General features: G+C 68.9%; 201 protein-coding genes and 1 tRNA gene (1 of these 202 only partly in view). 103 read left to right on the top strand and 99 right to left on the bottom strand.

Annotation, left to right across the window (positions count from 1 at the left end; genetic code table 11):
• The first annotated feature begins 138 nt into the window (after positions 1-138).
• The 6 genes from hpaH to QTH87_RS20310 all read left to right on the top strand — a co-directional run bounded on the left by hpaH (position 139) and on the right by QTH87_RS20310 (position 6,391).
• A complete protein-coding gene (gene hpaH, locus QTH87_RS20335; RefSeq protein WP_286611827.1) occupies positions 139-942 on the top strand; it encodes a 2-oxo-hept-4-ene-1,7-dioate hydratase in 804 nt (267 codons plus the stop codon).
• Between the two features lie 12 nt (positions 943-954).
• Positions 955-2,418, top strand: coding sequence for an NAD-dependent succinate-semialdehyde dehydrogenase (locus QTH87_RS20330; protein WP_286611826.1), 1,464 nt, complete (start codon positions 955-957; stop codon positions 2,416-2,418).
• 12 nt (positions 2,419-2,430) lie between these two features.
• Entirely contained in the window at positions 2,431-3,150 is a 720-nt protein-coding gene (locus QTH87_RS20325) for a class II aldolase/adducin family protein (protein ID WP_286611825.1), read from the top strand.
• Between the two features lie 45 nt (positions 3,151-3,195).
• Complete coding sequence (locus QTH87_RS20320) at positions 3,196-4,164, top strand: Bug family tripartite tricarboxylate transporter substrate binding protein (RefSeq protein WP_286611824.1); 969 nt, start codon at positions 3,196-3,198, stop codon at positions 4,162-4,164.
• A gap of 6 nt (positions 4,165-4,170) precedes the next feature.
• Positions 4,171-5,334, top strand: coding sequence for an alpha-hydroxy acid oxidase (locus tag QTH87_RS20315; RefSeq protein ID WP_286611823.1), 1,164 nt, complete (start codon positions 4,171-4,173; stop codon positions 5,332-5,334).
• A gap of 133 nt (positions 5,335-5,467) precedes the next feature.
• Positions 5,468-6,391 (top strand): LysR family transcriptional regulator, encoded by a 924-nt coding sequence (locus QTH87_RS20310; RefSeq protein WP_286611821.1) that lies wholly within the window; start codon positions 5,468-5,470, stop codon positions 6,389-6,391.
• Positions 6,392-6,427: 36 nt separating this feature from the next.
• On the opposite strand, the gene QTH87_RS20305 is transcribed toward QTH87_RS20310, so the two are convergent.
• The 3 genes from QTH87_RS20305 to QTH87_RS20295 are packed head-to-tail and all read right to left on the bottom strand — an operon-like array spanning position 6,428 to position 9,105.
• On the bottom strand, positions 6,428-7,315 hold the full coding sequence (locus QTH87_RS20305; RefSeq protein WP_286611820.1) for a LysR family transcriptional regulator: 888 nt from the start codon (positions 7,313-7,315) through the stop codon (positions 6,428-6,430).
• 57 nt (positions 7,316-7,372) lie between these two features.
• Entirely contained in the window at positions 7,373-8,152 is a 780-nt protein-coding gene (locus tag QTH87_RS20300; protein ID WP_286611819.1) for an SDR family NAD(P)-dependent oxidoreductase, read from the bottom strand.
• A gap of 8 nt (positions 8,153-8,160) precedes the next feature.
• The gene (locus tag QTH87_RS20295; protein WP_444812823.1) at positions 8,161-9,105 is read right to left on the bottom strand and encodes a Bug family tripartite tricarboxylate transporter substrate binding protein; all 945 of its coding nucleotides are present in this window, start codon (positions 9,103-9,105) and stop codon (positions 8,161-8,163) included.
• A gap of 168 nt (positions 9,106-9,273) precedes the next feature.
• Between QTH87_RS20295 and QTH87_RS20290 the strand changes: the two genes are divergently transcribed.
• Together QTH87_RS20290 and QTH87_RS20285 are read left to right on the top strand one after the other, a co-directional pair.
• Positions 9,274-9,645, top strand: a complete 372-nt coding sequence (locus QTH87_RS20290) for a hypothetical protein (RefSeq protein WP_286611817.1) — start codon at positions 9,274-9,276, stop codon at positions 9,643-9,645.
• Positions 9,635-10,078, top strand: a complete 444-nt coding sequence (locus QTH87_RS20285) for a DUF5990 family protein (protein ID WP_286611816.1) — start codon at positions 9,635-9,637, stop codon at positions 10,076-10,078. The genes QTH87_RS20290 and QTH87_RS20285 overlap by 11 nt, the downstream gene beginning before the upstream one ends.
• 42 nt (positions 10,079-10,120) lie before the next feature.
• On the opposite strand, the gene cls is transcribed toward QTH87_RS20285, so the two are convergent.
• The 3 genes from cls to QTH87_RS20270 form a co-directional block, all read right to left on the bottom strand.
• Positions 10,121-11,587 (bottom strand): cardiolipin synthase, encoded by a 1,467-nt coding sequence (gene cls / locus QTH87_RS20280; protein ID WP_286611815.1) that lies wholly within the window; start codon positions 11,585-11,587, stop codon positions 10,121-10,123.
• A 289-nt stretch (positions 11,588-11,876) separates the two neighbouring features.
• Positions 11,877-13,604: a cation acetate symporter gene (locus tag QTH87_RS20275; RefSeq protein WP_286611813.1), complete on the bottom strand. Its 1,728-nt coding sequence runs from the start codon at positions 13,602-13,604 to the stop codon at positions 11,877-11,879.
• The gene (locus tag QTH87_RS20270) at positions 13,601-13,909 is read right to left on the bottom strand and encodes a DUF485 domain-containing protein (protein ID WP_286611812.1); all 309 of its coding nucleotides are present in this window, start codon (positions 13,907-13,909) and stop codon (positions 13,601-13,603) included. Before QTH87_RS20270 ends, QTH87_RS20275 begins: the two co-directional genes overlap by 4 nt.
• A 300-nt stretch (positions 13,910-14,209) precedes the next feature.
• Here QTH87_RS20270 and QTH87_RS20265 point away from each other — a divergent pair, with 300 nt between their 5' ends.
• From QTH87_RS20265 to QTH87_RS20255, 3 genes are all read left to right on the top strand, one after another.
• Complete coding sequence (locus QTH87_RS20265) at positions 14,210-15,511, top strand: porin (RefSeq protein WP_286611810.1); 1,302 nt, start codon at positions 14,210-14,212, stop codon at positions 15,509-15,511.
• 77 nt (positions 15,512-15,588) lie between these two features.
• Entirely contained in the window at positions 15,589-15,801 is a 213-nt protein-coding gene (locus QTH87_RS20260; RefSeq protein ID WP_286611808.1) for a helix-turn-helix domain-containing protein, read from the top strand.
• Between the two features lie 38 nt (positions 15,802-15,839).
• Complete coding sequence (locus QTH87_RS20255) at positions 15,840-16,022, top strand: hypothetical protein (RefSeq protein ID WP_286611806.1); 183 nt, start codon at positions 15,840-15,842, stop codon at positions 16,020-16,022.
• Here QTH87_RS20255 and QTH87_RS20250 read toward each other — a convergent pair.
• The 3 genes from QTH87_RS20250 to QTH87_RS20240 form a co-directional block, all read right to left on the bottom strand.
• Positions 16,009-17,034 carry an AraC family transcriptional regulator gene (locus QTH87_RS20250; RefSeq protein ID WP_286611804.1) on the bottom strand — a complete coding sequence of 342 codons (1,026 nt, stop codon included), beginning with the start codon at positions 17,032-17,034 and terminating at the stop codon, positions 16,009-16,011. The two genes, QTH87_RS20255 and QTH87_RS20250, sit on opposite strands and share 14 nt — an antisense overlap.
• A gap of 80 nt (positions 17,035-17,114) precedes the next feature.
• A complete protein-coding gene (locus QTH87_RS20245; RefSeq protein ID WP_286611803.1) occupies positions 17,115-18,134 on the bottom strand; it encodes an ABC transporter substrate-binding protein in 1,020 nt (339 codons plus the stop codon).
• Positions 18,135-18,351: 217 nt separating this feature from the next.
• Positions 18,352-18,843, bottom strand: coding sequence for an arsenate reductase/protein-tyrosine-phosphatase family protein (locus QTH87_RS20240; protein ID WP_286611802.1), 492 nt, complete (start codon positions 18,841-18,843; stop codon positions 18,352-18,354).
• A 121-nt stretch (positions 18,844-18,964) separates the two neighbouring features.
• On the opposite strand from QTH87_RS20240, the gene QTH87_RS20235 reads away from it, so the two are divergent.
• Together QTH87_RS20235 and QTH87_RS20230 are read left to right on the top strand one after the other, a co-directional pair.
• Positions 18,965-20,209 carry a glycerophosphodiester phosphodiesterase gene (locus tag QTH87_RS20235; RefSeq protein WP_286611801.1) on the top strand — a complete coding sequence of 415 codons (1,245 nt, stop codon included), beginning with the start codon at positions 18,965-18,967 and terminating at the stop codon, positions 20,207-20,209.
• Complete coding sequence (locus tag QTH87_RS20230) at positions 20,209-20,577, top strand: hypothetical protein (RefSeq protein WP_286611799.1); 369 nt, start codon at positions 20,209-20,211, stop codon at positions 20,575-20,577. The genes QTH87_RS20235 and QTH87_RS20230 overlap by 1 nt, the downstream gene beginning before the upstream one ends.
• Positions 20,578-20,621: 44 nt before the next feature.
• Here the strand turns inward: QTH87_RS20230 and QTH87_RS20225 are convergent, their stop codons facing one another.
• From QTH87_RS20225 to fliF, 17 genes are all read right to left on the bottom strand, one after another.
• Entirely contained in the window at positions 20,622-21,239 is a 618-nt protein-coding gene (locus QTH87_RS20225) for a hypothetical protein (RefSeq protein ID WP_286611797.1), read from the bottom strand.
• Positions 21,239-22,411: a T6SS phospholipase effector Tle1-like catalytic domain-containing protein gene (locus QTH87_RS20220; protein WP_286611795.1), complete on the bottom strand. Its 1,173-nt coding sequence runs from the start codon at positions 22,409-22,411 to the stop codon at positions 21,239-21,241. Before QTH87_RS20220 ends, QTH87_RS20225 begins: the two co-directional genes overlap by 1 nt.
• A 136-nt stretch (positions 22,412-22,547) precedes the next feature.
• The gene (locus QTH87_RS20215; RefSeq protein ID WP_286611794.1) at positions 22,548-23,075 is read right to left on the bottom strand and encodes a hypothetical protein; all 528 of its coding nucleotides are present in this window, start codon (positions 23,073-23,075) and stop codon (positions 22,548-22,550) included.
• Between the two features lie 82 nt (positions 23,076-23,157).
• Entirely contained in the window at positions 23,158-24,411 is a 1,254-nt protein-coding gene (locus tag QTH87_RS20210; protein ID WP_286611792.1) for an EAL and HDOD domain-containing protein, read from the bottom strand.
• Between the two features lie 130 nt (positions 24,412-24,541).
• Positions 24,542-25,312 carry a flagellar biosynthetic protein FliR gene (fliR, locus tag QTH87_RS20205; protein ID WP_286611791.1) on the bottom strand — a complete coding sequence of 257 codons (771 nt, stop codon included), beginning with the start codon at positions 25,310-25,312 and terminating at the stop codon, positions 24,542-24,544.
• Between the two features lies 1 nt (position 25,313).
• Entirely contained in the window at positions 25,314-25,583 is a 270-nt protein-coding gene (fliQ, locus tag QTH87_RS20200) for a flagellar biosynthesis protein FliQ (protein WP_286611790.1), read from the bottom strand.
• Positions 25,580-26,344, bottom strand: coding sequence for a flagellar type III secretion system pore protein FliP (gene fliP / locus QTH87_RS20195; RefSeq protein WP_286611789.1), 765 nt, complete (start codon positions 26,342-26,344; stop codon positions 25,580-25,582). The genes fliQ and fliP overlap by 4 nt, the downstream gene beginning before the upstream one ends.
• A complete protein-coding gene (locus QTH87_RS20190; RefSeq protein WP_286611788.1) occupies positions 26,337-26,624 on the bottom strand; it encodes a FliO/MopB family protein in 288 nt (95 codons plus the stop codon). The genes fliP and QTH87_RS20190 overlap by 8 nt, the downstream gene beginning before the upstream one ends.
• 7 nt (positions 26,625-26,631) lie before the next feature.
• Positions 26,632-27,003 (bottom strand): flagellar motor switch protein FliN, encoded by a 372-nt coding sequence (gene fliN, locus QTH87_RS20185; protein WP_286611787.1) that lies wholly within the window; start codon positions 27,001-27,003, stop codon positions 26,632-26,634.
• Positions 26,993-27,970: a flagellar motor switch protein FliM gene (fliM, locus tag QTH87_RS20180; protein ID WP_286611786.1), complete on the bottom strand. Its 978-nt coding sequence runs from the start codon at positions 27,968-27,970 to the stop codon at positions 26,993-26,995. The genes fliN and fliM overlap by 11 nt, the downstream gene beginning before the upstream one ends.
• Positions 27,971-27,991: 21 nt before the next feature.
• Positions 27,992-28,579: a flagellar basal body-associated FliL family protein gene (locus QTH87_RS20175; protein ID WP_286611784.1), complete on the bottom strand. Its 588-nt coding sequence runs from the start codon at positions 28,577-28,579 to the stop codon at positions 27,992-27,994.
• Positions 28,580-28,727: 148 nt separating this feature from the next.
• Positions 28,728-30,074, bottom strand: a complete 1,347-nt coding sequence (locus tag QTH87_RS20170; RefSeq protein ID WP_286611783.1) for a flagellar hook-length control protein FliK — start codon at positions 30,072-30,074, stop codon at positions 28,728-28,730.
• Positions 30,074-30,532: a flagellar export protein FliJ gene (locus QTH87_RS20165; RefSeq protein WP_286611782.1), complete on the bottom strand. Its 459-nt coding sequence runs from the start codon at positions 30,530-30,532 to the stop codon at positions 30,074-30,076. The genes QTH87_RS20170 and QTH87_RS20165 overlap by 1 nt, the downstream gene beginning before the upstream one ends.
• Positions 30,533-30,596: 64 nt before the next feature.
• On the bottom strand, positions 30,597-32,000 hold the full coding sequence (gene fliI / locus QTH87_RS20160) for a flagellar protein export ATPase FliI (RefSeq protein WP_286611781.1): 1,404 nt from the start codon (positions 31,998-32,000) through the stop codon (positions 30,597-30,599).
• Positions 31,990-32,682: a FliH/SctL family protein gene (locus tag QTH87_RS20155; RefSeq protein WP_286611780.1), complete on the bottom strand. Its 693-nt coding sequence runs from the start codon at positions 32,680-32,682 to the stop codon at positions 31,990-31,992. The genes fliI and QTH87_RS20155 overlap by 11 nt, the downstream gene beginning before the upstream one ends.
• Positions 32,683-32,686: 4 nt before the next feature.
• Positions 32,687-33,682 (bottom strand): flagellar motor switch protein FliG, encoded by a 996-nt coding sequence (gene fliG / locus QTH87_RS20150; protein WP_286611779.1) that lies wholly within the window; start codon positions 33,680-33,682, stop codon positions 32,687-32,689.
• Positions 33,683-33,693: 11 nt separating this feature from the next.
• On the bottom strand, positions 33,694-35,421 hold the full coding sequence (gene fliF, locus QTH87_RS20145; protein WP_286611778.1) for a flagellar basal-body MS-ring/collar protein FliF: 1,728 nt from the start codon (positions 35,419-35,421) through the stop codon (positions 33,694-33,696).
• A 151-nt stretch (positions 35,422-35,572) separates the two neighbouring features.
• Here fliF and fliE point away from each other — a divergent pair, with 151 nt between their 5' ends.
• On the top strand, positions 35,573-35,887 hold the full coding sequence (gene fliE / locus QTH87_RS20140; protein ID WP_286611777.1) for a flagellar hook-basal body complex protein FliE: 315 nt from the start codon (positions 35,573-35,575) through the stop codon (positions 35,885-35,887).
• 33 nt (positions 35,888-35,920) lie between these two features.
• Here fliE and QTH87_RS20135 read toward each other — a convergent pair whose 3' ends face one another.
• From QTH87_RS20135 to QTH87_RS20120, 4 genes are all read right to left on the bottom strand, one after another.
• Positions 35,921-36,220: a flagellar protein FliT gene (locus QTH87_RS20135; protein ID WP_286611776.1), complete on the bottom strand. Its 300-nt coding sequence runs from the start codon at positions 36,218-36,220 to the stop codon at positions 35,921-35,923.
• A gap of 19 nt (positions 36,221-36,239) precedes the next feature.
• Positions 36,240-36,653 carry a flagellar export chaperone FliS gene (fliS, locus tag QTH87_RS20130; protein WP_286611775.1) on the bottom strand — a complete coding sequence of 138 codons (414 nt, stop codon included), beginning with the start codon at positions 36,651-36,653 and terminating at the stop codon, positions 36,240-36,242.
• An 82-nt stretch (positions 36,654-36,735) separates the two neighbouring features.
• On the bottom strand, positions 36,736-38,181 hold the full coding sequence (gene fliD, locus QTH87_RS20125) for a flagellar filament capping protein FliD (RefSeq protein WP_286611774.1): 1,446 nt from the start codon (positions 38,179-38,181) through the stop codon (positions 36,736-36,738).
• Between the two features lie 112 nt (positions 38,182-38,293).
• The gene (locus tag QTH87_RS20120) at positions 38,294-39,445 is read right to left on the bottom strand and encodes a flagellin (RefSeq protein ID WP_286611773.1); all 1,152 of its coding nucleotides are present in this window, start codon (positions 39,443-39,445) and stop codon (positions 38,294-38,296) included.
• Between the two features lie 517 nt (positions 39,446-39,962).
• Between QTH87_RS20120 and flhD the strand changes: the two genes are divergently transcribed.
• From flhD to QTH87_RS20070, 10 genes are all read left to right on the top strand, one after another.
• Positions 39,963-40,301: a flagellar transcriptional regulator FlhD gene (gene flhD / locus QTH87_RS20115; RefSeq protein WP_286611772.1), complete on the top strand. Its 339-nt coding sequence runs from the start codon at positions 39,963-39,965 to the stop codon at positions 40,299-40,301.
• Between the two features lie 18 nt (positions 40,302-40,319).
• On the top strand, positions 40,320-40,859 hold the full coding sequence (gene flhC / locus QTH87_RS20110) for a flagellar transcriptional regulator FlhC (RefSeq protein WP_286611770.1): 540 nt from the start codon (positions 40,320-40,322) through the stop codon (positions 40,857-40,859).
• A 223-nt stretch (positions 40,860-41,082) separates the two neighbouring features.
• Positions 41,083-41,940: a flagellar motor stator protein MotA gene (motA, locus tag QTH87_RS20105; protein WP_286611769.1), complete on the top strand. Its 858-nt coding sequence runs from the start codon at positions 41,083-41,085 to the stop codon at positions 41,938-41,940.
• A 27-nt stretch (positions 41,941-41,967) separates the two neighbouring features.
• Positions 41,968-42,951, top strand: coding sequence for a flagellar motor protein MotB (motB, locus tag QTH87_RS20100; RefSeq protein WP_286611767.1), 984 nt, complete (start codon positions 41,968-41,970; stop codon positions 42,949-42,951).
• Between the two features lie 77 nt (positions 42,952-43,028).
• Positions 43,029-44,186 (top strand): EscU/YscU/HrcU family type III secretion system export apparatus switch protein, encoded by a 1,158-nt coding sequence (locus QTH87_RS20095; protein ID WP_286611766.1) that lies wholly within the window; start codon positions 43,029-43,031, stop codon positions 44,184-44,186.
• A complete protein-coding gene (gene flhA / locus QTH87_RS20090; protein WP_444812817.1) occupies positions 44,183-46,255 on the top strand; it encodes a flagellar biosynthesis protein FlhA in 2,073 nt (690 codons plus the stop codon). Before QTH87_RS20095 ends, flhA begins: the two co-directional genes overlap by 4 nt.
• Complete coding sequence (gene flhF / locus QTH87_RS20085; protein ID WP_286611765.1) at positions 46,252-47,745, top strand: flagellar biosynthesis GTPase FlhF; 1,494 nt, start codon at positions 46,252-46,254, stop codon at positions 47,743-47,745. Before flhA ends, flhF begins: the two co-directional genes overlap by 4 nt.
• Positions 47,746-47,783: 38 nt before the next feature.
• Positions 47,784-48,500 carry an RNA polymerase sigma factor FliA gene (locus tag QTH87_RS20080; protein ID WP_286611763.1) on the top strand — a complete coding sequence of 239 codons (717 nt, stop codon included), beginning with the start codon at positions 47,784-47,786 and terminating at the stop codon, positions 48,498-48,500.
• A 244-nt stretch (positions 48,501-48,744) separates the two neighbouring features.
• Entirely contained in the window at positions 48,745-50,241 is a 1,497-nt protein-coding gene (locus QTH87_RS20075; RefSeq protein ID WP_286611847.1) for an ATPase domain-containing protein, read from the top strand.
• Between the two features lie 22 nt (positions 50,242-50,263).
• Entirely contained in the window at positions 50,264-51,970 is a 1,707-nt protein-coding gene (locus tag QTH87_RS20070; protein WP_286611762.1) for a response regulator, read from the top strand.
• Here the strand turns inward: QTH87_RS20070 and QTH87_RS20065 are convergent.
• Positions 51,948-54,137, bottom strand: coding sequence for an ATP-binding protein (locus QTH87_RS20065; protein WP_286611761.1), 2,190 nt, complete (start codon positions 54,135-54,137; stop codon positions 51,948-51,950). The two genes, QTH87_RS20070 and QTH87_RS20065, sit on opposite strands and share 23 nt — an antisense overlap.
• A gap of 173 nt (positions 54,138-54,310) precedes the next feature.
• Here QTH87_RS20065 and QTH87_RS20060 point away from each other — a divergent pair, with 173 nt between their 5' ends.
• Positions 54,311-55,432: a sensor histidine kinase gene (locus tag QTH87_RS20060; protein ID WP_286611760.1), complete on the top strand. Its 1,122-nt coding sequence runs from the start codon at positions 54,311-54,313 to the stop codon at positions 55,430-55,432.
• Positions 55,433-55,486: 54 nt separating this feature from the next.
• On the opposite strand, the gene QTH87_RS20055 is transcribed toward QTH87_RS20060, so the two are convergent.
• The 3 genes from QTH87_RS20055 to flgA form a co-directional block, all read right to left on the bottom strand.
• The gene (locus QTH87_RS20055; RefSeq protein WP_286611759.1) at positions 55,487-55,819 is read right to left on the bottom strand and encodes a hypothetical protein; all 333 of its coding nucleotides are present in this window, start codon (positions 55,817-55,819) and stop codon (positions 55,487-55,489) included.
• A gap of 4 nt (positions 55,820-55,823) precedes the next feature.
• Positions 55,824-56,129, bottom strand: coding sequence for a flagellar biosynthesis anti-sigma factor FlgM (gene flgM / locus QTH87_RS20050; RefSeq protein ID WP_286611758.1), 306 nt, complete (start codon positions 56,127-56,129; stop codon positions 55,824-55,826).
• A gap of 88 nt (positions 56,130-56,217) precedes the next feature.
• Positions 56,218-56,967, bottom strand: coding sequence for a flagellar basal body P-ring formation chaperone FlgA (gene flgA / locus QTH87_RS20045; protein WP_286611755.1), 750 nt, complete (start codon positions 56,965-56,967; stop codon positions 56,218-56,220).
• A gap of 175 nt (positions 56,968-57,142) precedes the next feature.
• Here flgA and flgB point away from each other — a divergent pair, with 175 nt between their 5' ends.
• From flgB to QTH87_RS19915, 26 genes are all read left to right on the top strand, one after another.
• On the top strand, positions 57,143-57,574 hold the full coding sequence (flgB, locus tag QTH87_RS20040; protein WP_286611754.1) for a flagellar basal body rod protein FlgB: 432 nt from the start codon (positions 57,143-57,145) through the stop codon (positions 57,572-57,574).
• A gap of 2 nt (positions 57,575-57,576) precedes the next feature.
• Positions 57,577-57,981 carry a flagellar basal body rod protein FlgC gene (gene flgC, locus QTH87_RS20035; protein WP_286611846.1) on the top strand — a complete coding sequence of 135 codons (405 nt, stop codon included), beginning with the start codon at positions 57,577-57,579 and terminating at the stop codon, positions 57,979-57,981.
• A gap of 14 nt (positions 57,982-57,995) precedes the next feature.
• A complete protein-coding gene (locus QTH87_RS20030) occupies positions 57,996-58,673 on the top strand; it encodes a flagellar hook assembly protein FlgD (protein WP_286611752.1) in 678 nt (225 codons plus the stop codon).
• Between the two features lie 36 nt (positions 58,674-58,709).
• Positions 58,710-59,924: a flagellar hook protein FlgE gene (gene flgE / locus QTH87_RS20025; RefSeq protein WP_286611750.1), complete on the top strand. Its 1,215-nt coding sequence runs from the start codon at positions 58,710-58,712 to the stop codon at positions 59,922-59,924.
• 22 nt (positions 59,925-59,946) lie between these two features.
• A complete protein-coding gene (gene flgF, locus QTH87_RS20020; RefSeq protein ID WP_286611748.1) occupies positions 59,947-60,684 on the top strand; it encodes a flagellar basal-body rod protein FlgF in 738 nt (245 codons plus the stop codon).
• Between the two features lie 35 nt (positions 60,685-60,719).
• Positions 60,720-61,502, top strand: a complete 783-nt coding sequence (flgG, locus tag QTH87_RS20015) for a flagellar basal-body rod protein FlgG (protein WP_286611747.1) — start codon at positions 60,720-60,722, stop codon at positions 61,500-61,502.
• Positions 61,499-62,278, top strand: coding sequence for a flagellar basal body L-ring protein FlgH (locus QTH87_RS20010; protein ID WP_444812816.1), 780 nt, complete (start codon positions 61,499-61,501; stop codon positions 62,276-62,278). The genes flgG and QTH87_RS20010 overlap by 4 nt, the downstream gene beginning before the upstream one ends.
• A 17-nt stretch (positions 62,279-62,295) precedes the next feature.
• The gene (locus tag QTH87_RS20005; RefSeq protein WP_286611746.1) at positions 62,296-63,402 is read left to right on the top strand and encodes a flagellar basal body P-ring protein FlgI; all 1,107 of its coding nucleotides are present in this window, start codon (positions 62,296-62,298) and stop codon (positions 63,400-63,402) included.
• Entirely contained in the window at positions 63,402-64,256 is an 855-nt protein-coding gene (gene flgJ / locus QTH87_RS20000) for a flagellar assembly peptidoglycan hydrolase FlgJ (RefSeq protein WP_286611745.1), read from the top strand. The genes QTH87_RS20005 and flgJ overlap by 1 nt, the downstream gene beginning before the upstream one ends.
• Entirely contained in the window at positions 64,253-66,139 is a 1,887-nt protein-coding gene (gene flgK, locus QTH87_RS19995; protein ID WP_286611744.1) for a flagellar hook-associated protein FlgK, read from the top strand. The genes flgJ and flgK overlap by 4 nt, the downstream gene beginning before the upstream one ends.
• Positions 66,140-66,155: 16 nt before the next feature.
• A complete protein-coding gene (gene flgL / locus QTH87_RS19990) occupies positions 66,156-67,358 on the top strand; it encodes a flagellar hook-associated protein FlgL (protein WP_286611743.1) in 1,203 nt (400 codons plus the stop codon).
• A gap of 13 nt (positions 67,359-67,371) precedes the next feature.
• The gene (locus tag QTH87_RS19985) at positions 67,372-68,592 is read left to right on the top strand and encodes an HDOD domain-containing protein (protein WP_286611742.1); all 1,221 of its coding nucleotides are present in this window, start codon (positions 67,372-67,374) and stop codon (positions 68,590-68,592) included.
• A 38-nt stretch (positions 68,593-68,630) separates the two neighbouring features.
• Complete coding sequence (locus tag QTH87_RS19980; protein ID WP_286611741.1) at positions 68,631-69,881, top strand: EAL and HDOD domain-containing protein; 1,251 nt, start codon at positions 68,631-68,633, stop codon at positions 69,879-69,881.
• 31 nt (positions 69,882-69,912) lie between these two features.
• Positions 69,913-70,530 (top strand): DNA-3-methyladenine glycosylase, encoded by a 618-nt coding sequence (locus tag QTH87_RS19975; RefSeq protein WP_286611740.1) that lies wholly within the window; start codon positions 69,913-69,915, stop codon positions 70,528-70,530.
• A 74-nt stretch (positions 70,531-70,604) separates the two neighbouring features.
• Complete coding sequence (locus QTH87_RS19970) at positions 70,605-71,138, top strand: sigma-70 family RNA polymerase sigma factor (protein ID WP_286611739.1); 534 nt, start codon at positions 70,605-70,607, stop codon at positions 71,136-71,138.
• On the top strand, positions 71,135-72,124 hold the full coding sequence (locus QTH87_RS19965) for a FecR family protein (protein ID WP_286611738.1): 990 nt from the start codon (positions 71,135-71,137) through the stop codon (positions 72,122-72,124). The genes QTH87_RS19970 and QTH87_RS19965 overlap by 4 nt, the downstream gene beginning before the upstream one ends.
• Positions 72,125-72,196: 72 nt before the next feature.
• Positions 72,197-74,683 (top strand): TonB-dependent siderophore receptor, encoded by a 2,487-nt coding sequence (locus QTH87_RS19960; protein ID WP_286611737.1) that lies wholly within the window; start codon positions 72,197-72,199, stop codon positions 74,681-74,683.
• Between the two features lie 9 nt (positions 74,684-74,692).
• On the top strand, positions 74,693-74,959 hold the full coding sequence (locus QTH87_RS19955) for a DUF3649 domain-containing protein (RefSeq protein ID WP_444812815.1): 267 nt from the start codon (positions 74,693-74,695) through the stop codon (positions 74,957-74,959).
• A 4-nt stretch (positions 74,960-74,963) separates the two neighbouring features.
• Entirely contained in the window at positions 74,964-76,610 is a 1,647-nt protein-coding gene (locus tag QTH87_RS19950; RefSeq protein WP_286611735.1) for a PepSY-associated TM helix domain-containing protein, read from the top strand.
• Entirely contained in the window at positions 76,607-76,957 is a 351-nt protein-coding gene (locus QTH87_RS19945) for a DUF3325 family protein (RefSeq protein WP_286611734.1), read from the top strand. The genes QTH87_RS19950 and QTH87_RS19945 overlap by 4 nt, the downstream gene beginning before the upstream one ends.
• 64 nt (positions 76,958-77,021) lie before the next feature.
• On the top strand, positions 77,022-77,669 hold the full coding sequence (locus QTH87_RS19940) for a hypothetical protein (protein WP_286611733.1): 648 nt from the start codon (positions 77,022-77,024) through the stop codon (positions 77,667-77,669).
• A complete protein-coding gene (locus QTH87_RS19935) occupies positions 77,666-78,871 on the top strand; it encodes an efflux RND transporter periplasmic adaptor subunit (RefSeq protein ID WP_286611732.1) in 1,206 nt (401 codons plus the stop codon). Before QTH87_RS19940 ends, QTH87_RS19935 begins: the two co-directional genes overlap by 4 nt.
• The gene (locus tag QTH87_RS19930) at positions 78,868-80,856 is read left to right on the top strand and encodes an ABC transporter permease (RefSeq protein ID WP_286611843.1); all 1,989 of its coding nucleotides are present in this window, start codon (positions 78,868-78,870) and stop codon (positions 80,854-80,856) included. Before QTH87_RS19935 ends, QTH87_RS19930 begins: the two co-directional genes overlap by 4 nt.
• A 19-nt stretch (positions 80,857-80,875) precedes the next feature.
• Entirely contained in the window at positions 80,876-81,322 is a 447-nt protein-coding gene (locus QTH87_RS19925) for a Fur family transcriptional regulator (RefSeq protein WP_286611730.1), read from the top strand.
• A gap of 68 nt (positions 81,323-81,390) precedes the next feature.
• Positions 81,391-83,070: a SulP family inorganic anion transporter gene (locus QTH87_RS19920; RefSeq protein ID WP_286611728.1), complete on the top strand. Its 1,680-nt coding sequence runs from the start codon at positions 81,391-81,393 to the stop codon at positions 83,068-83,070.
• Positions 83,071-83,154: 84 nt separating this feature from the next.
• Positions 83,155-83,400: a hypothetical protein gene (locus tag QTH87_RS19915; RefSeq protein ID WP_286611727.1), complete on the top strand. Its 246-nt coding sequence runs from the start codon at positions 83,155-83,157 to the stop codon at positions 83,398-83,400.
• Positions 83,401-83,454: 54 nt separating this feature from the next.
• Here the strand turns inward: QTH87_RS19915 and QTH87_RS19910 are convergent, their stop codons facing one another.
• Positions 83,455-83,712: a hypothetical protein gene (locus QTH87_RS19910; protein WP_286611725.1), complete on the bottom strand. Its 258-nt coding sequence runs from the start codon at positions 83,710-83,712 to the stop codon at positions 83,455-83,457.
• A 114-nt stretch (positions 83,713-83,826) separates the two neighbouring features.
• On the opposite strand from QTH87_RS19910, the gene QTH87_RS19905 reads away from it, so the two are divergent.
• The 3 genes from QTH87_RS19905 to QTH87_RS19895 all read left to right on the top strand — a co-directional run bounded on the left by QTH87_RS19905 (position 83,827) and on the right by QTH87_RS19895 (position 86,244).
• Positions 83,827-84,219 (top strand): DUF1488 family protein, encoded by a 393-nt coding sequence (locus tag QTH87_RS19905; RefSeq protein ID WP_286611723.1) that lies wholly within the window; start codon positions 83,827-83,829, stop codon positions 84,217-84,219.
• Between the two features lie 258 nt (positions 84,220-84,477).
• Positions 84,478-85,254: a DeoR/GlpR family DNA-binding transcription regulator gene (locus tag QTH87_RS19900; protein WP_286611722.1), complete on the top strand. Its 777-nt coding sequence runs from the start codon at positions 84,478-84,480 to the stop codon at positions 85,252-85,254.
• A 117-nt stretch (positions 85,255-85,371) separates the two neighbouring features.
• Positions 85,372-86,244, top strand: coding sequence for a hypothetical protein (locus QTH87_RS19895; protein ID WP_286611721.1), 873 nt, complete (start codon positions 85,372-85,374; stop codon positions 86,242-86,244).
• A 16-nt stretch (positions 86,245-86,260) separates the two neighbouring features.
• On the opposite strand, the gene QTH87_RS19890 is transcribed toward QTH87_RS19895, so the two are convergent.
• The 5 genes from QTH87_RS19890 to QTH87_RS19870 form a co-directional block, all read right to left on the bottom strand.
• Positions 86,261-87,844: an MFS transporter gene (locus tag QTH87_RS19890; protein ID WP_286611720.1), complete on the bottom strand. Its 1,584-nt coding sequence runs from the start codon at positions 87,842-87,844 to the stop codon at positions 86,261-86,263.
• 102 nt (positions 87,845-87,946) lie between these two features.
• Entirely contained in the window at positions 87,947-89,773 is a 1,827-nt protein-coding gene (locus tag QTH87_RS19885; protein ID WP_286611718.1) for a sensor histidine kinase, read from the bottom strand.
• Positions 89,773-90,447 (bottom strand): response regulator transcription factor, encoded by a 675-nt coding sequence (locus QTH87_RS19880; RefSeq protein ID WP_286611717.1) that lies wholly within the window; start codon positions 90,445-90,447, stop codon positions 89,773-89,775. The genes QTH87_RS19885 and QTH87_RS19880 overlap by 1 nt, the downstream gene beginning before the upstream one ends.
• A gap of 45 nt (positions 90,448-90,492) precedes the next feature.
• Positions 90,493-99,081: a hemagglutinin repeat-containing protein gene (locus tag QTH87_RS19875; RefSeq protein WP_286611715.1), complete on the bottom strand. Its 8,589-nt coding sequence runs from the start codon at positions 99,079-99,081 to the stop codon at positions 90,493-90,495.
• Between the two features lie 19 nt (positions 99,082-99,100).
• Entirely contained in the window at positions 99,101-100,792 is a 1,692-nt protein-coding gene (locus tag QTH87_RS19870; RefSeq protein ID WP_286611713.1) for a ShlB/FhaC/HecB family hemolysin secretion/activation protein, read from the bottom strand.
• Positions 100,793-101,093: 301 nt separating this feature from the next.
• Between QTH87_RS19870 and QTH87_RS19865 the strand changes: the two genes are divergently transcribed.
• The 8 genes from QTH87_RS19865 to QTH87_RS19830 all read left to right on the top strand — a co-directional run bounded on the left by QTH87_RS19865 (position 101,094) and on the right by QTH87_RS19830 (position 106,188).
• On the top strand, positions 101,094-102,377 hold the full coding sequence (locus QTH87_RS19865; protein ID WP_286611711.1) for an alpha/beta fold hydrolase: 1,284 nt from the start codon (positions 101,094-101,096) through the stop codon (positions 102,375-102,377).
• A gap of 31 nt (positions 102,378-102,408) precedes the next feature.
• Positions 102,409-102,714 carry a DUF1330 domain-containing protein gene (locus tag QTH87_RS19860; protein WP_286611710.1) on the top strand — a complete coding sequence of 102 codons (306 nt, stop codon included), beginning with the start codon at positions 102,409-102,411 and terminating at the stop codon, positions 102,712-102,714.
• Between the two features lie 119 nt (positions 102,715-102,833).
• Entirely contained in the window at positions 102,834-103,805 is a 972-nt protein-coding gene (locus tag QTH87_RS19855; RefSeq protein WP_286611709.1) for a YihY/virulence factor BrkB family protein, read from the top strand.
• Between the two features lie 13 nt (positions 103,806-103,818).
• Positions 103,819-104,010 (top strand): hypothetical protein, encoded by a 192-nt coding sequence (locus QTH87_RS19850; protein WP_286611708.1) that lies wholly within the window; start codon positions 103,819-103,821, stop codon positions 104,008-104,010.
• A gap of 73 nt (positions 104,011-104,083) precedes the next feature.
• Positions 104,084-104,548, top strand: coding sequence for a GAF domain-containing protein (locus QTH87_RS19845; RefSeq protein WP_286611707.1), 465 nt, complete (start codon positions 104,084-104,086; stop codon positions 104,546-104,548).
• A 61-nt stretch (positions 104,549-104,609) separates the two neighbouring features.
• The gene (locus QTH87_RS19840; RefSeq protein ID WP_286611706.1) at positions 104,610-104,900 is read left to right on the top strand and encodes a DUF1330 domain-containing protein; all 291 of its coding nucleotides are present in this window, start codon (positions 104,610-104,612) and stop codon (positions 104,898-104,900) included.
• A gap of 385 nt (positions 104,901-105,285) precedes the next feature.
• Entirely contained in the window at positions 105,286-105,525 is a 240-nt protein-coding gene (locus QTH87_RS19835; protein WP_286611705.1) for a DUF3606 domain-containing protein, read from the top strand.
• A gap of 162 nt (positions 105,526-105,687) precedes the next feature.
• On the top strand, positions 105,688-106,188 hold the full coding sequence (locus QTH87_RS19830) for a ferritin-like domain-containing protein (protein WP_286611703.1): 501 nt from the start codon (positions 105,688-105,690) through the stop codon (positions 106,186-106,188).
• Positions 106,189-106,195: 7 nt separating this feature from the next.
• Here QTH87_RS19830 and QTH87_RS19825 read toward each other — a convergent pair whose 3' ends face one another.
• The 3 genes from QTH87_RS19825 to QTH87_RS19815 all read right to left on the bottom strand — a co-directional run bounded on the left by QTH87_RS19825 (position 106,196) and on the right by QTH87_RS19815 (position 109,931).
• Positions 106,196-107,233, bottom strand: coding sequence for a CaiB/BaiF CoA transferase family protein (locus tag QTH87_RS19825; RefSeq protein WP_286611702.1), 1,038 nt, complete (start codon positions 107,231-107,233; stop codon positions 106,196-106,198).
• Between the two features lie 193 nt (positions 107,234-107,426).
• Complete coding sequence (locus QTH87_RS19820) at positions 107,427-108,983, bottom strand: long-chain-fatty-acid--CoA ligase (protein ID WP_286611701.1); 1,557 nt, start codon at positions 108,981-108,983, stop codon at positions 107,427-107,429.
• Between the two features lie 123 nt (positions 108,984-109,106).
• Positions 109,107-109,931 carry an NAD(P)H-binding protein gene (locus tag QTH87_RS19815; RefSeq protein ID WP_286611700.1) on the bottom strand — a complete coding sequence of 275 codons (825 nt, stop codon included), beginning with the start codon at positions 109,929-109,931 and terminating at the stop codon, positions 109,107-109,109.
• 140 nt (positions 109,932-110,071) lie between these two features.
• Between QTH87_RS19815 and QTH87_RS19810 the strand changes: the two genes are divergently transcribed.
• On the top strand, positions 110,072-111,019 hold the full coding sequence (locus QTH87_RS19810; RefSeq protein ID WP_286611699.1) for an AraC family transcriptional regulator: 948 nt from the start codon (positions 110,072-110,074) through the stop codon (positions 111,017-111,019).
• Positions 111,020-111,032: 13 nt separating this feature from the next.
• On the opposite strand, the gene QTH87_RS19805 is transcribed toward QTH87_RS19810, so the two are convergent.
• The 7 genes from QTH87_RS19805 to QTH87_RS19775 all read right to left on the bottom strand — a co-directional run bounded on the left by QTH87_RS19805 (position 111,033) and on the right by QTH87_RS19775 (position 119,868).
• Positions 111,033-111,791, bottom strand: coding sequence for a hypothetical protein (locus QTH87_RS19805; protein WP_286611698.1), 759 nt, complete (start codon positions 111,789-111,791; stop codon positions 111,033-111,035).
• A gap of 42 nt (positions 111,792-111,833) precedes the next feature.
• Entirely contained in the window at positions 111,834-114,056 is a 2,223-nt protein-coding gene (locus tag QTH87_RS19800; protein ID WP_286611697.1) for a sulfatase-like hydrolase/transferase, read from the bottom strand.
• A gap of 153 nt (positions 114,057-114,209) precedes the next feature.
• Positions 114,210-114,866 (bottom strand): methionine ABC transporter permease, encoded by a 657-nt coding sequence (locus QTH87_RS19795; RefSeq protein WP_286611696.1) that lies wholly within the window; start codon positions 114,864-114,866, stop codon positions 114,210-114,212.
• Positions 114,847-115,809 (bottom strand): methionine ABC transporter ATP-binding protein, encoded by a 963-nt coding sequence (locus QTH87_RS19790; protein ID WP_286611695.1) that lies wholly within the window; start codon positions 115,807-115,809, stop codon positions 114,847-114,849. The genes QTH87_RS19795 and QTH87_RS19790 overlap by 20 nt, the downstream gene beginning before the upstream one ends.
• Position 115,810: 1 nt before the next feature.
• The gene (locus QTH87_RS19785) at positions 115,811-116,632 is read right to left on the bottom strand and encodes a MetQ/NlpA family ABC transporter substrate-binding protein (RefSeq protein ID WP_286611694.1); all 822 of its coding nucleotides are present in this window, start codon (positions 116,630-116,632) and stop codon (positions 115,811-115,813) included.
• Between the two features lie 23 nt (positions 116,633-116,655).
• Positions 116,656-119,205 carry an FAD/NAD(P)-binding protein gene (locus tag QTH87_RS19780; RefSeq protein ID WP_286611693.1) on the bottom strand — a complete coding sequence of 850 codons (2,550 nt, stop codon included), beginning with the start codon at positions 119,203-119,205 and terminating at the stop codon, positions 116,656-116,658.
• A 90-nt stretch (positions 119,206-119,295) separates the two neighbouring features.
• Complete coding sequence (locus tag QTH87_RS19775) at positions 119,296-119,868, bottom strand: TetR/AcrR family transcriptional regulator (RefSeq protein WP_286611692.1); 573 nt, start codon at positions 119,866-119,868, stop codon at positions 119,296-119,298.
• A gap of 174 nt (positions 119,869-120,042) precedes the next feature.
• Between QTH87_RS19775 and QTH87_RS19770 the strand changes: the two genes are divergently transcribed.
• Positions 120,043-121,206: an MFS transporter gene (locus tag QTH87_RS19770; RefSeq protein WP_286611691.1), complete on the top strand. Its 1,164-nt coding sequence runs from the start codon at positions 120,043-120,045 to the stop codon at positions 121,204-121,206.
• A gap of 12 nt (positions 121,207-121,218) precedes the next feature.
• On the opposite strand, the gene QTH87_RS19765 is transcribed toward QTH87_RS19770, so the two are convergent.
• Together QTH87_RS19765 and QTH87_RS19760 are read right to left on the bottom strand one after the other, a co-directional pair.
• Positions 121,219-122,208 carry a sulfonate ABC transporter substrate-binding protein gene (locus QTH87_RS19765; protein ID WP_286611690.1) on the bottom strand — a complete coding sequence of 330 codons (990 nt, stop codon included), beginning with the start codon at positions 122,206-122,208 and terminating at the stop codon, positions 121,219-121,221.
• Between the two features lie 125 nt (positions 122,209-122,333).
• The gene (locus QTH87_RS19760) at positions 122,334-123,272 is read right to left on the bottom strand and encodes a fatty acid desaturase (RefSeq protein WP_286611689.1); all 939 of its coding nucleotides are present in this window, start codon (positions 123,270-123,272) and stop codon (positions 122,334-122,336) included.
• A 156-nt stretch (positions 123,273-123,428) separates the two neighbouring features.
• On the opposite strand from QTH87_RS19760, the gene QTH87_RS19755 reads away from it, so the two are divergent.
• Positions 123,429-125,024 carry a rhodanese-like domain-containing protein gene (locus QTH87_RS19755; RefSeq protein ID WP_286611687.1) on the top strand — a complete coding sequence of 532 codons (1,596 nt, stop codon included), beginning with the start codon at positions 123,429-123,431 and terminating at the stop codon, positions 125,022-125,024.
• Positions 125,025-125,049: 25 nt separating this feature from the next.
• Here the strand turns inward: QTH87_RS19755 and QTH87_RS19750 are convergent, their stop codons facing one another.
• The gene (locus QTH87_RS19750; protein WP_286611686.1) at positions 125,050-125,661 is read right to left on the bottom strand and encodes a CMD domain protein; all 612 of its coding nucleotides are present in this window, start codon (positions 125,659-125,661) and stop codon (positions 125,050-125,052) included.
• 191 nt (positions 125,662-125,852) lie between these two features.
• Here QTH87_RS19750 and QTH87_RS19745 point away from each other — a divergent pair, with 191 nt between their 5' ends.
• Entirely contained in the window at positions 125,853-126,674 is an 822-nt protein-coding gene (locus QTH87_RS19745) for a MetQ/NlpA family ABC transporter substrate-binding protein (protein ID WP_286611685.1), read from the top strand.
• A 21-nt stretch (positions 126,675-126,695) separates the two neighbouring features.
• Positions 126,696-127,652 carry a ketopantoate reductase family protein gene (locus QTH87_RS19740; RefSeq protein ID WP_286611684.1) on the top strand — a complete coding sequence of 319 codons (957 nt, stop codon included), beginning with the start codon at positions 126,696-126,698 and terminating at the stop codon, positions 127,650-127,652.
• A gap of 8 nt (positions 127,653-127,660) precedes the next feature.
• Here the strand turns inward: QTH87_RS19740 and QTH87_RS19735 are convergent, their stop codons facing one another.
• The 8 genes from QTH87_RS19735 to QTH87_RS19700 form a co-directional block, all read right to left on the bottom strand.
• Positions 127,661-128,533 carry an ABC transporter permease gene (locus QTH87_RS19735; RefSeq protein ID WP_286611683.1) on the bottom strand — a complete coding sequence of 291 codons (873 nt, stop codon included), beginning with the start codon at positions 128,531-128,533 and terminating at the stop codon, positions 127,661-127,663.
• Positions 128,530-129,450: an ABC transporter ATP-binding protein gene (locus QTH87_RS19730; protein ID WP_444812822.1), complete on the bottom strand. Its 921-nt coding sequence runs from the start codon at positions 129,448-129,450 to the stop codon at positions 128,530-128,532. Before QTH87_RS19730 ends, QTH87_RS19735 begins: the two co-directional genes overlap by 4 nt.
• Positions 129,451-129,452: 2 nt before the next feature.
• Positions 129,453-130,466 carry an ABC transporter substrate-binding protein gene (locus tag QTH87_RS19725; RefSeq protein ID WP_286611681.1) on the bottom strand — a complete coding sequence of 338 codons (1,014 nt, stop codon included), beginning with the start codon at positions 130,464-130,466 and terminating at the stop codon, positions 129,453-129,455.
• A complete protein-coding gene (locus tag QTH87_RS19720) occupies positions 130,466-131,476 on the bottom strand; it encodes an ABC transporter substrate-binding protein (protein WP_286611680.1) in 1,011 nt (336 codons plus the stop codon). The genes QTH87_RS19725 and QTH87_RS19720 overlap by 1 nt, the downstream gene beginning before the upstream one ends.
• A gap of 20 nt (positions 131,477-131,496) precedes the next feature.
• Entirely contained in the window at positions 131,497-132,381 is an 885-nt protein-coding gene (locus QTH87_RS19715; protein ID WP_286611677.1) for a TauD/TfdA dioxygenase family protein, read from the bottom strand.
• 262 nt (positions 132,382-132,643) lie between these two features.
• Positions 132,644-134,293, bottom strand: a complete 1,650-nt coding sequence (locus QTH87_RS19710) for a rhodanese homology domain-containing protein (protein ID WP_286611676.1) — start codon at positions 134,291-134,293, stop codon at positions 132,644-132,646.
• The gene (locus QTH87_RS19705) at positions 134,290-134,919 is read right to left on the bottom strand and encodes a cysteine dioxygenase family protein (RefSeq protein WP_286611674.1); all 630 of its coding nucleotides are present in this window, start codon (positions 134,917-134,919) and stop codon (positions 134,290-134,292) included. Before QTH87_RS19705 ends, QTH87_RS19710 begins: the two co-directional genes overlap by 4 nt.
• Positions 134,916-136,127, bottom strand: coding sequence for an acyl-CoA dehydrogenase family protein (locus QTH87_RS19700; protein WP_286611672.1), 1,212 nt, complete (start codon positions 136,125-136,127; stop codon positions 134,916-134,918). Before QTH87_RS19700 ends, QTH87_RS19705 begins: the two co-directional genes overlap by 4 nt.
• Positions 136,128-136,258: 131 nt before the next feature.
• On the opposite strand from QTH87_RS19700, the gene QTH87_RS19695 reads away from it, so the two are divergent.
• The 6 genes from QTH87_RS19695 to QTH87_RS19670 are packed head-to-tail and all read left to right on the top strand — an operon-like array spanning position 136,259 to position 142,479.
• Positions 136,259-137,362 (top strand): LLM class flavin-dependent oxidoreductase, encoded by a 1,104-nt coding sequence (locus QTH87_RS19695; RefSeq protein ID WP_286611671.1) that lies wholly within the window; start codon positions 136,259-136,261, stop codon positions 137,360-137,362.
• A 35-nt stretch (positions 137,363-137,397) separates the two neighbouring features.
• On the top strand, positions 137,398-138,399 hold the full coding sequence (locus QTH87_RS19690) for an ABC transporter substrate-binding protein (protein ID WP_286611669.1): 1,002 nt from the start codon (positions 137,398-137,400) through the stop codon (positions 138,397-138,399).
• Entirely contained in the window at positions 138,396-139,484 is a 1,089-nt protein-coding gene (locus QTH87_RS19685; RefSeq protein WP_286611668.1) for an ABC transporter permease, read from the top strand. Before QTH87_RS19690 ends, QTH87_RS19685 begins: the two co-directional genes overlap by 4 nt.
• Positions 139,478-140,284, top strand: coding sequence for an ABC transporter ATP-binding protein (locus tag QTH87_RS19680; protein ID WP_286611667.1), 807 nt, complete (start codon positions 139,478-139,480; stop codon positions 140,282-140,284). Before QTH87_RS19685 ends, QTH87_RS19680 begins: the two co-directional genes overlap by 7 nt.
• A 41-nt stretch (positions 140,285-140,325) precedes the next feature.
• Complete coding sequence (locus QTH87_RS19675) at positions 140,326-141,486, top strand: c-type cytochrome (protein ID WP_286611666.1); 1,161 nt, start codon at positions 140,326-140,328, stop codon at positions 141,484-141,486.
• Between the two features lie 36 nt (positions 141,487-141,522).
• Complete coding sequence (locus QTH87_RS19670; RefSeq protein WP_286611665.1) at positions 141,523-142,479, top strand: ABC transporter substrate-binding protein; 957 nt, start codon at positions 141,523-141,525, stop codon at positions 142,477-142,479.
• A 55-nt stretch (positions 142,480-142,534) separates the two neighbouring features.
• Here the strand turns inward: QTH87_RS19670 and QTH87_RS19665 are convergent, their stop codons facing one another.
• Positions 142,535-142,909 carry a YbaN family protein gene (locus QTH87_RS19665; protein WP_286611664.1) on the bottom strand — a complete coding sequence of 125 codons (375 nt, stop codon included), beginning with the start codon at positions 142,907-142,909 and terminating at the stop codon, positions 142,535-142,537.
• Positions 142,910-143,231: 322 nt separating this feature from the next.
• On the opposite strand from QTH87_RS19665, the gene QTH87_RS19660 reads away from it, so the two are divergent.
• Positions 143,232-144,722 (top strand): DUF1254 domain-containing protein, encoded by a 1,491-nt coding sequence (locus QTH87_RS19660; protein WP_286611663.1) that lies wholly within the window; start codon positions 143,232-143,234, stop codon positions 144,720-144,722.
• A 66-nt stretch (positions 144,723-144,788) separates the two neighbouring features.
• Here the strand turns inward: QTH87_RS19660 and QTH87_RS19655 are convergent, their stop codons facing one another.
• The 14 genes from QTH87_RS19655 to QTH87_RS19590 all read right to left on the bottom strand — a co-directional run bounded on the left by QTH87_RS19655 (position 144,789) and on the right by QTH87_RS19590 (position 157,086).
• Entirely contained in the window at positions 144,789-146,663 is a 1,875-nt protein-coding gene (locus tag QTH87_RS19655) for a family 2A encapsulin nanocompartment cargo protein cysteine desulfurase (RefSeq protein WP_444812821.1), read from the bottom strand.
• Positions 146,664-146,755: 92 nt separating this feature from the next.
• The gene (locus QTH87_RS19650) at positions 146,756-147,688 is read right to left on the bottom strand and encodes a family 2A encapsulin nanocompartment shell protein (protein ID WP_286611662.1); all 933 of its coding nucleotides are present in this window, start codon (positions 147,686-147,688) and stop codon (positions 146,756-146,758) included.
• 65 nt (positions 147,689-147,753) lie between these two features.
• A complete protein-coding gene (locus tag QTH87_RS19645; protein WP_286611661.1) occupies positions 147,754-148,023 on the bottom strand; it encodes a helix-turn-helix domain-containing protein in 270 nt (89 codons plus the stop codon).
• Complete coding sequence (epsC, locus tag QTH87_RS19640; RefSeq protein WP_286611660.1) at positions 148,020-148,952, bottom strand: serine O-acetyltransferase EpsC; 933 nt, start codon at positions 148,950-148,952, stop codon at positions 148,020-148,022. Before epsC ends, QTH87_RS19645 begins: the two co-directional genes overlap by 4 nt.
• Positions 148,953-149,016: 64 nt before the next feature.
• On the bottom strand, positions 149,017-149,496 hold the full coding sequence (locus QTH87_RS19635) for a rhodanese-like domain-containing protein (RefSeq protein WP_286611659.1): 480 nt from the start codon (positions 149,494-149,496) through the stop codon (positions 149,017-149,019).
• Between the two features lie 128 nt (positions 149,497-149,624).
• On the bottom strand, positions 149,625-150,509 hold the full coding sequence (locus QTH87_RS19630) for a CmcJ/NvfI family oxidoreductase (protein WP_286611658.1): 885 nt from the start codon (positions 150,507-150,509) through the stop codon (positions 149,625-149,627).
• Between the two features lie 38 nt (positions 150,510-150,547).
• Entirely contained in the window at positions 150,548-150,781 is a 234-nt protein-coding gene (locus tag QTH87_RS19625; RefSeq protein WP_286611657.1) for a TOBE domain-containing protein, read from the bottom strand.
• A complete protein-coding gene (locus QTH87_RS19620) occupies positions 150,778-151,149 on the bottom strand; it encodes a hypothetical protein (RefSeq protein ID WP_286611656.1) in 372 nt (123 codons plus the stop codon). The genes QTH87_RS19625 and QTH87_RS19620 overlap by 4 nt, the downstream gene beginning before the upstream one ends.
• Positions 151,150-151,183: 34 nt before the next feature.
• Positions 151,184-151,957 (bottom strand): ferredoxin--NADP reductase, encoded by a 774-nt coding sequence (locus QTH87_RS19615; protein ID WP_286611655.1) that lies wholly within the window; start codon positions 151,955-151,957, stop codon positions 151,184-151,186.
• Between the two features lie 13 nt (positions 151,958-151,970).
• The gene (locus QTH87_RS19610) at positions 151,971-153,386 is read right to left on the bottom strand and encodes an LLM class flavin-dependent oxidoreductase (protein WP_286611654.1); all 1,416 of its coding nucleotides are present in this window, start codon (positions 153,384-153,386) and stop codon (positions 151,971-151,973) included.
• Between the two features lie 16 nt (positions 153,387-153,402).
• Complete coding sequence (locus QTH87_RS19605) at positions 153,403-154,695, bottom strand: SfnB family sulfur acquisition oxidoreductase (RefSeq protein WP_286611653.1); 1,293 nt, start codon at positions 154,693-154,695, stop codon at positions 153,403-153,405.
• Position 154,696: 1 nt separating this feature from the next.
• Entirely contained in the window at positions 154,697-155,947 is a 1,251-nt protein-coding gene (locus tag QTH87_RS19600; RefSeq protein ID WP_286611652.1) for an SfnB family sulfur acquisition oxidoreductase, read from the bottom strand.
• Between the two features lie 85 nt (positions 155,948-156,032).
• Positions 156,033-156,611 (bottom strand): FMN reductase, encoded by a 579-nt coding sequence (msuE, locus tag QTH87_RS19595; protein ID WP_286611651.1) that lies wholly within the window; start codon positions 156,609-156,611, stop codon positions 156,033-156,035.
• Between the two features lie 127 nt (positions 156,612-156,738).
• The gene (locus QTH87_RS19590; protein ID WP_286611650.1) at positions 156,739-157,086 is read right to left on the bottom strand and encodes a hypothetical protein; all 348 of its coding nucleotides are present in this window, start codon (positions 157,084-157,086) and stop codon (positions 156,739-156,741) included.
• A gap of 289 nt (positions 157,087-157,375) precedes the next feature.
• Here QTH87_RS19590 and QTH87_RS19585 point away from each other — a divergent pair, with 289 nt between their 5' ends.
• Positions 157,376-158,491 (top strand): aryl-sulfate sulfotransferase, encoded by a 1,116-nt coding sequence (locus QTH87_RS19585; RefSeq protein ID WP_286611649.1) that lies wholly within the window; start codon positions 157,376-157,378, stop codon positions 158,489-158,491.
• A 72-nt stretch (positions 158,492-158,563) separates the two neighbouring features.
• Here the strand turns inward: QTH87_RS19585 and QTH87_RS19580 are convergent, their stop codons facing one another.
• From QTH87_RS19580 to QTH87_RS19550, 7 genes are all read right to left on the bottom strand, one after another.
• Positions 158,564-159,706 carry a YeeE/YedE family protein gene (locus QTH87_RS19580; RefSeq protein ID WP_286611648.1) on the bottom strand — a complete coding sequence of 381 codons (1,143 nt, stop codon included), beginning with the start codon at positions 159,704-159,706 and terminating at the stop codon, positions 158,564-158,566.
• A gap of 62 nt (positions 159,707-159,768) precedes the next feature.
• The gene (locus tag QTH87_RS19575) at positions 159,769-160,713 is read right to left on the bottom strand and encodes a sulfurtransferase (RefSeq protein ID WP_286611647.1); all 945 of its coding nucleotides are present in this window, start codon (positions 160,711-160,713) and stop codon (positions 159,769-159,771) included.
• A 115-nt stretch (positions 160,714-160,828) separates the two neighbouring features.
• On the bottom strand, positions 160,829-162,172 hold the full coding sequence (locus QTH87_RS19570) for an LLM class flavin-dependent oxidoreductase (RefSeq protein WP_286611646.1): 1,344 nt from the start codon (positions 162,170-162,172) through the stop codon (positions 160,829-160,831).
• 64 nt (positions 162,173-162,236) lie between these two features.
• Positions 162,237-163,529, bottom strand: coding sequence for an O-acetylhomoserine aminocarboxypropyltransferase/cysteine synthase family protein (locus QTH87_RS19565; RefSeq protein ID WP_286611645.1), 1,293 nt, complete (start codon positions 163,527-163,529; stop codon positions 162,237-162,239).
• Positions 163,530-163,550: 21 nt separating this feature from the next.
• Positions 163,551-164,519: an aliphatic sulfonate ABC transporter substrate-binding protein gene (locus QTH87_RS19560; RefSeq protein WP_286611643.1), complete on the bottom strand. Its 969-nt coding sequence runs from the start codon at positions 164,517-164,519 to the stop codon at positions 163,551-163,553.
• A gap of 8 nt (positions 164,520-164,527) precedes the next feature.
• Entirely contained in the window at positions 164,528-164,731 is a 204-nt protein-coding gene (locus tag QTH87_RS19555) for a hypothetical protein (protein ID WP_286611642.1), read from the bottom strand.
• Positions 164,732-164,753: 22 nt separating this feature from the next.
• On the bottom strand, positions 164,754-165,782 hold the full coding sequence (locus QTH87_RS19550) for a sulfonate ABC transporter substrate-binding protein (protein ID WP_286611641.1): 1,029 nt from the start codon (positions 165,780-165,782) through the stop codon (positions 164,754-164,756).
• A 195-nt stretch (positions 165,783-165,977) separates the two neighbouring features.
• Between QTH87_RS19550 and QTH87_RS19545 the strand changes: the two genes are divergently transcribed.
• On the top strand, positions 165,978-167,303 hold the full coding sequence (locus QTH87_RS19545; RefSeq protein ID WP_286611640.1) for an LLM class flavin-dependent oxidoreductase: 1,326 nt from the start codon (positions 165,978-165,980) through the stop codon (positions 167,301-167,303).
• A gap of 98 nt (positions 167,304-167,401) precedes the next feature.
• Here QTH87_RS19545 and QTH87_RS19540 read toward each other — a convergent pair whose 3' ends face one another.
• A complete protein-coding gene (locus QTH87_RS19540; protein WP_286611639.1) occupies positions 167,402-168,043 on the bottom strand; it encodes a peroxiredoxin in 642 nt (213 codons plus the stop codon).
• Between the two features lie 279 nt (positions 168,044-168,322).
• On the opposite strand from QTH87_RS19540, the gene QTH87_RS19535 reads away from it, so the two are divergent.
• From QTH87_RS19535 to QTH87_RS19505, 7 genes are all read left to right on the top strand, one after another.
• Positions 168,323-169,339, top strand: a complete 1,017-nt coding sequence (locus QTH87_RS19535) for a CysB family HTH-type transcriptional regulator (protein WP_286611638.1) — start codon at positions 168,323-168,325, stop codon at positions 169,337-169,339.
• Positions 169,340-169,380: 41 nt separating this feature from the next.
• On the top strand, positions 169,381-170,337 hold the full coding sequence (locus QTH87_RS19530) for a TauD/TfdA dioxygenase family protein (protein ID WP_286611637.1): 957 nt from the start codon (positions 169,381-169,383) through the stop codon (positions 170,335-170,337).
• A 39-nt stretch (positions 170,338-170,376) separates the two neighbouring features.
• A complete protein-coding gene (locus QTH87_RS19525; RefSeq protein WP_286611636.1) occupies positions 170,377-171,729 on the top strand; it encodes an ABC transporter substrate-binding protein in 1,353 nt (450 codons plus the stop codon).
• 10 nt (positions 171,730-171,739) lie between these two features.
• Complete coding sequence (locus QTH87_RS19520; protein ID WP_286611635.1) at positions 171,740-172,681, top strand: carbohydrate ABC transporter permease; 942 nt, start codon at positions 171,740-171,742, stop codon at positions 172,679-172,681.
• A complete protein-coding gene (locus tag QTH87_RS19515) occupies positions 172,668-173,612 on the top strand; it encodes a carbohydrate ABC transporter permease (protein WP_286611634.1) in 945 nt (314 codons plus the stop codon). The genes QTH87_RS19520 and QTH87_RS19515 overlap by 14 nt, the downstream gene beginning before the upstream one ends.
• 32 nt (positions 173,613-173,644) lie before the next feature.
• Complete coding sequence (locus tag QTH87_RS19510) at positions 173,645-174,712, top strand: ABC transporter ATP-binding protein (RefSeq protein WP_286611633.1); 1,068 nt, start codon at positions 173,645-173,647, stop codon at positions 174,710-174,712.
• A gap of 131 nt (positions 174,713-174,843) precedes the next feature.
• Positions 174,844-175,272 (top strand): VOC family protein, encoded by a 429-nt coding sequence (locus tag QTH87_RS19505; RefSeq protein WP_286611632.1) that lies wholly within the window; start codon positions 174,844-174,846, stop codon positions 175,270-175,272.
• A gap of 40 nt (positions 175,273-175,312) precedes the next feature.
• Here QTH87_RS19505 and QTH87_RS19500 read toward each other — a convergent pair whose 3' ends face one another.
• Positions 175,313-175,720: a DoxX family protein gene (locus tag QTH87_RS19500; RefSeq protein WP_286611631.1), complete on the bottom strand. Its 408-nt coding sequence runs from the start codon at positions 175,718-175,720 to the stop codon at positions 175,313-175,315.
• A 274-nt stretch (positions 175,721-175,994) separates the two neighbouring features.
• Here QTH87_RS19500 and QTH87_RS19495 point away from each other — a divergent pair, with 274 nt between their 5' ends.
• From QTH87_RS19495 to QTH87_RS19485, 3 genes are read left to right on the top strand one after another with little or no spacing between them, the layout of a single operon-like run.
• Positions 175,995-178,862, top strand: a complete 2,868-nt coding sequence (locus tag QTH87_RS19495; protein ID WP_444812814.1) for a xanthine dehydrogenase family protein molybdopterin-binding subunit — start codon at positions 175,995-175,997, stop codon at positions 178,860-178,862.
• On the top strand, positions 178,859-179,404 hold the full coding sequence (locus QTH87_RS19490; RefSeq protein WP_286611629.1) for a (2Fe-2S)-binding protein: 546 nt from the start codon (positions 178,859-178,861) through the stop codon (positions 179,402-179,404). The genes QTH87_RS19495 and QTH87_RS19490 overlap by 4 nt, the downstream gene beginning before the upstream one ends.
• 10 nt (positions 179,405-179,414) lie before the next feature.
• Positions 179,415-180,722, top strand: a complete 1,308-nt coding sequence (locus QTH87_RS19485) for a cytochrome c (protein WP_286611628.1) — start codon at positions 179,415-179,417, stop codon at positions 180,720-180,722.
• Positions 180,723-180,840: 118 nt separating this feature from the next.
• On the opposite strand, the gene QTH87_RS19480 is transcribed toward QTH87_RS19485, so the two are convergent.
• The 5 genes from QTH87_RS19480 to cydD form a co-directional block, all read right to left on the bottom strand.
• Complete coding sequence (locus tag QTH87_RS19480; protein ID WP_286611627.1) at positions 180,841-181,095, bottom strand: hypothetical protein; 255 nt, start codon at positions 181,093-181,095, stop codon at positions 180,841-180,843.
• A complete protein-coding gene (gene cydB / locus QTH87_RS19475; protein ID WP_286611626.1) occupies positions 181,092-182,225 on the bottom strand; it encodes a cytochrome d ubiquinol oxidase subunit II in 1,134 nt (377 codons plus the stop codon). Before cydB ends, QTH87_RS19480 begins: the two co-directional genes overlap by 4 nt.
• Positions 182,226-182,243: 18 nt before the next feature.
• A complete protein-coding gene (locus tag QTH87_RS19470) occupies positions 182,244-183,812 on the bottom strand; it encodes a cytochrome ubiquinol oxidase subunit I (RefSeq protein ID WP_286611625.1) in 1,569 nt (522 codons plus the stop codon).
• 138 nt (positions 183,813-183,950) lie between these two features.
• A complete protein-coding gene (gene cydC / locus QTH87_RS19465) occupies positions 183,951-185,576 on the bottom strand; it encodes a thiol reductant ABC exporter subunit CydC (RefSeq protein ID WP_444812820.1) in 1,626 nt (541 codons plus the stop codon).
• A 47-nt stretch (positions 185,577-185,623) separates the two neighbouring features.
• Positions 185,624-187,402 carry a thiol reductant ABC exporter subunit CydD gene (cydD, locus tag QTH87_RS19460; protein ID WP_286611623.1) on the bottom strand — a complete coding sequence of 593 codons (1,779 nt, stop codon included), beginning with the start codon at positions 187,400-187,402 and terminating at the stop codon, positions 185,624-185,626.
• A 267-nt stretch (positions 187,403-187,669) separates the two neighbouring features.
• On the opposite strand from cydD, the gene pobA reads away from it, so the two are divergent.
• On the top strand, positions 187,670-188,872 hold the full coding sequence (gene pobA, locus QTH87_RS19455) for a 4-hydroxybenzoate 3-monooxygenase (RefSeq protein ID WP_286611622.1): 1,203 nt from the start codon (positions 187,670-187,672) through the stop codon (positions 188,870-188,872).
• A gap of 27 nt (positions 188,873-188,899) precedes the next feature.
• Here pobA and QTH87_RS19450 read toward each other — a convergent pair whose 3' ends face one another.
• From QTH87_RS19450 to QTH87_RS19435, 4 genes are all read right to left on the bottom strand, one after another.
• A complete protein-coding gene (locus QTH87_RS19450; RefSeq protein WP_286611621.1) occupies positions 188,900-189,259 on the bottom strand; it encodes a hypothetical protein in 360 nt (119 codons plus the stop codon).
• Positions 189,260-189,339: 80 nt separating this feature from the next.
• Entirely contained in the window at positions 189,340-189,723 is a 384-nt protein-coding gene (locus QTH87_RS19445; protein WP_286611620.1) for a roadblock/LC7 domain-containing protein, read from the bottom strand.
• Between the two features lie 5 nt (positions 189,724-189,728).
• Complete coding sequence (locus QTH87_RS19440) at positions 189,729-190,265, bottom strand: GTP-binding protein (RefSeq protein ID WP_286611619.1); 537 nt, start codon at positions 190,263-190,265, stop codon at positions 189,729-189,731.
• Positions 190,262-190,954, bottom strand: a complete 693-nt coding sequence (locus QTH87_RS19435; protein WP_286611618.1) for a hypothetical protein — start codon at positions 190,952-190,954, stop codon at positions 190,262-190,264. Before QTH87_RS19435 ends, QTH87_RS19440 begins: the two co-directional genes overlap by 4 nt.
• Before the next feature lie 303 nt (positions 190,955-191,257).
• Here QTH87_RS19435 and QTH87_RS19430 point away from each other — a divergent pair, with 303 nt between their 5' ends.
• The 16 genes from QTH87_RS19430 (at position 191,258) to QTH87_RS19355 (ending at position 208,263) form a co-directional block, all read left to right on the top strand.
• Positions 191,258-191,974 carry a glycosyltransferase family 2 protein gene (locus QTH87_RS19430; protein ID WP_286611617.1) on the top strand — a complete coding sequence of 239 codons (717 nt, stop codon included), beginning with the start codon at positions 191,258-191,260 and terminating at the stop codon, positions 191,972-191,974.
• A gap of 8 nt (positions 191,975-191,982) precedes the next feature.
• Complete coding sequence (locus QTH87_RS19425; RefSeq protein WP_286611616.1) at positions 191,983-192,981, top strand: acyl-CoA dehydrogenase family protein; 999 nt, start codon at positions 191,983-191,985, stop codon at positions 192,979-192,981.
• Complete coding sequence (locus QTH87_RS19420) at positions 192,969-193,742, top strand: PIG-L deacetylase family protein (protein ID WP_286611615.1); 774 nt, start codon at positions 192,969-192,971, stop codon at positions 193,740-193,742. Before QTH87_RS19425 ends, QTH87_RS19420 begins: the two co-directional genes overlap by 13 nt.
• Positions 193,739-194,368, top strand: a complete 630-nt coding sequence (locus QTH87_RS19415) for a class I SAM-dependent methyltransferase (protein ID WP_286611614.1) — start codon at positions 193,739-193,741, stop codon at positions 194,366-194,368. Before QTH87_RS19420 ends, QTH87_RS19415 begins: the two co-directional genes overlap by 4 nt.
• Positions 194,369-194,499: 131 nt before the next feature.
• A complete protein-coding gene (locus QTH87_RS19410; RefSeq protein WP_286611613.1) occupies positions 194,500-194,889 on the top strand; it encodes a hypothetical protein in 390 nt (129 codons plus the stop codon).
• A gap of 115 nt (positions 194,890-195,004) precedes the next feature.
• The gene (fdnG, locus tag QTH87_RS19405; RefSeq protein ID WP_286611612.1) at positions 195,005-198,079 is read left to right on the top strand and encodes a formate dehydrogenase-N subunit alpha; all 3,075 of its coding nucleotides are present in this window, start codon (positions 195,005-195,007) and stop codon (positions 198,077-198,079) included.
• Between the two features lies 1 nt (position 198,080).
• Positions 198,081-199,061, top strand: coding sequence for a formate dehydrogenase subunit beta (gene fdxH / locus QTH87_RS19400; RefSeq protein ID WP_286611611.1), 981 nt, complete (start codon positions 198,081-198,083; stop codon positions 199,059-199,061).
• On the top strand, positions 199,058-199,681 hold the full coding sequence (locus QTH87_RS19395; RefSeq protein WP_286611610.1) for a formate dehydrogenase subunit gamma: 624 nt from the start codon (positions 199,058-199,060) through the stop codon (positions 199,679-199,681). The genes fdxH and QTH87_RS19395 overlap by 4 nt, the downstream gene beginning before the upstream one ends.
• A 10-nt stretch (positions 199,682-199,691) precedes the next feature.
• A complete protein-coding gene (fdhE, locus tag QTH87_RS19390; RefSeq protein WP_286611609.1) occupies positions 199,692-200,723 on the top strand; it encodes a formate dehydrogenase accessory protein FdhE in 1,032 nt (343 codons plus the stop codon).
• Positions 200,723-202,171: an L-seryl-tRNA(Sec) selenium transferase gene (gene selA / locus QTH87_RS19385; protein ID WP_286611608.1), complete on the top strand. Its 1,449-nt coding sequence runs from the start codon at positions 200,723-200,725 to the stop codon at positions 202,169-202,171. The genes fdhE and selA overlap by 1 nt, the downstream gene beginning before the upstream one ends.
• Positions 202,168-204,093 (top strand): selenocysteine-specific translation elongation factor, encoded by a 1,926-nt coding sequence (selB, locus tag QTH87_RS19380; RefSeq protein ID WP_286611606.1) that lies wholly within the window; start codon positions 202,168-202,170, stop codon positions 204,091-204,093. Before selA ends, selB begins: the two co-directional genes overlap by 4 nt.
• A 13-nt stretch (positions 204,094-204,106) precedes the next feature.
• A tRNA-Sec gene (locus QTH87_RS19375) sits at positions 204,107-204,199 on the top strand.
• Positions 204,200-204,235: 36 nt separating this feature from the next.
• On the top strand, positions 204,236-205,957 hold the full coding sequence (poxB, locus tag QTH87_RS19370; RefSeq protein ID WP_286611605.1) for a ubiquinone-dependent pyruvate dehydrogenase: 1,722 nt from the start codon (positions 204,236-204,238) through the stop codon (positions 205,955-205,957).
• 70 nt (positions 205,958-206,027) lie between these two features.
• Complete coding sequence (locus tag QTH87_RS19365) at positions 206,028-206,873, top strand: PA4780 family RIO1-like protein kinase (RefSeq protein ID WP_286611604.1); 846 nt, start codon at positions 206,028-206,030, stop codon at positions 206,871-206,873.
• Between the two features lie 74 nt (positions 206,874-206,947).
• The gene (locus tag QTH87_RS19360; protein WP_286611603.1) at positions 206,948-207,721 is read left to right on the top strand and encodes an alpha/beta fold hydrolase; all 774 of its coding nucleotides are present in this window, start codon (positions 206,948-206,950) and stop codon (positions 207,719-207,721) included.
• Between the two features lie 131 nt (positions 207,722-207,852).
• Complete coding sequence (locus tag QTH87_RS19355; RefSeq protein ID WP_286611602.1) at positions 207,853-208,263, top strand: hypothetical protein; 411 nt, start codon at positions 207,853-207,855, stop codon at positions 208,261-208,263.
• A gap of 3 nt (positions 208,264-208,266) precedes the next feature.
• Here the strand turns inward: QTH87_RS19355 and fdhD are convergent, their stop codons facing one another.
• From fdhD to QTH87_RS19330, 5 genes are all read right to left on the bottom strand, one after another.
• Positions 208,267-209,154, bottom strand: coding sequence for a formate dehydrogenase accessory sulfurtransferase FdhD (fdhD, locus tag QTH87_RS19350; protein ID WP_286611601.1), 888 nt, complete (start codon positions 209,152-209,154; stop codon positions 208,267-208,269).
• An 87-nt stretch (positions 209,155-209,241) separates the two neighbouring features.
• Positions 209,242-210,321, bottom strand: a complete 1,080-nt coding sequence (locus QTH87_RS19345) for a TAXI family TRAP transporter solute-binding subunit (protein WP_286611600.1) — start codon at positions 210,319-210,321, stop codon at positions 209,242-209,244.
• 26 nt (positions 210,322-210,347) lie between these two features.
• Complete coding sequence (locus tag QTH87_RS19340) at positions 210,348-211,178, bottom strand: hypothetical protein (RefSeq protein WP_286611599.1); 831 nt, start codon at positions 211,176-211,178, stop codon at positions 210,348-210,350.
• Positions 211,179-211,339: 161 nt separating this feature from the next.
• On the bottom strand, positions 211,340-212,341 hold the full coding sequence (locus QTH87_RS19335) for a TRAP transporter substrate-binding protein (RefSeq protein ID WP_286611598.1): 1,002 nt from the start codon (positions 212,339-212,341) through the stop codon (positions 211,340-211,342).
• Positions 212,342-212,412: 71 nt separating this feature from the next.
• On the bottom strand, positions 212,413-212,556 hold the 3' portion of the coding sequence (locus QTH87_RS19330; protein ID WP_286611597.1) for a hypothetical protein. It continues 540 nt past the right edge of the window; 144 of the gene's 684 nt are visible here — the last part of the coding sequence; the start codon falls outside the window, past its right edge; its stop codon occupies positions 212,413-212,415.

The following is a 212,556-nucleotide window of genomic DNA, read 5'->3' as shown; positions in this document are numbered from 1 at the left end:
CACGGGCCAGATCAACGCCGTGTTCCCGGTCACGCCGCAGGACGGCCGCGCCATCCCCAAGGCCCAGGCTTCCAGCGCCGAGGGCTTCCAGAGCGTGTCGCGGCTCTGAGCTTCTGCACGACCCCACGAACGAATCCCATGACATTCACATCCGAACAGATCGACCGCCTTGCACGGGAACTCGATGAGAGCGAGAAGAGCCGCGTACAGGTCGAGCATTTCTCCAGGCGATTTCCCGGCATGACCATCGAGGACGGCTACGCCATCTCCCGCGCCTGGGTCGGCATGAAGCTGGCCGAGGGCCGCAGGCGCATCGGCCACAAGATCGGCCTGACCTCGCGCGCGATGCAGATGGCCAGCCAGATCGACGAACCCGACTACGGCACGCTGCTCGACGACATGCTGTTCGAGCCGGGCGACATTCCGTTCTCGCGCTTCATCGCCCCGAGGGTCGAGGTCGAGCTGGCGTTCATCCTGAAGAGGAAGCTCGAGGGTACGCAGATCTCCACGCAGGACGTGATCGATGCGACCGAGTACGTGACGCCGGCGATCGAGATCATCGATTCGCGCATCGAGCAGTTCGACCGCCATACGAAGGCGATGCGCAAGGTGTTCGACACGATCAGCGACAACGCAGCCAATGCCGGGATCGTGCTCGGCGGCCGCAGGATGCATCCGCGCGAGCTCGACCTGCCGTGGTGCGGGGCGATCCTGCGACAGAACGGCGTCGTCGAGGAAACCGGACTCGCAGCCGGCGTGCAGGGCAACCCGGCCATCGGCGTGGCCTGGCTCGCGATGAAGCTCGCGCCCTGGGGCGAATGCCTGGAGCCGGGCGACATCGTCCTTGCAGGCTCGTTCACGCGACCGGTCGCTGCCCGCCAGGGCGATGTGTTCGATGCCGACTACGGGCCACTGGGCCGTTTCCAGTTCAGCCTTGCCTGAGGAATCCCGACGATGAACCAACTCCAAGACCCTACCCTGCTGCGATCGGCACTCTACATCGCAGGCGAGTGGTGCCAGGCCGACAGCGGCCTCACCATCAGCGTGCGCAATCCGGCCACGGGCGAGGAAGTCGGCACCGTGCCCAAGGCCGGCGCGGCCGAGACCCGCCGCGCCATCGAGGCGGCCGACCGTGCCTTCAAGCCCTGGCGTGCCACGACGGCCGAATTCCGCGGGCGCATCCTGCGCCGCTGGTTCGACCTGATGAACGAGCATCAGGACGACCTTGCGCTCATCATGACCCTGGAGCAGGGCAAGCCGCTTGCCGAGGCCAAGGGAGAGATCGCCTACGCCGCCGCCTATGTTGAGTGGTTTGCCGAGGAAGGTCGCCGCAGCTACGGCGACCTGGTTCCATCGCCCTGGGCCGACCGCGAGATCGTGGTACGGAAGGAACCGGTCGGCGTGTGCGCTGCGGTCACGCCATGGAACTTCCCGGCCGCGATGATCACCCGCAAGGTCGCGCCCGCGCTTGCCGCCGGCTGCACCATGATCGTCAAGCCTGCATCGCAGACGCCGCTGTCGGCGCTCGCCCTGGCCGAGCTGGCTTCGCGTGCCGGCGTTCCCGCAGGCGTGCTGAGCGTCGTCACAGGCAGTGCGGCAGAGATCGGCGGCGTGCTCACCGGCAGCCCGCTGGTGCGCAAGCTGAGCTTCACAGGTTCCACCGAAGTCGGTCGCACGCTCGCCGCGCAATGCGCGCCGACGCTCAAGCGACTGTCGCTCGAACTCGGTGGCAATGCGCCATTCATCGTCTTCGACGATGCCGATCTCGAAGCAGCGGTCGAGGGCGCGATCGCCTCCAAGTACCGCAACAGCGGCCAGACCTGCGTCTGTGCAAACCGCTTCCTGGTGCAGTCGGGCGTCTACGATCGCTTCGCCGACATGCTGGCCGCCGCAGTCTCGAAACTCCGGGTGGGCAACGGCGTGGATGCCGGCGTGCAGCAAGGGCCGCTCATCGATCTGCCGTCGCTCGCGAAGGTGGAGGAACTCGTGGCCGAAGCCGTCGGCTCGGGCGCGAAGGTGGCCGTCGGGGGCCGACGCCATTCGCTCGGCGGCACCTTCTACGAGCCCACGGTGCTGACGCACGTGGCGCCCGGCGCGCGAGCGGTCAACGAGGAGATCTTCGGCCCCGTGGCGCCACTCGTCCGCTTCGAGACCGAGGCGGACGCGATCGCCATCGCCAACAGCAGCGAGTTCGGCCTGGCCTCCTATTTCTTCTCCCGCGACCTGGCGCGCGTATGGCGCGTGGCGGACGCGATCGAGGCCGGCATGGTCGGCGTGAACACAGGCCTGATCAGCACTGCCGTGGCGCCGTTCGGGGGCGTCAAGCAGTCGGGCATGGGGCGCGAGGGCTCCCGCCATGGCCTCGACGAGTACATGGACACCAAGTACGTCTGCCTCGGCGGACTCCAGCAACGATAACCAAGGACCACGATGGAATCAGAAGCAAAGATGCGCAGGGACCTGGCCGCCTGCTACCGCCTGTTCGACTGGCTCGGATGGACGGAGCTGATCTTCAACCACATCACGGTCCGCGTGCCCACGCCGGCCGGCGAGAAGCCCGAATACCTCATCAACCCATTCGGGCTGCACTATGCCGAAGTCACGCCGGACAACCTCGTGCGGATCGACATCGACGGCACACCGCGCGCCGGCAGCACAGGCCAGGTGAATCGCGCGGGCTTCGTCATTCACAGCGCGGTCCACGCGGCGCGCGACGATGCGCACTGCATCATGCACGTGCACACCACGGCGGGCTGCGCGGTGGCCTCCAAGGAATCGGGCCTGCGCCACGACAACTTCTACAGCGCCATGCTGTACGACGACGTGGCCTACCACGACTACGAGGGCGTGACGACCAATCTGGACGAGCAGCCACGCCTGGTGGCCTCGCTCGGCAAGCGCAACCACCTGATCCTGCGCAATCATGGCCTGCTGGTCGTGGGGCCGGACATTCCGACAGCGTTCAACCGGCTGTGGGTGCTGCAGCGCGCCTGCGAGATTCAGCTCGCGGCGGACGCCGGCAGCGGCCCCAACCGCACGATCCCCGAATCGATCCTTCGCACCGTTCCGGAAACGCGTGTCGCCGGCAAAGGCGAAGTGCATCGCGTGATCTTCGAGACGATGCTGCGGCGCGCCGGCATCGCCCTCTGACTCGAGCCTTTCATCCCCACTTCCAATCAAACGACGGAGACAACCGTGTACCCAACCCTTGCCCGAAACTTCCTGTGCGGCCTCGGCTTCGCCATGGCCGCCCTCGGTGCCCACGCACAGGCCTTTCCTTCCAAGCCCGTGACGATCGTCGCGCCCTTCGCTGCGGGAGGGTCGGCCGACGGCATCGCGCGCATCGTTGCCCGTGAACTCGGCCAGGTGCTCGGCCAGCCCGTCGTCGTCGACAACAAGCCCGGCGCCGGTGGCGCGACGGGGCTGCTCCTGGTCGCCAAGGCGAATCCGGACGGCTACACCATCGGCATGGGCGCGACCGGCGCGATCGTGATCGGGCCCCACCTCCCCGACGCGCCGCCTCTGAACCCCGAGAAGCAGCTGCAGCCGCTGGCCAAGATCGCCGACATTCCGCTGGTGCTCGTCGCCGGCGCGAACTCGGGCTATGGCAACCTTCAATCCCTGCTGACCGCGGCAAAGACGACCGAGGTGCCGACCGGCAACTCCGGCCAGTACACGGCACACCATCTTTCGGCCGAACTGCTGGCCAGCACCACCAAGGCGATGCTGCCGGCCGTCCCCTACCGAGGCAGCGCGCCCGCAGTCAACGACGTGATCGGCGGCCAGGTGCCGGTTGCGATCGTGGACCTCACGTCGGTTGCAGGCCACCTGAAGGCGGGCACCGCGAAGGCGCTCGGCGTCACCAGTCCCAACCGCTCCAAGCTCGCGCCGGAGATTCCGAGCATCGCCGAGACGGTCCCGGGCTATTCCGCCCCGGCCTGGATGGGTATGTTCGCGCCCAAGGGACTGCCTTCGGACGTGAGCGAGAAGCTCGCCAAGGGCATACAGACCGTGCTGGAGAAGCCGGAGGTGCAGGCGCAGATCCTGAACCTCTCGGCCGAGCCGGCCTACCTCGGCCCCAAGCCGTTCGCGACCTTCATCGACGCGGAGTCGAAGCGCTGGTCGACCGTCATCGCGACCCTGCCCAAGCAAACGCAGAAGTAGGCAGAGATGCCCCAGGCCATCACCTGTGTCGAGGACCTGCGGACCCTGGCACGCCGCCGCGTGCCGCGCATGTTCTACGACTACGTGGACGGCGGTTCGTGGACCGAGAGCACCTACTTCGCCAACGAAGCGGACTTCGCCCGTATCCGGCTCCGGCAACGGGTGGCGGTGAACCTGGAAAACCGATCGCTGCAGACCACGATGCTTGGCGAGGCCGTGGCGATGCCCGTCGCGCTCGCACCTACCGGGAACACCGGCATGGTGCATGCCGACGGGGAAATACTGGCCGCCATGGCAGCCGAGGAATTCGGCGTGCCGTTCACGCTCTCGACCATGAGCATCTGCTCCATCGAGGACGTTGCAACCCACGTCGGAAAGCCCTTCTGGTTCCAGCTCTACATGATGCGCGACCGCAGCTTTATCGAGTCGCTGATCGACCGCGCCCGACTTGCGAACTGCTCGGCCCTCATGTTGACGCTGGATCTGCAGGTACCCGGGCAGCGGCACAAGGACCGAAAGAACGGACTGACCACGCCCCCGAAGCCGACCTTCGCCAACCTGCTCAATCTCGCGACCAAGCCACGCTGGTGTGCCGGCATGCTGCGAACGCCACGACGCACCTTCGGCAACATCGTCGGCCACGCGAAGGGCGTGGACGACATCTCGACGCTGTCGACCTGGGCATCGAAGCAGTTCGACCCCGCACTCTCGTGGCAGGACGTCGAGTGGGTGAAGAAGCGCTGGGGCGGCAAGCTGATCCTCAAGGGTGTGCTCGATGCCGAGGATGCACGCCACGCCGTCTCGTCGGGCGCCGATGCGCTGGTGGTGAGCAACCATGGCGGCAGGCAGCTGGACGGCGCCGCGAGCACCATCGAATCGCTGCCCGCGATCGTCGACGCCGTGGCGGGCCGCATGGATGTGTGGCTCGATGGCGGCGTACGCACCGGCCAGGATGTGCTGAAGGCATTGGCCCTCGGCGCATCGGCCACGATGATCGGCCGCCCCTTCCTCTACGGCCTCGGCGCGGGCGGGCAAGCCGGCGTGCGCAAGTGCCTGGAGCTCATCGCTTCCGAGCTCGACCTGACGATGGCACTCTGCGGCCGCACCGACGTTCGCTCGCTCGATCGCGACATCCTGCTGCCGCGAAGCTCTCCGGCGGGATACCGATAGTTCAAGGGCAACGATGGACGAACGACCAGGCGATGGCGAGAGCGATCGGCTGCCGGCCTTGCCGTAACTGTAGCGTCGCAAGGGCACTGGCATCGACCTCGCAAAGGCTCCGTCATCGAGAATGCGTCCTCCCATGGCGATTCAACCCCGACCCCTTTCGGCCCTGCCCTCCGTCCGTCAGCTGCGCGCCTTCGTGGCGGTGTTCCACAGCGGCAGCATTTCCGCGGCCGCACAGGAGCTGTCGCTGACCCAGCCGGCGGTGACCATGCTCGTGCGCGAACTGGAGACGAGGCTCGGCGTGAGCCTTTTCGACCGTCGCACGCGTGCCGTTCATCGCACCGATGCCGCGGTCCGCGCCATAGCCTATGCCGAGCGCGCACTGGCGGAGATGGAAGGGCTGTCGAGTTCCATGAGCGAGCTGGCCGGGCTGCATGCGGGCCGCGTTCGCGTGGTCGCGACCGCCGCCGTCGCACAGGCCATGCTGCCCCCGGCGATGCGCAAGTTCCTCGAACGGCATCCGGGCGTCAGCCTCGAGATCGAGGAAGTCGGGCCGGCAGACTACATCGGTGCCGTCCAGGCCAACCATGTGGACTTCGGCATCGGCACGCTCGAGGCCCCGGTGACCGGCCTGCGAGAGGAAGTCCTGATCTGCGAGTCGCTGGTGGCCGCATCACTGCCCTCCAGTACCTTCCCGGGGGGCGTCTCCATGACATGGAAGCAGCTGAGCGCCTTCCCGATCATCACGGTCCGCTCGGGCTACGGCATTCGAAGGCGCATCGAAGCCGCTGCGCGCGATGCCGGCGTGGAACTGCGGATCGCGCACGAGGTGTCTCTGCTCGCCACGGCGGTCGCGCTGGCGGCCAACGGCCTCGGCGTGGTGGTGGTCCCTCCTTCGATCGTGGCGCGCGAGACGAAGCTGGTCACTCGGCGATTGACACGGCCGACCGTCGAGCGCGTGATCGGCGCGCATTTTCAGCGTGCGCGTTCGCTGTCACCAGCGGCGGAGAAGTTCGTTGCAACATTGAAGCAGGTCGCCGGCCAGGGGCAGGCGGGCTGAGCAACGGGCCGCTCGCGACGCGGGGGCCGCCTTTGCTCAGGTGAAGGCAGCCACGAACAGCTCGCCGGCCGGAGGCAACTGATGCCCCTTCCGCATGATGACGCTGATGGGGCGCCACACCACGGGCGCCGTCAGCTTGCGCGCAACGAGCCCGTGAACCCGAACAAGCTCCGCGACGGTCGACGCCGGCACCATGGTGGACCCCAGGCCCTTCGCAGTCAGCGCGATGGCGGTGGTGTAGAGCGTCACCTCATGCACCACGGTGAGTTGAACCCCTGCGCGCAGGACTGCCTGGTCGATCTTGCGGCGCAAACCGTAGCCGGGCCGAAGCAGGACCATGGGCTCCTCGCCGAGGGCTCGCCAGGGCAAAGGCGCGCTGGACGATGCCAGCGGGCTGGACGGTGCGCACAAGAGGAAAAGCTGGTCATTCAGGATGACGCGCGAATCCAGTTCCGGATGCGATTCGTCGGCGATGCCGATTCCGAAGTCGGCTCGGCCGGACAGCAGGTTCGCCAGGAACATCTCCGGGCCCGCATCCTCGAGCACCACGCGCACCTGCGGATGGCTCTGCTGAAAGCGCTGGAGCACCGGCGGAATGAGGGCCTGTGCGATGACCGGTGTCACCGCGACCCGAATGAGGCCCCGCTGCACCTGGGCGAGCTGCCGCATGTCCTGCGTCATTCCGGCGAGCTCGGACAGGACGTGATCCGCGCGGGCGATCAGCTCGTCGGCTGCCTGCGTGCGGTGAAGCGCGCGCGCCGTGCGGTCGAACAGCCGCGCGCCGAGTCTGTCCTCGAGCTGTCGAAGGAGGACGCTCACCGCAGATTGCGTCAGCGAAAGTTCATTGGCAGCCGTCGCGATCTTGCCGGTGCGATAGATCGCCACGAAGGCGCGCAGCTGCTGGACCGACGGAACGTTTCTCATGGATGGGCCTGGGATTCGGTTCGCCATTGTCGCCCCAGGGCTCCGAGAGATCCGGCGCTACGCTGCGGCGCTGCGGCCTCCGTCCAGGGCCAGCACGGCGCCGGTCATGTGCGCCGACTCGTCGCTCGCCAGGAAGACGGCCGTGGCTGCCACTTCCTCCGGCGCGGGCAGGCCGAGCAGGTGCCTGCTCACGGCATTGCGCACGCGCTCGTCCTCCCGGATGAACCTTTCCATCCGCTCGCTCGACACGGCACCGGGCGCGATGATGTTGCTGCGGATGCCCTCGGCCGCAAACTCCACGGCCAGCGAGCGGCTCAGCGCGGTGACACCGCCCTTCGCGGCCGTGTAGGCATCGCGCCCGACGAGGCCCCGGTGTGCGCTGATCGAACCCATGTTGATGATCGAGCCGCCTCCGGCCAGACGCATCAGCGGTATCGCATGGCGGCAGCAGACGAAGGTCCCGAACAGGTCGACGCGAATAGCGCGCCAGAACTCCTCGATCTCGATGTCGACGACATTGCGGTCGTTCATGGAGGAGCCGCCTGCGTTGTTCATGAGGACGTCGAGGCGTCCGTATTCCGCATGCAGTCGTTCGAACGCCGCCGCGACGCTCGCCTCGTCCGTCACGTCCATCGGCAGTGCGAGGCAGGAGGCGCCGCTCTCCCGCAGCGAATCGGCCAGCTGCTGCACGCGAGGCCCGTCGATGTCCGCCAGCGCCACCGCGGCGCCCTCGGCGGCAAAGCGCACCGCGCTCGCACGCCCGATCCCTGCAGCGGCACCGGTGATCAAGGCAATCTTCCCGGCCAGGCGGCCGGCCTTCCCGGCTTCGGTCATCATCGCGCGCCTCAATCCAGCTTCACGTTCAGCTCGTTCACCACCGCGGTCCACCGCGCAATCTCGCGTGCGATGTGTTCGCCGAACTGTGCCGGCGGCACGGCCACTGGATCGGCACCCAGGCTCTTCATCTTCTGGATCACCTCGGGCCGGGCCATGGCCTTCAGGATCTCGCTGCTCAGGCGGTCGGCGATCGGCTGCGGCGTTGCGGCCGGCGCGAGGACGCCGAACCAGGCCGTCACCTCGAAGCCCGGGACACCCTGCTCGGCCACGGTGGGGACGTCCGGCAATGCGCTGGAGCGGTCGAGCGATGTCACGCCGATCGGGCGCACCTTGCCCGACTGGATGTGCGGCATCGCCGCAGGCATGTCGACGAACATGAGGTCGATGTTTCCGGCGATCAGGTCCATCAGGGCCGGTCCGCTGCCGCGATAGGGCACGTGAGTGAGCTTGATTCCGGCCTGCCGCATCAGCATCTGCCCCGCCATGTGCTGGGAGCTCCCGTTGCCGGCGGACCCGTAGGCGAGTCGGCCGGGATTGGCCTTCGCATGGGCGATCAACTGCTGGACATTGGCGATCGGCAGGGCCGGGTTGACGAGCACCACGTTCCGCTGGGTGGCAACCATCGCGAGCGGCTTGAAGTCCTTGATCGGATCGTAGGGAAGGCGCTCGCCATAGAGGCTCGGATTGATGCCGTGGGTCGCGATCGTCCCCATTCCGATGGTGTAGCCGTCGGCCGCGGCACGCGCGTAGTAGGCGGTCCCGATGTTGCCGCTCGCCCCGGTGCGGTTGTCGACGACGACGGACTGTCCGAGCGATTGCGTCAAGGTCTGGCCGATGGTGCGCGCCAGGGTGTCGAGCACGCCGCCGGTGGTGAACGGCACCACGAGGACGATCGGCTTGCTGGGATAGTCCTGGGCCGCGGCGGGCGCAAGGGTGGCGAGGGCAAGGCTCATGCCGCACAGGACGCGGCCTGCGATTGCTTGGATGCTCAAATCATGTCTCCACAGAATATGGAGCAGATTGAACGCCAGGCACCCCCGCGGCAGCAATCGAATTCAATTCATGAATGCCTGAATATTTTTTGGGCAACGTGCGGGACGCGACGACGCGATCCCGGGCGCATGTACGCCGCGACCTTCGCACGGCGCCAGGCCAGCGAGGAACTCCGACAGACCATTGCCGCAGCCAGGCTGGAGCTCGAGAAAGCGCAACAGGCCGGCCTGAAGCCGGACCGTGACTGCAACCCCGAGGCCGAGGCGATCAGGCAGAAGCGGGCTCGTCGCGCGCGTGCTCTCGCGCATCTGGCCACGCCTGCCCGTGCATGGCGGGCCGAGGCAGCCATCGGTCAGAATGTCGTGCGCCATCGGGCGGAGCGATCCGAGCGGCCAGCGATCGAGATCGACGGCAGGAACAGGTCCTGCCAACGCAGCCTCTCGCTGGCTCCGAGGCTGCGTGCGACCGGAACAGAAAAGGAAAGGCGCCATGCGGACTGAACGTTTTCACCTGCCGATCTGCATCGCCGTCGAGGACCCGGTCCCCGGGCTCGCCTTTGCCTTGCAGAGGGGTCAGGCCGGTGCGGCCACGCTCCAGGCGCCCCTGCGCAGTTCACCGGCTTCCCTGTCCTTCGAGTTCGAGGTCACGGTGGATGGAAGCCTTGCCGACGGACGACCGCGGCTGCTCGGTCCGTTCGTCCAGGGCCCTCCAGACGCGCGTTTCGTCTACCTGGCCGTGGGCCGGAGGACCGGCCAGGTCGAGTCGCCGTGGGACGGCCGCGTCAAGGTGCCGCTGGGCGGGCTCGGCTGGGACCTGATCGAGAAGCGCCCTCCGCGAGGCAGGCTCGTGGCGCGAATCGCCGGCCGATCGCCCAAGGGCGGGCCGGCGCTCGCGTCGGTGCCGCTCCTTCAGCCGGGCTGGACGGCGCAGTAGAGGCCGCGAATCGCAGCTCGGCCCGATGGGGGTCGGCCTCCATCAAAGCACCGGCCCGAGCGTGGCGATCAGGTTGTTCCACAGCCGCTTCGACATCGGCCAGGCCGCGACCACCTCTCGAGCCACCGGGTGCGTGCGGGCGATGTACTGGCGCTGGCGTTCCCGGATGACTGCCGTGAACGCCGGGTCGTGGACCAGGATGTTGTTCTCGTAGTTCAGGTCGAAGCTGCGCCGGTCCATGTTGGCCGAGCCGATCAGGCTGACCTCGCCGTCCAGCGTGAACGATTTGGTGTGCAGGAGGCCGCCCTCGTACTCGAGAATCCTGACACCCGCTGCCAGCAGTTCCGCGTAGTAGCTGCGGCTCGCCGCGCCCACGACCCAGGAATCGTTTCGGGCCGGCAGCACCAGCGTGATGTCGATGCCGCGGTAGGCCGTGGTGCACAGCGCGCTCAGCAGCGCGTCGTTGGGAACGAAGTAGGGGGTGGTGATGATCACGTCGCGCCGCGCCGCGAACAGCAAGGTCGTGAACATCTCCGGCATCGCCGAAAAGCGCACCGTCGGGCCGGTGCCCACCACCTGCGCGGTCACACCGCCTGGCAGGGCCTCAGGCAACGGGCGAGCCAGCAGCGCAACCAGCGCGTCCTGGTCGGCGTCGACGTAGGTCAGCCAGTCGCTGGCAAACAGGATCTGGTTCTGTCGGGCGACCGGCCCTTCGAGGCGCACGACGGCGTCGACCCAGGGTGCAAACTTTGCCTTTACGAGGAACTCGGGATCGGCGCAGTTCTGGCTGCCGCAATAGGTGATGCGGTCGTCGATCACCACGATCTTTCGGTGGTTGCGCAGGTCGATGCGGCCGTGGAAGGGCCGCAGCAGCAGATGGCCGATCGGCAGGCCGGTCGCCACCTGCGCCCCGGCCGCGCGCATCGCCGCCCAGTGCACGGAACGCACCATGGTGCGAGATCCCAGGTCGTCCACCATCACCCGGCAGGTCACGCCGCGCGCCGCGGCGCGCTTCACGGCCTCGACCACCTTGCGCCCGTTGTTGTCGGGCAGCCAGATGTAGAACAGCAGATGGACATGGTCGACGGCCGCATCCATGTCGGCCACCATGGCGTCGATGGTGGCGTTCGAGTCCGCCATCAGCTGCGTTCGATTGCCCTCGATCGGGCTGAAGCCGCTGATCGAGCGGCCCAGTTCGAACAGGTGCCGCCAGGGCGGCGGTACGGACGCCAGCCCGTTGCCGGCCTCGGCCGCGGTGGCGCCCGGCGTCTGCCCGATGCGCCCGAACACGGCATCCAGCCGCTTGGTGCGCGCGCCACCGATGTTGGCCTCGCCGACCAGCAGATAGGCGAGCATTCCGAAGAGCGGCAGCGCGCCGACCACCGCCATCCAAGCAATCCGCGACGCGGGATCGCGGTTCGGCCGCAGGAGGATGCGAACGATCACCACGATCTCGAGCAACGTGATGATCGCAATGGTTATCAGCGAATGGCGAATCGCGTCGAGCATAGGCGCATTGAAGTTCGAGCGCGGAGATCGCCCGCGGCCCGGTGGGTAGAGAAGTGAGATCGAACAGGGACAGCCTCCTCGCGCAGTCCGCAGCCGCCGACGGCACTCGATGTCGTCGACGGCCTGCATTCCTTGTCACGAGGCGAACGCGATTCTCGCTCCTGCCGGAACCCGGGCGCCTACTTCGCGCCGGGCGAGTCCGGCGTGCGGCAGGGAACCTGCCCTGCCTCCTCCGCGCCATGACCTGGCGGCCGACGCGTCCGCCCGGCGCAGTGGCAGCGCCACGCCATCAGTGCCCCGAGGCCCCCGAAGCGCCCAGCCCCGTTTCCGAGCGCACCTGCTGCGCCGGAAACGCCGTGCGCTCCTGCTGCGCCTGCCTGCTCCGGTCGGTGATCGAGAAAAGCCAGATGCCGAAGAAGGCCAGCGTCATCGAGAACAGCGCGGGCGAGGCGTAAGGGAACCAGGCCGAGCCCGCGGGATGGCCCATCGTCGCTTCCCACACCGAAGGCGAGACGATCGTCAGCGCCACCGACGAAACCAGCCCGAGCAGCCCGCCGATGACCGCGCCGCGCGTCGTGCAGTCCTTCCACAGCACCGACATGAACAGCACCGGGAAGTTCGCCGAGGCTGCGACCGCGAAGGCGAGCGACACCATGAAGGCGATGTTCTGCTTCTCGAACGCGATGCCCAGCAGCACCGCCACGATGCCCAAGGCGACCGTGGTGATGCGCGACACCTTGAGTTCGGCGCGGCTGTCGGCCTTGCCCTTCTTGATCAGGGTTGCGTAGAGGTCGTGCGACACGGCCGAGGCGCCCGACAGCGTCAGGCCCGCCACCACCGCAAGGATGGTGGCAAAGGCCACCGCGGAGATGAAGCCATAGAAGAGGTTGCCGCCGACCGCCTTGGCAACCAGCACTGCGGCCATGTTGGCAGCGCCGCCACCGCCCTTGATGGTGCCTGTCGCGACATCGGCGAAATCGGGATTGGTGAGCACCAGCGTGATCGCACCGAAGCCGATGATGAAGATCAGAAGATAGAAGTAGCCGATCCAGGTCGTGGCCCAGAACACCGACTTGCGTGCCTCCTTGGCGTCGGGCACCGTAAAGAAGCGCATGAGGATGTGCGGCAGCCCTGCAGTGCCGAACATCAGCGCGATGCCGAAGGAGATCGCCGAGATCGGGTCCTTCACGAAGCCGCCCGGCCCCATGATGCTCTGGCCGATGGCGGACGCCTCGAGCGGACTCTTGCCGCCGTTGGCCGCGATCTGCGTGCGCACCTCGACCGACTTGGCGAACAGCGCCTCGGGACTGAAGCTGAAGGCAGCAAGCACCATCAGCGCCATGAAGCTCACGCCGGCCAGGAGCAGCACCGCCTTGATGATCTGCACCCAGGTCGTGGCGGTCATGCCGCCGAACAGCACGTAGACCATCATGAGTGCGCCGACGATCACCACCGCGATCCAGTAGTCGAGTCCGAACAGCAGCTTGATCAACTGGCCGGCGCCGACCATCTGCGCGATCAGGTAGAAGGCCACCACCACCAGCGTGCCAGAGGCCGCAAAGGCGCGGATCGGGCCCGGCCGGAAGCGATAGCCGGCGACGTCGGCGAAGGTGAACCTGCCGAGGTTGCGAAGCCGTTCCGCCATCAGGAAGGTGATGATGGGCCAGCCGACCAGGAAGCCGATCGAATAGATCAGCCCGTCGTAGCCGGTCGCCATCACGGCGGCCGAGATGCCGAGAAAGGAGGCTGCCGACATGTAGTCGCCGGCGATCGCGAGCCCGTTCTGGAAGCCCGTGATGCCGCCGCCGGCCGTATAGAAGTCGGAAGCCGACTTGGTCCGCGAGGCGGCCCACTTTGTGATCCAGAGCGTCAGCAGGACGAAGCCGGAGAACATCGCGATCGCGATCCAGTTGGTCGGCTGCTTCGCGGCCTGGCCGACGTCGCCACCGGCCGCTGCGGCGAGGCTGCACGCGCCGGCCAGCAGCGCGGCGGCGCAGATGATGCGGCGGGCCTTCATCGCGTGGCCTCGCGGATGATCTCGGCCGTGAGCCAGTCGAACTCGCCGTTGGCACGCCGGATGTAGATGGCCGTGATCACGATCGTGAAGACGATCACGCCGAGACCGATCGGGATGCCGATGGTGGTCACGCCTGCGCCGATTCGCTGGGCCAGGAAGGGCTTGTCGAACGCGATCAGCGCGATGTAGCCGTAGTACACCAGCAGCGTCAATGCGGTGAGCCAGCCACCATAGCGGTTGCGCTTGCGGCGCAGTTCGAGGTACTTGGGATTCGACTGAATCTTGTCAGTCACGGGGTCGCCCATCTTCGTCTCCTTGTTTAGGTCGAAGGGATTCTCAGAGCGGTCGGCGCCTGAAAAGACGGCGCTGCAATCATTCGTCACATTGCGATGCGAGGCATGGCGCATGACCGGGGCTTGTCTCCACGCCACAACGGGTCTTCGAATCGCCGGTTTGACTTGCATAGTTTTGGCTCTGCTTTGCATAGGGGCAGCGGCCAGGTCATCTCGCGAAGCTGCAATCGACTCAGCTTCCCGAAAGGAGGTCGGCCCGGTGCCTTGAGCCCATCGCACCGGAGCCTCTGTTCAATCCTGGAGAAACCTGCAATGAAAAAATCTCTTGTCGCGCTGGCTGCACTGGCCGCCACCGGCCTCGCTTCGGCCCAATCGTCGGTCACGCTGTTCGGCGTGCTCGATGCCACCGTCAGCGGCTTCTCGAACAAGTCCGAAGGCGCGCTGGGCCAGGACGTCACGAAGAGCCAGACCGTGATGCGCAGCGGCGGCTACAACTCGAGCCGTCTGGGCTTCCGCGGCGTCGAGGACCTCGGCGGCGGCCTGTCGGCCAGCTTCTGGCTCGAAGCCGGTCTCAACAACGACGACGGCACCACCGGCGGCAACGTCGCGAACTCGGGCGCTTCGGTGAGCGGCCTCTTCAACCGCCGCTCGACCGTCAGCCTGTCCGGCGTCTTCGGTGAATTCCGTCTCGGCCGCGACTACACGCCCACCTACTGGAACGACTCGGTGTTCGATCCCTTCGGCACCAACGGCGTGGGCACCAACCTGATCTCGACCGCCAACGGCTACAACAACGCCGGCAGCGTGATCTCGCAAGGCGGCTTCACGGCGAACGGCACCTACCAGCGCGCGAGCAACTCGATCGGCTACTTCCTGCCGCCGAACCTGGGCGGCATCTACGGCCAGTTCATGTACGCGTTCAACGAGAAGACCAGCTGCGACCCGGGTTCGCTGACGCCGCCCGGCGCCACTGCGGTGGTCGCCAACCCGGCGCTGCTCGGCACCGGCCTGAACGAACGTGCAGGCCGCTACATCGGTGGCCGCATCGGCTGGGCAAACGGGCCGTTCGACGTCGCGCTCTCGTATGCGAAGAGCACGATCGCATCGAACTACTACGCCGGCACGACCAACAACCTCGACACGCTGAACATCGGCGCCTCGTACGACTTCGGCGTCGTCAAGCTGTTCGGCGAGATCTCCAAGGCCGACCTCAAGCAGGACACCTCGAGCAACATCGTGGCCGGCGTGACCAACCCGTTCAGCTTCCGCGAGCCGGGCGCAAACGGCTGGCTGCTGGGCGCCAGCATTCCGGTCGGCCCCGGCCTGATCCGGATGTCCTACTCGGCCGTCGACTACAAGAACACGGGCGCCTACATCAACCAGCTGTTCGGCTTCCGCCCCGACCCCAAGGCCGACAAGTTCGCGCTGGGCTACGTGCACAACCTGTCCAAGCGCACCGCGCTCTACGCCACCGTGGCCCGCATCAGCAACAAGGACGGCGCCGACCTGACCCTGGGCGGCCCGACCTTCTACACGACGACCACCGCCCTGACCGGCACCATGACGCCGAAGAGCTCGACCGGCTGGGACGTGGGCCTGCGCCACTCGTTCTGATCCGGTCCGGATCCGAATCGTCAGTCGACCGAAGGCCGCCCGGCACGAGGCCGGGCGGCCCTTCAAGGAATTCCCAAATGCAGAACGCCACTGGCTCCAGTGCCCTCGCGGGCAGGCACATCGACCTCAACGATCTGCGGATATTCGCCTACGTGGGTTCGCTCGCCAGCTTCTCGCTGGCGGCCGATGCGTTGCAGATCCACAAGTCGAGCGTGAGCCGGAGCATCTCGAGGCTCGAGGCTCTGCTGGGCACGCCGCTGCTGCAGCGACGACCCGCAAGGTCCTGCTGACCCAGCGCGGCTTCGACCTGCGTCAACGCTGCGTCGAGATGCTCTCGTGCGTCAACGAGACCATCGGCAACGACGACCCGATTCCCGATACGGCGCCGCAGCAGCTTGCAGCCCCGACGCGCCCGCCCGCGCCCGCCGGGGTGGCGCGCATCCGGGTGCGCCTGGGCGCGGGCCGCGGCCAGCGGCAGCCCGAGGCCGGCCGCGGCTTCAGTGCGGGCTAGTTCGAAAGGCCTGCCGCATCTTGCTAGGCGGCACGCGATACCAGTCCTTGAACTTGCGGCTGAAGTTGGTGTGGTCGTTGTAGCCGAGCTGCAAGGCGATGTCCTCGATCGACATCTGGGTGTTCCGCAGGTACCAGGCCGCGTGCGTGCGGCGCAGATCGTTCTTGATCCCCGAAAAGCTGAGCTCGGCGTCGGCGAGCCGGCGCATCAGCGTGCGTAAAGACACGCCGAGTTCCGGCGCCAGCGTGTGGATGTCGGGATTGCTGGGCAGGTGCTCGAGCAATACCTGCCGCACGCGTTCGACGAAGCCCGCCTGGCCGAGCTCCGACTCCATCCTGAGGCAGGCCTTCGACGCGAGTGCGAAGGCCTTTGCGTCGGCCGATGGCGGCGGCGCTGCGAGCAGGCTGGCCGGCAGCCCGAACCACAGGCAGGGCTGGTCGTAGACCACCGACCGCACGTAGCGCAGGCAAGGCTCGTCGACGCCTGCCGGCCGCGGGTAGGGCAGGCCGACCGCGAGTTCGTCGGCCGGACGGCCGAGCATCGCCTCGAGGATGCGGCAGTGCGCCCCGACCATCGACTGCATGACGAACACATGGGTATCGCAGATCGGCCGCACGGGCCTGATGCGCAGCGTGCTCCGGCGGCCGTCGTCGTCGAGCCGGAAATGCATGCCTCGGAAGATCAGCGATGCATGGCGGCTCAGGAACGACAGGCCCTGGCCCAGCGTGCCACTGGTGACCGCGGCCATGCCGAGCGGGCTGTGATAGGGCTGCAGCATGGCGCCCGAGAGCACGCCCAGTGCAGGCTCTCCGCTGGCGCGCACCGCGTGCATGACGAAGCGCCGGAACACCGAGAAGTCGATCAGGGCGCCGTCGTCACTGAGGTCCTGCCAGTCGAGGCCGGCGTTCGTGAGCACCTGGGAGGCCGGCACACCGCGGCCGTTGAGGCAGTCGACGATGCTTCGGACGTAGACGGGGTGGACGAACGGAATCGAGGTTTCTTGACAGGTCATTGGCATGGGTGGAGTCGGATCTCGACTCTAGATGCCGCGCATGAAACGCCTGTGGCTCCCCGGCCAGGCATCGCTCGTCTCTACCCGATGAAGACGCCTTGCGCATTCAACAGCAACTGGCTGACGTAGCTGCCGCCTCGGGCGCCGCCGTCGAAGTCCACGCGCCATCCGTCCAGCTGCATGGATCTGCGCCGCTGAAACTCGGCCAGCACCTTGGACCGCCCTGCCCCCGGTTCGATGCCAGCCAGCACTGCGCCGGCGTAGCGGCCCGCGATGTAGCCCGCCAGGCTGATCGGCGATGGCGCCTCGTCGAAGAGGCGCTCGAGCGCGTCACGGTAGGCCCGCACGAGCGGCACCTTGCTGGAGTGCGGATTCGGCACGACCTGGGTGAAGACGATCGGCACGCTCCGGCCCGGCGCAAGCTGCTTGAAGGTCGTGGTGTCCACGTCGGCCAGGCAGATCAGGTAGTGCTGCTGGCCGCGTGCGCTCAAGCCCTGGGTGAACTGCGCCAGTTCGATGCTGCCGCCCATGAAGACGAGGAAGTAGGGATCGGTGCGCTTGAGGCGAGCGGCAAACCCCGCAAGGTCCTGGCCGGCGGGCGCCGTCAGATAGCGGACCTTGACTCCCAGCCGTGACGTCAGGGCCGCGGTGCCCGCCTGCAGCGCTTCGGCGTGCGTCGGGCTCGCGTAGACGACGCCGAGCTCGCCCACGCCCATCATCGCCAGGCCCTTCAGCACCTGACGCATCTGCTCCTCCCGCGAAGCGAAGAGCGCAACCAGATGCGGATCGCGGTCGTATCGCGGGTCGGCGAGCCATGGCGCCACGTGCGCGATCTCGAGTCGGACCCGTTGGGCTTCTCGGATCGACGCCAGGGCCAGCCCTTCGCCAACGGTACCCAGCAGCGCAACCTGGCTCGAATCGGCCTTGACGTCCTGAATGGCGGCGCGCAGCGATGCGTCCGAGCCATCGACTTCGACCGTCATGATCTGAGGCAGGGCCGGATTCGATTTGCGAAGCTCCGCGAACGCCAATCGAACGCCGGTCGCGTAGTCGCGCGAGAGCTCCTGCTGGGCAGGGGACATGTCCAGCAGCTGGATCACCTTGGGCGAGATGTCACGCGAGGCCCGGGGCTGGACCGCCGAGGCCGGCGGCGGCACGACGAGCGTCGACAATGCAACGCCCGATGCGCACAGAAGGCGTCGGCGCGAGACCTCGAAATCGTTCATCGCCGGATGCTAGCAACGCTCTGTGACAGAACCGGCGATGCGCCGCGCGGCCTTCCCGGCGCGCAAGCGGCGCCTCGCCACAGCGCCCGAGTCAGTGCATGTCGCGCAGGCCGCGCACGTCGGAGCGCAGCGCACTCCGGTCCGTGCCCTGCATCGGGAGGTTGACCAGCAATTCGAGGCGCCGCCGCAGCGCATAGAGGACCTGGATCGCGGCATGTGCCGCGGCCTGAGGGTCGTCGAGGGCGGCCACATCCTCGAAGGGCCAGACAGCGGAGTCCGGCTGGCCCGGCCAGCGGGGCTCGGCCAGGGCGACCGTCTCGTCGAGCGTGATTACGAAATCAACCCGAGGAGCACCGGAGCGGGTGAACGCATCCCAGCCGCGCAAGGGCGCGACCGGCAGGGGGATGCTCGCGCTGTGAAGCGCGCCCAGCGCAGCCGGGTGAATGGCGCCGGCAATCTGCCCGGGCTGGCCGCACGAGAAAACCCGAAAGCGATGAGAGCCCACGTGATTCAGGCAGGCCTCGGCAAGGATGCTGCGCAGCGAGTTTCGACGAGAGACGAAGAGAACACCGATCTTCTGCATACGGGTCCGATCTTAGAACTTGGAAACCCGCCGTGCCAGACCTGGCCACGCGCTCCAGCGCGTTCACCGCCCTGACATGTGCGGGCGCTAGTGTTCGCCGTTCCTCAAACGGAGATCTCGCATGACCAACCTCAAGAAGTTCACCGCGGCCCTCCTCGGGCTCGGCCTCCTCTCGGCCGGGACCCTCCCCGCCACGGCCCACGAGGAACAGGCGCGACGACGCGGCGACAACGCGCCGATCGTGATCGGGCATCGTGGCGGTGCCAATGGCTACCTGCCCGAGCACACGCTGGAGGCCTATGCACTCGGCATCGCGCTGGGCGCCGACTACATCGAGCCCGATCTGGTGGCGACCAAGGACGGCGTGCTGATCGCGCGCCACGAGCCTAACCTCATCGACACCACCAACGTGGCGAGCCTGCCGAAGTTCGCCGATCGCCGGCGCACCGTGATGCTCGACGGCGTGGCCACGGAAGGCTTCTTCGCCAGCGACTTCACTCTGGCCGAGATCAAGCAGCTGCGCGCCGTCCAGTCCTTCCCCGAGCGCGACCAGTCCTTCAACGGCAGGTTCACGATCCCGACGCTGACCGAGGTGATCGATCTGGCCAAGCGCAAGTCGCGCGAGGAAGACCGCCGCATCGGCATCTATCCCGAGACCAAGCACCCGACCTACCACCAGGCGATCGGCCTGCCCCTCGAAGATCGCCTGCTGGCCGTGCTGGGTGCGGCGGGCTGGAACCACCGCAATGCGCCGGTCTTCATCCAGTCGTTCGAGACGGCCAACCTGCGCTACCTGCGCAGCAAGACCAGCGTCAGGCTGATCCAGCTGGTCGACGCCAACGACGTGCATCCGGACGGCTCGCTCGATTTCACGAAGCCCTACGACAAGCCGTACGACTGGGTGGTCTCCGGTCGCGAAGGCCAGTTCGGCGACTTGGTGACGCCACGGGGCCTGCGCGAGGTGAAGGGCTACGCGGACGGCATCGGACCGTGGAAGCCCTACCTGATCTCGAGCAAGTGCAAGAAGATGCAGGGCACGGCCTGCGCGGACGCGACCGGCGACGGCGTGGTGGACGACCGCGATCGCGTGCTGCTGCCGCCGACTGACGTCATCGCCAACGCCCACAAGCTCGGGCTCCTGGTGCACCCCTACACCTTCCGCAGCGAACAGAAGCGGCTGACCGGCGACTTCGGCGGCAATCCGGTCAACGAGTACCTGGCCTTCTATGAAGCCGGCGTCGACGGCCTGTTCAGCGATTTCGCGGACACCGCCGTGGTCGCGCGGGCGATGTTCCTGCTCAAGCACGACGCGGACTACGCGCGCTGCCTGGTCAACGCGCGCAAATGCGACCGGAGCAACGACTGATGGCTGGTGCCACGGCGTGGCGCTGGCCGTCGGCGGTGGTCCTTGCCGCCTCGGCTGCAACGCTGTCCATGACGGCCCGGGCCGAGGGCGGACTGCCCGGCGGGCTGGTCGCGGCACGTCCCGAGGTCAGGCCATTGGCAGGGGTCGTGCACGCCGATGAGGCCGAGTCGGATCGAGCACCCGACACCACAGCGGGCGGGGCCGCATACAGCCCCTTCGTGAATCTGTCGGCCCCTGCCGCGTCTGCGGTCCCTGCCGTCGCAGCCGACGCAAAGGACGCGCACCCGTCGGGCGGCGCGCTGACGACGATCGCCGTCCTGTTGGCAGGCGCGGCCGCGACAGGCTGGCTGATCCGACGGGCGTCCTAGCAGGGATCGGCCTTCGTGCCCCTGGAGACGATGCCGTCGAGCCTTCAGCGAACGGGCGCGAGTGCCGGCGGCGCGGCAGGTGCAGCCGGCGCGGGCATCGCCACGGTTGCCGGCACCAGCACCACCGATCCCGCTGCGGGCGACTGCAGTGCCATCACTCTCGCCGCCGGGGACACGGCCGACCAGAAGCCGACGACCAGCGTGCAGAGAATGATCCACGAGATGCACTTGTGGAACGCCATCGCCCTGGGCGTCTTGACGACCGCGAACGGGATTCCCGAGGCAACGGTGGCTTGCGCGGCCATCCGGCCGAGCGCCTCCTGGGCCACGTTGAGCGATTCGCGATTCGAGTAGGCAAAGACGAAATAGGCCAGCGTGGCCAGCGAGAAGAGGGTGATCAGGTAGAAGGTCGAATTCGAAGGCAGCAAGCCGTTCTGGGCCAGGATCGGCGCGCCCAGGGCGGCAAGCATCGCCATGCCGGAATACGTGCCGAAATAGGCCCACAGCTTGTCCGTGAGCTCGGACTGCTTCTGGAAGAGGCTGATGGCCCTGGCGCTCAAGTCCGTCAGCTGGACGGTGTCTTGCTCGCGCGCGCGCTCCACGGGCGGACCATCCGGAGAGATCGCCCGGCCACGGTATGGATCGGTCTCGTAGTTGCTCATCAGGAACCCCAGGTTGCTTGATCGTAGAAAGGCTTCAGGTTCGGAGGCCGATAGAGCCGGTTTCGGCGAACGCGCTCGTCCACCGAACCATCCAGCACCTCTCCGACGGCCGGGTCCGGCCGTTTCGCGGGATCGACCCATCCTCGGCGCTCGAGGCCCAGCCGGATGCGCTCGCCTGCCTTGTGCAAGGTGTCGAAGCGGCGCGGCATCGCGAAATCCTCCCGGCCGGGTTCCCAGAATTCACGCGAGCCGATCGTCCTGTAGAAACGGGGTGAAGTGAACGCGTTCTTGACGTTGCGTACCTTGGCGTAGCCGCCACTCAGGAACTCGGCCCAGGAGTCCTTCACCGGTTCGGACAGGAAGGCCGACCGATCACGGATCCGGCAGGGGTCGTAGTCGAACTGGAGTCCGAGCGCCTTCGACCTTTGCTGCATCCACTCGAGCGGGCGAATGCTGAGCCGGTCCTCGAGATAGCCGCCGCCGACATTGGCGTGGGCACCGACGAACCATCGCTGCTCCACGGTCTGGTGGGGGTATCGATTCCTCCAGAGGGCGGCATCGAAGAGCTCGCGATGCTCGTCGATCGCGAGCGCGTGATAGGCATGCCTGACGATCTCGCTGAGGTGGACCTTGTGCCATCTGTAGTCCTCGAACAGCGGAATCTGGGCGTAGGGAATCCCGAGCGCGCCCACGGTGTCGAATACTCCCAGGAGTTCAACGCAGGGCGGGCGTCCATGCTCGAACTCGAGCGAGTTGCGCTCCCGGAACTCGACCGCACCTTCCGACTCCCGTGTCACGCCCGGCTTTCGGTAGTAGGAGAAGGCCTGGTCGATGTTGATCGGTGCATCGGGCCGCAGGATGCCGCACACGCTCAGGAAGCCGACCAGACTGCGGGCGGTGTAGGAGCCGCGGCTGAAGCCGAAGACGAAGATCTGGTCGCCGTCCCGGTACTTCTCGGTGAGCCAGAGGTAGGCACGCAGCACGGTCGCGGAAAGGCCCTTGCCCAGTGCGCCGCCGGAAATGCCTTCGAAGGCACGGGTGCCTACGCCCTGGTCGTAATAGACCTCCTGCTCGGCCGTGCGACTCAGCGCGACGTTGATGCGCCACACGTTGGTGAAGCTGCTCTGGGTGTTCCAGGTCCCGTCGAGGCAGAGGACAAGGCGGCGCGGCATGTGGCTCTCCAGGGTTGCGCCGTTCCAGGCGGTCACCGGGTCCTGGGCGGCAGCCGAATCCTAAGGTAGGTCTCGCATCGCCGTCCACACATGACCGGAGGCGATGAGACCGCGCACTGTCCTTCGGGCAACGGGCTCACGCCCTTCGCGCTCTCGGCGCCCTCGGCGGCCTCGGCGGAAGAAGATCCGCCTCATCCTCGATCGGCGGGTTCTCCAGCTCGGCGACGAGCTGGTGGAGCGGGCTGGAGGCGTCTCGCTCGAGCAGCCTCTGCCGTTCCGATGCCCGCAGCTCGCGGCTCCGGCGATCGCGAAGGGCCTCGCGCCGGCGCCACGCGAGGACGATCCCGCCCAGGATGGCGCAACTTGAAAGCGCGAGAAGCCCGGCGGCGACGAAGAAGCTGCCCGCCCAGGCCGGCGGGACCATGCGCTGCTGCAGCAGCCAGACGCACAGCGCCGTGCCGAGCAGGCTGATGGCCAAGGACGGATAGAGCTGGGCCGCGCGCGCGCGCCGGATGGCGCGTCGAATCATCATGACGAGCCCCACCAGGCCTGCCACGCCGTAGAGGATGGCAAGCACAGGTCCGCCGCCGGGACTCGTGGAGAGCCCGCTGATTTCGTGAGCGGCTAGCGACCCGAAGACGAACCAGGCGAGCATCCATTCCATGCCCGGATCATGGCTCGACGCGCGCCTGCCCCGCGTCTCGAAATCCACCAGGTTGTAAGCGAAAGCACGCAGCGCGCAAGGCTCACCACTGCTCCGTCCACGCCAGCGCATCCAGGTGCGTGACCATCATGTGGGTGGCGGAAATGCCGTAGCGGCTCGAGAGAATGTCGACCGGCGCCTCGTCGCCGGTCTCGCAGGCCTTGGCGATGGCGAGGTAACGCGCATACGGGCCCTCGCCGCGCAGGATGGCATCGGCCACCGACTTCGGCACCGTCACCAGCGCGAGCGCATCGGGCAGCGCCATGCCCAGCAGCGCGTCGAGCATCGAGAGGATGCCGGTCACGAAGGCGAGATCGGCGTCTTCCGGCGACAGCGCCTCCGCCACGAGCAGTTCCATCATGCGGCCGCGGACGGTCGCCAGGGTGCCGACCGCGGGGGCGATGTTGGCGGTGGGCGTTCCCGCGATCAGCAGCGCGGTCCAGCGCAGCAGCCGCTTCATGCCGACCGTCAGCACCGCGTGCCGGAACGAGGTGATCTCGACGTGGCGCCCGAAGCCGGCGGAATTGAGGTATCGCAGCAGCTTGAAGGACAGCGTGGGTGCGCGCTTGAGCAGGTCCTCGATCTCGCCGACCTCGGCTTCGCGCGTCACCATGTTCATGAGGTCGACCAGCGACGCGTAGCCGAGCTGCACCGACCGGTCGGGCGTGGCGGGCGGCTGCGTGAACCAGAGACCTTCGTAGAGCTTGACGCCGGCGCGCGCCAGGAAGTCGAACTCCGCGGCCGTGCGAACCTGGGTGGCGAAGGTGACGGCCTTCGCATGGGCGTGTACGGCGCGTGCCACTGCGGCGGCCCGGTCCAGTTCCATGACGCCCATGTCCAGGATCAGGTAGGAGGCCAGCGGCACGAAGGCGGCGTAGGCCTTGTCGAGCAGGCGGGCGTCGAAGGCCAGCTTGTAGCCCTTGCTGCGTGTCGCCTGGAGCACCGCGAGGTCGAGCGCGGAGCCGTCCGAGCCGCCTTCGGCGAACTGGATGATCTCGAGCACCGTCGTCCCGGCATCGAGCCAGTCGAGTTCACCGCTCGCGAGTTCCTCGCAGGTGCAGCGCACGAAGGTCGGCTTCACCAGCGTCAGCAGCGCCTCGCCCTCCGCGCTGCCGCCGCGGCCGCCGTCCGGTCCGGCACGGCCGACCGGGCTCAGGGTCCTGGCGCGCGGAACCCCCTGGTAGCCGACCACGCTGCGGCTGGTATCGACGACGAAGCGCCGCGCACAGGGCGGTGGCTCGCGCCTGCGGGATTCGGCGGCAGTCGAAGGAGGGCTTTCGGGGCACGCGACAGTCATGATGGACTCCAGAGGAAAAGCGGCTGGGCTCTGCTCCTTTATCGACCGTCCGTGAAGAAAGTTGAGCCCGAAGTCACGAAAACGGGCGAAATCCACTCGCACCGCCCGGGCCGGACCGCCTCGACGGCGCTCAGCGCCCGCCGGCGAGACGGACCATCATCTGTTCCATCAGCATGGTGAGCGGCTGCTCCATCATCGGCAGCGTGAGCGTGATGCCGGCCAGGCCCGCCACCAGCGTGACCGGAAAGCCGATTGCGAAGATGTTCATCTGCGGCGCCACGCGCGAGATGACGCCGAGCGTCAGGTTGGCGAACAGCAGCAGCGCGATCATCGGCAGCGCGATCCACAGCGCGCTGGCGAACAGGTCGGCGCCGAGCTCGTGGATGCGCGCCCGCGCCAGCGCCTGCATCAGGCTGCCCCCGATCGGGAAGGCATCGAAGCTCTTCATCACGGCCATCAGGATGGTCAGGTGGCCGTTGATGGCAATGAACAGCAGCATCGCGATGTTGCTCATGAACTTGGAGACCGCGCTGGTCTGCGCATTGCTCATCGGATCGAAGAAGGACGCGAAGTTGAGGCCCATCTGGAGCCCGACCACTTCCCCCGCCAGCTCGACCGCGGTGAACACCAGGCGCACCGTGAAGCCGATCGCCATGCCGATGCCGACCTGCTGCACCAGGGCACCCAGCATGGCCGGGCTGTCGAGCGCGACCGTCGGCTGCCCCTGCAGCGAGGCCTGGGCGCACAGCGCGATCAGGAAGGCCAGCCCGATCCGCGCGCGCACCGGAATGGCGCGGGTGGAGAACAGCGGCGAGGTCGTGAACAGCCCCAGCACCCGGAGGAAGGGCCAGAGCACCGGCGTGATCCAGCCCATCAGCTGGGCCTCGGTGAAGGTGAGCACCCTAGAGCACCATCTGCGGGATCGACTCGATGGTGCGCCGGATGTAGTCGACCAGCGTGTTGAGCATCCACGGCCCGGCGATCGCAAAGACCGCCACCGCGGCCAGCAGCTTGGGCACGAAGGCCAGCGTGGCCTCGTGGATCTGCGTGATGGCCTGGAAGATGCTGACCAGCAGGCCGACCACGAGCACCGCGACCAGCACCGGCAGCGACACCGTGAGCAGCAGCACCAGGGCTTCCTGGCCGATCGTGAGGGCGGTCTGGGCGTTCACTGGACGAAGCTCGCGGCCAGCGAGCCGATCAGGAGGTTCCAGCCGTCGGCCAGAACGAACAGCATGAGCTTGAACGGCAGCGCCACCAGCACCGGGGACAGCATCATCATGCCGAGCGACATCAGGATGCTCGACACCACGATGTCGATCACCAGGAACGGGATGAAGATCATGAAGCCGATCTGGAACGCCGACTTGAGCTCGCTGGTCGCGAAGGCCGGGATCAGCACCCGCATCGGCGCGTTCTCGGCCGTGGTGGCGGCCGGCAGCTTGGCGAGGCGTGCAAACAGCGCGAAGTCGGACTGGCGCGTCTGCTTGAGCATGAACTCGCGCATCGGCGCCTCGGCCTTGGCGACCGCCGCCTCGAAGCCGAGGGTGTTCTGCGTGTAGGGCAGATAGGCCTCGTTGTAGACGCGGTCGATGGTCGGTCCCATCACGAAGAAGGTCAGGAACAGCGACAGCCCGACCACCACCTGGTTCGGCGGCGCCGACTGGGTGCCGAGCGCCTGACGCAGCAGCGACAGCACGATCACGATGCGCGTGAAGCCGGTCATCATCAGCAGGATCGCGGGCAGGAACGAGAGCGCGGTGAAGAACAGCAGCGTCTGCACCGGCACGGAGTAGCTGGTGCCGCCCGCGCCCGAGCCGATCACCAGCGGCAACTGGCCGGCTGCGGCCTGCGCCAGCGCCGAGGGCGCCCAGGCGCCAAGCGCCAGGACGGCAGCGCCCGCCGCGGCCCGCCGAAGAAGTCGGCTAGACATCGATCGCACCCTCGGCCGGAGTGGCCGGCAGCACGTGCAGGCAGTTGATGGACTGGCCGGTCACACCGAGCACCAGCCAGGTCCTGGCACCGTGCGGGCCGACCTCGACCGTGACCACGCGTTGCTGCGGCCCGACCGCGACGGTGGACAGCAGCTTCGACGCCGTGCCCGCGACCATCCCGCCGGTGATGCCACGCCGGGCCTGCAGGCGGCGCAGCGCGAACGGCATCGCGCACAGCAGCACCACGAACAGCACGACGGTGATCAGGCTCTGTGTCATCGGCGGCTCAGGCGCGGTGGATGCGCCGCAGCCGCTCGGACGGCGTCACGACGTCGGTCAGGCGGATGCCGAAGCGGTTGTTGACGACCACCACCTCGCCCTGGGCGACCAGGTAGCCGTTGACCAGCACGTCCATCGGCTCGCCCGCCAGGGCATCGAGCTCGACGATGGAACCCTGGGCGAGCTGCAGCACCTGCTTGATCGGCACCTTCTTGCGGCCGAGCTCGACCGAGAGCTGCACCGGAATGTCGAGCACGCGCTGGATGTCGTTGAGCGATGCGTTGGCTGCCTGCGGCGCCGAGGTGTCGGCGCGGGCTTCGAGCGCCTCGGCCCAGTCGGCGCCGGGCGCCTGCGAAGCGGTCTGTTGTTCAGTGGACATGGGAGCCTCCGATCCAGTGCGCGCTGTCGCTGCGCAGGCATTCGTCGATGCGCAGCGCGTAGCGCGTGTTGTGAGTGCCGTAGTGGCAGGCGAAAACAGGGGTGCCGTCGACCGCGGCGACGATCCGCGACGCCCGTTCGAGCGGAATGAAATCGCCCGGCTTCATCGCGAGCAGTTCGCCCACGCTGAGTTCGGGCCGTGCCAGTTCGGCCGTGAGCGTGATCTCGGCGGCCTGGATCTCGCGCGTGAGCTGGGTCACCCAGCGCCGGTCCTCGGCCAGGGCATCGGCCTGCTGGGCGCCGTAGAGCATGTCGCGCACCGGATCGAGCACGGCCCAGGGCATGCAGATGCGCAGCGCGCCGCGCAGTTCGCCGAAGGCGATGTTCAGCGTGGTCGCGATCACGAGCTCGGCCGGAGCCGCGATGTTGACGAAGCGCGCGTGCGATTCCGAGCGCTGGAACTCGAGTTCGAGCGGATAGATGCCCTTCCAGGCCTTGGCGTATTCAGTGCACAGCAGGGCGAGCAGCCGCTGGATCACGCGCTGCTCGGTCGGCGAGAAATCGCGCCCCTCGATCGTCGCCTGCAGGGTGCCGGCGCCGCCATAGAGCGCATCGACCAGCGCCGACACCAGCGTCGCATCGCACACCACCAGGCCGCTGCCGCGCAAGGGCCGCATGGCGACCACGTTGAACGACACGGGGGTCGGCAGCGTGGCGAGGAATTCGCTGTAGCGCTGCACCGCGATCGGCTCGATCGTGATCTCGGGGGTGCGGCGCGCGAACTGGAACAGGCCGCTGTCCATGTGGCGCTGCAGGCGCTCGTTGACGAGCTCGAGCGTGGGCATCGGCCGGCGCACCAGGCGCTCCTGCGAAGCCAGGTCGTGATCGCGCACCATGGCTTCAGCCATGCGCTCGACCGCCTCGTCGGGCATCGCGCCAGCGGTGACGCTCTCGGGGATGTCTTCCATGGGATGGTTCCGCGCCGGCCGCTACTGGACGATGAAGCTCGAGAAGAGCACGCCCTTCACCGGGCTGGCCTCGGCCTTGCGCTTCTTCCTCGGCCTGGCCGGTGCCTCGTCGTCGTCGCCCGCGGCGGCCAGCTTGCGCACCGGGGCCTCGTCCTCGTGGCCCAGCGTGCGCGAGACTTCGCGCGCGATGTCGGCAGCCAGCTTTTCCTTGCCGTCACGCTTGAACAGTTCCTCGGAGGTGCGCTGCGAGACCAGCAGCAGCACGCCGTTGCGGATGGTCGGCAGGACGGTCTTGATGCGGCCCGCAGCGCCCTCGTTCTCGAGGTCGAGCGTGATGCCGATCTGGGCAAAGCGCTCGCCGCCGGGATCGGCCAGGTTGACCACCATGTTCTCGAGCGCCAGGTAGGTCGGCGCCTCTGCATGCGCGGGTGCCGCAGCGGACTCCTCGTCGGCCGCCGCGTGACTGCGCTTGTTGAGCACGAACCAGGCGCCGCCGGCGCCGCCTCCGAGCAGCACGACAGCGGCGAGCGTGACGATCAGGAGGGACTTGCCCTTCTTCTTGGGCGCATCGGAGGCCGGGGCAGCGGCGGTGACGGCAGGGGCGGACACGGATTTTCCTTCGGTTCGGTGGCAGAGCGGGCCTCGGCGCCTCGGCCCAAGGCCTCTGCATGGCACCGATTATTCGATCCGGGACTCCGCTGCCAAGCCGAGATAAACGGCAGGAAAACCGTCCTTTATGGACGCTTGCACGGTAAGCCTAGACGTAGAGGTCGAGCGCCCGCTGCGACAGCGTTCGCGGCCGCACGGCGACGACCGGCGGCTCGTCCCGGGCCGGGCCCTGGCCCTCCGGCGCCGCCGCGAACCGCTGCGCCTGGCGCGCCGCTTCGTGCCCGGACTGGCCGCCGGCACCGACCGAAGCGCCCGACAGCATCAGGCCCTGGTTGCCCAGCATCTCCTTGAGCTGCGGCATGGCGTCGTTGAGCCACTGGCGCGCCTCCGGGTGGTCGCTGCGGAACGCGATCTGGGCCTGGTTGTCCTGCACCTGCACGCTCACCGTGACCGGTGCACCGCCCGGCAAGTCGATGCTGAGCTCGGCACCCTGGGACCGATGTGCCATCCACCAGCTGACCTGCTCGACCATGCGCTCGGCGAGACCGGCGCCACCGCCGCCTGCCGATGCCGCAGCGGCTTCGGGCGGCGCCACCAGCGGCGCGGGACCGGCATCCGCTGCGGAAATGGCGCCGTGCGGCGATGCCGGCGATTCGTCGGCGGGCGCCACGCGGCGCCAGGCGGTACCGCCCTCGGCAGCGAGCGCTCCGCTCGCGGTCGTCATGGCGGTCGAGGCAGCCTGTGCCGCGTCGGCGACCGGCGATGGCGCGCGCCCCGCGGTCGCAACCGCGGCGGCGCTGTCGGCTGCGGCTGCCGATGCGGCCGCTGCAGCCGCAGAAGCGGCCGCCTGCGGTCCGCGTGGACCCGCGGGCGTGGCCGCGTCGGTATCGGCCGCCACCATGGCCCGCGGATTCGAGGGCGCCAGGTCCTGTCGCCCCGCGACCGCCTTGACGCCGTCGTTCGCGCCCATCGCCGCGGCGCCGACCGGCGTGGCGCCGATTCCGACGGCTCGCGCATCACCCGTCACGGAACGCCGGGCCGCATCGGCCGGCGCCGACACGGTGGGCGCGGCTCGCTCCACGCCGGCGGCATCGACGGCCACCACAGTCAGCGTGCTCTGCGCCAGCAGCAGCGTCGAGGCCTCCGCGCTCTCGCCGGCACCCCGTTGCGCGCTGGCGCGGTCGCGATCGCGGCGCGCCTGCGCTTCGTCCTCGAGCGCCACGTCGGAATCGGCACCGGTCGCACCGGCGTCCGCAGTTGCAGCGGCATCCGGCTTGCCGGCCGCAGTCGCGGCGTCGCTGCGGCCATTGGCGTCGCTGCCCGCCATCGCGGGACCCGTCCCGGCTGCGGGCGGCGCCGCGTCGATCGACGCCAGCACGGCACCGAAGCTGCTGCCAGCGGCGCGATCCTCGGGACCGGCCGAGGCCGAGCCGTCGATCGGAGCCTTCGAAGCCGTCGCTGCCACCTCGTTGCCGCGTGCCAGTTCGATCGGCATCAGGCGCCTCCGATCGATCCGGCGGCCAGCCGGCGGTATTGGAGGGCGGCCTGTTCGTCGGAGCCCTTCTGTTCGCGCCGGTCGAGCGCCCGGCGCTGCTCCGCCTCGCGCCGGGCATGGACCTGCAGCAGCCCCTCGCGCCGCGTGTCGGCCACGCGCAGCCGATCGGCCAGCAATGCCACCGCACCGGCCTGCTGTGCCACCACGCCCGTCTGCAGGCCGATCGCATGGCTCAGGCGCTGCATGAACTGGTAGTGGTGGCCCATGATTTCGGGCGTGCAGCGCAACGCCTGCAGCCGCCAGCGGGCTTCGGTCTCGCCCGCGTAGCTCTGAAGCTGGTCGAGCTGCACCTGCGCCGCCAGCCAGCCCTGGCGTGCGACCGCCAGCCGCTGGGCGGCGGCATCGCGTTCACGGGTGGCAAGCGAGATGGCGGTCTGCAGCGGGGTCAGGCTCGGCATGGAAAGGCTCCCGGTCGGTGTTCGGAGAAGGCGGCGTGCGGGGCGCGCGGATGGGCCTGCGCGCTCACGGATGGCCGCCCAGCGTGCCGGCCATCGCGTCCACGCTCGCCGCCAGCGAGGCGCCTTCGTGCATGTCCTGCTGCAGGAAGGCGGTCATCGCGGGCTGCAGGCGGATCGCCTCGTCCAGGGCGGGATCGCTGCCGGCGGCGTAGGCGCCGAGCCGGACCAGGTCGCGGCTCTGCCGATAGCGGGCATAGACCGCGCGAAAGCGGCGTGCGGTTTCGGTGTGGGCGCGCGGGGCCACGTTGTGCATCACGCGCGAAGCCGACTGCTCGACATCGATGGCGGGGAAGTGCGCTTCCTCGGCCAGCGCGCGCGACAGCACGATGTGGCCGTCCAGGATGGCGCGCGCCGCATCGGCGATCGGGTCCTGCTGGTCGTCGCCTTCGGACAGCACGGTGTAGAACGCGGTGATCGAGCCCACGCCGTCCAGCCCGTTGCCGCTGCGCTCCACCAGCTGCGGCAGCTTGGCGAAGCACGAAGGCGGGTAGCCCTTGGTGGCCGGCGGCTCGCCGATCGCCAGCGCGATCTCGCGCTGCGCCATCGCGTAGCGGGTGAGCGAGTCCATCAGCAGCAGCACGTGCTGCCCGCGGTCGCGGAAGTATTCGGCCACCGCGGTGGCATAGGCCGCGCCCTGCATGCGCAGCAGGGGAGGTGCGTCGGCAGGCGCCGCCACCACCACCGAGCGCGCCCTGCCCTGCTCGCCGAGGATGTCCTCGATGAACTCCTTGACCTCGCGGCCGCGCTCGCCGATCAGCCCGACCACGATCACGTCGGCCTCGGTGTAGCGCGCCATCATGCCGAGCAGCACGCTCTTGCCCACGCCGGAGCCCGCGAACAGGCCGATGCGCTGGCCGCGCCCGACGGTCAGCAATGCATTGATCGCGCGCACGCCGGTGTCCAGCGGCTCGCGCACCGGGGCCCGGTCCATCGCATTGATCGGCTGGCGGTCGAGCGGCAGCGCATCGACCATCGTGAGCGGGCCCTGGTGGTCCAGCGGCGTGCCCTGCGGATCGACCACGCGGCCCAGCAGGCCCAGGCCGAGCGGCAGGCGGAGCATGCCGCCGCGCGCCGAGGGCGCACCCTCGACGACGCCCAGTCGCGGTATCGGCACGTACGGCGGTGCCGGCATCACGCTGGCGCCACTCGACAGGCCATGCACGTCGCCGGCCGGCATCAGGAAGGCGCGCTGGTCGGCGAAGCCGACCACCTCGGCCAGCACCGCAGGCTCGCTGCCCATGCGCACCAGGCATTGCGAACCGACGGGCACGCGCAGGCCGGTGGCCTCGAGCACCAGGCCGGCCAGCCGCGTCAGCGTGCCGCGCTGCGCCAGGCCCGGATCGTGCGCGGCGCGTGCCTGCGCCTGCGCCATGAACCGCTGCCAGGCCTGCTGCTGCTCATCGGACATCGCGATGCTCCTCGTTCCACGGCAGCGCGAGGCCGAGCCCGGCGACCGCCCGCGTCCAGCGCGTGGCCACGCTGCCGTCGACGACCGCACCGGCCGACTCGACCAGGCAATCGCCGGGGTTCACGGCCGCATCGGCCACCACCGACACCGATTGCCCCGCGAATCGCGCACGCAGGGCCTCGTCGAGCACATCGAAATCGGCCGGCGCCAGCCGCACGGTGGCGCTGCGGCCGTCGGCCAGCAGCAGCGACAACGCCTCGTGCACCACCGGCTCGAGCGCCTTCGGATCGATCGCCAGTTCGCGCCGCAACACCTGGCGCGCCAGCGCACAGGCGATCTCGAGCGTGCCGCGCGCGATCTCCTGCTGCGCCTCGGCGAGGCCTGCCTCGGCGGCGCGCAGCAAGGCGTCCAGTCGGCCCGCGATCTCGAGCCCTTCGTGGGCGCGGAAGGCGGCGAACTCGGCCTGGGCTTCGGCCAGCGCCTGGGCACGGCCGGCCGCGAAGCCTTCCGCATGGCCCGCCGCATGCGCCTCGCGTAGGGCCTGCGGATCGGAGATGCCGGCCTCGGGCTCGCCCGTGTCCGGACCGACCGAGCCGAACTGCCAGCGCGCGACATGCGAGATGTCCTCGCTCGCGATCAGGGCCTGCTGCCAGGTGCCTCGGGTTGTGCGCAGTTCCTGCATCGCGCTAGACCATGCCGCCGCCGGCGCCGCCGCCGAGCACCACCTGGCCTTCGTCGGCCAGGCGGCGCAGCGAGCGCAGGATTTCCTTCTGCTGCGCCTCGACCTCCACCAGGCGCATCGGGCCGCGCGATTCGAGATCCTCGCGCAGCGCCTCGGCCGCACGCGAGGACATGTTCGACAGGAACTTGTCGCGCAGCGCAGGCGCCGCGCCCTTGAGCGCGATGATCAGCGTCTCGGATGCGGTCTCCTTGAGCAGCAGCTGGATCGACTTGTCGTCGAGCTTCATGACGTCGTCGAAGACGAACATCAGTTCCGCGATCTCCGACGCCAGGTCCGGATCGTGGCTGCGAATGGCGTCGATCACCTGCGTGTCGACGCCGGTGCCGAGCAGGTTGATCATGCCGGCGGCCGTGCGCGCGCCGCCGCGCGAGGGCTTGAGCACCTTGGCGCCGCCCGCGAGGACCCGGAACATCACCTGGTTCAGGTCCTCGAGCGCCGCCGGCTGGATGCCCTCGAGGGTGGCCACGCGCAGCAGCACCTCGGCGCGCTGCTGCTCGGGCAGCTTCACGAGCACCGCCGAGGCATGCTCGACCTCGAGGTGAACGAGGATCGCCGCCACGATCTGCGGATGCTCCAGGCGCAACAGCTCCGCGACCGAGGGCGCATCCATCCACTTGAGGTTCTCGATGCCGGTCAGGTCGCCCTTCTGGACGATGCGGTCCATCAGGATCGAGGCCTTCTCGTCGCCAAGCGCCCGCTGCATCACCGCGCGCACGTATTCGCTGGTGTCGGCCGCGAACAGGCTCTGGCCCGCGGTCGCGCTGACGAAGCGGTCGGCCACCGCGCCCAGCCGCTCGCGCGAGACGGCACGCGTCTTCGAGATGGCTTCGCCGATCTTCTGCACCTCGCTCGGCGAGAGGTGGCGCAGCACGTCGCCGGCCTCCTGCTCACCCAGCGACATCAGCAGGATCGCGGCATCGTTCAGGCCCTGTTCGTCCATGGCTGCGACCCTCAGGCGCCGGCGGCCGCGGCGTCGTCGCCGTGCACCCAGTTCTTCACGATGCCGGCGACCGCGACCGGGTTCGCGCGGGCCATCTGGCGCGCGCCTTCCAGCCGCGCCTGCTCGGCCTCGGCGGGCTGCGGCAGCGCGGGCGCGGCGATCGGCGGGCGTTCCGGGGCCTCGGCCACCAGCGCGCTGAGCTGGCCGCCCTGCGCATTCGGCAGCTGGGGCGGCGGCTGCAGGGTCACGAGCGCCTTCATGCCGGGCCGCACCAGGCCGAACAGCACGATCACGCCGATCAGCACCAGGCCCACCGGCCAGGCAAAGGTGCGCGCCATGTCGAGCGTCTGCGGGTTCTTCCAGATCGGCAGCTCGGCCGCCTCCGTGCGGTCGCTCAGGAATTGCGCGTTCATGAGGTTGACCGAATCGCCGCGCTCCTTGTTGAAGCCGATGGTGTCGCGCACCAGCGCCGTCATCTGCTCGATCTGCTGGGCCGACAGCGGCGTCGACGGACCCGGCTTGCCCTGTGCGTCGGCGACGCTCTGGTAGTTGAGCACCACGGCCGCACTCAGGCGCCGGATCTGGCCGCTCGCGTGGCGCACGGTCTTCACGGTCTTGTCGACCTCGTAGTTGATGGTGGACTCGCGCTTGGTCGGCGGCTTGGCGGCCGCGGCCGCGGCGGCCGCAGCACCCGGCGCGGCGCCGGCTGGTGACAGCGACGGGGCGGCGCCGTTGACCGGCGCCGACGAGGGTCCGGGCGGCTGGTTCGAGGTGGCGCCCGGCACGCCCGAAGGCGCTGCGGCAGCGACGGCACCGACGCTCTCCACGGTCTGCTGGCTTCGCACCGCGCTGGCGTCCTGCGCGAGGTTCGGGCGGTGCTCCTCAGAGGTGGCCTCGGTCTGCGAGAAGTCGACGTCGGCAGTGACCTGCGCCTTGACGTTCTGGCGGCCGACGACCGGCTCGAGGATGTCGAGGATGCGGCGCATGTATTGCTGCTCGATCTGCTGGACGTACTGCAGCTGCACGGCGTCGACGCCGTTGCTGCTGCCGTCGCCGCCCGAGGACGAGAGCAGCTTGCCGTTGTCGTCGACGACGCTCACGGCCGACGGGCTCAGCTCGGGCACGCTCGAGGCGACCAGGTGGACGATGCCTGCGATCTGGTTGCGTTCCAGGGACCGCCCCGGGTGCATGGTGAGCAGCACCGATGCGGTCGGCTTCTGCTGCTCGCGGAAGAAGCCGTTCTGGTTCGGCAGCGCCAGGTGCACCCGGGCACCCTGCACCGCGCCGATGGCCTGGATCGATCGCGTGAGCTCGCCTTCGAGTCCGCGCTGGAAGGTCAGCTTCTCCTGGAACTGCGTCATGCCGAAGCGGTTGTTCTCCATCAGCTCGTAGCCGCTGACGGCCCCCTTGGGCAGGCCCTGCGATGCCAGCCGCAGGCGCAGGTCGTAGACGCGATCGGCCGGCACCATGACCGCGCCGCCACCCTCGGAGTACTTGTAGGGCACGTTCATCTGCGCGAGCTGGGCGATGATCGCGCCACCGTCCTTGTCGCCCAGGCTGGCGTACAGCACGCGCCAGTCGGGCTGACGGCCGATCAGGACCGCGCCGACGACCAGCGCGATCATCAGCACCACTCCCACGCCCAGGCGCATCCGCTGGCGGGGCGCCAGGCCCGAGAGGCGGCCGGACCAGGGCGCGGCGGCGGCGATGGGAACGGAGGATTCGGCAACAGCGGACATGGGCGGTAGATGGGTGCGGCAGCAAGCCGGACGGCTCTTTGCACCGAGCGATTATTCGAGCCAGGGGGTCCGCGCATAAGCCCGATAAGGTGCGCCTTTCCCGCTCAATTCCCCGCGCTGCCCGAAGGCGGGTCGCCCTAGCATCAGCGCCATGGACCTGCGCCTCAATTCCGTCACGACACCGATCGCCGCCCGGCCGGCGAGCCTGGCGCGCGCCGCCGCCCCGGCCGGAGGCGCTCAGGACGCCGGCTTTGCCGGCGCGCTGTCGGGTGCGCTCAAGGCCGTCAGCGCCAGCCAGGGCGAGTCGGCTTCGCTGCAGCGCGAGGTGCAGCTCGAGAACCCCAACGTGAGCCTGGAGCAGACCATGGTCGCGCTGCAGAAGGCGCAGATCGGCTTCACCGCGGCGCTCAACGTGCGCAACCGCATGGTGCAGGCCTACACCGACATCATGAACATGCAGGTGTGAGGCGGCCGTTTCGATCCGGCCCGCTGCCGGGCCCTAGTGGATGAGCTGCAGCCTGGTGTCGAACATCTCTGCGAAGGTGCTGAGCCACGGCTCGGCCAGCACCCGGATCTCGGCATCGTTGCGCAGGATGCGCTGCATGATCAGCGACTTCTCGGCGCGTTGCCCCTTCGGCAGCTCCTGCGACTTGGAGAGGAAGCGCAGGCGCTCGATCAGCACCGCGCAGGCGCCCTCGCAGCGGACCACCTCGTCCCATTCCTCGGCGCGCGCAGCTTCCAGCATCTGGCGGCTGGAGGCCTCGATCGCCTTGTAGTAGTCCATCAGTCTCTCGTGCATGCGAACCCCCTCCTCTTCCTCAAGCGGGCTGGCCCGGACGCGAGCGACCGATGCCATCCCAGGCCTGTGCGAGCGGACCGATCAGATCGGCGACCTCGACCAGCAGGTCGGCGTCGTTGCGCAGGTTGGCGAGCGTGAGGCGCTCTACGCAGTAATCGTAGAGCGAACCCAGGCGCTGCGCCAGTTCGCCGCCGCGTTCGAAATCCAGTCCGCCCTTGAGCCCTTCGTCGAGGAAGCGCACCGCCCGCATGATCTGCGCGCCCTTCAGCGGGACGTCGCCACGCTCGAGCGCGATGCGGGCCATGCCCACCGCCTGCAGCAGGCCGCCGAACAGGAGCCCGATCAGGCCGTGCGGATCTGCCACGTCGACACTGGACTGGACACCGATCGACTTGTAGGCCGAGGCTGCACGAAGACTGGGTGGGGTGTACATCGGATTTCCTTTCCGCCCGGTGGAGGCGAGCAATTGTTTCACCCTCCAGTTATCGGCAGCCGGCCGGAGAAATGAAGGCGCATCAGGAATCTTTGTTCCACTGCGCGATCTGCTGCGTGATGTAGGTGTTCAACGCGGTAAGCGAGCTCATCCGGGTGTCGAGCGCCGTGTATTGCTTTCGCATGCTGGCCTCGACCAGCGTCAGCCGGTCGCTCAGGCGGTCCTGCGACTTGCCGTTGGCCGTCTTCTGGCTCGTGAGCGAAGCGGTCTTGGCCGCCAGCATCCCGCCGCTCCCGATCGCCCCCTGCAGGAAGGCCGACATCCGCGTCGCGAAGCCCGTGGCGGCCGAGGCGCTGCCGTCCGCCGGCGCGGCGGCATTGAAGAACCGGCCGACCGCTGCCGGATCCTTGAGCGCGGTGGCGAGCCGGGTCGCATCCACCTCCAGGTTGCCGGCCCCGGCCTTCGCGATCGAGATGCCGAGGTCCGACAGCCGCTGCAGCGCCCCGCTGCCACCGGACAGCGCGCCCACCAGGCTGCGCATCGCGGTCTGCAGGCCGGTCGTGGTGGCGTCGCCTTGCAGCAGGGCCCCGGTCTTGGTCGTGCTGTCGTATCGGGTGGCCGCGTTGAGCATCTCGTTCATCGCGTTGTAGGCCTTGACGAAGGCGTTCACCGCGGCGGTCTGCGAGCCGGTGTCGGTGGCGACCGAGATCTCCACCGGGGCGGTGGTGACCTGGGACAGCGTCAGCGTCAGGCCCGGCACCGTATCGGCCAGCACGTTGCCGGCCGAGCTGATGGCCACGCCATTGAGCGTGGCCTTGGCATTGAGCCCGTACTGCACGGGATTGGCCGCCATGCCGGTGCCGGCGGCGGGGTCGTCGAAGGAAAGCGCCGCCAGGCTCCGGCCGGTCGCGGCCGAGTCGTCTGCGGCCTGCACGCGAAAGCCAGCCGCCTCGCCGGTGCCGGACGAGCGCAGCAGCAGCCGTTCGCCCGACAGGTCCTTGAGGATCGTCGCCGTGACGCCGGCGCCGGCCGAATTGATCTTGCCGGCGATGGTCGAGAGGCTGTCGCCCTCCTCCACCGTCACCGACACCGCGGCCGCACTGCCGGCCGTTAAGGCAGGCGACGCGCCGGCCCAGCTGCCGGTCTGGATCGTCAGCGTGCCGGCACCGAAGCCGCTGCCGGCCGCGACCGCGCTCGAGGCCACCGACTGCGCGCGCGCGAGCTGCGAGACCTCGAGGCTGAACGAGCTGGCGGCGGCGCTGCCGGTCACGGTGGCCGAAGCCGCCGTGGGGTTCGACGAGCTGACCGACTTGGCGTCCCAGGTGGCGGCCGCCGCCAGCTTGGTCACGGCGTCGCTCAGCGAGGCGAGCTGCGAGGTGATGGTGCCGAAGGCCGATATCTTGCTGTCCAGCGCCGTGGCCTGCGTCTGCAGCGTGGTGAGCGGACGTTGCTCGACCGCCATGAGCTTGGTGACGATGTCGTCGACATCGAGCCCGCTGCCGATGCCTGCCGCTGAAATGGTCGTCATGTCGAATGCTCCTTCGCCGAATGGCCGAAAAGCGGCGGACGGAATGGCCGTCAGCCGCTGTGGTCGTGCGCGGCGCCCTCGCCGTCGCACACAGGGATCGCCTCGCCCTTGCTCAGCGCAACAGGCTCAGCACCGTCTGCGGCAGCTGGTTGGCCTGCGCCACCATCGCCGTGCCGGCCTGCTGCAGGATCTGCGAACGCGACAGGTTGGCCGTTTCGGCCGCGAAGTCGGCGTCCTGGATCCGCGAGCGCGAAGCCGACGTGTTCTCCGAGTTGGTCTGCAGGTTGGTCACGACCGAGGTGAAGCGGTTCTGGATCGCACCGAGGTCGGCACGCGTGCTGCTGACCTGGGTCAGGGCCGCGTCCACGATCTCCAGCGCCTTCTGCGCGCCGGCCACGGTCGTGATGTCGAGGTCCTTGGCGAAGCTGGAGCCCGCGGCCGCGAAGGTGGAGGCCGTGGTCGACAGGCCGCCCGTGGCGCCGCCGACGACCGTCAGGTCCTGGTTGGCCTTGATGGTGGTCAGGGTCACGGCGCCGGTGGTGGCGTCGGCCGTGGCATAGACGCCGGTCTCGCTCATCTTCGCGTTCACCGCGGCGGCCATGGCCTTGCCGGTGACGGCACCGGTGTCACCGACAGCGATGGCCACCGTGTCGATCGCCACGCCGTTGATGGTCACGCCGCTGACGTTGCTGGCCGTCGCGGCGGGGCCGGCGGCGATGGTGCCGGTCGTGGCGGCAGCGAACTTGACGTTGCCCAGGGCGCCGGCCGTGGTGTTGGCGATCTTGTTGACGGCGATGGTCTGGCCCGCGTTGGCGCCGACCTGGAACAGCTGGCTGCTGAACGAGCCGTCGAGCAGCTTGGTGCCGTTGAAGTCGGACTGCTTGGAGACGCGGTCGATTTCCGAGACCAGCTGGTTGACTTCGGCGTTGAGGGCGGTGCGGTCCGAGGCGGAGTTGGTGGCGTTGGACGATTGCACGGCGAGTTCGCGGATGCGCTGCAGGTTGTTGGCCACTTCGCCGAGCGAGCCTTCTGCCGTCTGCGCCAGCGAGATGCCGTCGTTGGCGTTGCGCACCGCCTGGTCCATGCCCCGGATCTGCGAGGTCATGCGGTTGGCGATCGCCAGGCCGGCGGCGTCGTCCTTCGCGCTGTTGATGCGCAGGCCGGAAGACAGGCGCTGCATGGAAGTGGCCAGCGAGCTCTGGCTGGCGCCGAGGTTGCGCTGAGCGGTGAGCGAGCTGATGTTGGTATTGATGATCGAGGCCATGGAAAGCTCCTTTAACTGTTTAACGGCATCTCTGCCAATGTCATGCCAGCAAAGAGGCTGGCTGCCTGGCGGATCGCATTCGTGACCCGTTGGGTTGGTTTTCGGTTCGAGCCGGCCGCGGCTTGAGCCCTATATTTTTTCGTCTGCACCCTCAAGATGTCCTGCGCCATGCCGAAGAACATCGCGCGGGCCTCCGAATGCGTGTGGGGGAATGACCACGGGTTTGTGCGGAGTGCCAACTAATACCAACTTTTAGAAACATTTTTAAAAAATGGACGGTTACGTGGCTTAAACGCTGATTTGGAGGAAATCGAATCGTTTCGTATTCAGTGCGAGATGCGCGATGTCCGAATTCCGTATTAGTTCAGTCAAATTTGCCGCTGTTTTGACCGTCCAATTCAATGAAAACGCACAGATAAATAGCCAGATTAGTGACATTTGTTTACAGGTTAAAGTTTTCTCAAGTCGACGCAGAAACCTTCAACCCACCCGGGACTTGTCCCTCGAAAGTAAACAGATGACCAGCGAGCAGATCCTTGCCGAGATCCGTGAAGCCAACCTCACCTACCTGATGCTGGCGCAGAGCCTGATCCGGGCCGACAAGGCCCAGGCGCTGTTCCGCCTCGGCCTGCCGGAAGAATCGGCCGACCTGATCGCGGCGCTCTCGCCGGCTCAGATCATGAAGATCGCCTCGGGCAGCATGCTGCTGTGCCGCTTCCGCGCCGACGACGACATGGTCTGGAACCTCCTGACGCACCACAACCTCGGCAACCGCACGGCCAACGACGCCACGACGCGGCTGCACGCAGGCATCGTGATGGCGGGCCGCTACGCGGCCGAGACGATCGCCCCCTGAACACGCGGAGAAAGAGCCATGGCGACTTCCAAGAGCGTGCTGGGCGATTCGCGCCAGATCGGCCGCGCCGTCAGCCTCATCCACCTGGGCGCCCGCCTGCAGGTGCTCGAGAGCGAGACCGAACTCTCCTACGAGCGCCTGCTGCGGCTCTACAAGGAAGTGGCGGGCAAGTCGCCCTCCAAGGGCCAGCTGCCTTTCTCCACCGACTGGTTCCTCACCTGGCAGCCCAACATCCACGCGTCGCTGTTCCAGAACATCCATACCTACCTGGCCAAGACCAGCGAGCTGGAGCCGGTCGACGTGCTGATCAAGGCCTACCAGCTCTACAGCGAGCAGATCGAGTCCTGCGGGATCGACCCCCAGCTGTCGATCACGCGGGCATGGCGCCTGGTGCGCTTCATGGAAAACAAGATGCTCGACATGACCCCCTGCTCGCGCTGCGGCGGCCACTTCGTGACCGAGCCCTACGAGAACGCGAAGCACTTCGTCTGCGGTCTGTGCGAACCGCCGGCGCGGGCAGGCAAGGGAGCGGCGGCGGGTGGGATTCATCTGCAGTGAATTCTGCGACCGCGAGCCGCGGCCGATGACTCGAAAAGGGCGGTCCAACCGGCCCTGATCGACGGACGCCGGCGGCGGCGGCGCCTAAGACCCGAAAAGGGGCCCTGTTCGGGCCCTTTTTGCTGCACCGGCCGCATCGCATCGCGGGCCCAATCGCTGCATGCGCGGCACGTCGCCGCCAGAGCCGCCTTCCTCCGCCACCTGAACGGATCACCGCCCGCCCATGTTCGTCATCATCGGTTACCTCGTTGCACTGGGCTGCATCTTCGGCGGCTACATCATCCACGGCGGCAACATCCAGGTGGTGCTGCATGCGTTGCCGATCGAGATGATGGTCATCTGCGGCGGCGCCCTCGGCGCCTTCGTGGTCAACAACCAGCCCAAGGTGCTGAAGGCCACGATGCGCGCGGTGCCGACGGCCTTCAAGGGCTCGAAGTACACCAAGGCGCGCTACCTCGAGCTGATGGCGATGCTCTACGACATCCTGCAGAAGGCGCGCAAGGACGGCCTGATGTCGATCGAGAAGGACGTCGAGGCGCCGCAGGATTCGGCCATCTTCCAGAAGTACGCGACCGTGGGGCGCGACCACCACGTGGTCGAGTTCACCACCGACTACCTGCGGATGATGGTGTCCGGCAACCTCAACGCACACGAGATCGAGGCGCTGATGGACAGCGAGATCGATACCCACCACGAGGAAGGCCATGCACCGGTCGCGGCGATCGCACGGCTTGCCGGCGGCCTGCCGGCCTTCGGCATCGTGGCCGCCGTGCTCGGCGTGGTCAACACCATGGGCTCGGTCGGCCAGCCGCCCGCGGTGCTGGGCGGGATGATCGGCTCGGCGCTGGTCGGCACCTTCCTGGGCATCCTCATGGCCTACTGCATCGTCGAGCCCTTCGGCGGCCTGCTCGAGCAGAAGGCCGAGGACGGCACCAAGGAGCTGCAGTGCATCAAGACCACGCTGCTGGCGAGCATGCAGGGCTACAACCCCGCCACCGCCATCGAGTTCGGCCGCAAGGTGCTGTTCTCCACCGATCGGCCCAGCTTCGGCGAGCTCGAAACCTACGTGAAGAAGAAGTAGGCCGCGCGCCGAACCAGGAATTCCGACATGGCCACCAGCCCCGGCACCAAGAAGCTCCAACCGATCATTGTCAAGCGGGTGAAGAAGACCAAGCACGCCCACCATGGCGGCGCCTGGAAGATCGCCTACGCCGACTTCGTGACGGCCATGATGGCCTTCTTCCTGCTGATGTGGCTGCTGGGCTCGACCGCCAAGGGCGACCTGCAGGGCATCGCCTCCTACTTCCAGTCGCCGCTCAAGGTCGAGATGGCCGGCGGCTCGGGCGCCGGTGCCAGCTCGAGCATCGTCACCGGGGGCGGCAAGGACCTCACGCGCACGGTCGGCGAAGTGCGCCGCAGCGAAGCCAGCAAGGGCCGCGAGAGCGCGCCGCTGCAGATCGAGGACCCCAAGCGCGACCAGGCCAGGCAGGATGCCCGCCGCATGAGCGCGCTGCGCGAGAAGATGGAGGCGCTGATCGCCGGCAACCCCAAGCTGCGCGACTTCCGCTCGCAGATCCGGCTGCAGGTCACGGTCGACGGGCTCGAGATCCAGATCGTCGACGCGCAGAACCGACCGATGTTCGACACCGGCAGCGCGCTCGTGAAACCCTCGATGCGCGACATCCTGCACGAGATCGGCAGCGCACTGAACGGCATCGAGAACCGCGTCAGCCTGGCCGGCCACACCGACGCCACGCCCTACGGCAACGGCGACCGCGGCTACGGCAACTGGGAGCTCTCGGCCGACCGCGCGAATGCCTCGCGCCGAGAGCTCGTCGCAGCGGGCATGCCCGACGACAAGCTGGTCCGCGTGGTCGGCCTCGCGGCCAGCGACCTGCTCGACAAGGGCAACGCCCTGGCGCCGGTGAATCGCCGCATCAGCATCACGGTGCTGACGCACGAGGCCGAATCGAGGCTGCTCGGCACGCCGCGCATCGACGGCCCCGACGTGGTCGAGGCGATCAAGCAGCAGGTCGCACGCGGCCAGACGGGCGCGGTTGCTGCCGGCGCGCAGGCCACGGCCGCGAATTGACGGCAACAGCTGCCGCTGTTCGGTGCTTCTGAGGCCGATGCGCTCCGGACAATGAGCGCAAGACCCAACGCCTCGCCATGGAATCCAGCAGTCAGGACAAGAAACTTCCCGCCACCCAGCGCAAGCTCGACCAGGCGCGCCGGGACGGCCAGGTCGCACGCTCGAAGGACCTGCCCCACCTGGCCGTGCTCGGCACCGGCGCGGTCGCGCTGCTGCTGCTGGCACCGACCGGCTTCGAGCAGATGCGAAGCGCGCTCGCGCAGGCGCTGCACTTCAACGCCGCCAGCATCGCCCAGCCCGGCGACATGCTGCAGCGCCTGACCGTCCTGGGACTGCTGGGCCTCGTGGCCTGCGTCGCCTTCGCCGCCATCGTGGTGGCCGCCGCCATCTCCACCACGGTGGCCACGGGCGGCTGGGTCGCCAGCCTCAAGTCGATCACGCCGGACCTGGCCCGGCTCAATCCGCTCTCGGGCATCGGCAACCTGGTCTCCAAGCAGCAGCTGGTCAACGTCGGCAAGCTGGTGCTGCTGTCCGCGCTGCTCGGCATCGTCGGCTACATGTTCGCCGCGGGATCGCTGGTCACCATCGCGCAGCTGGCGATGCAGCAGTCGCCTGCAGGCCTGGCCGCGCTCGGGGACTGGCTGGTTTCGGGGATGAGCCTGGTGATGCTCGTGGTGCTGGCGGCGGCACTGATCGACGTGCCGCTGCAGAACCACTTCCATCGCGCCAAGCTGCGGATGTCGCACCAGGAGGTGCAGCAGGAGCACAAGGAAGCCGACGGCAATCCGCAGATGAAGGGCCACCAGCGCCGCAGCGCGCGCGAGATGGCGCAGCGCAGCAGCATCACGGCGGTGCCGCGCGCCGACTTCATCCTCATGAACCCGACCCACTTCGCGGTCGCGATGCGCTACGACGAGGCCACCATGAACGCGCCGCAGGTTATCTCCAAGGGTGCCGACCTGCTGGCCATGAAGATCCGCGACATCGCCACCTCGCACGCCATTCCCGTGGTGCAGTCGCCGATGCTGGCGCGCGCGCTGTATGCCCATGCCGAACTCGACCAGCCGATCCCCGCCAGCCTCTACACCGCCGTCGCGCAGGTGCTGGCCTATGTCTATCGCCTCAAGAGCGCGCTGCGCGGCGAGGTCCCGATGCCGCTGACCGTGCCCGAGCCCTTCGTGCCGCCGGAACTCGATCCGCTGAACAGGAAGACGAACGAGGCAGGCGCCGAATGAACTTCGATCAGGTGAAGCAATGGCTCGGGGCCCAGGGCGCGATGTTCCAGCGCGCCGCGGCGCCGCTGCTGGTGGTGGCGATCCTCGGCCTCATGGTGCTGCCGATTCCGCCCTGGCTGCTGGACGCCTTCTTCACCCTCAACATCGCTGTCGCGCTGATGGTGATGATGGTCGCCGCCTACATGGTGCGGCCGCTGGACTTCGCCGCGTTTCCGGCGGTGCTGCTGCTGACCACGCTGATGCGGCTGTCGCTCAACGTGGCCTCGACCCGGGTGGTGCTGCTCGAGGGCCACACGGGGCCCGGTGCCGCGGGCGCCGTGATCGAGTCCTTCGGCCACTTCCTGATCGGCGGCAACTTCGCGGTCGGCCTGATCGTGTTCGCGATCCTGGTGGTGATCAACTTCGTGGTGGTGACCAAGGGCGCCGAGCGCATCGCGGAAGTCTCGGCCCGCTTCACGCTCGACGCGATGCCCGGCAAGCAGATGGCGGTCGACGCCGACCTCAACGCCGGCACCATCGACGAGAAGGAAGCCCGCCGCCGCCGCGCCGAAGTGGCCGAAGAAGCCAACTTCTTCGGTGCCATGGACGGCGCCTCGAAGTTCGTGCGTGGCGACGCCATCGCCGGCATCCTGATCCTGGTCATCAGCATCATCGGCGGCTTCACGATCGGCGTGCTGCAGCACGGCCTGCCGGTCGGCAAGGCCGCCGACACCTATGTGCTGCTCGCGGTGGGCGACGCGCTGGTGGCGCAGATCCCGGGCCTGCTCATCTCGGTCGCCGCCGCGATGGTGATCTCGCGCGTGGGCAAGGAAGAGGACGTCGGCCGCCAGATCGTGCAGCAGCTCTTCGCCTCGCCGCGGGTGCTCGGGCTCACGGCCGCCATCCTCGGACTTCTCGGCGTCATTCCCGGCATGCCGAACCTGGTGTTCCTGGTGATGGCGGGGCTGCTCGGCTATGGCGCCTGGGCCATCGCGCGCCGGCCGAAGCCGGCCGTCGACGCACCGCCGCCGCCGCCCGCTGCCGACGCCGAAGCCAGCTGGGACGACCTGCAGCCGGTGGACCTGCTGGGCCTGGAGCTCGGCTTCCGCCTCATCGCGCTGGTCGACAAGAACCGGCAGGGCGACCTGCTGGTGCGTATCAAGGGCGTGCGCCGCAAGTTCGCACAGGAGGTCGGCTTCCTGCCGCCGCCGGTGCACGTGCGCGACAACCTCGAGCTCAAGCCCAGCGGCTACCGCGTCACCTTGCGCGGCGTGATGGTGGCCGAGGGCGAGGCCTTTCCGGGCATGTACCTCGCGATCAATCCGGGCGGCATCTCGACGCCGCTGATCGGCACGCCGACCACCGACCCGGCCTTCGGCCTGCCGGCCCACTGGATCGAGGAGCGGCAGAAGGAGTCCGCGCAATTGGCCGGCTTTACGGTCGTTGATTCGCCGACCGTGATGGCCACCCATCTTTCACACTTGATGCAGGTTCAGGCAGCCCGACTGCTGAGCCGTACCGAAACCCAACAACTGGTCGAACACGTGAGCAAGCTGGCGCCCAAGCTGATCGAGGAAGTCGTGCCCAAGCTGGTGCCGCTGTCCACCTTCCAGAAGGTGCTGCAGCTGCTGCTCGAGGAATCCGTGCATATCCGCGACATCCGGACCATCGTCGAGACGCTGGCCGAACAGGCCGGGCAGACCACCGATGCCGCCGAGCTCGCGCGGCGCGTGCGCGTCGCGCTCTCGCCCGCGATCGTCCAGCAGATCTACGGCCCGACGCGCGAGCTCGACGTGATCGCGATCGAGCCCGGCTTCGAGCGGCTGCTGGTGCAGGCGCTGGCCAACGCGCAGGCGCCGGCGCTGGACCCCGGCGTGGCCGAGCTCTTCACGCGCACTGCGGCCGAGGTCGCCCAGAAGCAGGAAGAGCAAGGCGTTCCGGCCTGCCTGCTGGTGCCCGACGCCATCCGCAGTTCCATCTCGCGCCTGGTGCGCCGCGTGGCGCCTCGCCTGCAGGTGCTGGGCCACAGCGAGATTCCCGAAACCCACACCATCCGCATCGGCCCGATCCTCCGAGGTGCATCCGCATGAACATTCAACGATTCCTGGCTCCCACCTCGCGCGAGGCACTTGCCAAGGCCCGGGCCGCCTTCGGCGATGCCACGCTCATCCTGTCGAACCGCCAGGTCGCCGAAGGCGTCGAGGTCGTGGCCGCCACCGAAGCCTCGCTCGCGCGGCTCGATGAGGAAGCGCAGTCCCGCACGACGGCTCGCGTGGCTGCCGCGCAGGCCCGCCCTGCCGCGCAGCCCGAAGTCGACGCGCCGGCCGACGTGCCCGGAATCGACGCCGGCGTGCAGGCCGACACCGAGCAGCTCGCGATGAGCACGCTGTCGTTCCAGGACTACGTGCGCGAACGCATGCTGCGGCGCCAGCACGAGGCCGCCCAGCCGGTGGCGAGCGCGGTTGCGCTCCAGGCCGAGCCGGCGTCCCCACCCGTGGTGCTCGCCACGCCTGCACCGGCGCCGGCCCCGATGCCTGCCGCTGCCGCACCGGCGCGCACGCCGCATCCGTCATCGTCTTCGCAGGACCGCTGGCAGCTGCCCGATCCCGACGAGGTGCCTACCGAGACCATGCCGCTCGAGCTGTCGCCCGCGGCGCCCGACGTGCTGTCCGAGATGCGCGCGATGAGGCGCCTGATGGACGAGCGCTTCTCCGCCCTTGCATGGCTCGGCCAGGCCCGCCAGGACCCGATCCAGTCGAACTTCATGCTGAAGCTGGTGCGGGCCGGCTATTCGCCCGGACTCGCGCGCTCGGTGCTGGAGACCATGCCGCAGGGCCTGGAGCCCGTCGAGGCGGTGCGCCGGCTGCTTGCGGACCTGGAGGGCCGGCTCGGCGGCTCGTCGCCCGTGACCTCGATCCCCGAGGAAGGCGGTGCCTTCGCGCTGATCGGCGCCACCGGCGTCGGCAAGACCACCAGCGCGGCGAAGCTGGCCGGCCTCGGCGCCCGCCTGCACGGCCCGGGTGCGGTCGGACTCATCACGCTCGACACGCAGCGCGCGGGTGCGCCCGAACAACTGCGCGCGCTGGGCCGCAGCCTTGGCGTGGTGGCACACCTGGCACCCGACCGCGCCGCGCTGCAGGACCTGCTGCAACTGCTGGCCAAGAAGAAGCTCGTGATCATCGACACCCCCGGCGTCGCGCCGCACGACCCGAAGCGCCCCGAACTGCTGGGCCTGCTCGACCTGCCCGGCATCAAGCGCGTGCTGGTGCTGAATGCCGGCGCCCACGGCGACACGCTCGAGGACGCGGCGATCGCCTTCAAGCTCGGCGAGACGCGCCAGGCGATCGTCTCGAAGGTGGACGAAGCGGCCAAGCTGGGCCCGGTACTCGACGTGCTGATGCGCCATCAGTTCGCGGTGCGCGGCGTGAGCAACGGCCAGCGCGTCGCCGAGGACTGGCGCGCAGGCGACGCGCGCTCGCTGGTTCGGGCCTCCATGCAGGCCACGCGCCGCTCGGCCTTCGACCCACGCTCGGCCGACCTGCCCTGCTATTTCACCGCGGACGAGTGCGCCGCCGCCTGAGCGATCACGCCATGCTTGCCGCCGCCCACGTTTCACAGATGTACAACCCCCAGGGCCGACTCGACCGCGACGGATTGATTCGCCAGTACCTGCCGCTGGTGCAGCGGCTGGCCCACCACATGATCGCCAAGCTGCCGGCCAACGTGCAGCTCGACGACCTGGTGCAGGTCGGCATGATCGGCCTGGCCGATGCGCTGTCGCGCTTCGAGGCCGACCAGGGCGTGCAGTTCGAGACCTTCGCAACCCAGCGCATCCGGGGTGCCATGCTCGACGAGCTGCGTGAAGGCGACTGGCTGTCGCGCGGCTCGCGCAAGAGCCAGAAGCAGATCGAACAGGCCGTGCGCCGGCTCGAGCACCGCCTGGGCCGTTCGCCGGCCGAATCGGAGATCGCGGCCGAGCTCGACATGCCGCTGGCCGAGTACCAGGCGCTGCTGGGCCGCGTGCGTGGCACCCAGCTGGTCTATCTCGAGGACATCGGCGGCGGCGACGACGACTCCGACGGCTTCCTCGATCGCCACGCCGCCGATACCGAGGCCGATCCGATGAGCCTGCTGAAGGACCAGCGGCTGCGCGGCGCGCTGGTCGCCGCCATCGAGAGCCTGCCCGAGCGCGAACGCCACATCATGGGCATGTACTACGAGCAGGACATGAACCTCAAGGAGATCGGCGCCGTGCTCGGCATCACCGAGTCACGCGTGTCGCAGCTGCACAGCCAGTCGATCGCGCGGCTGCGTTCGAAGATGCGCAGCCACTAGGACTGACGCTGTTCGTCGGGCATCGCGCGCCGGTTCGAAGCGCGTGGCGCCGGGCGCCGCACGGGCCGCGCGCATCGGAAGAATGCTTTGCCGGCCGAATGCGGTTCTGCTCACATCTGCGCAGGGCGACTTCCTACATCGGAGCGCGCGCGGCGACGCCCGGAACCAGGCAGGCGCGGCATTAAATTTCAAGCGCCCATTTCGCAGCGCCGCGGCCCGATCCATCGCCCTTCCCCTCTCCATCATGAGCCAAGCCACCGCCCCTCTGCCCCAGCACTTCGAGCCCACGGGCGTCCCGGGCCTGGACGAGGTGATGGAGGGCGGCCTGCCTGCCGGCCACCTCTATCTCGTCGAGGGAACCCCGGGCGCGGGCAAGACGACCCTGGGACTGCAGTTTCTCCTGCAGGGGCGCGCACTGGGCCAGCGAGGCCTGTACGTCACCTTGTCGGAGACGTCGGGCGAGCTTCGGCAGGGGGCACTTTCCCATGGCTGGGAACTGGAGGACATCGAGATCTTCGATCTGGTGAGCGACGAAGGCCTGAGCGCCGAAGCCGAACAGAGCATCCTGCAGCCCTCCGACTTCGAACTCGGCGAGACGATCCGCGGTGTCATGGCGCTGGTCGAACGCGTGCGCCCCGAGCGCGTGGTGTTCGACAGCCTGTCGGAACTGCGCCTGCTGTCCCAGAACCCGCTCCGGTACCGGCGGCAGATCCTGGCGCTCAAGCGCTTCTTCCTCACCCAGCGCTGCACCGTGCTCATGCTGGACGACAAGTCGACCAGCGGAGGCGACATGCACCTGCACAGCATTGCGCACGGCGTGATTCACCTGGAACAGAACACCGGAACCTACGGACCCGACAAGCGTCGGCTGAGGGTGGTCAAGCTGCGCGGCGTCAAGTTCCGGGAGGGCGAGCACGATTTCAAGCTGGATCGGGGCGGGCTGCAGGTCTTTCCGCGTCTGGTAGCCAACGAGCATGGTCGCGAGCATTCGAGCGAACCGGTGAGCTCCGGCAATGCGGAACTCGACCGTCTGCTGGGTGGCGGGTTGATGCCGGGCAGCAACTACCTGTTTGCGGGGCCGGCAGGCGTCGGCAAGACCACCACCGCGGTGTGCTGTGCGCGCGCCGACATGCAGCGCGGGGGCAAGGCTGCCTTCTTCCTGTTCGACGAGGGCATCAAGACGCTCCTGACGAGGTCTCGCGCGCTCGGGCTCGATGTGGATCAATACCTCGCCGAAGGCCGGCTGCTGCTGCACACGGTCGACCCCGCCGAGATCTCCGCGGGGCATTTTTCCCACCACGTGCGCGACGCGGTCGAACGCCAGGGCGTGACCACGGTGGTCATCGACACGCTCAACGCCTATCTGATCGCCATGCCCGGCAGCAACTTCCTCATGCTGCAGATGCACGAGCTGCTGACCTACCTGAACCTCCAGGGCATCACGACCCTCCTCGTCCTTTCGCAGCACGGGCTTTCCGGCGAGGCGCCGAACGACGTCGATCTGAGCTATCTCAGCGACTCGATGCTCCAGTTCCGTTACTTCGAAGCCCGCGGCCAGCTCCTTAAGGCGATGTCCGTGGTGAAGAGCCGCGCCAGCGCGCACGCGTCGACCATCCACCAGTTCAGGCTCGGCGCCAACGGCCTCGAGGTCGGCGAGGCGCTGACCGACTTCGAGGGGGTCATGACCGGTGTCCCGCGCTATCGCGGCCAAACCCTGCTCCTCGGCGACGTCGCGGGCTAGAAGCATGGAGAGTCGGATACTCGTGCTCGCGCCGTTCGGTCGCGATGCCAGGGTCATCAGCGAGGTGCTCGGCGCTCGACGGGTCGACGTGCACGTCTGCGACGACGCACGGATGCTCGTGCAGGAAATGGGCAAGGATTCGGCCGCGACGATCCTGACCGAGGAAACCCTGGACGAAAGCCTGGTGGATGCCTTGCGCGCGATGCTGGAGCAGCAGTCTCCCTGGTCGGATTACCCCTTCGTGGTGCTCGCGGCGCGGCATACCGTGCGGCGCACCGACCGTGCGAGGTCGGCCCTGCGGGAGCTGAGCAATCTGGTGCTGCTCGAGCGGCCGGTCAATCCCGACACGCTGGCCAGCGCGGCACAGTCGGCGCTCAGGGCGCGCCAGCGCCAGTACCTGACGCGCAAGCACCTGGCCGAACTGCAGACCTCCAAGCTCAACGTGGAGCAGGCCAACGACGCGCTCGAATCGCGCATCGCCGAACGCACGGCCGACCTCGCAAGCGCCAACGACCGCCTGATGCGGGAGATCCTCGAGCGCGAGCGCGTCGAGAACTCGCTGGTGCAGAACCAGAAGATGGAGGCCCTGGGACGCCTGACCGGCGGCATCGCCCACGACTTCAACAATCTGCTGCACGTCGTCAATCTCAACCTGCAGCTGATCGAACGGCTGAAGGTGCAGGAAGACCGTGTGCGCAACTACGCGCGCCGGGCCAAGGAGGCCGTGGACCGCGGGTCGCGCCTGACAGCGCAGCTGCTTTCCTTCGCACGCACGCAGAGCCTGGTGCCCAAGCTGCACGACGTGAACGAGCTGATCGGCAACATGGCCGAGCTGATCTCGATCTCCGTCGGCGCGCACGTGAGGCTTTCCCTGGCGTTCTGCGCCGAGCCGGCCTACGTCGTCGTCGATGCCGCGCAGATGGAAATGGCCATCCTGAACCTGTCGGTCAATGCGCGCGATGCCATGCCACAAGGCGGGACGCTGGAGATCCACACGACCATCGCGCCCTCGGACTCACCGGAAGGGAGCGATGGCCTCGCCCGCCCGCTCGGATCGGTCGATGTCGCCGTCCGCGACACCGGCACGGGGATCGCGGCCAACCTGCTGGGCAAGGTCTTCGACCCTTTCTTCACGACCAAGCAGCACAGTGGCACGGGACTGGGCCTGAGCCAGGTCTATGGTTTCACGCGCCAGTCCGGCGGCGAAGCCGTCGTCGAGAGCGAGGTCGGCGCCGGAACCACGGTGAGGCTGAGATTCCCACTCGCGCCCGCACCGGCAGGGGCCAGCGCCGAGCATGCGGTCGTCGGGCAGGCGACCGCGATGGCGGTGAAGGCCGAGATCCTGGTCGTGGAGGACGATCCCGGTGTGCGCCGGAGCATGGTCGAATGCCTGCAGGTGCTCGGCTTCCGCGTCCGTCAGGCCGCCGACGGGGCCGAGGGCCTGATCGAGCTGGAGAAGTCCAGGCCGGACCTGCTGCTGGTCGACTATCTGATGCCGCGCATGAACGGAGCCGAGCTGATCGAGCGCGCGCAGGCGATGTACGGCGACATTCCGATCCTGCTGGCCACCGGCTATGCCGACATGAATGCCGTCGAGCGCCTGATCGGCCCTCACTCGGTCCTGGCCAAGCCCTTCGATCTCGATACGCTGGGCAAGGCGGTGTCCGCGGAACTCCGGCGTCGCGACCTGCCGACGCGCCAGACGGCTAGCGGGGAATCCGGACGGTGAACACCACGTGGCCATCGACGTGGCCGTAGGCGATGCTGCCGCCGTGCGACCTGACGATGGCCTGGGCGATGTGCAGGCCCAGCCCGAGGCCGCTCTTGTTGCGTTCGTTGGGGCCCGTGCGGCGCTTGAAGGCGCTGAACAGGTCGGGCACCAGACCCGGGTCGATCGCGGGCGCGGCGTTGGCGACCCTGAGGACCACGGTGCCGCTGTCTTCTTCCAGGGTCACGCGCACGGGCTTGCCCGCCAGCCCGTGGTGCCGCGCATTGCTCACGAGATTGCCGACGAGCTGGGCCATGCGGTCCGGGTCGCCGACCATCGCTAGCGACTTCGGTGCCTGCAGCTCGATCTGGGAGCCGGGATAGGCCATCAGGGATTCGTCGATCGAATCTTCGAGCAGGCGCGCGATGTCCATCTGTACCGGCCGCATCTGGAGGCCCTGCCCGCTCTGCAGACGTGAGGCGTCCAGCACCTGACCGATCAGGCGCCCCATGCGGCTGCTCGATGTCTGGATGCGCTGCCCCAGGCGCTCGCCCACCGTGCTGCCCTCCGGCAGGCTGCGCTCGAGCAGCTTGGCCGCCATGGAGATCGATTGCAGCGGGTCGCGCAGGTCGTGGCCGAGAACGGCGATCAGTTCGGTGCGCGCCTTGTAGGTCTCTGCGTTGCGCGCGGCGCCGGCGCGGATCAGCTCGTCGCGCAACTGGTGCGCGAACTGCACCTCGGGCTCGCCCCAGGGCACGCTGGTGTCGCGCACGGTCTGCTTCCAGATGTCGAACGACCCGCGCGGTGTGAGGCGCGGGCCCAGCGGGCCGGAGACGTAGTGCTTCTCGGGCTTGCCGCCCCAGCTGATGGTCTCGATCTGCTCCTTGCGCGCCAGGACCAGCCAGCCGTTGTCGATGGCGTCGAAGCGCAGCGCCAGGAAGCCGCACCACACGCCGCACAGCGGCTGCAGGATCTCCGGGAGGCTGGCGCGCTCGTGCAGGGCCACGATATCGTCGCCCGCCTTCGCGCTGGTGAGCCAGTGCACCACCGCTGCCGCAGCCTCGTGGGGAATGTCGCCCGTGACCTGAAGGCGCGATTGCTCCGCGATGACGGTGGCCTGCGCCTCGAAGGCCACGGCCAGCGAATCGGCCTGGTCGGCCAGGGCGCTGAACGTGTCTTCGGCATGCAGCACGGCCTCGATCATCCGGCTGCGCAGCCTGGCGGCATCCGATGTGCGTACAGCCTGTTCGCGCGCGAGCAGGCTCTGCACGTTGGAGGACAGCACCTGCGCCAGCACGTCGCACGCCATGCGCACCGCGTACGACACCCGCAGCGCGGTGCGGTGATGGCAGGCCAGCATGCCCCACAGCCGACCGTTGAGGACGATCGAGATGCTCATGGACGCACCCACGCCCATGTTGCGCAGGTATTCGATATGGATCGGCGACACGCTGCGCAAGGTGCAATGGCTCATGTCGAGCGGCGGGAGGCTCGGGTCGGCCACTGCCAGGGCCACGGGATCCGCATGCACGTCCGCGATGAGGCGCAGGGTGTTGATGACGTAGAGCCGACGGGCCTGCGCAGGAATGTCGCTGGCCGGATAGCGGCGTCCGACGAAGGGTTCGAGCGACTCGTGACGCCGCTCGGCCACCACTTCGCCACTGTCGTCATGGCGAAAGCGGTAGGCCATCACGCGGTCGAATCCCGTGAGCTGGTGCACGGTTTCCACCGCCAGGCTCAGCAGCGCGTCCACGGTGCCCTGCCGCTTGAGCCGGTCCATGGCGCGATGGGCCTTGAGCGCAAAGTCGGACACGTTCTCCGCCGAGGCGGGACGCTCTTCGAACTCGGCGATCAGTTCGTAGCCCTGCCGGTGCACGATCAGATCGAAGAGCCGGCCGGCCAGCGCCACTTCCACGTTGGCTGGCCAATGATCGGCACCGGCGACGGCCGTGTCGTTCACCTCGTGAAGCGTCTGGTGCACCAGCGCGTTGGCCATGAAGTGCGCCGGCTCGAGCCGGGTACCCAGGACCGGCGCCGTGTCACCCAGCAACGCCGCCGTGTTCGCGCTCCGGCGGGTGACGGTCAACGTGGAGGCGTCGAACGCGATCAGCGTCCCGTGCGGCTGCACCAGGCCCGGAATGTGGATGGGCTCGCTGTCGCAGTTTTCTAGAGTGACGGTCTGGGTCATGAATGTCGGGGCCACGGCTGGTTGCCCGACCGCGAGGAGGTGACTTGAACGCTTTTCGCCACCGTGAGACCCTGCGCCATTCTGCCGCAACGGGCCCGCTGCGAGACACTCGCAGCAGGAATCGGTGCGCGCTCGGGAGTAGGTGGTCTCCTACGAAGCGCATACTGTGATCGATGCAACTCAGCCAGTTCATCAAGTCCAACATCGAACCGATCCTGGTCGACTGGGAGGCTTTCGCGCGAACGATGATCCCGCCGGCGGAGACCATGACGGCCACCGAACTGCGCGACCATGCGCGCGAGATCCTGCTCGGCATCGCCGACGGGATGGATTCGAAGCAATCCGAGCCCGAGCGCGAGGCCAAGTCCAAGGGACTGGCACCCCGCGCGCAGACCCCTACCTTCTCCTCGCAACATGGCGACCTGCGCCAGCGCGTCGGATTCGACCTTTCGCAGCTGGGTGCGGAATACCGGGCGCTGCGCGCCACGGTGCTCCGACTCTGGATGGCGACCGTCGACGTGGTCGACGGATCGGTGCTCGAAGAAGTGATCCGGTTCAACGAAGGCATCGATCAGGCACTCGCAGAGGCGATGGCCAGCTATTCGGAACGGGTCGCCAATTCCAGGGACACCTTCCTCGCCGTACTGGGCCACGACCTCCGCAACCCGATGAGCGCACTCGCTTCGTGTGTCCGGTTGCTCGGCTTGTCGACGGATCCGACGGCGCGCGATCGGACGCTGCGCATCGCCAGGCAGAGCATCGCCTCGATCAACGGGATGGTGACCGACCTGCTGGAATACACGCGCACCCGGCTGGGCCGCGGCATCGAGGTGAACCCCGAGGAAGGCGACCTGGCTGCGCTGTCGCGGGAAGTCTTCGACGAAGTGTCGACCGCCTACCCGTCCCGCGTGCTGCATGCCGAGATTCCCGATGCGGTGCACTTCGTCTTCGATGTGGCACGCATGCGCCAGGTTCTCACCAACCTGATGGTCAACGCCGTGCAGTATGGCGACGCCGCATTTCCCGTGCTGCTCCAGCTCACGCGAGACACGGACCGTGCCACGATGACCGTGCGAAACCAGGGGGTGCCCATCCCTCCGGACGCGATGCAGGTGATCTTCAATCCGCTGGTTCAGGTCACGGCCAGGCAGTCCCAGCCTCACGAACGGCCGGCGACCAGCCTGGGTCTGGGCCTCTACATCGCGCGCGAGATAGTGACCGGTCATGGCGGCACGATCGCCGTGAGCTCTTCACTGGAAGAAGGTACCGCCTTCAGTGTGCAGCTGCCCGGCTGACTAGGAAGACAAAGAAGCGCTCAGTCGCGCCGGCGCGCGGCCCACATCGACCTCTCAGGCCGGCCGCGCGTAGGTCGCATCCACCGGCGCCCTGAAGATCGAGGCCAGCGCGCGCTCCACCCCGACATTGCGGCGCGCGATGCTCTGGCGCTGAGTCGCCAGGCGCTGCGCCACGGCCTCGACCCGGCGGCGGAAGGCGTGGTCGAAGACCTCGGCCGACAGCGCCGCCTCGAGCGCACGGGAGAAGGCCAGCGTGACGTCGCGCAGCCGGTTGCTGGCGCGGGGCAGTTCGGCGGGATCGGCAGCCAGGAGGCCGGCATCGACGACATCGAGCGCCTGCTCGACCGTCAGCAACAGGGTTTCGGCGGTGTAGCGGGTATCGGGCATGAGGTCAGTTCCTGACGCGGGTCAGCATTTCCTGGGCGTTGGACAGCATCTTGTCGGCGATCGCGCCAGCGTCCACGGTGAAGGTTCCATTGGCGATGGCCGCCTTGACGGCAGCCACCTTGGCGCCGTCGATGCCGCTGCCGGCCGAGGCCGCGTCGAGCGAGCGAGCGGCAGCCGAGACCGTGACGGGCGTGCCGGCGTCGGCCGCCGATGTCGCGCCCGGCGTACCGGCCGCCTCACCGCCGCGCCCGCTGCGGGTGGCTGCCTGGGTCGCCGCCAGTGCGGCTTCGCTCAATGCTTGGATCTTCATGTTTCAACTCCAGCGCTCCTGCAACAGGAGCATCGTTGCTGTCATTTCGGCATCGGAAATCGGAACTTGAGGCTTTTTTTGCCGCCGCCTACATCGCCAGCCGGACGGTGCGGCCGTCCTGCACGACGCCGGTGGTCATGCGGCCACTGTCCATCCGCAGTCGGACGGGCTGCCCGACGACGCCCGGCGTCAGCGCCTGGGCGTCGGCGCTGACCTCGAAGCCGGCGCCCTGCGCAACCACCCTGACCTGCGCCCCGGCGGGGAACACCTGGGCCGGCTTGACCATGGATTGCCGCAGCGGCTGCCCGGCGGCCAGCGAGCGCGAGGCCGTCTGGCCGACCCACTGGCCCGGGTCCGCCACCACCGGCGACGGGTCGGCCGCCCAGTCGGCCTCGGCCTCGACCGCATCGGCCGCCGTCAGCACCGTGCCGGCGACCACGTTGTCGCGCAGCACCCAGGCCGGGCCCCAGGCCTTCACGGTGACCGGCAGGAACACGTTCCAGCGCACGCTGCCGTCGGTGCAGCGCAGTCCCAGGCGCGTGCGGCCCCACAGCCTGAGACCCACCGGCACGTAGGGTTCGACGTGGCCGCAGGGCGCCAGCCGCAGCCGGCTGTCGAGCGCACCGACGCTGACCTCCATGCGCAGAGGCAGGGCGGATGCCGACTGGGATCGGGCGACCGCATCGTCCAGCCATTGCTGGGTCGCGGCCACGAATCCGGGCGCCACTTCGGTGCCCTGCGAAGGCGCCTGCTGCGCGCGTGCGCCGCCGGCGAGCGACGCAATGAGCAGCGCCAGCGCCGGCCACTGCCGACGCAAGAAGGAAAAGGGAGGGGCCATGTTGCGCCTTGGCGGCAACAGCGCCGCGACTGAAATATAGGCAGCCAGCCGCCGCACAAAGCGCCGAACAGGCCGCGAATCCCCCCCTTCATCGACGCTTCCGGCACGGCGCCAGGTTCCAGAATTTCCCCACGGCCCGAAACGGCCTGCCACTCCCTTCAACCCGAGGCCCCGCATGCTGGACAACCTGACGAACTCACTGGACTTCCATGCGAAGGCGCTGGTGCTGCGCGCAGACCGCCAGCGCGTGATAGCCGGCAACATCGCCAACGCCGACACGCCGGGCTTCGCGGCCCGCGACTTCGACTTCGCGGACGCCCTGCGCAACGCCAGCGGCGGCCCGGGCGCGCAGGGCGCCCCGCTGCCGATGGCGCACAGCGCCGCAGATGGCGGCCGCACCGGCGGCCACATCCCGCTGGCCGGCGCCGCCGGCAGCGAGGCCGGTCTGGGCTACACGGTGCAGACCCAGCCCAGCGTCGACGGCAACAGCGTCGACCTGGACCGCGAGCGCGCCGCCTTCGCGGACAACGCCGTGCGCTACGAGGCCACGCTGCGCTTCATCAACGGCCAGGGCAAGACCATGCTCTCGGCCATCCAGGGGCAATGAACATGTCGATGTTCTCGATCTTCGGCATCGCCGGCAGCGCGGTCAGCGCGCAATCGCAGCGCCTCAACGTGGTGGCCAGCAACCTGGCCAATGCGGATGCGGTGGCGGGTCCCGACGGCCAGCCCTACAAGGCGCGCCAGGTGGTGTTCCAGACCGTGCCCTACGGCAGCGGCACCGACTCCGGCGTGCGCGTCGACTCGGTGACCGAGGACCAGACGCCGGGTCGCCGGGTGCACGAGCCGGCCAACCCGGCTGCCGACGCCGAGGGCTACGTGACCCATTCCAACGTCAACACGGTGGAGGAGATGGTCAACATGATCTCGGCCTCGCGCTCCTACCAGAACAACATCGAAGTGATGAACACCGCCAAGAACCTGCTGCTCAAGACGCTGCAGATCGGGCAGTGACAGCGGAAGACCCCATGACCACCACCAGCGCCACCGCCGGCATCGCCGGTTCGACCAGCACCTACAACATCAGCTCGAGCGCCACCGCGGCCGCGGCCGATGCCAGCACCTCGTCCGAGATCCAGGACCGCTTCCTCAAGTTGCTCGTCGCGCAGATGAACAACCAGGATCCGATGAACCCGATGGACAACGCGCAGATGACCACGCAGATGGCGCAGATCAACACGGTCACCGGCATCGAGTCGCTCAACGCGACGATGAAGAACATGGCCTCGCAGCAGGCCGCCTCGCAAATGCTGCAGGCCGGCAGCATGGTCGGCCGCAAGGTGCTGGCCGAGGGCAACACGCTGGCGATCGACGGCACGACCGCGGTCGGCGCAATCGAGCTTTCGGGCGCCGCCAAGGAAGTGAAGGTCCAGGTCTCGACCGCCAGCGGCCAGCTCATCGACACGGTGTCGCTGGGCACGCTCGAGGCCGGCCAGCACGGCTTCAGCCTCGACGCCTCGGGCTACCCGAGCGGCAGTTCGCTGACCTTCAAGGTGGTCGCGACGGCGGCCGACGGCAGCGCGGTCCCGACCACCTCGCTGATGCGCGACCAGGTCGTGGCCGTGGGCAGCAATGCCGACGGACTCACGCTGACCCTGCTCGGCGCCGGCACCACGCCCTACACGCAGATCCACAGCGTTCTCTGACACCGACATCGATCCCCATCTTCCAGGAGCACCTCCATGAGTTTCGAGCAAGCCCTCTCCGGCCTCAACGCGGCCAGCCGCAGCCTCGACGTGATCGGCAACAACATCGCGAACTCCGGCACCACCGGCATGAAGTCCTCGCGCGCCGAGTTCGCCGAGATCTATGCCAGCTCGGCCGGCTCGTTCGGCGGCAGCAACGTCGGCCTGGGCGTCGAGGTGGCTGCCGTGGCGCAGCAGTTCTCGCAGGGCACGCTGTCGGTCACCGGCAACGACCTCGACGTGGCCATCAACGGCTCGGGCTTCTTCCAGGTCAGGCAGACCGACGGTTCCAGCGCCTATACGCGGGCGGGCAATTTCAAGCTCGACAAGGACGGCAACATCGTCACCAACAGCGGCGCCCAGATCATGGGCTACCCGACCGACCCCAGCGGCGTGCGCACCAGCTCCAGCGTGCAGGCGATGCAGCTGCCGACCGGCACCCCGATCGCGGCGAAGCAGACCTCGAAGATGACCGCCGACATCACGCTGGACGCCAGCGCCGTGGTGGCATCGACCGCGGTGCCGCCCACGCCGCTGCAGACCTACGGCACCTCGCTCACCGCCTACGACCCGCAGGGGCTCGAGATTCCGGTGGGGCTCTACTTCACCAAGATCGCCAACAACAGCTGGGAAGTGCACACCAGCGTCAACGGCAGCGACCCTGCCGCCTCGACGCCCTTCACGATCAACTTCCTGACCGACGGACGCCTCGACCCGACGACCCCGATCCCGCCGCTGACGCTGGCCTCGCCGAACGATCCGGCGACCACCTTCCCGGTGACGCTCGACCTCGGCAAGATGACCCAGGTCAACTCGCGCTTCGCGGTCAACGATCTCTCGCAGGACGGCTACACCTCGGGCTCGCTGACCGGCATCAAGATCGAGGACAGCGGCATCATCACCGCCACCTATTCAAACGGCCAGACGCAGGCAGCGGGCCAGATCGCGCTGGTCAACTTCCGCAACGTGCAGGGCCTGGCACCCACGGGATCGGGCTACTGGCTGCAGACCGCGGCATCGGGTCAGCCGGTGCGCGGTGCTCCCGGCGAAGGCACGTTCGGGCAGGTGCGCTCGGGCGCGCTCGAGTCGTCGAACGTCGACCTCACGGCCGAGCTGGTCAACATGATGACCACCCAGCGCGCCTACCAGGCCAACGCCCAGACCATCAAGACCCAGGACCAGGTCATGTCGACGCTGGTCAACCTGCGCTGATCGCCGCCAGTCCCGACGCGCCATGGACCACCTGATCTACACCGCGATGAGCGGCGCCAATGCGGCCGCCCAGCGCCAGGCGGTGCTCGCGAACAATCTCGCGAACGCATCGACGCAGGGCTTCCGGGCCGAGCTGTCGACCTTCCGGGCGGTGCCGGTCCAGGGCGACGGCGCCACCACGCGCGTATTCGCGCTGCAGGCGACCGCGGGCTACGACAACTCGCCGGGCGCGGTGCAGCGCACCGGCCGCAGCCTCGACGTGCAGGCGCAGGGCCAGGCCTGGCTCGCGGTGCAGGGCCTCGACGGCACGGAGGCCTACAGCCGCTCGGGTGCGCTGCAGATCTCGCCCGCCGGGACCCTGGTCAACAGCTCGGGGCTCGCGGTGCTGTCCGACGGCGGCTCGCCGATCGACGTGCCGCAGGGCGCAGACATCTCCATCGGCAGCGACGGCACGGTGACCGCGAAGACCGGCGATCAGCCGCTGTCGACCGTGGGTCGCCTGAAGCTGGCCACGCCGCAGCCCGACGACCGGCTGCAGCGCAGCGAGGACGGCCTGTTCCGCACCGTCTCGCAGCAGCCGATCGAGAGCGACCCGACGGCCCGCCTGGAGACCGGCGCGCTCGAAGGCTCCAACGTCAACGCGGTCGAGACCATGGTCGGGATGATCGGCGCCGCGCGCCAGTTCGACGCCCAGATGCGCCTGCTCACCTCCACCGAGGCGTCCGACAAGTCGGCCGCGCAACTGCTTTCCGTGGGCTGAGGCCCGCCACCGTTCAGCACACCCCAAGGATCGCCATGATCAATTCGCTCTGGATCTCGAAGACCGGCATGGAAGCGCAGCAGACGCAGCTCGATGTCATCTCGAACAACCTGGCCAACGTCTCCACCACCGGCTTCAAGCGCGCCACGGCCGTCTTCGAGGACCTGATGTACCAGAACCTGCGCCAGGTCGGTGCCAACAGCACCGAGCAGTCGCAGCTGCCGACCGGCCTGCAGGTCGGCCTCGGCGTGCGCACGGTGGCGACCAGCCGCTCGTTCGCCCAGGGCAGCATGCAGCAGACCAACAACCAGCTCGACCTCGCGATCAAGGGCAACGGCTTCTTCCAGGTGACGCAGCCCGACGGCACCATCGGCTACACGCGCGACGGTTCCTTCCAGGTCGACTCGCAAGGCCGGCTCGTGACCTCCTCGGGCCTGCCGGTCGCCAACGGGATCACGGTTCCGGCCGGCGCCACCAGCGTCAGCGTGGCGACCGACGGCACGGTCTCCGCCACCGTGAGCGGCCAGACCGCGCCGCAGACCATCGGCACGCTGGCACTGGCCAACTTCGTCAATCCGGCCGGCCTCGAGCCGCGCGGCGAGAACCTTTACGCCGAGACCGCGGCCTCGGGCCAGCCCAACGGCGGCACCGCGGGCAGCAACGGCCTGGGCACGGTGATGCAGGGCTTCCTGGAGACCTCGAACGTCAACGTGGTTCAGGAGCTGGTCTCGATGATCCAGACCCAGCGCGCCTACGAGATGAACTCGAAGGCGATCCAGACCAGCGACCAGATGCTGCAAAAGCTGGCCCAGCTGTGAACACCCCCGTTGCCTGCCCACTTCGTGCAGCCGCCTCCCCGCTCGCGGGGGCGACACCGGCGGCCCGGCGAAGCCGGTTCCGCGGTGTCTCGCGGACGGGCTTCGCTGCGCTTGCCGCGGCGGGCGCCATCTCGATCCTGACCACCGGCTGCACCGCGATCGCCAACTCGCCGCAGGTCGACATGCCCGCCACCGCACCGGCCGCCGTGCCGGTGCCGGCCGCCGCGCCGCGCGCGCCGACGGGCAGCCTCTTCCGTCCCGCCGCCTACCGGCCGCTGTTCGAGGACCGGCGCGCGCACATGGTCGGCGACACGGTGACGGTGCTGATCGTGGAGAACGTCTCGGCCACCCAGAAGTCGACTTCCACCATCGACAAGAAGAGCAGCCTGAGCTCCAGCGTCTCGGCGCTGCCCTTCCTGTCGGCCAACTCGTTCAACCGCGCCAGTGCCGCCGCCACTTCGGCCAACAACTTCGCAGGTGCGGGTGGCACCGAGAGCGCCAACACCTTCTCGGGCTCGATCACCACCACCGTCGTCGACGTGCTGCCCAACGGCCACCTCGTCGTGACCGGCGAGAAGCAGATCGGCGTCAATCAGAACGTCGACGTGCTGCGCTTCTCGGGAACCATCGATCCGCGCGCGATCCAGGCCGGCAGCGTGATCAATTCGCTGCAGGTCGCCAACGTGCGCATCGAGTCGCGCGGCCGCGGTGCCCAGCAGGAGGCCCAGGTCATGCCCTGGCTCGGCCGCTTCTTCATGAGCGTGATGCCCTTCTGACCATGAACCATCCATCCATGTCCCGACGCCTGCTCGCGGCCTTCCTGCTCGCGCTGTCGGTGTGCGCGCCGGCGCAGGCGGTGCGCATCAAGGAGGTCGCCGCGGTGCAGGGCGTGCGCTCCAACCAGCTGACCGGCTACGGCCTGGTGGTCGGCCTCGACGGCACCGGCGACCAGACCACGCAGATGCCCTACACGACGCAGAGCGTCGCCAACTACCTCCAGCAGCTGGGCATCACGCTGCCGCCGGCGCAGGCCTCGCAGCTGCAGCTCAAGAACGTGGCCGCCGTGATCGTCACGGCCACGCTGCCCGCCTTCGCCCAGCCCGGCCAGACGCTCGACATCAACGTCTCGTCGATGGGCAACTCGAAGTCGCTGCGCGGCGGCACGCTGGTGGCGACCCCGCTGCGCGGTGCCGACGGCGAGATCTACGCGCTCGCGCAGGGCAACCTCGTGATCGGCGGCGCGGGTGCCTCGGCGGCCGGCAGCAAGGTCCAGATCAACCAGCTCAGTGCGGGCCGCATTCCCAACGGCGCCCAGGTCGAGCGCGCGGTGCCCACCGCACTGAACGAGGGCGACAGCGTCAACCTCGGGCTCAACGCCGCCGACTTCGAGACCGCACGCCGCGTGGCGCAGGCGATCAACACCCGGCTCGGCGGCGGCATCGCGCGCGCGCTCGACGGCCGTACCGTGCAGGTGCAGGCACCGGTCGACGCCAACGCGCGCGTGAGCTTCATCGCGCAGCTCGAGGAACTGACGCTCGAGCAGCCGGTGCCGGCGGCACGCGTGGTGCTCAATGCGCGCACGGGTTCGGTGGTGCTCAACCAGGCGGTCACGCTCGGGCCCTGCGCCATCGCGCACGGCAACCTGTCGATCACCATCAATTCGCAGCCCGTGATCAGCCAGCCCGGCCCGTTCTCGAACGGCCGCACCGTGGTCGCCGAGCAGGCCAGCATCCAGATCAACCAGCAGCCCGGCATCCTGATCCAGGTGCCTAACGCACCGCTGCTGTCGGACGTGGTCAGGGCGCTCAACGCGCTCGGCGCGACGCCGCAGGACCTGGTGACGATCCTGCAGGCGATCAAGGCCTCGGGCGCGCTGCATGCCGAGCTGGAGGTGATCTGATGGCATTGCCGACCTCGATGCCAACCATGAGCAGCCAGGGGCTGGCGGCCGACGCGCGCTCGCTCGACGTGCTCAAGCTCGCTGCGAGCGGCAGCGATCCGAAGGCCGTCAAGGAAGCGGCCAGGCAGTTCGAATCGCTCTTCATGCGCGAGCTGATCAAGAGCATGCGCGAGGCGACCGCGAAGTCGGGCCTGATGGACAGCGACGGCGAGAAGCTCGGCACCGACCTGCTCGACCAGCAGTTCGCGGTGCAGCTGTCGGGCATGCCGGGCGGCCTCTCCGAGGCCATCACGCGCCAGCTCACGCAGCAGATGACCGGCAACGCCCGCAGTGCGACGCCGACCGTCTCGCTGCCGGGCGCCTCGGTGTCGAACCCCGGCGCGACGCAGGGCGGCTTCGTCGCCCGGCACAGCGCGGCGGCCGAGCGCGTGGCGCAGGCCTCGGGCATTCCCTCGGCCTTCATGATCGGCCAGGCCGGCCACGAGACCGGCTGGGGCCGGAGCGAGATCCGCAACGCCGACGGCAGCAACAGCTTCAACCTGTTCGGCATCAAGGCCACGGCAGGCTGGACCGGCAAGGTGGCCGAGATCACGACCACCGAGTACGTCGACGGCGCGCCGAGAAAGGTGACGGCGAAGTTCAGGGCCTACGACTCCTTCGAGGAATCGTTCCGCGACTACGCCAAGCTGATCGGCGAGAGCCCGCGCTACGCGCAGGCACGCGCCCAGACTGGATCGGTCGCGGCCTATGCCAGCGAGCTGCAGCGCGCCGGCTATGCCACCGACCCCGCCTACGCGGCCAAGCTCAGCCGCGCCATCAACACCAGCCTGCAGTTGCAGAGGTCGCAGGGATGAGTTCGCTTCTCAACGTCGGCGCGCGCGCGCTGCTCGCCAACCAGATCGCGCTGCAGACCACCGGCAACAACATCGCGAATGCCAGCACGGTCGGCTATTCGCGGCAGACCGTCGTGATGTCGTCGGTGCCGGGACAGTGGACCGGCAGCGGCTACATCGGCAAGGGCGTGGAAGTCACGACCATCGAGCGGGCGCACAGCGACTTCCTCACGCGCCAGGCCACGCTGGCCCAGTCGGTGCAGGCCATGGACAGCACACGGGCCAACCAGCTCGCGTCGCTCGAGGACATCTTCACGGGCGGCGCCAGCGGCCTGGGCGCCTCGGTGACCGACATGCTGAACGCGATCTCGGACGTCGCCGGCACGCCGACCGACATCACGGCACGCAACGTGGTGCTGACCCGCGCGGACGAGATGGCCACGCGCTTCCAGGACGCGCAGAACCGGCTCGACGACCTGCAGCACGGCGTGAACGCCCAGCTCGGGGATGCGGTCAAGTCGATCAACGGCCTGGCCTCGCGCATCGCCGCGCTGAATGCCCAGATCGCCCGCGCGCAAGGCGGCGGCCAGAGCCCCAACGACCTGCTCGACCAGCGCGACCAGGCGCTGCGCGATCTGAACCAGCAGGTGCAGACCACCACGGTGGCGGCGGACGACGGCTCGCTGAGCGTGTTCGTGGGCAGCCAGGCGCTGGTGCTCGGTGGCTCGGCGTCGCAGGTGTCGCTGACCATCGGCGACGACGGCACGCAGCAGCTCGCACTGCAGCGCGGCGCGCTGAGCAGCACGATCGAGGCCGCCACCCTGGGCGGCGGGGCGGTGGCGGGCCTGCTGCGCTTCCAGAACACCGATCTGGCCGAGGCGCGCGACCTGCTCGGGCGCATGGCGCTGGCCATCACGAGCACGGTCAATGCCCAGCATCGGCTCGGTGTCGACCTCGACGGCCATACCGGCAGCAATTTCTTCGCGCCCATCCCGGTGTCCGACGCGCTGGCCGCCAGCGCCAACACCGGCAACGCGACCATCGGCGCCAGCGTGGCCGATCCGTCGAAGCTGGTCGCCTCGTCCTACCAGCTCGACTTCGGGGCCGGCGGCAGCCTGCAGGTGACGCGGCTGTCGGACGGCCGGATGACCCAGTTCGCCGGTCCGCTGCCGGTGGAGATCGATGGCCTGACCATCGACGCCTCGGCCGGAACGTCCAACCCGGGCGACCGCTTCCTGCTCAAGCCCTACGCGAGCGCGGCCGGCCAGGTCTCGGTGGCGCTGAGCTCGCCGCGCGAGCTGGCCGCGGCCAGCCCGGTCGAGGCGCGTGCGGGCAGCACCAACAACGGCAGCCTGGCGGTCGCGTCGGTCGCGGCCGCCGGCAGCAACGCCAACCTCGGCGCCACGGTCACGCTGACCTTCACCGCGGCCGGAACCTTTGACGTCAGCGGTGCGGGGACCGGCAATCCTTCGGGCCTGAGCTACACCGCAGGCCAGCCGATCACGCTCAACGGCTGGAGCCTGACCCTGAAGGGCACGCCGAAGCCCGGCGACACCATCACGGTCCAGGCCGCCACCGCGGGCTACAGCAACCTCAACGGCGGCAACGCGGGCGCGCTGCTCGCCCTGCGCGATGCGGCCGTGTTCGACGGCGCGCCGTTGTCCGACGGCTATGCATCGCTGATGGCGACGGTCGGCGTGCGCGCCCAGAGCGCGCAGTACGCGGCCGGCATCTCGCAGTCGATCGCGACCAATCTCGAGACCAGCCGGACCAGCGTCGCGGGCGTGAACCTCGACGAGGAAGCCGCCAAGCTGCTGCAGTACCAGCAGGCCTACCAGGCCTCGGCCAAGATGATCCAGATCGCGCAGAGCATCTTCGATTCGCTGCTGCAAGGCATGAACTGAACCCCGAAGGAATTCCATGTCCGGCAACGCAACCCGCCTCGGCACCGCCAACACCTACGACAACGCGGTGCGCCAGATCACCTCGCGACAGTCCCAGCTCGCGACGCTGCAGGAGCAGCTGACCGCCGGCAAGAAGGTACTGCGCCCGAGCGACGACCCGACCGGCGCGGCCCAGGCCGAGCGCGCCATCACCCGCATGGCGCGCGTCGCGACCGACCAGCGCGCGCTCGAGGTGCAGCGCAACGCCGTGGCCACGGCAGAGTCCACGCTCGGCGCTGCCATGACCGCGGTGCAGACCTTCCGCACGCTCGCGGTGCAGGCCGGCAACACGTCGCTGACTGCCGCCGACCGCGCCAATCTGGCGCAGCAGATGACGACCCTGCGCGACCAGATCCTGGCCTACGCCAACGAGAAGGACAGCAACGGCCAGCCCCTGTTCGGCGGCCTCGGCAGCACGGCGGCGCCGTTCACCGACACGGCCGGCGGCGTCACCTACGACGGCATCGCAGGCCAGCCGGCGAGCGGCACGCTGTCGGTGGCGGCCACGCTCGACGGCCACGCGACCTGGATGAACGTGCCCACCGGCAACGGCGTCTTCGCGATCACGCAGGCGACCGGCACCGCGGGCGTCTACAGCGACGCGGGCAAGGTCACCGACCCGAGCGCGGTCACCGGCAACGACTACAGCATCGTCTTCGGCGTGAACGCGGGCGTGACGACCTACTCGGTGCTCGACACTACCAGCGGCAGCACGGTGCTGAGCGCACGGCCCTACGTCTCGGGCCAGGCGATCGCCTTCGACGGCATCTCGCTGACCGCCTCGGGCACGCCGGCCGATGGCGACGCGCTGCGTGTGAAGCCGAGCACCACCACCAGCCTGTTCGGCGTGCTCGACAGCGCCATCGCCGGCATCCGCGACGCCACCGGCAGCGCCGCGGTCGGCCAGGCCGTCGCTCAGTCGCTGGCGCAGATCGACGCCGGGATCTCGCGCCTGCAAGCCTCGCGCGGCACCGCGGGCGACCTGCTGAACCGGGTGGACGACATCTCGGGCCGGCAGGACGACCGGAGCATCCAGCTCGAGGCGGACCGCTCGCGCGCCGAGGACATGGACATGGTCAAGGGCCTGTCGGACTTCCAGAACCAGCAGACGGCGTACACCGCGGCACTCGGGACCTACGCCCAGATCCAGCGGCAGTCGCTCTTCAACTACATCGGCTAGGGCGCGGGACGACATGGCGCAGTCCGTACTCGGCAACCTGACACTGGGCTTCCGGCCGCTCTGGGGCCGCAGCCGCATGCTCGCCGGCGTGCGCCTGTTCGTGCACGAGGACGGCGACGGGGTCGATGGCCAGCACCTGCTGCGCGTGCTCGCGGAGCTGCGCGCGGCCGAATCGCCCGAGCTGCTGCTGTCGCTGCATTCGCGCCACCTGCTGGCCGACATGCTGCTGCATGCGGGCGCCGCGGACCCGGTGATCGAGGTTCCGCTCGAGTGGCTCGGCGACGCCCGGGTGCGCAGCGGCGTCATCGGCGCGCGCGCCCGCGGCGCCCGGCTGGTGTCGCGTGGCGAGGCACCGGCTGCGGCCGTCGGCGACCTCGCGCGCTGCTTCGAGCGCCGCATCGTCTCGCTGTCGGCCATCGACGCCGGCACCGCCCTGCGGGCCGGCCAGCGAGCGCGCGAATCGGCTGCGGTCGGGCGGCTGCCGCCACGCGCCGAGGGCAGCCCGGTGACCCCCAATTGCATCGTCGAAGGCGTGGCCAGCCGCGCCCTGGTCGAACACGCGCTCGACCAGCAGGGCGCCTGGGCCGTGGCCGGCTGGCCCGCCGAGGACGCGCTGCACCGCTACGCCGGCCAGCCTCTGCCACCGAGCCGCCGTGCCATCGTGCAGGCCATGAACGCGCTCGACGACGAGCCTTCGCTGGACCGGATCGAGCAGCTGATCGGCGAGGAGCCGAGCCTCGCCTACCGCCTGCTCGTGCATCTCAACTCGGCCGGCCTCGGCCTGCGCAGCGGCATCTCGTCGCTGCGCCACGGCTTCATGATGCTGGGCTTCCGCTCGCTCAACGCCTGGCTGGCCGAACAGCTGCCGCAGGCCACCGACGACGCCGACCTGCGGCCAGTCAACGCGACCATGGTGCTGCGCGGCCACCTCATGGAGCACCTGATGGACGCCGGCATCGAGGACGACCTGCGGCGCGAGGTCTACCTGTGCGGACTGTTCGCGCAGCTCGACCTGGTGCAGGACGAGCCGCTGCGCGTGAGCCTCGGCCGAGTGCCGCTGTCCGAGCGCATCGCCGCGGCCGTCATGAGCGCCAGCGGGCCCTATGCACCCAGCCTCGAGGCGGCACTGGCGCTCGAGTCGGAGGACCCGCGCCCCCTGCGCGCCGTGCGCGAACGCCACGGGCTGGCCGCCGAGGACGTCAACCGCGCGTTGCTGCGCACGCTGTCCACCTGAATTCCTTGTTTTTCTCAATGTCACTACCCGGAGTCTCGATGTCTTCTCAACCTGCCCCGGCATCCGACGCCAGCGGCGTCGCCACGGCCAGCGCGAACCACGCCCTGTCCCGCCAGGCCATCGTCGACGAGCGCCGCGCCGTCTTCGGCTATGCGCTGTTCGAGCAGCCGCGCGATCGCCAGAACGATTCCGCCGCGGTCGTGGACGCCCTGTCCGACACCGGGACCAAGTCCGTGGCGGGCGAGAAGATCGTGTTCATCCATTGCGCGTTCGAGAATCTGGACGGCGCCCACCTCGACCTGCTCGATCCCGGCAAGGTGGTGCTCGAGGTCTCGACGCCGGTCCGGCCCGGATCGCCCGAAGCGATCGAGGAAGGCCGGCTCAAGCTGGCGCGCATCCACGAAAGCGGGTTCAGGCTCGCGTTCGGCCCGGCCGTGCTGGAGCCGCTCTACGTCTCGTGGCGGCCGCTCGCATCGTTCATCAAGCTCGACCTCACGGGACACTCGAAGGAGGACATCGAGCGCGCCGTCAAGTCGGCCCGCGCTGCCAGCCGTGCCGAACTGGTGGCCGAGCAGGTCGACACCGCCGAGCAGTACGAGATGATGAAGCGCCTGGGCGTCAAGCTGTTCCAGGGCCGCTGGTTCGCGCAGCCTTCGGCGATCAGCGACAAGGCGGTGCAGACCTCGCACGCCACCATCCTGCAGCTGATCAACCTGGTGCGGCGCGAGGCCGACCTCGACGACATCGAGAGCCTGATCAAGAAGGACCCCACGCTTTCGTACAAGCTGCTGCGCATGATCAATTCCTGCGGCTTCGGGCTCAGCGTCGAGGTGACCTCGTTCCGGCACGCGGTGATGATCCTCGGCCTCAACAAGCTCAATCGCTGGGCCACGCTGCTGATGACCGTGGCGCGCCCGGGCGGTGCGGCACCGGCGGCCGGCACCACCGCGGTCGTGCGCGGCCGGCTCATGGAATTGCTGGCCGCCGAGCTCATGCCTCAGGAAGACTGCGACGACGCCTTCATCGTCGGCGTGTTCTCGCTGCTCGACACGCTGGTCGGTGTGCCGCTGGACCAGGCCCTCGAGTCGGTCACGCTGCCCGAGCCGGTGGTGGCGGCCCTGCTGCGCAACGAAGGCAAGCTGGCGCCCTTCCTGGCGCTGACCAAGGCCTGCGAGTCGGGCGACGATGCGGTCTTCGCGACTGCGGCCGACCAGCTGCAACTGACCAACCACCAGGTCAACTGGGCCCACCTGCAGGCCCTCTTGTGGGCCGACGAACTGCAGCGCTGATCCGCCCGGGCGCGGCTACCATGCGGCGTCGATGTCCCGCACGTCCCCACTCACCGCCACCGCCACCGCCACCGCGTCGATCGGCTTCGAAGGTCCGTCGCACGAGGTCGCGCGCCGGCTGATCGGCGTCACCGTGCTGGTCGATGGCGTGGGCGGGCGCATCGTCGAGACCGAGGCCTACGACGCCAGCGAGCCGGCGGCCCACAGCTTCGGCGGCCTGCGGCCGCGCAACGCGTCGCTCTTCGGCCCGCCCGGCCATGCCTACGTCTACCGCTCCTATGGCATCCACTGGTGCCTGAACTTCGTCTGCCGCGAGAGCGGCCACGGCGCCGGGGTGCTGATCCGCGCGCTGGAGCCGACCCACGGGCTGGAGCGCATGGTCGAAAGGCGCGGCACAGAGAACCCCCGCCTGCTGTGCGCCGGCCCCGGCCGGCTCGGCCAGGCCCTCGGCATCGACGCCGGCTTCGACGGCATGGCGCTCGACGCGCCGCCCTTTCTCCTGCTTGCTCCCGCCGACGGCCATCCGCCGCTGGAGATCGAAGCGGGCCCGAGGATCGGCATCTCGAAGGCGGTCGACCTGCCATGGCGCTTCGGCGAGCGGGGTTCGCGCTTCTTGAGCAAGCCGTTCCGGACCGATCCGCGCTCGTAGGCGGCACTTCGGGTGATATCTGTAATGAGAATTGTTATCATTCTCTTTTCTCGATTCACTGCCGTCCTTTGCGAGTGCACCCCTCCACCCCCGAAATCCGCGCCCTGTACGTCGCGCACCAGGGCTGGCTGCGCGGCTGGCTGTCGGGCCGCCTGCGCTGCGGCTTCGCGGCGTCCGACCTGACGCACGACACCTTCGTCAACCTGATGGAGCAGCCGGAGCTGCCCACGCTGCGCCAGCCGCGGGCCTTCCTGCAGGTGGTCGCGAGCCGGCTCATGATCAACCGATTCCACCGGATGACGGTGGAGGCCGAGGTGCTGCGCGCCGTCGCGATGACGTCCGAGGGCGATCTCGCGCCCAGCGCGGAAGAACAGGCCTCGCAGCGGCAGATGCTGGGTCAGGTGCTGGCCATGCTGGCGCACGAGCTCGACGAGAAGAGCCGGACCGCCTTCGTGCTGGCGCGCGTCGACGGGCAGTCGTACCGCGAGATCGCGACCCGCCTCGGCGTCTCGGAGACACGCGTGAAGCAGTACCTCGCCAAGGTGCTGCTTCATTGCCACGGCCGCATGACGGCGGCCACGTCGCCGAGCTCCCAGAGCGCGACATGAATCCGGCGGCCGCCCTCGCGATGCCGGACGCGCCCGACATCGCGCCCGAGTCGCGCATGCGCGCCGAGGCAGCCGAATGGATCATCCGGCTCGGCGACGAAGCCGTCGACGACCGCACGCAGGCCGACTGCGCAGCCTGGTGCGCACGGCATCCGCGTCACGGCCAGCTGCTGCGGGAAATGCAGCAGCTGTGGAACGCCGTGACGTGCGACACGCCGGTGCCGCGCCCGGTCCGCATCAAGCCTCGAAGCCGGCAGGTCGCATCGGTCCTCGGCCTGCTGGTGCTGGTGCCCTGCCTGTTGCTGGTGGCCCGTGCCCTGCCCTGGCGCTACTGGCTTGCCGACGAGCGCACCGCCGTCGGCGAGGTGCGCGAGCTGCGCCTGGCCGATGGCAGCCGCCTGACCCTCAACAGCGACAGCGCGGTCGACATCGACATGGCCGGCGACAAGCGGCGCGTCCGGCTGCGGCGCGGCGAGATCCATGTCGAGGTCGCCAAGGCCTCGACACCCTTCGTGGTCATCGGCCGCGACGGCAGCGTGCGCGCGCTGGGCACCCGCTACGCGGTGCGCAAGGAGGCGCAGGACACACTGGTGACGGTCACCGAGTCGCGGGTGCTGGTGCGACCGCGCGAAGCGAGCGACAAGTCGGTCGAGCTCGTCGCGGGGAGTCAGCTGCGCTTCGACCGCCAGGGCATCACGCATGCGGCCAGCTCGGCGCCGTCCACTGCGCTCGCCTGGCAGCAGGGAAGGCTGGTATTCGACGACACGCCGCTGCCCGAGGTGCTGCGCGAGCTGGCCCGCTATCGCCCCGGACTGCTGCTCGGCGCGGACGAGCCGGCGTTGTCGGAGCTGCGCTTCACGGGGGTGCTTCCCACCGCGCGCAGCGACGAGGCCTTGGCGCTGCTGGCGGCCACGCTGCCCCTGAAGGTCTCGCGCCTGTCGCCCTGGATGGTGAGCGTCAGCGCCGCGAAAACGGCGGCACGGTAAAAAAACTTCGAGAGCCCCTACCCGAATTCGCGCGCCGATTGTCTTAGTTGGTGAGAAGGACTCACACACACTATGACAAGCACCTCGAACATCGACACAGGACGAGCGCCCGGCCGGCGCTCGATGACGCGCCGACTCACCGCCCTCACGCTTGCGCTCTGCGCCGCCACCGGCGCCAGCCTGGCCCAGACCCCGCCGCCCGCAGCAACGGCGGCCCTGGACTGGAGCCAGCCCGCACAGCCCCTGGGCAGCGCGCTGAACGCGTTGGCCCTGCGCACGGGCATGACCGTCGGCGTCGATGCCGAGGCGGTTCGCGGCAAGCAGGCGACGGCCCTCCATGGCCGCTACACGCCCGACCAGGCGCTGCAGCAACTGCTCCAGGGCAGCGGGCTGGAAGCCTCCCGCAGTTCCTCGGGCGGCTGGGTCCTGCGCCCGGCCGCGGCCGCCGTTGCGCCCGCTGCGGCTGCTGCGTCCGTGGCATCCGCAGGTGACGCCCGCCAGCTCGATGAAGTCCGTGTCGTGGCCTCGCGTTCGACCGCGACCGAAGGCACCGGCTCCTTCACCACCGACGCTCCGATGGCCACCGCCACCGGCCTGCCGCTGACGCTGCGCGAGACGCCGCAGTCCGTGAGCGTCATCACGCGCGAGCGCATGGACGACCAGGGCCTGACCGAGATCAGCGACGTGCTGCGCCAGGCCACCGGCCTGAGCTTCATCCAGAACGGCAACGCCGGCAGCGACGCCAACTCGGTCTACTCGCGCGGCTTTCTGGTCGAGAACTACCAGGTCGACGGCATTCCGCAGAGCGGCAGCTGGCTCACCCAGAGCGGCGACCTGGCCTTCTACGACCGCGTCGAGGTCATTCGCGGCGCCACCGGCCTGATGAACGGCGTCGGCACGCCGGCGGCCACGATCAACCTGGTACGCAAGCGGCCGACCGACCAGTTCCAGGCCAACGCCACGGTCAGCGCCGGCACCTGGAACAACTACCGCGGCGAGGTCGACATCGGCGGCCCGCTCAACGAAGCCGGCAACGTGCGCGGCCGCATCGTGGCCGCGGTGCAGGACAGCGACTCGTGGATCGACCGCTACAAGCAGACCAGGCGCCTCTTCTACGGCATCGTCGAGGCCGACGTCACCTCGTCGACGCGCGTGACGGCCGGGCTCTCGATCCAGAAGCTCGACAACGACGCCACGGCACGCAGCGGCCTGCCGCTCTATTTCAGCGACGGCACGCTGTCGAACTTCTCGCGCTCGCAGAGCGCCGCCGCCGACTGGGCCCATTCCTACCAGGACCAGCAGCAGTTCTTCGCCTCGGTCGACCACACGCTGGGCGCGGGCTGGAAGCTGCACGCCGGCTTCAACCAGTCGCGGCGCGGCTACGACGACGTGATCGGCTACGCCACCGCCGGCTTCGTCGACCGCTGGACCGGCACCGGCCTCGGCCTGTGGGCCAACCGCTGGGACTCCAAGCCGGTGCAGAACTCGGGCGACCTGTACGCCAGCGGTCCGTTCGAGCTCGGCGGCCGCCAGCATGAACTCGTCGTCGGCCTGAACGGCTCGCGCACCAAGGACGAGCCGCCGATCTACGACGGCTGGAGCAATCCGCAGATCCCGAACTTCTACACCTGGAACGGCGCCTATCCCTTCCAGCCCGAGAATCCGCGCACCGGCACCCAGACCACCATCACCGAGCAGAGCGGTGCCTACGCGACCGCACGCCTGAAGCCCACCGATGCGCTCGCGGTCATCCTCGGCGCGCGCGTGAGCAACTGGAGCGAGGACGTCGACGTGCGCCTGTTCGACGGCACCACCAGCGCCAGTTCGCGCAGCGAGAACGGCGTCGTCACGCCCTACTTCGGCCTGGTCTACGACCTCGGCAGCCACTGGTCGGCCTACACCAGCTTCACCGACATCTTCCAGCCCCAGACCAACCGCACCATCAGCGGCGACTACCTCGCTCCCCTCAAGGGCAAGGCCTACGAGGCCGGCGTCAAGGGCGCCTTCTACGAGGACCGGCTCAACGTCAGCGCGGCCGTCTTCGAGATCCGTCAGGACAACCTCGCGGTGGCGCTACCCAACCAGTTCGCGCCCGATGGCTCGCAGGCCTACCGCGCGGCGCAGGGCACGACCTCGCGCGGCTACGAGTTCGAGGCGGCCGGCGAAGTGATGCCGGGCTGGCAGATCGGCGCCGGCTTCTCGCGCGCCGTGGCCCGCGATTCCGAAGGAGTTCGCCTCAACACCCAGGTGCCCGACAACATGCTCAAGCTGTTCACGGCCTACCGCATCGCGAGCATCGGCCGTGGCCTGACCGTGGGCGGCGGCCTGAACTGGCAGAGCCGCACCTACAGCACGGGCCTCGGCCCGGACTATGACCAGACCTTCACGCAGTCGAGCTACTCGACGTTGGACCTGATGGTGCGCTACCCGATCAGCAGGCAGCTGTCGCTGGCGGTGGCGCTCAACAACGTCTTCGACAAGAAGTACTACACGAGCACCTCGAGCAGCTACTACGGCGCCCCGCGCAACGTGCTGGTCACGCTGCGCGCGTCGTACTGAGCCGTGCCGTTGCTGTCGCGTTTCCTCGCTGCCGTGCTGGGCGGCTACCTGCTCGCCTCGGCCGCGGCGATCTTCCTCGCCGCGACCTTTCCCGCCACCGCCGCGGCCCGCGCCGAAGGCGCGCTGGCTGGCATGCAGCTGGCATTCGTCGTGTACACGGGCGCCGTGATCTGGTCGTTCTCGCCGGTGCCGCAGTCGCGCGTCTGGGCCGGCCTGCTGGTGCCGGCCGCGCTGCTGGCCACTGCCAGCTGCCTGTGGCCGCGCCTGGGGAGCTAGCGTCATGTCGAAGCAAGGCAAACCGAGCACCGGCATGGCCGATGGCGGCTTTCGCCAGGCCATGGCGTGGCTTCACACCTGGTGCGGGCTCTGGTTCTCGTGGCTGCTGTTCGCGATCTTCCTGACCGGCACGCTGGCCGTGTTCGCCGAGCCGATCACGCACTGGATGTCGCCCGAGCATCGCGCCGAGGAAGCGGCCGAGGAAGCCGCGCATGCGGCACAGGCTGCCAAGCCGACCGCGCCCGATCCGGCAGCCGCGAGCCGCGGCCAGCGCCTCGAATGGGCCGTGGCCTACATGGCGCAGCATCATCCCAAGGCTTCGATGTGGGAGCTGTGGCCGGCCGATGCCAAGGGCGGCGGCGGGCTCACGGCGTACTGGTTCGACGAGAACCGGCAATACGCCTCGGCCAGGCTCGACCCGGCCAGCGGCCGTCCGCTGCCGGCCGAGGCGGCCGATGCACACCGCGCGACCGTCGGCGGCCATCACTTCGTGGACTTCCACTACCAGCTGCACGCGGGCAACGTGGGGCTCTGGATCGTCGGCGTGGCGGCCATGGCGATGCTGGTCGCGCTGGTCTCGGGCGTCATCACGCACAAGCGGATCTTCAAGGACTTCTTCACCTTCCGACCGGCCAAGGGCCAGCGCAGCTGGCTCGATGCGCACAACGCGGTCGCGGTGCTGACGCTGCCCTTCCAGTTCATGATCGCCTACACCGGGCTGGTCATCTCCGGCCTGACCTTCATGCCGGCCGCCGGCCTCGTGCACTTCGGCCTCGGTGCCGAGGCGCGAGAGCAGTTCATCGAGCAGATCGGGAATCCCGGCAAGCCCGCGCCGAGCGGCACCGCGATGGCGCTGCCCGCGCTCGAGCCCTTCGCGGCGCGCGGCGAGCGCCTGATGGGCCAGCCGGTGCGTGCCGTGGTGATCGACCACCCCGGCGACGCCGCGGCGCGCATCTCGGTGTACGGCTGGAACGACGAGGCCGAGGCCCTGCATCGCCTGAGCCCAAGCAGCGGCATGGCCTCCTTCGAAGCGGCGAGCGGCCGGCTGCTGGAACTGCGCCGGCCCGGCAGCGTGGCGGGCGGCACGGCACCACTCGCGCAGTCGGTGATGGGCAGCCTGCACATGGCGAGCTACGGCGGCTGGGCCGTGAAGTGGCTGTACTTCCTGGCCGGACTGGCCGGCACCGCCATGATGGCCACCGGCGCCATCCTCTTCACGGTCAAGCGGCGCGGCCGCCACACGGGCGCCTTCGGCGCTTCGAGCGCACGGGTCTACCGGCTCATCGAATCCCTCAACGTCGCCGCGATCGCCGGACTGTCGATCGCCTGCATTGGCCTGCTCTGGGCCAACCGCCTGCTGCCGGTGGCGCTTGAGTCGCGCACGGGATGGGAACTGCGCATCTTCTTCGGGCTGTGGCTGCTCGCGCTCGCGCACGCCCTGCTGCGGCCGCGCTTCGATGCCTGGCGCGAGCAGCTGTGGGCACTCGCCGCCCTGTGCCTGCTGCTGCCCGCGCTCGATGGACTGAGCACCGGCGACTGGCCCTGGACGCAGTGGATGCGCGGCGACCTGGAGAGCCTCGGCGTTGCCACCGCAGCGCTGCTGCTGGGCGTCGGCGCCGCATCGATCGCGACTCGGAGCCACCCTCCATGAGCACGCTGTCCGCTTCACTGCTGGCGTCGGCCCTGTGCTTCGCTGCCATGGCGGCGCTGGCCTTCGCGATGGATCGCCATCACGCCCAACTGACGCAGCAGCACGAGGTGCCGCGCCGCCGGCGCCTCGTGCTGCGCGGCGGCGCGATGGCGCTGCTGGCGCTGGCCCTGGCGTCCTGCATCGCGGGCTGGGGCGGCAGCGTGGGCAGCGTCGCCTTCATCGGCTTCCTGTCGCTCGGCGCCCTGCCCGTGGCGCTGCTGCTGCCCTACCGGCCGCGTCTCCTGCCGGGGCTCGCGCTCGTGCTGACGCTGGGTGCCGCGGCCTTCGCTTGCACCGGCGCGAGCTAGCGCTGCAATGCCGCGCCGCGCCCCGTCCCCCTCGACCAAGCTTCATTCAAACGACCCGATCCTCATGCGCCCTCACCCTCTCCCAGGCCTTCGCCGCGCCGCCTGCATCGCGGCAACCGCCCTGCTCCTCGCCGGCACCGCGCGGGCCGACTATCTCTGGCTGCAGCGCGAGAGCCCGACCGACGCCAGCGGACGCTTCGGCGAAGTCGGCAAGCCCGCGCAACCGGTCGCAGGACTGGCATCCGTGCGTGCGGCGGCGGCCGACGGCAAGGAACACGCCACCGCCGTCCAGGGCGACCGGATCTCGCTTCCGGGCCATGCGGCCGGCACGACCGGCGACCTGCGGCTGACCGCGCGCGCCAGCATGGCCCCGGGCCGGCTGAACTACTACCAGGCCAAGGCCGGCCGCAGCGAGACGCAGCCGGTCAACGATCTCGAACTGGTGCCGACGGAGCCCGGCGGCAACACGTTCAAGCTGATGTGGAAGGGCAAGATCGTTGCCGCCACGCAGGTCAACGTCGACACCTCCGATGGCTGGCAGCGCGTGCTCAGGCCGGGGCCGGACGGCACGCTCACGCTCGAGACGCCGTTCCCGGGCCTCTACGTGCTCGAAGTGACGGCGCGAGTCGACGGCGCCGCCACCGTCGACGGCAGGAAGTACGAGGACGTCCGCCACACCGCGACCCTGAGCTTCGAGGTGCCGCGCCGATGAGCCGACACGGTGACAAGCCCTTGCGACGACGCGGCCGCCTGCTGGCGACGGCACTGCTGCTGGCGGCTGCTGCCGCCGGCGTCTGGGCCTGGCGTTCCGAGCCGGAGTCCGCCTACCTCACGCAACGGGTCGGCCGGGCCGACATCGAGTCCACCGTGACCGCGATCGGCACCCTGCAGCCGCGGCGCTTCGTCGACGTCGGTGCCCAGGTGTCGGGGTTGATCCAGAAGCTTCCGGTGGAACCGGGCAGCACCGTGAAGAAGGGCGACCTGCTGGTCGAGATCGATCCCAGCGTGCAACGCGCGACCGTGGACGCCGGCCGGGCCGCGCTGGCCGCATTGCGTGCCCAGCTCGACGATCAGCGCGCGCAGCTCGTTCTCGCCGAGCGGCAGTTCTCGCGCCACAAGCTCCTGGCCGCGGCAGGTGCATCGCGGCTCGAGGAACTGCAGATCGCGGAGGCCGCCTTCCAATCCGCAGGGGCCAAGATCGCGAACCTGCAGGCGCAGATCGCGCAGACGCAGGCCACCCAGCGCGCCGAGGAGGCGCGCCTCGGCTTCACGCGCATCTATGCGCCGATGGACGGCACCGTGGTCTCGGTCGACGCGCGTGCGGGTCAGACACTCAACGCGACCTACCAGACACCCAACATCCTTCGCATCGCCGACCTCACGACCATGACCGTCTGGACCGAGGTCTCCGAAGCCGATGTCGGTCGGGTCAAGGCCGGGATGCCGGTCTATTTCACGACGCTGGGCAACGCCGACAGCGCCCATCCGCGGCGCTGGGACGCGCGTGTGCGCCAGGTGCTGCCCGCGCCGCCGTCGAGCGAGAGCGAGGCCGCCGCCAAGGGCAGCGCCGGCGGCGCCGCTGCTGCCAGCAAGGCGGTGGTCTACACGGTGCTGTTCGACATCGACAACGCCGACGGCGAACTGATGCCGAAGATGACCGCGCAGGTCGGCTTCGTCGCGGCGCAGGCCAGGGACGTGCTTGCCGTGCCGCTGGCGGCGCTGCAGCCCGTGGCCGATCGGCGCGGCGTGTTCGCCGCGCGCGTGCTCGGCGCGAAGGGGCAGCCGGAGCCGCGGGAGGTGCGCATCGGCGTGCGCAGCCGGCACCTGGCCGAAGTCACCGACGGCCTGCGCGAAGGCGAGGCACTGATCGTGAGCGACAACCCGCCGGTGGCGAAGCGGTGGCTTCAGTGGTGACGCCCCCTGCGCCAGCCGAGGCGCTGATCGCGCTGCGCAATCTGCGAAAGCGCTACGGCGGCCCCGGCGAGGGCGATGGCCAGCAGCCCGAGGTCGAGGTGCTGCACGGCATCGACCTGCGCATCGACGCCGGCGAGTTCGTCGCCATCGTGGGCGCCTCGGGCTCCGGCAAATCCACGTTGATGCACATCCTCGGCTGCCTGGACCGCGCGAGCGAAGGCAGCTACCACTTCGCCGGCCACGACGTCGCCGCCTTCACCGCCGACCAGCTGGCCTGGCTGCGGCGCGAGGCCTTCGGCTTCGTGTTCCAGGGCTATCACCTGATCGCCACCGAATCGGCCCGCGAGAACGTCGAGGTGCCGGCCATCTACGCCGGCGCTCCGCAAGCCGAGCGTGCCGCCCGTGCCGAAGCACTGCTGCAGCGCCTGGGGCTGGCCGGCAAGCTCGACCTGCGGCCGAACCAGCTCTCGGGTGGCCAGCAGCAGCGGGTGTCGATCGCGCGCGCGCTGATGAACGGCGGCCGCATCATCCTGGCCGACGAGCCGACCGGCGCGCTCGATTCGCAGAGCGGCACCGAAGTGATGGCGCTGCTGCACGAGCTCGCCGATGCCGGCCATACGATCATCCTGATCACGCACGACCGCGCGGTGGCGGCGCAGGCGCGTCGCGTCATCGAGCTGCGCGACGGCCGCATCGTCGACGACAGCGGCAACCACAGCGGCATCGCGCGCGAAGGCGATCGCGCCCTGCCCGCACTCGATGTCGCGCAAGCGGCCTCGGACCGCGGCGCCACCTTCGGCGGCAACCTGCGCGAATCCCTGCGCACCGCCCTGCGGGGCATGCGGCTGAACCGGTCGCGCACCGGCCTCACGCTGCTGGGCATCGTGATCGGCGTCGCCTCGGTGATCGTGATGCTGGCGGTCGGCGAAGGCGCCAAGCAGCGCGTGGTGGCGCAGATGGGCACGCTCGGCACGACCATCATGTACCTGGGCGCGCGCGGACCGGCGAGCGGGGGACCCCCCGGCCCGATCACGCCCGAGGACCTGGCGGCGATCGCCGAGCTGCCCGCCATCGGCCATGTGATGCCCGTGATCGGCGACCCGATCACCGTGCGCTACGGCCGCGCCGACCGCGAGGTCTATGTCTTCGCCGCCAGCCAGGACATGCCGACCGTGCACCACTGGAAGCTGGGCCAGGGCCGCTACTACACCGAAGCCGAGGACCGCGACCTGGCGCCGCTGGTGGTGCTGGGCCACAACACCCGCGCGCATTTCTTTCCTGACGTGGCCGACCCGCTGGGGCGCCAGCTGCTGATCGGCAACTCGCCGTTCGAGGTCATCGGCGTGATGAGCGAACGCGGCAGCGACTCGGGCGCGGAGAGCTACGACGACATGGTCTTCATCCCCTACCGGGCCGGGCGCGCGCGGGTCTACCAGGCACAGACGCAGCCCGACTACACGGTGGTCACGGCGGCCTCGGTGGCACAGGTCCGCGAGGCCGAGGCCGCGATGCGCACGCTGCTTCTCGCGCGCCATGGCCGCGAGGACTTCGCCATCAGCAACCCTGCCGCCAAGCTGCAGGCGGAGGCCGAGACGCGCAGTGCCATGACGATGATGCTCGGCCTGGTGGCCGCGGTCTCGCTGCTGGTCGGCGGCATCGGCGTGATGAACGTGATGCTCATGACGGTGCGCGAGCGCACCCGCGAGATCGGCATCCGGATGGCGACCGGTGCGCGCCAGCGCGACATCCTGCGCCAGTTCCTGACCGAGGCGATGCTCGTGACCTGGGTCGGCGGAACGGCCGGCGTGGTCGCCGGGCTGCTGGTGGGCGGCGCCCTCATCGCCTGGGGCGTGCCGGTGATCTTCTCGGTCACGGCGATGGCCGGCGCGTTCCTGTGCGCGGTCGCCACCGGGCTGGTGTTCGGCTACATGCCGGCGCGCACCGCGGCGCGGCTGGACCCGGTGGTGGCGCTTGGCGGGCAGTGAGTCGGCGGAGCGCACGTGCATGCCGTCCGGCCCGACCGCGGAGGTGCTCGCCGAGCGGCTCCGCGCGGCAGGACTGCGCCCGACCGCGGTGCGCATCGGCGTCCTGGAAGTGATGCAGGCGAGCGGTGCGTCCTTCGCCTCGGCCGCCGAGATCTGCGTCCGAATGATCGAGCGCGGCAGCGGCGCGAGCGGCGGCACCCTCTATCGCGCCATCCACGAACTGGAGGCGCACGGCTTCCTGCTGCGCATCACCGACTGCGCGCGCAGGACACGCTACCGCCTGCACATTCACGCCGACCCGCCAGGAACGCTGCAGATCGTCTGCCACGGCAGCGGGCGCACCGTCACCATCGCGGAACCGGCGCTGGCCGATCACCTGGCGTCGGCGCTGCGGCAGGTGGGGTTCGATCCCGCGGGCCACACGATGACGATCTACCTCGATCCGGATCGGCTTTCGCCGGGATAGCCGCCGGCGCAGCGGGGGCGCGCCGCGCATGCTCGGCTAAAGTCGGCGCAAGGAGTACCAAGCCCGTCATGCAATTCCGGCTCTTCACCTCATTGCGCGGCTGGCGCCCCGACTGGCTGCCGCGCGATCTGCTCGCCGGGCTGATGCTCGCGGCCATCGCGATCCCCGGACAGCTCGCGACCGCGCGGCTGGCCGGCATGCCGCCCGAGACCGGCCTCTATGCCTTCGCCGCGGCCTCGATCGCCTTCGCGGCCTTCGGCGCCAATCGCTTCATGTCGGTCGGAGCCGATTCGACGATCGCGCCGATCTTCGCGGGCGGGCTGGCCTCGGTCGCGGTCGGCAGCGGCCTGAGCTACCCGCAACTGGCAAGCCTGCTCGCGCTGGTGGTCGGCACCGTGCTGGTGGTGGTCGGGTTGCTGCGCGCCGGCTGGCTCGCAACGCTGCTTTCGGTGCCGGTCGTCACCGGGTTCCTGGCCGGCATCGCGGTGCACATCGTCGTCGGCGAACTGCCCGCGCTGCTCGGCGTCGCGGGCGAATCCGGCCATGTGCTCTTCCGGCTCGTGCATGTGCTGGCGAAGGTCCCCGATGCCAATCCCTATGCCCTGGCCGTGGGCCTGGGCGTGCTGGCGACGACCATCATCGCCTCGCGCATCAGCGCGCGCATTCCGGGGGCGCTGATCGGGCTGGTCGCGGCAGGCTGCGCGGTCGCCCTGTTCGGGTTGAAGGACCATGGCGTCAGCCTGCTCGGCGCATTGTCGGTGCCGCTGCCCCAGGTCAGCCTGCCCGGACTGCCCGACTTCGGCACCTTCGGGCGGCTGCTGCAACTGGCGCTGGTCGTGGCGATGGTCTGCATCATGCAGACCGCCGCGGTGGCCGGCACCTTCCCGTCCGATGAAGGCAGGCCCGACAACGTCAGCCGCGATTTCTCCGCGGTCGGCGCGGGCAGCCTGCTGGCCGGCCTCGTCGGTTCGTTCCCGGTCGACTCCAGCCCGCCGAGGACGGCCATCGTGCGCGAATCGGGCGGCCGCTCGCAGGTGGCATCGCTGGCGGCCGTGGCCTTGATCGTCGTGCTCGCGGCCGTGGCTTCGGGGCTGATGGCCTACGTGCCGCACGCGGCGCTGTCCGGCATCCTCGTCTACATCGCGCTGCGCATCTTCCGGATCGACCAGATGCGCCAGATCCGGCGCCGCGGCGGCTCCGAGATTCTTCTGGTGCTGGTCAGCGCCGCGCTGGTCATCGTGCTGCCCATCGAGACCGGCATGCTGCTGGCGATCGTGATGTCCTTCGTGCACAGCTTGTACGTGGTGGCGCGTCCGTCGTGTGCCGAGCTGGCGCGCGTCGCCGGCACCACCGTGTGGTGGCCGCCGGCGCCGGGCGCGGCAGTCGAGCACGTGCCCGGCGTGCTCGTGATCGCGCCCGGAGCCCCGCTCAACTTCACCAACGCCGATCACATCGGCACCTACATCCGCGCTGCCATTGCGGGCCGCAATCCCGCCGTGAAGCTGCTGGTGATCGAGGCCACCGGCATGATCGACATCGACTACACCGGCTCGCAGATCCTGCGGCGGCTGATCGCCGAACTCGGCCAGCAGGGCGTCAGCGTCGCGATGGCCCGCTTGTCGGCCGGACGCGCCCAGGCGCAGGCGCAGCGTACCGGCCTGATCGACACCCTCGGTGCCGACCACGTCTTCATGTCGGTCGAGGATGCGGTGCGCAAGCTGGGGCCGATCCAGAGCAGCAGTCCGTGACCGGAGCCGGGCAGCCTTTCGGCGGTCCGATCCTGATCGGCGTGCGCGGTCGGTCACAATGAACCGACACACAAGGACCAAGCAATGGCAACCACTCTTCCGGTCACTCTCGAGGAACTGAGCGAATGGATCACCGACAAGGCTCGAAGGACCTCCGGCTGCGCGGGCCTCAAGGTGAGCGTCCAGTCCAAGCTGCCCAAGTCCGATCACGCCGGGAAGAACTGGGCTGATTCGCTGGTGATCAGCACCGGTGACTGCGGCATCGACGAGGCGTTTGCCGCCATCGCGAATGCGCAGCGCGACGCGATCGGTCGCTTCCATATCTCGTAAGACGGCCGTCCGCTCGAACAGGCCGAGAACTGGTGAGCGGGGGAGCGCCTGGTTCTAGGCCTTGACCGGCGCCGGGCGCAATGAATCCAGCGATTTCGCAGACTCGCTGGCGATGGCCTCTATGACCCTGAGTGCTTCGTCATGGATGCGCATCTGCCCCTGCCACAGCGCAGACTTCACCATGCTGATGTCGCTGTCCCGCCCCTTGGTGTCGGCAGCGCACAGTTCGAAGGCCTCGAGTCGGCCGCGAATGTCGAGATCGTTCGGAATCTCCCTGAGACGCGCGATCGCCTGCGGAATGGTCATGGACATGAAGTGCCTTTCAGGCGATGAGGGAGCGTGGAGTGTGGGGCATTCGATCAGCGGGCGCGGCGTGAATGACCTTATTTCTCCAGATCGGTCCCGTCACGCAGCCGATGCCCTACGATGGCAGCCACCCTGGCCCCGACTGCCAGGGCGCCAGCGGTTCTTCAATGGTGTGGCGCGCTTCCTTCGATCGAACAGCAAGCCGTCCTCTGGATCGATGATCACGTCATCGCCCGAAAGCTCAACATGACCGATGAACCGACATTTCACGAATCGTCGGGCACTGTCCGTTTCTGGGTGCTCGTCGGCGAGGAACACGTCGGTGCGAGCGTCGGCAGGGAGACCCTCCACTATCGCTATCACCCGACCGGACGCGACGACACGCCCCTGTCGACCTTCGCGGACCATGTCCAGGAGATCCACGAAGCGGTGCGACGCCGGGTCGCCGGCGGCTCGGTCGAGCCCGTCATGCTGCGCGATGCGGATCTGCGTGCCCTGCCGGCTGCACCGTAGTCGATGACGCTCACGAGGAACGCCCTCCTTCCTTTCCCACGATGAGGCCGTCGAGGCCCACCTGCCGAGCGAGTCGCTGACCAGGCCGCCGGTCTGCTCGACTGGGTCCTGCTGATGGGTGCACGTCGTAGCGCGACACCATCACTGTCAAGGCAGTGTCACAGCCGTCGACCAAGATTGTGGCAAATTTGGTGTTTGTGGATATTTCTGCAAAATACCACTTCCATTCCAGACCACTGTTCGAGACCACCCGACGCCATGCTTCGAGAAGAACGCTTCCTGCGCATCCGCAACCTGCTGGCCACCTTCTCGCGCGTGAGCGTCGACAGGATCGTGCAGGACCTCGCGATCTCGCGCGAGACCGTGCGTCGCGACCTGCTCGAGCTCGAAGGCGCCGGTGAACTGCGCCGGGTGCATGGCGGCGCCGTGGCCACGGGGCCCGAGCCTGAGCCGCCGCTGGCCGTGCGGCTGGTGGCGCGCCAGAAAGAGAAGCGCGCGATTGCCAAGGCCGCGATCGGGCTGTTGCGTCCGGGTCAGACGCTGTTCCTCGACGCCGGCAGCACGACCTCGATGCTGGCCGAGGAGATCGCCATGCTCAGCGGCATGACGGTGATCACCAATTCGCTGAACATCGCGCTCAAGCTGGCCGGCGCCGACGAGGGCCGCAGTTCGCACAACGACGTGCGGCTGCTGGGCGGCGAAATCGATGCGGCCACACAGGCCACGCACGGCGACGGCACGCTGGAGGACATCCGTCGATTCCGCGCCGACGTGGCGCTGCTGTCGCCGGTCGGCCTGCACCCCAGGCACGGCGCGATGAGTTTCGAGCACCACGAAGCGGCGGTGGCGCGCGCCATGGCCGCGCAGGCGCAGCAGGTCGTCGTCCTGGCCGACCACAGCAAGATCGGCTTGCCCAGCCGGATGACGTATGCGCGCTGCCTCGACATCGACGTCGTCGTGACCGACGCCAAGGCCCGCGGCATGGCAGCGCTCGCTGCATTGCGCAAGGCCTGCGAGCGGGTGATCGTCGCCTGAGTCGATGGGCCGCTGCCCTGCCCTGAAGTGTTCCCGGTCCGCGCAGGAATCAGCCTGCGCAGGCCTGTCCCGTCGGTGGCCACTCGCCACCCTGTTCCTGGAATTGGAGTTCCCGCAATGATTCACACCCTCCGCCCCCTGGCCCTCGCCATCGTGTTCGGCTCGTTCCTGACCGCCTGCGGCAGCCCCGGTCCTTCGGCACCCGCGATCGACAACAGCGCCATCGGCAAGCCCGATTTCCGTCCGCACGTCACGACCTACGGCGTGGTCTACAAGCTTCCGAAGGAAGTGAACGACGTGCTCGACGCCCGCGTGTATCCGGTGCTGCGGCAGGACCTGGTGCGCCTCGGTCTGCAGGCCGAGGCGCAGCTCTTCAACATCCCGCACGTGACGGTCGTGCACATCCACAGCGCCGACCCCGCCACGCCGATGAAGATGCTCAAGGCGCTGCCCAAGCCGCCGGCGCCGATCCCGCTGACCCTCAAGACCTTCTACACGACCGAGGCCGCCAAGGACGCGGGCCGGCCGTGGTGGCTGGACCTCGGCATCGTCAAGACCGGCCCGGGCTTCGAGGCACTGATGGCCTACAACACCGTGACCACCGCGGCCATGGCACCGTTGCGCGACGGCCCGCTGCCCCGCGTGACCGGACCGGTCTACGCCAAGATGGGCGAGGCCGGCCGCGAACTGGTCAAGACCGTGGGCGTGAGCGGCGTCAACGTGGTGAAGGACGGCAAGGAACTGCGCTCGCACAACCCGCACAACACGCTGGTCTACAGCATGGTGCCCTTCACGCCGGCGCTGCAGGGCGCCATGAACCAGGAGGCGGCCAAGTTCAACGCGGTGCTGCCCGACGGCATCAACACCACCTTCCGCGACGTGTCGATCGTCGAGCTCGCCTTCTCCGGCAACGTGACCCGCGAGATCTACCGGATCAGCCTGGTGGATGGCACGGTCACGGACGTCGCGACGGGCAAGATCGTCAGGTAGCGGCGCCTGGTCGGCGTCACAGCTCGGCAATGAAATGCGAGATGTGCGCCGTTTCTCCTTCGCGCAGGAAGGCGCGGACGCGGTTCTCGAGTTCCTCGTCCGCCAGCGTGGACCGCGATCGCTGGTGCAGGTACTCCGCCCAGGAAGAAACGATGAAGCGCTCGAGGTAGCGGGTCGGGTCCTGCAGGTCCCGGTAGACGCGCCAGAAGTTCGCGCCATCGCGCCGACGCGATGCGCGCAGCTGACCGACCGCCAGCAGGAAGGCCCTGGACTCCCCTGCGCGGATGCGATAGCCGATCTCGACGGCCACCGGTCCGTCTCCCGGAAGGGGCTGGTCCTTGACCATGAGTTCCTCCCACAGAACGGCCGGCGTGACCTCCAGCGTGGCACCGATGCGCAACGGAAGCCAGCGTGACAGGAAGACGCCGCCCACCATGACGATGGCCGCGATGCTCAGTGCCGCGGGGAGCCCGGCGATGCCCGACACCGCGCCCCAGAAGGCCGAGCCGATGGCGAAGGACCCCAGCGCGCTCACGGTATGCAGGGCCACGGCGCGCGACCGCACCCAGGGCGGGGCACTGGTCTGCGTCGCGGTGTTGAAGGTGGCCATGACCGCCATCCATGCCGCACCGCCGACGGTCAGGGCTACGAAGACGATCGCAGGCATGCGCACGTAGGCAGCCACCAGCATGACGGCCGCGAAGACGACGCAGCCGATCGCCACCAGGCGTTCGAGCCCGAGGCGTGCGCGAAGCTTGCCGAGAACGAGCCCGATGGCGACCGCACCGCCGCCCAGACATCCCATGAGGTTGCCGAAGCCCGCGGCGCCGAGTTGCAGCTGCTGGGCCGCGATGGCGGGCAGCAGCGCCCACAGCGCCGAGCCGGCACCGCTGTACGCGACGGTCCGCAGCAGCTGCGCGAGGATCAGCGGCGAGTGCCGCGCGTAGCGCAGGCCCGCAACGGTGCCGCTCCAGAGGCGCTCGGGCGGCAGCGGCGATTTCGCATGCGGCGCCGGCGGCCAGCGCCGCACCACCTGCACCAGCGCCACCGAACTGAGCACCGCGAGCGCGAAAACGCTGCCCGCGCCCAGCCACGCGAACACGAGGCCGGCAACGGCCGGGCCGAGCGCGCGTGCGCTGTTCCATGCGATCGACATCGCCGTGATGGCCTGCGGCATGTCCTCGCGCGGGACCGCATCGGCCACGCTGGTGTTCCATGCGGGCGAGAGGATGGCCGTGCAGCATCCCGCCGCGAACGTGAAGGTCAGCAAGGCGACCGGACCGGCCCAGCCGGCCAGCGCGAAGACCGACAGCACGACCACGATGCCCACCTGGACGCCGAGCGCGATCAGGATGAGGCGCCGCCGGTCCATCGTGTCGGCGAGCACCCCGGCAGGCAGCGCCAGCAGGAACATCGGCAGGAACACCGCGGTCTGCACCAGTGCCGCCAGGAAGGAGGAGCCGGTCAGCTCCACCATCAGCCAGGAGGCGGCCATCACCTGCATCGCGTTGCCGATGAAATAGATCGCGCTGCCGAGCCATCGGGCGCGGAAGGCCGGCAATCGCAGGGGCGACCACAGGGAATTGGAGGCGGATGTCATGGAGACGGCGTGGGAGGGCGCAGGTGTGCGCGTAGGCGCGGGCGCTTCATTCTCTTCGGAAGGCGTCCGGGGCCCGGGAAGGGACCGCCTGGGCGCAAGGACTCAAGCCGGAACGCCGAGCTGGATCGGGCAATTCAGCGTCACTTCGCTGCCCGAGGCATCGGACCGGATGTCGAGCGTTCCGCCCAGTCGCGCGGCGCGCGCGCGCATGTTCTGCAGTCCCATGCCGACCGATGGAGGCAGAGAGGCACCGCCATCGCCCGCAAAGCCGTGGCCGTTGTCCCGGACCACGAGCCGCAGCTGACCATCGGCGACCTCGATGTGCACCTCGACCCGGGTGGCGCCACTGTGCTTGAGCACGTTCGCCAGCGCCTCCTGCAGCACGCGCAGGAAATCCAGGTCGCGCTTGCCGCCGAGCCTGCAGCCTTCGACCGCGATGCGCCAGCGGCATTCGATGTCGGCCGCCTCCAGCAGGCGCGTGCTGCGGTGGCGCAGCGGCACCAGAAGATCGGACAGCTCGTCGGTGTCGTCGAAGGCCGAGCTCTCGATGATCAGGCGCAGGTCGTCGTTCACCTCCCTCAGGGCCCACAAGGCGATGTCGTCCTCGCTGCCGCGATTGCCGAGCGTGTGGATGTGGCTGCTCAGCGTCATGCCGAGGCCGTCGTGCAGGTCGCGCACGAGGTTCAGGCGCTCGGTCAGGCGGGTCTGTACCAGTTCCGCGGCATGCTGCCGGCCCAGGCCCTCGGCCAGCCGCTGTCTGGCCTGCTCGACGCGCTGCTGCAGTTCGGCATTGAAATGCTCGACCAGCCGCATGCTCTTGACCATGCGCCAGGTCAGCACGAAAGAGATGCCCAGCAGCGTCGCGCTCGACGAGAGCGCCACGTAATAGCGGGTGCCGGGCATCCACTCGAGAAAGATCAGCGTGTCGTGAACGCCTGCCACGACGGGCAGCAGCAGGCAGGCCGCCAGCACCGCCACCTCGAGGCGGCGCGTCGCGAAGGCGTGGCGGATGATGAGCGCGCAACTGGCGAGATAGGCGAACAGCGCAGTCAGCACCGCTGCGTTGCGGACTGCGCCGAGCTGTGCAGTCGGCGCCAGCCACAGCGCCGCGATGCCGACACCGGTGACGATGAACACCGCGCGCCGCGACCTTGGCCGGGCGAGTTCGCAGAAGTGCAGCGTGAACATCACGAAGCAGGCGATGCTGGCGAGCAGCGCGACGTGATTGGCACGCTGGAAGGCCTCGGTGCTGGCGAAGGGCCAGGTGCCGAGCGCCACGTAGTTGAACGAATAGCCGACCCAGAGCAGCGAGAACAGACTGAACCAGCCGTATGTCAGCTCGCTGCGGCGCAACAGCCACAGCATGCCGTACATCACGCCCATGGCAAGCGCCAGGCCGATGCCCAGCAGCGGCAGCACGCGCCGGGTCAGCGTCGACTCCCGAAAGGCACTCTGGACCGCAGCGGGCGCGCCCAGCGTCACGGCACCGAGGCCGGGCTGGTAGGCAGCCAGCCCCGACACCCGGACCAGAAGTTCGTTCGGGCCGCTGCGCAGCAACGGCGGGTCGACGACCCAGTAGCGCGGCAGGTTCCACGAGCGCGCCAGCGGTTCTTCGAGCTGCGTGTCGCCGCCGATCATGCTGCCGTTGAGATAGACGGCGCCGGCCATGTTGATGTACTCGAGCATCAGCCCGAGTGGCTGCGGTCCGGTTGCCGCGCCGTCTTGTAACCAGCGCAGCCGATACCACACCACGCCGTCGAAGCCGGGCCAGCGCGTCGACCAGCTGTCGGGCAGGCTCACCGGGGTCCATCCGGCAGTGGGCGGCGCGCTCGCGTTCCAGTCGCCCTTCGCGGCTTCGATGCGCTCGAAGCCGTGCGCGGCACCGACCATCCACAGGCAGGCCAGCAGCAGCAGGCCGGCCCGCCGCATCAGGGCAGCAGCCCCTGTGCCCGCGCGCTGTAGACCGCGCCAGCGCGCGAGCGCACCGCGAGCTTGCGGTAGATGTTCTTGGCGTGGCATTCGACTGTGTTGATCGACAGGGAGAGGCTGGCGGCGATTTCTCGGTTGCTGTGGCCCTGGGCCACCAGTTGCAGCACCTCCAGCTCGCGCGCGCTGAGTTCGGCGGCCTGGGTCGAAGCGGCCGGCGCGGGGGCGATGGTAGCAAGGGCCGAATGGCCGACCGCCGGCGCGGCCATCAGCTTCAGGATGCGGCGTGCGATCACAGGATCGATCGGCGCACCGCCGCGCTGCATGCTTGCGAGCGACAGTTCGAGCTCGACGTCGCTGCCGTTCTTGAGCAGATAGCCCACGGCGCCGCCGCGGATCGCCTGCAGCACGGTGGCATCGTCGCCGAGGCTCGAAACCACCACCGCATCGACCGCGGGCACATGGGCCTGCATCCAGGGCAGCAGGTCGAGCCCGCTGCCGTCGGGCAGGCCGACGTCGAGCAGAGCCAGGTCGAAGCGGCCGGCCGCAAGGCGCTCGCGTGCCTCGGCCAGCGAGCCGGCCATGGCACAGCGCGCCTGCGGCGCCGCCTGACCGGCCACGCGCTGCAGGCGTTGCCGCACCGACGGGTCGTCGTCGACGATCAGGATGTCTTCCACCGGGGCCTCGGGTTGCTCATGGTTCGCACATTCTCCGTCGACCCGCTACTTGCCCGCCTGGCCCTGGTTGATCACCACCCCGCCCGCACCGCCATCGAGCGTCGTCGCCTGCGAACTGCTGCGCTTCTGGTTGTCGACATAGACGTCGAGCGAGCCGCTGCCCTTCTGCTGGGCGTTGGGGTTCACGGGTGGCTTGGCTGCCGCGGCGGCCGGCGTGGCCGCTGGCGTGGCCGGTGTCGCCGGGCTGCCCGCCGGTGCGGCTCCCGGCTTGGCCGCCGGGGTCGCCGCCGGAGTCGCCGGCTTGGCGGGCACGGCGCCGGCCTTGGTCTTCGGCGCCGGCGTCGCCGGCGTGGCCGCGGGTTTGGCCGGCGTAGCCGGGTTGCCGGGCGACGGTGCCGCCTTGGCTGTCGCCTTCTTGACCGGCGACAGGCTCGACCCCGAGCCTGCCGCTGCGAAGCCCACGGTCTGCGAGCTCGAGGTGCTCTTCGCGTCCTTCTGCGTGAAGCTGCCGCCGGCGTCGGCCGTGATGCCGTTGGCGGCCTTCACCTGCGTGCCCTCGAGCGCGGTGTTCTTGCCCGACGAGAGACGGATGGCGCCGGCGCCGCTCGTGATGCTGCCGCCCGTCGCGGTGTCGCTGCTGGATTTGGACGAGCCCACGGCCAGGCCGGCCTCGCCACTGCGCTCGTTCATGGTCTCGCCGCCGGTCTTCTTGCCGCCGCCCGCAGGCCGGGTGCCGCCGACGTTGTCCTTCTTGCCGCCGCTTGCTGCGGCCGAGACATCGACCGACAGCGAACTGCTGCTCTCGACCTTGCGCGCCGCGCTGAAGTCCAGATTGCCGCCGGCCGCCACGGACACGTCGCCCTTCTCGCTCGCGATCTTCGTGCCGGTGAAGCTGGCGTCGCCGCCGCTCTTGATGGTCAAGGGCCCGCTGCCGCTCTGGATGCTGCCGGCCACGTCCTCGTTGAGGCTGCTCTTCGACTGCGCGTAGCCGACCGCGGCGCTGCCGCTGGCGCCCGACTTGCCGGCCGTGATGCCGACGTCGACACCCACGTCCTGGCTGCTCGAGGACGCCGTGTTCTTGGCCGCCGCGAAATCGACCTTGCCGCCGGCATCGACGCTGGCGGCGCCGCCGGCGCTCAGGTTCGTGCCTTCGAAGCGGGTGTCGCCGGTGGTCTTCACCGTGAGGTTGCCGCCGGCTGCGATGCCGCCGACCACGGCGTTGCTCTCGCTGCTGCTGCTCTTGGCGCCGTCGTAGCTGACGCCCACGCTGACGTCCTTCTTGACCAGATCGACGCCCACCGTGGCACCGGCGCTGGTGCTGTTCGCGCTCGCGCTCGCGGTGTTCTGCGCCGCCTTGTAGTCGAGCGAACCGGCGCTCAGCGACACGTCCTTGGCCGCAGAGATCTGCGTGCCTTCCATCGTCGTCTGGCCGCTCGAGCTGCTGTTGACGCTTCCGCCCATCCGGATGGTCGAGACCACCGCGTTGCTGCTGGCCGACTTCTCGGACTCGTTGTCGTACTGGTAGCTGGCCCGGATGCCGGCACCGCCGTCGGCCCCCTTCTTCACCGGCTTGCTGGCGCCCGGCCCGACGGCGGCCGTGGCGGACACCTCGGCCGAGGCCTCGGCATAGGCGCCGACCCTGGCCGTGTGGGTGGTGCTGTTCGACGAGCTGTAGGTGGTGTCGGCCGCGGCCAGGCTCGTGATGGTCTTCGCCGACTGGTTCAGGTCGCCGCCGCCTTCGATGCGGGTGCCGACGTCGGTGATCGAGTTGCCCGCGTTGCGCGTGATGTTGCCGCCGCTCGACAGGCCCGAGGTCACGGCGGTGGTCGAGCCGTCGACCGAGCTCGATTTGGTGTTCGAGCCGTACAGCCCCACCTCGCCCGAAGCCGAGGCCTTGGCACCGGCGCCGGCCTGTGCGCCGACGCCGACATTGGCGCTGGCCTTCGCGGTGGCGCCGGCGTTGCCTGTTGCGTAGAGGCCGGCGGTCGTGGTGTCGCTGCTCTTGCGCACCTCGTGCACGTCGTCGACCGCCTTGAAGCTCATGTCGGTGGCGCTCAGGCTCATGTTGCCGCCCGAGCTCATGGTCGAGCCTTCGAGCGCCAGCGTGTCGCGCGCCTTGACGTCGAGGTTGCCCTTGGCGTTGATGGCCGAGCCCTGGTGCGTGGTGTCCAGCGTGTCGGTCGTAGTCTTGCTGCGCTGGAAGAGGTCGAGCCGGTTCTCGGTCGAGGCCGAGAGCTCGGCGCCTGCCTGTGCGTTGGCACCGGGCGTGCCCTTGCCGCCCGCGGCACCGGCGCTGGCCCCGGCCTTGGCGCCGACCTTGTTGTCGGTGCTCGCCATCAGGCCGACCTTGGTGGTCGTGGTGCTGGTGGAGGACGTGCGCTTGTCCTCGGCCGCCAGCAGGTTGACGTTCTGCGCATTCACGCTCGCATTGCCGCCGGCATTCACGGTCGATCCCTGCAGCGTCACGTCCTTCGCCGCGTCGACCACGAGGTTGCCACCGAAGTTCAGGTTCGATCCGACGTGGCGCAGGTCGGTGCTGCTGGTCTGCGTCGTGGTGGTCGAGCTGAAGGCCAGGCCGGCGGCGCCCTTGCCGCTGGCTTCGGCGCCGGCCTGCGCCGAGGCGGATGCCAGGCCACGGCCCGAGCTGGCCTCGGCCGATGCGCTGGCGCTCGCCTTGCCGCTGCCCGAGGCGCTGACCTGCATCACGCCGGTGCTCTTGCTGGTGGTGCTGCTCTCGTCGTAGTTGCGTCCGGCCAGCACGTTGACGTTGGTGGCGCTGATCCTGCCGTCGCCAGCCACGTTGACGTCCGATCCCTGCACCGTGATGTCGTTCTTCGCCGCGAGCGATGCGTTGCCGCCGACCTGCAGCGTGCTGCCCACATTGCGCACCGACAGGCTGTCGGTGGTGGTCGTGTTGGTGCCGTACAGCGAGTTGTTCATGCCGAGGCCGCTCGACTTGCTCTCGGTGTGCGTGGTGGTGCTGTTCTCGCGCGCGATGATGTTGAGGTCGCCGCCGGCCTTCAGGTCGGCGTTGCCGCCGACCTTGGCATCGGTGCCCGCGAGCGTGATGTCCTTGCCCGCATCGACCGCCAGGTTGCCGCCCACCGTGAGGCCCGACTTGACCTGCTCCACCTTGGTCGTCGTGGTGCTGGTGTAGCCGTTGCCGTTCTTGACCGCGATGTTGGCGAAGCTGCTGGTGGTGTCCTTCTTCTCGAGCGTGTCGAAGGTGACGTTGCCGCCGGCCTTGAGGCTGGCGTCGGTACCGGCGTTGATGGTCGCGCCGATGTTGGTGATGTCCTTCTTCGCGTCGAGCGACAGCGTGCCGGTGGATTCGATGCCCGCCGTCTTGCCGAGCACCGTGCTGTAGAAGTGCTCGCCACCGCCACTCAGGCTGTCGGTCTTGTTGACGATGCTGCCTTCGGTCGAGCTCAGGCTGACGTTGCCTCCCCTGATCGTGCCCGACAGGTTCGTGATGTCGCCGGTCGATGCGATCACCAGCGCCTTGCCACCGACGATCGTGCCGCCGGTGTTGGTCAGCGATGTCAGGCTCAGGTTGGCGTCCTGCGCCGAGATCACCGCGCCGCTCGCGATGTTGTTCTTGGTGCTCTGGGCGAGATACACCACCGGCGCCAGCACCGTCTTGCCGTCGATCTCGGTCTGCACCATCCAGACCATGTCCTGCTTGAGCGCAGCCTGCTGCTGCGGCGTCAGTGCCTTGCCGTAGGTGAGTCCGAGCGATTCGACCTGGCTCGCGGCGCTCTCCATCAGGCCCTGCATCTGCGTGCCGGCGTTCTGGTAGCTGGCCAGCACGGCGCTGCCGGTCTGCTTGATCACCTGCTGCTTGACCAGCCAGGCCTCGTAGCTCGCATCGCCGAGCCGCATCGACAACTGGTCGGGGTTGTAGCCGAGCAGCTTGGAGAGGTAGTCCGAGCCCATCGTGGCGCTGCCGGTCATGTAGAGCGGATTGCTCTCGACCAGGTACTTGGCACCGGGCTCCTGCGCCGTCACGAAGAGCCCGTTCGGGTTGGTCGGCAGCGCGATGTCGATGCCGCCGAACGAGGTGCCCTTGACGCCATTGGCGGCGTTGGCATCGAGGAAGGAGATGCCCGACACCGGACGCGCGCCGGTCGCGCCGCCGAAGGCGGCGCCGGTCTTTGCGGCCTCGGGGCCGCTCAGGCCCTGGGTGCCTGTGAGGGCGGGTCCGCCCTGGGCATCGCCCTTTCGGACCGCCGCCTTGCTCGTGCTGACCCCTTCGGTAACGCTGGTCAGGTCTTCGTTGCTGCCGACGTTGCGCGCGGTCGAGCCGTTGTTGACAAGGCTGAAGCCGGTGCCGCGCAGCACGGCCGTGTAGAGGCCGGCTCGAAGCACGTTGTTGGCGCTCGGAGTCTGCGGGCTGTCCTCGTAGCCGCTGGTGTAGCAGACGTCGTCCCAGGTGCCGTTGCGGTCGCAGAGCCGGTTCTCGTAGTCCTTGTCCGGACCGAGGGCGATGTACTTGGTCGTCGTCGAATAGCGCACCACATGCTTGGTGGTGGTCAGCGCCAGGTTGTCGTTGGTGAAGCTGGCGCCGTCGAGCCTGAAGCCGTGAACGCCGTCGGCGATGCCCAGGCCCGCATGAAGGTTCCTGTCCGACTGCGCGGCGTCGTACGAGAAGCCCTGCAGCGTCATCTGGTTGCCGGCGAAGAGCGTGCCTCCGGTATTCCTGCCTTCATGGAAGGCCAGCCGCATGTTGCGGCCTGCCGTGACCTGCGGCACCACGTCCGGCAGCGCCTGCGAATAGCGCTGCGTCACGGTGTAGTCGTACTGGTAGAGCGTGGCGACGTCCTTGTTGCCGCCCTCGTAGACGCCGGGCGACTTCTTGTCGTCGCGCGAATCGATCTCGTCGTGCACACTGTCGGCGCCGCGCTGGTCGATGCGCGTGAGGCCGATGATCTCGTTGCGCAGCGTGGCGGCAACGATGTCGACGTCGTTGGTGGCGTTGATGATGCGGCCGTTGACCAGCGTGTTGGCGGTCAGCGAGAGGCTGCCTTCGCTGTTGATGTCGCCGGTATTGGTCAGCGTGCCGTTGGCCCGCGCAGTGAGCTGGTTGCCCGCATACAGCAGGCCGGCGTTGTTCAGCTTGCCGGCCGAGGCGGCCGGCGTGCCGGCGCTCAGATCGAGCGCCCCGCCGTTGGCCTGCACGCGCAGGTCGTGCAGCGCAGACAACGCGCCGGTGGCGCCGACCGTGATCGACGGCGCCTTCACCTCGAGGTCGTTGGCCGAGAAGATCAGGCCGTTGTTGGTCAGGGCCCCGGTGGTCTCCACCACACCCGTGCCTGACCCGCTCAACGCGGCCAGGACGCGGCCGGTCTTCGCGCTCGAGCCTGAGCCCTGCACTGCAAGCGACAGCGTCGAGGCCTTGAGCGACAGGTCGCCCTGGGAAACCAGCGCCCCGAGGGCGCCGATCGCGACGTTGCCGGTGTTCACGCCGACGCTGTCGCCCACGGCGGTGCCGTTGAGCGCCAGCGTGGACTGCGCATCGCCGGTCACGGTCAATGCGCCGCCGCTTTGCAGCGTGCCGTCGAGGGTGGCCGTGTAGCTGTTGGCGCCGAGCGCCTTCAGCGTCAGCGCACGGGCGGCGAGGATGTCGCCGTTGCCCGCCGTGCCGTCGACGCGGCTCTGCAGGCCGTCGCTGCCGATGGCCAGCGTCATGCCGCCGAGCGACTGCAGCGTGCCGCGGTTGACGATGCCCTTGCCCGACAGCGTGCCTCCGCCAGTCCCGGTGGTCGCCATCGTGATCACGCCACCGGCCTGGTTCGTCAGCGTGCCGCCGGCGGCGATGCTCGAATTGGCGCTGCCGCCGCCCTGGATGTTGCCTGCGTTCGAAAGGCCGGCCACCGCGATCGCCAGCTTGTCGCCCAGCATCACGCCGCCCTCGGCGTTGTCGACCTGGCTGCCGGTGCCCGAGATGCCGAGGACGGCGCCATTGCCCGGCTGGCCGTTGCCGGCCTGCAGGGTGCCGGCGTTGCTCAGGCCGTTGACGTCGCCGACGTTGGCCTGCAGGTTGCCGCCGGTGCGCAGCAGTGCGAGCGCCCGGTTGTCGATGCGGCCGGCCGTGATGACGGCGTCCTGTTGCGCCTGCAGGGTGCCGCGGTTGGTCAGCGTGCCGGCGACCCTCACCTGGCTGGCGCTGCCGCCCGCCTGCGTGGACAGCAGCCACGTGCCCTGGTTGTCGATGCTCCCGGCATCGATGCTGCTGCCGCTCGCGGCCTGCACCCAGCCGCCGGACCGGTTCTGCACCGCGGCCGCCTTCAATGCCATCGCACCGTCGGCCAGCAACTGGCCGCTGTTGTCCACGGACTGCGTCGCGCCGCCCTGGCGGTCGGCGACATCGAGGTTGCCGGCCGCATGGATCTTGCCGCTGTTGGCGATCGCGCCATCGACACGCAGCGTGGTGTCGCCGCCGGACGCGGTCACGACGCCGGCGTTGTCCAGCCCCTCTGCGCCGCGCAGCGCGACGGTCGAACCTGCGAGCGTGCCGCCGGCCGCATTGCCGATCGCACCGCCGCTGTCGACGGACAACGCCTGCCCGGCCTGCAGCACCGCGCCGGACCCATTGTTGAGCGTGCCGGTCGTGGCGAGGTCGAGCTTGCCGCTCGCCGCGATCACCTGGCGGTTGTCGAGCTCGCCCGCGCTCACGGCCGCATTGCCGGCCGACTGCATCACGCCGGCGTTGAGCAGCTTGCCGCCGACATCGACCTGGTCGCTGGCGCCGGCCTGCTGCGACAGCAGCCAGGTGCCGGTGTTGGCGAGGGAGTCGGCGGCGACCTTGCTGCCCGTCGCAGCCTGAACCCAGCCACCGAGGGCGTTCGTCACCGCGCCCGCCTGCAGGTCCAGCGCGCGCGCGGCGAGCAGGTCGCCGCTGTTGTTCAGTTGCCCGGCCTTCGCCACGACGTCCTGCGCGGCACGCACGCTGCCGGCGTTGTCGAAGGCGCCCGCCACGTTCAGCTTCGCGCTGCCGGTGACGGCCAGCACCCGGCCGCCGTTGCGCAGGCTCGCTGCATCGATCGTGTTGGCGCCGCCCGCCTGCATCCAGCCGCTGTTGTCGATCGCAGCGGCACGAGTGGTCATCGACTGGCCTGCAAGCAGGTTGCCGCTGTTGTCCAGCGCCTGGCTCGCGCCGCCGGTGGCGTCGGCGATGTCGAGCGCCTCGCCGGAGTTGACGGTGCCGGTGTTCGTGATCCGTTCGCCCGCGCGCACGCTGACCGAGCCCCGATCGGCCGTGATCACGCCGGCGTTGGCGAGACCGCCCCGGGCATCGATCGCCAATTGCCCGGCGATGCTCTGCACGCCCTGACCATCGCCGACGGCCGTCGAAACCTTGCCCGCGCTCGTGAGTCGCAAGTCGCCCTGGGCGCGAACGGCGGCGCCGCCGAGCGCCATGTCGCCCGCCGTTGCCTCGACCGCGAGCGCGCCACCGGCCTGAAGGCGGGCGCCCTGCCCCGCATCGACTCGGCTGCCGACGGCCTTCAGGTCGTTGCCCGCGATCACGGCGCTGCGCACCAGCGCCAGGCCGCCCTCGCGCGCGGTCGCGGCGATGTCGCGAGCCGCCGTCAGGCTGGCGTCGGCCAGCGCGATGGCGACGGCGTCCTTGCTGCTGCTCGCGAGCAGCACGTCGCGCTGGGCCGAAATGCGGTTCTGCAATTCGATCCGGCCTGCGGCCGAAAGCACGAAGTCCTCGGCGCTTGCCGCCGCGTCACCGAGCATGCGCACGCCCACGCCCGCCTCGGTGGCGCTGAGCCTGATCCGGTTGGCGTACATGCCGCCGAGCGCGGCGCTGTCGATGGCGTAGGCCGGTGCCGTGCCCTGCGCCGCGACGCTGCCGGTGACCGCGCGCGTGCCGTAGTCCCACTGGTTGGTGCCGGTCGTGATGCCGAGGTCCTGCGCGTTGACCTTGCCCTCGATGCGCACCGAACGCGTCACCAGGTCGAGCACCTGCTGCGCGGTGGCGTTGAGGCCGTTGCCGGTCACGAGGATGTCGCCGCCGTTGACGTTGAAGCCGCCCAGGCTGCCGTCGGCCCGCATGAAGGGCAGTCCGGTGGTCAGCGTCACGCGGTCGGTGTTGATGAAGCCGCAGCTCGAGCAGGTGATGCCGTAGGGATTGGCCAGCACCACATCGGCCCGGCCGCCGAGCACTTCGGTGAAGCCGGCCAGCGTGCTGCGGTTGTTCGAGACCACCTCGTTGAGGATCACGCTGGCCGACTTCGCCGTGTTGTAGTTGGCCATGATCTGCCCGGCCAGCTGCGAGCTGTAGGCGATCTGTGCCGTCGTCGTGTTGTTGAGGATCAGGCCCGCGGCATTGACGTTGAACTGCTGGTAACGGTTGTGCGACAAGCCCGCGGCATTGGGATTGGCGATGTTGACCACGGTCGCGCCGTTCGGCGCCAGGTAGACGTTGGTCTGCGCGCCCGGAGCAGCCACGGCGGTCTGCGCGCCGGCCGACGAGGCGCCGAGCGCCCCTGCCAGCGCGGCGGCCACCAGCAGAGGCGCGGCGGGGCGGATGCTCTTGCTGCTCTTGCCGCGTCCGCGCGAGGTCTCGGCGACTGCGATCCAGGCCTGCACGGCAGTGTTCCAGACGATGCGATAGATGTGGTTCATGGCAATTCCTTCGTCTGGTTCAGAGCGAGTAAGACAGGCGGATGCTGTAGATCGTCCCTTCGCTCGGCATCCCGCCGGGCAGGTGGGCAGCACGCGATGCGAACAGGTCGGCGCTGAGTCCGCGCCACTGGAACGCGACGCCGAGCGTCACGCCCGACATCGATCCCGAAGGCACGCCGGGCGCCTGGTTGGTGACCGAACCGAAGTCGTAGCCCGCATAGACACGGCCCGCGATCGCCTGGCCACCGAGCGTCGCCGTCCAAGGCAGCGACAGGTCGTTGTGCAGGTAGTAGCCGCTGTCGCCGCTCAGGGTGTTGAGCATGAAGCCACGCACGGAGCCTGGCCCGCCGATCAGGATCTGCTGCGAGCCGTAGAGCGTGCCGCCGCTGTGCTGGCCGCTGAACTGGCTCGACAGCAGCAATGGCCGGCCCGCCACGTCGAAGCGCCGGTTGAAGCCCAGGTCGAGCGTGATCTTGTCGAACTGCGCATGCGGGAAGTCGGCGGGCAGGTCGTCCGGATCTTCCATCGCGCCCAGCACCTTGAGGCCGCGCACATAGGCCAGGCGGCCATTGGCGATGCCGCCTGCGGCCTGGGTGAATCCCGAGAGGCCGATGTCGAACGGGCTCAGCTTGCGGCTGCCGACTGCCAGGAACTCGTGGCCCAGGAAGTTGCGGCTGTCCTGCGTGGTGAGTCGCCCCGACAGCGACAGCCTCGAGGCCTGGTCGCGATAGATCACCCGGTCGGCCAGGAGGCTCTGGGTCGAGGTGGTGCCTTCGGAGGCCAGCTTCTGTCCGCTCGGCAGCTGCAGCGTGTTGACGTAGTTGCTCTCGCTGGCGTCGAAGGCGAAGGTGTAGTAGCCGAAGGGCACGGCCGCGTGCAGGGCGGTGCTGTTGGAGTTGTGCTCGCTGTCGTGGGGCACCGACTGGCGGCGCGTGATCGCGATGACCTCGTTCAGGCCCAGCAGGCTGTCGAAGCTCAACGTGGCCGATGCCGCGTCGCGGCCGGTCGACGGCGTGCCGAGGTTGTCGTAGGTGGCGAACAGGTTCACCGGAAAGCCGGCCTGGTTGCGCACCACGACCACGCTTTCGCCCGGACGGGTGCCGGGCTGGATGTCGAGCGTGGCCGAGTTGGACGACAGGCTGTTGAGCTGGTCGATGCCCTGCTCGAGGTCGCGCAGGTTCAGCAGGTCGCCGGGCCGGGCCGGAAAGGCGCCGCGGATCGAGGTCGAGTCGGGGTTGCGGCCCGATTGCTCGAGCTGGAAGCGCTCGATCGAGCCTTCGATCACCGTGATCTCGAGCACCCCGGTGCGCAGGTCCTGCGCCGGCAGGTAGGCCCGGGTCGTGATGTAGCCGCGGTCGATGTAGCTCTTGGTGAGCGTCGCGAGGATCGCCTCGAGCTCGCTCACGCCGAGGCAACGGTCGGCGTAGTCGCGAACCAGGCCCCGGCGGACCTCGTCGGGCAGCAGGGCGGCGCCGCTGATGCGGATCTCGCGGATGTCCCGGCACTTCACGCCGAGGTCGGGCACCGCGATGGGTGGCTGGACCGGAAGGATGTCGGTGCCGGTGCGTGGCGCCTGTTGCAAGGCGCGCTCCTGCTGCTGGCGCAGCAGTTCCTGCTGCTGGCGCTCGAAGACCTGGTTCTGCCGGTCGATCTCGCGAAGGTCGACCTGGGCCTGCGCTGTGGCTGCGGCCCACAGCAGGGGCAGGGCCAACAGCAGCGAAATTTGTATCCGGCAGCGGGCCCGACGGGTGGCGCGCAGGGATGGAGTCGACAGGTAGATGGACATGAAACCAAGGGGGAAGACAGGGCTCGGACGGATGCGGAATGCGACCCGTGCAGGCCCTCTGCGGGTTTTCGAGCGCGCGCAGACTTTTACAGAAAGTTGCATTTTTGCAAATCCCGGAAACCGGTGATTCGCGGGTGGCCGCCGATCCGAGCGATGGACGTCCCGCGTCCTAGAATTCGTGGCCCATGACAGACGACGTCCGACTTCCGCCGACCCGGAATCCCTGGTGCGGGGTTCGCTGACGATGGGTTCCCGCTGGCGCCGAATTGCCGTCGTTCTCGCGCTGTCGATGCTGACCGGCGCCTGCGGCCTGCTGCAGGTCGACGGCCAGATGAGGCGACTAGACGTCGCCATGTACTTCACCGGCATCGTGCAGACCGAGGGGGAAGCGCGCGCCCCGATCGTCGTGGTGCTGCACACGGTGGACGAATCGCCCAAGGCGGTCTACGTGGACGTGGTTCCGCGCGGCAAGGGCGTCTACCACCTGGCGGCGCCGCCGGGACGCTACGCGATCCTCGCCTTCGAGGACCTCAACCGCAACCTGAGGCTCGATGCCGGCGAGCGCGCGGTCGTCCGGCAGGGAACCGCGCTGGGTCTCGACGCCATCGACAACCCGCCGACGCCGGCCACCGGCCTCGACAGCATCCTGATCGCGTCGTCGACGCCGGCCACCGTCGATCCCGCCATCTTCGGGGCGCCGTATGCGGCGCTGCTCAAGCTCCGCGCGGAGGAGTTCGGCGCCCCGGCGACGATCGCCGAGGAACGCTTCTCGCCCGAACGGGTGCGCCAGGGCCTGTTCGAGCCGCTGCGCTTCCTGCGCGAGGGGCGCTCGGGCCTGTTCATGCTCGAGCCCTACAACCGCGAGCGCATCCCGGTGATCTTCGTGCACGGCATCGGCGGCTCGCCGCGCGACTGGGAGCACGTCATCGAGAAGCTCGATCGCAAGCGCTTCCAGCCCTGGGTCTTCTTCTATCCCTCGGGCGTGCCGATGAGCTACTCGGCCATGCTGCTCAGCAATGCAGTCGACGACCTCTACTACCGGTACGCCTTCGCCACCAGCATCGTGGTCGCGCACAGCATGGGCGGCCTGGTGGTGCGCGGGGCCTACAACATCAGCGAGCGCGAAGGCCGCACGCCGCCGGTCCATCACGTGGTCACCATCTCGACGCCCTGGCTCGGGCATTCCGCGGGGCGATGGGCCAACGTGGGGCCCACGCGGGTGCCGGGCTCCTGGATCGACATGGCGCCCGACTCGCCCTACCTGCACGAGCTCACCGTGGTGCCGCGGCCCGGGCAGGTCAGGCACACGCTGTTCTTCGGCTACGGCGGCCGGTCGCCGCTGGTCGGCGGCAACAACGACGGGATCGTGGCCGTGCAGAGCATGCTGGATCCGGACATCCAGTCGCGCGCGGATGCGGTGGTCGGCTTCGACGAGGACCACATGTCGATCCTGCGGTCCGACGCGATGAACGAACGGCTGGCCCGGCGGCTGCAGGAAGAGCTCCGTTAGCATCGGCGCCCACCCATTCCAGGAGCAGCACATGCCAAAAGGTTATTGGATCGCCCGCGTCGACGTCTCCGATGCGGAGCAGTACAAGAAATACGTCGTCGCCAACGCCGAGGCGTTCCGCAAGTACGGCGCGCGCTTCCTGGTTCGCGCCGGCCGCTTCGAGGCCCCCGAAGGCACCAGCCGCTCGCGCAACGTGGTCATCGAATTCCCGACCTACGAGGCGGCGCTCGAATGCTGGAAGTCGCCCGAATACCAGGCCGCGGTCAAGTTGCGGACCGCGGTGTCGACCGGCGACGTGGTCGTCATCGAAGGCTACGAAGGCCCGCAGCCCGGCTGAGCGGCAAGGGGCGCGCCGTCCGGGTCGACCGGCAGCGACTCCGCCGGCATGCACCTACACGGCAGGCGCACGAATTCGGCGACAAACGAGGACCGACCACCGTCCAGTGAAAGCCGACCATGACCACCGCCCGCGCGGCACGCCTGCTGAGCCGCCTCGGCAGCGCCTGGAACGGCGTGCGTCAGACCGCGATGGCCACGCCCGGCCTGCGCGTCCTGATCCCCGCCATCCGCAACTACATTCTGCACCAGAGCGCCAACCAAGCCGGCAGCCTCGCCTTCTCGTCGGTACTGGCGATGTTCCCGCTGCTGCTGCTGCTGTCCGCCGGCGCGGGCTACTTCGGGCAGCCCGGGGACGCGGCAGCGCTGGCCGACCGCGTCGTCGGCTATGCGCCGCAGGTGGTTCGCGATGCGATGCAGCCGGTCATCAGGCAGGTGCTTTCGCAGCGCAACCAGGCGCTGCTGGCCATCGGCCTGCTGGCGACCCTGTGGACCGCCTCGTCGGGCCTGCAGGCGGTGCGCAGCGCGCTCAACCGCTCGTACGGCATCCGGCGCGGCCTGCCGTTCTGGAAGGCGCGGCTGAAGGTCACGCTGTTCACGGTGGTGGTGGGCATCGGCACCCTGGCCGCCTTCAGTTCCGTGATCATCATGCCGTACCTGTGGCGGCTTCTCGAAGCCAACGTGGGCGCCGGCCAGGAGACGCCATGGCTGCGCAACGGCGTGCGCTACGGCTCGGCCTTCGTGGTGCTGACGCTGCTGTACGCGCTGCTCTACGGCTGGCTGCCCGACATCCGCCAACGCGTGCGCTCGGTGATCCCGGGCGCGATCGTCGGCGCGGCGCTGTGGGTGGCGGCTGCCGCCACCCTGTCGTACACGCTGCGCACGGCGGGCAAGCTGGCATTGGTGTACGGCAGCTTCGCGGGCGTGGTCGCGACGCTGGTATTCCTTTACATCAGCGCCACCACGCTGATCTTCGGGGCCGAGATCAATGCGGTGCTGCGCCGGCCCGGCAACCGGCCGACGGACGAGTCCGACACCGGCCACGGCGAGCAAATTGCCCCCCGCGCAGATTCGCCAGTTGTTCCCGGGTAAAATACCGAGCTCTATGTCGGACACCCAACTCACCCAGGACGGCCTGCGCTACGTCAAGAAGGCTTCAGGCTCCATCATCACCACGCCGCGTGCCGAATCCATGATGTCGTGCTTCAAGTGCGGCAAGTTCGTGCTGCGCACGGCCATGGTGTCGCGCCGCTTTCTTGGCAAGAACCATCTCGTTTGCGCGCCCAAGTGCGGCTAGGCGGCAAGTCCTAGACCGCGGCGCCTTCCGGCGCCGGACCGCCGCGCAATCCAGAATCCGAACACGCACGCGCATGAGCCCGAACCAGCGTCTGGCCGACTTCTCCGCGATCCTCAAGGTCAAGGGTCTGGAGGGAGGCCTCGCGTTCCTCAACGCGCAGGTGCCTCTTCGCTACACCGCGGTCTACCGTTTCGCCGGCCTGATCCTGAAGAACGTCTGCCTGCACGATGCGCTGGGCCAGCCGCAGCTGCCGTTCCTGTCGGCCGTGCCGCTGGACAAGAGCCTCGCGCATTTCGTGAAACCCGGCAGGCCCTTCAGGACCGACGATTCGTCGAAGGACCCGAGGTTTGCCGGCCATGCCTACGATGGCCTGCTGTTCTCGTACCACGGCACGGCATTGCTGGCGCCGGCGGGCCACATGTGGGGCGTGCTCTGCCACTTCGACTTCGCGCCGGTGCCCCTCCCCGACGATGCGTTCGCCTTCCTGGAAGACGTGGCGCCGGTGGTCGCCTCGTTTGCGATGGACCCGCACGCCTAGGCGGGCCCCGACGAACGCCGCGCGATATATTGCCGCCTCAGCAACAAGAGAGAACCATCACATGGCAAAAGCTTACTGGGTCAGCGCCTACCGTGCCGTCAACGACGCCGACAAACTCGCGGCCTACGCCAAGCTGGCCGGCCCGGCCATCACGGCCGGCGGCGGCCGCTTCCTGGCCCGCGGCATTCCGTCCAAGGTCTACGAGAACGGCCTTGCCGAGCGCACGGTGCTGATCGAGTTCGACAGCGTCGCGCAGGCCACGGCCACGCACGACAGCCCCGACTACCAGGCGGCGCTCGTTGCGCTCGGCGACGGCGCGGATCGCGACCTGCGGATCATCGAAGGCGCCTGAGCGCCTGAGCGCAAGTCGAGGCCAGCGCCGGGCCGCCCGGGGGCGGCCTGCTGCGCCCTCGGGGGGCACCGACCCCCACTCAGTGGGGGCGCGCGGGTCCTCATCTGGCCATCGCGCGGGCGAGCAGCCGCCGCGCCTGCGGCAACCCCGCCACATCGACCCTCCGGCCTTCCAATCGCACCGCCCCCCCGGCGGCAGCATCTGCGGCCACCACCCCGCGCGGCCAGTGCGTTCAGCGCGATGCAACGTCGACCTTGGCAAGCCCGCGCCTGAATGCCAGCCGGCGCACGGGGATGGCCGATGACGGTAACCGGCCCGGGCCTACACGCGAACTCGGCCACACGCGTAGACATGGACGATGTCCAACAGCCCCGAAGGAACTGCCATGTCCAGCAACGACCAACCGATCGCCCCCAACTCCACCAGCCCCGACAGCATCGACCTGCAGTCCGACCAGTCGATGCGCGAATGGGCGCACAGGCTCGACGTGACCGAAGCGCAGCTCAAGGAGGCCGTCAGCGCCGTAGGCGATCGCGCCACCGATGTGGAAATGCACCTGAAGGGCTCGCGCAGCACGACCAACGTCGATCGCACCGTGCAGGCCTCGGGTGCTGACCGCGCCTAGCAAGAAGAACACGACAGCGAGCCCCCCGCCTACGGCGCTCGTGCGACTGCGACGACAAGCGCCACCGCGGTGCCGGGCCATCGTTGTCTCGACTCTTCAAACACGGAGAGATCGCATCACACCACCACCGCCTCCAAGGAGGCCCACCCAAGGAGTTCAGAAATGGCTGCAGAAAATTTCACCCCAACCGACGCCGTCGGCACCGAAGCCTTGTCCCACGACGAAGTGGTCGACGTGCTCAACGACCTGCTCGAGAACACCCGCGATGGCGAATACGGCTTTCGCACCTGCGCCGAGCAGGTCGAGACGGCCAATGCAAAGCAGCTGTTCGCGAGCCGCGCCGACGGTTGCCGCCAGGCCGGCGAGGAGCTGATCCAGCTCGTTCGCGCCTACGGTGGCGAGCCCGCCTCGGGCGGCACCGCCGCCGGCGCGATGCATCGCGGCTGGGTACAGATCAAGGGCACCGTCGGCGCCGACAGCGAACTGTCGATCCTCGAATCCTGCGAACGGGGCGAGGACACGGCCGTGGCGCGCTATCGCAAGGCCCTGAAGCAGAACCTGCCGGCCGACGTGCGCGCAGTGGTGCAGCGCCAGGCCGATGGTGCGCAGCGCAACCACGACCAGATTCGCGACCTGCGCAACGCCGCCCGCAAGAGCGACTAGCCCGCCGCTAGAGGGCGGTAAAGCGCGGCGCCACCTGCGTGTCGATCGCGCCCGAGGCAGTCCTAGGAAACAGGCCGCGCGCGACGTTGTGCGGATGAAGGGCTGCCTCGTCGATGCTGAGCACCGGCGCAAAGCAGACGTCCGTGCCTTCCAGCAACAGGCTCCACTCATCACGCGTGCGGGTTCTGAAAAGCGAGGCAAACCGGGCCTTCAGCGTCGGCCACTTGTCGGTGTCGCCCTGCTCGCGCGGATCGACATCGGTCATGCCGAGCTTGTCAAGCAGCAGGGCATAGAACTGCGGCTCTAGCGCCCCGATGGTGATGTAGCCCCCATCCGCGCAGGCATAGGTGTCGTACTGCGGCGAATCGTGGAAGGGGCTCGGCCGGCCGCCGCCCAGCGCGTCGCTGGCATGCAGCCAATGCACCAGTGTGCCCAGCATCGCGACGACATCGACGATCGCGGCATCGACCACGCGGCCGATGCCGCTGCTGCGCGCGTCCAGCACGCCGCAGACGATGCCGAAGGCAAGTCCGAGTGCACCGGCAGCGTCGCCGACCACGGTGGGCGGCACGATCGGTGCCTGCCCCGGCCGGGCGGCCAGCGACAGCAAGCCGGTCAGCGCCACGTAGTTGAGATCGTGCCCCGCTGACTGGGCCAGCGGTCCCTGCTGACCCCAGCCGGTCATGCGGCCATAGACCAGCTTTGGATTGCGGGCCCTGCAGGCTTCCGGCCCGAGGCCCAGACGCTCCATCACGCCGGGCCGGCTGCCTTCGATAAGCGCGTCGGCGCCGGCGACGAGGTCGAGCGCGCGCGCGAGGTCGTCGGCCTTCTTGAGGTCCAGGCCGACCACCTTTTTTCCCGCGCGCAGCGGGTAGTCGGCGCCGCCCATCTGCTGCACGGGGCTGGGCACCGGGCGAGCAATGACGGTCACGTCGGCCCCCATCGCCGCAAGGATGCGGCCCGCGACCGGCCCGGGGCCGATGCCTTCGAATTCGACGACGCGCACGCCGCGAAGCGGGGTCTGGAGATCATGGTTCGGATTCATGTGCTGCTGCTTCAGGTTGATGGGCCATTGCGGCCCGTGGACGGCTGCCGTGCGAGGCGCCTTGCGCCGCACATGCTACGGCGCATGCAGCCGGTCGGCGATGACGGTTCACCTCGGTCCGCTGGCAAAAGGAATCGATCATGCACGCCGAGGTCCGGCGGGCGCGCCGCAGCCGGTGAGCCGGCACCCGCCCCTAGACCACCTGCCGATCGCGCCCTTCCCAGAACGGCTTGCGCAGGTCCTTCTTGAGGATCTTGCCCGTGGGGTTGCGCGGCAACGCGGCCACGACGTCGAAGGCCCTCGGGCACTTGAACGACGCCAGGCGATCGCGGCAATAGGCCAGCAGCGCTTCGGGGTCGATCTCCGTGCCGGGCGCCGCGACGACCACGGCGCGGGGCACTTCGCCCCAGCGCTCGTCAGGCACGCCGATCACGGCGACGTCGTCGATGGACGGGTGCTCGGCCAGCACGCGTTCGATCTCGGCCGGGTATATGTTCTCGCCACCGCTGATGATCATGTCCTTGATGCGGTCGGTGACGTAGATGTAGCCGTCTGAATCCATGTGCCCGCCATCACCGGAACGCAGCCAGCCGTCGGGCGTGATCGCCGCCGCGGTGGCCGCGGGGTTGCCCCAGTAGCCGCCCATCACCTGCTCGCTGCGGACCCAGATCTCCCCGGGCTCGCCGGCTGCAACCGGCTGGCCGCTGGCGGGGTCGCAGACCCGGATCTCGACGCCGGGGATCGACTTGCCCGCGGACACCAGCCGGTGCGCCACGGCGGGGTTGTCATGATCGGCCGGAGGGAGCGAGCTCACGGCACCGCTCTGCTCGGTCATGCCGTAGACCTGCCGCATCACGCCGGGAAAGAGCGCGAGCGATGCCCGCATGACCGGCAGCGGCATCGGCGAGGCACCATAGGAGAGCGACTGCAACGCCGAACAGTCGCGCCCGGCGGCACCCGGCACCTTGACGATCGCCGCCATCAGGGCCGGCACGAAAAACGTGTGCGTGATCTTCTCGGTCGCGAGCATCTCGAGCGCCGCCACCGGGTCGGGCGTGCGCATCATGAACAGGCGGGCGCCGACGCTGACGCCCACCAGCGCATAGCTGGTGCCGCCGACATGGAACAGCGGCATCGCGACCTGCATCCTCGCGCCTTCGTCGATGGGCACGTCGGCCACGGAATTGCGCGCATGCGCCAGCATTCCGCGGTGGGTGAGCATCGTGCCCTTGGGAAACCCGGTGGTGCCGGAGGTGTAGAGCTGAACGAAGCAGTCGTCGGGGGCGGCGGGATGCACCGCGGCATCGGGCGCCTGCGCCGACAGCCAGGCTTTGTATTCGTCGTCGGCACCACCGATGCGGATTACGCGTTCCACGGTGGGCAGCTGGTCCCTGAGCCCGTCGACGAGCCCGGCGAATTCCGGCCCGACGAACAGCAGCCTGGCGCGTGCGTCGTTGACGACGTAGACGATCTCCGGTGGCGCGAGCCGGAAGTTGACGACCGCGTTGGCCGTTCCCACCTGCGCGCAGGCCAGCGTGAGCTCGAGGCACGAGGGGTGATTGAGATCCAGCACCGCGATGCGATCGCCGGGCCCGAGCCCTGCCGCCCGCTGGGCGGCCGCATTGCGGCGCACCCGGCGCCCCAGCTCGGCCCATGTCCAGTCGGCGCCACCGAAGCTCAGGGCCACCGCATCGGGCCGTCGGGCTTCCCATTGGGCAAGGATCGCGGTGAAGTCGGTGGCAACGGACATGCGGGCTCCTGGTGTGGACGTGGCGGGAACGACCCGCGGCGCGCAGGCGATGGTGAGGGATTCAGGCCTTCCTGCATAGAGGTCGAGTGCGGATGCCGCGACGCCGGCCCTGCCGCGGGGCGCTCACCAGCACCCGGTCGTCGTCGCCGTCTCGCGCGCGTAGTCCCCGAAGTCCTTCGGCGGTCGACCGAGCGCTCGCTGCACGCCGTCGCCGATCGAGGCATTGCGTCCGTCCAGGACCTCGGTGAACAGGTACCGCAGCAGCGCGACGAACTCCGGCGGCAGCCCTTCCTGCCGAAGTGCCGCCACGTAGTCGTCGATCGGTGCCTGGAGGAAATCGATCCGACGTCCGCTCGCATGCCCGATCACGGCCACCGCCTCGGCGAACGTCAGCAGCCGCGGCCCGGTCACTTCGTAGATCTGCCCCGCATGTCCCTCGTCCGTCAGGGCCGCCACTGCCACGTCGGCCACGTCGTCGGCGTCCACGAAGGGCTCTCGCACCGCGCCCACGGGCAGTGCGAGCGTGCCGTTGCGGACGGGCTCCAGCAGATGGCCTTCGCTGAAGTTCTGCGCGAACCAGCTGGCGCGCACCACGGTCCACGCCACGCCGCTGCCGCGCACGATCCGCTCGCAACGCGCGGCCTCGGGCTCGCCCCGGCCCGAGAGCAGGACCAGCCGCCCGACCCCGCGCTTCACGGCGAGCGAGGTGAAGGCCTGGATCGCATCCGGCGCACCGGGCATCGCCAGATCCGGCTGGTAGGCGATGTAGGCCGCAGCCACGCCGTCCAGCGCAGCGGACCAGGTCGCTGCGTCCTCCCAGTCGAAGGCCGGCGAGGCCGCGCGCGATCCGACGCGCACGGCGCGACCTCGCGCCAGCAGCCCCTGCGCCACGCGGCGTCCGGTCTTGCCCGTGCCGCCCAGCACCAGCGTCGTAGCGTCCTTGGTCATGAGAATCTCCTGCAGAGGGTTGGAACACGCCTCGATGGTGGCTGCCGACGAGGCCACGCACACTTGCAGTCCGTCGCTGGTTCATGACCGATCGTCCACGGCGGTGGACGTGCCGGCGGCGGCGCGCAGATACTCCGGCCATGCTCGAATCGATGACACCGGCCGACCCGCTGGGCGAGGCGCTGCACTTCCTGCGCATGAGCGGTACCTTCTATTGCCGGTCCGAGTTCACTGCGCCCTGGGCGCTCGCGCTGCCACCCATGGACAACTGCCTGATGCTGCATGTCGTCACCGCGGGCGCCTGCCGGCTCGAAGTCGATGGCGCCGCACCGAGCGTGCTGCGCACCGGCGACCTGGCGCTGGTGCCGCATGGCGAGGGCCACGTCCTGAGCTGCGGCGCGGGCGCCCTGCCCGGCCAGCTGTTCGACCTGCCGCGCGAGCGGGTCGGCGACCGCTACGAGCTGCTGCGCCATGGCGGCGGCGGCGCGGCAACCTCGATGATCTGCGCAGCGGTGCGCTTCGACCACCCGGCGGCGCGTCGCCTGCTCGAAGCGCTGCCGCGCGTGATCCGCGTCGACGCCTGGGAATCGCCCGAGAAGGAATGGCTGCAGAGCACGCTGCGCCTCATCGTGGCCGAAGCACAGACGCTGCGCGCGGGCGGCGAGACCGTCATCACGCGGCTGGCCGACATCCTCGTGGTGCAGGCCATCCGGTCGTGGATGGCGAGCGACCCCGCCGCCGGGACCGGCTGGCTGGGCGCCTTGCGCGATCGGCAGATCGGCCGCGCGATCGCGCTCATCCATCGCGACCCGGGGCAGAACTGGAGCGTGGCGTCGCTCGCCCGCGAGGTCGGCATGTCGCGCTCGGCCTTTGCGGCCCGCTTCACGCAGCGTGTCGGCGAACCCGCGATGCAATACGTGGCGCGCTGGAAGATGCACGCCGCCGAGGCCTGGCTCAGGGACGAGGCCACGCCGCTGGCCGAGCTCGCCGGCCGCGTCGGCTACGAGTCCGAAGCCTCGTTCAGTCGCGCCTTCAAGCGTTTCGCCGGCGTCTCGCCGGGCGCGATCCGACGCAGCGCCGCGCCCTGATCAGGCCAGCGGCCTATGCGCCCCGGGCAAAGGCAAGCAGCGCCTTCGCGGCGTCGACCCGCAACGCCAGCGGCGCCGTCTCGTCCTTCATCACCCGTCTGAGGAAGCGCTCGGCATCGGCGTCGCCCCGCGCCGGGGCCTCCTGCCCGGCGGACGAGCCGGGCGATTCGAAGGCGGGCGGTTCGAGCGCCTCGTCGGCACCGATCGCGCCCAGCTGCCTCGACGCAGCCTCCAGGTCTGCCGATCGCATGGGCTGGAGCGCGCGCAGGAGCGTCGCCTGGCCCTCGTCGTTGGGGCGGACGTCCAGCCACGGCGTGTCCGCAAAGACCGGCACCAGGTCGGGCGCGAGGAAGGCCGACCAGCGATCCGGACCGACCTGGACCGGCGGCGCGGCCGGGGAGCCCGCGCTCCCGGCAATCAGCCGGACCTGCGCCGAGGCGACGTCGGACAGGTAGCGTGTGCGGAGTCCCTGCAGGAAGCGGTCGCCGGCGTGCGGCGGAGTCGGTGACGCAAGGGAGAACCACAGCTGCAGGCCGTCGACGCCAGAAACCGCGATAGCCGGGGCCGGCAGCCCGAGATCCGACTGGACGCCCCTCCAGACCGGGGACAGCTGCTCCCAGCCCGCAGGCTGCACCACTTCCAGCACGAGCACCCGAACGTCGCCCTGGCGCGCCGACGCACCGGCGCCCGCGGCAGCCGCGGCTTCCGAGCCATCGGTGCCGAGTCCGTAGAGTCGATCGAGTTCGCGCGGCAATGGGTTCATGTCGCGCATGTTAGGGCCTGTGCACTGCGGGCCCCGATGCGAGGCCAGGCCTCAGAAGATGGCGCTCGACGGCTTGCACTTGCCGGTGTTCTGGTGAATCAGCGCCAGGTCGGCGAAGTCGGTCTTGCCGTCGAGATTGAAGTCGAACATGCTCGACAGACCCCAGGCCCGGTGGATGCGGCTCCAGAGGCCGATGTCGGTGGCGTTCACCTCGTTGTCGATGTTGCCGTCGCCGACGCACGCGGGCTGCGACGCAAGGATCGTGTCCAGCTGCGCCGTGAGGCTGTCGTAGGCCTGCAGGACCGCCGGCGACCAGGTGGCCCTGGCCGGCAGCAGGTCCATGCCGGACTTGTCGAGCTTCGGCGTGGGCGTGGCCTGGTCCACCGCGTAGAACTCGTCGGCCGTCACCGGCCCTCCGGTGTCCGTGGCAGCGTCGTAGGTCTGGACCGTGTTGCGGACCAGCTTGTAGCTGTTGTTGCGCACGGCTATCGTGATCTCCGGCGAGATCGGGGTCAGGGCCACACCGGCCTTGTGCTCGGCCTGGTTCACTTCCCAGCAGCTGCGGTAGCCCGCGTCGCTCGGGTGGCCGGTCGCGATGACTGACGCATCGGTATAGCCAGGCCCCCACCACACGCCTGCGTTGTCTTCGCACGGCCCCTTGTCGAACACGCTCTGCGTGCAGATGGAAGCCACCGTCCTGCCGGCGATCACGGTCTTGACGATGCAGGCGCCGTTGCGCTGGCCGTTGGCCTGGACGTTGTAGCCGCCCTGCGTGAAGTTCACCGAGCGGATGCCGGGCTGGTCGGCGCGCGTCAGGTAGGGCATCAGCGGCGCGGCGTCGATGGTGCGGGGCACGGAAGCCACCACGTCCAGGCCGGCGATCTCGCCGAAGAGCCGGAACACGTCGACCATGTTGGTCATGTGCTCGACGTCCCGGTTGGGGCTGGCGACCACGTTGCCGGCGACGATCAGCGGCACCCACACGCCGGTCTGGTAGGCGGTGGACTTGGCGCGCCCGATGTCGAAGGGCTCCTTCACGGCATTCGCGAACGAGCCGTTGTCGCCGACGATCACGATCACCGTGTTGCTGGCCTTGGGGTCGTAGGCCAGCGTGCCGTCGGCGTTGCGGCGGGCCAGGCCGGTTTCCACCAGGAGGCGGCCGAACTCCGAATCCACGGCCTCCGTCATCTTGTTCGACAGCACGCGCTGGGGCTCGAACGTGTTGCAGTTCAGGTCGTCGCCGGGTGGCCCCTGCACGAGGTTGCCCGGGGCCTGCTGGTAAGGCGTGTGCGCCGCGCTGTAGCTCACGGTCGCCATCCAGGGCCGGTTGCCGGAGCGGCTCCTGATCCAGTCGATGGCGCCCTGCGTCTCGAGGGTGGTGCGGTAGCCGCGGTTGCGCGGGTCAGAGTTCGGCGGGGTCTGCACGCCATCCGCGTCGGCGATGACGAGCGGCGACACGTAGTAGGCATTGGCCCTGGTGAAGTCGAGTCCGGCCGGCGAGGGGCTCTGGCAGGTGCCTCCCGGCTTGAAGATCCCGCCCTGGGTCAGGCACTGCTTGCCGGGCGCATCGCCCTTGGCCGACGCGCCCGTGATCGTGCTGCAGGAGTTGTCCGCGTGGTAGCAGGCACCGGTATCGGCGCCGCCGGCGGCTGCACCGGGCACGAAGCCGCAGGCATACGTCCCTTGTGCGGCTACACCGCCCGCGGTGGTGTCGATCGACGCCGGGCCGCCTCGTATCCAGCCCTGGAAGTAGTCCCAGCCCAGCTGGATCGGCGTGTTGTTGCCATCTTCGTTGTTGTCGGGCCCGGCCAGGTGGAACTTGCCGAACATGGCGCTCTCGTAGTTGGCCTGTTTGAGCAGCTTGGGGGTGGTCGTCTCGCTGCTCGAGATCTGCGAGTTGGCCAGGTCGTAGGGCCCCAGCGCCGCGAAGTTGTTCGTGCGAAGGGGGAACCGGCCCGAGAACATCGCGGCACGGCCGGGCGAGCATTCGGGCATCGACCAGGTATTGCGAAATCGCACGCCCGCGCCGGCCACCGCATCCATGTTCGGCATGCCGGGCGGCGTGCTGCCGCCGTAGCCGAACGACTTCATCTGGTCGACCCCCACGTCGTCCATGACGACGAAGAGGATGTTGGGCTTCGCCGATGCATTGCCGCCGGGACCGGGGGCCAGGCCTGACACGCCGGAGCCACCGGAACCACCGCAACTCGAGATCAGCGCGAGCAGGAGGCACGAAGGCACGGCGAGTGCGCGGCTGAACGGAGTGTTGGCCATGGGGTGAGCGCTTTCTTCTGCAAGGCCAGATGGCGGTGTGGAATCGGTCGCCGAACGGCACATCGCTGCCGAGGCGCGACGATTCTCACACGCGAAAATGACCGGTCGCGTACGCAAGCGGCCGGAGCCGCCGGAGCCGCCCGGAGGACATCCCTAGCGATAGCGCCGCAGCCGGCTCACGAGCCGATCGCCGGCCAGCTGGGTGCCCGTGACCAGCACGAACAGCAGCAGCACCACGGCCGCCATGATCAGCGGTTCGTAGCGGTCGAAGCCGTAGCGGATCGCCAGGTCGCCGAGTCCGCCCGCCCCCAGCACGCCGGCCATCGCCGACAGGTTGAACAGCGCCACCAGCGTGATCGTGACCGCCGCCGCGATGCCGGGCAGCGCCTCGGCCAGCAGCACGTGCAGCACGATGTGGCGCCGCTCGCAGCCCATCGCCTGCGCGGCCTCGATCAGGCCCTTGTCGACCTCCCGCAGGCTGACCTCGGCGATGCGCGCGAAGTACGGCGTGATGCTGATCGTGAGCGGCACGATGGCCGCCGCGACGCCGACGGCGGAGCCCACGAGCCAGCGGGTGACCGGGATCATCAGCACCATCATGATGATGAAGGGCGTTGCGCGCATGCCGTCGACCATCACGGACGCGACGCGGTGAAAGCGCGGCGCGTGCAGCAGGCCGCCGGGCGCGGTCATCACGAGCAGCAGCGCCAGCGGCAGGCCGAGCGCCACCGCGACCATGCCCGAGACGCCCACCATGGCGAGCGTGTCCAGCAGGGCCGCAAGGAATTTCTCAAACAAGGGATTCGACATACCCCACGATCTCGGTTGCATTCGGCGGCAGCGCCTGGCCGCCGTTGTGACGCGGCACGGCGACGATGGCGTAGCCGCCATCGCCGGTCGGCTGCGCCGTCATGCCGCGCAGCGGTCCGGCCGACTCGCGGGCCTGCGAACGCAGAAGGCCGAGGGTCGCCGGATGCGCCGGTGCGCCGAACACGTCCCGGACAGCGCCCGACTCGACGATCCGCCCTTCCTCGATCACCCCGACACGGTCGCAGATGCGGCGCACCACCGACATCTCGTGCGTGATGAGCACCACGGTGAGCCCCAGCTTGGCATTGATGTCGGCCAGCAGGTCCAGGATGGACTGGGTGGTCTCGGGATCGAGCGCCGACGTCGCCTCGTCGCACAGCAGGATGCGCGGATCGTGCACCAGCGCACGCGCGATGCCGACACGCTGCTTCTGCCCGCCCGAAAGCTGCGCCGGATAGGCACCGGCCTTGTCGCTCAGGCCCACCAGTGCGAGCAGCGCGCCTACCTTGGCATCGACCTGCGCACGCGGCACGCCCGCCACGCGCAGCGGCAGCGCCACGTTGTCGTGCACGGTCTTCGCCGACAGCAGGTTGAAGTGCTGGAAGATCATCCCGATGCGGCGCCGCAGCCGCACCAGTTCGTCGTGCGCGAGGGCGGCCACGTCCTGACCGTCGACGACGAGGCTGCCTTCGTCGATCTTCTCGAGCCGGTTGATGGTGCGGATCAGCGTCGACTTGCCGGCGCCGCTGCGCCCGATCACGCCGAAGATCTCGCCCGGCGCGACCGCGAGATCGAGCCCGCGCAACGCGTCCTTGCGGCCGTTCTGGTCCTGGTAGTGCTTGCCGACCTGGCGGAACTCGATGATGGGCGCGCCATCGGCAGCGCTCGCCGCGGCGCGCGTGCCGGGCCGGAAGCCCGCCGTGGGCGCGTCGAGGTAGGCCATCTCAGAAGGCCGGCGTCATCACGTCCTTGAACTCGGTCTGGATCACCTGGCGCACCTCGTCCGAGCGGTAGGACTTGACCAGGGCCTCGACCCACGGCTTGTTCTGGTCGGCCTCGCGGATCACGAGGAGCTGCGTGTAGCGCTTGGTGGTGGACGGGTTCTCCACCGCGATCGCGTCCTTCAGGGTGAGCTTGGCCTGCTGGTGCGCCACGTTGGCATTGACCAGCGCGGCGTCGACGTCGGGCAGCGACTTCGGCACCGCGGGCACCGCGAGTTCCAGGAACTGCAGCGACTTCGGGTTCTCGGCGATGTCGAGCAGCGAGGGGTTGTGCGTGTTGAGGTCGATGCCGCTCTTGAGCTTGATCAGGCCATGGTCCTGCAGCGCGAGCAGCGCGCGGCCCTGGTTGGCCTCGTCCGACGGAATCGCGACCTTGGCCTTTTTCGGCAGGTCGGCCAGCGACTTGTACTTGAGCGAATAGGCGGCCAGCGGCACCGTGTAGATGTCGGTCGCACGCACGATCTTGAAGCCGCGGCGGCGCACCTCGGCATTCAGGAAGACCACGTGCTGGTAGGCATTGGCATCGAGCTCGCCGCCCACCAGCGCCTCGTTGGGCAGCACCGAGTTGCTGAAGATCACGGGCTTGAGGTCGAGCCCGTAGCGCTTGCCGGCCTTGGCCGCGGCCTCCGTGATCTGCTCGAAGGGCCCGCCGAAGGTGCCGACCTTGAGGGCGGTCTGCTGCGCCTGTGCAGGCACGGCGGCCAGAAGGGCCAGGGCGGCCGAGATCGATGCGAGAGCGAGGCGAATGGCGCCAGAGGATTTCATTGTGTTTTCCAGGTGAAGAAGAATCATGAGAAGGCGACGCGGCCCGCGCCTTCGAGGATCAGGTCGTCCTGCGGGTGATGCACCCGGCTGCAGAGCACGTCGCGGAAATAGCGCTCGAGCGGATTGCGGCGCACCAGCCCGTGGTTGCCGGTCAGTGCCAGCGCCTTGTCGACCGCGGAGATCGCCTGTCGGGTGACCGTGTACTTGACGAGCGCCGCGCGGCTGCCGCGCGCCTCCTGCGGGCTGACGCCCTGCCGCAGCAACGCCTGGTTGGCCTGCAGCAGCGCATCGATCTCGCCCACCGCGGCCCGAAAGCGCGGCAGCGTGGCGAGCGAGTCGCCGAGGTTGCTGGGTCGGCGCTGCTTGATCCATTCGACCAGCCAGTCGCGTGCCGCGCGGGCGACGCCGTCGTAGAGCCCGGCCAGCATCAGCGGCAGCCAGGCACCGAGCTCGTCGCCGGTGGCCGACCACTGCGCGAGCGGTCGCAGGTCGACCCCGTTCGCTTCCGGAATCCATGCGTCCTCGAAGTAGACGTCGTGGCTGCCGCTCGCGCGCAGGCCCAGGTGGTCCCAGGTCTGCTCGATGCGCACGCCCTCGGTGGCCATCGGCACGAGGAACTCGCCGACCCGCGGCGGAGTCTCGTCGGTGGCGGCCCACACCAGGCCCCAGGTGAGGGCCTCGGAACCGGTCGAGTAGAGCTTGCGGCCCGTGAGCCGCCACCCGCCTTCGCTGCGTCGCGCCACGGTGGCCGGCAGGCCGCCGCGCACCGGGCTGCCCTGCTCGGGCTCCACGCGCAGCGCGTTGATGAGTTCGCCGCGCTCGGCGGCACCGCGCAGCACGGTCTCGCGCAGCGCCTCCGGCCAATGGGCGCTCGCGAGAATCCAGCGGTGGTGGAAGGTCTGCATGAGCACGATCAGCGCGGTCGACGGATCGCCACGGCCCAGTTCGCCGATCACGGGCACCACGTCGCGGATGTCCTGCTCCAGGCCGCCGTAGCGGCGTGGCACCGCCAGCGCCGTGAGGCCGGCCGCATGCGCATCCGCGAGGTTCTGGCGCACCAGTTCGCCGTTGCGGTCGGCATCGCCCGCGCGGGCCTGGAATACTGCCGAGAGCCGGCGCGCCTGCGCGAGCGGACTCAGCGCAGCGAGGATGGCGCGCCCGACCACGCCCGCCTGCGGCACCTGCTCGGAGATCGCGTTCGACTCCCACACCACGCCGCGCAGCGGATGGCCGACCGCATGCAGGCCGGACCGCACCTTGCCCTCGGCATCGATGACCGCGAAGCGCTCGAGATCGGCCTGGATGCCGAAGCCGGACGAATGCGGCGCGATCCAGCCCGCCTCGAGCAGGCTCGAGATCAGCGGATCGTCGATGCGGCGCCAGTCGAACTCGAAGCCCAGGCAGTTGACCACGCGATCGGCCACCACCACCTCGTCGTCGACGCCGCCGCGGCGCCGGAAGCGCACCGCGATCCTGCCGTCGCGCTGGCGCGTGGCCGCGATGATCTTCGCGGCGTGGTGATCGAGGCGGCCCTCGGCGGCCACACGGCGGCGCCACTCGAGCGGCGATGCCGCGGAGCGATGCAATGCCGCTTCCCAGAACGGGCGCAGCCGCCGCAGGAAGCGTGCGCGCGTGCGGTCGCTCGCGGCCCGCCACAGCGCGGGCACATGCACCCGGATGGCAGGCACGATGCGCTGCCAGCTCTCGCCGGCCTCGGCGATCGCGCGGCGCTGCGCGCGGATCTGCCGCAGCAGGTCCACGAGATCGATGTCGGTGTCGACGTCGCCAGCCCGGTAGCGAAGGAAGTCCTGCCAGGGCGTCACCTGCTCGCGTGCCGAGGTCTCGAGGCCGCTGCGCGACAGCGTCAGGTAGCGGCCCTCGAAGCCGGCCTTCTCGGCCGAGATCAGCGCATCCAGCGCGCTCAGGCCGGCGCCGAGGAAGACGATGGCGCGGTCCTCCTCGACCTTCGACCAGGCCGACTCGTCCCAGATGTCGGCAACCCAGCCCGGCGCATCCACCAGCGCGGGATCGAGATCGAATGGCAGGTGCCGGGCATGCCGCCCCGCGATGCCGATCGCCAGCACGACCTGCGCGGCGTCGATGCTGCCGCCGTCCGCGAAGTCGGCGCGATAGCCCGCGCCGCCATCCGCCTCGGACAGGCGCACCACGCGGCTGCGCCTGTGCTCGAGCACCACGGTGCCCCGGGCCCGTGCGAGTGCCTGGCCGAGCGTCTCGCGCACGTAGCTGCCATAGACGTGGCGCGGTGCCAGGCTGTCCTCGAAGGCGGTGCCGGCCGGAGGCTGCCAGCCGCCGGTCCAGGCGCGCGCCTGCAGCCAGTTCGAGAAGTGCAGCGGATCGTCGTCGTAGACGCTGAACATGCCCGCCGGCCCGTTGAGCAGATGATCGGGATCGGTCGTGCCGTAGGCGATGCCGAGGCCGAGCTGTGCACGCGGCTCGGCCACGGTCAGGTGCAGCGGATGGGTCGCGTCCTTGATCAGGCGCAGGACGGTCGCGATGCCGGCGAAGCCGCCTCCGACGATCAGGATGTGCGAACGATGGGGGCTGGAGCTCATCAGGGCTTCTTCTTCGGCAGGTGGCAGAACATGGCGCCGACTCTAGGAGAGACAGGTCCGTCTTCCTACGAAGAAAAGCAGATATGCAAACTACATCGGCAGCGGCTTCGGCGCGTGCCGGCGCAGCGCTTCGTCAAGCAGCAGTTGCGCCGTTCGCGCAGCGAGCCGCACCGCCTCGGGCTCGCGCAGGACGCTGGTGGCGGCGAGCGCGCCGTCGTAGATCAGCGCGAGCTGGCGTGGCAAATCCGCAGCCGTGCCGCCGAGCGGGCCCAGCGCTTGCGCGAACAGCTCACGCACCGCGGCCTTGTGTTCGCCGACGATCCTTCTCACTGCTGCCGAATGGCCGTACTCGCCGAGCGCGAGCAGGAAGGCGCAACCCCGAAAGGCTTCCAGGCCGACCCGGCCCTCGAGCCATTCGAACAGGGCGGCCACCTGCTCCGCGGGACTGTCGGCGCGGTTCGCCTGCGCCGACCTCATGCCCTCGAGCACGCGTGCGTGGCGCTGCAGCAGGTAGGCGCAGACCAGCGCCTCCTTGTTGGGGAAGTGCCGGTACAGCGTGGCCTTGGCGATCCCCGCGACCGCGATCACGCGGTCCATGCCGACCGCACGTATGCCTTCGCGATAGAAGAGCCCGTCGACGGTGGCGAGGATGTGGCGCTGCATGGCGGCGGAAATCCTAGCCGGCCGCCTCGCTCGCCGCCCGCATAAGCAGCCTCGAAAAGCGTTCTATCGGAAACGCGCGATAGGCCGAACAATCCCGGGTTTCGATGGCCTGCCCTACCCAAGACCGCACCGTGATCGTCGAAGGCACCGCCTGCCCTGAGGCATAGTGCCGGCATGCTCGCGAGCCCGACCGCACCTGCGCCCCCGAACACCGATCCCGATTCCCGCAACGCCGCCATTGCCCTGGGCCTCACGCTGCCCGGCGACGTCGTGCTGTACCTGCTGCTGCCGATGTATGCGGCGCAGTTCGGCGTCACGCTGGCCGAGGCCGGCCTGCTGCTGGCTGCGAACCGGCTGATCCGGATCGCGGGCTATGGCTATGTGGCCCGCTTCTATGCGCGCCACGGCGACCGCCCGACCTGCACGCTGGCCGTGGTGGCGGCCGCGCTGTGCGGACTCGGCTACGCGACGCTCTCGGGCTTCTGGGCGCTGCTGCCGCTGCGCCTGCTGTGGGGCCTTTGCTTCGCGGCGCTCAACCTGTCGACGCAGGCGCTCGCGACCGCGCATCCGATCGGCGCCGCGCGGCGCAGCGGCCGTTCGCGTGCCTTCATCGCACTCGGGCCGGTGGTGGCGCTGCCGCTCGGCGCCGTGCTCGCGCTGTGGGTCGGGCCGCGCGCCATCTTCTTCGTGCTCGCGGGCGTGTCGCTGCTCGGCCTGCTGGCAACCCGCGCCCTGCCCTCGCTGCCGCATCCGCGCACACCGGCCACCGGCCGGCGCATCAAGCGGCCGACGCCGCTCGACTTCTGGTCGTTCATGGAAGGCTTCACGCTCGATGGCCTGTTCATCATCGGCCTCTCCTATCTCGGCCACGACCTGCTGCCCGGCAGCGCGGTGATCGTCGCGGGCGTGCTGATGGCCACGCGCTACCTGGCCGAGATCCTGCTCGGCCCGGCTGGCGGCCACCTGGCCGAGCGCCACGGCGCCGAGCGGATGCTGGTGCTGCTGTCGCTGCTCTCGGCGCTCGCGCTGATCGGCTTCGGCTTCGGCTGGCTGTGGAGCTGCGCAGCCCTGATCGTGGTGCTGCGCGCGCTGCAGCTGCCTCTGCTGGCACCGATCGTCGCGCGCCGCACGCCGGGCCCGCAGCGCGTGCAGGCGCTCGCGGCGCGCTCGATATGGCGCGACATCGGCGCCGGCACCGGGCCGCTGGCAGCAGGGCTGCTGCCGGTCGTCGCGCCGATGTGGATCTATGGCCCTGCGGCGCTGCTGCTGGCATTGGCTGCCTGGGCCTGCCGCGAGGCGCCGCCCGCACCGGCAGATCCCGGCGCCGCACGGCCCTGAAAGCCGGCCCGATCAGGGCGCAACGGGCGCGCGCCAGACGATCTCGCGCACGTTGATCTTGCGCGGGATGATGCCGAGCGAGACGAAGGTGTCGGCCAGCTGCTGCTGCTGCGCCACGTGGGCGTCGGTCACCGGCCCCAGCGTGAATTCGGCGCGCCCGAATGCGGTCGACCACGACTTGACGTCGATGCCGGTGGCCTCGGCTGCAAGGGCGGACAGTTCGTCGCGGTGCTGACCCGACCAGGTCGTGAGCTTGCCGAGTTCGTCGAGCACCGCGCCCAGCGCCACGGGATAGCGCGTCGCGAAGTCCCGGCTGGCCATGTAGTAGCTGGCGCTGGCCAGGCGCTTGTCGCTGGTGTTCGCGAGCACGCGCGCGCCGTAGCGCTCCTCGGCGATCGCGGCATACGGGTCCCACACCACCCAGGCATCGATGTTGCCGCCGTTGAAGGCGGCGGTCGCATCGGCCGGCGAGAGATAGGTCGGCACGATGTCCTCGAACTTGAGGCCGGCCGTGGCCAGCGCCTTGATCGTGACGTTGTGTGCACTCGATCCCTTGCCGAAGGCGACCTTCTTGCCCTTGAGGTCGGCCAGCGACTTGATGGGGGAATCCTTCGGCACCAGCACCGCATGCTGTGCCGACGGTGTGGCTGCCGCGTAGACCAGGTCGGAGCCGCCGGCCTGTGCGAAGACCGGCGGCGTGTCGCCGACCGAGCCCAGGTCGATGGCGCCGGCACCGAGGGCCTCGAGCATCGGCGGGCCGAACTGGAACTCCACCCACTTGACGCTCGGGACGCCGAGCGCCTTGAGCCGGTTCTCGATCACCTGCTGCTTGCGCGCCAGCACCAGCACGGCCGAGCCCTTCTGGAAGCCGATCCGCACCTCCTTGGGCAGGGCGGTCTGCGCTGCAGCCGGGAGGGCGAATCCGGCAGCGACGGCGGAGAGCGCGAACAGTGCGGGGGCAATGTGCCTGCGGCGCAGGCGGAAGGCGTGATCGGCGGACAAGACGGGCTCCTCTTCGACAGTATGAAATGAACTGGCGAGCACCTTAGGCGGCGCCGCCGGCCCTGTCGAATGCGTTGTTCGCGCTTGCATATGCGCTTTTCGCGCCACGAGCGCCCGCGATGCCTTCACCAGTGCGGATGCACCGGCCGGAACACCGGCCGCAGCAGGTAGCGGCGCGCGATCTGCCCGTAGCCGCTGTAGTAGAAGTTGCCGTTGGCTGCGAGCACCGATTCGCGATGGCGCCGGAAGTGGCCCGGGATCTCGTACCACGGCATCGTGGGCGACCGGTGGTGCACGTGATGCAGGTTGTTGTTCAGATAGAGCAGTCCGAACAGTGCGTTCGATTCGACGATGGCCACGCGCTCGTGCGGCGCATCGTCCCACCGGTGTTCGGTGAACGAGCGCAATGCGCCGAGCATCATGCCCGGATAGACGAAGCACAGCAGGTACTTGGCCAGCGGCATGCCGCAGAACTGCGTCACGTACCAGAGGATCGGCGCCACGCCCGCCGCGTGCACGAGCCAGATACCCACATGCGAGAAGTCGCCTCGCGCCAGCCGGCCCACTTCCGAACGCAGCAGGCTCGCCAGGCAGAGCCACGGCCCCGCGACCAGGCGGAAGGCCAGCGTCTGGTTGGCCGCGAAGAGGGCCCGGCGCAGCGGGCCGTAGGCCTCCCAGGCCTGGGCCGAGTGGTAGACGCTCTCGGTGTCCTTCTGCGGATGCGTGAGATGGAAATTGACGTGGTGGCTGCTGTGGCTGCGGTGGTAGAGCGCATAGGGCAGCCAGAGGTTGAGCGGCGGCCAGACCAGTGCCAGCCGCAGCGCCCTCGGGACGCGGCGCATCGCATGGATCGCCTCGTGCTGCAGCGACGAGTGCAGCTGCGCGACGCAGCCGCCGAGCACGAACAGCAACGCCGTCGGCACGACCGGATGCCAGCGCACCAGCGCTGCCCAGGCCAGGTAGAGCAACACCGCAAGCACGAGGGTCGGCGCCTCGCAACGCCGCCACCACCGCTGCGCGAAGGCGGCGTCGGAAGAAGTCGGGCGAGCGAGCGTGGGAGTCATCGGGCCTCTGCAGCGGTGGCGGGGAATCTTCGGCCTTCGGCCATGCATCGCTTGCGCCCATTGCGCATGAGCACATGCGCGATTCATCGTTGGTCGCGGCCCGGGTCTGATCTACAGTGCCAGGTCGCGAACCCGCTTCCATTGCCGCACCCACCGATGACACCGCAGGCACTTCACTCACTGCTGCTCGGCGAACAGGAGCTCGCGCTGCTCGACGTGCGCGAGGCACGCGCCTACGTGGGTGGCCACCTCAACCTCGCGCGCATGGCACCACTCTCTTCGCTGGAACTCGAGCTGCGCGCGCTGGTGCCCCGGCTTTCCACGACGGTGGTGCTGATCGACGACGGGAGCGAGACCGAGGGCCCGGCGGCACGGGCCGAGCGCCTGCTGGTGCGGATGGGCTATGTACAGGTGGAGTTGCTGGAAGGCGGCACGGCCGCATGGACCGCTGCGGGCTTGCCGCTGATCGACGGCTACGGCACCCTGGTCAAGGCATTCGGCGGCCAGGTGCTCGAACGCCACGCGACGCCCACGCTCGACGGCGAGGCGCTCAGGGCGCAGCAGCGGTCCGCAAGGCCGGCGACGCTCGTCGACGCCAGGCCCGCTGACGAATACGCCTACCTGTCGCTGCCCGGTGCCGGCAACCATGCGGGCACCGAACTCGCGTTGCGCGAGTGGACGGCCGATGCGTCGGCCGCACCCTGGGTCGTCAACTGCTTCAGCCGCACGCGCGGCATCGTCGGCAGTACCACGCTGCGGCTGCTGGGCCATCCCGATGCCCGCTTCCTCGAAGACGGCGTGATGCGGTGGGCCTTGTCCGGTGCACCGGTGCTTCGCAACGCCGTGCCCGCGATCGAGCTGCCTCAGGCGCCCGAAGCCGAACTGCGTCGCCGCGCCTGCACCCTGATCGATCGCCACGCCCTGCCGCTGCTGCCATCGAACGGACTGCCAGCGCTGCAGGCCGACACCAACCGTACGCTCTACCTCTTCGACCTGCGCCCCGGCGCTGCGGATGACGAGCGAAGCGGCATCCGCGCCGTGCCCGGCGGCCAGTTGCTGATGCACTTCGAGAACCTGGTCGGCACGCGCAAGGCGCGCATCGTTCTCATCGACGATGCCCACCGACTGCGAGCGGCAGTCACGGCCTTCTGGCTGATCCAGCTGGGCCAGGCCGACGTGTTCATCCTCGACGGCGACCCGCCGATCGCTCGGACGACCGGGTCGGATGGCCGCGCGGCGCATGACGCCGAGGATGCAGCGGCGCAAGGCACCGGCCTCTCGCCGCCGGACCTCGAGTCGCTGCTGCATTCCGCATCCGCTCGCACGCAGGTGGTCGACGTGGGCCCGAGCGCCGACTACGAGCAACGGCACCTGCCGCGCGCGAGCTTCCTGCTGCCCTTCACGCTCGAACCCCTGGGTGCGCTGTTGCCTGACGCCGACCGCATCGTCTTCACCTCGCCCGACGGCCGTGCGGCGCGCCGGGTGGCGCGCGATGCCCGCGAGCGATGGCCCGCGCGGCACTTCGGCTGGCTGCGCGGCGGCACCGAAGCCTGGGAAGCCGCCGGCCTGCCGACCGAAGCACACTGGGCGCCCGCGCAACTGCTGACCCCGTTCGAGGACGATTGGGGTTCGGTCATGCGGGTGCCGGCCGAGCGGCGCCAGCGCGTGTGGTCCGACTACCTGGCCTGGGAGCGCGCGCTCAGCGAGCGCGTCATGCGCGATCCGACCGTGCGCTTCCGCTTCTTCGCCTGAGAGGCCGTGCCGGCCATCCCTCGCATCAGGCGGCCACGCGCGATGCAGGACGGGCCGCGAGATTTCGCAGGCCGACCACGACCCGGATCTGGAAGGCCACGAACGCGACCAGCTGCGACAGCGTCACGATGTCGTCCGCCGACCAGTCCGCGTCCAGCAGCGCCTGCAGATGCTCCGCCTTCGCATTCCGCGGATGCAGCACGATCAGGTGCGCATGCGCGAGAGCGGCCGCCAGATGAGCGCCGAACAGGGTGCGGCGCGGCTGCTTCGCGCCACCGCCCGGGCCGGCGGCACCCGGACTGCGGGCGTCGCCGTCGGCAAGCGCGGCCGCCTCGGCGATCACGGCTTCGAGGCGCTGGGTCGACGCACCGCGCTGCGCGCCCTCGCTGCGATAGAACTCGGCGATGCCCGCCTGCCCATGAAGGCGCGCCACGAAGGCCGCGACCGCGAAGCGCTCTGCCACGGTGAAGGGCGTGTCGTCTTCCGAATCGGCCTCCGCAGGCTCGAACAATGCGAGGTAGCTGCGCTGGGCATGCCGGCGCGCCTGCGCGCGATGGCCGCGTTCGGCATCGGATGCGTCGACCGCCCGGATGCCGGTGAGTTCGTCGATCACATCGGGTTTGCTGGTGATGGTCATGCGGTGGCTTGCGGGAGTTCGGGAACGGACGACGCGGCGACGCGCAGGCGGTCGATCGGGCGGCCAGTGTGGGAGCGGCCCGCCCGCAGGGGAACAACGCAATCGTTGCGTGCTTATGCGGTTTTCTTCGTTCCGCATCGCAGCCGCGGCAGGCACAGTCGCGGCTTTCCCATTCGACTCCCGATCCCATCATGCAGTTCTCCATCCGCCGCCGCGCCGCACTCGTCGCATCCGTCTCCATCGCCTCCATGGCGCTTCTCGCCGGCGGTGCCGCACAGGCGCAGGAGAAGAAGCCGCTCAAGGTCGGCGTCTCGGTCGGCAGCGGCGAGCAGATCTGGGAGATCGTCAAGAAGGCGGCAGCGCGCGACGGCCTCAACCTCCAGGTCGTGGTCTTCAACGACTACCAGCTGCCCAATGCGGCGCTGGCGGCCGGCGACCTCGATGCCAACGCCTTCCAGCACCAGCCCTTCCTCGACAACCAGAACAAGTCGCGCGGCTTCGACATCGTGCCGGTCGGTCTCACGATCACGGCGCCGCTGGGCTTCTACTCGCGCAAGATCAAGTCGATCGACCAGCTGCCCGACGGCGCCTCGGTCGGCATCCAGAACGATCCGTCCAACGGCAACCGCGCCCTGCTGCTGCTGCAGGAAGCCAAGCTGATCACGCTCAAGCCGGAAGCGGTGAAGAACAACAATGCGACGCCGCTCGACGTCGTGTCGAACCCGAAGAAGCTCAAGCTGGTGCCGCTCGATGCCGCCCAGTTGCCGCGCTCGCTCGACGACCTCACGATCGCATCGATCAACAACGACTATGCCGAGAAGGCCGGACTCACGTTGACGAAGGACGGCGTGATCAAGGAATCGCCGCAAGGCCCCTACGCCAACATCATCGCGGTGCGACGCGCCGACAAGGACAAGCCCTGGGCGCAGCAGCTCGTGAAGGCCTACCAGTCGCCGGAGGTCAAGAGCTACATCGAGACCCAGTTCAAGGGCGCGCTCGTGCCCGCCTTCTGATTTCTTACCCGGAGACCCTCCATGAGAATCCTCGTCGTCGGTGCAGGTGCCCTGGGCGGCTACTTCGGCGGCAGGCTGCTGCAGGCCCGGCAGGACGTGAGCTTCCTGGTGCGCCAGCCTCGCGCCGTCCAGCTGGCCGCGCACGGCCTGCTGGTCGACAGCCCGGCGGGCGACATCCGCGTGGCGTCGCCGCCGACCGTGCTGGCCCACAAGCTCAGGTCCCACTACGACTTGGTCATCGTGGCCTGCAAGGCCTACGACCTCGAAGCGACGATCGCGGCCTTCGCGCCCGCGGTGGGTCCGCAGACAGCCATTCTTCCGCTGCTCAACGGGATTCGGCACCTCGACCGGCTGACCGAGCGCTTCGGCTACGCCCGGCTGCTCGGCGGCCTCGCCGTGATCTCGGCCTCGCTGGCCGACGATGGCAGGGTGAAACACCTGAACCGTGACCACACCCTCGCCTTCGGCGAACTCGACGGCACGCGCAGCGAGCGGGTCGATGCCATCGCGGCCGCGTTCGCAGCCGCCCGCTTCGACAGCCAGCCCAGCGAACGCATCCTGCAGGCCATGTGGGAGAAATGGGTCCACATCGCGACGCTGGCGAGCGCCACCAGCCTGATGCGCGCCAGCGTCGGCGACCTCGTTCAGGCCGGGGCGCAAGACGTGGCGCTCGAACTGCTCAACGAATGCAGCCGCATCGCGGCACACAACGGCTTCGCGCCCAGCCCCGAGGCGCTGGGCCGCACGCGCGCGGCCCTGACCGCACCGGGTTCGACCCTCGTCGCATCCCTGCTCGACGACATCGAGCGCGGCGCGCCGACCGAGGGCGATCACATCCTCGGCGACTTCCTGCGCCGCGGCCGCTGGTCCACGGCCGACACGGTGCTGTTGCCGCTGGCCCATGCGCAGCTTCGCAGCTACGAGGCCCGGCGTGCCCGCGAGCTGGCCGCCGAGCCGGTGCGACGGCTGGCGGCCTGAGGATCAGCTCAGCGCTGCTGCCCCCACTTGCGCACAGTCAGCCGCTCGAGCGTCGCGAAGCCCAGGCTCTCGACCGCAAGGCCGATCAGCACCACCATCACGAGGCCGGCGAAGACCCGGTCGGTGTAGAGCTCGTTGCGGTTCTGGAAGATGTACCAGCCCAGGCCACCCTTGCCCGACGAGGCGCCGAACACCAGCTCGGCGGCGATCAGCGTGCGCCACGCAAAGGCCCAGCCGATCTTGAGACCGGAAAGGATCGCGGGCAGCGCCGCCGGCACCAGGATCTGCAGCACGTAGCGCAAGCCCTTGAGGCCGTAGTTGCGGCCCGCCATGCGGAGCGTCTCGGGCACGCCCTGGAAGCCCGCGTAGGTGTTGAGCGCGAGCGGCCACAGCACCGAATGGATCAGCACGAAGACCAGGCTGCCGCGCCCGAGGCCGAACCACAGCAGCGCCAGCGGCAGCAGCGCGATCGCGGGCAGCGGGTTGAACATCGAGGTCAGGGTGCTCAACAGGTCGCGCCCGATCTGCGTCGACACTGCGAGCGTCGTCAGCGCGAACGCGAGCACCACGCCGCCGACGTAGCCCTGCAGCAGAACGACCAGCGACAGCCGCACCCTCTCGAGCAGCTCGCCGCTGGCGATCCCCTCGACCAGTGCGCGCGCCGTGGCCGTGAAGGTCGGCAGCAGCAGGTCGTTGTCCTGCCAGAGTGCAATCAACTGCCACAGCGTGGCGAGCACCACCAGGATCACGCCCTTGCGCAGCCAGTCATGGGACCAGAGCCGCGTGGCGAAGGGCAGCGGACGCTCGACCGGCAGTTCGGTGAAGGGCTCGAGCCGGCGCTCGTACTCGGGGCGCACCGGCGGTTCGATCACGAAGCTCATGCGCTCGCCCCTTCCGTCGTCGGCTGTTCGAACAGCAGCCGGTGGATGCGCTGGGCCGCTGCCTGGAATTCGGCGCCGCCCTGGCTCTCGAGCGTGAAGCCGTGGCTGTTGATCTCGGCGCGCATGCGGCCCGGATGCGGCGACAGCAGCGCGATCCGGTTGCCGACCACCAGCGCTTCCTCGATCGAGTGGGTGACGAAGAGCAGCGTGAAGCGCACCTCGTCCCACAGTTCGAGAAGTTCCTCCTGCATCTTGCGGCGGGTCAGTGCATCGAGCGCGGCGAAGGGCTCGTCCATCAGCAGCACGCGGGGCTGCATCGCGAGCGCACGCGCGATCGCCACGCGCTGCTTCATGCCGCCCGACAGCTGGTGCGGATGCACGTCGGCGAACGGTGCAAGGCCGACCTTGGCCAGGTAGTGCAGCGCACGCTCCTCCGCCTCCTTGCGGCCGAGGGTGCGTGACGCCAGCAGCGGGAACATCACGTTCTGCTTGACCGTCTTCCAGGGCGGCAGCTGGTCGAACTCCTGGAACACGACGATGCGGTCAGGTCCGGGCGCGGTCACGACGCGGCCGTCGAGCCGGATCTCGCCTTCCACCGGCGCGATGAAGCCGCCGATCGCCTTGAGCAGGGTCGACTTGCCACAGCCCGAGGGACCGAGCAGCACGAAGCGTTCGGACTCGTGGAGCTCGAAGCTCACGCGATGGGTGGCCCGCACCACGCGCTCGGGCGTGCGGTATTCGAGGCTCACGCCGTCGACCTTCAGCAGCGCCTCGTCGGCCGGGCGGGCAGCGGGCGGCGTGCGCGGCCCAGGCGCCGCGCCATGAAGCCGGCCCTGCGCGATGGCGGTGGCGGGCTCGGAGGCGCCTTGCGGCATCGCTGCGCGCAGGGCGCTCAGGCTGGGACTCGGACTGGCCATCGTCATGAGCCCGGCTGCGCGTGCGCTTCCTCGAAGAAGTAGTCCTTCCAGGAAGCGGCCCTGGTCTTCACGATGCCGAGCTTCTGCAGCTCTTCGGCATACACGAAGGTGCGGTGCGGCGACACCGTGAAGTCGTTCTCGGGGTCTTCGACGATCCTGCGCACCAGCTCGGGCGCGAGCTTCGATTTCTGCACGCGGATGAAGATGTCGGCCGCCTTGGCCTTGTCGGCCTGGACCAGTTGCGCGGCTTCGACCAGCGCAGCGTAGAAGGCCTTGTACGTCCTGGGGTTCTCGTCGTGGAACTTCTGCGTCGTGTAGAGCACGTTGAAGGTCGCAGGTCCGCCGAGGATGTCGTAGGAGCTGATCAGCTTGTGCACGTTCTTGTTGGCGGCCAGCGCCTGGTAGTAGAACGGCGCGCTCGAGAAGTGCGTGTTGATCTCGGAGCCGCCGCTGATCAGCGCGGCCGTGGCCTCGGGGTGCGGCAGGCTCACCGAGATGTTGTCGAAGCGCTTGTAGTCGTCCTTGCCGAAGACGCGCGCGGTCTCGATCTGCAGCGTGCGCGACTGGAAGCCGACGCCGGCCGCCGGTACTGCGATGCGATCCTTGTCGCTCAGGTCCTTGATGTTGCGCACGCCAGGATTGTTCGACAGCAGATAGTTGGGCAGCGAGCCAAGCGCCGCGACCGCCTTGACGTTCTGCTTTCCGCGCGTGCGGTCCCACAGCGTGAGCATGGGCGGCACGCCGGCCGACACCACGTCCACGGCGCCGGCCAGCAGCGCCTCGTTCATGCCGGTCGAGCCAGAGATGCTGGCCCAGTCGACCTCGATGGCCAGGCCCTGCTGCCTGCCATGCTTCTCGATCAACTGCTGGTCGCGCACCACGTCGAGGATCAGGTAGCCGATGCCGAACTGCTGCGCGATGCTGATCTTGCCCTCGGCGTGGGCGAGCAGCGGCGCCAGCCCGATCGCGGCAGCCGCGACCAGCGCGAGCCCGCGCCCGGAGACGAGGCGGCGCATCAGTTGCCCGCCGCGTTCTGCGCGTCGTCGAAGAAATAGTCCTTCGCCGACGCCGGCTTGTTCTTGATGGCACCCACGCGATGCATGAACTCGGCCAGCGCATAGGTGTTCTGCGGCGTGGTCTTGAATTGCACTTCAGGGTTCCTGATGATCTTGAGAAGCAGGTCGCGGTCGATCTTCGCGTTGCCGACCTTGATGTAGATGTCGGCCGCCTTCTCGGGGTTGGCCGTCACGAACTCGGCAGCCTCGTTGAGCGCACCGACGAAGGCCTTGTAGGTCTTGGGGCTCTCGTTGCGGAACTTCTCGGTCGCGTACAGCACGGTGGCCGATGCCGGCCCGCCCAGCACCTGGTAGGAATTGAGCACGATGTGCGCCTGCGGATTGCCGGCCAGCTCCTGTTCCTGGAACGGCGGGTTGCCGAAGTGGCCGGTGATCTCGGTGCCGCCCTTGATGATCGCGGCGGCGGCATCGGGATGCGGCACCGCGACGCTGATCTTGTCGAGGCGGTCGAAGTCCTTGTCGCCCCACAGCTTGGCCGAAGCGAGCTGCAGCACGCGCGACTGCACCGACACGCCCACCGCCGGCACCGCGATGCGGTCCTTGTCGGTGAAGTCGGCGATGGTCTTCACGGCCGGGTTGTTGCTCACCAGGTAGTAGGGGAAGTTGCCCAGCGAGGCCACGCCCTTTACGTTCTGCTTGCCCTTGGTGCGGTCCCAGATGGTCAGCAGCGGGCCCACGCCGGCGCCCGCGATCTCGATGTTGCCGGACAGCAGTGCATCGTTGACCGCCGAGCCGCCCGAGAGCTTGACCCATTCGACCTTGGCGTCGACGCCCTGCGCCTTCGCATGCTTCTCGATCAGCTTCTGCTCCTGCGCCACGTTGAGCAGCAGGTAGACGATGCCGAACTGCTCGGCGATGCGGATCTGTCCTTCGGCATGGGCGGCGAGGCTGCCGACCAGCAGGGTGAGGCCGGTGGCGAGTGCCGCGGCCTTGCGAGCGATTCGATTCATGGGGATGGGTTCCGGTGGATTCAATGTGGGACGTCGCCGACCACGGTCGTGCGGTAGAGCTTGCGGCGAAGATGGTCGGGCGTGCCGGCCGCCAGGTGCATGAGCGAGCGGTTGTCCCAGAACACGAGGTCGTGCGGCTGCCAGCGATGGCGATAGACGAACTCGGGCCGCACGCTGTGCGCGAACAGTTCGGCCAGCAACGCATCGCCCTCGGCCTTCGGCAGGCCGACGATGCCGGTCGTGAAATGCTCGCTTACAAACAGCGCCTTGCGGCCGGTCTCGGGGTGGGTGCGCACCACGGGCTGAACGGCGGGCGCGACCTGGTCGACCTGCTGCTGCGAGAGCTTGGGTCGCCACGGGTTCTTCGCGCGCAGTTCCTCGTACTTGGCCAGGTAGCTGTGCTCGGCCTTGAGCGGCAGGATGCGCTGCTGCAGCGCCGGATCGAGCGCCTCCCAGGCCAGGTGCTGGTCGGCGAACAGCGTATCGCCGCCCTCGGACGGCAGTTCCTGCGCGTGCAGCAGCGAACCCAGGCTCGGCTGCGTCTTGTACGAGATGTCCGAATGCCAGTACACGCCGGCATCGCCGAGGCCGATGGGCTCGCCGTTCTCCTTGATGTTGGAGACGATCAGGATCTCGGGATGGCCCGGCAGCTGGAACTGGTGCAGTACGTGGATCTCGAGCGGACCGAAGCGCCGGCTGAAGTCCACATGCGCCTCGGGCGACACCCGCTGGTCGCGGAACACGACCACGTGATGATCGAGATGCGCACGGTGGATGCGCGCGAAATCGGCATCGTTGATCGGCCTGGAAATGTCGAGGCCGACGATCTCGGCGCCCACGGGTGCGTCGAAGCGGCGAATCTCGAAGGTCTGGGCAGGTGCGTGGGGCGACAGGACGGCCGGCATGAAGGAGAAGTGGTGGCTGGTGAAGACGAGCCGGCCACTTTAGGCGCCAGCCTCATATTCACGAACTACCCTTTTCTTGCTTGCTTATGAGGGAAACATCTGAGGCTTTTGGAGGGCGGGTGGGCATCGGGGTGGTGTTGCGGTCGGTGGCTCCGCGGCGCGGCTGGGGGTGTGGGTGGCGCTCGGGATCGTTGCCCTGGGCGTCCAGACTCCGTCGCAACCGGCGCAGCCTGTCCACGGCCGGGGTGTCTGCATCCAATCGTCAAAGCACCCGGAAGTGATGCGTCCCGTCGGCCGCCAACTGATCGACCAGCCCGAACTCCCAATCGAGGTAGGCCTGCATCGCGGCAGCAGGCGCATCCGTCCCTTCGTAGGGTCGGCGGTAGCGGTCGGTCGCAGGGGTCGCGATGCGCTGCCACCCGCTCTCGGTCGGCAGCCCGGCTTCGAACCACGCGGCATTGCCTCCCGCGAGTACCGACACCTCGGCGTCTCTGCGGCCGGCCCCGAGAAGGTCGCTCAGGTCGGCAGCGGCGAAGCGCGCCAGCAGGCTGCTGCCGCAGGTCAGCACGTAGTGTCGGGCCGGCGGAATTGCGCGCAGCGCCTGCGCCAGTTGCGCGCGGATCGCGAACCAGGCGCCCGGGATGTGGCGCCGGGCGTGATTGGCGCCAGTCGTGAGGTCGATCAGAGCGATATCGTCGGGCGCGTCGCGCAGCGCCGCAGCGAGCGCTTCGGGCGTGATCTCGGCCACCGCCGGTGCCCGTGGATGCGGCTGCGCAGCCGTGCCCGAAACGCTGCGCTCGCTGTCGGCATGCGGCTCGACCACGAACACCTCCCAGCCCATCTGCGCGAGCCAGGACGCGGTCATCGGTGCGCGCACGCCATCGTCGTCCGCCAGCACGATGCGCGCGCCGCGAACCGGCACCTGGTGATCGGTTTCCTGCACCAGCTGGCCGCCGGGCGCGCCGGCAAAGCCCGGCAGGTGCCCGGTCGCGTATTCCTGCGGCGTGCGCACGTCGAAGCGGTAGACGGTGCGCTGCGGCGCCTCGAGCGACGGCAACGCATCGAGCGCGATCCATTGCACGCCGGCACGCCGCGCGACGTCCTGCGCACCGGCACGAGCGGCCGCCAGTTGCGCAGCCGAAGGCGCGGGCGCCTCCAGTGCGGCGCCATGGTCGAGCAACTGGCCCGCGAGCTTCCAGCCGATCGTTCCGTTTCGCAGGGCCGCGACCCGGTTGGGAATGCCCGCGTTCACCAGCGACTGCGTGCCGATGATGCTGCGCGTGCGGCCGGCGCAGTTCACGATCACCCGCGTGGCCGGGTCGGGCGCCAGCGCGCGCACGCGCAGCACCAGTTCCGCCCCAGGCACGCTGGTGGCGGTGGGAATGCTCATGGTCTGGTATTCGTCGAAGCGTCGCGCATCGAGCACCACGACGTCGGCACGTGCGTCGATCAGGGCCTTGACCTCTTCGGCGGACAGCGAAGGCGTGTGCCGTTCGTGCTCGACCAGTTCACCGAATGCCTTGCTGGGCACGTTGACGTCGCGGAACAGCTCGCCGCCGGCGCTGCGCCAGCCCTCGAGGCCGCCTTCGAGCAGGTGTGCGCTCGTATAGCCGAGCGCGGCCAGCCGTGCCGCGGCCAGCGGTGCGAGATCGACGCCCTCGTGGCTGCCGTAGATCACGAGCAGCGTGTCCCGGCGCGGGATGCGGCGCCAGGCCTCGAGCTCGATCCTCGACAGCGGCAGGTTGGCGGCCCACAACGGATGGGCCTGCGCGAACGGATCTTCCTCGCGCACGTCGAGCAGCGCGATCTCCTCGCGCGCAAGGAGCTTCTCGCGCACCGCGGCATGAGAGAGCGTCGGGAAGTCGGAACCGTGAGGCGTGAATGCGCGGGCGTCGGCAACGGCGAGGGTCATGGTCGGCGGAGTTCGGTGGATCGGTCCCACAGGTTGGGCAGCAGCGCGTTGGTGTAGCCGGAGATGAAGGGTCGGCGCCCTCCGCCAGGCGGGTAAGTATGGCGGCTCACAGCGCCGATGTTGGCACCATAGACATGGATGCTGACCGACACGCGATCGTCGTAGGCATTGCGCACGCGATGCACGTCGCCCACCGTCGGCGACACCGCCTCGACGTCGCCCGGATCGAGCCGCACCGGCCTGCCTTCCGGCGCCAGCAGGCCCTCGCGCTCGACGTAGGACTGGCTGTACTCGGCGCCTCGCAGCATGCCGATCAGGCCCCACACCGTGTGGTCGTGCACCGGCGTCGCCTGTCCCGGGCCCCACACGAAGCTCACGACCGAGAAGCGCTCGGTCGAGTCCGCATGCAGCAGGAACTGCTGGTAGCGCTCGGGATGGGGCGCGGCGAAGTCTGCCGGCAGCCAGTCGTCACGCGCCACCAGCCGGCGCAGCAGGGTCCCGCCTTCCGCGAGGATCCGCGCCTCGGGCGGATGGCGGTCGAGCAGCCGGCCGAACGACACCACGAACTCGCGCAGCGGTGCGATCGTGGCCGCGGGCAGCGAGGCCTTCGAGGTGGCGACCGTCATGGCCTGCCGAATGCGCCGAGCGCGCTCTTTCCGGCGGCCACCAGCACCGCGTCGTTCTGCGGCGTATGGATGCGGCTGCACAGCACGTCGCGGTAGTGCCGCTCGAGCGGGTTCTGGCGCGTGAGCCCGTGGTTGCCGGTGAGCCGCAACGCCAGCTCGACGACCCGCACCGACTGGTTCGTGACCGTGTGCTTGAGCAGGCCGCTGTCGGCAGCGGGGTCCGCATGGCCCGTGTCGACGCGCGCGGCGGCGTGATCGAGCAGCACCCGGCTGGTGCGCAGCAGAGCCTCGATCTCGCCGACCGTCTCCTGCACCCGCGGCAGGCTCGCCAGCGGCGCGCCGAGCCCGCTGGGTGCGCGCCTGTTCAGGAAGCCGAGCAGCCAGTCGCGCGCCGCATGGGCCACCGCGTCATAGAGCGTGCCGAGCAGCACCACCATCCAGGCCTGCTGCGTTGCATGCGCATCGACGTCGGTCTGACTGCCGGCATCGGCTGCCCATTCGGCCGGCGCGCGCAGGTCGACTGCTTGCGCGAGCGGGATCCCGACCTGCTCGAAGATGACTTCATGGCTGCCCGAGGCGCGCAGCCCCAGGTGGTCCCAGCTCGCGATCACCTGGATGCCCGGTGCATCGCGCGGCACGAGGAAGACGCCGACCCTGGGCTCGGGCTCGTCGGTGCGGCCCCAGACCGCCAGCCAGCGCAGCCCCTCGATGCCGGTGCTGTAGAGCTTGTGGCCGTCGAGCAGCCAGCGATCGCCCTCCCGGCGCGCGATGGTGGCGGGCAGGCCGCCGCGCGCCGGCGAGCCGAGCGCAGGCTCGACGCGCAGCGCGTTGATCAGCGCGCCGTCGCGCACCGCATCCTGCAGCACGATCTCGCGCAGGGCGCCCGGCCAGCGGCTGTGGTCGCTGCCGATCGCATGGTGCTGCAGCCAGCTCATGAGGAGGATCAGGGCGGTGGCGGGCTCGCCGTAGGCCACGGCGGCCAGCACGCGGCGGGCTTGCGCCAGCGACGCACCGCCGCCGCCGAGGGCACGCGGCACCACGAGCGCAATCAGTCCGTGCGCCTGCAGCGCCGCGAAGTTGTCGCGCGGGAAGGCGCCATCGCGGTCGTGGTCGGCGGCGGTCTCGGCGAAGCGGGCGGACAGGCGCGCCAGCAGCGCCTCGTCCTCGTGGGCGGGCGGCGGTAACCGGCGCAGCAGTGGCGAACTCATGGCTGGAGACCTTAGCCGGCCATCGCGCCGGGGCCAACGATGCAAGCCGCATATCGAAACTCGATTTGCTGCGTTGGCTTCGGCCGCCGTGCGCAGTACGGTCGCCTCCTTCCATCGCAAGGACGACACGCATGAGCGACATCGAATTCATCGGCATGATCCAGGGCCAGAAGGTCTCGGAGATCCACCCCGCACGCGGCCCGGCCATCGACCGCGACTACGTGCGAGCCTTCGCGCAGGCGCACGAGCAGGCCGGCTTCGACCGTGTCCTGGTGCCCCACCATTCCACCGGCCCCGACGCCACGCTGACCGTGGCCTACGCGGCATCGGTGACCGAGCGCATCCATTTCATGCTCGCGCACCGCCCGGGCTTCGTGGCACCGACGCTGGCGGCGCGGCAGTTCGCATCGCTCGACCAGTTCAGCGGCGGCCGGCTCGCCGTGCACTACATCTCGGGCGGCTCGGACGACGAACAGAAGCGCGACGGCGACTGGCTCGACCACGACCAGCGCTACGCCCGCACCGACGAATACCTGGACGTGCTGCGCAAGGTGTGGACCGCCGACAAGCCCTTCGACCACGAAGGCGCGCACTATCGCTTCAAGGACGCCTTCTCCGAAGTGAAGCCCGTGCAGTCGCAGGGCGGCAAGCCGCACGTGCCGGTGTATTTCGGCGGCGCTTCCGAGGCCGCGATTCCGGTGGCCGGCCGTCATGCCGACGTCTACGCGCTCTGGGGCGAGTCGCTCGACCAGGTGCGCGAGCTGACCGCACGGGTGCGCGCCGAGGCAGCCAGGCACGGGCGCAGCGTGCGCTTCTCGGTGTCGTTCCGCCCGGTCCTGGCCGACACCGAGGACAAGGCCTGGGAACGCGCCGACGCCATCCTGGCCGAGACCCGGCGCCTGCGCGTGGTGCAGGGCTTCGGCCGCGGCGGTCCGCAGCAGAGCGAAGGCGCCCGGCGTCTGCTCGCGGCGGCGGACAAGGGCACCCGCCTCGACAAGCGCCTGTGGACCGCAGTGGCCCAGGAGATCGGCGGCCGTTCGAACAGCACCGCGCTGGTCGGCACGCCCGACCAGGTGGCGGATGCCCTGCTCGACTATCACGAGCTCGGCGTCACGACCTTCCTGATCCGCGGCTTCGATCCGCTGGAAGACGCCACCGACTACGGCCGCGCGCTGATCCCGCGCACGCGCGAGCTCGTGGCGCAACGGCTCGCCGTCCGGCGCAAGGCAGCCTGACTCCATCCATCCGCTCCTCATAGAACCCGTCCACCATGAACAACCTCCCCCTTTCCCGCCGCGGCGTGCTGCGCGCCGGTGGCGCCGCGGCCGTGGTCGCATCCGGCGGCCTGATCGCGACGCGTGCCTGGTCGCAGCAGCGCAAGCTGACCTTCGCCTGGAATGCATCGGCCTTCTGCCTGTCGCCCGTGGTGGTGGCGCAGGAGCGCGGCTACTTCGAGAAGAACGGGCTGCAGGTCGAGCTGATCAACTACACCGGCTCGACCGACCAGCTGCTCGAGTCGCTCGCGACCGCCAAGGCCGACGCCGCCGTGGGCATGATCCATCGCTGGCTCAAGCCGCTGGAATCGGGCTTCGACGTCAAGATCGTCGGCAGCTCGCATGGCGGCTGCGTGCGGCTGGTCGGCGTCAAGGAGGCCGGCGTCACCGACCTGCAGAAGCTCAAGGGCAAGACCATCGGCGTGTCGGACATCGCGAGCCCGGGCAAGAACTTCTTCTCGATCCTCCTCAAGAAGAACGGCATCGATGCCGACCGCGACGTGACCTGGCGCCAGTACCCTGCCGACCTGCTCGACATCGCGGTCAACAAGGGCGAGATCCAGGCCATCGCTGACGGCGATCCCACGCTCTACCTGATCGAGAAGCGCAACCAGGGCCGCTACCTGGAACTGGCCTCGAACCTCTCGGGCGAATACAAGGACAAGGTCTGCTGCATCGTCGGCGCCCGCGGCGAACTGGTTCGCAAGGAGAAGCCGGTGGTGGCCTCGCTGGTGCGGGCCATCGTGCAGGCCTCGGACTTCGTCGCCGAGAACCCAAACGAATCGGCCAGGCTGTTCGCCAAGTACTCGCCCAAGGTCCCGGTGGAGGACCTGCAGGCGCTGCTGGGCACGCTGACCCATGCCCACCATCCGGTGGGCCGCAAGCTGCGCGACGAGGTCGAGTTCTATGCACGCGACTTCCAGTCGGTGGGCGTGCTCAAGCAGAGCACCGATCCGGTCCGGCTCGCCAACCACGTGTCGGTGGACGTGCTGGCATGACGACCGCGGAGAACCTGCTGGGCGCGCAGCGCGCCTCGGCGACGGGTCCGCGCGCGCCCGCGCGGCGGCAAGCGGCGGCGATCCCGTCGGAGGCCGCGCCGCATGCCGCACTGCACGAGCCCGCGATCACCGGCGCCTGGCGCACCGGCCTGGTGGCTGCGCTGGCGTGGCTGGCGCTCGGCCTGCTGACGCTCTATTGGCCCAACCTCGAAGTCGGCTTCAGCGACTGGAGCTTCACGCGGGAATTCGGCCTCGCGGCGCTCGCGGTGGCCGCCGGCCTCGCCGTGGTGGCACTGCTGGGCGCGCGCGCCGGACGTGTCGGCCGCAAGCTGCGACCGGCCGGCCACTGGCTGATCGCCGCGCCGCTGCTGCTGGCGCTGTGGGAGCTCCTGACCGCCAAGCTCGGAACGCTGCCGCCGCCCTTCTTCGCGCCGCCGCAGAGCCTGATCGACGTCGCCCACGAGGACTGGGCCCGGCTCGGCCTGTCGACCGCGCATTCGCTCCGGCTGCTGGCGCACGGCTTCGTGCTCGGCGCGGTGGTGGGCTTCGCGACCGGCGTGTGGATCGGCTGGTCGCGCATCGCAGGCTACTGGGTGCATCCGGTGCTGCGCTTCCTCGGCCCGGTGCCGGCCTCCGCGCTGCTGCCGCTGGCCTTCTTCTTCGCGCCATCGAGCTACGCAGCGGCCGTGTTCCTGGTTGCGCTCGCGACCTTCTTCCCGGTCGCGGTGCTGAGCTGGTCGGGCGTGGCCTCGGTCAGCAAGAGCTACTACGACGTGGCGCGCACGCTCGGCGCCGGCGAATGGTTCCTGGTGCTGCGCGTGGCCGTGCCGGCGGCGCTGCCGCAGGTCTTCGTCGGCCTCTTCATGGGCCTGGGCGCCTCGTTCTCGGTGCTGGTTACGGCCGAGATGATGGGTGTCAAGGCGGGCCTGGGCTGGTACCTGCAATGGGCCCAGGGCTGGGCTGCCTACGCGAACATGTATGCAGCGCTGCTGGTGATGGCGGTGCTGTGCTCGGGGCTCATCACGCTGCTGTTCGCGGTGCGCGACCGCGTGCTCGGCTGGCAGAAGGGAACGGTCAAATGGTAGCCGTCGCCACGGCCGCGGTGCCCTCTCCCGCCCCGGCAGAAAGTGCCGGCGCTCGCATCGACATCCGCGAGATCAGCCACTGGTTCAAGCTGCCGACAGGCGTGCTTCAGGTGCTCGACGGCATCGACCTCGAGGTACAGCCGGGCGAGTTCGTCGCGCTGCTGGGCCCGAGCGGCTGCGGCAAGTCCACGCTGCTGCGCCTCGTGGCGGGGCTGGAGCCCGCCACGGCCGGCTCGATCACGCAGGACGGTGAACCGATCACGCGGCCCGACCCGTCGCGCATCGTGGTGTTCCAGGACCCGACCCTCTTTCCATGGCGCAGCGTCTGGGACAACGTCGCGCTCGGCCTGCAGGCGCGCGGGTTGCTCAAGACGCAGCGTGCACGGGTCGACGAGGCGCTCCGTCTGGTCGGCCTGAGCGAATTCGCGAAGAGCTTTCCGCACCAGCTCTCGGGCGGCATGGCGCAGCGCGTCGCGCTGGCCCGGGCGCTGGTCAACGATCCGCGGCTGCTGGTGCTCGACGAACCGCTCGGCAAGCTCGACTCGCTCACGCGCATCGCGATGCAGAGCGAGCTCGTGCGGCTGTGGCAGCGTGCCGGCTTCTCAGCGCTGCTGGTCACGCACGACGTCGAGGAGGCGCTGTTCCTCGCCGACCGCGTGATCGTGCTGAGCGACCGGCCGGCCCGCATCACTGCCGAACTGGTGGTCGACCTGCCCCATCCACGCCATCGCGGCGACCCGAGGCTGGCCGAGCTCAGGCACGAGGCGCTGCGGCATCTGGGGCTCGACGCCACGTGGTGACCGCGTGATGCCCGCGTGATGAAGGCCGTTCCTTCAGGCCCATGATTGCGCTCGCGGATGCCGAATGGCTGAACCCGCTGATCGGGCTTCTGCAGGAGGGCCAGCTGCTGCTGCTGCGCAGCCTGGCATGGCTGGGCCTGGCCGGCAGCAGCCATGGTCAGCCGGCCTGGCCATGGGCCTCGCGGCTGTCCGGCGAGAACCTGCTGATCGACCTCGGGCAGGCGCGCCGGCTGGCCCTGTCGCTGGTCGTGGTCGCGCTCGCGTTGCTGTCGCTGATGGCCGCGCTGGCCTGGAAGCGCCGGCGCTGGCTCTTCGTCGCCGCGGTGCCGCTGCTGCTGGTGCTCGCACCCTGGCCCGACAGCGGGGTCGTGCTGGTGCCGGCCTCTCCGACGAGCTTCCATCGCTCGCCCACGGGCTTCGGGGCCGAAGCCATCGGACGCGGACGCGCGCTCTATGCACAGCACTGCGTCGGCTGCCACGGCGTCGACGGTCGCGGACAGGGCACGCTCGCGGCCGCGTTGCCCGTCTGGCCGCCGAACCTCAGCGGTCCGTTGCTGTGGCGGCGTGCCGACGGCGACATCCTGTGGCGCGTGCTCCACGGCACCCAGGACCGCCACGGCGCTTCCACCATGCCGGCCTTCGGAGGCCTGAGCGATGCCGATGCCTGGGCGCTGATCGATTTCATGAAGGCCCAGGGCGCGGGTCAGAGCCTGCGCGCGAACGGCGTCTGGAGCCAGCCGATCGGCCTGCCGCGCGCGATGGTGCGATGCGCCGGCCGCGAACCGCGCCCGCTCTCGGCCTGGCAGGGGCAGCGCCTTCGCATCGTCACGACCGGGCCCGACTCGGGCTGGCTCGAAGACCCGCGCATGGTCACGATGCAACTCCGGCCCTCTTCCGGTGAAGCGACGCAGGACGCGGCCGATTGCGTCATCGATTCGCCCGCCGCCTGGGAAGCCTTCGCGCTGATCGCCGGCACCGATTCGCTGGCCGGCACGCAACTGCTGGCCGATCGCGATGGCTGGCTGCGGGCCCGCAGCGCGCCGGGCGCTGCCGGCTGGTCCGAGGACGACCTGCTGTGCCGCACTGCCCCGGCCCCCGGCACCGTGCCGGCCGCAGGCCCGTCCGCCGACGGACTCGGTGCGCTGGTGGTCCGCATGGATGCGGAGCCGGTGCGCTTCCTCAAGGGCGGCTTCATCCACTGAACGCCCTCGCCCCCCTCATTCATCAAGGAGCACTTCATGGCACATCGTTCGCGCCGCCACTTCATCGCCCACTCGCTCGCGGGTGCCGCAGCCACCGCGCTGCCGGCCGGCCTTCTGCATTCACAGACGCGTCCCGTGCTCAAGGCCGGCGACCAGAAGGGCGGCCTGCGGGCACTGCTCGAGGCCGCGGGCGGGCTCGACAACCTCGGCTACGACATCCAGTGGTCGGAGTTCCCCGCCGCCGCGCCGCTGGCCGAGGCGCTCAATGCAGCAGCGGTCGATTCGGGACCGATCGGTGACGCGCCGCTGATCTTCGCGCTGGCCGCCGGGACCCGCGTGAAGGCGATCGGCGCCAACCGCTCGGATGCGTACGGCACGGCCATCCTGGTGCGACCGGATTCGCCGCTGAAGACCACCGCCGACCTCAAGGGCAAGAGCATCGCCACCAACCGCGGATCGATCGGCCACTACGTCACGCTCAAGGCCATCACCACGGCCGGGCTCAAGCCCGATGAGGTCAACATCCGCTTCCTGGCGCCGGCCGATGCCAAGCTGGCGCTGACACAGGGCGCGGTCGATGCCTGGGCCACCTGGGAGCCCTACACCGCGCTGGCCGAGACCAGCCAGCACGCGCGCGTCCTGGTGAACGGGCGCGACCTGCTGCCGGGCCTGAGCTACCTTGCGGCCACCGACGCCGCGATCGCGGCCAAGCGGCCCGTGCTGCAGGATTTCCTGCAACGCGTGGTGAAGGCGCAGGCCTGGTCCTACCGCAACGTCGATGCCTACTCGGCGTCGCTGGCGCGGATCATCGGCATTCCGCCCGAGGCCGCGAAGCTGCAGTTCGAGCGCCGCCAGCAGAAGTGGGTGCCGATCGACGCCCAGGTGGTCGCCGACCAGCAGCGCACAGCCGATTTCTACCGGCAGGTAGGCCTGATCCAGCAGCCGCTGGACGTGCGCCCGACCTTCGATGCCAGCTTCGTGACCGGCGCCTGAGCCGCCCGCGCGCGCTGTCGGCCGTGTGCAGGTCGGCTCGGGGTCCGGGTCGGCGTCAGGGTTCCGGCCGCGTCCACAGCCAGAGCGCAACGACCGCCATCACCAGCGGCGTGCCGAGCCTGACGGCCCAAGGCAGGTCGGCGAACTGCAGCCCGATGGCACTGATCGTCATCATCGAGATGGCGAGCACCTTGGCACGACGCGGCACCATCCCGCCCTGCCGCCATCGCTGGATGTGAACGCCGTACTTCGGGTGGCCGAGCAACCAGGTCTCCAGTTGTGGCCAGCCGCGGCCGCCCGCCCAGGCCGCGGCAATGATGAAAGGCACCGTGGGCAGCACCGGCAGCACGATCCCGATCACGCCCAGCAGGAGGAACACCGACGCCAGGACGCGCCAGAGCACTTTGGCGATGCGGGGATCGAGCCTCAAGCGACCACCATCGACGGATCTTCCGGACAACAGGGACTCGGGGACGGGTCGGAGCGGATTCGCTCCTCGATGTCGTCGAACATGGATCTCGCAATGGATGGCTTCGGGTATGCGGATTCTGACCTGCTCCCACGGCGTGACCAGATGAAGGCACAGGCGACGCAGGTTTGCGGGCTGCGCGCGTCGTTGCGCCAGACGCGCCCGGCAATAGGCCCAAGGTCCAATTCCCTCGCTGCCCTGCAGCCCTTAAGTTCCACACACCCGAGCCCGCGGGGACGACCCGTGCACGTGTCCGGGCGGAATGAATCGAGGAGCCGCCGAAATGAAAGAAGCGCCGACGCGACGCGAAGCGGTGTTCGCCATGACCCTGGGAGCGCTCGGAGCCTGGGTGCCGACCGCCCATGCGGCCGATGGCTTCCTGATCGATACCAAGGACGCCGTCGACGAGGGCATGCTGGAAGTCGAGACCGACATCAAGGCGCGACAGGCGCGCGACCTCGCGATCCAGGCCTACATCTACGCCTATCCGCTGGTCACGATGGAGCTGACCCGGCGCAACCTCACCAACGTGGTCGCGCCCGGGGACAGCAAGGCGCCGATGGGTCAGTTCCTGAAGCTGCGCGGCTATCCCGCGGTCGACAACCATGCGGTGACGGCGCCGAACGCCGACACGCTCTACACCATCCTCTGGCTCGACGTGACCAAGGAGCCGTGGATCGTGTCCACGCCCGACATGAACGGCCGCTACTTCCTGCTGCCGATGCTCGATGGCTGGACCAACGTCTTCGACGTGCCCGGCAAGCGCACCACCGGCACCGGCGCCCAGAAGTTCGCGATCACAGGCCCGGGCTGGAAGGGCACGCTGCCGCCCGGCGTCAAGCAGTACAAGTCGCCCACCGGCATCGTGTGGATGCTGGGCCGCATCTACTGCACCGGCACGCCCGAAGACTACGCGGCGGTGCATGCGCTGCAGGACCAGATGTCGGCCGTGCCGCTGTCCTCCTGGGGCAAGCCTTTCACGCCGCCGCCCGGCACGGTCAATCCGGCCTGGGCGTCGAAGGAGTCGGTACGCGACCAGGTCGAGGCGATGGATGCCGCGAGCTTCTTCGCGCTCTTCGCCGAACTGCTCAAGACCAATCCGCCGGCCGCGGCCGATGCGCCGATGGTGGCCAAGCTCGCGAAGCTCGGCATCGTGCCGGGCAAGGACTTCGATGCCTCGAAGCTCGACGCCTCGGTGCAGAAGGGCCTGTCGAAGGCGCCCAAGCCGGCGCAGGCCAGGATCATGGGCTGGATGAAGAAGGGCCTCCTGTCGGGCGATCTCTCGCTCAAGAACGGCTGGACCTTCACCACCAAGACCGGGCTCTACGGCACCAACTACATCCAGCGCGCCCTGATCACCGCGATCGGCCTTGGCGCCAACCGGCCCCAGGATGCGGTCTATCCCACCTCCACCGGGCCCGACATCCTGCAGAAGTACCACGGCTCGAAGAAGTACGTGCTGCGCTTCCCGAAGGGCCAGCTGCCGCCGGTCAACGGCTTCTGGTCGTTGACGATGTACGACACCGGCTACTTCTTCGTGCCGAACCCGATCAACCGCTACACCCTGAGCCAGCGCAACAAGCTCAAGGCCAACGCGGACGGCTCGGTCGATCTCTACATCCAGAGCGAATCGCCGGGGCCGGACAAGGAAGCCAACTGGCTGCCGGCGCCGAAGGAAGGCTTCATCCTCATGATGCGGCTCTACTGGCCCAAGACCACGCCGCCCTCGCTGCTGGACGGCACCTGGAGCATTCCGCGCGTCAAGGCGGTCTGACCCTGGCGCCGTCGGCGAAAGCGGCGCGCCCTCGAACAGGGCGCGCCGCCCGAACCGCGGGTGCGCTCACCCCGCGCGGCGCTGCGAAGACAGCCGGCGCACCACCGCCACCAGCCGGTCGATCTCGTCGAAGGTGTTGTAGAAGGCCAGCGAGGGCCGCACCGTGGTCTCCACGCCGAAGCGACGCAGGATCGGCTGCGCGCAATGGTGGCCCGTGCGCACCGCGATGCCCTCGTCGTTCAGTGCATGGCCCACTTCCTCGGTGGTGTAGCCGTCGAGCACGAAGGACATCACGCTGGCCTTGTCGCGCGCAGTGCCGATCAGCCGCACACCCGGAATCGCGCCGAGCTGCTGCATGCCGTAGACCAGCAGCTCGTGCTCGTAGCGCGCGATGTTCTCGATGCCGACCTTGTTCACGTAGTCGATCGCCGCGCCCAGGCCCACCGCATCGGCGATGTTGCCGGTGCCGGCCTCGAACTTGTTCGGGATCGGCTGGAACACGGTCTTCTCGAAGGTGACGTCGGCGATCATGTTGCCGCCGCCCTGCCACGGCGGCATGTCCTCGAGCACTTCGCGCCTGCCCCAGACCACGCCGATGCCGGTCGGGCCGAACACCTTGTGCCCCGAGAAGACGAAGAAGTCGGCGCCGATCTCCTGCACGTCGACGCGCATGTGCGACACCGACTGGGCGCCGTCGACCAGCGCCAGGGCGCCGGCACGATGAGCCAGTTCGACGATCTCCTTCACGGGGACCACGGTACCGAGCGCGTTCGAGACCTGCGTGACGGCGACGATCTTCGTGCGGTCGTTGAGCAGCTTGCGGTATTCGTCGAGCAGCACCTGGCCCGAGTCGTCGACCGGGATCACGCGCAGCTTCGCGCCCTTGGCCGATGCGAGCTGCTGCCACGGCACGATGTTGGCGTGGTGCTCGAGGTTCGAGACGATGATCTCGTCGCCCTCGCCCACGTGCTGTCCGCCCCAGCTCTTGGCGACCAGGTTGATCGCCTCGGTGGTGCCGCGCACGAAGATCACCTCGTTCACGTCGGGCGCGTTGATGAACCTGCGCACCCGCTCCCGCGCGCCCTCGTAGGCGTCGGTGGCGCGTGCCGCGAGCTCGTGTGCGGCGCGATGGATGTTGGAGTTTTCGTGTTCGTAGAAGTACGAGATGCGGTCGATCACCGACTGCGGCTTGTGCGTGGTGGCGGCGTTGTCGAACCACACCAGCGGCCGGCCGTTCACGCGCTCCTGCAGGATCGGGAAGTCGCGCCGCACCGCATGCACGTCGAAAGGCTGGCGCTGGCCGGCGGCCACCGTCGGCACGTCGCCATGCGGAGATGGCTTGGCCGGCGTGACGTAGCCGCTCGGCAGGCGCACCGCGTCGACGAAGTAGTACTGCGGCTGCGTCGACGGTTCGGGCGCCGCAACCGGGTGCGCCGGCGACTGCCCGGCCAGCAGATCCCGGACATCGCTGCCGCCGGGCTGCGCGAACGGATAGTCGGCCGGAGCATCGCGCACGGCCGGTGCGCTGTCGCTGCCGCGTCCGCCCGGCGACGGCTGGCCGTGGCCGTCGCCGAGGAAGTAGAACGGCGATGACTGCGAAGGCGTTGCCGCGAGCGCCTCCGGCACGCCGATCGCCGCACCACCGAGCCGCGGCTCGTAGGCCGGCAATGCGCCGAAGACGTTCTCGGGAACGCCATTGCCCGCCTGCGCGTGCGGCTGCAATGCCGGTACGCGATTGGCCAGCGAAGGCACCTGGGTCGGCGAGGCCGGAATCAGGTTGCTGCCCGGCAGCTGGCCCTGCGGGATCGGCGTGCCCGGCACGCTGGGCCCGAAGCCGGCCGGGCTCGCCAGCGGCGAGCCGGGCGGCGCGAGTTGCGAAGGCGCCTGCACGCCGGGCGTCGCGGCCTGCCCCGGCAGCGCCGCGAACAACTGGCTCGCCATGCGCGCCAGCAAGGCCGGATCGAAGGGAGCCTCAACCTGCGACGGCACGCCCGGCAGGCCCGGTGGAGAAAGGGAGGTGCTCACCGCGCGGCTTACTTGTAGGTGTCGGCGTAGTCGTGGTACTTGCCGATCTCGACGTCGTCGAGCACGGCCAGTGCGTCGGTGGTCAGCACCGCCACAGAGCAGTAGAGCGAGATCAGGTAGGAAGCGATCGCATGGTTGTTGATGCCCATGAAACGAACCGACAGCCCCGGGCTCTGTTCGCCCGTGAGGCCCGGCTGAAACAGACCCACCACGCCCTGGCGCTTGTCGCCCACGCGCAGCAGCAGGATCTTGCTCTTGCCGTCGGCCACCGGCACCTTGTTCGACGGGATCAGCGGAATGCCGCGCCAGGTGATGAACTGGGAGCCGAACAGGCTCACGGTCGGCGGCGGCGTGCCGCGGCGCGTGGCTTCGCGGCCGAAGGCGGCGATCGCGAGCGGATGGGTGAGGAAGAAGGCGGGCTCCTTCCAGACCTTGGTCAGCAGCTCGTCGAGGTCGTCGGGCGTCGGTGCGCCGGTCAGCGGAAAGATGCGCTGCTCGTCCGTCACCTGCGACAGCAGGCCGTAGTCCGGGTTGTTGATGAGCTCGCTCTCCTGGTTCTCCTTGATCGTCTCGATCGTGAGGCGCAGCTGCTCCTTGATCTGGTCGTGCGGGCTGCTGTAGAGGTCGGAGATGCGGGTGTGCACGTCGAGCACGGTGCTCACGGCATTGAGGTTGTATTCGCGCGGATGGTCCTCGTAGTCGACCCAGGTGCGCGGCAGCTGGTTCTCGCTTTCCTTGGCCGTGCACACGACCTGGATCGATTCCGGATTGCGTACCTTGTTCAGGCGGTAGATGCCGGCCTCGACCGGAACCCATTGCAGCAGATGCGTGAGCCAGCGTGGGCTGATGGTCTCAAGCTGGGGAACGCTCTTGGTCGCGTTGGCAAGCTGGCGGGCGGCGTTGTCGCCAAGGGCGGTGGTACCACCGACTGTTGCTGTCATGGGGGGAAGGCTCCGTGGTTCAGGAAAAGGGTTGCGAACGAGTGTCGAAAGATTCGGGTATTCCCTCAACGGGCTATAGCCGACAAGTTGATGAGCTGCGCATCGCGCCGCTCGCCGAGCTGCTGGCAGTGGGCCAGCAGCAGCGCCACATCGAGCTGCAGGGCCGTGGCGAGCTTCTCAGCCGTGACGATCGAGGCGATGACGCGACCGCGCTCGATCTCGCCCACGTAGGAGCGATCGAGGTCCGAGCGCTCGGCCAACTGGCCCTGCGACCAGCCATTCGAAACCCGCAGCTGTCGCACCGCGACGCCGAAGCGTTCGACCAGCGCGGTCACTGGGCCACCACCGAGAGCGCCTCGCCGGCCGGCGCCGCGTTCTGCAGACCGGCCTGCGTCACGCTGGCACCGGCCGGCACGTCGGCCGTGAGCCAGACGTTGCCGCCGATGACGGCACCGCGTCCGATCGTGACGCGCCCGAGGATGGTTGCGCCCGCGTAGATGACGACCTCGTCCTCCACATTCGGGTGTCGGGGCAGCCCCTTCTGGAGCAGGCCGTGGGCATCGACCGGAAAGCGCTTCGCACCCAGCGTCACCGCCTGATAGACACGAACGCGCTGGCCGATGACCGCGGTCTCGCCGATCACGACGCCGGTGCCGTGGTCGATGAAGAAGCCGCTGCCGATCTGTGCGCCCGGATGGATGTCGATGCCGGTCTGGCCATGGGCCAGTTCCGCCACGATGCGCGCCAGCAGCGGCAGTTCGAGCCGATAGAGCGCGTGCGCGATGCGGTGATGGATCATCGCGAGCACGCCCGGATAGCACAGCAGCACCTCGTCGACGCTGTGCGCGGCGGGGTCACCCTGGTAGGCCGCGACGACGTCGGTGTCGAGCAGGCGGCGGATGCCGGGCAAGGCGGCGCCGAAGGCCCGCACCGCGTCGCGCGCCTGCGACTCGATCTCGCCCGCCGGGCGCGGCGCATGCCGGCCCACGTAGTGCAGCTCCAGCCGGGCCTGCTCGAGCAATGCGTGCAGCGCGGCATCGAGCGTGTGCGCGACGTAGAAGTCCTCGCCGTCGTGGCGCAGGTCCGAAGGGCCCAGCCGCATCGGGAACAGCGCGCCCTTGATCTGCTCGATCACGACCGCCAGCGCATCGCGCGAGGGGAACTCGCGGCCCGCGGGCTCGCGCGGCCTCTTTTGCGCATCGCGCCATTCACCGCGCACGCGGCGCAGTTCGTCGACCAGGGAGCCGACGTCGAATCCACTCATTCTTTCCTCCTCGGTGTGGGGTCTCCACGGGCGCGCGCTCTGACGGCGCGCGTCCCCATCTCGCTCAGTCCTGGATCCAGGGCAGCTGATGAAAGCGCCAGCCGTCGGCGGCACCACGGTGCTGCGCGGCATCGATCTCGCCCTCGAAGCCTTCCAACACATTGAAGACATGCCTGAAGCCCGCCTTGGCGGCGGCCTCGGCGGCCAGCGCCGACCGCTTGCCGCTGCGGCACAGCAGCAGCACGACGGCTTCCTTGCCGCCTTCCTTCGCGACCTTGGCCTCGAGTTCGCGCACGAAGCGCGGGTTGCGCGTGAGCGCAGTGCCCGTGGCCCACGGCACGTGCAGGCTGTCGGGCACATGGCCCACGAACTTGCGCTCCTCGCCCGAACGCACGTCGACCAGCACCGCCTCGCCGTTCTGCACGAGCTGCCACGCCACCGCCGGCGGAACGCCGCCGGCGTAGGGAAGGCTCTGTTCCTGTGCCTGCGCGTGGACCTGCTCCAGGGCGTCTGGCAATGCGAGGGTCTCGAGTTCCGATGACATGACGAAAGGTTCCGTGGTTGAGGATTGGCGATGGAAGTCGGGGGTCCGCCTGATGGCGATAGGCCACTTTAGGACGGAGCGCCTCGACAACAAACGACCGAATAGTCAATTCCTAACAACCATTTCATCTATGCAGCGGGCCAGAACACGAGTGCCCGCAGCTCGATGCTGCGTCTGGGCGCAGCATCGGGCGCCGTGTCCGGAGGGACGAAGGCGCTGTGAGCCGTCAGCCGCGCCGTGCCGTCGGTGAGGGAGTCGTAGATCTTCAGCAACAGGGGCTCGTCGCTGCGCAGCCTGGGAAACCAGTACCAGCGGTGCTCGGGGTTGTAGCGGAACGAGTAGGTCTCGCCGACCTTGTCGGGGTAGATCAGGTCGCTCGGCACCCGATCCCCGGGCGCGATCGATCGCGCGTCGCACATCGCGAGCGGCAGCTGCTCCACCGTCGCGAGCGGCCGCCAGAGATTGATGATCGCGAAGCGGTGCCGGAGCCGCTCGACGGCCTCGTCCGCCGGCAGGTGATCGCGCACGCGCCGAGGCGCCGAGACGAAGGTCTGGTCGTTGTGCACCCGTCGCACCGGCTCGCGCAGGCTGCGATCGGTGCGCGAGCCGCGTGTGCTGTCGCGCAGCGTGTGATCGAAGACGACGACCTTCTCCGCGCCCGTGGCGTCTCGCAGCAGCTGCTCCGACTCGGGGTAGTAGATGCTGCGAATGGCGGCCTCGTCGGAGAAGTCGGCAAGTGCGCTCCGATGAGACAACGACGTGAAGCCGCTGCGGTCGAGCGAGAGCTCGCCGAGGGCCGCCAGCGCACGGCCGTCCCGGATCAGGACGCGCTCCGGCGCCACCTCGCCAGTGTTCCAGGGCACGCCGGGCGGCGGCTCGAAGGTGTAGCTCGCGGGACGCTCGACCCCCGGGGCCAGGTAGTTGAGCTCGGCCCTCACACCCGCGAGCTTTGCGGCCCCGGGCCACGCGTGGAGGGCGGGCGATGCATTCGGCGAATTCAGCACGACACTCATGACGCGGTCTCCTTCGGAAGGGCTGCTGGAGCGCTCGCTCAAAGCTTGGCGATCGATACCTCGGTCGACTTCACCAGCGCGACCACGTCCGAGCCGGCCTTCAATGCGAGTTCGTCCACCGAGCGGGTGGTGATGACCGAGGTCACGATGCCGAATGGCGTCTCGACCTCGACCTCGGACACGACGTTGCCGCGAAGAATCTCGCGCACCTTGCCGCGGAACTGGTTGCGGACGTTGATGGCCTGGATGGTGGATGTGACGGGGGAAGTCATGGGAGAGCCTCTCTGGGATTGGCGGGTGCGGAGCCGATGGCCTGCAGGTCGTCGGCGAGGTCGCGCGCCGGACGCGCGTCGAGGGTGGCCCGTCGGTCCGTACCGGCTTGCGGGGTCTCCGCATGGGCCGGTGGCGCACGGAGGAAGCCGGACGTCAGCGCCACGGCACCGACGATCGCCGCTCCAAGCAGGAAGTCGACCCCCACCTGCCATGCGGGGCGACCCGGCGCATCGGGGTCGAGGTGATCGGTGGGAAGCGGCAGCATTGCGGGTTCGTTGGAATCGGGCGGGAACCTGGCCATTCTGGGCAGCAGCGACCTGCAAGCCAACGAACGAATGCGAGATTGCTGATGCGGTTTGCGTTGCATGCCGGCAGCTCGATCGGCGCCTGCCGAAGCGCGGCTACTTCTCGGCGAAGGCGCGCTCGACCACGAAGTCGCCGGGCGTGGAGGTGTTGCCTTCCTTGAAGCCGCGCGCCTCGAGCAGGTGCTTGAGGTCGACCAGCAGGCCCGGGCTTCCGCACAGCATCACGCGGTCCTCGGCGGCATTGAGCGGCGGCAGGCCGAGGTCGTCGGTGAGCTTGTTGCTCTCGATCAGCTCTGTGATGCGGCCCATGTTGCGGAACTCCTCGCGCGTCACGGTCGGGTAGTAGAGCAACTGCTTTTCGATCATCTCGCCGAGGATTTCGTGCTTGGGCAGGTGGTCGGTCACCAGGTCGTGGTAGGCCAGCTCGTCGATCTGGCGCACGCCGTGCACCAGGATGACCTGCTCGAACTTCTCGTAGGTCTCGGGGTCGCGGATCACGCTCATGAAGGGCGCCAGGCCCGTGCCGGTGCCGAACAGGTACAGGCGCTTGCCCGGCAGCGTGTAGTCGATCAGCAGCGTGCCGGTGGGCTTGCGGCCCACGATGATGGTGTCGCCGACCTGGATGTGCTGCAGCCGCGAGGTGAGCGGGCCGTCTTCCACCTTGATGCTCAGGAACTCGAGGTGCTCCTCGTAGTTCGGGCTCACGATGCTGTAGGCGCGCAGCAGCGGCTTGTCGTTGACCCGGAGGCCGATCATCGTGAAGTGGCCGTTCGAGAACCGAAGGGCCGGGTCGCGCGTGGTGGTGAAGGTGAACAGGCGGTCGGTCCAGTGGTGGACGCTCAGGACGCGTTCTTCGCTGTATGCGCTCATAAGTGTGGATCCTTCATGCGACGGATGCCGCAGCGCTTGCGGCCGCCTCGCGTGCCTCGGCGGTCCCGGCGCCGGTGCGCCGGAAGGACGCGCCCACATGGCGTGCGGGCAGGCGATCGGCTTCGCCGAACAGCTTGCTGCGCAAGGTTCCCGGCGCGTAGGCCGTCTTGTAGACACCGCGCTGCTGCAGTTCGGGCACCACCAGGTCGACGAAATCCTCGTAGCTCTCGGGCACCACGGTGCGGCTGAGGTTGAAGCCGTCGACCCCGGTCTCGGCGATCCACGACTGCAGCTCGTCCGCCACCTGGGCCGCGCTGCCGACGATGGCCGGGTAGCGGCCACCGAGCTCGAAGAGTTCGAGCAGCTGACGGCGTGTCCAGCCGCGCTGCTCGGCGGTGCGGGCAGCCGACTGGATGGCGTTGGCCTGGCCGTAGGCGATCGGCGCGTCGAGGTCGTAGCGGGAATAGTCGACGCCGGTGCTGGCCGCGAAGTGCGCAAGGCCCGCCTCCCGGCTGGCATGGCGCTTGTAGTCCTCGTACTTCTCGCGGGCCAGGCGCTCGTTCGAGTCCGTCACCACCGCCGCGCCGACGAACACCTTGACGTCGTCGGGCCGCCGCCCTGCCGCCACCAGCTGGGCGCGCAGCGCATCGACGCTTTTCTTCGCTGCCGCCTTGTCGGGTGGCGAAATGAAGACGCACTCGGCATGGCGGCCCGCGAAGCGCTGGCCGCGCCCCGAGCTGCCGGCCTGGAACAGCACCGGCGTGCGCTGCGGCGAAGGCTCGGCCAGGTGGTAGCCGTCGACCTGGTAGTAGCGGCCATGGTGCTGCACGCGATGCACCCTGGCCGGATCGGCGTAGATGCGGGTGGCCTTGTCGCGCCGCACGGCGCCATCCTCCCAGCTGCCTTCCCAGAGCTTGTAGAGCACCTCGAGGTACTCGTCGGCGCGGTCGTAGCGTTCGTCGTGGGGCAGCTGTTCGGAAAGGCCCATCGCGCGCGCGGCGCTGTCGAGGTAGCCGGTCACGATGTTCCAGCCGACGCGCCCGCGCGTCAGGTGGTCGAGCGTGGAGAAGCGGCGCGCCAGCAGATAGGGAAGCTCGTAGCCCAGGTTGACTGTGACGCCGAAACCCAGGTGCTGCGTCACCGCTGCCATCGCCGAGACCAGCAGCATAGGATCGTTGACCGGCAGCTGGATGGACTCGCGCAGCGTCACGTCGACGTTGCCGCGGTAGACGTCGTACACGCCCACGATGTCGGCGATGAAGAGGCCGTCGAACAGCCCGCGCTCGAGCGTGCGCGCGATGCCGGTCCAGTGCTCGATGCTGAGATAGGACGTGGACTCGTCGCGGGGATGGGTCCAGAGCCCGTGATTGATGTGGCCGACGCAGTTCATGTTGAACGCGTTGAGGAGGATCTGCTTGCTTGCGCTCATGGTGAGGTGCCGCGGTTCACAGCGCGCCGTGACGCGGTGGCAGCCGGTCGTTGAGGTAGTAGTTGCCGATCGCGTGGTACTTCCAGCGCACCGGATCGTGCAGCGTGTGGGTGCGCGCATTGCGCCAGAAGCGGTCGAGCCCCTGCCCGTCGAGCGTGGCGCCGGTGCCCGAAAGCTCGAACAGGCGCGTACCCGCGTCCAGCGATGCCGTGGTGGTCAGCGCGCGCGCCTCCGCCACCGCGACGGACGCGGCCGCGACGCTGTCCTCCGTGGGCGCGCGCTGTGCCGTGGCGACGAAGCGCGCGCCGCGGCGCACCAGCGCTTCCGCCGCCCGCAGCCGCACTGCGATCTCGCCGACCTGGCGGATCAGGAGCGGATCCTCGCTGGCCTTCTGCACGCCGGCGTCGATCCAGGGCCGCGCCCGCTCGAGCACGAAGGCCAGGGTCGCCGCGAGCGCACCGCGCCCGATGCCGAGGTCGATGGCGGCATGCAGCAGCTGGGCGAAGGGGCCGATCGTGGTCGGCCGTTCGAATGACGCGAGGAACGGCACCACCCACGATGCATCGACCGACACGCCGTCGAAGCTCACGGTGCCGCTGCCGGTCAGGCGCTGGCCGAAGCCGTCCCAGTCGTCGACGATCGAGACACCCGGGGCGCGGCGCGGCACGAAGGCCAGCAGGGTCACGTCGCGCCCGCCCTGTTCGGTCGTCACCAGCGTGGGAATCCAGTGCGCGAACAGCGCGCCGGTGCAGTAGAACTTGCGCCCGTCGATACGCCAGCCGTCGGGCCCCTCGGTCGTCAGCCGCGTGCGACGCCTGAAGTCCTTGTGGCCGATCTCGGCGAGCGCATTGCCGAAGCGCTCGCCATCCAGCGCACGTCGATAGAAGAAGGCCTTCTGTGCCTCGCTGCCGCCGACCCGCAGCACCTCGAGGGCGTAGTAGTGGTTCTGGGGAATCTGGCCCAGCGAGCCGTCAGCCTCCGAGATCAGCGCGATCACCTCCGCCAGCGTCTCGTTGGAAACCCCTGCACCGCCGTGTTCGCGCGGCACCGTGATGCCCCAGAGACCGCTCGCGGTGAAGCGCTCGAGCTCGTCCCAGGGCAGGCGTCGCTCCCGATCGCGCAGCACGGCATCGCGCGCGAAGTCGGCGGCGAGCGCGCGCGCGATCTCGAGTGCCTGCGCATCGTCGCGGATGCGAAGCGGGGGGTGCGCGGGCGATGCGGCGGGTGCCGGATCGACGGCTTCGGCCGGCGAGTGGGCCCGCGCGTGCGTCTGCGTCTTCTCCGGCCGGATCGGAAGTTCGAGCGTCATGTCAGTTCCAGGAATGTCGCGGCGGCGGGACGCGGTTCAGCAGGTAGTTGCCCACCAGATGGGCCTTCCAGCGCACCGGGTCGTGCAAGGTATGCGTTCGCGCGTTGCGCCAGTGACGGCCGAGGTTGTGCGCCTCGCGCGTTGCCGAGGAGCCGCCGAGTTCGAACAGCTTCTCGGTCGCGTCGAGCGCGATCTGCGTCGTCAGGATCTTGGCTTCGGCGACCGCGATCGACGCGCGCGCGCTCGACTCGGCCGTCACCGCCTCGCTCGCGATCTGGTCGAGGGTCCGGCCGGCCTCCAGCAGTACCTCGTGCGCCGCATGCAGGTCGACCTCCAGGCGGCCGACGTCCTGGATGATGTAGGGGTCGTCCGCGGCCCGTTCGACACCGGAATCGACCCACGGCCGCGCGCGCTCGCGCACGAAGGCCAGTGCATCGGCGATCGCCTGCTGCGCGATGCCCTGGTCGATGGCGGCCTGCACGATCTGCGAATTGGGGCCGAACAGGCCCGGCCGATCGGCGAGCTGCCAGATCGGCAGCACGTCGTCGGGGTCGATCGCGACCGCCTCGAAGCGCACCGAGCCGCTGGCCGTGGTGCGCTGGCCGAAGGAGGTCCAGTCGTCGATGACGCTCAGGCCCGGCGCATCGCGCGGCACCCAGACCTGCACTGCGCGGCCTTCGTCGTCCAGCGCGCGCGTCGGCACGCGGTGGGCGAACAGCGCTCCGGTCGAGTAGAAGCGCTCGCCGGTGAGGCGCAGCCCATCGGGCGTGGCACGCAGGCGCGTCTCCCCCTGCAGGATGGTCGCCGAGCGTCGCTCGGGCCCCGCATTGCCCAGGCGCTGCCCGGCGAGGACCTCGGCATGGAAGCGCCGCTGCTGCGCCTCGGTGCCGATCTCGCGCAACACGCCAAGCAGGCCGAAATGGTTCTGCGGAATCTGACCCAGCGCCGGATCGGCCGCCGACAGGATCACGAAGACTTCGGCCAGGGTCGCGTACGAGACGTCGGCGCCGCCGTGCGCTCGCGGCACGGTGATTCCGCCCAGGCCGCTCTCGGACCAGCGGTCGAGTTCATCCCAGGGCAGGCGGCGCGTGCGGTCGCGCTCGGAGGCGCCGGGTGCGAACAGCGCTGCGAGTTCGCGCGCGGCATCGAGGGCCTGCTGGTCGTTGGCGATGCGCCGGACGCGCGCGGGGTCGAGAGGGCGCGGCCTGCGTTCGGAAGGGGTCGACGCACGGTCGGGCGAAGGATCGGACATGGGACGGGCGGGGCGTGTATGAGGAAGGGCGGGCCGGGGCAACGGCCGGCGCGTGCACGAGGGCGGGCCGCGGCGAGGCTTCGGTTCAGATCAGGGCCAGCAACGGCGCGCTGACGGCACGCTGGCTGCGCTGGCGGAGCACCGGCACCGCACGCTCCACCGCCAGCGCGATTCGCGCGCGGAGGGCCTCGCTGCCGACCTGGTAGTCGACGAAATCCTTGTCGGTCGCATAGACACCGATCGGCAGCGTGTGGGCCTGGAAGAAGCTGAACAGCGGGCGCAGCTGGTGATCGATCGCCAGCGCATGCCGGTCGCTGCCGCCGGTGGCGGCCAGCAGCACCGGCACGTCGACGAGCGCCTCGTGGTGCACGAAGTCGAACAGGTGCTTGAAGAGGCCGGTGTAGCTGCCGCGGTAGATGGGGCTGGCCACCAGCAGCAGGTCGGCGCTCTCGATGTCGCGCAGGATCGCCTCGATCTCGGCCGGGAGCTGCGGGCGCTGGACGATGTGGCCGAACCGGGGAACGATCGCGCCGAGTTCGACGAGCCGCACGTCCGCGGGAACGGCGTCGGTCAATCCTTCCAGCAGTTGTTCGACCAGCGCAAGGGTTCGGGAGGGGCGTTGCAGGCCGCCGGAGACGGCGACGATCTTGAGCTTCTGGGCCATGGTCGGAAATGTCAAAGGGAGAACTGTGCAGCCGCCCGGGCGGGTTTCGCCGACATCGGATAGAAGCATTTCGGCTATCGATATGCGGCTTGTGCGGCATGCCCCGGCCCGGCGCCGATGGACGCCGTCAGTCGTCGTCGTCCGAATGCCCCGTCAGCACCAGCATGTGGGCGATGAAGTCGTCGATCGCGGGCAAGCCCGGCGGGGCCTGCAGGGCTTCATGCAGGAGCACGCCCGCGCCTGCGCCGGGCGCAGGCGCCACCCACTCGCCCGGCTCGCACAGCACGCCGAGGTGGCCGGAATCGACGCGCAGGTAGAAAAGCTGTACGCCATCGTCGACGGCCCGCGCGGGCGACTCGCTTCCCACCGGGTACCAGCTCACGCCCACAGGGGCGAGGTGCTGCGCAATGCGCAGATCGCACACATGCGTGTCGCCCCAGCGACCCTGGCGATCGAAGACGGCAAGAACGCCCATGGTGACTCCGGTGATGGTCTGTGCGGTGTAACGAGGCTCGGCTGCGTGCGAGCCACGCGATCGTAGAAGGTCCGCCGCTGCGGCCGAAGGACCGAATCCGACTTTGCATATTCGCAAGTTCGGGTCCCGTCCAGCGCGAACAGCTGCTAAGCATTCGCGAAAGCCTTCGTTGCCTTGCGAGCCGGCCCACCCGAAGAATCGCGTCTCCGGCACCCGCCGCATCCGCGACCTCGGTCTGCTGGCAGAACGCCACGGCTTTCCGCGTGTCCACTGAAGTCGCACAGCACCCATGAGCACCACCGTCGACCAGATCACCCAGCGCCGCCGCGGCGTCGGCCTCATCGCCCACGACCCCGTCCTGTCCGCGGGCGGCTACACCCTGATCGCTCCGCAGACCGCGAACGGCCATGTCTGGCTGATCGACATCGAGGGCCGGGTCGCCCACGAATGGAAGATGCCGCTGCGCGCCGGCCGCCATGCGGTGATCCTGCCGAACGGCAACCTGGGCTACAACGGCAACCATGCCGACTCGCCCGATCGCTACGCGCCCTGGTCGATGTGGCATGGCGGCGACTTCTCCGAGGTCACGCCCGAGGGTGAGGTGGTGTGGCACTTCGAGGATCCCGCGCATCACCACGACGCGCGCTGGCTGGCCAATGGCAACCTGCTGTATGCGGCCTGCGACCCGGTACCGCCCGGCTTCGCCGATCGCGTGCCGGGCGGCACCGCGCACGGCCCCGACGAAGTCATGTACGGCGACGTGATCCGCGAGGTGAACCGGGCCGGGCAGCTGGTCTGGGAGTGGAAGGCCTGGGAGCACCTCGATCCGGCCGACTTTCCCATCCATCCGGGTTTCGGGCGCTACCACTGGCCGCTGGTCAACGGGCTCGACGTCGATGCCGAAGGCCGCGTGCTGATGAGCCTGCGCACCACCTCCGGGATCATCGGCGTCGACAAGGCTTCGGGCACGGTGAGGCTGCATATTCCGCCGAGCGTGGTGTCGCACCAGCATGCACCGGTGGCGCTGGCGAACGGCAACATACTGACCTTCGACAACGGCAACTTCCGCAGCGGCGCGCATGTGGCCTTCTCGCGCGTGCTGGAGATCGATCCGGCCACCCATGCCGTCGTGTGGTCCTATGCCGACGAGATGGTGAATGCCTTCTACTCGGCGTTCATGGGCAACGCGCAGCGCCTGCCGAACGGCAACACCCACGTCACCGAGTCGGCCACGGGCCGGCTGTTCGAGGTCACGCGGGACGGCGAAGTGGTGTGGGAATACATCATCCCGTGGTTTGCCGAGTACCCCGACGCGGCCGCGCGCAAGACCGGCCCGGGCCGGCTCAACAGCATCTTCCAGAGCCACCGGTACACGCGCGAGCAGCTGCCCTGGTTGCGGGCCTGACGCGCAACGCGGCCGCCTCTCAGGGCGGTCCGGCATGGCCCGCCGCGCACCCCCTCGGTCTCCGCAGGTGCCTCAGGCGCCCCAGCGCAGCCGCAGGCCGCCCCACACCGCCAGCAGCACCGCGGCGCCGAAGACCCAGCCCGACAGGGCGCCGGCCATGGTTCCCGAAAGCAGGTTGCCGACCGTGCAGCCAAGGCCGGTCATCGCGCCCCAGCCGAGCAGCACGCCGCCGCCCAGGCCGCGCCCGACCTGCCGCCAGGTGGGCCGCTGCGGCCGGAACTGCGCGCTAGCCAGCGCCGCAGCCCAGGCCCCGGCCACGATGCCCGCGACCAGCCACGCATTCGGCAGTTGCCACAGCTGCTCGGCCACGGCGGTCGCGCAGCCGCCGAAACTGTCCAGGCCCTCCAGCCGCACCGGCAGCCAGTCGCGCGCATCGCCCCAGGCGCGTGCGGCACTGCCCATTGCGGAGGTGACGCCCAGCGGCTTCAGCCGCAGCACGACCAGCACCGCGATCGCCCCCACCGCAACGCCACCCCAGGCATAGGGCCAGCGCCCCACGCGCAGGCTCGAGAGCGCGCCGATGAAGCTGGAGGCGCGCGGCGGCGGTGCCCCCGCATCGGCCGCATCGTGCGCAGGCAGCCGTCGCCACAGCCAGGCGGCGAGCAGGCCAAGCACCGCCATCTGCAACGCCGCCGAGCCCGCATAGCCCAGGTGCTGCGGCAGCCACACCACGGGCGCGGTCGCGATGGTGGCGCTGTAGAGCGCATTCCATGTGTTGAAGCCCAGCAGGAAGCCGGCCGCGGCGCCGACCAGCGCGAAGGGCGCCGTGGGCGATCCCTCGCCGAGCCGATACCAGTGCGCGCTGATGCACGAGCCGGAGATCACCATGCCGAGGCCGAAGGCCAGCCCCGCCAGCACCAGTGCCCAGCTCACGGGGCCGATGTGCGCATCGGGCGGCAGTCGCCCGGGCAGCGGCACCGGCAGCCAGCCCGTCATCACCACGTGCATGCCCACGGTCCCTACCGCCAGCGCGGCGACGATGGCCAGCAGGCCGCGAGCGTCGTTGCGCTCGAAGTAGTCGCGCGCGTGGCAGTAGAAGCAGAAGCGCGAACGCTGCAGCACCACGCCGAGCACCGCGCCGAGCCCGAGCGCAAAGGCCAGCGCGCGGCCGCCGGAAACATCGCCGAGGCGCTGCACCGCGATGCAGACCGCCACGGTGATCGCGAGCGACGCGGTGAGGCCGCGCCAGCCTTCGACCGGCGCGCGCGGCGCGGTTGTTACTTCGAGGCCCAGATCGTGCCGCTCGGGTTGTTGACCGGCACGCCGACCGCGTTGCCGTACTCGGTCCAGGAGCCGTCGTAGTTGCGCACGTTGTAGCCGAGGATCTTGGTCAGCGCGAACCAGGTGTGGCTGGAGCGCTCGCCGATGCGGCAATAGGTGATCACGGGCTTGCTGCCGTCGATGCCCACGCCTGCATAGAGCGCCTTGAGTTCGGCGGGCGACTTGAAGGTGCCGTCCTCGTTCACCGCGCGGCCCCAGGCCACGTTGGCGGCGGTCGGGATGTGGCCGGCACGCACCGCGAGTTCGGCCGCGCCCGGCGGCGCGAAGATCTTGCCCGTGAACTCGTCGGCCGAGCGGATGTCGACCAGCTTGGCGTCGCTGCGGCCTTCGGCCACGGCCAGTACGTCGACCAGGCGCGCCCGCAGTTGCGGATTGGGTTGCGTGACCTTGAAGTTGGTGGCGACGACGTCGGGCGTGCGGGTCTCCAGCACGCGGCCCTCGGCCTCCCATTTCTTGCGCCCGCCGTCGAGTAGCTTGACGTTGCGCACGCCGTACTGCTCGAACACCCAGGCGCCCCAGGCCGCGAACCAGTTGTTGTTGTCGCCGTAGAGCACCACGGTGCTGTCGTTGGAAACGCCCGCGGCGGACAGCAGCTTCTCGAAGTTCGCCTGGCTCACGATGTCGCGCCGCACGCGATCGTTGAGATCGTTGTGCCACGAGAAGTTGACCGCACCGGGCACGTGGCCGCGCTCGTACAGGCCGGGATTCACGCTGACCTCGATCACGCGGAGATTGGGGTTCTTGAGGTTCTTGTCCAGCCACTCGGTGGAAACCAGCGGGCCGCTGCCGTCGCCTGCGGCCTGTGCGAATGCGGAGGGTGCAAGGGCGAGGAAGGCGAGGCTGGCGAAGGCGGCAGACCGCCATTTGTGCAGGATCGACATGGTTGGCTCCAGGGTTGGGAAATGAAATGCAACGGAACTCTACGAATCGGAACAACGACGACCAACGACGCAATTCCGATATGCACATGCGAAAAAGGAGCGCTGGCCGACCCCGCTAGGCCGCCGGATGCACCGGATGGGCCGGCCGCACGAGACCCAGGTGCTCGCGCAGCGTGCGGCCCTGGTACTCGGTGCGAAACAGGCCACGCCGCTGCAGCTCGGGAATCACCAGCTGCGCGAAATCGGTCAGGCCGTGCGGCAGCGTCGGCGCGAGCACGTTGAAGCCGTCGGCCCCTCCCGTGGTGAACCAGTGCTCGAGCTGGTCGGCGATCGACTCGGCCGTGCCGACCAGGGTCCAGTGGCCGCGCGCGCCCGCCACCTTCTCGTAGAGCTGGCGGATCGTCAGGCCGTCGCGCCGGGCCATGCCCGCGAACAGTTCCTGCCGGCTCTTCCAGCCCTCGGTCACGGGCAGGTCCTGCGGGAAGGGACCATCGACGTCGTAGCGCGTCAGGTCGACATTGCCGAGGAAAGTCGACAGCAGGCCGATGCCCAGCACCGGATCGATCAGTCCCTGCAGCTGCTCGAACTTCTCCTGCGCTTCCTGCTGGCTCCGGCCGACGAAGGGCGATATGCCGGGCAGGATCTTGAGCTGATCGGGCGTGCGTCCATGGGCCGCGAGCCTTCCCTTGAGTCCGCTGTAGAACGCCCTCGCCTCCTCGGCGCTTTGCTGGGCCGTGAACACCACCTCGGCCGTGGCCGCCGCCAGGTCCTGGCCGTCACCCGACGAGCCGGCCTGCACCAGCACCGGGTAGCCCTGCGGCGCACGCGGCGTCTGCAGCGCACCGTGGAGCTTGTAGTGCTCCCCCTCGTGCGCGACGCGATGCAGCTTCGCAGGATCGAAGAAGCGGTTGGCGGCCTTGTCGTGGATGAAGGCATCGTCTTGCCAGCTGTCCCACAGGCCCTTCACGATCTTCACGTACTCATGGGCCCTGGCATAGCGGTGTGCATGCGCGAGCTGCTGGTCGAGCCCGAAGCTGCGGGCCTCGAAGTCGCTGCCCGAGGTGACGAGGTTCCAGCCGCTGCGGCCGTGGCTCACCTGGTCGAGCGACGCGTACTTGCGCGCCAGGTGATAGGGCGGCAGGTAGGTCGACGAGACCGTCGCCACGAGGCCGATGTGCGTGGTGGCCTGCGACAGCGCGGCCAGCGTGATCAGCGGATCGAGCGGATACCAGAGCGCGTTCTTCGTCACCACTTCGTCGGGCGGCCCGGGCAGGCCGACGTTGTCGGCGAAGAAGATGGCGTCGAACTTCGCCTCTTCGGCGATGCGGATCCATTGCTGCAGCGACTCGATACGGCTGGCCGCGCCCGGATCGACGTCCGGGTGGCGCCAGGCCGCGAGGTGGTGGCCGACGCCGAAGAAGAAGGCGCCCAGGTGCATTTGCTTGCGAGAAGAAGTCATGGAGTCGGGGACCGCCGCGTGCGGCCCTTCAGGTAAAGAGGACGAGCGCGCGACGACCGGGCGCTCAGCCCGCGGCCAGCGCCTGCTCGAGATCGGCCAGCAGGTCGTCGATGTGCTCGATGCCGACCGACAGGCGCACGGTGTCCTCGGTCACGCCGGCACGCGCCAGTTCGTCAGGGCCGAGTTGCCGGTGCGTGGTCGATGCCGGATGGGTGGCGAGCGAGCGCACGTCGCCGATGTTGACCAGGCGGGTGAACAGCTTCAGGCGGTCGAGGAATCTCGCGCCACCCTCGCGGCCGCTGCCGATGCCGAAGGTCAGCACGCCGCTGGCCCTGCCACCGAGGTACTTCTGCGCGAGCGCATGGTCCGGGTGATCCTCGAGCGCTGCGTAGTTGACCCACTTCACGGCTTCGCTTCGCTGGAGGAAACGCGCCACGGCGAGCGCGTTGCTGCTGATGCGGTCCATGCGCAGTGCCAGCGTCTCGATGCCCTGCAGGATCAGGAAGGCATTGAAGGGAGATATCGCCGCGCCTGTGTTGCGCAGCGGCACGACGCGTGCGCGGCCGATGTAGGCAGCCGGTCCGAGCGCCTCGGTATAGACCACGCCGTGGTAGCTCACGTCGGGTTCGTTGAGGCGCCGGAAGCGCTCCTTGTGCTGCGTCCAGGGGAACTTGCCCGAATCGACGATCGCGCCGCCGATGCTGGTGCCGTGGCCGCCGAGGTACTTGGTGAGCGAATGCACGACGATGTCCGCGCCATGCGCGATCGGCCGGCTCAGGTAGGGCGAGGGCACCGTGTTGTCGACGATCAGCGGCACGCCATGGCGGTGGGCGACCTCCGCGATGGCTGCGATGTCCGTGATGTTGCCGGCCGGATTGCCGAGCGATTCCACGAACACGGCCTTCGTCCCGGCGTCGATCAGTGGCTCGAAGCTCTTCGGATCGCGGTGGTCGGCGAAGCGCGTCGTGATGCCGAACTGCGGCAGCGTATGGGCGAACAGGTTGTAGGTGCCGCCGTAGAGCGCCGTGCTACTGACGATGTTGTCGCCGGCTTCGGCGATGGTCTGGATCGCATAGGTCACGGCCGCCTGGCCCGAGGCCAGCGCCAGCGCCGCGATGCCGCCCTCGAGCGCCGCCACGCGCTGCTCGAGCACGTCCTGCGTCGGGTTGTTGATGCGGGTGTAGATGTTGCCCGGCACCTTGAGGTCGAACAGGTCGGCGCCATGCTGCGCGCTGTCGAAGGCGTAGGCCACGGTCTGGTAGATCGGCGGCGCCACGGCGCGCGTGGTGGGCTCGGGCGAATAGCCCGCGTGCACCGAGAGGGTCTCGAATTTCCAGTTGCTTGCGTCGTTGGACATCGTTGCTCTTCGTTGGAGGGGTCAGGGCGCAGCGGCGCCCGGCTGGAACAGCACCACCTGCTGGGTATCGACCCGCCGCGGCAGCAGCTTCTCGGCGAAGAAGGCATCGGCGATGCGCTGCTGCTCGCTGAGGCCGCTCGCCACCACCGGCCGCACCTCGTAGCTGCGACGGGCGTTGGCCTGCTCCACCGTGGCAACGTCGAGGCCCCACACGGGTGCCAGCAGCTCGGCCGCTTCGCGGGGGTTGCGCTTGACCCACTTTCCGGCCTTGTCGAGGGCGGCGTAGATCACGCGCAGCACGTCGGGGCGGGCCTGCGCGAACTTGGTGGATGCGAGGTAGTAGCGCTGATAGGAAGCGATGCCCGTGCCGTCGGCGAGCACGCGCACGCCGGCCTGGCGCTGAGCCGCCGCGAAGAACGGGTCCCATGTCACCCAGGCATCGATGGCGCCCTTCTCGAAGGCGGCACGGCCGTCGGCCGGCGTCAGGTACGCCACTTCGACCTCCTTGAGCGGGACGCCGGCCTTGTCGAGCGCGGCCAGCAGCAGGTAGTGACCGCCCGAGCCCTTGGCGACGCCGATCTTCCGGCCCTTGAGGTCGCCCAGCGCGCGCAGCGGCGAATCGGCGCGCACCACGATCGCCTGGGCGGTCGGCGAAGGCGCCTCCTTGGCCACGAAGGTGAGCTGCGCGCCGGCGGCCTGCGCGAACACCGGGACGGTATCGGCCACATCGGCGCTGAAGTCGAGGTTGTCGAGGTTGAGCGCCTCGAGCAGCGGCAGCCCGCTGGTGAATTCGTGCCAGCTGACCTTGACGCCCAGCGGCGCCAGATCGCGCTCCAGCGTGCCCTGCGCCTTCAGCACAGCGATCAGCGTGGACGATTTCTGGAAACCGATGCGCACCGTCTGGCCGGCCTGCGCGCGGGCGCCCGCAGCAGCCGTGACCAGACCCGCACCGACCGAAAGGAGCGCAACGCGCCGGGAGAGTGTCTTCATCTTCGTTGTCACCAGGAATGCGCGAGCACGGGTCGGCTGTAGGCCACCGCGGCCGCCCGGAGGCGCCGCAGCATGCGGATGGGCACGTGGCCGTGCGGCGCACGGCGCGCCACTTCATGCGCCGAGGCCGGCGCGATCTGCCAGGCCAGAAGGGTCTGCGCGATCACGCGGCGGGCGTGCTCGATGGTCGTCGGCGCGGTATCGGATGTCATGGGAATCCTCGCTGCCTCGGGATCAGGGCTTGGGCAACACGATCGCTTCGTCGACCCTGATCGCCTTCGGGATCAGCTTCAGGTCGAAGAAGGTGTCGGCGATCTTCTGCTGGTCGGCGGCGACTGCCGGTGTGATCGGCTTCACGTTGAACTCATAGCGTCGCAGCGCGAGCTCGACCACGTCCACCGGCAGGCCTTGCAGCGGCGCGATGATCTCAGCCGCCTGCCGCAGGTTCTTCTTGAGCCAGATGCCCTGGGTCACCGAGTCCTCGAACAGCGCATCGATCACCTTCGGGTTCTTGGCGATGAAGTTGCGCTCGGCCAGGTAGTACTGGTAGTTGTTCACGACATCGGGAGTGCCGTCGGCCAGCACGCGGGCACCGGTTGCCTTCTCGGCGGCAGCCTGGAACGGATCCCAGATCACCCAGGCATCGACGTTCTTGCTCTCGAAGGCTGCGCGACCATCGGCCGGCGCAAGGTACACCGGCTGGATGTCGCTCAGCTTGAGGCCGTTCTTCTCGAGCTGCTTCACGAGAAGGTAGTGCACGTTGCTGCCCTTGTTGAGCGCAACCTTCTTGCCCTTGAGGTCGGCGACCGACTTGATCGGGGAATCCTTCGTCACGAGGATCGCCTCGGCACGCGGCGCTGCCGGGTCGTGGCCGATGTAGACGAAGCGGGCGCCGGCGGCCTGCGCGAAGATGGGTGGCGCTTCGCCCACGTAGCCGACGTCAACCGCGCCGACGTTCAGGCCCTCGAGCAGCTGCGGGCCGGCCGGGAACTCGACCCACTTCACGCCGAAGCCCAGCGGCGCGAGCTTCTTCTCGAGCGTGCCCTGCGCCTTCTGCAGCACGAAGAGGCTGGCGGACTTCTGATAGCCGATGCGCAGTTCGCCCTTGGTGGCTTGCGCATGCGCCGAGGTGGCCGTGAGGAAGCCGACGATCAGCGCAATGGCACTGACGACCACGGTGACCAGCACGAGATCGCGCAAGGACTTCCAGAGAGGGCGGCCCGGTCGGTCGATCTCGAAGTCGGTCGTTGGAAAGGTGGACATTGGAGTTCCTGGATATCTGAAGGTGAATACGCAGGCGATTGTCGAAACGGATCGACAAAAGAGGAACGACCGTAAATTCACTTGCATATAGCCAAATGAGCGGGCTGGAGCCGCTCGAACGGCTCGGACGAGTGCGTCATGAGCTTCGAAGAAATCGGTCTTTGGCGGCTCGGGGGGCATCGCTTACAAGGCGCAATGCCCTCCCCATGCCACCTCAAGCTGGGCGCCTTCATGCGCCCCGTCAGCATCCACACGGGCGCCTGGCGCTATCCCGGAGCCTTCGCCGACGCCAACTTCAACTTCGCCCACCTCAAGCGCTTCGCCCAGACGCTGGAACGCGCCCGCTTCGATGCCTTCTTCATGGCCGATCACCTGGCGCTGCTCAACATGCCGATCGAGGCGCTGCAGCGAAGCCACACGGTCAGCTCCTTCGAGCCCTTCACGCTGCTCTCGGCGCTGAGCCAGCACACCGAGCACCTGGGCCTGGTCGCCACCGCGTCCACCACCTTCGACGAACCGTTTCACATCGCGCGCCGCTTTGCCTCGCTCGACCACCTGAGCAACGGCCGGGCCGGCTGGAACATCGTCACCACCTCCAACCCGGACGCGGCGCTCAACTTCGGCCGCGACGACCACATGGCGCACGACGAGCGCTACGCGCGCGCCCGCGAGTTCCACGACGTGGTCACGGGCCTGTGGGACAGCTGGGCCGACGATGCCTTCATCCGCGACCCGGAAAGCGGCCTCTTCTTCGACCCGCAGCGGCTGCACAGGCTCGACCACAAGGGCACCTACCTGTCGGTGCGCGGCCCGCTGCACATCGCGCGGCCGGTGCAGGGGCGGCCGGTGATCGTGCAGGCCGGCGCCTCGGAGGCCGGGCGCCAGCTCGCCGCCGAGACGGCAGAGGTCATCTTCGCGGCCCACGGCACCTTGCAGGAGGGGCAGCGCTTCTATGCCGACGTCAAGGGCCGCCTGGCCGCACTCGGCCGCGAGCGCGACCATCTGAAGATCCTGCCGGCCGCCTTCGTGGTGGTCGGCGACACGGTGGAAGAGGCGCGCGCGATACGGGCCCGGCTCGACAGCCTCGTCCACTACGACAGCGCGATCGCGTCGCTCTCCATCGCGCTCGGCCATGACGCCTCGAAGTTCGATCCCGATGCGCCGCTGCCCGAGGTGCCGCAGACCAATGCGAGCCAGAGCAGCCGCGAGCGCGTGATCGCGCTGGCCGAGCGGGAGGGCTTCACGGTGCGCCAGCTCGCGCAGCGCCTCGGCGGCTACGGCGGTCTGGCCTTCGTCGGCACCGCGCACACCATCGCCGACCAGATGCAGGAATGGCTCGAGGCCGAGGGCTGCGACGGCTTCAACATCATGTTCCCGTGGCTGCCCGGCGGGCTCGATGCCTTCGTGGAGAAGGTCGTGCCCGAGCTGCAGCGGCGCGGCCTCTTCCGCCGCGAGTACGAGGGCCGCACCCTGCGCGAGAACCTGGGCCTGCCACGTCCCGAGAACCAGTTCTTTGCCTAGCGACAAAAAAAATGGACCCGAAGGCCCATGAACGTCGTTGTTCACGACGAGGAGACACCTCACTTCCAACGAGAGATTCGGTTCCTTGATTCCGTTGCCTACTTGTTCGGCTGCGGCGTGAGCCGCAGGTAGGGCCGCACCGCGTTGAAACCCTTGGGAAAGCGCTCGGCGATCTCGGCCGGGTCCTGCAGGCTCGGGATGATCACGACGTCGTCGCCGTACTTCCAGTTCGCGGGCGTGGCGACCTTGTGGCTGTCGGTGAGCTGCAGCGAATCGATGACGCGCAGGATCTCGTCGAAGTTGCGGCCCGTGCTCGCGGGATAGGTGATGGTGGTGCGGATCGTCTTCTTCGGATCGATGATGAAGACGCTGCGCACGGTCGCCGTGGTCGAGGCATTCGGATGGATCAGGTCGTAGAGGTCGGCCACCTTGCGATCCGCATCGGCCAGGATCGGGAAGTTGACCGTCGTCTTCTGGGTCTCGTTGATGTCGGCGATCCAATCCTTGTGCTTGTCGACCGGGTCGACGCTGACGGCGATCGGCTTCACGCCGCGCCTTGCGAATTCTCCCGACAGCGCGGCGGTCTTGCCCAGCTCGGTGGTGCACACCGGCGTGAAGTCGGCCGGATGCGAAAACAGCACGACCCAGTCGTTGCCCGCCCATTGGTAGAAATCGATCGCACCGTCGCTGGATTCCTGCGTGAAGTTCGGGGCGGTGTCGCCGAGTCGAAGGGTGGCCATTGCATCTCCAGGGAAAGAATTAAAAGAGAAGCGGCATTCTCCGAACAGCCGGCGCCTCCCGCAACGACTGCCTTGTTATTTGGTTATGCCTCGTTCGGAGCCCATCCGTCATTCGATCTTCGCGCATCGATATCCGGATTGCGAATAACGAGTCGACGACGACGAACCAAAGATCATTCGCTTATTTGGTAGCAACGATTCGTTCGTTCGCAATTCGAATCGAGGCCCGCAGAATCGGCCGCCGAGTGCCTCCGGCACAGCTTCCTCTTTCTGGCCTCCATGAATTTCCAACAGTTGCGCTCCGTGCGCGAAGCCGTTCGATGCGGCTTCAATCTCACCGAAGCGGCCCATGTGCTGCACACCTCTCAACCGGGCGTCAGCCGCCAGATCCGTGAACTCGAGGACGAACTCGGCCTGGCGCTGTTCGCGCGGTCCGGCAAGCGCCTGACCGGCCTGACGGCGCCCGGCGACCACCTGCTGCCGATCATCGAGAAGGTCCTGCTCGAGAGCCAGAACCTGCGCCAGGCAGGTCAGGAGTTCCTCGCGCAGGAAGAGGGTCTGCTGTCGATCGCCGCCACCCATTCGCAGGCCCGCTATGCGCTGCCGATCGCGGTGCAGGAATTCCGCGGCCGCTTCCCCAACGTGCAGCTGCACCTGCGGCAGGGTTCTCCCAAGCAGATCGCGCAGATGCTGCTCGACGGCGAGGCCGACGTCGGCATCGCCACCGAGGCGCTCGGCGACTATCCGCAGCTGGTCGCGCTGCCGTGCTTTCGCTGGACCCATTCGGTGATCGCGCCGCCCGGCCATCCGCTGCTCGACGGCCCGCTGACCATCGAGCGCCTCGCCGCCTGGCCGCTCGTCACCTATGACAGCGGCTTCACCGGCCGCACGCGCATCGACCAGGCTTTTGCCGAGGCCGGCCTCAAGCCCGACCTCGCGATCACCGCAATGGACGCCGACGTCATCAAGACCTACGTCGAACTCGGCATGGGAGTAGGGATCGTCGCGGGCATCGCCTTCGAGGCCGAACGCGACCTGCGGCTGCGCGCGGTCGACGCGGGCCACCTGTTCGGCATCAACCTGACCAAAGTCGCGGTGCGGCGAGGCGCCTACCTGCGCACCTTCGTCTATGCCTTCATCGAGGCCTTCGCCCCGACGCTGGACCGCGCCACGATCGACGAGGCACTGGGCCAGGGCAGCAGCGAGGACGAGAGCGCGCCGGTGCCGCGCTCCGCGCTGGCGCAGCTGCTCGCGCATGCACCGGGCGCCGATGGCGCCACCTCGCCGCGGCACTGATGCCGCCGGCGATCAACCTTCATTCCAGAGGAGAACCCACGATGAGCCACGAGAAACCATCCGCCTTCGACACCAGCATCGGCGACCTGCGCATCCGGCGCGTGGCCGGCAACATCGGCGGCGAGGTGCAGGACATCCGCCTCGGCAGCCACCTGTCGGCCGACGTCATCGAGCAGCTGAACGCCGCGCTGGTCAAGCACAAGGTGCTGTTCTTCCGCGACCAGAAGCACCTGGACGACCAGGAGCACCAGGCCTTCGGGGCGCGCTTTGGCCGCACCGTGGCCCATCCGACCGTGCCGGCACCTCAGGGCACCAAGCTGTTCGAGCTCGACGCTTCCAAGGGCGGCGGCCGTGCCGACTCCTGGCACACCGACGTGACCTTCGTCGATGCCTTTCCGAAGATATCGATCCTGCGCGGCGTCACGATCCCGGCCTACGGCGGCGACACGGTCTGGGCCAACACGGCCGTCGCTTACGAGCGCCTGCCGGCGCAGCTCAAGCAGCTTGCCGACACCCTGTGGGCAGTTCACAGCAACGACTACGACTATGGTGCCGATCGCGTGGTGGTCGAGGAAGAACGGCTGCGGCATCACCGCAAGGTCTTCGTGTCGGCCGTCTACGAGGCCGAGCATCCGGTGGTGCACGTGCATCCGGTTTCGGGCGAGCGCGCGCTGCTGCTCGGCCACTTCGTGAAGAAGCTCGTCGGCCTCACGAGCAGCGAATCGGCGCGCATCTTCGAGCTGCTGCAGAACCGCGTGACCCGGCTCGAGAACACGGTGCGATGGAACTGGCGCCAGGACGACGTCGCGATCTGGGACAACCGCGCGACCCAGCACTTCGCGATCAACGACTACGGCAGCCAGCCGCGCCTGGTACGCCGCGTGACGGTGCACGGCGAGACCGCGGTGGCGCTCGACGGCCAGCGCAGCCGCACGCGCAGCCGGCCCGAAGCCACCAACGACGCGCACATCGACGAACTCATCACCGCGACCGCCTGAGGCCGCCCGCTTCATCGCATCGTCTTCCGGACCCATCCCATGACCCATTCATCCACTCTCGATCCGCAGCGCCGCCGGCTGTTGCAAGCCACGGCCGCACTGGGTGCCGGCGCGCTGCTCCCGGGCCTGGCCGCAGCCCAGTCGGGCAGCAAGAAGTTCGCGGGCGTGACGCTCAACGTCTCGACCTTCAGCGCTGCCTATCCCAAGCTGCTGCAGCAGTGGCTGCCGGAGTTCGAGGCCGCGACCGGCGCCAAGGTGAACTTCGACGCCCCCTCGTTCCCGGTCTACAACCAACGTGCCGATCTCGAGCTCTCGACCAAGGGCTCGGCCTACGACGTGGTCAACGTGACCTTCATCTACTCGAGCCGCTGGATCAACTCGGGCTGGCTGACGCCACTCGACGACTTCATCAGGAACCCCAACCTGACCGCGGCCGACTGGGATGTGAACGACTTCCTGGCCGGCGCACGGGCGCCCGAGACCGGCCGCGACGGCAAGCTCTACGGCATTCCATGGACCGCCGAGGCGCTGCTCACGGCCTCCTCGCGCTTCGACCTGGTCGAGCAGGCGGGACTCGGCTTTCCCGACACCACGGACGACCTCGTGAAGGTGCTGCGTGCGGTCAACAAGAAGGAACGCGTGGCCGGCTTCGTGGCCGACAACCACTACGGCTGGACCTTCGTGCCCTACCTGCACGCCTTCGGCGGCGACGTGTTCCGAAAGGCACCCGACGACCTGTTCCCGACGCTGGACACGCCCGAGGCCATCGCGGCGGGCGAGTACTACGCCAACCTGCTCAAGGAGTTCGGCCCCGATGGCGCGATCACTTACCAGCCCGACCAGGTGACGCAGGCGCTCAAGCTCGGTCGCGTCAACTTCACCGATGCCGGCCAGCTGCACCTGGCGCAGCTCGGCGACCCGGCCACCAGCAAGACCATCAAGACCGTGAAGTTCGGCCTGGTGCCCAAGGGTCCTGCCGGCCGCTTCCCGGGCACCGCGGTGCACGGGCTCGGCATCCCGACCGGCTCGAAGAACAAGGAAGCCGCCTGGGCCTTCATCCAGTGGGCGCTCAGCAAGCAGACCACGGGGCGCGCGGTGGCCGCGGGCTACGGTTCGCCGGCGCGCCGCTCGGACATCGACTCGCAGGTCTTCCGCAGCAAGCAGGTCATCAACGGCAGCGATCTCGCCAAGCTCTCGCTCGATTCGATCGAACTCGCCAACAAGAGCGGCCACATGAAGTACCGCACGGTGGCGGTGTACCCGCAGGTCGACCAGCAGCTCAACAAGGCGATCGAGCTGATCGCGAGCGGGCAGCTCTCGGCCAAGCAGGCCTTCCAGCAGGCGCAGGCCAACACCATCGCGGAGCTGCGGCGCTCCGGCGAGAAGCTCTGAGGGCGCCGCGGTGACGCAGGCCATCGCCATCGGCGGTTCGAGGATCGACCGACCTGGCCGTTCGGCGAGCTGGGAGCAGGAGCGCCGGCGCGCCTTCCTGCTTGGCCTGTCGCCTTCGCTCGCCGTGCTCCTCCTGATCACACTGGTGCCGGCGGTCGCGCTGCTGGTGGCGAGCTTCACGCCGCTGCAGCTCACCGATCCTGCAGGCACCTTCCGCTTCGACGACCCGCTGGTCAACTACCGGCATCTGCTGGAGGACCAGCGCTTCCTTGCCTCGATCGTGGTGCAGATCAAGCTGTCGGTGTCCAGCGTCGCGCTGCAGCTCGGAGTCGGGCTCGGACTCGCACTGCTGCTCGACGGCAAGTCGCGCGTGCTGGAAGGCGCGCGCACCCTGTTCCTGATCCCGATGGTGCTGCCGCCCATCGTGGTCGCGCTGATCTGGAAGATCGTCTACACGCCCGACATCAGCCCGATGCACCGCGCGCTCGAGGCGCTCGGCTGGCCGGTGCGTTCGCTGATCGCCAACCCGGACACCGCACTGTGGGCGATCGCGCTGGCCGACACCTGGCAATGGTTTCCCTTCACCATGCTGATGGTGCTGGCCGCGCTGCAGATGATTCCCGACGATCCGATCGAGGCCGCCACGCTCGAAGGCGCGAATCGCTGGCAGCTGTTCCGCCACATCGTGTTTCCCTACATCCGCCCGGTGCTCGTGGTCTGCGCGCTGTTCCGGCTGATCGACAGCTTCAAGGCCTTTCCGCTGATCTACGTGCTGACCAATGGCGGCCCGGGCTCGGTGACCGAGGTGACGAACTACTACGGCTTCATCCAGGCCTTCAATTTCTCCTACTGGGGCTACGCCAGCGCGATCGCCACCGTGATGCTGGTGGGTGTCTTCGTGCTGAGCTGGCTGATCGGCAAGCTGGGAAGGAGCCGCCATGCCGAGCGCTAGCAGCACCTGGGCTCTCGACAGGATCGAGGCGGCCCACGAGGAAGGCGTGTCGACCGCTTCCGCCACGCACTTCGCGCCTGCGGCACCCGTGGCGCGACCCTCCGAAGGCGCGCGGCGCGGCCGCTCGTGGCTGTCGCGCCATGGTCGCGCGATCACGGTGGCGCTGTTGCTGCTGCTGGTCCTGTCGCCCTTCCTCTGGCTGGTGCAGCTCGCCTTCCGGCCGGCGGCCGACATCTTCGAGGACAGCCTGCTCTTCACGCCAACGCTCGAAGGCTTCGCGAGCCTGCTGCAGGGCAACTTCCTGAAGTCCTTCGGCAACAGCCTGCTGGCGAGCACGCTGTCGACCGGCTTCTCGCTGCTGATCGGCGTGCCGGCCGCCTATGCGCTCACGCGCTGGAAGTTCAAGGGCCGCGACCGCATCGCGCTGTGGATTCTCGTGACACGCATGGCGCCGCCGATCGCCTTCACGATCCCGTTCTTCCTGGCCTACCAGTACCTCGGCCTGCAGGACACCGTGATCGGCCTTGCGCTCATCTACCTGACCTTCAACCTCGCGATCGTGATCTGGCTGATGCAGACCTTCTTCGAGGCCGTGCCCGCTTCGCTCGAGGAAGCAGCCTGGATCGACGGCTGCGGCATCTGGCAGGCCTTCTGGCGCGTGTCGCTGCCGCTCACCGCGCCCGGGCTGGCTGCCACCGCGGTGCTGTGCTTCATCTTCTCGTGGAACGACTTCTTCTATGCGCTGATCCTGACGCGCACCAACGCCATCACGGCACCGGTCGCGATCGTCAACTTCCTGCAGTACGAAGGCTGGGAGTGGACCAAGATCGCCGCCAGCGGCACGCTCGTGATGCTGCCGGTGGTGGCCTTCACCGTGCTCGTACGCAAGTACCTCGTGCACGGCCTGACCGCCGGCGGCATCAAGGACTGATGGCCCCCACGCTCCCTCACTCACACATTCACATGGCTTCCATCACCATCCGCCACCTGGCGAAGAACTTCGGGCCCACGCCCGTCATCCGTGGCATCGACATCGACATCCGGGACGGCGAGTTCGTCGCGCTGGTCGGGCCCTCGGGCTGCGGCAAGTCGACGCTGCTGCGCATGATCGCGGGCCTCGAGAGCGTCGACGCCGGCGAGATCCGGCTCGGCGATGGCCTCATCAACGACGTGGCGCCGCGCGACCGCGACGTCGCGATGGTGTTCCAGAACTACGCGCTCTATCCGCACATGACGGTGGGCCGGAACCTCGGCTTCGGCCTCACGATCCAGGGACTGCCGCGCGATGAGATCGCGCGCCGGGTACGGCAGGCGGCCGACACGCTGGGCCTCGGCGAGCTGTTGGAGCGGCGCCCGGGCCAGCTCTCCGGCGGCCAGCGGCAGCGCGTGGCAATGGGCCGCGCGATCGTCCGGCAACCCCAGGCCTTCCTGTTCGACGAGCCGCTGTCGAACCTCGACGCCAAGCTGCGCGTGCAGATGCGCACCGAGATCAAGGCGCTGCACCAGCGGCTCGGCACCACCACGGTCTACGTGACGCACGACCAGGTCGAGGCCATGACGATGGCCGACCGCATCGTGGTGCTGAAGGAGGGCCGCATCGAGCAGATCGGCGCGCCGCTCGAACTCTACGACCGGCCACGCAACGCCTTCGTGGCGGGCTTCATCGGCTCGCCGGCGATGAACTTCATTCCGGGCCGGCTGCAGCTCGATGGGGCCCCGCACGTGCTGACCGACGACGGCCTGCGCCTGCCGCTGGCCTCGGCGTCGCGCGGCACGCACGGCGACCGCGTGCTGTACGGGACCCGCCCCGAACACTTCACGATCGACCCGGACCGCGGGCTGTCGGCCGACGTGATCGTGGTCGAGCCGACGGGCGCCGAGACCCAGGTCGCGTTGCGCCTGGGCGGCCAGACGGTGATGGCCGCATTCCGAGATCGCGTCGGTGCCCGGCCCGGCGACCGGCTGCCGCTGTGGCCCGTGGCCAGCGAGGCGCACCTGTTCGACGGCGCGGGGGGCGAGCGGCTCAACTGAGCCGCGGCCGAGGGCGGTGCGCCCGCCGAACTGCGTCCTACATCTGCCTTCGCGTTGCGCCGACCCACACGGCGCGTGCATCATGCAGGCTGCACGAAAGTGCATCCATCCCATGAACCGGAGGTCGCCACATGGAAACACAGGAATTGCATCGCGGACGCCTGATCGATCACGTGCAGCTGGTCGTGCGCGACCTGGCTGCGAGCCGACGCTTCTACGAGGCGGTCATCGAGGTGCTGCAGATTCCGCTGGGCGGCTCGGGCGACAGCTACTTCTGGGTCGACGAGCTGTTCGTCTCCAGCGCGGACAGCGAGGCTGCAACGGGCCAGTTGACCGGCCGGCACCACCTGGCTTTCCAGGCCAGCGACAAGGCCACGGTCGACGCCTTTCACAAGGCCGCGCTCGCGCATGGCGGCACCGACAACGGTGCACCCGGCGAGCGGCCTTACCACCCAGGCTACTACGCCGCCTTCGTGCTCGACCCCGACGGCAACAACATCGAGGCCGTGTTCCACGGCGAGGCGAAGCGCAGCGCGCCGTCGGTCAAGGTGACCTTCTGAAGGCCTGCGCTCGAAGCCGGCACAACGAGCCTCGGCCGGCTTAGCTGCGAACCAGCGGTATCAGCAGCCGCAACGAACCCAGGCGCAGGTAAAGCGAAGCCCAGGCCGCCACACCGATCACGACGCAGGCAATCTGTGGTGGAGAGCCGATCTCGCCGAGCCTGAAGTGCGTGCAGATCGCGCCACCCAGGAAACCGGTCACGAGGATCGCGCCGAGCACCGAGGTCTTCGGGATTGCATAGAGCACCGCGCATGCAAGGATCAGCACGCCGAGCGCCGTCGACAGATTCATGGGGAAGCCGGTGGCCGCCATCTCCTTGTCAAGAATGCCGGGCGCGAACAGGTTGACGGCGCCATCGGCCAGCAGCACGAGCGTCACCAGCGCCCCGAGGATCCGGCCTGCCCATTGCGTCGTGCTTGTGGGGGTGTCGCGCGTGACTGTCTGCATTGCCTGGACTCCTTGCGGTTGAGGATGACCCGCGAGTGCCGCGGGATTGCGGTGGGCGATTCTAGGGAGTCGCGTCGCGAATTGCGGCGAATTCAATCGAGTTGCGGTATTTCAATTGGCCGATGAATCGATTGCATCAGGGTATTGACGCAATCTGTAACTCTTCTGTCCTATACTCATTTTTCCCCACAACATCACTCGGAGCAACATGGTTGCGGAGCACTCACGACGTAATTTCATAAAGCTCGGAGTCTTTTCGGGAATCACCGTCACGTTGGGCCGGCTTCCGGTGGCCGAAGCCATCGAGGTTCACTCCGGCCCGGACCCCGACCCCACGTGGATGGCGGCCAATGGCCAGGCGCGCTATCGATGGGACGGCATCCGCAAGGTCACCGGCGACAAGGTCTTCGCGCGCGACTTCCGGGCCCGCGACCTTCCCGGCTGGACCCCTGTCCAGGCCCACGCCTTCTTCATCAAGGCGACCCAGGCCGATCGCACCTTCGAAGGCGTGGACCTTTCGATACTCGGCGACGACCTCAAGCCCGACCGACTGCTGTTCAACGAAGACCTCGATCGCGATGGCGTGCGGGTGCCGCAACCGGTCGACCTCGGCACGCAGTTCTATGGCGCGCATTTCCTCGTGCCCAAGGGCACGACGCCCGAACTGCTGGGCCATCCGGTGGCATTGCTCGTCTACTACGACTTCGACCGCTTCGAGGCCGCCAAGCGCCTGCTGCGCTTCAAGCCCGAGGTGGTGCGCTATGGCGCCAGGACAGGCACCAAGCCGCCGCCCAACTACGGGTCCGCGCGCTATGTGCGCATCGGCGGCGCGACGCCCGGCGGTCCGCCCGAATACTCGCCGATGCAGGACTCCGTGATCTGGGGCGGCTTCGACGGCAACACGCCGACCTGGCCGTCGGCCTCTGCCACCGGCATGTTCGTTCCGCGATCGGTCCGCAACAAGTACCGCGGCGGCGGTGCCTACCGCGATCCGCTCAAGGTCGCGCAGGAGAACTACGAACCGATGCGCCGCGGCATGAACGCGGCCGATCGGATCGCGCAGGACATCGATGCCGCGAGTCGCAATCCGGACAAGCTGGTGCTGCGTCGCGAAGGCTTCTCGCAATCCATCGACCCGTCGGCCATGGAACCCGACAACGGCAACGCCTGGTACGACCGCGCCACGCGCACGCTGCACCTGCTGGTGGCTGCACAGTCCCCGTACGAAGTCGCGCGCGTGGCCGCCATGATGGTCAAGGGCAACACCCGCTTCCCGGTGGAACGGATCGAGCTCCTTTCCGGCACCACGGTGGGCTACGGATCGAAGGATCACTCGATCTTTCCGTTCTACGCAGTCATGGCCGCCATGTACGGCGAAGGCCGCGCGGTGCGCATCGCCAACGACCGCTACGAGCAGTTCCAGCTGGGCATCAAGCGACACTCGATCGCGATGGACGTCACCCTGGTCGCCGACCGCAAGACCGGCAAGTTCGAGATCCTGAAAGGCTTCTACAACTGCAACGGCGGCGGTCGGGCCAACTTCTCCTTCTCGGTGGCGCAGGTGGCGGCCACGGCGGCGCAGTCGATCTACTACTTTCCCAAGTCCGACCTCATCGGCGTCGCGATGGCGACCCAGGCGGTGGAAGCGGGCTCGATGCGCGGCTACGGCACCATCCAGGCCATGTCGATCACCGAGCTCATGGTCGACGAGGCTGCCGCCCAGCTCGGCATCGACGCCATCGAATTGCGCCGCCGCAATGCCATGCGGCCCGGCGACGCCAATACCGAGGGCGCGATCCAGACCGGCGACCCTCGCAACATCGAGATGCTCGATCGTGCCGCCGTTCATCCGCTGTGGCGCGAACGTGCCGCGCGCAAGACGGCCTACGAACTCGCCAATCCGGGACGCAAGTACGGCGTCGGCTTCTCGCAGGTGCAGAAGGACTACGGCACCGGCGCCGACACCAGCGCATTGCTGCTCGAATTCGATGCCAGCGGGCGCCTCACGATGCGCCACTGCATCCAGGAGATCGGCACCGGCGCCACCACGGCCCAGCAGGTGATGGTGCACAAGCTGCTCGGCAAGGTGCCCGACGAAGTCGACTTCGGCGTCACCGAGTTCGCGCAACTGCCGCTGGTGACCAACTGGGAGCCCTTCACCACGACCCAGCAGCAGCAGGACGAACTGGCGAAGAATCCCTTCTGGGTGCCGTTCCTGCTGCCGGCCATGAGCGCGTCGAACAGCGTCTACTTCATCGGCTTCGGCACCCGGCAGGCCGCGAACTTCCTGCTGCAGTACAGCCTGTGGCCGGCCGCGAAGGCCATCTGGTCGAGCGGCGTGGGTGGCGGCCAGATGGCCGGCACCTCGATCCAGTTCTCCGATCTGCGCGCCACGCCTGCCGGCCTCACGGCGGGCGGCCTGTCGCCCATTCCCTTCGACGTGCTCGCGCGCAAGGCGCACGAGATGGGTTTGGTCACGGGCGTGGCCCTGCATTGCTTCAGCCGCTGGGAGTGGACCACCGCGAGCTTCGACATTCCCGGTGTCGGCGTCACCCCGCTGCCCGTGGACGCACTCGCGGTGCGCTATGGAGACGGCGCACCGGCAGCGCTCAAGCGCCGCATGGACACGGGCGGCTACGACTACCTCAAGCGCACCCAGGTCAACTTCCCGCCAGCGCAGCGCAACAACGCCGGCGTGACCACCTATACGCCGGCCGCCTGCATCGTCGAGTTGAACGTCAACACCTTCACCGGCGCGGTCGAGGTGATGCGCCACCACAGCCTGGTCGATCCCGGTCCGATGGTGGTGCCCGAACTCGTCTCCGGACAGCAGCAGGGCGGCATCGCCATCGGCGTCGGCCATGCGCTCATGGAGAACCTGCCGCTCTACGAGGACGGACCCGGCGACGGCACCTGGAACTTCAACCGCTACACGCTGCCACGCTCCAAGGATGTCGCGGTCTGGAACCAGACTGCCGAATACCTGCCCCCGCTCGCGCCCAACGCACCGCCCAAGGGAATGGGCGAAGTGGTGATCATCCCGGTCGTGGCCGCCATCGGCAACGCGATCACGCATGCCATCGGCAAGCGCTTCTACGAACTGCCAATCACCGCCGACAAGATACGCAAGGCCCTTGCATGAGCATCGAGAAACTGCCCCTGACACTCACGATCAACGGAACCAAGGTCGGCCCGGTCGACGTCCCCGTGGGCATGCCCATGATCGACTTCCTCCACGGCTACCTGAATCTCACGGGCACGCACTTCGGTTGCGGCCAGGGCATCTGCCACGCCTGCACCGTGGTGGAGCTCAATGCCGACGGCACGACCACCGAGAGCCGCACCTGCATCTTCGGCGCGCATGCGTTCCAGGGCAAGTCGATCCGCACCATCGAAGGCCACGCCGAACGCAATGCTCAGGGCAAGGTGATCCGGCTCACGCCCGTGCAGCAGTCCTTCATCGACCACTTCTCGTTCCAGTGCGGCTACTGCACCGCCGGCTTCGTGGCCGGCGCCACCGTCTTCATCGACGGGCTCAAGCGCACGCCGGTGCGGCGCGCGCAGCTCCAGTCCGCGATCGAGAACTCGCTGAACGATCACCTGTGCCGCTGCACCGGCTACGTTCGCTACTTCGAGGCCGTGCGCCAGGTGGCGCTCGACACCCCCGGCTGCGTGATCGACTGAGGGGCGTGCGATGAACCGTCACCCCCTGCGCAACACACTGCTGGTCATCGTCGTGCTGGGCGCGATCGTGGCGCTGGCCATTCTCCTCGGCGCCTTCCGTTCCTCGAGCGTCGCGCCCGGGGTCGAACAGCCGCTGTCGGCCGACGAGATGAAGCGGCTGGTACCCAAGGGACGCGAGCTCGCGCTGGCGGGCGACTGCTTCGGCTGCCACTCGACCGCGAACGGACCGATGGCCGCCGGCGGCGTGCCGATCCCCACGCCGTTCGGAACGATCTATTCGGTCAACATCACGCCCGATCCCACCTTCGGCATCGGCAAGTACACGCGCGCCGACTTCCATCGCGTGATTCGCGACGGCGTCGCGCCCGGCGGGCGGAATCTCTATCCCGCCATGCCCTTCGTGTTCACGCACATCACCGAGCCGGCCGACATCGACGCCCTGTATGCATACATGATGTCGATCCCCCCGATCGCGCAGGCCAACCGCGTCTACACCGGTGCGTTCGCCCTGCCCGTGCGGCCGTTCATGAACTTCTGGACGCTGCTCAACTTCCCCGACCGCAGCGCGCCGGTCAACCCCGAACGCTCCGCGGGCTGGGTTCGCGGCGCCTACCTCGTCGAAGGCCTCGGCCATTGCGGCGCATGCCATTCGCCGCGCAATTTCATGATGGGCGTGGACTTCGGGCGCTCGCTCCAGGGCGGCTCGGTGGGCACGTACGACGTGCCGCCGATCACGTCGGCGGCGCTGGGCGCACGCAGCTTCGACCTGCCGTCGCTCACGCACTACCTGCGTACCGGCCAGTCGCCGCAAGGCACGGCCTATTCGGGCATGTCGACCGTCACCCATTTCTCGACCAGTGCGATGGCGCCCGCGGACACCGCGGCGATCGCGACCTATCTGCTGACCGATGCGAGCGGAAAGATCGTCACGCCGGCCAAGCCGCCGACGCCATTGCCCGCGGCCGCAGCGCCCGAGGCCGGCACCGGCATGGCGGCCGGCAGGCTGGTGTATCTCGCCTCCTGCGCCGGCTGCCACGGCGCCAGCGGCGAGGGCATTCCCAACGTGGCGCCAGCGCTGAAGGGCAACTCCACGCTCGCCATGGCCGAAGCGCGCAACCTGATCGCCGTGGTGATCAACGGCATCCCCACGCAGCGCTTTCCCGAGGGCCAGCGCATGTACGCGATGCCGCCGTTCGCCCACATCCTCTCGGAGACGCAAATCGCCGATCTCTCGACCTGGCTGCGTGCCGAATGGGGCGGCCACGCGACCCCGGTGGCTGCAGCGGAGGTACGTGCCGTGGAACCCGCGGTGCGATAAGGCAGCGAGTCGCCTCGGGGCGGGTGCCCCGACGGCGAATCGACGCGTCGGCAAGAACCGCTCGGCCGAACGAAGAATGGCGCCGCATGGCGCCATTTCTCATTGCCCGGCGGGCCGCCTAGTAGTTCGACCGCGTCGCGCCGAACTTGCCTGCTGCGCGCTTGCCGGCTGCGCCCGCGGCCCGCGCTTCGTCCTGGGCATCCAGCAGCACCGCGCCCGAGACGGCCACGAGCATCATGAACCCGGTGCCCAGGAGCCAGGAGAAATACCACGGGCCGTAGTCGCCGAGGATGACGGCGATGACGATGACGATGACGGAAATCACCATCGCGAGCGCATAGCGCATGACCATCGGAAAGGTGATGCGGCTCATAGCGCGTGCTCCGACTGCTTGACTGTATGGGGCGTGACCTTGCCTCGCATGACCCAGAAGGCCCAGCTCGTGTACCAGAGGATCAGCGGCATGAAGACGACCGTGAACCCGAGCATCCAGGCCAGCGTGCGCAGGCTGGATCCGGAATTCCAGACCGTGAGGCTGTGCGAAGGATTCGAGCTCGAAGGCATCAGGAACGGGAACATGGCAGCGGCCACCGTGCCGAGGATGCCGATCCAGCCGAGCACGCCGAACCACCAGCCCCAGGTGGAACGTCCACGCGACACGGCGCCGATGCCCAGCAGCATGCCGACGTAGGTGATTGCGGGCACGATCCACAGCACCGGATACGCACGGTAGTTGCTCATCCACGCGCCGGCGGCACGCTCGATGGTCTGGTGCAGCGGCGTCTGTGCGGCCGTGGGGTCAGGGCCGCGCACGAGCACGTAGCCGTCCAGCCACTGCACCCAGATGCCGCCGATCGTGAACAGCACCAGCGCGACGATGCCCGCCACGAGCGCCAGGCGGCGCGCGCGTCCATGCACCGGATCTTCACTGCCGTTCATGAGGATGGCGCCGCCCATGTAGATCGACATCGCGACCGACAGCGCGCCGCACAGGATCGCGAACGGATTGAACAGCCAGATGAAGCTGCCCGTGTAGTAGGAGGTGAGCCGCCAGTCGAAGTGGAAGGGCACGCCCTGAAGCATGTTGCCGATGGCGGCGCCGAACACGAGCATGGGCACGAAGCCGCTGACGAACAGGCACCAGTCCCAGCCGTTGCGCCACTTCCACGAAGGGCGCTTGCTGCGGTATTCGAAGGCCAGCGGCCGCACGATCATGCTCCAGAGGAGCACCAGCATGACCACGTACAAGCCGGAGAACGCGGTGGCGTAGACCAGCGGCCAGGCCGCGAAGATGGCGCCGCCGCCCAGGATGAACCAGACCTGGTTGCCGTCCCAGTGCGGCGCGATGACGTTGATGGCCACGCGCCGCTCGTCGTCGTTGCGCCCGACGAAGCGCAGGATCGTCCCCACGCCCATGTCCATGCCGACCATCACGGCCAGGCCGATGAGCAGCACGCCCAGGAGCAGCCACCAGATGAGTTTCAGCGCGAGGTAGATTTCCATGCCCGTTCCTTCAGGGGTCTAGTACGCAGCCGCGGGAACAGCGGAATGTCCCTCGTCACCGGCATGTTCGTCAGGTCCCTTGCGGATGAAATGAACCATCAGGTAGAACTCGATGATGGCGAAGATGGTGTACAGCACCATGAAGCCCGCGAGCGAGAACGCCATGTACTCGAAGCTGTGCGTCGAGGCGGACAACCAGGTCGGCAGCACCTCGTAGACAGCCCACGGCTGGCGACCCACCTCGGCGACCAGCCAGCCCATCTCGCACGCAAGGAACGGGATCGGGATCATCCACAGCGCCACGTGCAGGAACCAGCGCTGGTTCTGGACGTTGTTGCGCAGCGTGAAGAGACCCGCCATGACGAAGTAGGCGAGCATGAGCAGGCCAAAACCCACCATGATGCGGAAGGCCCAGAACACGATCCAGACTTCGGGAATCGTGTCGCGCGCCGCCCGCTGGATCTGGGCGTCGGTGGCCTTCGTGACATCGCCGTCGGCAACGTAGCGCTGCACCAGCGTGGCATAGCCGAAGTCCGCGCGATGCTTGTCGAACAGCTTCAGGGCTTCGGCGTCGTGCGGGTCGGCACTGAGCTTCTTCATGGCCGCCAAGGCCGGTATCCCGTTGCGTATTCGGACCTCCGCCTGTTTCACCAGCACGTCGGCAGCCGGGACGGACTGATCCCACGAATGGGTGACGAGCAGCGACAGCAGGGCCGGAATCTGGATCTCGAAGAGATTGCGCTGCTGGGACTGCGACGGGATCGCAATCGCATTGAAGGCCATCGGCGCCTTCTCGGTGGTCCAGAGGGCTTCCATGGCCACCAGCTTGGTCGGCTGCGCGTGCGCACCCACGAAACCCAGCGCATCGCCGAGCGTCAACACGCCCGCGGTAGCCAGGATGCCGAACAGCGACGCAATGCGGAACGAACGGCGGGCGAACTCGATATGACGCCCGCGCAGCATGTAGTAGGCGCTGATGCCGCACACGAAGATGGCAGCCACCACGTAGCCTGCGATGCTCGTGTGCACGAACTTGGCCTGGGCATCGGTGTTGAAGAACAGTTCACCGAAGCTGGAGAGTTCCATGCGCATCGTGACCGGATTGAAGATCGCGCCCTGCGGATGCTGCATGAAGCTGTTGGCCACCAGGATCCACAGCGCCGAGAGATTGGAGCCGAGCGCCACCAGGTAGGTGACCACCAGATGCTGTGCCTTCGACAGTCGATCCCAGCCGAACACCATGAGTCCGATGAACGTCGACTCCATGAAGAAGGCCATCAGGCCTTCGATCGCGAGCGGGGCGCCGAAGGTGTCGCCGACGAAGGCCGAATAGAAGGACCAGTTGGTGCCGAACTGGAACTCCATCGTGAGTCCGGTCGCGACGCCCAGCGCGAAGTTGATGAGAAGCAGCTTCGACCAGAACTGCGTCATCTGCCGGTAGATGACTCGGCCGGTGGTGACGTAGACCGTTTCCATCGTTGCCAGCAGGACCGTCAGGCCCAGTGTCAACGGCACGAAAAGAAAGTGATAGAGCGCAGTGGCTGCGAACTGAATACGCGAGAGATCTACTACGGTGTCGTCGACCATGGCATCGTGTGTGTCGTGCTCGTCTTGGAGCGGGCAGCGCAACTCGCGCGAATGCAGTGTCGTGTCTGACAGACACAGTGTCAATACTTGTGTACTAGTCTTTTCGGCAACGTCCTATCTGCACGTGTCATTGGCACGTCACCGTGACTCGTCGCGTCGAAAGATCCGGCCTTCTTCCATGTTCACGACTTCGTCGACCCACTCATCGACCTGCGTCAGGTCGTGGGTGATGACGAGAACGCTGCGCCCTACCATGCGGTAGAACACGCCTTGGAGAACCTTGCGCGCAGTTTCGGGATCGAGTCCTTCGGTCGGCTCGTCGAGCACCACGACCGCGGCCTTGCGCAGGAGGACGCGGGCAATGGCCAGCCGTCGCGCCTGGCCCGCCGAGAGACTCAGTCCGCCCTCGCCCACCGGCGTGTCGAGACCCAGGGGCTGCGCGGCGACGAAGTCCCGCAACTGGGCGGCGTCCAGTGCGTCGGCGATTGCTGCATGGTCAGCTTCGGGTGCGGCGAGCAACAGGTTCTCGCGCAATGTGCCGGTCATCAGATGCGTGTATTGCGTCAATACCGCAATGCGATCGCGCAGGTCTTCGGCCCGATAGCTTCGAAGATCATGCCCTCCGAATCGCACTTCGCCGGTGTAGTCCGAGAAGCGGACCCACACGCGGGCAATGCTGCTCTTGCCGGCGCCACTCGATCCCGTCACTGCCATCCGCCGTCCTTCGGGCAATGCGAGATCGATGGCATCGAGCGCAAGCCGCGCCGATCCTTCATGGCGCAGGCTCACGTTGCGCATCACGATGCCGTTGTCGACGGGAGTCGGCGATGCGCCTGCGGGATCCGGCATGGCGGGTGCCGTGTCGGCCAGCGCGAAGATGCGGCGAGCGGCCGCGACGACCTCGGTCGAACGCTGCATGGCCAGCGGCAATGGAGCCACGGCCTCGAAGGCGGCGAGCGCAGCCAGCGCAAGCATCGGCACCTCCGCGGGACCGAGCGCACCGTCGCCGGTCGCTGCGATGGCGATCAGGGCAGTCAGCCACATTGCGAGGCCGGCGCACAGGCCGACGACGCCTTCCGCCGAGACGGTGAATGCGCCGGCCCGCTTCTGCTGCGCGGCCAGGTCGTCACCGATGGCGGCGATCTCCTTCGCCTTGAGCCCGTTCGCGCCGTACGCTGCCAGGTCGCCCATGCCCTGCAGCGCATCCACCAGCGCCACGCGGAGGGCAGCATGGGCCTTGACCGCGGCCGCGCCCGGTGCGGCGCTCGCACGTCGGACGATCAGCGGCACGATCACACCGGCCGTCACCATCAGGGCGAACAGCACGATCGCGGCGGCAACGCTGCGCCACGCGAAGAAGGCGACGACGACCGTGGTGCAGGCCAGCGCCGTCAGCAGAGGGACATAGAGCCGCAGGTAGGCGTGCTGCAGCGTGTCGACATCGTTCTGGATCCGCGCCGCGAGATCGGCACCGCGCTCGTTCGCCAACTGCCCCGGGCCGAGCGGCTCCAGCTTGCGGAACAGCCAGACACGCAGTTGGGCGAGCAGCCTGAAGGTGGCGTCGTGGCTGGCCACGCGCTCGGCATACCGGCCGCCCGTGCGCAGGATGGCCAGGAAGCGGATGCCGACCGCGGGCAGGAAATAGTTCATCAGCACACCGGCCAGGCCCGCGATGGCCATGGCCGCGATGAAGTGGCCCGCGATGGCCATCAGGCCCACGCTGCCGAGCACGGTGATGGTCGACAGCAGAACGCCCAGCAGCATCCAGCGCCTGTAGGGCGCAAACAGGGCCAGCACGCGAAGCAGGATCTTCAGGTCGCTGCCCATGCGGCCTCCTCGTCGGCGCGCAGCATGCGCGCGAAGCGTGTATCGGCGGCGCCGAGTTCGGATGGCGAGCCGGCCTCCACGATGCGGCCGCCTTCCATGACGGCGATGCGATCGGCCAGCTGCACGGTGCGCAGACGATGCGCGATCACCAGCACGGTGCGGCCCCGCGCGAGACGGGCGAGCGCGGCGCCGACATCGTCCTCGAGTGCGTGGTCGAGCCCCGCGGTGCCCTCGTCCATCAGCACGACCGGTGCCGGCTTCAGAAAGGCGCGGGCCAGGGCCAGCCGCTGCGCCTGGCCGCCCGAGAGCGTGTGGCCATGCTCGCCCACCGGCGTCGCATAGCCGTCCGGGAGGGACATGATGAAGTCATGAATGGCCGCCGAGGTGGCGACCGCCTCCACGGCGGACTGCGGCGCATCCGGCTGCCCGAGCCGGATGTTGTCGCGTATCGATCCCGCGAAGAGGTAGGGGCGCTGCGGCACCAGCGCGACCTGCTGCAGCCAGTGCGAAGGCGAGATCGAGGCGAGGTCGTGGCCCGCAACCACGACGCGCCCGCCGTGCGGAACACGCTGTGTGGCGAGCAGCGACAGCAGCGTGCTCTTGCCGGAACCGCTGGCGCCGACCAGCGCAGTGACGGTGCCGGGCTCGAGCGCGAGCGTGGCGCCTTGCAGCGCCGGCGTCTCGCCGTAGGCGAACGCCACGTCCTCGAACGAGATCGCGATCTTCTCGGGCAGGCTTGGCTCGCCGGTTCCGCGCCGGGGCTCGGAGGCCTCCAGCACCGCCACGACGCCCTCCGCGGCAGCGAGCGCCTCCATGCGTGCGTGGTAGTCGGCGCCGAGCCGGCGCAGAGGCGCGTAGAACTCCGGCGCCAGCAGCAGCGCGAACAGGCCGACGCCGAAGCCCATCATGCCGTCGAGCAAGCGAAAGCCGATGAGCACCGCCACCAGCGCGATGCCCACCGTGGCGAAGAACTCCAGCGCGAGCGAGGACAGGAAGGCGACCCGCAGCACGGACATGGTGGTGCGGCGGTATTCGTCTGACACGCGAGCCAGCGAATCGGCTTCGCGTCCCGCGGCATTGAACAGCTTGATGGTCGTGAGATGCCTCAGCGCGTCCAGCAGCCGGCCCGACAGCTGGGCCAGCTTGCGCCATTGGCGCTGGTTGAGACGCTCGGTCCCGTGTCCGATGAGGAACATGAAGAGGGGAATGACCGGCGCCGTGACGAGCAGCACCAGGCCCGAGATCCAGTCGCGCGGCAGCACGACGGCCGCGATCGCCAGGGGCACGACGTAGAGCACCGCGAGGTTGGGCCTGTAGCGCGCGTAGTAGGGCTGCAGCGCTTCCACGCCGTCGATCACCACCGTGGCGAGGGCGCCCGAGCTGCGCGCCTGCACGTAGTCGGTGCCCAGGGCCTGCAGCTTGCGAACCAGGGCCGCACGCACATGGCCCTTGACTGCGATCGCGCCTCCGAGGGCCATGCGATCGGCCCATTGCGTGATGCCGAAGCGCACCAGCATGATCGGCGGCACCGGCAGCAGCCAGGGAAGCGCCTCGGCGAGCGTGGCGCCACCGACCACCACGAGGGCGATGCCGTAGGCCAGGAACCAGGCCTGCGGAATGACCAGGGCACCCGCGAAGGCGCCCAGCATTCCGGCGCGGCGCAGCGTGGACCCGGCACCGCCCTCCTGGTCGCGCAGCCACTGGATGAGCCGACGCCGCAATGCCGCCGACTCGGAATCGGCCAGCGGGGCTGCCGCGCTCAAGCGCGACTCCGCCGGGTATTGCCCTGGCGGGCCGGCGAACGGGAAGCGGGGGAACTCGATGCTGAAATAGTCATGCGGACGGAGGGCGCGGACACTGGCATCGTGATTCGCGTGAGAGGACGTTGCAACGTTTCGACAATATGCCACACCGATGTCGGCCCTTCGGCGGCATGTCCCCGTTCCTGATCGGGGTGCGCCAGCCCGCCGTCGCGCCGAGCCTTCACGGCCGCGTGGCTATCATGCGGCGATGCATATCGGAAGGCATTCATGAAGACCCAGGTCGCCATCGTCGGCGGCGGTCCCGCAGGCATGCTGTTGTCGGAGATGCTGCATCGCGCGGGCGTCGCCAGCGTGGTGCTCGAGCGCAGCAGCGAGGCCCACGTGCTGTCACGCATTCGCGCCGGCGTGCTCGAGCAGGGCACGGTCGATCTGCTGCGCAGCCTGGGCCTCGGCGAGCGCATGGACCGTGAAGGCCATCCGCACGACGGCATGCAGATCGTCTGGGCCGGGCGCGAGAACTTCATGATCGACGTCCATGCGCACCTGGGAAAGCGCTTCATGGCCTATGGTCAGACACAGATCCAGGAAGACCTCATGGCCGCAGCCCGGGAGCGGGGGCAGGTCGTGCTCAACGAAGTCGATTCGGTCCGGCTGGAAGACATCGAGAGCGAACATCCGCACGTACTGTTCCGCCGCGACGGCGAGGAGTTGCGGCTCGATTGCGATTTCATCGCGGGTTGCGACGGCTTCCACGGCGTCTCGCGCAAGGCCATACCGCCCACCGTGCTGCGCGAGTTCGAGAAGGTCTACCCCTTCGGCTGGCTCGGCATCCTTTCGCGCACGCCGCCGCTGGCCGACATCGTCTATGCCAACAACCCGCGCGGCTTTGCACTGGCCTCGATGCGCAGCCCGACGCTGAGCCGCTACTACATACAAGTGCCACTGGAAACGCGCGTGGAGGACTGGCCGGACGACCGCTTCTGGGATGAACTCAAGGCGCGCTTCCCGGCGGACATGGCCGCCTCCATCGTCACCGGACCCTCGATCGAGAAGTCCATCGCGCCGCTGCGCAGCTACGTGGCCGAGCCGATGCGTCACGGCCGGCTGTTCCTGGCGGGCGACGCCGCGCACATCGTGCCGCCCACGGGGGCCAAGGGGTTGAACCTCGCGGTGTCGGACGTGTTCTATCTCTCGCGCGCGCTGGCCGACTTCTACGCCACCGGCAGCACGCGGCTGATCGACGGCTACAGCGCGATGGCGCTCAGGCGCGTCTGGAGTTCGGTGCGCACGTCCTGGTATCTCACCAACCTGCTGCACCGCTTCCCCGATATGAGCGACTTCGACCAGCGGGCGCAGGAGTACGAGCTGCACTACCTGCAGACCTCGCACCATGCCCAGGCCGCGCTGGCCGAGCAGTATGCGGGGCTGCCTTTCGAGCCGCCCGAAGCCGCGGCCGTGCCGCCGCGCTGAGCCCGCGGCGCACGGCGCCTGCGGGACTCAGATCGCCAGTTCGCGCTCGATGTCCTGCGCCTTGCGGCGTGCCATCGCGAGGTTGGACTTGTTCTTGTCAAGCACGAGGTAGATGAACAGGCCTTCCTTGCGCGCGATCGGACGAATGATGTGGTACTGGCGGCCGAGCGTGATGAGGATGTCCTCGATCGCGTCGTTGAGGCCCAGCGCGCGCATCGTCTTCATCTTCGCCCGCACCACCTCGGTGTTGCCCGCCGCCGCCACTTCGAGGTCCACGCCACTGCCGGCCTGGCCGAGCACCATCCCGCTCTCGGAGTCGACGAGGGCGGCGCACATGGCACCGTCGATCGTCAGCAGTTCGTCCATCGAAGCCTTCACATTAGCCATCTTGAGTTTCCTTTTCCATCTGCGCCAGGTTGAATGCGAAGGCTGCCGCGGCGTCAGAGACTGCAGCCCTCGCGGTTGATTCATGCCCGTTCCAGGGCGCGTGCCGTCTGTCGCGAGAAGTACAGGAGCTGCCCCATCAGGGCCTCGCCGCCGGTCACGATGCTGAGCACCAGCGTCGTGTCCGGGCGCCGTGCCTGCACCATCACGATGTGGCCGTCGCCGGCCTGGATGACGACGTTGTGGGTCTGGCCGATGCGTCCTTCCTCGCCCGCGATCGCGGCCAGCGCGGCCATCGAGCCGGCCATTGCCGCGAGCCGCGTGGCATCGGCGTCGTTGAGGATGCGGGCTGCGACCTCGAAGCCGTCCTCGGTCGAGACGAGGCAGGCCTTGACGCCCTTGATCTCCTTCATGACGAGATCGACGGCGCCCTGGGCGGCCAGCTGCAGGAGGGGATTGGGTGTCACGCGGTTCAGCCTTCGTCGGCGTTGGTTTCGAGTTGGAGCAGCAGCATGTCGAGCAGGCGGATCACCTGGCCACGGTCGCGCACGTCGACCGGCAACACCGGACACAGCACGGCGTGCGCCTCCAGCCGTTCGGCGTAGCGGGCGAGACCCGGCTCGGGATGCTGGTCCAGCCGGCCAACCGCCACCACGCAGGCCGAGTCGGCGATCAGCCGCTTGAAGCCCGCAAGGTAGACCTCGAGATCGGCGAGCGGATCGGGACGCGAGTTGTCCACGAGGACCACGACGCCCAGCGCGCCGCGCGCGAGGATGTCCCACATGAAGTCGAAGCGCTGCTGCCCCGGCGTGCCATAGAGCCGCAGCTTCTCGCCGTTGTCGAGCGTCAGTTCGCCATAGTCGAGGCCGGCCGTGGTGGTGGCCTTTGCAACGCTCGCGTCGTTGTTGCGCACGTCGGTGCTGATCGGTGCAATCTCGCTGACGGCGCCGATCGCCGTGGTCTTGCCCGCGCCGGTGGTGCCGGTGAAGATGATCTTGTGTTCGCTCATGTCGACGACGGCCTTACCAGGAGGTCGAGGCGGTGCCGGATCCGCGCCAGCAGGCCCGAGCGTGCGGGCGGCAGGCGACCGGCGGCATCTTGATTGGCCGGCGCCGCGGCGGACACCGCTCTTCCATCCTCCGCCTCGGCCAGAAGGCCGGCTTCCTTCAACTCGGCGATGAATAGCGCGCAAGTCCCGGGCGCAGCGTCCGAACGCTGCTGCAGCCAGTCCGTCGTGAAGGGTCGCTTGACCATCAGCGCCGCCAGCTTCAGTCGCTCGGGCGTGCCGAGCAGTTCGGGCGCAGGCCAACGCAGCAGCTTCATCGGCGCGGGCTGCGCTTCGGTGGCCTGATGCGGCAGCGCGGCGTTGCGTGCGCCGATGCGCTGCTCGCCCAGGATGTTGAGTTCGGCTTCGAGCCCGTCGGCGCGCAGCGGCAGCGCGAGGCAATGGGGGCGACTCCCCGGCTGCGTGCTCAGCGTGAGCACCAGCGGCTGCGCCCCGCCCTCGCCCGCCGGCATCGGCCGCGGCACGTCGTCGGCGACGACACGCAGGTCCGGACTGGCCGGCCGGTACACCCAGCGCTGCAGTGTGCGATGGTCGAGCAGGCGAACGATGGCCTTGAAAAGGGTCTCTTCACGGTCGGACAGACCCTCCAGGGTGAACCCCAGGGTCGGGCGGGAAATGACTGCGGGATGCAATGTCGACATGAGACTTTCCGCTGTGTATGAATGTAATGTAGTGTTTCCAAATGCTTCAACGCAGCAAATTTTTGGCACTAGTTCACACAGCGGAATCGCTGTTTGGCGCGGCATAAATCGGAAGTATTCACTCTCGGCAACGGTGCGAGCAGTGCCCTCTGCGACCAGCCGCGCGAGCCGGTCGGCCGCATTGCCCCCGCATGCCGACGCCTACATCGCAATGGCCCGCGCACCGACTTCCCGCGATGCGCCGTGCGCCTAACTTCGTCGAACAAATACTCCAACTCACGAGAACCACGCACCATGCTCGGCATCGTCATCCCGGCGCACAACGAAGCACTCCTGATCGGCCGGGCACTTGCTGCAGTGGCAGAGGCTGCGCGGCATCCGGGACTCGAATCCGAAGCGGTTGAACTGATCGTGGTGCTCGATGCATGCACCGATGCCACAGGCCTGATCGCTGCACGTGCGGGCGCCCGCACCGTGAGCCTGCGAGCCCGGAACGTGGGCGTGGCGCGCGCCGTCGGCGCCGAGGCGGTCCTTGCGGCAGGCGCGCGCTGGCTGGCCTTCACCGACGCCGACACCATGGTCTCGCCGAGCTGGCTGGTCGACCAGCTCGCGCAAGGGGCCGACGCGGTCTGCGGCTCGATCGGCGTCGACGACTGGTCGGACCACGGCATTCACGCCGCGGCCATCGAAGCCCATTTCCTACGGACCTATTCCGACGTGGAGAACCATCGCCACATTCACGGCGCCAACCTCGGCGTCTCGGCCGAGGCCTACCGGCGTGCAGGAGGCTTCCGCCATCTGGCCTGCAGCGAGGACGTGGCGCTGGTACGGGCGCTCGAGGCCACGGGCGCGCGCATCGCCTGGAGCGCCAAGCCGCGCGTGGTCACCAGTGCCCGCCGCGAAGCGCGCGCCAGTGGCGGTTTCGCCGATGCGCTTCTCGCTGCGATCGCGGCCGGCCTCGCCGCCGTGGCGCCGACCGCGGCCACCGCGGCTTCCGTGACCGTCCCGTGAGGCCCGCGATGCTTGCACCCGTGACCGACGACGCCTTGCTGCGCCTTTGTCGCCAGCACCTGCAGGCGCTGAGCCTCGCCCACCTGGTCGAAGCCGGAATCGACCGCCTGCCGCTGCCGGGCGCCGGCGCCACGTTGCAGCGTTGGCGGGCGTTGTCGGAGGTGGCGGCACACGACCTCTCCCTCGTGAAGCTGTTCGAAGGCCACACCGATGCGCTCGCGATCCGCAGCGAACTCGGCGCTGCCCCCGCAGAGCCTGGCTCGCTCTGGGGCACATGGTGCGCAGAGCCGCCCGATGCCCGCGTCAGCCTGGTCGACACCGGCGGCGACGCCCGCCTGCACGGCACCAAGGCCTGGTGCTCGGGCGCCGCCAGCGTGAGCCATGCGGTCGTGAGCTGCTGGAACGCGGCCGGCGAACCCTGCCTGGCGGCCGTGGCGATGGATCAGGCAGGAGTCACCGTGACCGACTCCGGCTGGCACGCGGTCGGCATGGCCGCGAGCGGCAGCGTGGACGTGCGCTTCGACGGGGCGCTCGCTTCGCCGCTCGGCCGACCCGGCGACTATGTCAACCGGCCCGGTTTCTGGCAGGGCGGTGCCGGCATCGCGGCCTGCTGGTTCGGCGGCGCGCTCGGCATCGCGCGGATCGCGCGGCAGGCCTGCCTAAAGGCGCCCGACCCGCATCGCCGTGCACACATCGGCGCCATCGATACCGCGTTGGCCGGAGCTGCCGCCCTGCTGCGCGAGAGCGCGGCGTGGATCGACGCCCATCCGCGCGCCGACGCCCGCGAAGTGGCGCTGCGCACGCGGCTGGTGGTGGAAGAAGCCGCGCAGCAGGTGATTGCCCATGCCGGCCGTGCCACCGGCGCCGGCCCCTTGTGCCGCGATCCTCGCTTCGCGCGCGCCATGGCCGACCTGCCGGTCTTCATGCGCCAGAGCCATGCCGAGCGCGACCTCGCGGCGCTCGGCGAGATCGTCCTTGCCCCGGAGTCGTCACCATGGAAGCTGTAGCAGAGCGTGCCGGCGAAGACCGCGCGATTCGCGGTGAAGGCACGTCCGAAGCCGAATGGTCCGGCTGGCCGGGCCTGCGCACGCTGTGCCCGATCGACATCGACGAACTTGTGCCCGAAGGCAGCCGCGCGGTGATCGTCGCACCGCATCCGGACGACGAGGTGCTCTCGGTCGGTGGCCTGCTCTCGCAACTCGCGCTGCGCGGCAGCGAAATCCGCGTGATCGCCGTTACCGACGGCACCGCGAGCCACCGCGGCTCACGCGACTGGCCGGTGGAGCGCTTGGTGCGCGAACGCCCGCGCGAAAGCCGCGAAGCCCTGCAGCGTCTTGGAATCGACATCGAGCCGGTGCGCCTCGGGCTGCCCGACGGCGGACTGCACGGTCTCGAAGGCCTGCTTGCCGAACGGCTGCTGCCGCTGCTTTCACGTGACGATGTGATGTTCACGACCTGGCGCCGCGACGGCCATCCCGACCACGAGGCCACGGGCCATGCCTGCGCCTTCGCGGCGGCGCGCAGCGGCGCCCGGCTGGTCGAGGTGCCGGTCTGGGCCTGGCACTGGGCCGTGCCCGGCGACGCGCGACTGCCGTGGACGCGGGCACGCAGGCTCGCGCTCGATGCCGACGGTGTCCGCCGCAAGCGCGAAGCGGTGCAGGCTTTCACGAGCCAGCTCGAGCCCGATGCCTCGACGGGCAGCGCACCGATCCTGCGCGCGAGCACGGTCGAACGGGCCGCACGGCCCTTCGAGGTGTTCTTCGCATGACCGATGCTGCGGCCGCTGACGCGAGCGCCGGTTCGGACCGGTACTTCGACGATCTCTACGGCGCCAGCGAAGACCCCTACGGGCTCTGCGATCGGTGGTACGAACGGCGCAAGCGTGCGCTGATCCTCGCCGCATTGCCGCAGCCGCGTTACCGATGCGCCTTCGAGCCCGGCTGCGGCATCGGCGCGTTCACGCTCGCGCTCGCGGGCCGCTGCGATGAACTGGAGGCCAGCGACCGATCGGCGCGCGCGGTCGAACTCGCCCGGCAGCGCACCGCACAGCTCCCCCATGTCCACGTCACGCGCCAGGACCTGCCCGCCGACTGGCCGCAAGGCAGTGGCCGCTTCGACCTGATCGTGGTCGCCGAGCTCGGCTACTTCCTCGACGACGCGGCGATGCAGGCGCTGGCCCGCTGCTGCGCCGACTCGCTCACCGATGACGGCACGCTGGTTGCCTGCGACTGGCGGCCTGATTTCGCAGAACGCAAGCTCGCCACCGATGCGGTGCATGCGCATCTCGAGGCGCTCGCGATGCCGCGGCTGCTGCGCCATGTCGAGGACGATTTCGCGCTGCAGGTGTGGTGCCGCGATGGCCGCTCGGTGGCGCAGCGCGAGGCCATTCGCTGACGCGTGCCGGTGCCTTGTGGGCGGGTTTCGTGCTGCGACGCAGCAAGCGGCACCCCCGGGAAAAGCAGGATATGTCCCACACCCCACGACCGGAAAGCGTTGATAGACTGGCCTGCAACAAGGAGCAGCGCTTGATCCTCCGAGTCCCCCGAGCCCCCGCCTCGTGCATCGCGCATGTGCTTGCCGCCGTCGTCGCGGCGGCCGCATTGAGCGCCTGCGATCCCAAGCCCTCATCGCCGCCCGCGCCGAAGGCCGGTGTCGCGGAAGGCCCGACGGCGGCGGGCGGCGGCCCGCCATCGGCCAGCTACCCGGCAGGCATCAGGCCCGCGCCTTCGGGTGACCAGGTCGCCTCGACCTCCAGCAATCCGGCCCACAAGGGCCCGTCCGAAGGCGGCGCCGCGATCGGCGGCCTCAGCGCGGGCCAGGGCGGCGGCGCCTCGGCCAGCGGCGGCACGCCGGCGCCCACGCCAGGCGACGGCGCCACCCCTGCGGCCGCAGCACCGGCATCACCCGCCAGATAGCCGCGTTCACCCAACAACAAGACAACAACAAGAAGCGTCCTGCCCATTTCCCGACCACAAGAACGAGCACGATGACCATCCCACACAAAACGATCGCACGGCCGGAGGTTCAGTCATGGACATGAACCGACGGCACTTCTTCCGCGTCAGCGGCGCCGGCCTGGTCGGCTCCAGCCTCGTCGCGCTCGGCTTCTCGCCGACCGCCGCCTTGGCCGAGACGCGCAACTTCAAGCTCTCGCGCACGGTCGAGACGCGCAACACCTGCCCCTACTGCTCGGTCGGCTGCGGGCTCATCATGTACAGCCTCGGCGACAACGCCAAGAACGTGGTGCCCGCGATCCTCCACATCGAGGGCGACCCCGACCATCCGGTGAATCGCGGCACCCTGTGCCCCAAGGGCGCCGGGCTGCTCGACTTCGTGCACAGCGACAACCGCCTCAAGTACCCCGAGGTGCGCGAGGCCGGCAGCACCGAATGGAAGCGAATCAGCTGGGACAGCGCCCTCGACCGCATCGCCAAGCTGCTCAAGGAAGACCGCGACGCCAACTTCCAGCCCACCAACGCCGACGGCCGCGTGGTCAACCGCTGGACCAGCACCGGCATGCTGTGCGCGTCGGCTTCGTCGAACGAGACCGGCTACATCACCCACAAGGCATTCCGATCGCTCGGGATGCTGGTATTCGACAACCAGGCTCGCGTCTGACACGGACCTACGGTGGCCAGTCTGGCCCCGACGTTCGGCCGCGGAGCGATGACCAACCACTGGCAGGACATCCAGAACGCGGATGTCGTGCTGATCATGGGCGGCAATGCCGCGGAGGCGCATCCCTGCGGCTTCAAGTGGGTCATCGAGGCCAAGAAGCAGAACAAGGCACGGCTGGTGGTGGTCGATCCGCGCTTCACGCGGTCGGCCGCGGTGGCCGACTACTACGCGCCCGTGCGCGCCGGGTCGGACATCGCCTTCCTGTCGGGAGTGCTCAACTACCTCCTGTCGAACGACCGGATCCAGACCGAGTACGTGCGCAACTACACCAATGCGACGTTCATCGTCGGGCCCGACTACAAGTTCGAGGACGGCCTGTTCAGCGGCTACAACGCAGACAAGCGCAACTATGACCCCAAGTCCTGGGGCTATGCGCTCGACGAGCAGGGTTTCGCCAAGGTCGACATGAGCATGCAGGACCCGCAGTGCGTGCTGCAGGTCATGAAGCGCCACTACGCGCGCTACACGCCCGAACTCGTGAGCCGCATCACGGGCACCCCGCAGGACAAGTTCCTCAAGGTCTGCGAATACATCGCGAGCACCAGCGTGCCGACGCGCACCATGACCGTGATGTACGCGCTGGGCTGGACGCAGCACAGCCAGGGTTCGCAGATGATCCGCACCGCGGCCATCATGCAACTGCTGCTCGGCAACATCGGCGTGCCGGGCGGGGGCATGAACGCGCTGCGCGGCCACAGCAACATCCAGGGCCTGACCGACCTGGGTCTGCTGTCGAACTCGCTGCCGGGCTATCTCTCGCTCGCGCGCGACGGCGAGCAGACGCTCGACGACTACTACAAGACGCGCGCGCTGAAGCCGCTGCGGCCGAACCAGATGAGCTTCTGGCAGAACTACCCGAAGTTCTTCGTCAGCCTGCAGAAGGCCTGGTGGGGCGACGCCGCCAAGCCCGAGAACGACTGGGCCTTCCATTACCTGCCCAAGATCGACAAGCTCTACGACGTGCTGCAGGCCTTCGAGCTCATGAACAAGGGTGCGCTGAACGGCTACATCTGCCAGGGCTTCAACCCGGTGGGATCATTCCCGGACAAGAAGAAGATCGTCGATGGCCTGTCGAAGCTCAAGTTCCTGGTCACCATCGATCCGCTGATGACCGAGACCAGCGAGTTCTGGCGCAACTTCGGCGCCCTCAACGACGTCAAGACGAAGGACATCCAGACCACCGTGTTCCGGCTACCCTCGACCTGCTTCGCCGAGGAGGAGGGCTCGCTCACCAACTCCAGCCGCTGGCTGCAGTGGCACTGGAAGGGCGCCCAGCCGCCGGGCGAGGCGATGCCCGACATCGACATCGTCGCCGGCCTGTTCTCGCGGCTGCGCGCGGCCTATGCGAAGGACGGCGGCGCCTACCCCGATCCGATCGTCAACCTGACCTGGCCCTACAAGATTCCGCACTCGCCCTCCGCCCAGGAGCTCGCGATGGAATACAACGGCCGCGCGCTGACCGACCTGCTCGATCCCAAGGACCCGGCCAAGGTGCTGGCCAGGGGCGGCGAGCAGCTGCCGGGCTTCGGCCTGCTGCGCGACGACGGCAGCACCGCGAGCGGATGCTGGATCTACGCGGGATCCTGGACGCAGGCCGGCAACCAGATGGCGCGGCGCGACAACGCCGATCCCTACGGCATCGGCCAGGCGCTCAACTGGAGCTGGGCCTGGCCTGCCAACCGCCGCATCCTCTACAACGGAGCGTCGGTCGACCCCAAGACCGGCCAGCCGTGGATTCCGCGGCGCACGCTGGTGCGCTGGAACGGCAAGGCCTGGAGCGGCGCCGACGTGCCCGACATCCGTCCCGATGCCAACCCGATGGATGCCGAGGCCGTGCGGCCCTTCATCATGACGGCCGAAGGCGTGGCGCGGCTGTTCGCGCCCACCGGCATGGCCGAGGGCCCGCTGCCCGAGCACTACGAGCCTTTCGAGTCGCCGCTGGTCAACAACCTCATGCATCCGAAGAGCGAAGTGGCGCGCGCCAATCCGGCTGCGCGCATCTTCAAGGGCGACCTCGAGCGCCTCGGCGTGCCCAAGGACTTCCCGTACGTGGCGACCAGCTACCGCCTTACCGAGCACTTCCACTACTGGACCAAGAACGTGCTGACCTCGGCCGTCATCCAGCCGCAGCAGTTCGTCGAGATCGGCGAGGAGCTGGCGAAGGAAAAGGGCATCGCCAACGGCGAGTGGGTGAAGGTCAGCAGCAAGCGCGGCTTCATCAAGGCCGTGGCACTGGTGAGCAAGCGCATCCCGGCGCTGCAGGTGGACGGCCGCACGGTGCATACCGTGGGCCTGCCCAACCACTGGGGCTTCGTCGGCGTCGCCAAGCCGGGCTATCTGGTGAACACGCTGACACCCTTCGTGGGCGACGCCAACACGCAGACGCCGGAATACAAGTCGTTCACCGTCAATATCGAAAAGGCCTGAAATGTCATCCCTTCAGACCCTCGACATCACTGCCCGCTCGGCCACCACCACGCCTTCGCCCGACATCCGGCACCGCCCCGCGGTGAAGGAGATCGCCAAGCTGATCGACGTCACGACCTGCATCGGCTGCAAGGCCTGCCAGGTGGCGTGCATGCAGTGGAACGACCTGCGCGACGAGGTCGGCACCAACACCGGCAGCTACAACAACCCGAACGACCTGACGCCCGACTCCTGGACCGTGATGCGCTTCGCCGAGGTCGAGCCCGAGCCGAACAAGCTCGAATGGCTGATCCGCAAGGACGGCTGCATGCACTGCGAGGACCCGGGCTGCCTCAAGGCCTGCCCGGCGCCGGGCGCGATCGTCAAGTACGCCAACGGCATCGTCGACTTCATCAGCGAGCATTGCGTGGGCTGCGGCAACTGCGTCACCGGTTGCCCCTTCGACGTGCCGCGCATCAGCAAGGCCGACAACAAGGCCTACAAGTGCTCGCTGTGCTCGGACCGCGTGGGCGTCGGCCTCGAGCCGGCCTGCGTCAAGGCCTGCCCCACCGGCGCGATCCACTTCGGCACCAAGGATGCGATGCACGAGTACGCGGCCGAACGCATCGTCGATCTCAAGGACCGCGGCTTCGCCAATGCCGGCGTCTACGATCCGCCCGGCGTCGGCGGCACCCACGTGATGTACGTGCTGCAGCATGCCGACCGGCCCGAGCTCTACAGCGGACTGCGCAGCGATCCGCAGATCAGCCCGCTGGTCTCGCTCTGGAAGGGCGCGGCCAAGCCGCTGGCGCTGTTCGCGATGGCCGCCGCGGTGGTCGGCGGCTTCTTCCACTACATGAAGGTCGGCCCAATCGCCCCCAAGGACAAGCGTGGCCTCGACGGGGACGAGACCGACGCGGTGGTGATCGAGGCGCCGCCGCCGGCCGGGACGGTTGCACCGGTGGACCCGCAGACCGGCAAGCCGACAGGGAGCCAGCCATGACGATCCGCTACCTGCGTCGCTACCGCGACGGCACGCGCATGAACCACTGGTTCGTGGCGCTGATGTTCTTCGCCGCCGCGCTCTCGGGGCTGGCCTTCTTCCACCCCAGCCTGTTCTTCCTGAGCACGCTGTTCGGCGGCGGCCAGTGGGCGCGCATCCTGCATCCGTTCATGGGTCTGCTCATGGTGCTGGGCTTTGCCTTCCTGTTCTTCACGATGTGGCGCGACAACCTCATGAACGCCGCCGACCGCGACTGGATCCGGCATGCACCGAAGATGCTTCAGGGAGACAAGGGCGCGATGCCCGCGGTGGGCAAGTACAACGCGGGCCAGAAGCTGGTGTTCTGGGCCTTCGGCATCAGCCTGCTGCTGCTGCTGGTCACCGGCTTCATGTTCTGGAGCCCGTGGTTCGTCGACTTCTTCCCGATCCTGCTGCGGCGCATCGCGGTGCTGGTGCATGCGGTCGCGGCCGTGGTGCTGATCCTCTCGGTCATCGTGCACGTCTATGCGGCGATCTGGGTCAAGGGCACGCTGCGCGCGATGACGCGCGGCACGGTCACCGAACCGTGGGCCGAGCTCAATCACCCGTTGTGGCACCGCAAGATGACGCGGCGTGAATAATCTCTCCTCGATGACCGAACCCTCCGCCACGCCCATCGTTCGCAACGTCCGCGTCCTCAGCGCCGAAGAGATCGCCATGCAGGCCGGGCGGCAGATGCCGTTCGTGAACCTGCCGCTGCGCGCCGGCCTGTTCGCCGACCGCCAGCTGCGGCTGCGCCAGCTCGCTGCCGCGCATCCGATGCGCGAATACCTGCTGTTCATCGCCGATCTCGGCTCGGCGCAGCACGAGGTCTTCCAAACCTATCCCGAAGTCGACCTGCCCGATGCTGCCGCCTGCGAGCTGGCCGGCCGCGCCCTGCAGCCGCCGATGCCGGCCTTCGGCTGGCCGCGCGATGCCGCATGGCGCGCCGAGCTGCGACGGCTGCTCGCGCTGTTCCGCGGCCGGCTCGCCGCAGGCACGGCGCGCGAGACGGTCGACCGGCTTCTCGCCTGCCCCGACGACTGGATCGAGCAGCAGGCCGATCGCCTGTCGCGCCGCATCACGCTCGGACTCGACCTCGCGACTGCGCCGCTGATCGCCGCCGGCCTGCAGCTCTACTGGGCGCAGCTCGCGATCCGCCTTGCGGAGACCCATGGCGAACGCGTCTTCGGCCACACCGAACCCGCCACGCAGTGCCCCTGCTGCGGCAGCCTGCCGACCGCCAGCCTCACGCGCATCGGCGCCGACGATTCGGGCTTTCGGTACCTGCACTGCTCGCTGTGCAGCCTGCAGTGGCACTACGTGCGCATCAAGTGCACGCATTGCGAGAGCACCAAGGGCATCCACCTGCAGGAGCTCGCACCCGAGCCCGGCGTCGCGTTGCCCGCCACCGGCGCACGGCCCGGTGCGGTCAAGGCCGAATGCTGCGACACCTGCGGCCACTACCTCAAGCTGGTGTCGATGGAGAAGGACCCGCAGGTGGAGCCCGTGGCGGACGACCTCGCGAGCGTGGCGCTCGACCTGCTCGTGTCGGAAGCCGGCTTCGAGCGCAGCGGCCACAACCTGATGCTGCTGTTCGGCGACCCCGAGGGAGCACCCGACGACGACGGCGGGGGCGGCTGATGGCCGCGCCCGAAGAGTCCGTGGTCCACGGCTCGAAGGCAAGGCCCCAGGATCTGCCCTCGATCGACAAGCTGCTGCGCCGACCCGCAGCCATCGCCCTGCTGGCCGAGCACGGCCATACGCTGGTGGTCGCCGAGGCGCGCGCGCTGCTCGAACGGTTGCGCGCCGACGCGGTCGCAGGTCGGCTCGCGGCCGACTCGCTGCAGCCCGCGGCGCTCGACGATGCGCTGGCGGCGGCGGTGCGGGCCAGGCTGGCGCCGCGCATGCGCGCGGTGTTCAACCTCACGGGCACCGTGATCCACACCAACCTCGGCCGAGCGCTGCTGGCCGACGCCGCGCTGCAGCACCTGCTGGCCGTGATGAGCGCGCCCAACAACCTCGAGTACGACCTGGCATCGGGCCGTCGCGGCGACCGCGACTCGATCGTCGAAGAGCTGCTGTGCACGCTCACGGGCGCCGAGGCCGCGACCCTGGTCAACAACAACGCGGCGGCCGTGCTTCTCACCGTGGCTGCGCTCGCGCGCGATCGCGAGGTGATCGTCTCGCGCGGCGAACTGGTCGAGATCGGCGGCGCCTTTCGGATGCCCGACGTGATGGCCAGCGCCGGCGCGCACATGGTCGAGGTCGGAACCACCAACCGCACGCATCCCGCCGACTACGAGCGCGCCTTCACGGCGAACACCGCGCTCGTGATGAAGGTGCACACCAGCAACTACGCGGTGCAGGGCTTCACGGCCGCGGTCGACGAAAAGACGCTGGCCGGGATCGCCCATGCGCGCGGCGTGCCGCTCGCGACCGACCTCGGCAGCGGCTCGCTGGTCGACCTCGCGCACCACGGCCTGCCACGCGAGCCACTGCCGCAGGAGATGCTGGCCGCGGGCTGCGACATCGTCACCTTCTCTGGCGACAAGCTGCTCGGCGGGCCGCAGGCCGGCCTGATCGTCGGCAGCAGGGAGGCCGTCGGGCGCATCCGCAAGTTTCCGATGAAACGCGCGCTGCGCATGAGCAAGCTCCCGCTGGCGGCCCTCGAGGCCACGCTGATGCTCTACCTGCGCCCCGAGCGGCTGGCGCAGGACCTGCCCACGCTGCGGCTGCTCACACGCCCGGTGGACCAGATCCAGGCACTCGCGGTGGCGCTTCGGCCTGCGCTGGCCGTGGCCGTGGCGCCTCGCTTCGCAGTCGAGACGGTCGAGCTGCTCGGCCAGATCGGCTCGGGTTCGCTGCCGGTCGAACGCCTGCCATCGGCCGGCCTGGCACTGGCGCCTGCGGGCACCGCGAGCAAGGGCATCGGCACCGCGCTCGACGCGCTCGCGAACGCGCTGCGCGCGCTGCCATTGCCCGTGATCGGCCGCATCGCCGACGACCGCCTGCTGCTCGATCTGCGCTGCCTCGAGGACGAGGCCGCCTTCGCGGCGCAGCTGCCGCGCCTTGCCGAGCTGCTTCGATGATCGTCGGCACCGCGGGCCACATCGACCACGGCAAGAGCACGCTGGTGCGCGCGCTCACGGGCGTCGACACCGACCGCCTGCCCGAGGAGAAGCGCCGCGGCATCTCGATCGAGCTTGGCTACGCCTATCTGCACGAAGCCGAGGGCATCTCGCTGGGCTTCGTCGACGTGCCGGGCCATGAGCGGCTGCTGCACACCATGCTGGCCGGCGCCACCGGCATCGACCATGCACTGCTGGTGGTGGCCGCCGACGACGGCGTCATGCCGCAGACGCGCGAGCACCTGGCCGTGGTCGCGCTGCTGGGCCTCGCGCGCGGCACGGTCGCGATCACCAAGATCGATCGCATCGACCCGACGCTGCGCGACGCGCGGCTGGCCGAGGTGCGCGCCGAGATCGCTGCGCTGTTGGCACCGACGCCGCTGGCGGCGCCGGTGTTCGCACTCTCGGCCAGCACGGGCGAAGGCCTCGAGGCATTGCGTGCCCATCTGCTCGAGGCCGCGCACGAGGTCAGGGAGCGCGACGACACAGTGGCCTTCCGGCTGGCGGTCGACCGTGCCTTCACGCTGGCCGGCGTCGGCACGGTCGTGACCGGCACCGTGATCGGCGGCAGCGTCGCCATCGGCGACGAACTGCGTATCGCGCCGGGCGAACACCGGGCGCGCGTGCGCGGCATCCATGCGCAGAACCTCGCAGCCGAGCGTGCGAGCGCAGGCCAGCGCTGCGCGCTCGCGCTGGCCGGTGTCGCCAAGGACGAGGTGCATCGCGGCGACTGGGCCTGCGACGCACGGGTGGCGTTGGCTTCCACGCGCATCGACGTCCGGATCACGCTTTGGTCCGGCGAGACGCAGGCATTGCGATCGGGCACGCCGGTGCATGTGCATCTGGGCGCGCGCGATGCGATGGCTTCGGTGGCGCTGCTCGACTGCGACGTGCTCGAGCCCGGAGACAGCGCGCTGGCCCAGCTGGTGCTGCGAGAGCCGGTCGCCGCCTGGCACGGCGACCGCGGCGTGCTGCGCGATGCCTCGGCGAGCCGGACCATGGCCGGCGTTCGCGTGCTCGACCCTTTCGCACCTACCCGATACCGGCGCACGCCGGAGCGCCTTCAGGCGCTGGCCGCGATGGCGCTCGACGATCGAGCCGCCATCGTTGCCGCGTTGCTGGACCATGCGCCGCTGGGCATCGACACACGCGCCCTGGCCCGCGCTTTCGCGCTGCCCGATGCGGCCGACCTTCGGTTGCCCGAAGGAACCGTTCGGTGTGGCGACTGCGCGATCGCGCCCGGGCATCTCGCCGCCCTGCAGCAGTTGCTGCTCGAACGGCTCGCGGAGTTCCACCGGAGCTGGCCCGACGAGGTCGGCCCCGATGCGCGCCGGCTGCGACGGCTTGCAGCACCGCGCGCGAACGACGCGCTGTGGCGCCACACGCTCGAATCGCTGGTGGCGCAGGGCACCCTGATCCGCAGTGGGACCTGGCTGCATCTGCCGGCCCATGCGGCGCGCCTCGGCGAAGCCGAGCAGCGCCTGGCCCAGAAGCTGTTGCCGCGACTGGCCGATGGCGCCTTCGAACCGCCGTGGGTGCGCGACCTCGCCAGGGACTGCGGTGCCACCGAAGGCGTGGTGCGCCAGACGCTCGCGAGCCTCGCGCGACGCGGCGAGGTCTTCCAGGTCGTGAAGGATCTGTACTATCCGCTCGCGACGGTCGAGCGATTGGCCGCGATCGCACGCGAGAGCCAGGCGCTCGCGGCCGGCCTGCAGGCAGCGAGCTTCCGTGACGCGACCGGTCTGGGCCGCAAGCGCGCCATCCAGTTGCTCGAGTTCTTCGATCGCATCGGCTACACACGCCGCATCAAGGACCAGCACCTGCTGCGACCCGACACCGCGCTTTTCGAGTCACGGGAAGCGCATGGCGCGCAGGGGCCATGACGAACGAGTTCGAGGAGGGGAATCGTCCCTGGTGGGACGGCCGGGCTTCAAACCCGGTGGGTGGCGCCACGCGTCGCCGGGAGGGTTCGACTCCCTCTCCCTTCCGCCCTATGCTGATGTCTTTTGTCGGAACGGAACATCGATGTCGCACACACTTGCCCAGCTGATGGCCGAAACCCTGAAGGCCGCGGGGGTCTCCAGGGTCTACGGCGTCGTCGGCGATTCGCTCAACGGCTTCACCGATGCACTGAGCCGCATGGACGACATCGAATGGCTGCACGTGCGCCACGAGGAGACCGCCGCCTTCGCCGCGGGCGCCGAGGCCCACCTGACCGGCAGGCTCGCGGTGTGCGCGGGCAGCTGCGGACCCGGCAACCTGCACCTGATCAACGGCCTGTTCGACTGCCAGCGAAGCCGCGTGCCGGTGCTCGCGATCGCCGCGCACATTCCGAGCGCCGAGATCGGAAGCTTCTACTTCCAGGCCACCCATCCCGAAGTGCTGTTTGCCGAATGCAGCAACTATGTCGAGCTGGTGTCGAATGCCGATCACCTGCCGCGCATTCTCGAGAAGGCATTGCGCATCGCCGTGGCCACCAGCGGCGTGGCCGTGGTGGTCATTCCGGGCGACATCGCGCTGCTGCCGACGCAGGCCCGGGCGCCCGCCTGGCTCGCACCGCAGGCGCCGATCACGCTGCCCCGCGAGAGCGAACTCGAGACCCTGGCCGCGCTGATCAACGGCGCCGATCGCATCACGCTGATGTGCGGTGCCGGCTGCGCCGGCGCCCACAACACGCTGCTGGAGCTCGCAGGCAGGCTCAAGGCGCCGATCGTCCATTCGCTGCGCGGCAAGGAACATGTCGAGTACGACAACCCCTTCGACGTCGGCATGACCGGACTGATCGGCTTCGCGTCGGGCTACCACGCCATGAAGGAGTGCGACCTGCTGCTGCTGCTCGGAACGGACTTCCCCTACCGGCAGTTCTATCCCGAGGACGCGAAGGTGGCGCAGATCGACCTTCGCGCCGAGAGCCTCGGCAACCGGCGCCGACTCGACCTGGGCCTGATCGGCGACGTCGGCGTCACGCTGCAGGCCCTGATGCCGCTGCTCGACGCCAAGACCGACGGCAGCTTCCTCGACGGCGCCCTGCGCCACTACCGGAAGGCGCGCGCGGATCTCGACCAGCTCGCCGAAGGCCAGCCTGGGGACGGGCAGATCCATCCCCAATACTGCGCGCGCCTCATCAGCGAGCTGGCGGACGACGACGCGGTCTTCACCTGCGACGTCGGCACGCAGACCGTCTGGGCGGCGCGCTACCTGCGCATGAACGGCAGGCGTCGCCTGATCGGCTCGTTCAACCACGGCTCGATGGCCAACGCGATGATGCAGGCGATCGGCGCGCAGTCGGTCGACAAGCGCCGGCAGGTGATCTCGATGTCGGGCGACGGCGGCTTCACGATGATGATGGGCGACCTGATCAGCCTCACGCAGCTGGGCCTGCCGGTGAAGGTGGTGGTGCTCAACAACGGCACGCTGGGCTTCGTCGAGATGGAAATGAAGGCCACCGGCTTCCTGGACAACGGCGTCGATCTTCAGAATCCGAATTTCGCCGCCATGGCCGAGGCCATGGGCATCCGCGGCTTCCGGGTCGAGAACCCGGCCGAACTCGAAGGCGCCCTGCGAGCCGCCTTCGCGCACGACGGCCCGGCCCTGGTCGACGTCGTGAGCGCGCGCCAGGAACTCGTGATGCCGCCCAAGGCAACCGCCGAACAGGCTGCGCACTTCAGCCTCTACATGCTCAAGGCCGTGATGGACGGGCGGGCGGGCGAGCTGATCGACCTGGCGCGCACCAACCTGCGGCTCTGACCAGCGGTTGTGGCGCCGGCGTATTCGGTGCACCTCGCCAAAGCCCAATGGCAGACAGGCAGAATGGGCCATGAAAGCACCCCCCAGACTGCAGGCGCTCATCGATGAAGGACTGATCGACAGCGTGGTTCGCCAGCTCATGAGCGGCAAGGAAGCGATGGTCTACGTCGTGCGCTGCGGGGACGAGACGCGCTGCGCCAAGATCTACAAGGAAGCCAACCAGCGCAGTTTCCGCCAGGCCGTCGACTACACCGAGAACCGCAAGGTCAAGAACACGCGCCTGCAGCGTGCGATGGCCAAGGGCACCAAATTCGGCCGGCAGGCCACCGAAGCAGCCTGGCAGAGTGCCGAGGTCGATGCGCTCTACAGGCTGGCGGCGGCGGGCGTGCGAGTGCCGGTGCCCTACAACTTCGTCGAGGGCGTGCTGCTGATGGAACTGGTCACCGACGCCCACGGCGATGCGGCACCGCGCCTCAACGACGTGGTGTTCACGCCCGAGGACGCGCGGCTGCATCACGCGACGCTGCTGGATGAAGTGGTTCGCATGCTGTGCGCGGGCGTGGTGCACGGCGACCTTTCCGAGTTCAACGTGCTGCTGGCCGCCGACGGCCCCGTGATCATCGACCTGCCGCAGGCGGTCGATGCCGCGGGCAACAACCATGCGCGGCGGATGCTGCTGCGCGACGTGGCGAATCTCGCGGACTTCTTCGGACGGGTCGCGCCCGAACTGCTGTCCACCCGCTACGGCGAGGAGATCTGGAACCTCTACGAACGCGGCGAGCTGCAGCCCGGCTCGGCGCTGACCGGACGCTTCGCGCGTCCGACCGGCCCCGTCGATCTGGGCGGCGTGCTGCGCGAGGTGGACGACGCGCGCGCCGAAGAGGCCGCCCGGCTGGTGCGCATGGCGGCCCGCTGACGCCGGCTTCCTTCATCCCTTCATCCCTTCATATTGCCCCCATGGAAACGCGTTTCACCCCATCCGGTGTCCGCATGCGTCGCCACTCCGCCCGGCCCGGCGCCCTGAACTGGCTGCTGCTGCCCGGGGGGCCCGGCATCGGCTCGGAGTCCCTGCACGAACTGGCCGATGCCCTGGACGTGCCGGGCAGCGTCTGGCTGGTCGATCTGCCCGGCGACGGATCGAACCCGGCATCCGGTTCGCCCTTCGCGAAGTGGCCTCACGTGCTGATCGAAGCGGCCCAGGCGGTCGCCGATCCGGTCTGCGTGGGTCACTCCACCGGCGGCATGTACCTGCTCGACACGCCGGCACTGCGCGAGCATGTCAGGGGCATCGCGCTGGTCGACACCGCGCCCAATTGCTCCTGGCATCCGGCCTATCTCGCCATGACCAGGGCCGACCCGCTGCCCGCCTTCGATGCGGCGGTGGCTGCCTACACCGCCGATCCGACGGTGGAGAACCTCACCGCCCTCGTGCTGGCCTCCGCACCCTGGAACTTCACGCCCGCCGGCCTGGAAAAGGGCCGCGCCATGCTGGCCCGCATGCCCTACAACCGCGAGGCCATCGAGTGGTCCGACGCCAACTTCGACCACACGTACAAGGCGCGCTGGTGGCCCGAGGTTCCGGTACTGCGCCTGTGGGGCGAGGCCGACCGCATCGTGAGCCAGGCGGCCTGGGCCACCCCCGCGTTCGACACGCCGAACGTGCTGGCCCGAAGCATCCCGGACGCGGGGCATTTCCCCTGGATCGAGAACCCGCAGGCGGTCGCACGGGCCTTCAGGGAATTCGCAGACCGCCTGGCTCCCTGAGCCCCGGTCCCTGCCCGGGGCAGGAAGCCGGGCTCGAGGGGTTACATTGCAAGCCGGGTCGAATGCGATCCCCTCGGGCCGGCAATGGCCGGTTCGTCACCTCATGGCCTCAGGGCACTTCAAGGCAACACATGAAAAAAGCTCTCATCGCATTCAAGGGCATCGCCGCCGTCGCGCTCCTCGCGCTGGCCGCGGGTTGCGCGACCGGAAACCGTGGCAATGACGAGACCGCGGTTGCCGCCGGCTTCAAGATCATCACGCCCACCACGGCCGATCAGAAGGCGCTCTTCGCCAGGCTGCCGAAGAACAAGGTGACGCCGGTCCAGTACCGGGGCGTCACCTACTTCGTGATGCCCGATTCATCGAACGGCCTGGCCTACGTGGGCAACTCGGCGCAGTACTCGGTCTACCAGGAGATGCGCCTCCAGAAGCGGATGAGCAACGAGGAACTGCAAGCCGCGCAGCTCGACCAGATGGACCAGGTGGACTGGGGCGCCTGGGGCGGCGCAGACGCGGCCTTCGTCGGCGGCTTCGCCCGCTAGCAGTCAACCGGCCCCGGCGCCCGGGGCATAGAGCACGCCCCTGGGCGCGCGGCACAGGCCCCACAGCCGCACCCCGTCGAGCAGGGCCACGCGCACGCCCATCGCGGTCGGTGCCGAGATCGTGGCCATCGCGGCGATGCCGAGCCGCGCGCACTTGCGCACCAGCTCATGGCTGCCCCGGCTCGACATCAGCACGAAGCCCGGCGCAGCCAACAGGTCGGCACGCGCGAGGCGGCCGAGCAGCTTGTCGAGTGCGTTGTGACGGCCCACGTCCTCGAGCACCGCCAGCAGCCGGCCTTCGAGGTCGGCCCAGCCGGCCGCATGGATGGAGCCCGCTTCCCGGTTCAGCGCCTGCTGCGCCGGCAGGGCGGCGAAGGCGCGCAGCACGGTGGGCAGATCGACCCGCGCGATCCAGTCGCGCGGCGCCACCGGCTGCGCCGACAGGTCGAGCGCCGCGAAGCTCTCGACGCCGCAGATGCCGCAGCCCGTGCGTCCTGCCATGCTGCGCCGCCGGCCCTTAAGACGCTCGAAGCTGCGGGTCGAGATCTCGAGCCGCACCTCGATGCCGGGCATGCCCTCCGGCAGGCCGGCGGCCCTGGCGTCGATTGCCTCGACCTCGATGCCGCGGCAGTCCTCGGCACGATCGAGGATGCCTTCGCTGAGCGCGAAGCCGAGCGCGAAATCCTCCAGGTCGCGCGGCGTCGCCATCATCACGGCATGCGAGATGCCGTTGAAGACCAGCGCCACCGGCACCTCGGCAGCGAGCGTGTCGCTGCGCACCGTTCCTGCGGGCGGTGCCCCTTCCTGCCCATGCACCTGCACCTGCAGGCGCTCGAGCGCGGAGATCGAAAGGCCGGGATCGGCGGCGTCAGGGGTATCAGGCGAGCGCATGGCCCGCACCTTAGCCCAAACCATGCGCATGCGCATGCGCATGCGCATGCGCCGAGCAGCTTCGCGCCTTGCGGCCGCTGCGCGCGCTCAGCGCCGGCAGATGCCCAGTACCACTTCCTGCTCGGCGCAGGCGCGGCGCGGCGTCGCGTCGGAGGCCTGCGCCACCGGCGGGCGGCCCGCGATGCAGCTGCGCAGGGCCTTCTCGGTGGGTGCGAAGTAGCGCCAGCCCTGACCCAGCGGCGGCAGCTCCATGCGCACCTGCTTCCACTTGGGATGGCCGCTGGCCTGCAGCTTGTCGAAGTTGGCGCACAGCGAATCGGTGAAGCGCGTCAGGTTGTAGACGGTCGACTGGAGGCCGTAGTCGTAGGTCACGAGGTAGGCCTTGACGGTCAGCGTGGGCACGTCGTTGGTCAGCCACGAGGCATAGCTGCCGGCCCGGATGGTGGCCGGGAAGTAGGTCTTCTTCGCACGCTCGGTCTCCGGCGCGGCGGGGTCGAGCTTGAGCAGCTTGATGTACTTGCGCGCCTCGGGCTTCATCTCCGAGAACAGCTTGGCGGGCTGGCCTGCGACGATGATTGCGACGTCGATGCTCTTGTCGACCGTGAGCTTCGACAGCGCTTCCTCGTTGGTCAGGTACTGCGTGTTCTCCACCGGCAGGGGTTCATCGAACATCAGCTGGTAGGCGGTGCGCGAAGTCAGGGCGGTGCCGCTGCCCAGCGGACCGACACCGATCTTCTTGCCCTTGATCTCGTGGATCGAATTGAGCGGCGAGTCGGCGCGGACCACGAAATTGATCTCCTCGTCGTAGAGCGGCATGATCAGCCGCAGCGGGCGGATGATGTTGCCCGCGTCGGCATTGCCGGCCTTGGCCTGGTCGAGGAAGGCCTGGTAGACGTCGGACTGCACCAGCGCGAGCTTGACGCCGGGCTCGAAGCGCATGCGCTGGATGTTCTCGGCCGACCCCTTCGACTCCAGCACCTCGAGATCGAAGCCGGCCGGATCGGCCACGAACTTGGCCAGGTCGCGGCCGATCTCGATGTAGGTGCCGGTCTTGGACGCGGTCACGATCTTGTATTGCGCGCGGCCCGGGGCCGGCGCCGCAGCGACCGCGCCCGCAAGGACGGCCAGGCTCAGCGAGGCCAGCAGGGATCTGATCGTGGTGGGCATGCGGGCTCCTCGTGACTGGCGTGGCCTCAGGGCGGGGGTGTGGCTTCGCGCGGCGGCTGCGCGGGCGCTGCCTTCGGGCAGAGGGACAGCGCCGACAGCGCCTCGCTGCAGGGAGGCTCCGCGGCGCCGGCGGCGGCCGCAGGCGCGGGCGCGGGCGCGGGCACAGCCGGAGGCTCCTGCATGCGGGCCGGCGGCGCTTCGGCCGGCCTGCTTGCCGGCGTTGCCTGCGGCGGCGCGGGTGCGACGACGCCGGAGGTCGCGCTGGCGGCCAGCGCCTCTTCCCTCTGGTCGAGTTCTTCGCGCAGCTTCTGCACGCCGACATCGTCCGCGTGCTCGGCGTCGAGCGCATCGAGCAGGCGTTCGGCGGCGGGCAGGTCCCCCCGCTTGAGCGCCGCGCGAACCTGGACCATGCCGGCCTTGAACTCGCGCAGCCGGCCGAACTCGTTCTGCTTGTCGAAATAGAAATGATCGACTACCAGGGCCAGCGCCACGACCCCGAACGCGACCGCGAGGCTCACCAGCAGCGCAGGGACGCGCCGGGTCCAGCGCGACGGGCCCGCGGCGTCGTTGGCCTCCTTCTGCCACTGCGGCATGCCGGCGCCCGGCAGAACCGCCGCATCCAGCAGCGCCAGGCCGCCGGCGGAGGTCGCGGGATCGTTCTTCGGCGCCTCCACCTCTTCGGCGGGCGGCAGCGTGTCGGACGCATCGAGGTTGACGTCGAGGTCCACCTCGCCCGGCTTCGGCGGCTCGGGCTCAGGCAGCCAGGGTTCCTGGTCCCAGCCGCAGACCGCGCAGTAGCGCTCCCCGCCCTTCAAGGGCGAGAAGCACTTCACGCATTGCACGTCGTATGAATCCAATGGCGCCGAGCTCGACATGATCTCCAGGCCCCCTCGCTGCTGCCATCAAACCATGACGGAACGCGTCAATGTGTTTCAAGTTGAAAACCAAGGCATTACTTTTAGGGCGGCGCGACCAGGCGGTCCGCGGCGAGGACCCGGTGTCGAGGGATTGGACGGACTCAGCGCGCCTGGATCTTCTCCATCTCGGCCCGATAGGTCTTCACCACGGCCGGGTCGTAGGTTGCGGCGAACTTGTCCGCCACCGGCTTGGTGAGCTCGCGCATCTTCGCCAGCGTGGCGGGCGGCACGTCGTTGATCAGCATGCCCTTGGTCTCGAGCTCCTTGCGCGCGATGGCTGCGGCGTCGCGGCTGAACTTGCGCTCGTAGGCACCGGCCTCGACGGCGGCTTCCTGCAGGATCTTCTGTTCATCCGGCGAGAGCTTGTCCCAGACCTTCTTGCTGATCACGACCGGGTTGGCGGTGTACACGTGGTTGGTCACGCTCAGGTACTTCTGCACCTCGTTGAACTTGCTGGTCAGCACCACGCTGAACGGATTCTCCTGGGCGTCCATGGCCTTGGATTCGAGCGCGCCGTAGAGCTCGGGGAAAGGCATCGGAACCGGGTTGGTTCCCAGTGCAGCGAAGCTCTCGATGAACATCGGGTTCGGGATCACGCGCAGCTTGAGGCCCTTCAGGTCTTCCACGTTGACGATCGGCTTCTTGCTGTTCGTGAAGTTGCGAAAGCCGGTCTCCCAGAACGCGAGGCCGACCAGGCCCTTCTCCGGCAGGCGGGCCATCAGCTGCTGGCCGAAGGGGCCCGCGAGCACGGTGTCGACGTCCGAGGCCTTGCTGAACGAGAACGGGATGTCGAGCAGCGTGAACTCCTTCACCACGCCGCCCATCACGGTCGCGGACGGAAGCGTGATGTCCTGCACGCCGCCCTGCACCGCGCTGAGCTGCTGCTGCTCGCCGCCGACGCTGCCGCCGCCGAGCTCCTGCACCTTGATCTTGCCGCCGCTCTTGGCGGCGACGATCTCGGCGAACTTCTGCGTGCCGACCGCGATCGGGTGGCCGGGCTGCACGACATGGCCGAAGCGGATGGTGCGCTCCTGAACCTGCGCGGAAGCACAGGCGCAGGCGGCAGCCAGCGCGACGAGGGTGATGACACTGCGAAGCTTCATGGGACAGTCTCCTGGGTTTCAATGAAGCGGCCGGCGAGGGCCGCGGGTTCGGGAACTCTTGGCGATGACCTTCAGGCGATGTCCGCCGGCGTGGCCGAGAAGGCGACGCCGTAGCTGCCTGCGACGTGGCCGGGCGCCACGCCGTGGGCCGCCAGCGTGGACGCGCACAGTTCGGTCTCGGCCAGCGCCTCCAAGGCGCCGAGGTCATAGCCGCA

Origin of the sequence: Variovorax jilinensis, assembly GCF_030316885.1 — a bacterium.
GTDB classification, from domain to species: domain Bacteria; phylum Pseudomonadota; class Gammaproteobacteria; order Burkholderiales; family Burkholderiaceae_C; genus Variovorax; species Variovorax jilinensis.
The sequence above is the reverse complement of the archived record's forward strand: the minus strand, read 5'-3'. Positions and strand labels throughout refer to the sequence as shown.

Excerpts from the sequence above, each read along its gene's own strand:
- QTH87_RS20255 (WP_286611806.1), top strand. The coding sequence starts at position 15,840 with ATGCTCTCGTGCGTCAACGAGACCATCGGCAACGACGACCCGATTCCC.
- QTH87_RS19670 (WP_286611665.1), top strand. The coding sequence starts at position 141,523 with ATGGCACATCGTTCGCGCCGCCACTTCATCGCCCACTCGCTCGCGGGT.
- QTH87_RS19570 (WP_286611646.1), bottom strand. The coding sequence starts at position 162,172 with ATGACTTCTTCTCGCAAGCAAATGCACCTGGGCGCCTTCTTCTTCGGC.
- pobA (WP_286611622.1), top strand. The coding sequence starts at position 187,670 with ATGAAGACCCAGGTCGCCATCGTCGGCGGCGGTCCCGCAGGCATGCTG.
- QTH87_RS19345 (WP_286611600.1), bottom strand. The coding sequence starts at position 210,321 with ATGCCCACCACGATCAGATCCCTGCTGGCCTCGCTGAGCCTGGCCGTC.
- msuE (WP_286611651.1), bottom strand. The coding sequence starts at position 156,611 with ATGGCCCAGAAGCTCAAGATCGTCGCCGTCTCCGGCGGCCTGCAACGC.
- QTH87_RS20075 (WP_286611847.1), top strand. The coding sequence starts at position 48,745 with ATGAGCCAAGCCACCGCCCCTCTGCCCCAGCACTTCGAGCCCACGGGC.
- QTH87_RS19770 (WP_286611691.1), top strand. The coding sequence starts at position 120,043 with ATGCTCGCGAGCCCGACCGCACCTGCGCCCCCGAACACCGATCCCGAT.
- QTH87_RS19925 (WP_286611730.1), top strand. The coding sequence starts at position 80,876 with ATGCCGTCCGGCCCGACCGCGGAGGTGCTCGCCGAGCGGCTCCGCGCG.
- QTH87_RS19795 (WP_286611696.1), bottom strand. The coding sequence starts at position 114,866 with ATGTCGAATCCCTTGTTTGAGAAATTCCTTGCGGCCCTGCTGGACACG.
- motA (WP_286611769.1), top strand. The coding sequence starts at position 41,083 with ATGTTCGTCATCATCGGTTACCTCGTTGCACTGGGCTGCATCTTCGGC.
- QTH87_RS20220 (WP_286611795.1), bottom strand. The coding sequence starts at position 22,411 with ATGCCGCGCCGCCTTGTCCTCTGCCTCGACGGGACCTGGAACACCCAG.
- QTH87_RS19910 (WP_286611725.1), bottom strand. The coding sequence starts at position 83,712 with ATGTCCATGACCATTCCGCAGGCGATCGCGCGTCTCAGGGAGATTCCG.
- QTH87_RS19525 (WP_286611636.1), top strand. The coding sequence starts at position 170,377 with ATGACCCATTCATCCACTCTCGATCCGCAGCGCCGCCGGCTGTTGCAA.
- QTH87_RS19450 (WP_286611621.1), bottom strand. The coding sequence starts at position 189,259 with ATGGCTAATGTGAAGGCTTCGATGGACGAACTGCTGACGATCGACGGT.
- QTH87_RS19430 (WP_286611617.1), top strand. The coding sequence starts at position 191,258 with ATGCTCGGCATCGTCATCCCGGCGCACAACGAAGCACTCCTGATCGGC.
- QTH87_RS19745 (WP_286611685.1), top strand. The coding sequence starts at position 125,853 with ATGCAGTTCTCCATCCGCCGCCGCGCCGCACTCGTCGCATCCGTCTCC.
- fliP (WP_286611789.1), bottom strand. The coding sequence starts at position 26,344 with ATGTCTAGCCGACTTCTTCGGCGGGCCGCGGCGGGCGCTGCCGTCCTG.
- QTH87_RS19935 (WP_286611732.1), top strand. The coding sequence starts at position 77,666 with ATGAGCCGACACGGTGACAAGCCCTTGCGACGACGCGGCCGCCTGCTG.
- cydC (WP_444812820.1), bottom strand. The coding sequence starts at position 185,576 with ATGCTGCTGGGCGTTCTGCTGTCGACCATCACCGTGCTCGGCAGCGTG.
- flgG (WP_286611747.1), top strand. The coding sequence starts at position 60,720 with ATGATCAATTCGCTCTGGATCTCGAAGACCGGCATGGAAGCGCAGCAG.
- selB (WP_286611606.1), top strand. The coding sequence starts at position 202,168 with ATGATCGTCGGCACCGCGGGCCACATCGACCACGGCAAGAGCACGCTG.
- QTH87_RS19805 (WP_286611698.1), bottom strand. The coding sequence starts at position 111,791 with ATGCGCGACATGAACCCATTGCCGCGCGAACTCGATCGACTCTACGGA.
- QTH87_RS19715 (WP_286611677.1), bottom strand. The coding sequence starts at position 132,381 with ATGCCGGCCGTCCTGTCGCCCCACGCACCTGCCCAGACCTTCGAGATT.
- QTH87_RS19585 (WP_286611649.1), top strand. The coding sequence starts at position 157,376 with ATGAGCACCACCGTCGACCAGATCACCCAGCGCCGCCGCGGCGTCGGC.
- QTH87_RS20315 (WP_286611823.1), top strand. The coding sequence starts at position 4,171 with ATGCCCCAGGCCATCACCTGTGTCGAGGACCTGCGGACCCTGGCACGC.
- QTH87_RS19365 (WP_286611604.1), top strand. The coding sequence starts at position 206,028 with ATGAAAGCACCCCCCAGACTGCAGGCGCTCATCGATGAAGGACTGATC.
- fdxH (WP_286611611.1), top strand. The coding sequence starts at position 198,081 with ATGTCATCCCTTCAGACCCTCGACATCACTGCCCGCTCGGCCACCACC.
- QTH87_RS20170 (WP_286611783.1), bottom strand. The coding sequence starts at position 30,074 with ATGCCGATCGAACTGGCACGCGGCAACGAGGTGGCAGCGACGGCTTCG.
- QTH87_RS19800 (WP_286611697.1), bottom strand. The coding sequence starts at position 114,056 with ATGGCCAACACTCCGTTCAGCCGCGCACTCGCCGTGCCTTCGTGCCTC.
- QTH87_RS19775 (WP_286611692.1), bottom strand. The coding sequence starts at position 119,868 with ATGCAGCGCCACATCCTCGCCACCGTCGACGGGCTCTTCTATCGCGAA.
- QTH87_RS19650 (WP_286611662.1), bottom strand. The coding sequence starts at position 147,688 with ATGACAGCAACAGTCGGTGGTACCACCGCCCTTGGCGACAACGCCGCC.
- flgA (WP_286611755.1), bottom strand. The coding sequence starts at position 56,967 with ATGGCCCCTCCCTTTTCCTTCTTGCGTCGGCAGTGGCCGGCGCTGGCG.
- fliN (WP_286611787.1), bottom strand. The coding sequence starts at position 27,003 with ATGTCCACTGAACAACAGACCGCTTCGCAGGCGCCCGGCGCCGACTGG.
- QTH87_RS19515 (WP_286611634.1), top strand. The coding sequence starts at position 172,668 with ATGCCGAGCGCTAGCAGCACCTGGGCTCTCGACAGGATCGAGGCGGCC.
- QTH87_RS19920 (WP_286611728.1), top strand. The coding sequence starts at position 81,391 with ATGCAATTCCGGCTCTTCACCTCATTGCGCGGCTGGCGCCCCGACTGG.
- QTH87_RS19985 (WP_286611742.1), top strand. The coding sequence starts at position 67,372 with ATGGCGCAGTCCGTACTCGGCAACCTGACACTGGGCTTCCGGCCGCTC.
- flgK (WP_286611744.1), top strand. The coding sequence starts at position 64,253 with ATGAGTTCGCTTCTCAACGTCGGCGCGCGCGCGCTGCTCGCCAACCAG.
- QTH87_RS20260 (WP_286611808.1), top strand. The coding sequence starts at position 15,589 with ATGCAGAACGCCACTGGCTCCAGTGCCCTCGCGGGCAGGCACATCGAC.
- fliI (WP_286611781.1), bottom strand. The coding sequence starts at position 32,000 with ATGTCCGATGAGCAGCAGCAGGCCTGGCAGCGGTTCATGGCGCAGGCG.
- QTH87_RS19725 (WP_286611681.1), bottom strand. The coding sequence starts at position 130,466 with ATGCGCCGCCTCGTCTCCGGGCGCGGGCTCGCGCTGGTCGCGGCTGCC.
- QTH87_RS19600 (WP_286611652.1), bottom strand. The coding sequence starts at position 155,947 with ATGTCCGATCCTTCGCCCGACCGTGCGTCGACCCCTTCCGAACGCAGG.
- QTH87_RS19550 (WP_286611641.1), bottom strand. The coding sequence starts at position 165,782 with ATGTCCACCTTTCCAACGACCGACTTCGAGATCGACCGACCGGGCCGC.
- QTH87_RS19900 (WP_286611722.1), top strand. The coding sequence starts at position 84,478 with ATGCTTCGAGAAGAACGCTTCCTGCGCATCCGCAACCTGCTGGCCACC.
- fliS (WP_286611775.1), bottom strand. The coding sequence starts at position 36,653 with ATGTACACCCCACCCAGTCTTCGTGCAGCCTCGGCCTACAAGTCGATC.
- QTH87_RS19480 (WP_286611627.1), bottom strand. The coding sequence starts at position 181,095 with ATGAGCCGCATCACCTTTCCGATGGTCATGCGCTATGCGCTCGCGATG.
- QTH87_RS19750 (WP_286611686.1), bottom strand. The coding sequence starts at position 125,661 with ATGACCATCACCAGCAAACCCGATGTGATCGACGAACTCACCGGCATC.
- QTH87_RS19695 (WP_286611671.1), top strand. The coding sequence starts at position 136,259 with ATGAGCGACATCGAATTCATCGGCATGATCCAGGGCCAGAAGGTCTCG.
- QTH87_RS19565 (WP_286611645.1), bottom strand. The coding sequence starts at position 163,529 with ATGTCCAACGACGCAAGCAACTGGAAATTCGAGACCCTCTCGGTGCAC.
- QTH87_RS20005 (WP_286611746.1), top strand. The coding sequence starts at position 62,296 with ATGTCCCGACGCCTGCTCGCGGCCTTCCTGCTCGCGCTGTCGGTGTGC.
- QTH87_RS19590 (WP_286611650.1), bottom strand. The coding sequence starts at position 157,086 with ATGGGCGTTCTTGCCGTCTTCGATCGCCAGGGTCGCTGGGGCGACACG.
- flgE (WP_286611750.1), top strand. The coding sequence starts at position 58,710 with ATGAGTTTCGAGCAAGCCCTCTCCGGCCTCAACGCGGCCAGCCGCAGC.
- QTH87_RS20330 (WP_286611826.1), top strand. The coding sequence starts at position 955 with ATGAACCAACTCCAAGACCCTACCCTGCTGCGATCGGCACTCTACATC.
- poxB (WP_286611605.1), top strand. The coding sequence starts at position 204,236 with ATGTCGCACACACTTGCCCAGCTGATGGCCGAAACCCTGAAGGCCGCG.
- QTH87_RS20080 (WP_286611763.1), top strand. The coding sequence starts at position 47,784 with ATGTACAACCCCCAGGGCCGACTCGACCGCGACGGATTGATTCGCCAG.
- motB (WP_286611767.1), top strand. The coding sequence starts at position 41,968 with ATGGCCACCAGCCCCGGCACCAAGAAGCTCCAACCGATCATTGTCAAG.
- QTH87_RS19835 (WP_286611705.1), top strand. The coding sequence starts at position 105,286 with ATGTCCAGCAACGACCAACCGATCGCCCCCAACTCCACCAGCCCCGAC.
- QTH87_RS19850 (WP_286611708.1), top strand. The coding sequence starts at position 103,819 with ATGTCGGACACCCAACTCACCCAGGACGGCCTGCGCTACGTCAAGAAG.
- QTH87_RS20250 (WP_286611804.1), bottom strand. The coding sequence starts at position 17,034 with ATGACCTGTCAAGAAACCTCGATTCCGTTCGTCCACCCCGTCTACGTC.
- QTH87_RS20120 (WP_286611773.1), bottom strand. The coding sequence starts at position 39,445 with ATGGCCTCGATCATCAATACCAACATCAGCTCGCTCACCGCTCAGCGC.
- QTH87_RS19545 (WP_286611640.1), top strand. The coding sequence starts at position 165,978 with ATGCCCTCCCCATGCCACCTCAAGCTGGGCGCCTTCATGCGCCCCGTC.
- epsC (WP_286611660.1), bottom strand. The coding sequence starts at position 148,952 with ATGAGTGGATTCGACGTCGGCTCCCTGGTCGACGAACTGCGCCGCGTG.
- flhD (WP_286611772.1), top strand. The coding sequence starts at position 39,963 with ATGACCAGCGAGCAGATCCTTGCCGAGATCCGTGAAGCCAACCTCACC.
- flgJ (WP_286611745.1), top strand. The coding sequence starts at position 63,402 with ATGGCATTGCCGACCTCGATGCCAACCATGAGCAGCCAGGGGCTGGCG.
- QTH87_RS19485 (WP_286611628.1), top strand. The coding sequence starts at position 179,415 with ATGAACCGTCACCCCCTGCGCAACACACTGCTGGTCATCGTCGTGCTG.
- QTH87_RS19755 (WP_286611687.1), top strand. The coding sequence starts at position 123,429 with ATGACACCGCAGGCACTTCACTCACTGCTGCTCGGCGAACAGGAGCTC.
- QTH87_RS19855 (WP_286611709.1), top strand. The coding sequence starts at position 102,834 with ATGACCACCGCCCGCGCGGCACGCCTGCTGAGCCGCCTCGGCAGCGCC.
- QTH87_RS19470 (WP_286611625.1), bottom strand. The coding sequence starts at position 183,812 with ATGGTCGACGACACCGTAGTAGATCTCTCGCGTATTCAGTTCGCAGCC.
- fliG (WP_286611779.1), bottom strand. The coding sequence starts at position 33,682 with ATGGACGAACAGGGCCTGAACGATGCCGCGATCCTGCTGATGTCGCTG.
- QTH87_RS20295 (WP_444812823.1), bottom strand. The coding sequence starts at position 9,105 with ATGAGCCTTGCCCTCGCCACCCTTGCGCCCGCCGCGGCCCAGGACTAT.
- QTH87_RS19895 (WP_286611721.1), top strand. The coding sequence starts at position 85,372 with ATGATTCACACCCTCCGCCCCCTGGCCCTCGCCATCGTGTTCGGCTCG.
- fliF (WP_286611778.1), bottom strand. The coding sequence starts at position 35,421 with ATGTCCGCTGTTGCCGAATCCTCCGTTCCCATCGCCGCCGCCGCGCCC.
- fliD (WP_286611774.1), bottom strand. The coding sequence starts at position 38,181 with ATGACGACCATTTCAGCGGCAGGCATCGGCAGCGGGCTCGATGTCGAC.
- QTH87_RS20190 (WP_286611788.1), bottom strand. The coding sequence starts at position 26,624 with ATGACACAGAGCCTGATCACCGTCGTGCTGTTCGTGGTGCTGCTGTGC.
- QTH87_RS19845 (WP_286611707.1), top strand. The coding sequence starts at position 104,084 with ATGAGCCCGAACCAGCGTCTGGCCGACTTCTCCGCGATCCTCAAGGTC.
- cls (WP_286611815.1), bottom strand. The coding sequence starts at position 11,587 with ATGCTCGACGCGATTCGCCATTCGCTGATAACCATTGCGATCATCACG.
- QTH87_RS19730 (WP_444812822.1), bottom strand. The coding sequence starts at position 129,450 with ATGGCCAGTCCGAGTCCCAGCCTGAGCGCCCTGCGCGCAGCGATGCCG.
- QTH87_RS20055 (WP_286611759.1), bottom strand. The coding sequence starts at position 55,819 with ATGCCCGATACCCGCTACACCGCCGAAACCCTGTTGCTGACGGTCGAG.
- QTH87_RS20300 (WP_286611819.1), bottom strand. The coding sequence starts at position 8,152 with ATGATGACCGAAGCCGGGAAGGCCGGCCGCCTGGCCGGGAAGATTGCC.
- QTH87_RS20290 (WP_286611817.1), top strand. The coding sequence starts at position 9,274 with ATGTACGCCGCGACCTTCGCACGGCGCCAGGCCAGCGAGGAACTCCGA.
- QTH87_RS20215 (WP_286611794.1), bottom strand. The coding sequence starts at position 23,075 with ATGGAATGGATGCTCGCCTGGTTCGTCTTCGGGTCGCTAGCCGCTCAC.
- QTH87_RS19685 (WP_286611668.1), top strand. The coding sequence starts at position 138,396 with ATGACGACCGCGGAGAACCTGCTGGGCGCGCAGCGCGCCTCGGCGACG.
- QTH87_RS19950 (WP_286611735.1), top strand. The coding sequence starts at position 74,964 with ATGTCGAAGCAAGGCAAACCGAGCACCGGCATGGCCGATGGCGGCTTT.
- QTH87_RS19965 (WP_286611738.1), top strand. The coding sequence starts at position 71,135 with ATGAATCCGGCGGCCGCCCTCGCGATGCCGGACGCGCCCGACATCGCG.
- flgF (WP_286611748.1), top strand. The coding sequence starts at position 59,947 with ATGGACCACCTGATCTACACCGCGATGAGCGGCGCCAATGCGGCCGCC.
- QTH87_RS20225 (WP_286611797.1), bottom strand. The coding sequence starts at position 21,239 with ATGAGCAACTACGAGACCGATCCATACCGTGGCCGGGCGATCTCTCCG.
- QTH87_RS19625 (WP_286611657.1), bottom strand. The coding sequence starts at position 150,781 with ATGACTTCCCCCGTCACATCCACCATCCAGGCCATCAACGTCCGCAAC.
- QTH87_RS19740 (WP_286611684.1), top strand. The coding sequence starts at position 126,696 with ATGAGAATCCTCGTCGTCGGTGCAGGTGCCCTGGGCGGCTACTTCGGC.
- QTH87_RS19885 (WP_286611718.1), bottom strand. The coding sequence starts at position 89,773 with ATGCGGCGGGCCGGCCTGCTGCTGCTGGCCTGCCTGTGGATGGTCGGT.
- QTH87_RS19540 (WP_286611639.1), bottom strand. The coding sequence starts at position 168,043 with ATGGCCACCCTTCGACTCGGCGACACCGCCCCGAACTTCACGCAGGAA.
- QTH87_RS19635 (WP_286611659.1), bottom strand. The coding sequence starts at position 149,496 with ATGTCATCGGAACTCGAGACCCTCGCATTGCCAGACGCCCTGGAGCAG.
- QTH87_RS20060 (WP_286611760.1), top strand. The coding sequence starts at position 54,311 with ATGCAACTCAGCCAGTTCATCAAGTCCAACATCGAACCGATCCTGGTC.
- fdhD (WP_286611601.1), bottom strand. The coding sequence starts at position 209,154 with ATGCGCTCGCCTGATACCCCTGACGCCGCCGATCCCGGCCTTTCGATC.
- QTH87_RS19940 (WP_286611733.1), top strand. The coding sequence starts at position 77,022 with ATGCGCCCTCACCCTCTCCCAGGCCTTCGCCGCGCCGCCTGCATCGCG.
- QTH87_RS19690 (WP_286611669.1), top strand. The coding sequence starts at position 137,398 with ATGAACAACCTCCCCCTTTCCCGCCGCGGCGTGCTGCGCGCCGGTGGC.
- QTH87_RS19630 (WP_286611658.1), bottom strand. The coding sequence starts at position 150,509 with ATGAGTGTCGTGCTGAATTCGCCGAATGCATCGCCCGCCCTCCACGCG.
- flhC (WP_286611770.1), top strand. The coding sequence starts at position 40,320 with ATGGCGACTTCCAAGAGCGTGCTGGGCGATTCGCGCCAGATCGGCCGC.
- QTH87_RS19785 (WP_286611694.1), bottom strand. The coding sequence starts at position 116,632 with ATGAAATCCTCTGGCGCCATTCGCCTCGCTCTCGCATCGATCTCGGCC.
- QTH87_RS19820 (WP_286611701.1), bottom strand. The coding sequence starts at position 108,983 with ATGTCCGTTGCCACCGACTTCACCGCGATCCTTGCCCAATGGGAAGCC.
- QTH87_RS19355 (WP_286611602.1), top strand. The coding sequence starts at position 207,853 with ATGAAAAAAGCTCTCATCGCATTCAAGGGCATCGCCGCCGTCGCGCTC.
- QTH87_RS19760 (WP_286611689.1), bottom strand. The coding sequence starts at position 123,272 with ATGACTCCCACGCTCGCTCGCCCGACTTCTTCCGACGCCGCCTTCGCG.
- QTH87_RS19660 (WP_286611663.1), top strand. The coding sequence starts at position 143,232 with ATGAAAGAAGCGCCGACGCGACGCGAAGCGGTGTTCGCCATGACCCTG.
- fliM (WP_286611786.1), bottom strand. The coding sequence starts at position 27,970 with ATGGAAGACATCCCCGAGAGCGTCACCGCTGGCGCGATGCCCGACGAG.
- flgC (WP_286611846.1), top strand. The coding sequence starts at position 57,577 with ATGTCGATGTTCTCGATCTTCGGCATCGCCGGCAGCGCGGTCAGCGCG.
- QTH87_RS19675 (WP_286611666.1), top strand. The coding sequence starts at position 140,326 with ATGATTGCGCTCGCGGATGCCGAATGGCTGAACCCGCTGATCGGGCTT.
- QTH87_RS19875 (WP_286611715.1), bottom strand. The coding sequence starts at position 99,081 with ATGAACCACATCTATCGCATCGTCTGGAACACTGCCGTGCAGGCCTGG.
- cydB (WP_286611626.1), bottom strand. The coding sequence starts at position 182,225 with ATGGAAATCTACCTCGCGCTGAAACTCATCTGGTGGCTGCTCCTGGGC.
- QTH87_RS19575 (WP_286611647.1), bottom strand. The coding sequence starts at position 160,713 with ATGTCGATCCTGCACAAATGGCGGTCTGCCGCCTTCGCCAGCCTCGCC.
- flhF (WP_286611765.1), top strand. The coding sequence starts at position 46,252 with ATGAACATTCAACGATTCCTGGCTCCCACCTCGCGCGAGGCACTTGCC.
- QTH87_RS19945 (WP_286611734.1), top strand. The coding sequence starts at position 76,607 with ATGAGCACGCTGTCCGCTTCACTGCTGGCGTCGGCCCTGTGCTTCGCT.
- flhA (WP_444812817.1), top strand. The coding sequence starts at position 44,183 with ATGAACTTCGATCAGGTGAAGCAATGGCTCGGGGCCCAGGGCGCGATG.
- QTH87_RS19680 (WP_286611667.1), top strand. The coding sequence starts at position 139,478 with ATGGTAGCCGTCGCCACGGCCGCGGTGCCCTCTCCCGCCCCGGCAGAA.
- fdhE (WP_286611609.1), top strand. The coding sequence starts at position 199,692 with ATGACCGAACCCTCCGCCACGCCCATCGTTCGCAACGTCCGCGTCCTC.
- QTH87_RS19535 (WP_286611638.1), top strand. The coding sequence starts at position 168,323 with ATGAATTTCCAACAGTTGCGCTCCGTGCGCGAAGCCGTTCGATGCGGC.
- QTH87_RS19415 (WP_286611614.1), top strand. The coding sequence starts at position 193,739 with ATGACCGATGCTGCGGCCGCTGACGCGAGCGCCGGTTCGGACCGGTAC.
- QTH87_RS19440 (WP_286611619.1), bottom strand. The coding sequence starts at position 190,265 with ATGAGCGAACACAAGATCATCTTCACCGGCACCACCGGCGCGGGCAAG.
- QTH87_RS19860 (WP_286611710.1), top strand. The coding sequence starts at position 102,409 with ATGCCAAAAGGTTATTGGATCGCCCGCGTCGACGTCTCCGATGCGGAG.
- QTH87_RS19915 (WP_286611727.1), top strand. The coding sequence starts at position 83,155 with ATGGCAACCACTCTTCCGGTCACTCTCGAGGAACTGAGCGAATGGATC.
- QTH87_RS20305 (WP_286611820.1), bottom strand. The coding sequence starts at position 7,315 with ATGAGAAACGTTCCGTCGGTCCAGCAGCTGCGCGCCTTCGTGGCGATC.
- QTH87_RS19980 (WP_286611741.1), top strand. The coding sequence starts at position 68,631 with ATGTCTTCTCAACCTGCCCCGGCATCCGACGCCAGCGGCGTCGCCACG.
- QTH87_RS19780 (WP_286611693.1), bottom strand. The coding sequence starts at position 119,205 with ATGAGCTCCAGCCCCCATCGTTCGCACATCCTGATCGTCGGAGGCGGC.
- QTH87_RS19490 (WP_286611629.1), top strand. The coding sequence starts at position 178,859 with ATGAGCATCGAGAAACTGCCCCTGACACTCACGATCAACGGAACCAAG.
- QTH87_RS20095 (WP_286611766.1), top strand. The coding sequence starts at position 43,029 with ATGGAATCCAGCAGTCAGGACAAGAAACTTCCCGCCACCCAGCGCAAG.
- QTH87_RS20265 (WP_286611810.1), top strand. The coding sequence starts at position 14,210 with ATGAAAAAATCTCTTGTCGCGCTGGCTGCACTGGCCGCCACCGGCCTC.
- QTH87_RS19500 (WP_286611631.1), bottom strand. The coding sequence starts at position 175,720 with ATGCAGACAGTCACGCGCGACACCCCCACAAGCACGACGCAATGGGCA.
- QTH87_RS19335 (WP_286611598.1), bottom strand. The coding sequence starts at position 212,341 with ATGAAGCTTCGCAGTGTCATCACCCTCGTCGCGCTGGCTGCCGCCTGC.
- QTH87_RS19710 (WP_286611676.1), bottom strand. The coding sequence starts at position 134,293 with ATGACCCTCGCCGTTGCCGACGCCCGCGCATTCACGCCTCACGGTTCC.
- QTH87_RS19360 (WP_286611603.1), top strand. The coding sequence starts at position 206,948 with ATGCGTCGCCACTCCGCCCGGCCCGGCGCCCTGAACTGGCTGCTGCTG.
- QTH87_RS19720 (WP_286611680.1), bottom strand. The coding sequence starts at position 131,476 with ATGAATCGAATCGCTCGCAAGGCCGCGGCACTCGCCACCGGCCTCACC.
- flgM (WP_286611758.1), bottom strand. The coding sequence starts at position 56,129 with ATGAAGATCCAAGCATTGAGCGAAGCCGCACTGGCGGCGACCCAGGCA.
- QTH87_RS19560 (WP_286611643.1), bottom strand. The coding sequence starts at position 164,519 with ATGAAGACACTCTCCCGGCGCGTTGCGCTCCTTTCGGTCGGTGCGGGT.
- QTH87_RS20065 (WP_286611761.1), bottom strand. The coding sequence starts at position 54,137 with ATGACCCAGACCGTCACTCTAGAAAACTGCGACAGCGAGCCCATCCAC.
- QTH87_RS20285 (WP_286611816.1), top strand. The coding sequence starts at position 9,635 with ATGCGGACTGAACGTTTTCACCTGCCGATCTGCATCGCCGTCGAGGAC.
- hpaH (WP_286611827.1), top strand. The coding sequence starts at position 139 with ATGACATTCACATCCGAACAGATCGACCGCCTTGCACGGGAACTCGAT.
- QTH87_RS19705 (WP_286611674.1), bottom strand. The coding sequence starts at position 134,919 with ATGACGGTCGCCACCTCGAAGGCCTCGCTGCCCGCGGCCACGATCGCA.
- selA (WP_286611608.1), top strand. The coding sequence starts at position 200,723 with ATGGCCGCGCCCGAAGAGTCCGTGGTCCACGGCTCGAAGGCAAGGCCC.
- QTH87_RS19395 (WP_286611610.1), top strand. The coding sequence starts at position 199,058 with ATGACGATCCGCTACCTGCGTCGCTACCGCGACGGCACGCGCATGAAC.
- QTH87_RS20135 (WP_286611776.1), bottom strand. The coding sequence starts at position 36,220 with ATGCACGAGAGACTGATGGACTACTACAAGGCGATCGAGGCCTCCAGC.
- QTH87_RS19610 (WP_286611654.1), bottom strand. The coding sequence starts at position 153,386 with ATGAGCGCAAGCAAGCAGATCCTCCTCAACGCGTTCAACATGAACTGC.
- QTH87_RS19825 (WP_286611702.1), bottom strand. The coding sequence starts at position 107,233 with ATGAATCCGAACCATGATCTCCAGACCCCGCTTCGCGGCGTGCGCGTC.
- QTH87_RS19555 (WP_286611642.1), bottom strand. The coding sequence starts at position 164,731 with ATGACATCCGATACCGCGCCGACGACCATCGAGCACGCCCGCCGCGTG.
- QTH87_RS19615 (WP_286611655.1), bottom strand. The coding sequence starts at position 151,957 with ATGAGCGCATACAGCGAAGAACGCGTCCTGAGCGTCCACCACTGGACC.
- QTH87_RS19830 (WP_286611703.1), top strand. The coding sequence starts at position 105,688 with ATGGCTGCAGAAAATTTCACCCCAACCGACGCCGTCGGCACCGAAGCC.
- QTH87_RS19735 (WP_286611683.1), bottom strand. The coding sequence starts at position 128,533 with ATGAGCTTCGTGATCGAACCGCCGGTGCGCCCCGAGTACGAGCGCCGG.
- QTH87_RS19510 (WP_286611633.1), top strand. The coding sequence starts at position 173,645 with ATGGCTTCCATCACCATCCGCCACCTGGCGAAGAACTTCGGGCCCACG.
- QTH87_RS20235 (WP_286611801.1), top strand. The coding sequence starts at position 18,965 with ATGACCAACCTCAAGAAGTTCACCGCGGCCCTCCTCGGGCTCGGCCTC.
- QTH87_RS20275 (WP_286611813.1), bottom strand. The coding sequence starts at position 13,604 with ATGAAGGCCCGCCGCATCATCTGCGCCGCCGCGCTGCTGGCCGGCGCG.
- QTH87_RS19530 (WP_286611637.1), top strand. The coding sequence starts at position 169,381 with ATGAGCCACGAGAAACCATCCGCCTTCGACACCAGCATCGGCGACCTG.
- QTH87_RS19840 (WP_286611706.1), top strand. The coding sequence starts at position 104,610 with ATGGCAAAAGCTTACTGGGTCAGCGCCTACCGTGCCGTCAACGACGCC.
- fliE (WP_286611777.1), top strand. The coding sequence starts at position 35,573 with ATGGACCTGCGCCTCAATTCCGTCACGACACCGATCGCCGCCCGGCCG.
- QTH87_RS19810 (WP_286611699.1), top strand. The coding sequence starts at position 110,072 with ATGCTCGAATCGATGACACCGGCCGACCCGCTGGGCGAGGCGCTGCAC.
- QTH87_RS19975 (WP_286611740.1), top strand. The coding sequence starts at position 69,913 with ATGTCCCGCACGTCCCCACTCACCGCCACCGCCACCGCCACCGCGTCG.
- QTH87_RS19960 (WP_286611737.1), top strand. The coding sequence starts at position 72,197 with ATGACAAGCACCTCGAACATCGACACAGGACGAGCGCCCGGCCGGCGC.
- QTH87_RS19905 (WP_286611723.1), top strand. The coding sequence starts at position 83,827 with ATGGCAGCCACCCTGGCCCCGACTGCCAGGGCGCCAGCGGTTCTTCAA.
- QTH87_RS19605 (WP_286611653.1), bottom strand. The coding sequence starts at position 154,695 with ATGACGCTCGAACTTCCGATCCGGCCGGAGAAGACGCAGACGCACGCG.
- QTH87_RS19620 (WP_286611656.1), bottom strand. The coding sequence starts at position 151,149 with ATGCAACGCAAACCGCATCAGCAATCTCGCATTCGTTCGTTGGCTTGC.
- QTH87_RS20310 (WP_286611821.1), top strand. The coding sequence starts at position 5,468 with ATGGCGATTCAACCCCGACCCCTTTCGGCCCTGCCCTCCGTCCGTCAG.
- QTH87_RS19700 (WP_286611672.1), bottom strand. The coding sequence starts at position 136,127 with ATGAGTTCGCCACTGCTGCGCCGGTTACCGCCGCCCGCCCACGAGGAC.
- QTH87_RS20165 (WP_286611782.1), bottom strand. The coding sequence starts at position 30,532 with ATGCCGAGCCTGACCCCGCTGCAGACCGCCATCTCGCTTGCCACCCGT.
- QTH87_RS20240 (WP_286611802.1), bottom strand. The coding sequence starts at position 18,843 with ATGCAGAAGATCGGTGTTCTCTTCGTCTCTCGTCGAAACTCGCTGCGC.
- QTH87_RS19815 (WP_286611700.1), bottom strand. The coding sequence starts at position 109,931 with ATGACCAAGGACGCTACGACGCTGGTGCTGGGCGGCACGGGCAAGACC.
- QTH87_RS19420 (WP_286611615.1), top strand. The coding sequence starts at position 192,969 with ATGGAAGCTGTAGCAGAGCGTGCCGGCGAAGACCGCGCGATTCGCGGT.
- QTH87_RS20155 (WP_286611780.1), bottom strand. The coding sequence starts at position 32,682 with ATGCAGGAACTGCGCACAACCCGAGGCACCTGGCAGCAGGCCCTGATC.
- QTH87_RS20030 (WP_286611752.1), top strand. The coding sequence starts at position 57,996 with ATGACCACCACCAGCGCCACCGCCGGCATCGCCGGTTCGACCAGCACC.
- QTH87_RS19655 (WP_444812821.1), bottom strand. The coding sequence starts at position 146,663 with ATGGCGAGCCAGTTGTTCGCGGCGCTGCCGGGGCAGGCCGCGACGCCC.
- QTH87_RS19890 (WP_286611720.1), bottom strand. The coding sequence starts at position 87,844 with ATGACATCCGCCTCCAATTCCCTGTGGTCGCCCCTGCGATTGCCGGCC.
- QTH87_RS20230 (WP_286611799.1), top strand. The coding sequence starts at position 20,209 with ATGGCTGGTGCCACGGCGTGGCGCTGGCCGTCGGCGGTGGTCCTTGCC.
- QTH87_RS19505 (WP_286611632.1), top strand. The coding sequence starts at position 174,844 with ATGGAAACACAGGAATTGCATCGCGGACGCCTGATCGATCACGTGCAG.
- flgL (WP_286611743.1), top strand. The coding sequence starts at position 66,156 with ATGTCCGGCAACGCAACCCGCCTCGGCACCGCCAACACCTACGACAAC.
- QTH87_RS20325 (WP_286611825.1), top strand. The coding sequence starts at position 2,431 with ATGGAATCAGAAGCAAAGATGCGCAGGGACCTGGCCGCCTGCTACCGC.
- QTH87_RS20270 (WP_286611812.1), bottom strand. The coding sequence starts at position 13,909 with ATGGGCGACCCCGTGACTGACAAGATTCAGTCGAATCCCAAGTACCTC.
- QTH87_RS20210 (WP_286611792.1), bottom strand. The coding sequence starts at position 24,411 with ATGACTGTCGCGTGCCCCGAAAGCCCTCCTTCGACTGCCGCCGAATCC.
- QTH87_RS19425 (WP_286611616.1), top strand. The coding sequence starts at position 191,983 with ATGCTTGCACCCGTGACCGACGACGCCTTGCTGCGCCTTTGTCGCCAG.
- QTH87_RS19790 (WP_286611695.1), bottom strand. The coding sequence starts at position 115,809 with ATGGCCTACCTCGACGCGCCCACGGCGGGCTTCCGGCCCGGCACGCGC.
- flgB (WP_286611754.1), top strand. The coding sequence starts at position 57,143 with ATGCTGGACAACCTGACGAACTCACTGGACTTCCATGCGAAGGCGCTG.